181 protein-coding genes, 1 tRNA gene, 1 other RNA gene and 1 pseudogene (1 of these 184 only partly in view) are annotated in these 191077 nt (G+C 46.3%); 84 read left to right on the forward strand and 100 right to left on the reverse strand.

Annotated elements, in window-relative coordinates:
- From DDZ15_RS11890 to DDZ15_RS11900, 3 genes are all read right to left on the reverse strand, one after another.
- Nucleotides 1-2997 carry the 5' portion of a S41 family peptidase gene (locus DDZ15_RS11890; protein ID WP_109647321.1) on the reverse strand. It extends 231 nt beyond the left edge of the window, so only the first 2997 of its 3228 coding nucleotides appear in the window; the start codon lies at nt 2995-2997; the stop codon falls past the left edge of the window.
- A 169-nt stretch (nt 2998-3166) separates the two neighbouring features.
- The gene (locus DDZ15_RS11895; protein WP_109647322.1) at nt 3167-5110 is read right to left on the reverse strand and encodes a M48 family metallopeptidase; all 1944 of its coding nucleotides are present in this window, start codon (nt 5108-5110) and stop codon (nt 3167-3169) included.
- A 184-nt stretch (nt 5111-5294) separates the two neighbouring features.
- A complete protein-coding gene (locus DDZ15_RS11900; RefSeq protein ID WP_109647323.1) occupies nt 5295-5882 on the reverse strand; it encodes a LemA family protein in 588 nt (195 codons plus the stop codon).
- A gap of 226 nt (nt 5883-6108) precedes the next feature.
- Between DDZ15_RS11900 and DDZ15_RS11905 the strand changes: the two genes are divergently transcribed.
- From DDZ15_RS11905 to serA, 3 genes are all read left to right on the forward strand, one after another.
- The gene (locus DDZ15_RS11905; RefSeq protein WP_109647324.1) at nt 6109-8346 is read left to right on the forward strand and encodes an APC family permease; all 2238 of its coding nucleotides are present in this window, start codon (nt 6109-6111) and stop codon (nt 8344-8346) included.
- A gap of 78 nt (nt 8347-8424) precedes the next feature.
- The gene (locus tag DDZ15_RS11910) at nt 8425-9096 is read left to right on the forward strand and encodes an FAD-binding oxidoreductase (RefSeq protein WP_109647506.1); all 672 of its coding nucleotides are present in this window, start codon (nt 8425-8427) and stop codon (nt 9094-9096) included.
- A 216-nt stretch (nt 9097-9312) separates the two neighbouring features.
- Entirely contained in the window at nt 9313-10554 is a 1242-nt protein-coding gene (gene serA / locus DDZ15_RS11915; protein WP_109647325.1) for a phosphoglycerate dehydrogenase, read from the forward strand.
- A gap of 111 nt (nt 10555-10665) precedes the next feature.
- Here the strand turns inward: serA and DDZ15_RS11920 are convergent, their stop codons facing one another.
- Entirely contained in the window at nt 10666-12963 is a 2298-nt protein-coding gene (locus DDZ15_RS11920; RefSeq protein ID WP_109647326.1) for a DUF2339 domain-containing protein, read from the reverse strand.
- Nucleotides 12964-13143: 180 nt separating this feature from the next.
- On the opposite strand from DDZ15_RS11920, the gene DDZ15_RS11925 reads away from it, so the two are divergent.
- The 4 genes from DDZ15_RS11925 to DDZ15_RS11940 all read left to right on the forward strand — a co-directional run bounded on the left by DDZ15_RS11925 (nt 13144) and on the right by DDZ15_RS11940 (nt 18421).
- Nucleotides 13144-14676, forward strand: a complete 1533-nt coding sequence (locus tag DDZ15_RS11925; RefSeq protein WP_109647327.1) for a bifunctional GNAT family N-acetyltransferase/carbon-nitrogen hydrolase family protein — start codon at nt 13144-13146, stop codon at nt 14674-14676.
- A 66-nt stretch (nt 14677-14742) separates the two neighbouring features.
- The gene (locus DDZ15_RS11930; RefSeq protein WP_109647328.1) at nt 14743-15075 is read left to right on the forward strand and encodes an ArsR/SmtB family transcription factor; all 333 of its coding nucleotides are present in this window, start codon (nt 14743-14745) and stop codon (nt 15073-15075) included.
- A gap of 188 nt (nt 15076-15263) precedes the next feature.
- Nucleotides 15264-17003, forward strand: a complete 1740-nt coding sequence (locus tag DDZ15_RS11935) for a Na/Pi cotransporter family protein (protein WP_109647329.1) — start codon at nt 15264-15266, stop codon at nt 17001-17003.
- A 299-nt stretch (nt 17004-17302) separates the two neighbouring features.
- Complete coding sequence (locus tag DDZ15_RS11940) at nt 17303-18421, forward strand: hypothetical protein (RefSeq protein ID WP_109647330.1); 1119 nt, start codon at nt 17303-17305, stop codon at nt 18419-18421.
- Between the two features lie 47 nt (nt 18422-18468).
- Here the strand turns inward: DDZ15_RS11940 and DDZ15_RS11945 are convergent, their stop codons facing one another.
- The 3 genes from DDZ15_RS11945 to DDZ15_RS11955 form a co-directional block, all read right to left on the reverse strand.
- On the reverse strand, nt 18469-19356 hold the full coding sequence (locus tag DDZ15_RS11945; protein ID WP_109647331.1) for a mechanosensitive ion channel domain-containing protein: 888 nt from the start codon (nt 19354-19356) through the stop codon (nt 18469-18471).
- 27 nt (nt 19357-19383) lie between these two features.
- Nucleotides 19384-20508: a mechanosensitive ion channel family protein gene (locus DDZ15_RS11950; protein WP_109647332.1), complete on the reverse strand. Its 1125-nt coding sequence runs from the start codon at nt 20506-20508 to the stop codon at nt 19384-19386.
- Between the two features lie 177 nt (nt 20509-20685).
- The gene (locus DDZ15_RS11955) at nt 20686-21060 is read right to left on the reverse strand and encodes a hypothetical protein (RefSeq protein WP_109647333.1); all 375 of its coding nucleotides are present in this window, start codon (nt 21058-21060) and stop codon (nt 20686-20688) included.
- A 215-nt stretch (nt 21061-21275) separates the two neighbouring features.
- Here DDZ15_RS11955 and DDZ15_RS11960 point away from each other — a divergent pair, with 215 nt between their 5' ends.
- Entirely contained in the window at nt 21276-22778 is a 1503-nt protein-coding gene (locus DDZ15_RS11960) for a S10 family peptidase (protein WP_109647334.1), read from the forward strand.
- Nucleotides 22779-22878: 100 nt separating this feature from the next.
- On the opposite strand, the gene DDZ15_RS11965 is transcribed toward DDZ15_RS11960, so the two are convergent.
- On the reverse strand, nt 22879-23529 hold the full coding sequence (locus DDZ15_RS11965; protein ID WP_109647335.1) for an SDR family oxidoreductase: 651 nt from the start codon (nt 23527-23529) through the stop codon (nt 22879-22881).
- Between the two features lie 190 nt (nt 23530-23719).
- Here DDZ15_RS11965 and DDZ15_RS11970 point away from each other — a divergent pair, with 190 nt between their 5' ends.
- The gene (locus tag DDZ15_RS11970; protein WP_109647336.1) at nt 23720-24865 is read left to right on the forward strand and encodes a 6-bladed beta-propeller; all 1146 of its coding nucleotides are present in this window, start codon (nt 23720-23722) and stop codon (nt 24863-24865) included.
- 44 nt (nt 24866-24909) lie between these two features.
- On the opposite strand, the gene DDZ15_RS11975 is transcribed toward DDZ15_RS11970, so the two are convergent.
- Nucleotides 24910-25362 (reverse strand): CHRD domain-containing protein, encoded by a 453-nt coding sequence (locus DDZ15_RS11975; RefSeq protein WP_158278704.1) that lies wholly within the window; start codon nt 25360-25362, stop codon nt 24910-24912.
- 195 nt (nt 25363-25557) lie between these two features.
- Here DDZ15_RS11975 and DDZ15_RS11980 point away from each other — a divergent pair, with 195 nt between their 5' ends.
- From DDZ15_RS11980 to DDZ15_RS11990, 3 genes are all read left to right on the forward strand, one after another.
- Complete coding sequence (locus tag DDZ15_RS11980; protein ID WP_199222959.1) at nt 25558-26340, forward strand: 3-keto-disaccharide hydrolase; 783 nt, start codon at nt 25558-25560, stop codon at nt 26338-26340.
- Between the two features lie 69 nt (nt 26341-26409).
- A complete protein-coding gene (locus tag DDZ15_RS11985; protein ID WP_109647339.1) occupies nt 26410-26820 on the forward strand; it encodes an acyl-CoA thioesterase in 411 nt (136 codons plus the stop codon).
- 150 nt (nt 26821-26970) lie between these two features.
- The gene (locus DDZ15_RS11990; RefSeq protein ID WP_109647340.1) at nt 26971-28431 is read left to right on the forward strand and encodes an alkaline phosphatase; all 1461 of its coding nucleotides are present in this window, start codon (nt 26971-26973) and stop codon (nt 28429-28431) included.
- A gap of 25 nt (nt 28432-28456) precedes the next feature.
- On the opposite strand, the gene DDZ15_RS11995 is transcribed toward DDZ15_RS11990, so the two are convergent.
- Nucleotides 28457-28939, reverse strand: coding sequence for a thioredoxin family protein (locus tag DDZ15_RS11995; RefSeq protein ID WP_109647341.1), 483 nt, complete (start codon nt 28937-28939; stop codon nt 28457-28459).
- 61 nt (nt 28940-29000) lie between these two features.
- Nucleotides 29001-30017 (reverse strand): metal-dependent hydrolase, encoded by a 1017-nt coding sequence (locus DDZ15_RS12000; RefSeq protein ID WP_109647342.1) that lies wholly within the window; start codon nt 30015-30017, stop codon nt 29001-29003.
- A gap of 178 nt (nt 30018-30195) precedes the next feature.
- On the opposite strand from DDZ15_RS12000, the gene DDZ15_RS12005 reads away from it, so the two are divergent.
- From DDZ15_RS12005 to DDZ15_RS12025, 5 genes are all read left to right on the forward strand, one after another.
- Complete coding sequence (locus DDZ15_RS12005) at nt 30196-31497, forward strand: efflux RND transporter periplasmic adaptor subunit (RefSeq protein ID WP_109647343.1); 1302 nt, start codon at nt 30196-30198, stop codon at nt 31495-31497.
- Nucleotides 31498-31514: 17 nt separating this feature from the next.
- Nucleotides 31515-34646 (forward strand): efflux RND transporter permease subunit, encoded by a 3132-nt coding sequence (locus tag DDZ15_RS12010; protein WP_109647344.1) that lies wholly within the window; start codon nt 31515-31517, stop codon nt 34644-34646.
- A gap of 104 nt (nt 34647-34750) precedes the next feature.
- Complete coding sequence (locus DDZ15_RS12015) at nt 34751-35371, forward strand: YceI family protein (RefSeq protein ID WP_109647345.1); 621 nt, start codon at nt 34751-34753, stop codon at nt 35369-35371.
- Between the two features lie 181 nt (nt 35372-35552).
- Nucleotides 35553-35969, forward strand: a complete 417-nt coding sequence (locus tag DDZ15_RS12020; RefSeq protein WP_109647346.1) for a helix-turn-helix domain-containing protein — start codon at nt 35553-35555, stop codon at nt 35967-35969.
- Nucleotides 35970-35984: 15 nt separating this feature from the next.
- On the forward strand, nt 35985-36260 hold the full coding sequence (locus DDZ15_RS12025; RefSeq protein WP_242979013.1) for a hypothetical protein: 276 nt from the start codon (nt 35985-35987) through the stop codon (nt 36258-36260).
- Nucleotides 36261-36279: 19 nt separating this feature from the next.
- Here the strand turns inward: DDZ15_RS12025 and DDZ15_RS12030 are convergent, their stop codons facing one another.
- Entirely contained in the window at nt 36280-36882 is a 603-nt protein-coding gene (locus tag DDZ15_RS12030) for an NUDIX domain-containing protein (protein WP_109647348.1), read from the reverse strand.
- 68 nt (nt 36883-36950) lie between these two features.
- Between DDZ15_RS12030 and DDZ15_RS12035 the strand changes: the two genes are divergently transcribed.
- The 3 genes from DDZ15_RS12035 to DDZ15_RS12045 all read left to right on the forward strand — a co-directional run bounded on the left by DDZ15_RS12035 (nt 36951) and on the right by DDZ15_RS12045 (nt 41893).
- A complete protein-coding gene (locus tag DDZ15_RS12035; RefSeq protein ID WP_109647349.1) occupies nt 36951-37541 on the forward strand; it encodes a CDP-alcohol phosphatidyltransferase family protein in 591 nt (196 codons plus the stop codon).
- A 37-nt stretch (nt 37542-37578) separates the two neighbouring features.
- Nucleotides 37579-38538, forward strand: a complete 960-nt coding sequence (ftsY, locus tag DDZ15_RS12040) for a signal recognition particle-docking protein FtsY (RefSeq protein ID WP_109647350.1) — start codon at nt 37579-37581, stop codon at nt 38536-38538.
- A 328-nt stretch (nt 38539-38866) separates the two neighbouring features.
- The gene (locus DDZ15_RS12045) at nt 38867-41893 is read left to right on the forward strand and encodes a CHAT domain-containing protein (RefSeq protein ID WP_158278705.1); all 3027 of its coding nucleotides are present in this window, start codon (nt 38867-38869) and stop codon (nt 41891-41893) included.
- A gap of 160 nt (nt 41894-42053) precedes the next feature.
- Here the strand turns inward: DDZ15_RS12045 and DDZ15_RS12050 are convergent, their stop codons facing one another.
- Entirely contained in the window at nt 42054-43736 is a 1683-nt protein-coding gene (locus tag DDZ15_RS12050) for a M28 family peptidase (RefSeq protein WP_158278706.1), read from the reverse strand.
- A 1-nt stretch (nt 43737) separates the two neighbouring features.
- Nucleotides 43738-44511 carry a segregation and condensation protein A gene (locus tag DDZ15_RS12055; protein ID WP_109647507.1) on the reverse strand — a complete coding sequence of 258 codons (774 nt, stop codon included), beginning with the start codon at nt 44509-44511 and terminating at the stop codon, nt 43738-43740.
- Between the two features lie 116 nt (nt 44512-44627).
- Here DDZ15_RS12055 and DDZ15_RS12060 point away from each other — a divergent pair, with 116 nt between their 5' ends.
- Complete coding sequence (locus DDZ15_RS12060; protein WP_109647353.1) at nt 44628-45038, forward strand: MarR family winged helix-turn-helix transcriptional regulator; 411 nt, start codon at nt 44628-44630, stop codon at nt 45036-45038.
- Complete coding sequence (locus tag DDZ15_RS12065) at nt 45035-46357, forward strand: GntP family permease (protein WP_109647354.1); 1323 nt, start codon at nt 45035-45037, stop codon at nt 46355-46357. Before DDZ15_RS12060 ends, DDZ15_RS12065 begins: the two co-directional genes overlap by 4 nt.
- 47 nt (nt 46358-46404) lie before the next feature.
- Here DDZ15_RS12065 and DDZ15_RS12070 read toward each other — a convergent pair whose 3' ends face one another.
- The 3 genes from DDZ15_RS12070 to DDZ15_RS12080 are packed head-to-tail and all read right to left on the reverse strand — an operon-like array spanning nt 46405 to nt 50455.
- Nucleotides 46405-48957: a T9SS type A sorting domain-containing protein gene (locus DDZ15_RS12070; protein ID WP_109647355.1), complete on the reverse strand. Its 2553-nt coding sequence runs from the start codon at nt 48955-48957 to the stop codon at nt 46405-46407.
- A gap of 16 nt (nt 48958-48973) precedes the next feature.
- The gene (locus DDZ15_RS12075) at nt 48974-49624 is read right to left on the reverse strand and encodes an HD domain-containing protein (protein WP_109647356.1); all 651 of its coding nucleotides are present in this window, start codon (nt 49622-49624) and stop codon (nt 48974-48976) included.
- Between the two features lie 3 nt (nt 49625-49627).
- The gene (locus DDZ15_RS12080; RefSeq protein WP_109647357.1) at nt 49628-50455 is read right to left on the reverse strand and encodes a YaiO family outer membrane beta-barrel protein; all 828 of its coding nucleotides are present in this window, start codon (nt 50453-50455) and stop codon (nt 49628-49630) included.
- Nucleotides 50456-50801: 346 nt separating this feature from the next.
- Here DDZ15_RS12080 and DDZ15_RS12085 point away from each other — a divergent pair, with 346 nt between their 5' ends.
- From DDZ15_RS12085 to DDZ15_RS12095, 3 genes are all read left to right on the forward strand, one after another.
- Entirely contained in the window at nt 50802-51185 is a 384-nt protein-coding gene (locus tag DDZ15_RS12085; protein WP_109647358.1) for a response regulator, read from the forward strand.
- A gap of 100 nt (nt 51186-51285) precedes the next feature.
- Nucleotides 51286-52287 (forward strand): hypothetical protein, encoded by a 1002-nt coding sequence (locus DDZ15_RS12090; RefSeq protein WP_109647359.1) that lies wholly within the window; start codon nt 51286-51288, stop codon nt 52285-52287.
- A gap of 118 nt (nt 52288-52405) precedes the next feature.
- Nucleotides 52406-53980, forward strand: a complete 1575-nt coding sequence (locus DDZ15_RS12095; RefSeq protein ID WP_109647360.1) for a glycosyltransferase family 2 protein — start codon at nt 52406-52408, stop codon at nt 53978-53980.
- Nucleotides 53981-53996: 16 nt separating this feature from the next.
- Here DDZ15_RS12095 and DDZ15_RS12100 read toward each other — a convergent pair whose 3' ends face one another.
- Nucleotides 53997-54908 carry a sulfurtransferase gene (locus DDZ15_RS12100; RefSeq protein ID WP_109647361.1) on the reverse strand — a complete coding sequence of 304 codons (912 nt, stop codon included), beginning with the start codon at nt 54906-54908 and terminating at the stop codon, nt 53997-53999.
- A gap of 297 nt (nt 54909-55205) precedes the next feature.
- Between DDZ15_RS12100 and DDZ15_RS12105 the strand changes: the two genes are divergently transcribed.
- Nucleotides 55206-57230 carry a S9 family peptidase gene (locus DDZ15_RS12105; RefSeq protein ID WP_158278707.1) on the forward strand — a complete coding sequence of 675 codons (2025 nt, stop codon included), beginning with the start codon at nt 55206-55208 and terminating at the stop codon, nt 57228-57230.
- Between the two features lie 93 nt (nt 57231-57323).
- Here the strand turns inward: DDZ15_RS12105 and DDZ15_RS12110 are convergent, their stop codons facing one another.
- Nucleotides 57324-58481 carry a hypothetical protein gene (locus tag DDZ15_RS12110; RefSeq protein WP_146198581.1) on the reverse strand — a complete coding sequence of 386 codons (1158 nt, stop codon included), beginning with the start codon at nt 58479-58481 and terminating at the stop codon, nt 57324-57326.
- 242 nt (nt 58482-58723) lie between these two features.
- Between DDZ15_RS12110 and DDZ15_RS12115 the strand changes: the two genes are divergently transcribed.
- Entirely contained in the window at nt 58724-61111 is a 2388-nt protein-coding gene (locus tag DDZ15_RS12115; protein ID WP_109647364.1) for a glycosyltransferase family 2 protein, read from the forward strand.
- 25 nt (nt 61112-61136) lie between these two features.
- On the opposite strand, the gene DDZ15_RS12120 is transcribed toward DDZ15_RS12115, so the two are convergent.
- Entirely contained in the window at nt 61137-61988 is an 852-nt protein-coding gene (locus DDZ15_RS12120) for a SirB1 family protein (protein ID WP_109647365.1), read from the reverse strand.
- A 226-nt stretch (nt 61989-62214) separates the two neighbouring features.
- Here DDZ15_RS12120 and DDZ15_RS12130 point away from each other — a divergent pair, with 226 nt between their 5' ends.
- The 4 genes from DDZ15_RS12130 (at nt 62215) to smpB (ending at nt 65774) form a co-directional block, all read left to right on the forward strand.
- Nucleotides 62215-63447, forward strand: a complete 1233-nt coding sequence (locus DDZ15_RS12130; protein ID WP_109647367.1) for an arginine deiminase family protein — start codon at nt 62215-62217, stop codon at nt 63445-63447.
- Nucleotides 63448-63508: 61 nt separating this feature from the next.
- A complete protein-coding gene (locus tag DDZ15_RS12135) occupies nt 63509-64717 on the forward strand; it encodes a site-2 protease family protein (RefSeq protein WP_109647368.1) in 1209 nt (402 codons plus the stop codon).
- Between the two features lie 19 nt (nt 64718-64736).
- Nucleotides 64737-65186 (forward strand): hypothetical protein, encoded by a 450-nt coding sequence (locus DDZ15_RS12140; RefSeq protein WP_109647369.1) that lies wholly within the window; start codon nt 64737-64739, stop codon nt 65184-65186.
- A 93-nt stretch (nt 65187-65279) separates the two neighbouring features.
- Nucleotides 65280-65774 (forward strand): SsrA-binding protein SmpB, encoded by a 495-nt coding sequence (gene smpB / locus DDZ15_RS12145; RefSeq protein WP_278336129.1) that lies wholly within the window; start codon nt 65280-65282, stop codon nt 65772-65774.
- A 100-nt stretch (nt 65775-65874) separates the two neighbouring features.
- Here smpB and DDZ15_RS12150 read toward each other — a convergent pair whose 3' ends face one another.
- From DDZ15_RS12150 to DDZ15_RS12165, 4 genes are all read right to left on the reverse strand, one after another.
- Nucleotides 65875-66393 carry a DUF4168 domain-containing protein gene (locus DDZ15_RS12150; protein ID WP_109647371.1) on the reverse strand — a complete coding sequence of 173 codons (519 nt, stop codon included), beginning with the start codon at nt 66391-66393 and terminating at the stop codon, nt 65875-65877.
- Nucleotides 66394-66541: 148 nt separating this feature from the next.
- An RNA gene (rnpB, locus tag DDZ15_RS12155) (RNase P RNA component class A) lies at nt 66542-66949 on the reverse strand.
- A gap of 108 nt (nt 66950-67057) precedes the next feature.
- Nucleotides 67058-67792, reverse strand: a complete 735-nt coding sequence (locus tag DDZ15_RS12160) for a zinc ribbon domain-containing protein (protein ID WP_109647372.1) — start codon at nt 67790-67792, stop codon at nt 67058-67060.
- A gap of 17 nt (nt 67793-67809) precedes the next feature.
- Nucleotides 67810-68862, reverse strand: a complete 1053-nt coding sequence (locus DDZ15_RS12165) for a Nif3-like dinuclear metal center hexameric protein (protein WP_109647373.1) — start codon at nt 68860-68862, stop codon at nt 67810-67812.
- A 283-nt stretch (nt 68863-69145) separates the two neighbouring features.
- Here DDZ15_RS12165 and DDZ15_RS12170 point away from each other — a divergent pair, with 283 nt between their 5' ends.
- The 9 genes from DDZ15_RS12170 to DDZ15_RS12210 all read left to right on the forward strand — a co-directional run bounded on the left by DDZ15_RS12170 (nt 69146) and on the right by DDZ15_RS12210 (nt 75158).
- Nucleotides 69146-69847, forward strand: a complete 702-nt coding sequence (locus tag DDZ15_RS12170) for a YggS family pyridoxal phosphate-dependent enzyme (protein ID WP_109647374.1) — start codon at nt 69146-69148, stop codon at nt 69845-69847.
- Between the two features lie 74 nt (nt 69848-69921).
- Nucleotides 69922-70236: a hypothetical protein gene (locus DDZ15_RS12175; protein WP_109647375.1), complete on the forward strand. Its 315-nt coding sequence runs from the start codon at nt 69922-69924 to the stop codon at nt 70234-70236.
- Nucleotides 70237-70238: 2 nt separating this feature from the next.
- Nucleotides 70239-70595 carry a hypothetical protein gene (locus DDZ15_RS12180; protein WP_109647376.1) on the forward strand — a complete coding sequence of 119 codons (357 nt, stop codon included), beginning with the start codon at nt 70239-70241 and terminating at the stop codon, nt 70593-70595.
- Between the two features lie 14 nt (nt 70596-70609).
- Nucleotides 70610-71215, forward strand: a complete 606-nt coding sequence (locus DDZ15_RS12185) for a DivIVA domain-containing protein (protein WP_109647377.1) — start codon at nt 70610-70612, stop codon at nt 71213-71215.
- 49 nt (nt 71216-71264) lie between these two features.
- A complete protein-coding gene (locus DDZ15_RS12190) occupies nt 71265-72101 on the forward strand; it encodes a purine-nucleoside phosphorylase (protein WP_109647378.1) in 837 nt (278 codons plus the stop codon).
- A 165-nt stretch (nt 72102-72266) separates the two neighbouring features.
- Nucleotides 72267-73043 carry a hypothetical protein gene (locus tag DDZ15_RS12195; protein ID WP_109647379.1) on the forward strand — a complete coding sequence of 259 codons (777 nt, stop codon included), beginning with the start codon at nt 72267-72269 and terminating at the stop codon, nt 73041-73043.
- Nucleotides 73044-73114: 71 nt separating this feature from the next.
- Nucleotides 73115-73188 (forward strand) — tRNA-Asp (locus tag DDZ15_RS12200).
- A 759-nt stretch (nt 73189-73947) separates the two neighbouring features.
- Nucleotides 73948-74223, forward strand: coding sequence for a hypothetical protein (locus DDZ15_RS12205; RefSeq protein ID WP_109647380.1), 276 nt, complete (start codon nt 73948-73950; stop codon nt 74221-74223).
- 50 nt (nt 74224-74273) lie between these two features.
- On the forward strand, nt 74274-75158 hold the full coding sequence (locus tag DDZ15_RS12210) for a DUF2971 domain-containing protein (RefSeq protein WP_109647381.1): 885 nt from the start codon (nt 74274-74276) through the stop codon (nt 75156-75158).
- A gap of 95 nt (nt 75159-75253) precedes the next feature.
- On the opposite strand, the gene DDZ15_RS12215 is transcribed toward DDZ15_RS12210, so the two are convergent.
- Nucleotides 75254-75799 carry a glutathione peroxidase gene (locus DDZ15_RS12215; RefSeq protein WP_109647382.1) on the reverse strand — a complete coding sequence of 182 codons (546 nt, stop codon included), beginning with the start codon at nt 75797-75799 and terminating at the stop codon, nt 75254-75256.
- Between the two features lie 56 nt (nt 75800-75855).
- Here DDZ15_RS12215 and DDZ15_RS12220 point away from each other — a divergent pair, with 56 nt between their 5' ends.
- The 3 genes from DDZ15_RS12220 to DDZ15_RS12230 are packed head-to-tail and all read left to right on the forward strand — an operon-like array spanning nt 75856 to nt 77676.
- Nucleotides 75856-76608 carry a hypothetical protein gene (locus DDZ15_RS12220; protein ID WP_109647383.1) on the forward strand — a complete coding sequence of 251 codons (753 nt, stop codon included), beginning with the start codon at nt 75856-75858 and terminating at the stop codon, nt 76606-76608.
- A gap of 10 nt (nt 76609-76618) precedes the next feature.
- On the forward strand, nt 76619-76921 hold the full coding sequence (locus DDZ15_RS12225; RefSeq protein WP_109647384.1) for a hypothetical protein: 303 nt from the start codon (nt 76619-76621) through the stop codon (nt 76919-76921).
- A complete protein-coding gene (locus DDZ15_RS12230) occupies nt 76918-77676 on the forward strand; it encodes an MBL fold metallo-hydrolase (RefSeq protein ID WP_109647385.1) in 759 nt (252 codons plus the stop codon). Before DDZ15_RS12225 ends, DDZ15_RS12230 begins: the two co-directional genes overlap by 4 nt.
- A gap of 36 nt (nt 77677-77712) precedes the next feature.
- Here the strand turns inward: DDZ15_RS12230 and DDZ15_RS12235 are convergent, their stop codons facing one another.
- The 6 genes from DDZ15_RS12235 to DDZ15_RS12260 all read right to left on the reverse strand — a co-directional run bounded on the left by DDZ15_RS12235 (nt 77713) and on the right by DDZ15_RS12260 (nt 82924).
- A complete protein-coding gene (locus DDZ15_RS12235) occupies nt 77713-78789 on the reverse strand; it encodes a mannose-1-phosphate guanylyltransferase (protein ID WP_109647386.1) in 1077 nt (358 codons plus the stop codon).
- Between the two features lie 146 nt (nt 78790-78935).
- The gene (locus tag DDZ15_RS12240) at nt 78936-80003 is read right to left on the reverse strand and encodes a sensor histidine kinase (RefSeq protein ID WP_242979014.1); all 1068 of its coding nucleotides are present in this window, start codon (nt 80001-80003) and stop codon (nt 78936-78938) included.
- Between the two features lie 15 nt (nt 80004-80018).
- Complete coding sequence (locus DDZ15_RS12245; RefSeq protein ID WP_199222960.1) at nt 80019-80696, reverse strand: response regulator transcription factor; 678 nt, start codon at nt 80694-80696, stop codon at nt 80019-80021.
- A gap of 88 nt (nt 80697-80784) precedes the next feature.
- Nucleotides 80785-81378: a Holliday junction branch migration protein RuvA gene (gene ruvA, locus DDZ15_RS12250; RefSeq protein WP_109647388.1), complete on the reverse strand. Its 594-nt coding sequence runs from the start codon at nt 81376-81378 to the stop codon at nt 80785-80787.
- Between the two features lie 76 nt (nt 81379-81454).
- Nucleotides 81455-82033 carry a crossover junction endodeoxyribonuclease RuvC gene (ruvC, locus tag DDZ15_RS12255; RefSeq protein WP_109647389.1) on the reverse strand — a complete coding sequence of 193 codons (579 nt, stop codon included), beginning with the start codon at nt 82031-82033 and terminating at the stop codon, nt 81455-81457.
- A 54-nt stretch (nt 82034-82087) separates the two neighbouring features.
- A complete protein-coding gene (locus tag DDZ15_RS12260) occupies nt 82088-82924 on the reverse strand; it encodes an enoyl-ACP reductase FabI (protein ID WP_109647390.1) in 837 nt (278 codons plus the stop codon).
- 350 nt (nt 82925-83274) lie between these two features.
- Here DDZ15_RS12260 and ffh point away from each other — a divergent pair, with 350 nt between their 5' ends.
- The 6 genes from ffh to DDZ15_RS12290 all read left to right on the forward strand — a co-directional run bounded on the left by ffh (nt 83275) and on the right by DDZ15_RS12290 (nt 88042).
- On the forward strand, nt 83275-84615 hold the full coding sequence (gene ffh, locus DDZ15_RS12265) for a signal recognition particle protein (RefSeq protein WP_109647391.1): 1341 nt from the start codon (nt 83275-83277) through the stop codon (nt 84613-84615).
- A gap of 37 nt (nt 84616-84652) precedes the next feature.
- Nucleotides 84653-85651, forward strand: a complete 999-nt coding sequence (gene rpsP / locus DDZ15_RS17040) for a 30S ribosomal protein S16 (RefSeq protein WP_109647392.1) — start codon at nt 84653-84655, stop codon at nt 85649-85651.
- 27 nt (nt 85652-85678) lie between these two features.
- Nucleotides 85679-86218, forward strand: a complete 540-nt coding sequence (rimM, locus tag DDZ15_RS12275; protein ID WP_109647393.1) for a ribosome maturation factor RimM — start codon at nt 85679-85681, stop codon at nt 86216-86218.
- A gap of 9 nt (nt 86219-86227) precedes the next feature.
- On the forward strand, nt 86228-86920 hold the full coding sequence (gene trmD, locus DDZ15_RS12280) for a tRNA (guanosine(37)-N1)-methyltransferase TrmD (protein WP_109647509.1): 693 nt from the start codon (nt 86228-86230) through the stop codon (nt 86918-86920).
- Nucleotides 86921-86943: 23 nt separating this feature from the next.
- Nucleotides 86944-87318: a 50S ribosomal protein L19 gene (rplS, locus tag DDZ15_RS12285; protein WP_109647394.1), complete on the forward strand. Its 375-nt coding sequence runs from the start codon at nt 86944-86946 to the stop codon at nt 87316-87318.
- Nucleotides 87319-87481: 163 nt separating this feature from the next.
- Nucleotides 87482-88042 (forward strand): adenylate kinase, encoded by a 561-nt coding sequence (locus DDZ15_RS12290; protein WP_109647395.1) that lies wholly within the window; start codon nt 87482-87484, stop codon nt 88040-88042.
- An 82-nt stretch (nt 88043-88124) separates the two neighbouring features.
- On the opposite strand, the gene DDZ15_RS12295 is transcribed toward DDZ15_RS12290, so the two are convergent.
- Together DDZ15_RS12295 and dtd are read right to left on the reverse strand one after the other, a co-directional pair.
- Nucleotides 88125-89018: an alkaline phosphatase family protein gene (locus DDZ15_RS12295; protein WP_109647396.1), complete on the reverse strand. Its 894-nt coding sequence runs from the start codon at nt 89016-89018 to the stop codon at nt 88125-88127.
- The gene (gene dtd, locus DDZ15_RS12300) at nt 89015-89464 is read right to left on the reverse strand and encodes a D-aminoacyl-tRNA deacylase (RefSeq protein ID WP_109647397.1); all 450 of its coding nucleotides are present in this window, start codon (nt 89462-89464) and stop codon (nt 89015-89017) included. Before dtd ends, DDZ15_RS12295 begins: the two co-directional genes overlap by 4 nt.
- Before the next feature lie 461 nt (nt 89465-89925).
- Between dtd and purM the strand changes: the two genes are divergently transcribed.
- The 3 genes from purM (at nt 89926) to DDZ15_RS12320 (ending at nt 92240) form a co-directional block, all read left to right on the forward strand.
- Complete coding sequence (gene purM / locus DDZ15_RS12305) at nt 89926-90930, forward strand: phosphoribosylformylglycinamidine cyclo-ligase (protein WP_109647398.1); 1005 nt, start codon at nt 89926-89928, stop codon at nt 90928-90930.
- A gap of 197 nt (nt 90931-91127) precedes the next feature.
- Entirely contained in the window at nt 91128-91847 is a 720-nt protein-coding gene (locus DDZ15_RS12315; protein ID WP_109647399.1) for an SIMPL domain-containing protein, read from the forward strand.
- 48 nt (nt 91848-91895) lie between these two features.
- Nucleotides 91896-92240, forward strand: a complete 345-nt coding sequence (locus DDZ15_RS12320) for an AtuA-related protein (protein ID WP_109647400.1) — start codon at nt 91896-91898, stop codon at nt 92238-92240.
- Between the two features lie 153 nt (nt 92241-92393).
- Here DDZ15_RS12320 and DDZ15_RS12325 read toward each other — a convergent pair whose 3' ends face one another.
- Together DDZ15_RS12325 and DDZ15_RS12330 are read right to left on the reverse strand one after the other, a co-directional pair.
- Entirely contained in the window at nt 92394-94388 is a 1995-nt protein-coding gene (locus tag DDZ15_RS12325) for a M12 family metallo-peptidase (RefSeq protein WP_158278708.1), read from the reverse strand.
- 207 nt (nt 94389-94595) lie between these two features.
- Nucleotides 94596-95948, reverse strand: a complete 1353-nt coding sequence (locus tag DDZ15_RS12330) for a R2-like ligand-binding oxidase (protein ID WP_109647402.1) — start codon at nt 95946-95948, stop codon at nt 94596-94598.
- A gap of 138 nt (nt 95949-96086) precedes the next feature.
- On the opposite strand from DDZ15_RS12330, the gene mnmG reads away from it, so the two are divergent.
- The 3 genes from mnmG (at nt 96087) to DDZ15_RS12345 (ending at nt 99684) form a co-directional block, all read left to right on the forward strand.
- Entirely contained in the window at nt 96087-97976 is a 1890-nt protein-coding gene (gene mnmG, locus DDZ15_RS12335; RefSeq protein WP_109647403.1) for a tRNA uridine-5-carboxymethylaminomethyl(34) synthesis enzyme MnmG, read from the forward strand.
- Between the two features lie 9 nt (nt 97977-97985).
- Nucleotides 97986-98627: an RsmG family class I SAM-dependent methyltransferase gene (locus DDZ15_RS12340; RefSeq protein WP_158278709.1), complete on the forward strand. Its 642-nt coding sequence runs from the start codon at nt 97986-97988 to the stop codon at nt 98625-98627.
- A gap of 94 nt (nt 98628-98721) precedes the next feature.
- Nucleotides 98722-99684: a helix-turn-helix transcriptional regulator gene (locus DDZ15_RS12345; protein ID WP_242979015.1), complete on the forward strand. Its 963-nt coding sequence runs from the start codon at nt 98722-98724 to the stop codon at nt 99682-99684.
- A gap of 169 nt (nt 99685-99853) precedes the next feature.
- Here the strand turns inward: DDZ15_RS12345 and gyrA are convergent, their stop codons facing one another.
- Both gyrA and gyrB read right to left on the reverse strand, forming a co-directional pair.
- A complete protein-coding gene (gyrA, locus tag DDZ15_RS12350; protein WP_109647405.1) occupies nt 99854-102322 on the reverse strand; it encodes a DNA gyrase subunit A in 2469 nt (822 codons plus the stop codon).
- 123 nt (nt 102323-102445) lie between these two features.
- Complete coding sequence (gyrB, locus tag DDZ15_RS12355) at nt 102446-104386, reverse strand: DNA topoisomerase (ATP-hydrolyzing) subunit B (protein WP_109647406.1); 1941 nt, start codon at nt 104384-104386, stop codon at nt 102446-102448.
- A 269-nt stretch (nt 104387-104655) separates the two neighbouring features.
- Between gyrB and rpmB the strand changes: the two genes are divergently transcribed.
- The 11 genes from rpmB to queA all read left to right on the forward strand — a co-directional run bounded on the left by rpmB (nt 104656) and on the right by queA (nt 113935).
- Nucleotides 104656-104901, forward strand: coding sequence for a 50S ribosomal protein L28 (gene rpmB / locus DDZ15_RS12360; RefSeq protein ID WP_109647407.1), 246 nt, complete (start codon nt 104656-104658; stop codon nt 104899-104901).
- Between the two features lie 4 nt (nt 104902-104905).
- Nucleotides 104906-105070 carry a 50S ribosomal protein L33 gene (gene rpmG / locus DDZ15_RS12365; protein ID WP_109647408.1) on the forward strand — a complete coding sequence of 55 codons (165 nt, stop codon included), beginning with the start codon at nt 104906-104908 and terminating at the stop codon, nt 105068-105070.
- A gap of 8 nt (nt 105071-105078) precedes the next feature.
- Nucleotides 105079-105249, forward strand: coding sequence for a DUF4295 family protein (locus DDZ15_RS12370; protein WP_109647409.1), 171 nt, complete (start codon nt 105079-105081; stop codon nt 105247-105249).
- A 117-nt stretch (nt 105250-105366) separates the two neighbouring features.
- Complete coding sequence (locus tag DDZ15_RS12375; RefSeq protein WP_109647410.1) at nt 105367-105825, forward strand: GatB/YqeY domain-containing protein; 459 nt, start codon at nt 105367-105369, stop codon at nt 105823-105825.
- A gap of 12 nt (nt 105826-105837) precedes the next feature.
- Nucleotides 105838-106401: a CvpA family protein gene (locus DDZ15_RS12380; protein WP_109647411.1), complete on the forward strand. Its 564-nt coding sequence runs from the start codon at nt 105838-105840 to the stop codon at nt 106399-106401.
- Nucleotides 106398-107612, forward strand: a complete 1215-nt coding sequence (tyrS, locus tag DDZ15_RS12385) for a tyrosine--tRNA ligase (RefSeq protein WP_109647412.1) — start codon at nt 106398-106400, stop codon at nt 107610-107612. Before DDZ15_RS12380 ends, tyrS begins: the two co-directional genes overlap by 4 nt.
- A gap of 41 nt (nt 107613-107653) precedes the next feature.
- Complete coding sequence (locus tag DDZ15_RS12390; RefSeq protein ID WP_109647413.1) at nt 107654-108118, forward strand: MarR family winged helix-turn-helix transcriptional regulator; 465 nt, start codon at nt 107654-107656, stop codon at nt 108116-108118.
- Nucleotides 108119-108179: 61 nt separating this feature from the next.
- Nucleotides 108180-110597 (forward strand): DNA internalization-related competence protein ComEC/Rec2, encoded by a 2418-nt coding sequence (locus DDZ15_RS12395; protein ID WP_109647414.1) that lies wholly within the window; start codon nt 108180-108182, stop codon nt 110595-110597.
- 102 nt (nt 110598-110699) lie between these two features.
- Nucleotides 110700-110918: an exodeoxyribonuclease VII small subunit gene (xseB, locus tag DDZ15_RS12400; protein ID WP_109647415.1), complete on the forward strand. Its 219-nt coding sequence runs from the start codon at nt 110700-110702 to the stop codon at nt 110916-110918.
- Nucleotides 110919-110925: 7 nt separating this feature from the next.
- Nucleotides 110926-112845 (forward strand): 1-deoxy-D-xylulose-5-phosphate synthase, encoded by a 1920-nt coding sequence (dxs, locus tag DDZ15_RS12405; protein ID WP_109647416.1) that lies wholly within the window; start codon nt 110926-110928, stop codon nt 112843-112845.
- 88 nt (nt 112846-112933) lie between these two features.
- The gene (gene queA, locus DDZ15_RS12410; RefSeq protein WP_109647417.1) at nt 112934-113935 is read left to right on the forward strand and encodes a tRNA preQ1(34) S-adenosylmethionine ribosyltransferase-isomerase QueA; all 1002 of its coding nucleotides are present in this window, start codon (nt 112934-112936) and stop codon (nt 113933-113935) included.
- Between the two features lie 4 nt (nt 113936-113939).
- Here queA and DDZ15_RS12415 read toward each other — a convergent pair whose 3' ends face one another.
- Both DDZ15_RS12415 and DDZ15_RS12420 read right to left on the reverse strand, forming a co-directional pair.
- Nucleotides 113940-114986 (reverse strand): 6-bladed beta-propeller, encoded by a 1047-nt coding sequence (locus DDZ15_RS12415; RefSeq protein ID WP_109647418.1) that lies wholly within the window; start codon nt 114984-114986, stop codon nt 113940-113942.
- A 67-nt stretch (nt 114987-115053) separates the two neighbouring features.
- Complete coding sequence (locus DDZ15_RS12420; protein ID WP_109647419.1) at nt 115054-115254, reverse strand: hypothetical protein; 201 nt, start codon at nt 115252-115254, stop codon at nt 115054-115056.
- 102 nt (nt 115255-115356) lie between these two features.
- Between DDZ15_RS12420 and DDZ15_RS12425 the strand changes: the two genes are divergently transcribed.
- Nucleotides 115357-115920 (forward strand): hypothetical protein, encoded by a 564-nt coding sequence (locus DDZ15_RS12425; RefSeq protein WP_109647420.1) that lies wholly within the window; start codon nt 115357-115359, stop codon nt 115918-115920.
- Nucleotides 115921-116030: 110 nt separating this feature from the next.
- On the opposite strand, the gene DDZ15_RS12430 is transcribed toward DDZ15_RS12425, so the two are convergent.
- On the reverse strand, nt 116031-118937 hold the full coding sequence (locus DDZ15_RS12430; RefSeq protein ID WP_109647421.1) for a TolB family protein: 2907 nt from the start codon (nt 118935-118937) through the stop codon (nt 116031-116033).
- Between the two features lie 16 nt (nt 118938-118953).
- Nucleotides 118954-120210, reverse strand: coding sequence for an Nramp family divalent metal transporter (locus tag DDZ15_RS12435; RefSeq protein ID WP_109647422.1), 1257 nt, complete (start codon nt 120208-120210; stop codon nt 118954-118956).
- A gap of 98 nt (nt 120211-120308) precedes the next feature.
- On the opposite strand from DDZ15_RS12435, the gene DDZ15_RS12440 reads away from it, so the two are divergent.
- From DDZ15_RS12440 to DDZ15_RS12450, 3 genes are all read left to right on the forward strand, one after another.
- Nucleotides 120309-121436 carry a baeRF7 domain-containing protein gene (locus DDZ15_RS12440; protein ID WP_109647423.1) on the forward strand — a complete coding sequence of 376 codons (1128 nt, stop codon included), beginning with the start codon at nt 120309-120311 and terminating at the stop codon, nt 121434-121436.
- A 228-nt stretch (nt 121437-121664) separates the two neighbouring features.
- Complete coding sequence (locus tag DDZ15_RS12445; RefSeq protein WP_109647424.1) at nt 121665-124250, forward strand: M14 family metallopeptidase; 2586 nt, start codon at nt 121665-121667, stop codon at nt 124248-124250.
- Nucleotides 124251-124582: 332 nt separating this feature from the next.
- Entirely contained in the window at nt 124583-124930 is a 348-nt protein-coding gene (locus DDZ15_RS12450) for a DoxX family protein (RefSeq protein ID WP_109647425.1), read from the forward strand.
- 65 nt (nt 124931-124995) lie between these two features.
- Here the strand turns inward: DDZ15_RS12450 and DDZ15_RS12455 are convergent, their stop codons facing one another.
- The 12 genes from DDZ15_RS12455 to DDZ15_RS12510 form a co-directional block, all read right to left on the reverse strand.
- A complete protein-coding gene (locus tag DDZ15_RS12455; RefSeq protein ID WP_109647426.1) occupies nt 124996-125886 on the reverse strand; it encodes a F0F1 ATP synthase subunit gamma in 891 nt (296 codons plus the stop codon).
- Nucleotides 125852-127447, reverse strand: coding sequence for an alternate F1F0 ATPase, F1 subunit alpha (locus DDZ15_RS12460; protein WP_109647427.1), 1596 nt, complete (start codon nt 127445-127447; stop codon nt 125852-125854). Before DDZ15_RS12460 ends, DDZ15_RS12455 begins: the two co-directional genes overlap by 35 nt.
- A gap of 5 nt (nt 127448-127452) precedes the next feature.
- Nucleotides 127453-128271: a F0F1 ATP synthase subunit B gene (gene atpF / locus DDZ15_RS12465; protein ID WP_109647428.1), complete on the reverse strand. Its 819-nt coding sequence runs from the start codon at nt 128269-128271 to the stop codon at nt 127453-127455.
- Nucleotide 128272: 1 nt separating this feature from the next.
- The gene (locus tag DDZ15_RS12470; protein ID WP_109647429.1) at nt 128273-128542 is read right to left on the reverse strand and encodes a F0F1 ATP synthase subunit C; all 270 of its coding nucleotides are present in this window, start codon (nt 128540-128542) and stop codon (nt 128273-128275) included.
- A gap of 4 nt (nt 128543-128546) precedes the next feature.
- Nucleotides 128547-129260, reverse strand: coding sequence for a F0F1 ATP synthase subunit A (locus DDZ15_RS12475; protein WP_109647430.1), 714 nt, complete (start codon nt 129258-129260; stop codon nt 128547-128549).
- Nucleotides 129250-129558: an ATP synthase subunit I gene (locus DDZ15_RS12480; protein WP_109647431.1), complete on the reverse strand. Its 309-nt coding sequence runs from the start codon at nt 129556-129558 to the stop codon at nt 129250-129252. Before DDZ15_RS12480 ends, DDZ15_RS12475 begins: the two co-directional genes overlap by 11 nt.
- Nucleotides 129551-129847, reverse strand: a complete 297-nt coding sequence (locus DDZ15_RS12485; RefSeq protein WP_109647432.1) for an AtpZ/AtpI family protein — start codon at nt 129845-129847, stop codon at nt 129551-129553. Before DDZ15_RS12485 ends, DDZ15_RS12480 begins: the two co-directional genes overlap by 8 nt.
- 9 nt (nt 129848-129856) lie before the next feature.
- Nucleotides 129857-130261, reverse strand: a complete 405-nt coding sequence (locus DDZ15_RS12490) for a F0F1 ATP synthase subunit epsilon (protein WP_109647433.1) — start codon at nt 130259-130261, stop codon at nt 129857-129859.
- Nucleotides 130258-131673: a F0F1 ATP synthase subunit beta gene (gene atpD, locus DDZ15_RS12495; RefSeq protein ID WP_109647434.1), complete on the reverse strand. Its 1416-nt coding sequence runs from the start codon at nt 131671-131673 to the stop codon at nt 130258-130260. Before atpD ends, DDZ15_RS12490 begins: the two co-directional genes overlap by 4 nt.
- A gap of 240 nt (nt 131674-131913) precedes the next feature.
- The gene (ppk2, locus tag DDZ15_RS12500; RefSeq protein ID WP_109647511.1) at nt 131914-132687 is read right to left on the reverse strand and encodes a polyphosphate kinase 2; all 774 of its coding nucleotides are present in this window, start codon (nt 132685-132687) and stop codon (nt 131914-131916) included.
- Nucleotides 132688-132700: 13 nt separating this feature from the next.
- Complete coding sequence (gene ppk2 / locus DDZ15_RS12505; RefSeq protein ID WP_109647435.1) at nt 132701-133549, reverse strand: polyphosphate kinase 2; 849 nt, start codon at nt 133547-133549, stop codon at nt 132701-132703.
- Nucleotides 133550-133859: 310 nt separating this feature from the next.
- Nucleotides 133860-135068, reverse strand: coding sequence for a TlpA disulfide reductase family protein (locus tag DDZ15_RS12510; RefSeq protein ID WP_109647436.1), 1209 nt, complete (start codon nt 135066-135068; stop codon nt 133860-133862).
- Nucleotides 135069-135200: 132 nt separating this feature from the next.
- Here DDZ15_RS12510 and DDZ15_RS12515 point away from each other — a divergent pair, with 132 nt between their 5' ends.
- Complete coding sequence (locus DDZ15_RS12515; RefSeq protein WP_109647437.1) at nt 135201-136517, forward strand: hypothetical protein; 1317 nt, start codon at nt 135201-135203, stop codon at nt 136515-136517.
- 80 nt (nt 136518-136597) lie between these two features.
- Here the strand turns inward: DDZ15_RS12515 and DDZ15_RS12520 are convergent, their stop codons facing one another.
- The 10 genes from DDZ15_RS12520 to DDZ15_RS12565 form a co-directional block, all read right to left on the reverse strand.
- Entirely contained in the window at nt 136598-137512 is a 915-nt protein-coding gene (locus DDZ15_RS12520) for a carbon-nitrogen hydrolase family protein (RefSeq protein ID WP_109647438.1), read from the reverse strand.
- A gap of 145 nt (nt 137513-137657) precedes the next feature.
- Nucleotides 137658-138737, reverse strand: coding sequence for a flavin monoamine oxidase family protein (locus DDZ15_RS12525; protein WP_109647439.1), 1080 nt, complete (start codon nt 138735-138737; stop codon nt 137658-137660).
- Nucleotides 138734-139273 carry a CIA30 family protein gene (locus tag DDZ15_RS12530; protein WP_199222962.1) on the reverse strand — a complete coding sequence of 180 codons (540 nt, stop codon included), beginning with the start codon at nt 139271-139273 and terminating at the stop codon, nt 138734-138736. Before DDZ15_RS12530 ends, DDZ15_RS12525 begins: the two co-directional genes overlap by 4 nt.
- Before the next feature lie 123 nt (nt 139274-139396).
- Entirely contained in the window at nt 139397-140299 is a 903-nt protein-coding gene (locus DDZ15_RS12535; RefSeq protein WP_109647440.1) for a cation diffusion facilitator family transporter, read from the reverse strand.
- A 187-nt stretch (nt 140300-140486) separates the two neighbouring features.
- Nucleotides 140487-140741, reverse strand: a complete 255-nt coding sequence (locus DDZ15_RS12540; RefSeq protein WP_109647441.1) for a YdeI/OmpD-associated family protein — start codon at nt 140739-140741, stop codon at nt 140487-140489.
- 116 nt (nt 140742-140857) lie between these two features.
- Nucleotides 140858-141421 (reverse strand): hypothetical protein, encoded by a 564-nt coding sequence (locus DDZ15_RS12545; RefSeq protein WP_109647442.1) that lies wholly within the window; start codon nt 141419-141421, stop codon nt 140858-140860.
- A gap of 268 nt (nt 141422-141689) precedes the next feature.
- Nucleotides 141690-142700, reverse strand: a complete 1011-nt coding sequence (locus DDZ15_RS12550) for an amidohydrolase family protein (RefSeq protein ID WP_109647443.1) — start codon at nt 142698-142700, stop codon at nt 141690-141692.
- A 181-nt stretch (nt 142701-142881) separates the two neighbouring features.
- Nucleotides 142882-143136: a hypothetical protein gene (locus tag DDZ15_RS12555; RefSeq protein WP_109647444.1), complete on the reverse strand. Its 255-nt coding sequence runs from the start codon at nt 143134-143136 to the stop codon at nt 142882-142884.
- Between the two features lie 352 nt (nt 143137-143488).
- Complete coding sequence (locus DDZ15_RS12560; protein WP_109647445.1) at nt 143489-145051, reverse strand: choice-of-anchor I family protein; 1563 nt, start codon at nt 145049-145051, stop codon at nt 143489-143491.
- 666 nt (nt 145052-145717) lie between these two features.
- Nucleotides 145718-146470, reverse strand: a complete 753-nt coding sequence (locus DDZ15_RS12565; RefSeq protein ID WP_109647446.1) for a class I SAM-dependent methyltransferase — start codon at nt 146468-146470, stop codon at nt 145718-145720.
- 187 nt (nt 146471-146657) lie between these two features.
- On the opposite strand from DDZ15_RS12565, the gene DDZ15_RS12570 reads away from it, so the two are divergent.
- The gene (locus tag DDZ15_RS12570; protein WP_109647447.1) at nt 146658-147533 is read left to right on the forward strand and encodes a mechanosensitive ion channel family protein; all 876 of its coding nucleotides are present in this window, start codon (nt 146658-146660) and stop codon (nt 147531-147533) included.
- Between the two features lie 44 nt (nt 147534-147577).
- Here DDZ15_RS12570 and DDZ15_RS12575 read toward each other — a convergent pair whose 3' ends face one another.
- Entirely contained in the window at nt 147578-148009 is a 432-nt protein-coding gene (locus tag DDZ15_RS12575; protein ID WP_109647448.1) for a hypothetical protein, read from the reverse strand.
- A 258-nt stretch (nt 148010-148267) separates the two neighbouring features.
- Complete coding sequence (locus tag DDZ15_RS12580) at nt 148268-149689, reverse strand: PP2C family protein-serine/threonine phosphatase (protein ID WP_109647449.1); 1422 nt, start codon at nt 149687-149689, stop codon at nt 148268-148270.
- A gap of 241 nt (nt 149690-149930) precedes the next feature.
- On the opposite strand from DDZ15_RS12580, the gene DDZ15_RS12585 reads away from it, so the two are divergent.
- The 5 genes from DDZ15_RS12585 (at nt 149931) to pflA (ending at nt 156386) form a co-directional block, all read left to right on the forward strand.
- Nucleotides 149931-151088, forward strand: a complete 1158-nt coding sequence (locus DDZ15_RS12585) for a sodium:phosphate symporter (protein WP_109647450.1) — start codon at nt 149931-149933, stop codon at nt 151086-151088.
- A 105-nt stretch (nt 151089-151193) separates the two neighbouring features.
- Nucleotides 151194-151328 carry a hypothetical protein gene (locus DDZ15_RS17035; RefSeq protein WP_278336130.1) on the forward strand — a complete coding sequence of 45 codons (135 nt, stop codon included), beginning with the start codon at nt 151194-151196 and terminating at the stop codon, nt 151326-151328.
- 190 nt (nt 151329-151518) lie between these two features.
- A complete protein-coding gene (locus tag DDZ15_RS16750) occupies nt 151519-152991 on the forward strand; it encodes an OFA family MFS transporter (protein WP_158278710.1) in 1473 nt (490 codons plus the stop codon).
- Nucleotides 152992-153276: 285 nt separating this feature from the next.
- Complete coding sequence (gene pflB / locus DDZ15_RS12595) at nt 153277-155553, forward strand: formate C-acetyltransferase (RefSeq protein ID WP_109647451.1); 2277 nt, start codon at nt 153277-153279, stop codon at nt 155551-155553.
- A gap of 98 nt (nt 155554-155651) precedes the next feature.
- Complete coding sequence (gene pflA / locus DDZ15_RS12600) at nt 155652-156386, forward strand: pyruvate formate-lyase-activating protein (protein ID WP_109647452.1); 735 nt, start codon at nt 155652-155654, stop codon at nt 156384-156386.
- A gap of 69 nt (nt 156387-156455) precedes the next feature.
- On the opposite strand, the gene DDZ15_RS12605 is transcribed toward pflA, so the two are convergent.
- Both DDZ15_RS12605 and DDZ15_RS12610 read right to left on the reverse strand, forming a co-directional pair.
- The gene (locus tag DDZ15_RS12605) at nt 156456-157535 is read right to left on the reverse strand and encodes a glycoside hydrolase family protein (protein ID WP_109647453.1); all 1080 of its coding nucleotides are present in this window, start codon (nt 157533-157535) and stop codon (nt 156456-156458) included.
- Nucleotides 157532-158530, reverse strand: a complete 999-nt coding sequence (locus DDZ15_RS12610; RefSeq protein ID WP_109647454.1) for an NAD-dependent epimerase/dehydratase family protein — start codon at nt 158528-158530, stop codon at nt 157532-157534. Before DDZ15_RS12610 ends, DDZ15_RS12605 begins: the two co-directional genes overlap by 4 nt.
- Nucleotides 158531-158628: 98 nt before the next feature.
- Here DDZ15_RS12610 and DDZ15_RS12615 point away from each other — a divergent pair, with 98 nt between their 5' ends.
- Complete coding sequence (locus DDZ15_RS12615; RefSeq protein ID WP_109647455.1) at nt 158629-159297, forward strand: class I SAM-dependent methyltransferase; 669 nt, start codon at nt 158629-158631, stop codon at nt 159295-159297.
- An 18-nt stretch (nt 159298-159315) separates the two neighbouring features.
- Here DDZ15_RS12615 and ahr read toward each other — a convergent pair whose 3' ends face one another.
- Nucleotides 159316-160320, reverse strand: a complete 1005-nt coding sequence (gene ahr, locus DDZ15_RS12620; RefSeq protein WP_109647456.1) for an NADPH-dependent aldehyde reductase Ahr — start codon at nt 160318-160320, stop codon at nt 159316-159318.
- 681 nt (nt 160321-161001) lie between these two features.
- Between ahr and DDZ15_RS12625 the strand changes: the two genes are divergently transcribed.
- Nucleotides 161002-162099 carry a hypothetical protein gene (locus DDZ15_RS12625; protein WP_109647457.1) on the forward strand — a complete coding sequence of 366 codons (1098 nt, stop codon included), beginning with the start codon at nt 161002-161004 and terminating at the stop codon, nt 162097-162099.
- Between the two features lie 183 nt (nt 162100-162282).
- On the forward strand, nt 162283-163359 hold the full coding sequence (locus DDZ15_RS12630) for a Pycsar system effector family protein (RefSeq protein WP_109647458.1): 1077 nt from the start codon (nt 162283-162285) through the stop codon (nt 163357-163359).
- Nucleotides 163360-163507: 148 nt separating this feature from the next.
- On the opposite strand, the gene DDZ15_RS12635 is transcribed toward DDZ15_RS12630, so the two are convergent.
- The 10 genes and pseudogenes from DDZ15_RS12635 to DDZ15_RS12675 form a co-directional block, all read right to left on the reverse strand.
- Nucleotides 163508-164332 carry a phosphosulfolactate synthase gene (locus DDZ15_RS12635; protein WP_109647459.1) on the reverse strand — a complete coding sequence of 275 codons (825 nt, stop codon included), beginning with the start codon at nt 164330-164332 and terminating at the stop codon, nt 163508-163510.
- Nucleotides 164333-164374: 42 nt separating this feature from the next.
- A complete protein-coding gene (locus DDZ15_RS12640; protein ID WP_109647460.1) occupies nt 164375-165751 on the reverse strand; it encodes an MmgE/PrpD family protein in 1377 nt (458 codons plus the stop codon).
- 370 nt (nt 165752-166121) lie between these two features.
- Nucleotides 166122-166484, reverse strand: a pseudogene (locus DDZ15_RS12645) (GNAT family N-acetyltransferase); the annotation flags it as partial.
- 33 nt (nt 166485-166517) lie between these two features.
- The gene (locus DDZ15_RS16755; RefSeq protein ID WP_158278712.1) at nt 166518-166682 is read right to left on the reverse strand and encodes a glycine zipper domain-containing protein; all 165 of its coding nucleotides are present in this window, start codon (nt 166680-166682) and stop codon (nt 166518-166520) included.
- A gap of 101 nt (nt 166683-166783) precedes the next feature.
- Nucleotides 166784-167029 carry a hypothetical protein gene (locus tag DDZ15_RS12650; RefSeq protein ID WP_109647462.1) on the reverse strand — a complete coding sequence of 82 codons (246 nt, stop codon included), beginning with the start codon at nt 167027-167029 and terminating at the stop codon, nt 166784-166786.
- Between the two features lie 149 nt (nt 167030-167178).
- On the reverse strand, nt 167179-167538 hold the full coding sequence (locus DDZ15_RS12655; RefSeq protein ID WP_109647463.1) for an iron chaperone: 360 nt from the start codon (nt 167536-167538) through the stop codon (nt 167179-167181).
- A gap of 89 nt (nt 167539-167627) precedes the next feature.
- Complete coding sequence (locus DDZ15_RS17080; RefSeq protein ID WP_109647464.1) at nt 167628-168029, reverse strand: RDD family protein; 402 nt, start codon at nt 168027-168029, stop codon at nt 167628-167630.
- Between the two features lie 213 nt (nt 168030-168242).
- Nucleotides 168243-168638 carry a VOC family protein gene (locus DDZ15_RS12665; protein ID WP_109647465.1) on the reverse strand — a complete coding sequence of 132 codons (396 nt, stop codon included), beginning with the start codon at nt 168636-168638 and terminating at the stop codon, nt 168243-168245.
- 193 nt (nt 168639-168831) lie between these two features.
- A complete protein-coding gene (locus DDZ15_RS12670; RefSeq protein ID WP_109647466.1) occupies nt 168832-169803 on the reverse strand; it encodes an NAD(P)-dependent alcohol dehydrogenase in 972 nt (323 codons plus the stop codon).
- A 112-nt stretch (nt 169804-169915) separates the two neighbouring features.
- Nucleotides 169916-170353 (reverse strand): SRPBCC family protein, encoded by a 438-nt coding sequence (locus DDZ15_RS12675; protein ID WP_109647467.1) that lies wholly within the window; start codon nt 170351-170353, stop codon nt 169916-169918.
- Nucleotides 170354-170597: 244 nt separating this feature from the next.
- On the opposite strand from DDZ15_RS12675, the gene DDZ15_RS12680 reads away from it, so the two are divergent.
- From DDZ15_RS12680 to DDZ15_RS12690, 3 genes are all read left to right on the forward strand, one after another.
- Nucleotides 170598-171323, forward strand: coding sequence for a response regulator transcription factor (locus tag DDZ15_RS12680; protein ID WP_109647468.1), 726 nt, complete (start codon nt 170598-170600; stop codon nt 171321-171323).
- Nucleotides 171323-172798 carry a sensor histidine kinase gene (locus DDZ15_RS12685; protein ID WP_109647469.1) on the forward strand — a complete coding sequence of 492 codons (1476 nt, stop codon included), beginning with the start codon at nt 171323-171325 and terminating at the stop codon, nt 172796-172798. The genes DDZ15_RS12680 and DDZ15_RS12685 overlap by 1 nt, the downstream gene beginning before the upstream one ends.
- Before the next feature lie 102 nt (nt 172799-172900).
- Nucleotides 172901-173800: a hypothetical protein gene (locus tag DDZ15_RS12690; protein WP_146198582.1), complete on the forward strand. Its 900-nt coding sequence runs from the start codon at nt 172901-172903 to the stop codon at nt 173798-173800.
- 504 nt (nt 173801-174304) lie between these two features.
- On the opposite strand, the gene DDZ15_RS12695 is transcribed toward DDZ15_RS12690, so the two are convergent.
- The 6 genes from DDZ15_RS12695 to DDZ15_RS12720 all read right to left on the reverse strand — a co-directional run bounded on the left by DDZ15_RS12695 (nt 174305) and on the right by DDZ15_RS12720 (nt 180516).
- On the reverse strand, nt 174305-175144 hold the full coding sequence (locus DDZ15_RS12695; protein WP_109647471.1) for an inositol monophosphatase family protein: 840 nt from the start codon (nt 175142-175144) through the stop codon (nt 174305-174307).
- On the reverse strand, nt 175125-176093 hold the full coding sequence (locus DDZ15_RS12700; RefSeq protein WP_109647472.1) for a phosphotransferase: 969 nt from the start codon (nt 176091-176093) through the stop codon (nt 175125-175127). Before DDZ15_RS12700 ends, DDZ15_RS12695 begins: the two co-directional genes overlap by 20 nt.
- A gap of 102 nt (nt 176094-176195) precedes the next feature.
- Nucleotides 176196-178223 carry an amino acid permease gene (locus DDZ15_RS12705; protein WP_109647473.1) on the reverse strand — a complete coding sequence of 676 codons (2028 nt, stop codon included), beginning with the start codon at nt 178221-178223 and terminating at the stop codon, nt 176196-176198.
- A 271-nt stretch (nt 178224-178494) separates the two neighbouring features.
- A complete protein-coding gene (locus DDZ15_RS12710; protein ID WP_109647474.1) occupies nt 178495-179340 on the reverse strand; it encodes a hypothetical protein in 846 nt (281 codons plus the stop codon).
- A 17-nt stretch (nt 179341-179357) separates the two neighbouring features.
- Nucleotides 179358-179861 carry a hypothetical protein gene (locus tag DDZ15_RS12715; protein WP_146198583.1) on the reverse strand — a complete coding sequence of 168 codons (504 nt, stop codon included), beginning with the start codon at nt 179859-179861 and terminating at the stop codon, nt 179358-179360.
- Nucleotides 179862-180279: 418 nt separating this feature from the next.
- Nucleotides 180280-180516, reverse strand: coding sequence for a hypothetical protein (locus DDZ15_RS12720; protein ID WP_109647476.1), 237 nt, complete (start codon nt 180514-180516; stop codon nt 180280-180282).
- 391 nt (nt 180517-180907) lie between these two features.
- Here DDZ15_RS12720 and DDZ15_RS12725 point away from each other — a divergent pair, with 391 nt between their 5' ends.
- A complete protein-coding gene (locus tag DDZ15_RS12725; protein WP_109647477.1) occupies nt 180908-182413 on the forward strand; it encodes an ArnT family glycosyltransferase in 1506 nt (501 codons plus the stop codon).
- A gap of 149 nt (nt 182414-182562) precedes the next feature.
- Here DDZ15_RS12725 and DDZ15_RS12730 read toward each other — a convergent pair whose 3' ends face one another.
- The 16 genes from DDZ15_RS12730 to DDZ15_RS12805 all read right to left on the reverse strand — a co-directional run bounded on the left by DDZ15_RS12730 (nt 182563) and on the right by DDZ15_RS12805 (nt 190884).
- Complete coding sequence (locus DDZ15_RS12730; protein ID WP_109647478.1) at nt 182563-182760, reverse strand: DUF4177 domain-containing protein; 198 nt, start codon at nt 182758-182760, stop codon at nt 182563-182565.
- A 168-nt stretch (nt 182761-182928) separates the two neighbouring features.
- The gene (locus tag DDZ15_RS12735; RefSeq protein ID WP_109647479.1) at nt 182929-183333 is read right to left on the reverse strand and encodes a type II toxin-antitoxin system VapC family toxin; all 405 of its coding nucleotides are present in this window, start codon (nt 183331-183333) and stop codon (nt 182929-182931) included.
- Nucleotides 183330-183569, reverse strand: a complete 240-nt coding sequence (locus DDZ15_RS12740; protein ID WP_109647480.1) for a FitA-like ribbon-helix-helix domain-containing protein — start codon at nt 183567-183569, stop codon at nt 183330-183332. Before DDZ15_RS12740 ends, DDZ15_RS12735 begins: the two co-directional genes overlap by 4 nt.
- Nucleotides 183570-183738: 169 nt before the next feature.
- Nucleotides 183739-184020, reverse strand: coding sequence for a helix-turn-helix domain-containing protein (locus DDZ15_RS12745; RefSeq protein WP_109647481.1), 282 nt, complete (start codon nt 184018-184020; stop codon nt 183739-183741).
- A complete protein-coding gene (locus tag DDZ15_RS12750; protein ID WP_242979017.1) occupies nt 184017-184322 on the reverse strand; it encodes a type II toxin-antitoxin system RelE/ParE family toxin in 306 nt (101 codons plus the stop codon). Before DDZ15_RS12750 ends, DDZ15_RS12745 begins: the two co-directional genes overlap by 4 nt.
- A 281-nt stretch (nt 184323-184603) precedes the next feature.
- Nucleotides 184604-185005 carry a putative toxin-antitoxin system toxin component, PIN family gene (locus DDZ15_RS12755; RefSeq protein ID WP_109647483.1) on the reverse strand — a complete coding sequence of 134 codons (402 nt, stop codon included), beginning with the start codon at nt 185003-185005 and terminating at the stop codon, nt 184604-184606.
- An 87-nt stretch (nt 185006-185092) separates the two neighbouring features.
- Nucleotides 185093-185311, reverse strand: coding sequence for a ribbon-helix-helix protein, CopG family (locus DDZ15_RS12760; RefSeq protein ID WP_109647484.1), 219 nt, complete (start codon nt 185309-185311; stop codon nt 185093-185095).
- A gap of 169 nt (nt 185312-185480) precedes the next feature.
- Entirely contained in the window at nt 185481-185870 is a 390-nt protein-coding gene (locus tag DDZ15_RS12765; RefSeq protein WP_109647485.1) for a hypothetical protein, read from the reverse strand.
- A 115-nt stretch (nt 185871-185985) separates the two neighbouring features.
- Nucleotides 185986-186291 (reverse strand): type II toxin-antitoxin system RelE/ParE family toxin, encoded by a 306-nt coding sequence (locus tag DDZ15_RS12770; protein ID WP_109647486.1) that lies wholly within the window; start codon nt 186289-186291, stop codon nt 185986-185988.
- Nucleotides 186282-186575, reverse strand: coding sequence for a type II toxin-antitoxin system Phd/YefM family antitoxin (locus DDZ15_RS12775; protein ID WP_109647487.1), 294 nt, complete (start codon nt 186573-186575; stop codon nt 186282-186284). Before DDZ15_RS12775 ends, DDZ15_RS12770 begins: the two co-directional genes overlap by 10 nt.
- Nucleotides 186576-186764: 189 nt before the next feature.
- Entirely contained in the window at nt 186765-187046 is a 282-nt protein-coding gene (locus tag DDZ15_RS12780) for a helix-turn-helix domain-containing protein (protein ID WP_109647488.1), read from the reverse strand.
- Nucleotides 187043-187348: a type II toxin-antitoxin system RelE/ParE family toxin gene (locus DDZ15_RS12785; protein ID WP_242979019.1), complete on the reverse strand. Its 306-nt coding sequence runs from the start codon at nt 187346-187348 to the stop codon at nt 187043-187045. The genes DDZ15_RS12780 and DDZ15_RS12785 overlap by 4 nt, the downstream gene beginning before the upstream one ends.
- Nucleotides 187349-187611: 263 nt before the next feature.
- Nucleotides 187612-188523, reverse strand: coding sequence for an amidohydrolase family protein (locus DDZ15_RS12790; protein ID WP_158278714.1), 912 nt, complete (start codon nt 188521-188523; stop codon nt 187612-187614).
- Between the two features lie 161 nt (nt 188524-188684).
- The gene (locus DDZ15_RS12795; RefSeq protein ID WP_146198584.1) at nt 188685-190235 is read right to left on the reverse strand and encodes an amidohydrolase family protein; all 1551 of its coding nucleotides are present in this window, start codon (nt 190233-190235) and stop codon (nt 188685-188687) included.
- 26 nt (nt 190236-190261) lie between these two features.
- A complete protein-coding gene (locus DDZ15_RS12800; protein ID WP_109647492.1) occupies nt 190262-190606 on the reverse strand; it encodes a HepT-like ribonuclease domain-containing protein in 345 nt (114 codons plus the stop codon).
- Nucleotides 190603-190884, reverse strand: coding sequence for a nucleotidyltransferase family protein (locus tag DDZ15_RS12805; protein ID WP_109647493.1), 282 nt, complete (start codon nt 190882-190884; stop codon nt 190603-190605). Before DDZ15_RS12805 ends, DDZ15_RS12800 begins: the two co-directional genes overlap by 4 nt.
- Nucleotides 190885-191077 lie beyond the last annotated feature (193 nt).

Raw genomic sequence — 191077 nt, forward strand, 5'->3', positions numbered from 1 at the left:
ACCAACCGTAAGGCCGATCTCAAGCTCGCTGTAGGCACTGGCATAGCAGTGTCCGTCGGAATACATCGCCTCATTGTAGAGTGAGAGCGTGGGCTTGGTCCACCGGGAGGTGGGCTCTCCCCCTACGTCCATATCAGCCGTTGCGTAGGTATTGAACTCCACACCGGTAAAAAACATCGCCAGATCGGCCACCAGGTCACCGCCCCCGTTGAAGCGCGTGTCCACAATTACCGCATCGCGCTCTGGGTACTTGCCCAGCATTTCCTGAATCACATAGCGGAAGGGACCGTCACCCATTCCCGGAATATGTACATATCCCAGGGTTCCGTTGCTTTTCTCATCCACTTCCTCTTCATTGATCCGGATATAGCGCTGGTAAAGCAGGCTGCGCTCCTGGCCCAGCGTGATCGGTTTCACCGTAATTTGCTGTAGATTGTCTCCATCCCCGTCGGTAACATCCAAAAGCACAAAATCGCCCGCTTTGCGGTTCAGGTAGGAGGCCACATCACGATCGGAGGTTATCTGTTCACCGTCTATTCGCTGAATTATCATACCGGAGTCCACCTCAAATGCAGCTTTGTCGAGCGGACCGCCATCCAGTACCTCGACAATGCGGATTCCATCGCCTTCGTAATCATAATCCATAAAAATACCCAGGGATGCGGTGGCGTCCGCATTGTCGATGCTGCGGTTGTACCGTGCCCCCGCATGCGAAACATTCAGCTCACCAAGCATTTCGGACAGCATTTCGGCAAACTCATAGGAGTTCCCTATGTGGGGTACATACTTGCTGTACTCTTCATAGAGCATATCCCAGTCGTTACCGTGAAATGTGGGTTCGTAGAAGATATTTTTGGTTCGTATGTAAACATGTTCAAACATCGCAAGGCGCTCAGCATCGGCGTCGTAGGTCATTTCACCGCGAATACTGACAGGAGTTGAACTCCCTCCTGTGAGGTTCAATTTGGATATGCTTCCGCGGCTTAGCAGGTAGAGATTTTCCATGTCCGGATCCCACTGTAAACTTCCGAATCCGGTGTTCAGGCGAATCAGCATTTTTGTATCCTTCGTTCTGAGGTCTGTCTCCCACAAATTGTAGTTATCCTCAAAACTGGACAGGTAATAGAGCTTGCTGCCGTCTTTTGACAGTACAGCGTCACTCAGGGAGCTGGAGTGATTCGTCAGCCGCGCCGTCCGGTCTTTCATCCCTCTGCGATCGATGACCATTTCCTCCGCATTATCCTCTTCACTTTCTTCGTCATCGCTGTCACCATTTTCATCATCTTCAGCATCGGATACCTCCTGAATCTGTTTCCAGAGTTTATAGTCCTCCTCAGACAGGTTGAACATGTCCCACGCTTCCTGCGAAAAGAACATGGCGTAAACATCCCGCTCGGTGCGTCCGCTTGTAGCATAGCTGCGCAGTCCGTCACGGTTTGTAAACCAGATCATCTGTTTGCCGTCGTTCATCCATTTCGGTGAAGAGTCGTTGTATCCGCTTTCGGTGAGATTGATGCGTTCGCTGCCGTCAGCCGCCATCAGCAGTACTTCGCTGTTGTGAAGTTTCTTCGACCAGTCGACCAGCAGCCATTTGCTGTCGGGGCTCCACCTGAAGTATTTATCACCGTCGCGCATGTGAAAGAGATCATCCGGCGTTAGCAGATCCGTTGTATCCCCCGATTCCAGATCCTGAATACGGAGCGTACGCCTGTCTGCAATGTAAGCAAGCTTCTCTCCATCTGGCGAGTAGGCCGGCAGGTAGTTATCCTCATCGTTCATAACTACAGGTTCCTCACTTAGAAGGGTACTTGCATAGAAAAAAGGTTCATCATCACGCACTTTGGTTGTCTTGAATATGCTCCAGCGTCCGTTCCGTTCTGATGCATATACGACCCCTTTACCGTCGGGTGTAAAGGTCACAAATCGTTCCTGTTCGGGTGTGTTGGTGATTCGTTTGGTCAGACTGCCGTCAACCGATGTCACAAATACTTCTCCCCGTGCCACAAAGGCAATTTCCTTTCCGTTAGGGGAAATTTCCATCTCCCGAACCCCGCCGTTAATGGTAATGTAGCTGTCGGGATTGCTTGCCGTCTGGGTGCGTATCACAACATTCACTTTCTGAGGCTCTTCTCCCTCACGCATGGTGTAAAGCTCGCCGTCATAGCCAAATGCAAGCGTTCCGTTTCCGTGGCTCAGAAACCGGACAGGATGAAGGTCAAAGTCGGTAAGCTGTTCATTTTGTGGTGCAGCGCTTATCGACATTTTGTGAACATTGAAGCTTCCGCTCTCTTCACTCAGATAGTAGAATGATTGCTCGTCCGGACTAAAAACAGGCTGCCGGTCTTCTCCCTCAAATGATGTCAGCATGGAATGTTCATCCGTTGCTGCATCATACATCCAAATATCCCGGGTTATGGATGACGTATGGTGTTTTCTCCACTCATTTTCACCGCCTTTTTTATCGTGGTAGATCATCCGGTTTCCATCTCCGTTTACCTGCACATATTCAGCTGGAACGGTGAAAATCTGGCCAATGCGTCCGCCGGACACAGGCACGCTGTAAAGCTCGGGCTGGGAACCTGTCGGGAATTGCCGGTGCTCAGCACGATCCTGTCTAACGGCGCCAAAAATGACGTTTTCATCATCAGCGCTAAAGCTGAAGGGACTCTCATCGTTCGAATGGTAGGTGAGTCGCGTTGCAGGTCCGCCATACGCTTCCATTAAAAAGATATCGAAGTTACCGTAACGGTCGGAAGCAAAAGCTATATGCCGGCCGTCGCTGCTCCATACAGGCATATAGTCATGCGCTTCATGAAACGTAAGCTGCCGGGCCACTCCACCTCTTGACGGTACCCTGTATAGGTCTCCTTTATAGGTAAAAACGATGGTATTTCCATCGGGTGAAATGGATTGGTAGCGTATCCATTGCGGGTTGTCGGTTGCATGACTGATGGAATAGGTTACAAGCGCAATCAGAATTGTGAGAAGTGTACGCATGGCAGACTCAAAACGATTTTGTTAACATTAATGAATGATCACATACAAGAATGTAAGCTGATTCGAATCTGTTTAAAAATGGAATCGGAAAAGGTTTGCACAGATTTCGGGCCGGGATTTTATCGCCGGGGTATGTTCTCAATAAGAAAAATATGCTTGCAGCCGCAACTCAGGCAGCCGCCATTGCATTGATCGGGATAGGGCAGTCTATAGCTTCCGAAATGGCTCGGATCAGCTCTTTTTCTTCGATGGTAATCTCCTTGTCGGCCATTACGGTGTGTATAACCGAACTCAGGATAAACTTTTTAACCGGGTTGGCCGTAGCCGCAAGTTCATCCAGCGCTTTGTCAAGATCGTCTAACCTGCAGTCGCTGTCATCAAGCAGTTTTAAGGAATCCGGAGCGACTTTTTTGATCGGCTCTATGCCTGCATCCCAGGCGGCGTGCTTTTTCTCTCCCGAAAGCTTTGCCAGGGCTGAGATCAGTACGGACATCTCCCTGCCCAGGGTTTTCAGGTTATGGTGCCGTATGGAGGGTGATTTATTTGCCGAGAATACATTTTCCAGTTTTCGCTCTACAATCTTGTTAATGGCAAATGCAAACAGGTTTTCCGTTTCACTTTCAAGTGCAAGTCGCCTGATGACGCTCCTGAAGCCTGAATACTGATCCCTTGTCATCCCCCGAAGCGAACCATGAGCCATATCTGCCAGCGGCAGAAACCACGATCGATCTCCGTTTTGCAGAATCGGTATCAACCGCTTCGTTTCCCGCGGTAGCCCTTTACCTGCTTCATCCTCAAACCAGGCCGGCAGCTCCGTCTGCTCACCCGACACTATGATCATGGCATAGATCAGGGCTTCTGCCGGCAGAGCTTCATGCGCTGCCGTTCGCAGCGGCTGCGGAATTTCATCCAACATGGTTTCGGCGCGCCGGATATGGTTCTGGCCAAGTGTGCCGATTGCGCCCAGTATCACCTCCGGTGTGAGTGCCGCATGACCACCGATCCCCGGTGCCGGTACCGAAGCTTCCGGTTTTTCTGTAGAGGCTCCCGCCACGTGATCTTTCGCAAACTTATCACGGATCTTCTGCTTCCGTTTTTCGTCAGCCAGATCCATGGATGGATTGATGGCCCTGATACGCTTCTCTATCGGCGGATGCGTGGAATAGAGCCGGTCGAAAAAGGAGTGGTAGCTGCTCGCAAAAAACAGGTGGCTCATCTCCATGGCATGGCCATCCCTGATTTCAGCTCCCTTCTTTTTGGACCCTATCTTGGCAAGCGCTCCGGCCAGTCCGTCCGGGTTTCTGGTGTACTGAACAGCCGCGGCATCTGCAAGATATTCGCGCTGACGTGAGATTGCCGATTGAATCATTCGTCCAAACAGCATTCCTATATATCCTACCACAACCAGTGAAAGGCCAACCAGAATAATAACCAATGCAGCATTGCCGCCTCCGTCTTTACTGCTTTTTCTGGATCTGCCGCCCCCCGAGTAGGCCATGCTGCGCATGATCACCATTCCCATCACGTGGATTAACAGTATGCCGTTGAGTACGCCGATCAGGCGAATGTTAAATTTCATGTCGCCGTTGAAAATGTGGCTGAACTCGTGAGCAATTACTCCCTGCATCTCGTCGCGGTTAAGCTGCTCAAGGGCACCTCGCGTTACCCCGATTGCAGCATCCGTGGTATGGAATCCGGCCGCAAAAGCGTTGATATTCTTCTCATCATCAAGCACAAATACATCGGGTACCGACATTCCGGAGGCGATAGACATCTCCTCCACGATATTCATGAGGCGCCTTTCGTCCGTATCTGTTGTTGATGGATCTACACGACGTCCCCCCAAAAGTTCCGCGACAGCCGACCCTCCCTTCCGAAGCTGGTTCACGCGAATCAGCGTACCGATTAAGATGGTAAACATTACGGCGATTGTTACAATCGTAAGCCAAACAGGACTCCATAAGCCATTCCCAAAACTGCCGAACTGCCAGGTGATAATAAGCAGGCTGATAACATAAATCGAAACAATGATACCGATCACTGCGAGTAGGTAGAGAAACACCAGTTTCCCCGTATTGCGTTTTGCCCGGTCCTGGGCTTCAAAAAAGTCCATCTTGGTTGTTGGTTGTCGGTAGATGGTTGCTGGTGGTGTGTTGTTCGTGGCAATGCAGATGTAAAAACGTCAACCTTATGCAGGCATCAACATACATTGAACCTCAAACCTTAACCCTTAAACTTTAAACCTTTATGGCTGAGCACGTCAATTCTCTTATGCGATCCGCCTCAATCAATGCCGATTAAAACTCCACCTTTGGAGCTTCACGCTCTTCGGCATTTTCAATAAGAAGCTGCTGTGCCGCATTGAATCCGAATGCATTTGCAAAAATCATGTTCGGGAATTTTTCACGGTAGGTGTTATAATTCATCACCGAATCGTTAAAAGCCTGACGCGCAAAAGCGATCTTGTTTTCGGTTGAGGAGAGCTCTTCAGAAAGCTGCATCATGTTCTCATTGGCCTTGAGATCGGGGTAATTCTCAGAAAGAGCAAATAGACGGCCAAGGGTACCGGTCAGAGCCTGCTCTGCACCCATCAGATCCTGAATGGCGTTCGGATCATCCGGATTTTGAGCGGCCTGTTTTTCAGCCTGCTGTGCCTGATTTCTAGCCTGAATCACGGCCTCCAGCGTTTCGCGCTCATGCTCCATATACGATTTCGCCACTTCCACAAGGTTGGGAATAAGATCGTATCGCCGCTTCAGTTGCACGTCGATCTGTGCAAAAGCGTTTTTAAACCGGTTGCGAAGAGCTACAAGTTTGTTATAGATACCTACTGACCAGGCAATCACAACAACTACCAGAACGATGAGAATAATGGTTAGAGTCATAGAATCGATCCCTTTTATTTAGTTTAAAACCGTTATGAACAATCTCTGTACTTCCTGATTCTCAGGAATATACAAGAAGAGATTGGGCGTACAAACTGCTTTTATTTTCTATATGCGAATTTTTCATCCTGTGTGTTTCAGATGATCCATCTTTAATTCTTATCAAAAAGCTGTACTTTCAACGCCTGTCACAACATCCCAGCAATCTGTTTGCGGCAGCTTTTTTATGAAAAACCCCATCAGACAACTTTTCCCGCGACCTGAAAAAGTGGCTGCCCCCAAACAAGGCGGCCTTGGCACATTCGGAGGTGTATTTACCCCTTCCATTCTTACCATTCTGGGGGTAATCATGTACCTGCGTTTCGGCTGGGTTGTTGGAAATGTGGGTTTGCTGGGAACCCTGATCATCGTTACGCTGGCCACATCCATCACCTTTTTAACGGCGCTTTCGGTCGCTTCCATTGCCACAGACCAGAGAGTAAGGATCGGTGGTGCCTACTACATGATCAGCCGGTCGCTGGGCATTGAAACAGGCGGGGCCATAGGCATCCCTCTTTACATCGCACTTGCCCTTTCAGTTGCCCTTTACACCGTTGGTTTTGCGGAAAGTATTGTAAGTGTCTTTCCGGGTCTCAATTTCAAACTGGTTGGTATGGGAACCACTGTGTTTGTGGCCGTACTGGCGATGATCTCAGCCAAAGTTGCCATTCGCGCTCAGTATTTCATCATGTTCGGCATAGCGCTCTCGCTTCTTTCACTCTTCTTTGGCGGAGCGGTGGAAGAATCAACCATTGAACTTTGGGGGGCCTCGGAGCGGAATTCAGAAAGCTTCTGGGTTGTATTTGCCGTCTTTTTCCCTGCCGTTACCGGAATCATGGCCGGCGTAAACATGTCGGGTGATCTCGAGAACCCCGCAAAATCGATACCCAAAGGCACCTTTTACGCCATCGGCACCGGTTACCTGATTTACATGATTCTGCCTGTGATTCTGGCCACAAGGGCCGATGCGCTAACACTAATTGAGGACCCTCTCGTTATGAGGAGAATGGCCTATTGGGGAGATGCCATTCTGATTGGTGTGTGGGGTGCTACGCTCTCAAGCGCCGTGGGAAGCGTTTTAGGAGCTCCGCGTGTACTTCAGGCCCTGGCACGTGACGGTGTGCTGCCCCGGTGGCTGCGCTGGCTTGGAACCGGAAGCGGTGAGGATGATTCCCCCCGCATCGGCACATTTATTACTATGATCATTGCACTGGTTGCCGTGTTTTTGGGCAATCTGAACGTCATTGCCCCGATTCTTACCATGTTTTTCCTTACGACATACGGAGTGCTTAATGCATCAGCCGGTATCGAACGACTGCTCGACAGCCCTTCATTTCGTCCTGAATTCAGGGTTCACTGGAGCTTTTCCATTCTGGGAGCCCTGGGCTGCCTGGCCGTTATGTTTCTGATCAATGCCGTTGCAACGACGCTGGCCTTTATCTTTGTGATTGCCATCTTCCTGTGGCTGCAGCGCCGGGAGATGAAAACCGCCTGGGGCGATGTCGGCAAAGGGCTTTGGATGGCACTTATCCGGACAGGGCTTCTGCGCATCAGCCACGAGTCGGAAGCCAAAACCTGGCGTCCGAACCCCCTGGTACTCTCCGGCGCCCCCACCAAACGGTGGCATTTGATCGATTTTGCCAACTCTATCACCCACAACCGCGGTATTCTTACCATTGCAACCGTTCTTACAGGCAGTAACATCCCTACGCAGCGACGGGAAAAAATGCAGGAAAATATCCGCGACTTTCTCTCCAAACGCGGAATTCAGGGGCTCGTTCGCGTTACCAATGCCGATAACGCATTCAGCGGGGCGGGGGAGCTGGTGCAGTCGTACGGACTGGGACCGCTTGTTCCCAACACGATTATTCTGGGCGACAGTGAAAATCCGGATATCCGGTCCGACTACTGCAAGATGGTGGCAGGCTTCAACCGAATGGGCCGTAACGTTCTCATTCTTCACGACAATGATGAGGGCATGGTTTTCAGGGAGAGGAAGCGCATCGACCTGTGGTGGGGCGGACTCAAAGGCAACGGCGGACTGATGATGATTGTCGCCTACCTGCTGCAGAGCAGCCGAAGCTGGTGGGGATCGGAGGTAACCATTAAAATGATGGTGTCTGACGAGCAGGCTGCGGAGGACGCTCGTGCTAACCTCAATGCGATGATCAAACGTCTGCGTACCGGTGCAAAGGCAGAAATTATCGTTTCCGGCAGCCGTACATTCAATGAGGTGCTGCATGAATCATCTGCGGGGGCCGACCTGATCATGATGGGCATGGCTGAGCCGGACGAAAACTTTGACGCCTATTATGAATCCATCCAGAAACGGCTGAGCGGACTGCCCACCACCCTGATGGTACTGGCCGGGGAAGAGATCTCCTATGGCGACGTACTGCTGCAGCAAGATGCGTATGAGGAGTGAAGCAGTTTCTGACATGTCAGGATGAATGAAAATTCCCGGAGATTTGTAGTTTTAGTATACATTAAAAAAATTACAGACATGCCACACACACTCACCATCACAGACATTCAGGACGTAACCCACGATGTACGACGGTATCGCTTTGAGAAACCTGAAGGCTACTCATTCACGCCCGGACAGGCTACGGAGGTGGCCATCGACAAAGACGGCTGGCGGGATGAAAAGCGGCCCTTCACATTTACCTCGCTCAACTCGGATCCATATCTCGAATTTGTGATCAAATCCTATCCGGATCACAATGGCGTTACCGAACAGATTGGCAGACTGGAAACAGGGGATGCATTGATTATCGACGATCCCTGGGGAACCATTGAATACAAGGGCGAAGGAGTTTTCATCGCAGGCGGAGCCGGTGTCACGCCGTTTATAGCCATCTTCAGGGATTTGGATAAAAAAGGGAAACTGGGTGAAAACAGACTCATTTTCTCCAATAAGACAGATCAGGACGTGATCCTTGAAAAAGAGTTTGAGGATATGCTGGGTGATCATTTTATCAGCGTAATTACCGATGAGCCAACCGACGATCACCTGTTTCTTGATGGATTTATCGACAAGCCGTTTCTGGATGACAAGATTGATGATTTCAGCCAGCCCTTTTACGTGTGCGGTCCCCAGCCGTTTAATAAAGCTATGATGGGCTACCTGAAAGAGCTGGGCGCTGATCCGGATGCACTGGTATTTGAGGAGTAGTTCGTACCTAACATGGTATGTCTGTTCAACACAGACCAACGTTCCCATCCCTCACGTCGATTAGAGCAATCACCTTTTGCGGATTCCATCAGACATACCATGTTTTTGCTTATGCATATTCTTTCGGCATGAAACCGCTTCCCGGATTCTTTTCTGCTTTTAGTTACTTACATTTCCGTGATCCCTATTAATAAAATTACGGACTTCACCCCAGGTATGACGCAGGTAAACGACACCCTCTCCTATCCCAAAGAAAATATCAGAATTCTGCTTCTGGAAGGCATCCATCCCTCCGCCGTCAGAAACCTCAATAAAAACGGTTTTACAAATGTTGAACGGCACGACGTAGCCTGGAGCGAAAAAGAACTGCTCGAAAAAATAGGTGATGTCCATGTAATTGGCATACGCTCCAAAACGCAGATCACCGAAGAAGTAATACAGAAAGCCGGCAAGCTCAAAGCCATCGGCTGTTTCTGCATTGGCACCAATCAAGTGGATCTGACGGCGGCCATGCGGGCGGGAATCACGGTTTTCAACTCTCCCTATTCCAACACGCGATCCGTAGCGGAGCTTGTAATTGCCGAGTCGATCATGCTGCTTCGAAAAATACCGCTGCGTGACAAAAAGGCTCATGAGGGTGTCTGGCTAAAAGATGCAAAGGAAAGCTACGAGATCCGGGGAAAGCGTATCGGCATTATCGGGTATGGCCATATTGGCTCACAGGTGTCTGTACTTGCCGAAAGCATGGGACTGAAAGTATCCTACTACGATATTTTACCAAAACTGCCCATGGGAAATGCTCGAAGAGTGGAATCCATGGATGACCTGTTTGAAACCTGCGACATTATTACGTTGCACGTCCCCGCCACACCCGACACCTATATGATGATAGGTACAGATCAGCTTTCAAAAATGAAAAAGGGGAGCATACTGCTGAATCTTTCGAGAGGATCCGTGGTGGACATCCATTCCCTTAAAGAATCCATTGAATCCGGCCATATTTCGGGAGCGGCAATTGATGTCTACCCCAAAGAACCCGAGTCCAAAAATGAACGCTTTCATTCAGAGCTTCAGAATCTGCCCAACGTCATTCTCACACCACATATCGGGGGCTCCACCCTCGAAGCCCAGTTCAATATCGGCGTGGATGTTTCCACTAAAATTATCAACCTGATAGATAACGGCACCACCGTAGGATCACACTCTGTACCTGAACTGAACCTGCCCACACAAAAAAATGCGCACCGGATTCTCCATATTCATGAAAACAAGCCGGGTGTGCTCTCCGAAATAAACCGAATCCTTTCGGACATGAACATCAACATCCTTGGGCAGTACCTTAAAACCAATGAGGAGATTGGCTACGTAGTGCTGGATATTGATAAACAGTACGACGAAGCGCTGATTGAAAAACTCAGCGGCGTTAAATACACCATCCGCTCAAGGATATTGTACTGAGAACCCGTGTCTTACTGAGTTTGCAATTCGAATACACACCCCAATGAGTAAATCTGCAAACCTGTGCAGAAAGTTTATGCCCCGAAGGAATCAATATGGGCCGGGAGCCATTTAAAGCTCTTTTCGGTATTTATTATACAGGTAGGACGCCAGCAGCAGCAATAAGCCAAGAATTACAAACACCACGGTCCGTGCAATCGCGTCCAGATCCGCCAGGTCGTAGAAAAAGAGCTTTATCAGCGTCACTCCCAACAGGGCAATCGCTCCGATTCGCAGGTGTTTCTTCTCTTTCCGGATTCCAAGGGCAATTACGGCGAGTGCATAGGCTCCCCACAGAATGCTCAGCCCCAGTTTGTCGGGCTGTGCCGCTTCGCTGACATCCATCCAAAGCGTCAGCTCATCGCTGAGCACCCACAAAAGCACCAACGCTGCCAGTCCCTCAAATACACGGTTCAGGTTCTTTTGTGCATAGTTTCGATAGCTCATGCGACCTGTAACGATTATCATGAATGCCAGAAAGGCAAAGCAGGCATACCGTATTCCGATATGAAACGGGCCTGAAGCATAATCGAAATTAACTTCCGCATTCAGGTAACTCAGCTCAAGCAGTTCAAGCACCTCCAGCCCCCTCACAAGAAAGAGAGCGGCACAAACGGTTGCGGCTGCAAAAAGCAGAACCGACAGATCATTGCGCCTGACACGGTCGGCAACTGCCAGAATCAGCAAACCGATAAAGAGCATCGCATAGTTGTACCCCCAGAGGGTTCCAAAATGAAGCAGATCTTCATTATTCGGCGGCATTGATGCAGCATACAGCTGGTGTACATAGCCGCTGATTTCCAGGCGAAAAGCAAAAAACAGTGCAATGATGAACAACAGCCGAATCAGCTGGCTAACCAGGCTGTTAAAGGCGGAATTTTGATAGGGACCGCTGAATGATTCCGGACCAACCGAATCTTTCCACACAATCCAGCCTGTACAGGCAATAAAAAAGAGAGATGTAAAAAAGTGAATATTGAGAAGCGGAAAAAAGGCATCTTCCATTTGTTCAATCCTGTAAAGCGAATATGCATTTTCCCAGGAAATCGTGAGGCTGAAAAATGCCAGGAAGAGCACCGGGTGTGACATGCGCTCATAGAATCCTGTTTTATACTGCCGGCCGATGGTGAAAAGAAGGGCGGCTTCAGCACTCCAGAGCAGCGTTACCCAGCTCCCTTCCAGTTCCACCGGAATCGCAAGCGTAAAAAATGTGATGGCCAGTCCTGAAATAAGCCAGAGAAGTTTTCGGTCGGAAAAACCGGACCGGTAGACAATCACAGCTGCTGCCGCATGAATCAGTGCGTTTCCGGTCGTGAAGAATCCCGCCCAGGAGCCCGTGAGATCAGCCCCGTTCATCATAGCGTAGCCAAATGCATAAAACAGAAATGCATTGGTCAGAATAATCCAGATGTCGCCGCGCTCAAACTCCTGTACACGGAGCAATTTGTAGGCAAGTGCCGAACCATAAAAAATGAGAAAAAAGATAAGTGTATAGGTAATGGTGATTCCAAAATCCGCCCCCGACTCATAGTCTCCCCAATACCATGAGGCAACGATTAACCATGTAAACAGAAAAGCCGTATAGGTGAGTTTTTTCCAGTATTTATACGTGGCCGTTATCAGAACACCGGTATTGATAATCACCATATAGAGGAAAAAAGAGCTGAGTGTGCCCTCCCCGCCTACCAAAAACGGTACCGCATAGGCACCGACCAGTGCAATATGGGCTACGGGCTGCATATTCAGGTATACAGATACCGATACTGCGGCAATGGTGATCAATACCATCAGTATAAAGGCTGCTGCCTGGGGCATCAGGTCGTAAAAGCTGTAGGCTGCAAATGTGATGATATAAAATATGGCCATCGATCCGCTGAACAGGACCGCACTGAAGCGGGTCATGGTCTTTTGCAGTTTTGCAGACGTGAGCAGCAGTGCAGTACCAAGAACATATCCCAAAACGATCCGCATTAGCGGACTGATCAGATCGTTATCGATCGCATACCGCGCTCCAATGGCCACACCGATAATGGTAATCACGATGCCGATCTTGCTGATCAGGTTCTCTCCGATAAAAGCCTCCATGTCGTCTGAGGTGATCCCTTTTATCCTGGATACCCACGTTTCTTTGCCTTCTCTGGCTTTTACAAGCCGGCGGGTAAGCCTGCCGGGCTCTTCAGCCTCTTTCTTATCCTGGTCTTTCTCTGCAATGCGTTCCGATAACGACACGTTCTCACTGCTTTCAGCGCCGGATAAACGGTCTATCTCTGTTCTGATCTCTCTGATCTCATCCAGGAACCTGTTCTGTTTCTCTTCGAGCTCCCTCAACCGCTCCATAAGCCGGTTCAGTTTTGGATCATCGTAAGCCATATCACATATTTAATTGGATGAATTGCCATTATACAGAAATTTATTTCAATTCATAACCGGTAAAAGACGGATGCTCTCTGATCTCTTTATAGGTATCTTCTGACATTATTCTTATTTCGCTGCTGCCTTTCTTACCTTTTAATCTCATTTTCACTGTTGTAACCATCACGCTTTTCTGCCATGAAAAACATTGAAAAAATTGACCTTGAGTACCTTAAATTCAGTGACTATAAGGAGCTGCAGGATCTGATGCATACGTGTTATCCCAAAATTAATGATCCGGCCTGGAGCAAAGAACAGATCCGAACCCTTACATCCATTTTTCCGGAAGGTCAGGTTGTAATCAAGATTGACGGACGGCTGGTTGCCTGTGCGATGGCCATTATCATCGATTACTCCCGGTTTGATGATAACCATACCTATCTTGATGTCACCGGAAACGACTCCTTTAATACCCATACACCTGATGGTGACACACTTTACGGGCTTGATATGATGGTAGATCCGGAGTTTCGGGGGATGAGGCTTGGCAGGCGGCTGTACGATTACCGGAAAGAGCTTTGCGAAGAACTGAACCTTCGGAGCATCATCATAGGCGGCAGGCTGCCCAGTTTTCATAAGTATGACGACCTTACAGCCAAACAGTACATCCGGAAGGTGAAAAGCAAGGAGATTCATGATCCCGTTCTCAACTTTCAGCTGTCAAACGACTTTCATGTGAAGCGGGTGGTAAAAAACTATCTTCCCGAAGACGATGCTTCCGAATCTTTTGCCGCCATCCTGGAGTGGGCCAACATCTATTACTCCAAACCTGAAAAAAAGTATAAACCTGATAAATCCGTGGTGAGGCTTGGGCTGGTGCAGTGGGGCATGAGGCCATACAAGGGCTGGGACGATCTTACCGAGCAGATCGAATACTTTGTGGATGCCGTATCTGGATACAGAGCAGACTTTCTGCTCTTCCCGGAATATGTAAATGCACCGCTGATGGCTGAATACAATCACCTCTCCGAGGCTGATGCCATTCGTCAGCTTGCCGGTTATACCGATCGCATGCGCGATACCCTGGCAGAATTTGCCATCTCCTATAATGTGAACATTATTACGGGCAGCATGCCGGAGTTTAAGGATGATGTACTCAAAAATATCGGCTATCTCTGCAAACGGAACGGAGAGATTGAGAGATACGAAAAAATTCATCCCACTCCCGATGAAGTGAAGGTCTGGGGGATGAGCGGGGGTAACCAGATAAAGACCTTCGATACCGATGCCGGCAAGATAGGAATCCTTATCTGCTATGATGTGGAGTTCCCCGAACTGAGCCGTCTGCTTGCAAATCAGGGCATGGACATCCTTTTTGTTCCCTTTCTTACCGATACGCAGAATGGATATTCCAGGGTGCGCAACTGCGCCATTGCACGGTCCATTGAAAATGAATGCTATGTAGCCCTTGCAGGCAGCGTGGGTAACCTGCCCAAGGTTCACAACATGGATATCTCGTTTGCACAATCGGTGGTTTTTACGCCCTGCGATTTTTCATTTCCCACAAACGGCATCAAGGCGGAAGCCACGCCAAACACGGAGATGATCCTGATTGTGGATGTGGATCTTGACCTGCTCAAGGAGCTTCACGAACAGGGCAGTGTGCGAACCATGAAAGATCGCCGCACGGATCTGTATGATGTGATTATCAAGAAGGCCGCCAATCGTTAATGTAACGTCTGTTCTTTGATCCCGGTGCAGGTCTTCATAAGTTCATCGTAAAATCGCGATGATCTTATGAATGAACCAGACCACCCAACTATATCGATTGATGATCCTTCCAACAAGCGGTCCGCCGAACTGGCCAGGGCGTTGGGGCACCCGGCCCGAATCGCCATTCTCAGGATACTGGCCAGCCGAAACACATGCTTTTGCGGTGATATCACCGAGCAGATTCCCCTGGCTCAATCCACGGTGTCACAGCACCTGAAAGCACTCAGGCGCGCCGGACTGATAAAGGGTGAGATAGAGGGGGTCCGCACCTGCTACTGCCTCAATCCGGATGGAGTCCGTGAACTCCAATTCCTTTTGTCTGAACTTTCTGACGAACTCATAAAAACCTGTTGCTGATCTTCAGGTTACAGCGGTCGTTTAGTGAAACGTTGAACTTACGTCACTGCATAAATATCATCGATTACCCATGTAAGCTTTTTCAAGGTTCTCAAATAATTATTTAACTTGCAGACTACATTGCTTTATGCTCATATTCAGGGCTCATTTTGGTTCGGTTTTGCTCTGATCTGATATAATACAACTCAATGACATATACGTTTTTTGATTTTCTCCAGCTGGTAGGAGCTTTGGGTATCTTCATATTCGGAATGAAAATATTCAGTGACGGGCTGCAAAAAGTTGCCGGTCACAGGCTAAGGGCTATTTTAAAGGGAATGACAACGAGCCGCTTCCGCGGCATACTCACCGGTTTCACAGCAACCACAATTACCCAGTCTTCATCCACCACAACCGTTATGGTGGTCAGTTTTGTTAATGCAGGCCTAATCACGTTTTTGGAATCTACCGGTGTGGTAATGGGGGCAAATATCGGAACTACCGTTACAGCCTGGATGGTTTCTGTATTTGGATTCAAAATGCAAATCACTCCGGTAGCCATCAGCATGATTGGGATCTTTTTTCCTTTCATGTTTTTCGGCCGCGAAAAGCTTCAGAACCTGGCTGAGGCCATGATCGGGTTTGGTATTCTGTTTATCGGCCTTGAGTTTATCAAAAACGGCGTACCCAATATTCAGGATAATCCGGAGATGTTTGCAGCCCTGGATGGCCTCACGGAATTCGGTTTCCTGTCGATTATCCTCTTTGTCTTTATTGGTACACTGCTTACCCTCCTCACGCAGTCATCATCCGCGGCAACCGCCATTACACTGGTTATGCTTTTTCAGGGATGGATCGATTTCCCCATTGCCGCGGCCATGGTACTTGGAGAAAATGTTGGTACGACCGTTACGGCAAACCTTGCTGCGATTGTGGGGAATGTTCACGCCAAACGGGCGGCACGCTTTCACTTTATATTCAATGTGTTCGGGGTGATTTGGATGATCACCCTCATTGGGCCCTTTCTGAACGGGATAGACAGTGTAATGCAGTACTTTACTCCCGAAGCCGGTTCCATCTTCGGGGATTCTGAAGCCGCCCGTGCCAGTGCAACCCTCGGGCTTTCCCTCTTTCATACTACATTTAACATCCTCAATGTGATTTTGCTGGTTGGCCTCACGCCACGGATTGTCAAATTTGTGGAACGCATGCAAAAAGATACGGACAAATCGGACGAAGCTTTCAGGCTGCAATATATTTCAACCGGGCTGATGTCGTCTGCCGAGCTATCCATAGCACAGGCTCACAAGGAGATAGAACTTTTTGGAAAACTGATTGAGAAGATGCACTTCAGTTTCTCCGCACTCTTTTTCAAAAAGCAGAAAAAACACGAAAAATTTCTCAAGAAAATCGAGAAGAGGGAACAGATCACGGACAATATTGAACTGGAGGTTGCCGAATATCTAACCAAGATCTCCAGCTCCAACCTTACCGATACATCCACGCGCAAAATCCGTGCAATGCACAGCATGATTAATGACCTGGAACGTATCGGTGATCTCTATTTCCAGATGTCAAAAACCTTTCAGCAAATGGAGAGAGAAAATGTGCGATTGCCCGATGATGCCATGCATGAGGTTAGCGACTACCTCGATCTGGTGCGTTCTGCAATCAAGCTGATGAGAAAGAACATGGACTCCTCGAATGGTGAACCGGTTAATCTCGACAAAGCAATAAAACTGGAAAACAAAATCAATGCTGCACGCGATACAATGAAAGATGCGCACTATGCACGGCTTGAACAGGGAGCCTACAGTACGAAAGCGGGTGTATTCTTCCTCGATTTTGTGACCAGGCTCGAAAAGATCGGGGATCACCTTTTCAATGTGAATGAAGCCCTGGCGGGGAAAAAACTTAAGACCCACACAGATCTCGAAGTCGGCAGATAATCAGTTGCTCTGACATACGGCTTTCTGGTATTCACGGTGACGGTGACCCTGACCCTGCCCGCTTCGGTCCGATTGTGTTTTGTGTGTTGCCTGCTACAGCGTAACATCTCCTGATCATATCATGTACTCCTTTTTTTAAATAAGCCCCTCCCCGTTTGGTACCTCATGATAAGCGGTACATAATCTTAGCATAACAGCGGCTTAATCATGCATTAGCAATTGTATGGTATGTTCGTGGCTTGCATAGCCCTGCAGGGCAAAAGATGCAGATCTGCCATCCATACTGTATTTGCGTAGCCATGAAAGGTTTACAGGTTAAAAGGTCCCTTCTTACCACATATTATCAGTTCATCGAACTGATAAAAAAAGAGAGAATCTTTCTGATTCTCATTGGCATATGCTTTTTTGCTGCGGGCTATTGGCATCCTTTTCCTGAATATGCCATGTGGATTGGGTTTATGCTTGCTGCCTACTCAGCAATCGCAAACGACAGTATCCAGACCATAGGCACATTTCTGGCATCGAATCACGATCGTGCATGGTACCAGCTCTGGTTCTTTATAGGAGGCATTTTTCTTTTTACGGTAACCTATAGCTGGTTTACCTACAGCGGGGATGTAAGCTATCAGAGACTGGCCACACCGGCACTCGCCGAGGCACCGGACCGGTTCACCTTTCTGCAAATAGCGGCACCCATTTTTCTGCTCATTATAACCCGGTTGCGGATGCCGGTCTCCACAACGTTTCTAATCCTGAGCTGCTTCTCAGCCGACCTTAACGGTATTTTTGATATGCTGACAAAAAGCCTGGGCGGATACATCACCGCTTTTGTGGCCGGAATCACCGTTTGGACCCTCATTTCCCGATGGATATCAAGAAACTTTACCGGCACCGCAAAACCCTATTGGAGGGTTTTGCAATGGATTACTTCAGGCACGCTTTGGTCTGTATGGGTAATGCAGGACATTGCAAATGTAGCTGTTTATCTTCCCAGAAGCCTCTCCTCTGCTCAGTTTCTGGGTTTTGCCGGGTTTATATTTGCCGGATTGGGTGTTCTGTTTTATCTGCGGGGTGACAAAATTCAAGAAATTGTCACTGAAAAGTCTCACGTAACGGATGTGCGGGCAGCAACCATTATCGATTTTATTTATGCAATCTTACTTTTTTTCTTCAAGGAGCTGAGCAATGTACCCATGAGCACAACCTGGGTTTTTATCGGGTTGCTTGCCGGGCGCGAGCTGGCCATGAGCTTCATGGATCAGCATGGTCACGGTAAACCCTATAAACGAACGTTTCGCCTGATTAAAAGAGATATTTTGTATGCAGCCATCGGCCTGGCGGTATCCATCATTCTGGCGATCTCAATTAATCCGGATATCAACCGTGAGCTAATGGAATGGATTGGCTGGCAGCAGTGACAGACCGATGATATCATGTTCGATTGGCCCTTTTCAGGTCTTCGGCATCACGATTCCACATCGTCTTCCATATCCGTTTTCTTCGGTGGTTCATCAACATGTGTGCCTGCCTGGAAATTATTTGATGTGAGCACGTCTGCCAGAATAGCCTGTTCAATGAAGCTTCTCTGTCCCGATCGCGTGGGAATGCGAATGATTAAATGAACCTCTCCTGCAGCCGGAACCTGAATGGTGACACGCGGATCAACCGAAGGAACCTCAAGCCCTCGATTTTCACTCACGTCCTCCATATATCTGCGAACTTCCTCAATATAAGAACCGCAATGACGGTTTGCCGATTCCAGAAACATTTTTTGGGCCAGCCTCCAGTCATCCTGCATCTTGAATGGAACCGTAAAAACGTGCAGTACGTAATCGTGTGTGAAGCTTTCGTTTATAACCGGTTCCGACAGAAACAGCGCATTCGGAATGGTTGTCATCCGCCCGGTTCGCTGATGGGTTATTTTGCCCGGACCGACTTCAAGTATGGTTGTGGCCAGTAAATTCTGGTCGATAACATCACCCCGAAAATCCTTAACCTGAATGCGATCTCCGATATTGAAAGAGCGTGAACCCGTTTTCAGAATTGACCCGGTGAGACAAAGTATCAACTCTTTTGTGGCCACTACAAACGCCACTGCAATGGCAACGATCGACAGCGCAAGTGTTCGCAATTCATCAGCCCAGATCAGAACAAGACCCAACAGTAAAATGAGTATCAATGCATTGCGCGACTGGACCAGCCACCGGCGCCTGAGCTCAGCAGAGTGTACATTCTTTCGGATGTATCTTCCTGAAAGAGCCCGGATAATCACAAGAAACAGAACCAGAATACCTGTTATGATTAACAGTTCGAGCAGCGTTTCTGAAACGGAAAGATCAAATGATTGGGGCATCACATACTTATTTAATAGTTATTGGCTTCAGTTTTCATCCCCATTCCGGTCTCTGATGCCAATATCAAGCCGCCTGTCTTTATCCCCGGCCAGATAGATGGTTTGTGTGGGGAATGCAAAATCGATGCCTTCCTCATTAAACCTCCGGAAAATTTCACGGTTCACTTTTTGAGTGAACTCCATGTACTTCCAGTAATCTGCAGGGTGATACCAGTAAAAGCACTTTATGTTCAGTGAGTCGGCGTTCATGTTATCAAAATAGACCCTCGGCGGAAAATCCTCATTCATACCCTCATGATTATCCAGAATCTCCCGGAGCAGCTCAACAGCCCGATCCACCATATCTGCAGATGTATCGTACGTAACGGTTACATCAAACACCCTTCGGATATAGGGTCGTTTACCAATATTATGGATAGTCATATTGGCCAGGTTCCCGTTTGGCACAGAAAGAAGGTGACCGTCGAGCGTTTGAATACGTGTGGTTCGTACGCCCACTTCCACTACGCTTCCCAGCTTTCCTTCCAGGTCGATCAGCTCACCCACATTAAACGGTTTATCTGCAAAGATCATCAGTGACCCGAAGAAGTTACGTATGGTATCCTGTGCTGCAAGACCAAGGGCCAGGCCACCGATACCGATACCGGCAAGAATACTTGTAATCGGTTGATCACTGAGTGATTGCGCTGCCTGTAGAACCACCAGGATAACTACCGCCACCCGTATTGATTTGCCCACAATCGGTATGAGCATATCGTCAATATTTACGGAATCGTCCGATGAAAATCTCTTCAGCCAGATATCCACCACATCTACCTGCCTGTAGACAAAATGACCGATCGCCAGTATGACCAAAAGCTCAAGTATTGTATTCAGTAGATCCTGAAATGCTTCCGGAACAATCAGAAAAGAGATGGCAACTTTGAGTCCAAAAGCAAAAAAGAGAAACGTGACCGACATTCCCGCTGCATGAACAGCTACAGCAGCCAGTTTTCTGCCGCTCTCCTCCAGCTTCGGTTCCACCCGGTTCAGGAAAAATTTCAGTACTCTCCCTATAAGCAGCGAAAGTGCAATAACGGATACCAGAACAACAATTCTCCACACCTCATTGCCCGCAAAAACATACTCGGCGGGTTCAGTAAATATTTCCATATCTCTTTTTTCTCACAGCATTTAATGAAAATTTCGACAGCACCGGACCAATCCTAAAAATAGCCAATTCTGATCAGGCTCAAAACGAGAGATGTACGCTGTACAACTCTTTCTGCAGAATGGTCAAATATGCGGTAAAATCGGCGAGAAACAGAAAGGGAGATCTGTTTACGCTATTCAGGGTCGCTTCTTTCCTTCCTTCAGCCCGTTTAAGCAATCCTGAAAACCCGGTATAAAAATACCCTGATCCACCTTATCAGGCTTAATTTGCGGCATGGATGAGGTAAGCTCCTCATCTGGTATTAAAACAGGCATGTTATAACCCAGGCCGTTACAGATTTCGGTAAACTTTTTGAACAGCAGAGAATCCGGAACTGCTGTTGTATCAGGAAGAACTGCGGCAATCTGCTCCTTATAATCTGAAACGGTCAGCGTATCCGGTACTTCAGTTGCAGATTCTTTACTGTGGTTAATATCCGTTTCTGAGTCATCAGCCAGTCCAGTGATAATGGTGAGTACAATGATTGCAGCTGCAGACAGTGCGTATTTCATAGGGCCGGATTTGTTCATCGTTAGATCAATAACCCGGCATTCACGGTAAAATTGTGTAACCGCACTTTGATCCGCATGATACAGCGTTGCAATAGCTGAGTGTGGAATCTATATTAACGTGAGTTTCCCGTGAGGGATCTACTTGGGAAACTCACGTTATATTACGTCACTTTACCGAATCGATATCAAACCATAACCATTTACACAGTCTTTTTATGAAATTCTCTTATTCCGCACTGATTGGCCTTTTTATCCTGTTTTTGACCGGGTTTCCGGTATCTGAAGAGCTCATCGCTCAAAGCAGGCAGCTTGAAGCTGAAAGCGCCGTAACAACCGAGGGCCAGGTAACGATCAAAGGCGAACGTGTTCGATATGAAGCTACTGCCGGTACGCAGCCGGTATGGGGCGAGGATGGCAATCCCGTTGCATCCCTTTTTTATGTTTATTATCGCAAAACCGATGTATCCGATGTGGCTAACCGTCCGCTGGTTTTCTCTTTTAACGGCGGCCCCGGATCTGCTTCCGTCTGGATGCATATCGGATATACGGGTCCCAGGTTTCTTAAAATTGACGATGAGGGAAATCCGGTGCAGCCGTACGGCGTGGTTGAAAACAACCACTCTATTCTGGATGTAGCCGATATTGTGTACATCGATCCCGTTAATACGGGCTTTTCACGCATCTTGTCGGAGGATGCGGATCGGGACGACTTCTTCGGTGTGAATGCAGATATTGCATATCTGGCAGAATGGATAGATAATTTTGTAACGAGGCATGGCCGGTGGACCTCACCCAAATACCTTAAGGGCGAAAGTTACGGAACCACCCGTGTATCGGGTCTTGCACGGCGCCTTCAGAGCGCTCACTGGATGTTCGTGAACGGTGTGATCTTGGTGTCTCCAACCGGACTCGGCCTTGAACCACCCGCAATGACACCACGGTCTCAAATTTTGAAGCTCCCTTACTATGCGGCTACCGCCTGGTATCATGACGCACTTTCAAATGACCTGCAGCAGCGTGATTTGTACGACATTCTCCCTGAAGTGGAGCAGTTCACCATCGATGAATATCTCCCCGCGGTTGCAAAAGGTGGCATGCTGAACAGTGCTGAGCGTGAACGGATTGCGGAAACTGTCTCCAGATACTCAGGAATTGATAAGCAGCACATTCTCGATTATAACCTCACCATTCCCACATCGTTTTACTGGAAGGAGCTTTTACGGGATGAGGGTCTTACGGTAGGCCGGCTTGATTCACGGTATCGCGGAATAGACCGAATGAATGCAGGCACCTCCTACGATCACGATCCGGCATTGACGGCCTGGAATCATGCGTTTACCCCTGCAATCAACTACTATCTGAGAGAGGTTTTGGGATACGAAACCGATCTTCAGTACAACATTTTCGGCCCGGTGCGTCCGTGGGATAACAGCAACGACAACACGGGCATTGACCTGCGTCGCGCGATGGGAGAAAATCCGTTTCTGCATGTAATGGTTCAGTCAGGCTATTATGACGGGGCCACCGATTATTTCTCGGCCAAGTACGTACTGTGGAATATGGACCGTAGCGGACGCGTTCAGGACCGCCTGAGGTTTGAGGGATACAGGAGCGGGCATATGATGTACCTCCGTCAGGAAGATCTTGCCACATCGAACGAGCATATCCGTGAATTTATTCGCGAATCCACGACCAACGGGGAATCTGCCCGATACTGATATTAATCTTGCAGGTCTAAGATGAATAGCCACAGAGGCACGGAGAAAAAATAAATCTCTGTGTTTCCGTGGCTATTTTTTTATCCGGTACCAATTTAAACTACTGTTCTTTCAACTCAGCTATAGCCTCATCCACCGGCTTTTCACCGCTCAGAACATCAAATTCGAGTCCCTTCGTCAGGTCGGGATGATCCAGTACGTAAGCGATGACGCGGGCCACGTCCTCTCTCGGTATCTCACCGCGTTTCAGGTTACCTGCCTTTATTTTACCCGTTCCCGGATCATTGGTCAGCCTGCCCGGTTTTATGATCGTATAATCCAGTCCGCTTTTTCTCAGAGCTTCATCCGCTTCTGCTTTTGCTTTCTGATAAACCTGAAAAACCTCACTTCCCCTGGGCGTATCCAGCCCCATCGCGCTGATTATTATAAAATGATTCACGCCAGATTTCTTTGCGGCTTCCATCAGCTTAACGGCCCCGTCGCGATCTACCGTCCACTTGCGCTCCTTGCCGCTTCCCGGCCCTGCTCCGGCTGCAAATACAACTGCATCGGCTGTATCAATCGCTTCAGAAAGCTGATCCGCTCCGTCTTCCTCAAGGTCGGCAATCACCGGCTCAGCGCCGGCTTTTTTCAGATCATCTGCCTGTTTGGGGTCTCGTATAATTCCTCTTACCCGATGACCCCTTTTTGAAAGAATGGGATGTACGTGCATGGCAACTTGTCCATGAGCACCCGCTATAGCAATTTCCATAGTAAATTCTGTTTATTTATCATTTTCAAAAAAACAGTCTCACACCTGATCCCGTTCAGAGCCAACGGTTTGAAAGATCATGGCCGGGCCGGATTACCTTTGTTCCTGAATTGGCATAAAACTAAATAACCGATACATTCGTCTTTAATATTGAATTACCATCTAAAGCCAACGAAATCATAAAATAAACATGAAAAGCATATCCATCGATGCAATTAAATCGATCTCTATTTTAATAGCATCCTTTTTTATCCTCTGCGGTTGTTCATCTCAAGGCGAGTCAGATGATTTCAGCATTGAGTCGCTGCCAGTTCTCACCGCCGAAGAAACCCTTCGGTTTTCAGAGTCTGAGGATATGCTTCTGGGAAGTATCACGCAGCTGCATACGGACTCTGAAGGGAATATTATTCTGGTTGACGGCCGGCAGCGTATCATTCATGCGGTGGATCCGCAGGGTAATTATATCCAGCAGATTGGCGCAACCGGTTCGGGGCCCGGTGAGTACCAGTTTCCCGGCCTCGTCTCTATCGGACCTGACGATGCACTTCACGTAATGGATTGGTCAAGCCGCCGCGTAATTTCTTACCGGAAAAATGAGGGTCGGTGGACATTTCACTCAGATTTTATAGCCGATCAGGATAAAATCGGTTTCCTGTCAAGATTGTTTCCGCTGAATTCGGACGAATTTCATATTGTTACCGGCAGCATCTCCGCTAACAGCAACGACATGTCGGTGATCAGCAAGATCGACGGTACCGGGAATGTATTGGTCGACAGCATCCTGACCGTTCCTTCCAATCAGAATTTCACTATCCGAAACGGTGACACTGCGATGATGTCTCTTTCTCAGTCAGATATGCACAGGCAGGCTCAGTATGCACATGATTATAACGGCGCAATCTACTACGGTTGGAGCGATTCATTAACGATCATGAAAATGACGCCTGACAACAACTCTTTTGAACTCCATGCAGACATCAAACTGCCCGACACTCCCTTTACGCAGGCCGATGCAGATTCTATTCTTTCCGGTTACGAATCACTTCTCGAGGGGAATGCATCTGCACGAGAGGATCTCATATCCTCATTCCCCGAAACCAAACCGGCATTCAGTGAGCTGCAGGCCGATGAAACGGGGCGCCTCTGGGCTCAGCTTCAGCTGCCCGGGGCTAACAATGGAACCTGGCTGATCCTCGACCCGAATGGCAATCCGGCCTATCGGGCAATTTTTGATAGCGATCAGAACCTGAGTGCCGTACGAAATGGTAAGGCGTACGTTGTAAGCCAATCCGATCTCGGCGTGCCCGAAGTTACGGTGTTTGAATTTGAATACTGATCTCATGCAACTGCCGAACTTCCACGCCTGGACATGCACATGGTTTACAATTCGGGAAGCTGACCCCGGATTTCGCCCTGGCGATGGGGTTCGGATGAAACAAGCAGATACAGATTGCCTTCACTCAGCGCCTCACGCACTGCATCACTCATTTTAAAGGCATTTTTTTGAGGGTCAAACCGCCCGCTCCTGTGATCGTCACTCACATCAGCATGCAGCTTAAGCAAACGGTTGCCTTTTTCACCCGGTGCGCCGTAGTGAATATATGCTGACCAATACCTGCCTTTCAGATCTTCAAAGTGTCCGGATATAATAAGTGAATCCCTCCTTACGGTCGCCTCAGCCATACCGACAGCCGCCGTCCCAACCGGTTCCGTCACGTGGTATCCGGCAAGGTCAAACTCGGCGGAAATTTGTGCCTCAGCCTGATAAGGAATAATCAGGATGGCGCACAGGCCGAAGAGTGACACCAGTGCAGATTTAAATACGGACCTCATATCTCTCCTCCCAATTTTTATTCTCATGTACTGTTCAACAAACTCCGCTACCTGCGAAGCACCAAATTCACCTTCGCAACATCCTCGTGAAATACATACATTCTATATCCATAACGAATATCTAAAGCATTTGTTGAAAATTATAAATAACAGATCCCCACTATGAGGCCGATTACTTTTTGGATAACATCTACATTGGCTCTGTTTCTCATCATTCAGACAGCCTGTGCCCGACAAGGGCAGGTGGAATGGAGGCCGGAGCTTACCGAAGACTGGACACCCGTTTCAGATTCTGTCTACACCACCGGTCATTTTGCGGAACCTCCGTCAGATGCCATCATTCTTTTTGACGGAACCGGCCTTTCGCAGTGGGAGTCAGCTCCCGGGTATTTTCCAAGTATCCGAGGCGTCAGCGACTACCTGAATGCACTGAGTAATGAATACGGAGATGCCGAATGGGATGTGGAAAACGGGATTATGACCGTCGTACCCGGCGCCGGAAACATCAAAACAAAACAATCATTCGGCGACATCCACCTCCATATTGAATGGCGAACACCAGAGGAGGTGGAAGGCAGCGGGCAGGGGCGCGGCAACAGCGGCGTATTTTTGATGGGGCTGTATGAGATTCAGGTTCTGGACTCTTGGCAAAATCCAACATATTCCAACGGGCAGGCAGGTGCAATCTACAAACAAAAACCACCGGCGGTAAATGCCAGCCGGGCACCGGGAGAGTGGCAAAGCTACGATATCTTTTTTGAAGCACCCCGCTTTGATGAAGACGGCGAACTGATTAAGGCCGCATATATAACCGTGATGCATAACGGCATATTGATTCATCACCGTGAAAAACTTGAGGGGCCCACCGTTTACATCGGCCTCTCCCATTACGAACCGCATGCCCCAATGCTTCCGATTGGCCTGCAGGATCATGATGATTACGTTAGCTTCAGAAATATCTGGGTGCGCGAACTCTAACCATAACCATACGGCCCTGTCATTCAGAACGCTGCACCGCAATGATATCAGGCTGAAAGCTTCATAACTATGAGCTCATATCAATTCGAACTGGAAATGGCTGTTCGCGACTACGAATTGGATACACAGGGTGTGGTAAACAATTCCGTCTATCAAAATTATCTTGAGCATGCACGCCATGAATACCTGAAATATATCGGAGTCAATTTTAATGAATTTCACCGGGACGGTCTTGATGCTGTGGTTCATAAAGTTGAATTAACCTATAAGCGTCCGCTCAAGGGTGATGATGCTTTTGTGGTCAGGATAAATGCACGTCCTAAAGGAAACGTGCGATTCATTTTTTACCAGGATATTTACCGGATACCCGATAACGAGCTTATGCTGACCGGTGTGGTTACCGCGGTTTTTATGACCGATGAGCGGCCCGTTAGGCCACCGGAGAAGTTGCAGCGCGCCATGTCCCGATTCAGCACGTGAATTTTTTCTGCCCGGTCGGGACTGTTTTCTGAGTATAACATCCGGAAGACCTTTACCATAAGTTAATTCGACTTTATGGCAAGTTGTTCGTTTCTTTATCAGAACGTACATGTCCCAATAATTTCTCCCATCGAATATTGATCAACTATTATGAGTAAAAACGGATTCAGCCGGCGTGAATTCCTCCGAACCGGAGCAATATCAACCGTCGCACTAGGCAGCGGACTTATAGGCAGACAGAAGCAGGCTATTAAGAGCACGTCATCTCCCGGAGACGCTAAAAATGTGATTTTTTTGGTAAGTGACGGAATGAGCTCCGGCACCCTCTCTTTGGCAGATCTTTTAAAACAGCAGCAATTCGGAGACAAGACAAACTGGATCAAGCTGTATGAGTCGGATAGCGAGTATCACCGGGGGCTGATGGATATGGCCTCACTCGATTCCGTGGTTACCGATTCGGCAGCTGCCTCTTCCTCCTGGGGAAGCGGAAAACGGATCAATAACGGTGGAGTAAACTGGGGCCCGTCCAATGAGCAGCACAAAACCATTTGTGAAATATTCAGGGATGCGGGCAAGTCTACCGGGCTGGTCAGCACGGCCAGAATCACCCATGCAACACCCGCAGGGTTTGGCGCCAATGTACAGTCAAGAAGTATGGAAGACGAAATTGCCGTGCAATATCTCGAGCGGGGGTATGATGTTTTGATGGGCGGAGGCAAAAGGCATTTTGATTCATCCAGGCGGCGGGACGGCAGGGATCTCTACAGCGACTATGAGCAACAGGGGTACACGGTTGTTAAATCCAGGGGTGAACTTACACGGGCCACCCGTAACAGCAAGCTTTTAGGTGTTTTTTATGACTCACACCTACCCTACACCGTCGACCACAGAACTCTGCCCGAGCTTCAGCAATCGGTTCCAACATTAGCTGAAATGACCGATGCCGCGCTTGATCGGCTCAGCAGAAATGACGACGGATTTATTCTTCAAATTGAAGGGGGCAGAGTGGACCATGCGGCTCACGGAAACTGTCCGTCCGGACTCATATATGATCAGATCGCATTTGATGATGCCGTAAAAACCGTCATGGATTTTACAGACGGGCGAGACGACACACTTGTGATTCTGACTACCGACCATGGAAATGCAAACCCGGGCCTGAGCGGGCTTGGATCCGGTTACAGAGAATCCCCCGGAATGCTGGCAACTCTCCAAAACTACCGTCACAGTTTTGAATGGATCTATGATCAGCTGGATTACAGCTACTCCGATGAGTCGATAAGCGGAGTTACCGTTAAGCGGATTATGGATATTGTGGAATATGCCGCCAATACACAGATTACCCGAAGTGAGGCACTCATGGTTCAGCAGGCACTGATGGGTAAATTCAGCGCACCATTCAGAAACCGGCAGGGAACGGGTGCTGTGCTTGCAGGGGTGCTTGCAAACTACAACGGCATCTACTTTATCGGCACAAATCACACAGCGGATTATGTGGAGCTCTCCGCATGGGGACCTGGTAGCGACCGAATTCCCGGATTTGCGCGCAATACGGAACTGTTTGACCTGATGGTAGATATGGCTGATGTACGCGCCTATGCACAGGGATAAATCAGCGGGCAAATTTTATGCCTGCTCATGGTGAGACCTCTTCAGCCAGTGCATCTTTCAGAAACCTGGACAGGCTTTGGGTATCCATATACCCGCGGCGGCGGTCAACCACGTTGCCTTCATTGTCAAGAACCACTGTAAAAGGAAATGCAGTCACACCCATCAGGGCCGCAAACTCTTTTTCCATCATCTCTTCACCCTTGTAGGTAATCAGCGACTCGGAATTGCCGTTAATTTTTACTGATACAAAATCCCTGTCAAGAATTGCCCGTATCGTCGGGGAAGGATATACCTCACGGCTCATTTTTCTGCACCACTGGCATCCCACTTCAAATATATCAACCAGGATATACTTTTCTCCGTTTGAGGCCTGATCAATGGCCAAATTCAGGGGCTGCCAATCCGGTTCATTTTCAATCTCTTTCGGTATTACCTGGATAAAGGAGTAGTATGCAAATACAGCAAGAAAGGCCGCTATAAAAATTCCTATCAATGCTTTTCTGCTCATGGATACAAAATTAAGGTTAACGTCTGAATACCTGTTTTATCAGAACTGAATATACGAAGATTTATTTTCCCCGAATCCGGTTCATAAAAAGTGAAATATTTTGTGAACGTGTGTCGAATGAGGGAAGAATCTGCTCGAAACTGTGTGCTTCACCCTCTTCATTAAATAAAATTCTGTTTTTCCACACAAAATTACCCTCATCGGTCAGCCACAGATCATCCCTGCCGAACCTCAGATCATTGAAATAGAGCGAACTGTCGGTTTTTTCAACGGTATAATATCCTCGTGAGAACCATAAAAGTGTTTCCACGGCCCGGTCATCGATATACGGTTCTATCAGGTAGCTGTTCCTCGGGATGGCCAGGAAATTCAGTTCCTGCGACGTATCAAACAAAGAGTAGTTTGCATTGTAAACCGTATCATTTCTCACGGCATAGCCGGTCCATAAAAAAGTGTTCGGGCCATTTGGCGTGGTCTTAAGCATCTCGTGGTATCCAAACCGATTCTCGAATGATTCAGAAAAAACGGTATGCACATGCGATTTTATTCCAAGTCCCCAGATAATATACAGAGTGCTGAGTGCTAGACCGCTTCCATTGGCCAGTCGCCTGAACCCTGAATCTCTTTTCATAAACAGTGACAGGATCAGTCCCGACAGCAGAGGCAGTGTATAAAACGGATCAATGATAAACATCGAATCAGTTGTAAAAGGTATATCCGACAGAGGATAAAGCACCTGCGTTCCGTAGGTGGTAATCGTATCAATCAGAATGTGTGTACCAAATATTAAAAAGACCATCCAGGACCATCTCTGCCACCCAACAGCCCGTTCTGCGTACCATCTGTTGAATGCGGATCCGATGATCGGTGAAAAAAGCAGACAAAAGAAGAGAGAATGTGTAAACCCCCTGTGATTGCGCATCTCCACAACGCCGTCTACAAATGGGTTGATAATGACGTCCAGATCGGGCAAAGTACCAAGTACAGCGCCCCAAAGTATTGCCCTGCCTCCAATTTTTTTTCCCAGAACCGCCTCACCGACGGCGGCACCCAGTGTCATTTGTGTGATGGTATCCATATGATCTCGCCAATAACTGATTCATTAACTGCATTGTAAACAACCGGATGGCAATCAGTGTTCACAGTCTTCCCAAAAAGAGTGCCCTTATTCGGGCGTTTTATATTATTTAACATTAAAGCGGGAATGATCGGGTGTGAATATCGTTTGTTTACGACATCATTCAAACAATTATTCCATGAAAAATATTACCCTTTATTTTGCTGCATTGTCCGTTTTAATCATCATCTCAGCTTGCTCATCAAATGAGCAGCAGGGTGTGGAAAATTACGGCGGAGAACGCACCGTTCCTGCCGTTGAAGCAGTTGAGGCACGATTCGGCTCCCTGCCGCTTGAAGAGAGACTCAGCGGAGTGGTAGCTGCCGCCAATCAAATAGATATGTATCCCCGGATCTCAGCCCCGGTTCTTGAGGTCTTTGTTCAGGACGGCGATCGAGTACAGCAAAATGACGTGCTCATCAAACTGGATGATTCGGAGTACAAGGAGCAGCTGAAGCAGGCCGAGGCCAATTTGCGAATCACACGTGCGCAACAGCGCCAGGCAGAAGCCGAGTTAAATGAAGTTGAATCTCAAATGAGAAGACAGCTTGCTCTCAATGAACGGGATCTGACCAGTGAACTTGAAATGGAAAGAGTACAGGCTCTCCTCGAATCAGCTGAAGCAAGCTATGAACTTGCCCGGGCAAGGGTAGAGCAGGCTCAGTCATCCGTCGATGAACAAAAACAGCTGCTGGGCCGCACGGAAATCCGAGCCCCAATCAGTGGTACCGTAGGACAGCGTTCAGTCGAACCGGGTATGCTGGTCAATACCGGAACAATGCTTTTTACCATAGGCGACCTTACACGCTCTAAAGTTACCATCAATCTCACGGAGCGGATGATGCAGTACATTAACAGGGGACAATCGGTTCGTATTTTCTCTGAAACCCTTGGTGATACGGTGATAACAGCCAGTGTGTCGCGCATTTCACCTTTTCTGGGAGCAGGAAGCTTCAGCACAACCGCTGAAATTGACATTCGAAATGAAAATATGGCCCTCATGCCGGGCATGTTCGTAAATGTCGATGTTCTCTACGGGGAAAGCGAGCAGGCAACGGTTATCCCGCTGAGCTCCATTTATCGGAACCCGAATACAGGTGAATCGGGTGTTTATGTAGCCACCGGATTTGGCATCGAATCTGAATTTCTCGAAAATTCTGAAAATGAGCTGGCTAACCTGAGCAATCCGGTAGATACTGAATTCAGACCCATCAACGTCATCGCCCGAGGGAGGGAAACGGCCGGCGTGGAGGGAATCAATCCCGGTGAATGGGTTGTAACGGTTGGGCAAAATCTGCTTGCACGCGATGCCCGCGACACGGCCCGCATCCGGCCAGTAGGCTGGAATAAAATCATTGCAATGCAGCGCATGCAGCCTGAAGACCTGTTAAAGGAAATCATGAATTCGGGTGTAGCACAGAATTCAGTCAATAACCTTTAATAGTCAGCCCTCTCACCATGCCTATCACAGAAACTTCAGTAAAACGTCCCATTGCAACAACCATGGTCTATCTGATCGTGATTGTATTGGGTATTACAGGCTTTCGGTATCTTCCTGTCGACCTGCTGCCGCCGATTGATTTTCCGCGTCTTTCCGTATCCGTCGACTACCCTAATGTCGGGCCGGAAGAGATCGAGAACATCATAACCGATCAGCTCGAAAATGCGTTGGCAGGCGTAGCAAATGTAGAAGAAATGACCTCGCGGTCTTCTCAGGGTGAAAGTCAGGTTACACTCAATTTTTCTCAGAATACAAATCTTGATGAAGCTGCCAATGATGTGAGAGCTGCGCTTGACCGCGTGCGCCGCAGTTTGCCCGAGGAAGCAGATGCTCCGCGGGTTCGCAAGTTCGACCCCAATGATTTTCCCGTTGTTATCCTTGGCGCTCAGTCCGTATATCCGCTGGATGAGCTCACACTTACTCTCGAAAGGGATATTGCCAAACGATTTGAACAGATTCCCGGTGTCGGATCAATAGATGTTTGGGGCGGCGTTTATCGTGAAATCAGGGTAAATCTGAAGCGCGACAGACTCACAGGCAGCGGTCTCACCGCCAGTGATGTTCGCAATGCTATCGTTGCAGAAAACAATACCCTTCCGGGAGGAAATGTTAAAGACGGCCTGACGCAGCTCTATGTCCGTACACTGGGTGAGTTTACGTCCATCCGGCAAATTTCGGAAACCATTATTGCCCGCGACGATAACGGTTTTCCCATTCGCGTGCAGGATGTAGCCGATGTTGAGGATACCTATAGCGATATAAACAGGGTCGTATCGGTTAATGATCAGCCCATGATCCGAATGGGAATCCGAAAGCAGACAGGTGCAAATACGGTTGCCATCGCTGAAGAGATTCAGCGGGAAGTAGAACGCGTAAACAGCGAACGCGATGATATCAACCTTCTGGTCATCATTGATCAAAGTGAATTTATACAGGACTCTATAGATAATGTGCAGCAGGCCGCTATGTGGGGAGCCATACTGGCCATCTTTATTCTCTATCTTTTTCTGCGTAACGGCTCCACCACCTTTATCATCTCACTCGCCATACCTATTTCCATCATAGCCACATTTGGCCTTCTCTATTTTTCCGGCCTCACTCTCAATCAAATGAGTTTTGGCGGGCTCGCGCTCGGTGTCGGACTAATCGTTGACAACGCTATCGTGGTTCTGGAAAACATCGTTCGCCTCAGAAGCGGGGGCAAGTCTCTGTCAGAAAGTGCACTTACTGGAACAAGAGAGGTGGGTGGTGCCATTATCGCTTCAACCATAACAACCTCCGTTATCTTTCTGCCGGTAGTATTTATGCAAACCATTACCGGTACCATGTTCCAGCAGCTGGCGCTTGTCGTTGTATTCGCACTGCTCTGTTCGCTTCTGGTTGCATTATCGCTGGTTCCAATGCTGGCCAGTAAAATAATGACCATTAAACCGGACTCGGAACTTACAGCAAAAGAGAAAGGCCGTTTTCAGAGGTTTTTTGAACGGTTTGAAAATCGCTACAGTACTTTTCTTGAAACTGCTATTCGCAGAAAATATACGGTTTTTGCTGTCACGGCTGTTCTGCTGGCTTCCTCTTTTTACGGCATACGTTTTATCCAGACGGAACTGGCTCCGCAAACAGAGGCAGATGAAATCTCCATCAATTTTTATTTATCAGACGGCATGAATATTGCGGTCGCCAACGAGTACCTCAAAGAACTGAAAGCCAAAGTGGATGAGGTGGTTCCCCGGGACCAGGTTGAATACATCTCAACAGAAGTACGGAATGGCCGCGCGGAGGTGGAAATAACACTAATTGAAGCTTCTAAGCGAACCGTGAGTTCATATGAGCTTGCCGATCAAATACGAAACAAAGTAGACGGTTCCATTCCCGGCGGTTTCTTTCGGGTAAATGCACAGAGCGGTTTGTGGATTCTGAGGCGAATTTTTGGCTCGGGTGGCGAGGAGGCGGTACAAATCCAGCTTCGCGGTTATGATATTGCTACGGCCGATGAAGTCTCTAATGAAATCAGACAGCGAATCGAACAGATTCCGGAAGTGAGAGGTGTACGGTCTGACCGGGAAGACCGGCGTCCGGAGCAAAATGTAGTGTTCGACAGGGAGCGTCTGGCCGAGCTGGGCCTAACAGGCCGTGAAGTGGCGCAGGCTATACAGGCGAATATTGGCGGCACACGTGCAGGATATTTCAGGGAAGGCGGAGATGAGTTCGACATAAATGTCCGTCTACAGCAGGACGATCGCATGAGCACTCTCGATCTGAATAATATCTCCGTCAGAACTGCAAACGGAGATGTAATACCCGTGTCTACCGTAATCAGCCAGGAAACTGCCCGCGGTCCTGAATCTATCAACCGGATTAACGGACAAAGGGTTACGAATATATCGGCCAACCTCGTAAGCGGTGTGCCTCTGGGCACCGCCGTCGAAAAAATTCAGGCAGAACTCGCAGATTATCAGCTGCCGCCCGGATTTTCCATTATCTATGGGGGTGAATATGAAGAGCAGCAAAAAGCTCAGCAGGATTTTATCATCTCCATCATTATGGCCCTTATACTTATATACATGGTAATGGCTGCACAGTTTGAGCGTTTTCTGGACCCTCTTATCGTAATGTTCGCTGTTCCCGTAGCTGTGATAGGTGTCATTCCAACCATGCTGCTCACAGGCACAACATTCAACATGCAGAGCATAATGGGTGTTATTATGTTGATAGGCATTGTGGTAAATAATGCCATTGTTCTGGTTGACTATATCAACCTGATGAGGCGCGAAAAGAACCTGTCTGTATTTGAAGCCGTTGTTCAGTCTGGCAAGCTTCGCCTTCGGCCAATACTGATGACAACACTGACAACGGTGCTCGGACTTCTGCCTCTTTCATTTGGATGGGGTGCCGGGGGAGAAATCCAGGCATCCCTTGCACGGGTCGTTATCGGCGGCCTTACTGCCTCAACGCTCATCACGCTGATTCTGGTACCGGTTGTCTATATAACTGCCAACCAGATCAAGGTATACGCTGTACAGAAAAAAGATGAATGGATTCCCTCTGCTTCTGAAAGTGAAGTAGCTCCGGCTCCGCAAACTACCTGATTCGATACCCGATTCATTACCGTGAAGGAATGTTGTGAATTGAATATCCCGAAGGATTGTTGACAATAACACACCTACTATGTCTTGTCATCAATCCTTTTATTATGTGGACTCTATCGATACTATTACTGAATCTTTTTCTCAACGGCCAGCCGGTATTTCAAACAAGTTTAAGTGATTCCGTTCTCGTCAGCCCGGAAAGTAGTATTACGGTAACCGGCTCATCAACCCTGCATGACTGGGATGCGGTGTCATCAAATATTGAGCTCAGTGCAGACCTTCCGGAAAGTTGGTTTCAGTCGGAAGAGGAGTGGAATACAGAAGCGTTGACAGGAATTGTGGCTGAAATGCCCATAGAGAGCCTTGAGAGCGGACGCCGCAAAATGAACCGAGACATACGGGAAGCACTGCGCTCGGAGCAGTACCCCAAAATCAGATTCACCTCTTCAGTTGCTGAGGTTCTATCCTATCAGAAAGAAAACGGGGTGTATGAGTTCAGGCTGAACGGGAACCTGGCTCTTGCGGGAGAAGAGAGAGACACGCAGTTTGTATGCACGATAGATGAGCATGAAAATCAAACTTTACGCGCCACATGTGAAACGGATATTGATATGACTGATTTTAACATTAACCCGCCAACTGCTTTTTTCGGGGCACTGAAAACGGATGAAATGGTCACAATTATGGTTGATTTAATTCTGCTATCTTCGAGGGGAAAGGACTGAAAAGAGAGTCTTGACCGTTGGGAAGTGCCTTTTTGTTTCGATCAATTGCAACCAATATAAGGGTATAGGGCACTCACGACCAAAAGAGATTTGAAATGGATACATGATATATAAGTAATGTTAGTTAATAATATTCTTTATATATTTAATGGCAGTTATCAATAGATAAAAATTTACACAAATGCCCAGAAAAATTGGATCTCTGACCCTTTATTCTGTAGATGATCTGCATGAGATGCTTGGGGTCAGTAAAATGACTCTCCGCGCTTATCTTCGGGAAGGAAGATTAAAGGGGCGAAAGCTTGGAGTGCAGTGGTATGTTACTGAAGAGTCTATTCGTTCCTATTTTGACGAAAGCGGGCCTGAAAATGTTCAGGCCAAAAAAGCACAGTCTGACAAGGAAATCATGTATGTTGTACAGGGAGTGAACGACCTTGTGAGTGAAACTGAAATCTGTACGTCTGTAGAGGAGACGCTTGAGTGCCTGAAAAACCAGGCGATTATCAGTCTTTTCCAGGTTGAAATCAAAGATGCAGATAACGGTGAAGTAATTGAAATTGTGAAAGCACGTGATTTTTTGGAACGCTATTCCGGTTAAACCATGAACCTGCCTTTGAAAAAAACCGCCCTGCAGATTATTGAATTCGGAAACCTCCCGGAAGATCAGTTCTACTGCCTGATCAATTTAAATATCAGTCCGGACGGCATGAATATTGAAAAACTGCGCTTGACTGATCCCCGGAATTTCGACCTGCAGTTCAGGGAAAGCGGTTGTCTGCTAATGCTTACCGAAGATGAGATTGAAGAGCTGATTCGCAGGAAAGAAATTGACCGGGATTCAATACATGAATCGCTTTACAAGCTTGCCCGTCAGGAAGGTGTAATCTAACTATACCGGTTCGGCATTCTCATGTAAAGGCAACCGGGAAAGGACCGTTATCCTCCCACCAAAGCCACGTCTTTATTAATGAACAGATTGTTTTTCCATCCATAATCTCACCCTCCCTGACCATTCGCAGAGCCTCCGAATAGGGAATTCTGTAGGTGATAAGAAATTCATCATCGTCAGACTTTTGTTGCTGCTCGGCAAAGCCCCAGGCGGCATAAATGTGGATTAGCTCATCAGCATACCCGATGGCAGGATAAAACTCTCCTGTTTTTACCAGGTTTGAACAAATCAGGCCGCTCTCTTCCGTCAGCTCTCTTTTTGCCGTCGTTTCCGGACTTTCACCCGGATCAAGTTTTCCGGCCGGAACTTCAGCAAATATTCTGCGCGGTGGATAGCGATACTGTTTCAGAAGCATTACTGTGCCGTCCTCGAACACAGGCACTACGGCGCTCGCTCCCGGATGCTTGATCCAGTCTCTTGTAGATGTTGAGCCGTCTGGAAGACGCACCTCATCAACATACACGTCCAGGAGTACTCCGTCGAACACATTTTTTGAACGAATAGGTGTTTCTTCCAGCTTGTCGCTGATCGAATTGCGGGATTGTCGTTCTTTATCTTCCATTTAAATATAAATTAAGTCGTATAAAGCGTATTTTCTGAATCAATGATTACAGATTGAAAGCGTCTTATATGGGAGAAGTTATAAATATTGACGGCAAGAAGATAAAAGTGCGCGACTATATTTACACATGGTCGAACTTTATCTCCTTTACCAGGATCCTTGTGGTAATTCCCATCATATGGCTTCATATCAATAATGGGTTTGAAACGGATGTCTGGATTATCGTACTCATTATCTACGGCGTAATTTCGGACTACCTCGACGGTCTTGTTGCCCGATGGCGCGATGAAATATCAGAATTGGGGAAGATTCTGGATCCGATTGCGGATAAGCTGATGGCCTTCTTCCTTTTTCTTTATACAGTTATTCTGGGCTGGATCCCCCTCTGGTATTTTTTTCTGGGAGTAGTCAGGGATCTGCTCATAATGGCCGGATCTGCACATATTAAACGAAAACGCGGCAAAGTTGCCATGTCGATTATGTCGGGCAAAATAACGGTGAATGCAATGGCTCTATACTGGATCTCCGTGTTCTTCTTCCGTGAAGCGGAAACAGCACAGACGTTTCTGATGGTTGTATCCGCACTGATGATGATTGTATCTTTCATAGAATACAAGCGCAGGTACTATAAAATTATAAACGGGGCAGACTTTAATTGATCTCCGTTTTACTGAATAAATTTTTGGTTTAAACAACATGAGCTGGTTACAGAAACTTGGTTTAAAAAAGCAGGAAAAACTGGAACAGGGTGTTGAGAAAAGCCGTGACGGTTTGCTCAATAAAATCGGGAAAAGCATTGCCGGTAAAAATACGGTGGACGCCGAAACCCTCGATGATCTCGAAGATGCCCTCATTTCCTCGGATGTGGGCGTGAAGACCACAATCGAAATAATCGACCGCATTGAGGCTCGTGTGGCCCGGGATAAGTTTATTACCCAAAATGAGCTACAGCAAATACTTCGTGAAGAAATTGCAGATCTGCTCAAAGAGAACAGGCCTGAACAGCCGGCTGAATTTGACGCTGATTTTCAACACAAGCCACACGTGGTGATGGTAGTGGGTGTAAATGGAGTGGGAAAAACCACAACCATAGGCAAACTTGCGCACCTTTATAAAAATGCAGGCAAGCTTGTTGTTTTGGGTGCAGCCGACACCTTCAGGGCGGCGGCCGTAGACCAGCTTACTATTTGGGGTGAACGGGCCGGTGTGCCAATTGTTCAGCAGGGACAAAATGCCGATCCGGCCGCCGTTGCTTTTGATACGGTTGCTGCCGCAAAATCAAGAGGTGCGGATGTGGCGCTTGTTGATACGGCCGGCCGCCTTCACAATAAAAAATCGCTGATGGAAGAGCTTGGCAAAATCAAGAGGGTTATGGGGAAGGTAACAGATGGAGCCCCGCACGAAATCCTGTTGGTTCTGGATGCCTCAACAGGTCAAAACGCCATGCAACAGGCAAAAGCCTTTACGGAGGTGGTTGACGTAACCGGCCTGGTTCTTACCAAGCTGGACGGAACAGCCAAGGGAGGCATTGTTATTGGAATATCCAATGAGCTCAGTGTACCCGTAAAATATATAGGCGTTGGAGAGAAGATCGAGGACCTGCAGATATTTGACCGGGTTGCCTTTGTAAATGCCCTCTTTGGGTCAGATGAATGAACGAAAGTTTATTTATCCGCAACTGAACCATAAAATACACCTCTTCCGCAGCTACCCTCAGGAGGAGAAGAAAACGGGATTTTGAAGTCAGAGCCCTGGAAATAATGTCGCGCCCTCCGGGATCCGTGAAAGCGAATGGCGATACGTTAATTTGGTATTGGCGTAAACGGCTTTACAATTAACCTCCCGTTGATTAACATATCAGGCCTTAATCGTGTTTGATATGCTCACTGCTCATACGCCTTTTTTTACAAACCTGACGAGCCGGGCCGCATTGGCAACAGTTTTCTGTCTCTGCTTTGCTTTGCTGACTATCTGTCCGGCCTTTATGCTGGCCGCACAGGAGAGTAATAATCCCGACCAACTCTTTCTTGAAGCCAAACAGCTTTTTTTAAACAACGAGAAACAAGAGGCCGACCGGCTTTTTCGTTCGTACTATCGTGACCGGTGCACATCACCCGAAAACATTGAACGGTGTGCAGAAACCGAAATCTATCTCGGTTCAATCACCCGTTCCGGAGGTGAATACGATCAGGCTGAAGAGTTTTATACTCTCGCCAGATCGCGCATTACAGATAGCCGGGAGCAACACGGTTCATTGCTTGTCTGGATCTATTCACAGCTTTTTTATCTGGAGGACGAACTGGAAAATATCTCACTGGCTGAGTCATGGGTAAATAAAGCCCTGGAGCTTGTCGATGAAGAGCAAATGAATGGAGTTCCTGCCGCAAGGGCCTATCTGGCAAATGGCTCCCTCCAGATTACATTGGGCAACTACCAGGATGCGGTTGACGCCTTTGAACTCGCTCTGGATCAAATTCATACCGATCCCGAAAGCGACAATTATGAAACTAAACGGCTTTTATCGCAGGGCTATACAAATATGGGCATCGCATACGGCCGGCTCGGACTATACGATAGTGCTCTGCGGCAGTATGAAAATGCAAGACAAATCATCCTGGATACATTCGGCTCCCAGGACCGTGAAATGGCACTCATTTATAATAGCCTGGGATCGATCAGTTATTTCAGCGGCGATCACGGAACCGCTGCTCAATATTTCCTGAGATCAGGTTCCATTTTATCTGACATTCATGGTGAGATTCATGAAGGAGTTGCTATAGCGTATAACAATGCAGGCTCATCCTTTATGAGCCTGGGCGATATTGTTTCGGCAACCGAATATCTTGAAAAAGCTCAGCAAATAAAGGAAAGCCTGTATGGTTTTGAAAACTTTGATATAGCCGTGGGCTATAACAATCTGGCATATTTGTACGTACAAAGAGAAGAGTACGGGCAAGCGGAGGAGTATTACAGGCTTTCAATTGAAATCCGGGAAAAGCTTTTTGACAAAACACACCCTTCACTCACCGCACCATTGCTGCAGCTTTCAAGTATGTACATACAAATTGAAAACTATTCCGAGGCTCGTGAGCTGCTGGAACGCGTTGTCGAAATTGCAGAATTACGTCTTGACGCTTCACATCCGGATGCAATTGAGGCAATGATGCTGATCGCAAGTTCGTATATGGCACAGGGTCAACTGGATGATGCGGAGCGCGGCTACATTGCGTTGATCAATTTACTTACCGAAAACGCACTGGCCGGTGATGGAGACTTCTTAACCGTTCAGCCTGAACGCGTCAGGTACCCCGTAAAACTGGTAGAATCGATACGGGGATACACGGCAACCCTTTACAGCAAGTATCTGAGTAATTTGAATGAGGGCGCCCTTACAACAATTCTGGACGCAGCAGAACTTGCTTCCCGAACCATCGACTTTTTGCAAACAACGTATCAGAGCGAAGCCTCCAAGCTGAACCTGCTGGATAAAAACCACGATATCTATGCAACAGCGATCGATGCAATTTATGAGCTCTACTCCATGAACAATAATCCGGACAGAATTGACCAGATGGTTTACTACTCGGAGAAAAGCAGGGCCAGAATTGCCATGGAGTACCTCCAAACCGTTGAAGCAAGGAACTTTGGAAGCATTCCGCAAGAGGTTATTGACGACGAGCTCAAATTAAACCTGCGGGTAACCGAACTCTTTCAACGGGTAAACCTTGAAAAAGAGAAAGGCGATGAAGCCGACTCCGTATTGGTTGGTACGTTAACGGACTCCCTCTTTCATGCGCGGCGGGAGCTGCAGGAGTTTACAGCAGCCCTGGAGCACAACTATCCCTCATATTTTGAGCTTAAGTACAAACAGCACATCGCAGGAATCACCGATATTCAATCTTTTTTATCTGAAGATGAGACAGCCATCCTTTACTCGTTTGGGCGCAATCACCTGTATGCAACCGTTCTTGGAAAGAATAGTAAGTCACTGCATAAACTGGATGTTGATACCGGTGAAAGCGTTACCGGCCAGATTAACAGCCTGAGAAGTACGCTGGAAACCGGAAACAGGGAAGAATACAGGCAGCAAGCTTATCTTTTGTATGAGCAACTGTTTGCTCCCTTACGGCCTGATATCCGTTCTGAATCTTTGATCCTGTTGCCCGACCAGGTTCTGCAATACCTGCCATTCGAACTGCTTCTCACGGACGAAAGCGAAGCCTCAGAGCCTGATCATGAACTGCCTTTTTTGATCAGGGAATTTGATTTCCGTTACTCTCCTTCAGCAACCGTCATGCTTTCTGAGCGCTCTGCTGAAGAAGAAGGTTCTCCGCAAAATCTGCTTGCTCTTGCTCCCTTTGAACAGGACGGTGTGAGTTATTCGACTCAAACCGAAATATCCCGTGCTCAAAACAGCCTGGGCGCCCTTCCTCTAACGGGATATGAAGCAAGAGAAATAGCTTCGTTGTTCAGACAGAGGGATACGGCCTGGAACTTCTTTTTTCCTGAACAAGCCGAAGTGCTTACCGGCCGGCGGGCTTCGAAAAACAGAGTGCTAACCGGCGTGATGGATGATTACGGTTTCATCCATTTTGCCACGCACGCGTTTATTCACGAAACAAACCCTTCACTATCAGGAATTGCACTCCACCGGGGAGATGATGAAAACGGAATGGTATATATAAGCGATATTTATAATCTCAGAATGAATGCAGACCTCGTCGTGCTAGGAGCCTGTGAAACAGGTCTGGGAGAACTGCATCGTGGTGAAGGGCTGATCGGATTTACACGCGCATTTTTCTTTGCCGGTGTCTCCAACCTGGTTGTATCCATGTGGAAAGTGGATGATCAGTCCACAGCGAATCTGATGGTTAATTTCTATCGCAATATCCGTAACGACAACATGGACTATGCAGCTGCACTGCGTAATGCCAAACTTGAGCTTATAAATCACCCGGAATATGCATTCCCTTCAAACTGGGCCGCATTCATTCTGAATGTGCGCCAGTAGGTGAAGTTGGGTTAGAAAAAAGACCTGAACGTCAAAAATTTGTCTCATCCATAGCTGCCTTGTAGCGAACGGCATATGGTCTTTATTTTACACTTTGAAATTGAAAAGACGTTACGCTACCTATCCGGAAATAAGCCTCTCAAAGGCAGCATGATTTCTTTTAACGTCGCGTAATTTCAATAAACTGCTGATTATCAACAACCGGCCGGCCGTCGTAATTTGCCACTTCAACTGATGACGTGTAGATAAGCCGTGCCACCCTTGAAAGTTTATCATAGTCGATCTTGTCGGAGTGGTCGGAGGGACGGTGATAATCTTCATGTACACCGGTAAAAAAGAATACAAAAGGTACCTCGAGACGTCCGAAATTCCAGTGATCGCTTCGGCGGTAGAACTGATTTGGGTCATCAAGATCGTTATAGCTGCGATCGAGCCTCATGTTAACAGATTTTCTGTTTCCCGCCTGCACAAGGCTGTCAAGTCCGGAAGAGATAATCTCACCTCCAATCAGGTACACATAATCCGTATCTCCCTTTTCAATATTCTCGGGGTCACTTCTTCCCACCATGTCCGTATTAAAATTAGCCACCGTCTTTTCTATAGGAATAACGGGATGGTCTGAATAATATCTTGAACCCAGCAGCCCGTTTTCTTCACCGGATACGTGAAGAAAAAGCACGCTTCGCCCGGGCCGGTATCCCCGGTCGGCCGCTTCCTGAAAAGCATTGGCGATAGCCATTAATGCCACCGTGCCGCTTCCGTTATCATCCGCCCCGTTGTTGATTGCATCTCCTTCATCATTAGGTTGTGTTACCCCGATATGATCGTAGTGTGCCATAAGAACCAACACCTCTTCTTTTAATACAGGATCGGCTCCCTCCAGCAAGGCAATGACATTCTGTGTCTCAATATAGCCCGGTCCTTCAAATGGTGTATATTCCAGGTAATAACCGGTTTCCCGGGCCCTGAATTCATGGGCATCTTCGATCAGGCTTTGACGAAATGCCTCCAGATCCTCCTGATCATCAAGTTCCAGCATGGTGGCTGCCATTCTCGGGCTGATCTGATTGATGCCTTTGTATACCCTGTTGGTGCTTCGGTTCCCATCCCGGTAGGCAAGGCTCATGGAAGACGGTTTGCTCATAAGCGATGAACTAACGGCCGCAAGATCCTCAAATTCATCCTGCGAATAATCGGAAATCAGTAAAATACCTGCAGCATCTCTTTCGCCGAGAATGGCTTGAATTCGGCTGTTGCTTGTAATCTCTGGTGAAATAAGAGTGTCGCCGTCTTGCACATAGGGTATATCCTCAAAAATAAGTACCCACTTTTCTTCAAGGTCCGTGCCCTCTAAATGATTGATGTTATATTCGGGATCATTCAGACCAAATCCTGCAAAAACCACATCCCCGGTCAGCGAACGGGTGCCTCCGTACAAACGAATATATTCGCCCTGCGAGTCGGCAGATTCCTTGGTATGATTAATTTTTACAAGCTCTTCTCCTTCAATTCTGAACGTATCGTATAGCAGGCTGTCGGTGAATTCCGCATTTATCCGGTACGTCTGATAGTAGCTTCCGTTATCGCCCATAGGCTTTATTCCCAGCTCTTCATAATATCCGGACAGATACGATGCAGCTTTCTTCAGGCCGGGAGTGCCGGTAGCTCGTCCCCGTAGTGAATCGTGTGCAATAATCTGCAGGTGTGTTTGAAGAAACCCGGGCGTAATGTGTTCGGAGAAACTGTAAATATTTTGCCCGCCGGCATCTTTGCTGCCCGTTTTCTCCTGAGCGGCACAGCCTGCGAGAATGATAACCGCTGCAGCTAAAATTGAATGTCTCATGTCAGTCAAATTCTGATTTAAACGAACCGGAAGAAGCACCGATAATCTCATCAACCGGTTTCAGGTCAATGTAAAAATCTGTTGAACTATCTTCCTCTATAAATAAATTAATCTGCTGTTCTTTAAGCATTTCAAGAATGGCCAGAAATGTTACTACAATGGCCATCCTGGATTTCAGTTCCATACAGAATGAAATAAATGATGTTCTGCCGGCTGACTGGAGCCGATTCAGCACATACTCTGCCTGTTCTTCAACAGTGTATTGTACTTTTTCAACTTTATGATAAGTATGCTGTCGCTTAATATCGGCAAGCACTTTTCGAAAAGCGGCCATCAGGTCAAAAAGGGTCACATCTTTCAATGCTTCACCTGTTGCCTGTTTCTCCACCTCGTCTGCTTCTGCATAACCGCGATAATACTTCTGACGTGCTTCCTCATCAATCACGGTCAGCTTTTCCGCCATCTCCTTGTAGCGTTTGTACTCCAAAAGCTTTTGGACCAGCTCATATCGGGGGTCATCTTCATCCAGGTCCTCGTCATGCTCATTCTCCCTGGGCAGCATCATTCTGGCCTTGATCGACATCAGCAGACTGGCCATAAAAATAAACTCGCTGGCAACATCCAGATCCAGCTCTTCCATAAGCCTGATATAATCCAGAAACTCATGAGTTATATGCGAGATGGGAATGTCGTAGATATTGAGCTCATCTCTTTTGATAAAAAAGAGAAGCAAGTCCAGCGGACCTTCGAAATTTTTTAGTTGAACTCTGTACATGATGGGTTTTAGCCTGTGTAAAGATCGGAAAATGATCATTAAAAAAGAAGCTTCACGGTTGATTCTCTCTTTAAGATTGAGCAGGTTATTATTGCACATACAAACTAAGGGGTATTATGCATTCAGCCGCAAATCACTTTAGCCGGGAAATCAGCCGTTTCTTCGATTCTTACTTTGATGAACACAAGCTTGCCACCTCCTACGTACAGGTGCTGCGTTTGATTGACGAGCAACAATCAATAACTCAGAAAGAGATTGCAGACAGAATGAACCTGGCTCCATCCACCATAACAAGATTTATCGGAAAGCTGAACAAAATGGGGCTTATTGAGAAAACCAGATCAGGTAAGGAAATGTCGGTCCATATCAGTGAAGGCGAAAAAAATACTGTACGGAACATGATTTCTTTGCTTAAAAAGGCCGAAAAGGATCTTGAAGCACTACTGGGCAGTAAGTATATCGAAACCACGTCTGCTCTGCTCAATTACGGAGCAAATGAGATTCAGTCAAGGCTTGATGAGTCATGACCGCTTTTCTATGGCTCTTGCTGGTTGTCGGTTTAATTATCTGGATGACAAGCCGTCTCAAAGTTCATCCATTCCTGGCGCTTCTTTTTGGGTCCATCATGATGGGCGTTGTATCCGGCATTCCCGTAAACACACTTCTTACTACACTTGCAGGTGGATTTGGTACTACCCTCCAGAGTATCGGCATCGTCATCGCTTGCGGCACCATTATCGGTGAATATTTGAACCGGTCGGGCGGTGCTGCCGTACTCGCGAACAGGCTGCTCCGGCTAACGGGTGAAAAAAAGGCCCCTTTGGCCATGAGTATGACCGGTTATATCGTTTCTATTCCCGTTTTCTGCGACTCCGGTTTCATTGTTCTCTCTTCCCTGATGAAAGCCGTTGGGAAAAAGACGGGCACTGCCGTAACCGTACTTGCCATTGCGCTTGCTTCCGGCCTGTATGCCACACATGTTTTCGTGCCGCCAACACCGGGCCCCCTGGCCGCTGCCGCAACGCTGGGGGCCGACATCGGTCGTGTCCTGCTTCTGGGGCTCTGCGTATCCGTGCCGGTAATGCTAACCGCTCTTGCATGGGCATATTACTGGTGCGGCAGGTATCGCATCGAATTGGATTTATCAGAAAAACAGGAACCGTCCACCAATCATCCGCCATCATTTTCTATTGCTGCCGCTCCGATATTGATACCTATCCTGCTCATTGCCCTAAAATCGTTTGCAGAATACCCCTCTGCACCTTTTGGTGAGTCAGTACTGTTTTCATCGATTGTCTTTATCGGCGATCCCATCATGGCCCTTTTAATCGCTGTAATTCTGTCTTTTTTCATGGTTGGCAGGGGCGAAAAAAGGATCAAAAACCTATGGCTCGAAGAAGCCCTGATGAAAGCAGGGATTATCATTCTTATTACCGGTGCGGGCGGTGCATTCGGTGCTATACTGAGAGAGACCGGGATCGGTGATTTTGCCGCCCGTTTTGCCACAGCCGGCGGGCTTGGCATTATCATCCCGTTCCTTATCGCTGCCTTTCTCAAGACCGCACAGGGCTCCTCAACCGTCTCCATAATCACTGCGGCCGGAATCTGTGTACCTCTGCTGGAACCCCTGGGTCTGAGCTCGGAAACCGGTATTGCGCTCGCGGTACTAGCGATCGGGGCAGGTGCGCTTACCGTATCGCATGTAAATGACAGCTACTTTTGGGTGGTAGCCAAATTTTCGGATATGGACACCTCTACAGCACTGAAAACACATACCTCTACAACCCTGGTAATGGGCGTAACGGGATATCTTATCATCCAGCTGATGGCCTGGTTTCTTCTTTGATCACCGGTACGTTTCCGCAGATCAGGCCGGAAATTCAACTCCGGCCACTATTTCACAATCATAAACTTCTTCAGTTGTGTATCCCTGCCGGAATAGACTCTGGCGAAATAGACACCTGACGGCGCAGAAGGCAAAGAAATGCTGGCCTGGGTTGAGTTTACGTTCACTTCATAAAGTTTCTGTCCGGTAATGGTAAAGAATTCAATCCGGTCGATGACGGAAGAAGCACGAATTGTAAACTGATTGTTACTTGGATTCGGATAAAGCGACACAAAACCGTCGCCCACCGGCGTACCTTCCACATTCAGGTGGACATGTACGGGTTCCGAAACATGTGAACCTGCGCGAACACGATAGAGAAATGCGTCATCGCCGGTAAATCCCGCCTCCGGCGCATATGAAAAGCTTCCATCCGCCCCGATTTGAATCAATCCGTGCTGAGGAGGCTGAACCAGGATTGCCTCCATGGGTGAACCGTCCGGTGAGAGATCATTCAACAATACACCCTCGTCGCCGCCTATACGGTTTATGCCTTCAACCCCCACCCGATATGAATCTGTAACCGCTATAGGGTTGCCCGGAAGTGAACGGAGCCGCTCTTTGATAACGTAATAGCTATCTTTTTTATACTCTTCTGTATCGTCCGGCAGGTTCCACGGCTGCCAGTTAAATCTGGTTGTCGCTGTTCCCGCAAATCCATTGTAAAAAATAACCGCTTTTATACCATCGGATATTTGGGTTTGGATTCCGGGAACCGTGCGGTCATCGTGCATCGCTTCCAGCCTGGACGGATCGGTAAATTGAAGCAGTGACCATGGCAGCCTTACAACAATCCGGTCTTCGTATAAAAATACAGCATCGGTACTTTTAGGCGGAGTTCCGAGCCTGTTTACTCCCAGGTTGCCGATGTCCTGCGTCTCCTGATCTTTCACATTATTTTTCCACCTTACCAGTTTCCACGGAGCGCCATCGGTGGGAACCGAGCGGTATAGCTGCTCAGGCGCAGAGGTACCGTGCCATATTCCAAACAGGTCATAGGCCTCCGTCACGAACAGTTTGGCCGAGTAGTTCGTGATCATAAGTGCAAACTCGGCGCGATCGGCCACAATATCGCCTGAAGGTAATATGGACTCTCCCAGGTTTGAATCATAGGAATCTATTGAAATCCAGACCGTATCATCCTCAGCAATATGCTGCTGAAGGTCGAGTTGCATCTTAAAATAGGCGTAGCCGGCGTCAGCATGCAATGCCGTGATGGGTTCCTGCTCTCCAAATGCTTCCCACTGCTGCATCTCACGTTCCGGTGTGCGAAAGCCGATAAGCCCGAAATTTTGTTCTGCAGCGGTAACATTATGCCAGAGCACCCTGCGATTGATATCAAAATCGAAGGGGTTGGTAATCCAGGTCTGTTTGAACCATTCGTCCATCCAGGAAAATTGCATACCCCCTCCTGCACCTGCCTGATGAATATTCATAAGCATTCGAATATTGTTCTCTCCCTGCTCTGTTTCGGGGTAGCCTCCGTGATGGATACCGTTCTGGGCATATTGAGCCACTCCCCAGCTGGAGGAACCGCCAAACTCTGCTAAAATCAGTGGGAATTCCGGATAGTGCTCTTTCAATTTAGTCAGATATCCAAGGTAGCTGTTTTGGCCCAGATGGTCGAAGTAGGACGTATATTCAGGATGGCGGCTGATATAATTGGGGTAGTACGGATACGCGTGATACGATACAAAAAAACCGGCATCTGCATTGCTGTAGTCAATACCGCTAACGTCTATGGATGCACTTACCTCATATAGATTTTCCTCAAACGGGTGCTCAAGAGGATCCAGGGTTGGCCAGCTGGAAGCTGAAACCGGACGCTGGGTGCCATAGTTTTCCATTTCGAAGCTCAACAGGTGGTCCAGGCGTGCAGTTATCCAGGCCTCGGACGCCTGTGTATTGGAAATTGAAAGATACTCTCCTTCATATGACGTAATACCGGGACGGGTTTGGTTGGTATGAAGCACTTCCGGAGGATGGATTTCCCTTCCTGCGATGTACCCGATCACCCAGGGTGATACATCCGCATCAAAAACACCGTGCGCTTTTCCCAGACGCGGAGCAATCGTTATGTCACCGTGAATGGCACGAATATTTTCACGCGTCTCCTGCTCAAAGGTTTCCGTCAGAAAAAACAGGTCCTCATCGTACCCTTCAATCTGTTCTTCCAGCCAGATGCCCTGGAAGAGAAAGAGCGGATATTGAGGATTCTCCAGGTTATAGCGGCGCAGCTCTCTGTAAAAGCGCGGATAGTGCAGCGTGTATATACGTATGCTGTTAAAGCCGGCTTCACGCATCATATGAAACCATCGCCGGTAATCATCTGCGCTTGCGGCAAGACTGCCCGCAAATGTGCCGGGAACAGCAATTCCCAGATTAATCCCTTTTATAAAAAGAGGCGTATAGTTCTCGCCGTTCCAAACGGTTATATGTGTACTGTCGGTGGAAAAAGGGAAAGGATGATCGCCTGCAGACTGAGCTGCTCCCTCAACTACGGAGCATACCGTAATTAAGAAAACAAATAGCCAATGCCGATACGGTTCATGAATAATCATTATTCCCTCTGTTGCTTTAACGTCCGCTTTCGGGGATTTCTCTGTGTAATTGTTTTATGAATTCTTTCATAAAATCAACTCGTTTGCGGGCCTCTTTTTTACCTGTTTCAGTTTTCATGAGGTCAGGAAGCTTAAACAGCTTGGAATAGAAGTGATCTACGGTGAACCGTGTATCATCGGGCTCTCTGCTTACACAGAAAGGATCCATTCGATTATAGAGTGACCGATTGAGGCTGCCGCCCACTAAAAAGCATCGTGCCAGTCCAATAGCTCCCAAAGCATCCAGTCGATCCGCATCCTGTACGATTTTTGCTTCCAGGGTCCTGGGTTTCATATCGGCTGAAAAGCTGTGAACTTTAATGGCATGGGCTATATCTTCATGTTTTTTTTCGTCGAACCCGATCTTCTGTAAAAACTGGATCGCCTTATTTGCAGCCATTGTTGATGCCGCATGTCTGTCGGGGTCATTTTTAGGAAGCACTACACAATCGTGAAGCCAGGCCGCTGCGATCGTAACTTCCTCGTCTGCATTTTCTTTACTCAAAATCAGTTTGGCGTTTTCCACCACACGTTCAGTGTGATTCAGGTCATGTGCAGTGTCTGTATTTGCATCTGCTAGTGAAGAAATGTATTCCCGGCATCTTTTTTCAAGCAGCTGAATATCCATATCTCAGAAGCGGTAACGTATTCCGGTTTCAAATGTGTAAATGCTTACAAACTGATCTGTAAACGGAAACTCCTGGCTGCTTGCTTTTACTTCTCCAAAAAGCTCAAACCTATTCTGAACAAGATAATTGCCGATCAGCCCGACATACCGGGTTTTGAGAAGGCGCTCCTCAGGTACCCCGTCTATCAGACTTCGTTCATCCGGTGAAAAACCAAACCCTGCAATTACTGATGCAAATTTTTCGGGATTTCCAAAATAGCGCCTGGCTGTAACATTCAATGAAGCAGACACTCCCGAATCCTGTGGCGTAATGAACGGCCTCGCTATTAAAAGCCAGCTTCCGGCGTACTTATTCAGGGAGCCTGTAAAAATGAAAACATCATCTGTACTGAATTTTAAATAGCGAACCCCTGCTGAGGCTTCAAATCCCCCGGGAATCACCCGGTACAATTCTCCGCTTCCCTTAAACTCAGGAAAGAGGTCGCCTCCTGAGAGCCCCAGGTTGAAATTACCGTACCATTTCCCGCTGAATATGGGCCATAGATCTATTTCTCCCTGGTAATCCGTGAGCCTAAAACGATTCCCCACATTCAGCCTGCCGATATACGTATTTTTCTCCGTAAACTTTCTGTACTCAAGGTACATACGCTGCCAGTCCTCAAAGTCATCGCCATACCGGTCGTAGGTAAAGGCCGTGGCCACCATATTGCCAAGGCCGCGATACGGTTGATTCGGGGCTGAAGATGTCTGTGCCAATACCGGCTGTATATTTGTGCTTATCAGAACGGCAAAAATGCCGGCCCAAATGATTTTCCCTTTTGTTAAATCCAAAATCCTATTGTCTGTAGATGTTATTACACTTCAAAAATATGGCTTTTGATCAATAAATAATCACTCATAAAACCGTTCTTCCCTAAGTGGAAAAGCAGGTTAGAATTGTTTTATACGCATGATCCAATTCTCTGCCAATGCGCAGATCATCATTTTTGCCCATTTACATTCTTCAGGGCTGATAATCCAACCTGTATCTCACATAGACAAAGAGTTGGAAAGAGCCGTTTAGTTACATAATCGACAGATCATTAATATAAATTAAAGTTCTCTCCCTGAAATATTTCATACATTCTGTATACAAGAAAGAATACGCAGTATATATAGATCATCAACAGAGAGTTACATGAAAACACGTACACCGTCTATCCTTTTGATCGAGGACGACCCGGTTGTTGCCAAGCTCATCGAGCATCGCCTGACTAAAAACCAATTTCGGTTTGAGCGCCGGAATAACGGGTTGGATGGCCTGAAAGCCATCAGAGAATTGAGCCCCGACCTGGTACTTCTTGACGTTATGCTGCCAAGCATGAACGGACTGGAACTTCTGAGACAGATTCGGAGCGAAAAACAGATCAGGGATACAAGGGTTATTATGCTCAGCGCATCCATGAAAATCAAAGACAAAGAAAAGGCGTTCAGCTACGAGGCAATGGATTATGTTGAGAAACCCTTTCAGACGGACGAATTGATAATACGCATTAACAAAGCACTGGCACCGGTAAAATAACGCAATCCACATTTATACCGGACTACATAAAAAAGGTACTCCGGTTCATTTTTAAGAGCTGCCGGATAAAACCGATAAGCAGATCAGGAGAACATCATCTATGGAAAATTTTCAGCTGATTATCACAGCACAGTCTTCCCTTTTCTGGGATCCGTCTACACGCCTTTTATGGCTCGTGACCATGGCGCTGCTGGGGTCCACACTTTTTCTTTTTATATACACACTTGGGCTGCGATATCTTCAGATACGGAAGCAACGGCAAACTGAACGATTTGAGAGAACCCTTTTGCCCGCCCTTTTCCAGTATCTGGATGGAGATATTGGCAGAAGGGAACTGGAAAAGCTTACAGGCACAGACAAACTGAAGTGCAAGGTGTTTAAGGAGAATGTTATCGAGCTTCTGAAAAACCTGGAAGGCGATGAAGCCGTTAAACTACGGTCCGCACTGGTCATAAAGCCAATTTATGATTATCACCTGCAGCTTCTTCAGTCGAACGACCCCGAATTGAAAATCAAGGCTTGTTCGTACTTCAGGTATATGGATCTCAATGTTCCGTTCATAATCCGTTTACTGAAAAAAGAGGTACTCTCGGACAACACGTTTCTTGCGTTCTCTGCAGCCTCCGCGCTGATGGGGAGCCCTGATTTGGCCACCAGGAGTTATGCATTGGGTTCCCTCGCGAAAAACAGAAAATTGTCAGAAATGGCCATAATGGAGATGTTTTACAGATTCAGAAATGAAGATCTGAATCAGGAAGAGGAAGAGTCGGATGCACTAATGCACATTGTTTCTGATCCTGAAATCACGCCTGAAAACAGGGCTGTACTTATTCGGTGTGCAGCGGAATCCAATTTCTGCCACCTGGCTGATACTTTCTATCAGTGGCTCAGAAGTAAAGAGGACATGTGGAACAACCCGGTGGTATTAACTGCGCTCATCGACTCGCAACGGATATTTCTGAATCTGGATGCAGCCGACTATATTGTCCGTTTTTTATACCACAGTGATAAAAAGATAGCTTTGGCTGCCGAAAATTCGGTTGGCGAGCTCACGTCAAGAGAGTTTGCTTCCGCAATAGGGCACCCGATCGTCTTGAATTAACCTGCTACGGACCATGAGACAGGACAGTGAGTCTGAATAAGCTGGATTGAGCCTGAAAAGCTCAGCCATAAACTGGATATCCCGTAATGGAGAACGAATTAATTTACAGTAATACAAAATGACCGAATTTGCAGGACATATTCTTCCTTATCTCTACCAGTTTCTGAACTATCTGGACTCCATTGGGTGGCTGTTCATCACCTATTTTTTTGTTGTGAACTCCATCTATATCGTGATGGTGTTCATTTCCCTTTTCTACATTCGCAAACTTCAAAATTACTACTCGGTTTTTGAGCCTGAGGGGGTGTTTCAGTCCGACCTCTACAAGACCATTACGGTCATCGCGCCCGCTTATAACGAAGAGGTGAATATCATTGATTCCGTTGAAACAATGATGCAGATGCACTACAGGGACCTTGAGTTGGTGGTAGTGAATGACGGCAGTACCGACCGGACAATGGAGAAGCTGATTAACCACTTCGAACTGAGAGAGGATACGGTTCCTGTTTATTCTGATTTACCGCACCGGAAAATCAATAAAACGTACCGGTCTGCGCGCTATGACAATCTTATTGTTGTGGACAAGGAGAATGGAGGCAAATCCGATGCCCTGAACGCAGGGATTAATTTCACAAATCGCGATCTTTTCTGTTCAATTGATGCGGATTCCATCCTGGAACCCGACGCGCTCAATAAAATGCTTCGTGCATTTGTTGAGGACAAAAAACTCGTGGCGGCGGGCGGGATTGTACGGATTGCAAACGGCTGTCACATTTCAGACTATGAAATCAGGAAGGTGGATATTCCAAAAAGTTTTCTGGCCCGGCTGCAAACTGTTGAATATCTGCGCTCATTCCTGTTCGGACGAGTGGGCTGGGATTTTTTCAACAGCCTTTTCATTATCTCGGGAGCATTCGGCATTTTCGACCGTAAGGCGGTTATCAGGGCCGGAGGCTACAGCCGCGACTCCGTCGGGGAAGATATGGAGCTGGTGGTTCGCCTTCACAGGTTTTTCAGGGAGCAAAAGGAAGAGTACCGCATACGCTATATTCCAGAACCCGTATGCTGGACGGAAGTACCCGAAAACTGGCTTGACCTTTCTTCCCAGCGAAATCGCTGGCAGCGGGGACTGGCGGACTCGCTTTGGAGGCACAAAACCATGTTTTTTAACCGGAAATATGGAAGAATCGGAAACCTTACCATGCCCTACTTCTTTTTTATAGAGTTTCTGGGCCCAATTATTGAGATGCTGGGCTATTTCTATTTAATAAGTGTTATTCTCACTTTTGGCGTCTATGAAACCTTTGTGGTTCTGTTCCTCTCTGTTTCCATCCTTCTTGGCATGATGCTTTCCATCTCATCCCTTATCAGTGAGGAGGCTACATTCAGGCGCTACGGCAGTGCAAAAAATATCATAACGCTCACCCTGTATGCAATTCTTGAAAACCTCGGATACAGGCAAATCAATACCTGGTGGAGGTTTAAAGGGGTTTTCGACTACATCAGGGGCAAGCGGGGCTGGGGCAGCATACAACGGCAGGGATTTAAGCAGGATTCAAAGCCAAGGCAGCCCGTTAAATCTCCAAAAACAGACTGGCGGATAAAAATGCGTAAAGCCTCCTACTGGATACTGGTTTCCACAATACCTCCTGCCGCGATCTATCTGCTGCTCAAGCTTATGTTTCAATTCTGAATTGCGGTGTTTGAATTTATTCTGAAACTGTTGACTGTACCACCGTTTCCGAACTGTTACCGTATTCAGACCATGAACCCTCATAGGCTCTCACTGAATCGTACCCCATCAGCCGCAGTGTGAAGTAAGCATGAGATCCGCGTACATTCGATTGGCAATGCGTAATAATCTCTTTGTCCCATGTAATGCCCATTGCATTTAATTTGTCCTGAATCTCGGCTGCGGAAAGAAAATAGGGTACGCCTTCCGACTCAATCAGGTTATTCCACTCCAGATTTATCGCATTAGGAATATGGCCATTTTTTTCCGCACGATCCGTTTCACCCCTGTACTCTTCGGGTGAGCGTACGTCAAAAATGATTTTATCCGGGTCATTTGAAGCTTCTACAATGTAATTGATGTCGCAAATTTTTGCCTCCTGAACAGCAACTGTAAACATCCCGGATTCCGGAGATTCCGGTTCTTTTGCAAAGGGCAGTGCCTCTTCCATCCATGCCTCAAATCCACCATTCAGTATGGCAGCGTTTGAAAACCCATAATAGTCCAGCGCGTAAAACAGCCTGGCTGCCGCAAGGGAGTTTCCGCCGTCGTACAGCACAAGCCTGTCCTCGTTATCCAGTCCCAGTGCCCTCATTTTTTCCTCAAAAGCCTCAGGCCCGATCAGGTAGGATTCAACAGGGTGATCCGGATCAATCAGTTCCGAAACAGCCTGAAAGTGAACAGCTCCTGGAATCAGTGAATCCGGCTCTTCAGCTCTTGTGTCAATCACTACCGGATCATCACCGCCGTTAATCTGTTCATTCAGCTCAGCAGCGCTGATCAGCAGTTCGGAGTTTGGATAATCCGTAAGCGGCTGATCAACTTGTTGTGAACATGCCGTGATTAGAAGAAGCGGGAGGAGAAAAGTGACAATGTATTTTACCTTCATGATGGTATTCAGGTTTAAAGTTGGCAAACTGATACGTGAATGATCTGTTCCGAAACTAACAATTACATAGCAGGGCTGCGTTCATGGCTTCCCCGGAATGGCCGAAGTAAAGAAAATAACATTTTTTGATTTCACAGCAGGATCTCTTCATCAGCAGGCAGCTACAGAATCTCCGAAATGATTTTCAGCAAATATTCCTGATATGTATCTTGATGGAATAAGAGGATATAAACCGAAATATTTAATCACCAGAATATGAAGATAATGACTAGAGATGCTGACAGGTTGACGGTTTTCATGACCCTCATCCTATCATTTTTATTTATACACAGTATATCTTTTGCGCAGACTGAGATTACGCCGCAGCACATCTCAAAAGTGACCGCTGTAACAGGGTCGGCTATATCAGATGACGGCAACCACATTGCCTATACGGTAAGTGTTCCATCTGATCCTTATCTCGAGAATGCGGGCAGCCAGACAGAGCTGCACGTCTACTCCGTCAGTGAGGGCATATCCAAACCTTATTATACGAGTGGTTCAGTGAGCGGTGTGCAATTCAGACCGGAAAATAACTCCGTCTCATTTCTGGCCAGTCAGAGCGGCGACAACGGAAGGGCATTGTATGAGGTGCCCCTTGACGGTGGAGAGGCCGTGAAGCTCTTCGGGTTTGAGCGAAGCATTCTAAGCTACTCCTGGCATAATGATGGAAATCACATTGTATTTACGGCATTCGATGCTGCAGAAAGTTCAGATTCACCTCTTCCCTATACTGCAGACGTATATGAAGAGAACCGGCCAAATCGTAAGGCGTATATTACCAACGTAATGCACAGCAACCATACCCCACACCTCATCGACCTGGAGGGATCCGTGTACATGATGGCGTGGAGTCCGGAGGGGAGCCGAATTGCCGTTTCAGCAGCTCCCACGCCTACTGTTGACGACTTCTATATGGCGCAGCAGGTATTTGTTATCGATTACCGCACGCGGGAGGTTGTTGCGGAAGTGAACAATGAAGGAAAAATCGGCCAGATTGTATGGAGTCCCGATGGTACGCAGCTCGCTCTTCGTGCAGGCATGGATATTCATGATCCTATTGACGGAAGAATCCTGATTGTGTCTGCGGAAGGCGGTACGCCCCGCATCATCGATCGGGGTTTTGAAGGAAAGTATGAGCACATAGACTGGACAGATACCAATGAGATCTCATTCCTGGCAAGCATCAGCACAAGCACAGCCATTGGAACTATTCGTCCCGACGGGCGCTCTAAAAATTACGTGCTGGAGGCAGACGCCCATGCCATCACATCCTTTTCAAAAGCAACCGGCGGCGCGGTCTCTTTTACGGCCAGCACACCCGCTCATCCCACCGAGCTCTTCCATCTGTCAGCACGCAGAAACGCTGAACCTGAACGCTTAACCCATCACAACCCCTGGCTTGAGGAAGCAGAGCTTGGCAGGCAGGAAGTGGTTCGATATACGGCAAGAGATGGTGAATTCGATATTGAGGGCATGTTGATTTATCCGGTCAATTACAGTGAAGGAACCAGGGTGCCGGTCATTACCGTGGTGCATGGCGGACCTGAAGCACATTACAGCAATGGCTGGCTTACATCCTATTCCATGCCGGGGCAGATGGCTGCAGCAAAGGGGTACGCTGTTTTTTATCCTAACTATCGGGGCAGCACAGGCCGCGGAGTGGATTTTGCCTACAGCAGCCAATCGGATCTGGCCGGCAAAGAGTTTGATGATGTGGTAGACGGAGTTGACTACCTGATTGAGCAGGGAGTTGCGGATCGTGACAGAATTGGTGTTACAGGAGGCTCTTACGGCGGATATGCCTCTGCCTGGATGAGCACCTACTACTCCGACAGGTTTGCAGCTTCAGTTATGTTCGTTGGGATCAGCAACAACCTCTCAAAATGGGGTACCAGCGACATCCCGGATGAGCTGTTTCTTGTACACTCACGAGAGCGCATGTGGGAATCCGACGATATGTGGATGAACTACCTGAAACGAAGTCCCGTATATTATGTAGACCGTTCACAGACACCTATTCTGATTATGCACGGGGCAGAAGATACGCGAGTGCACCCTGCACAGTCTCTTGAACTCTATCGCCACATTAAAGTGAGAAAACCGGATGTACCCGTTCGGCTTGTGTGGTATCCAGGTGAAGGACACGGGAATACACGTGCGTCATCCCGGCTGGATTATGCATACCGTATGCTCCGGTGGTTTGACACGTACCTGATGACCGGCGATGCAGATGCGGAGCTGCCCCACTGGGATGCTCCCATACCTGAAGCAGGAGAATAAACAGCGCCGTTATTAACGGTTTTTATTTCTATAAAAAAACCCCGCAGGAGTACCTTGCGGGGTTTTTTGTCTTTCAGGATCCAGAATCCATTTCTAACTTTCAAGAACCCTGCGGTTTCTGGCAACAATCGCCTTTGATCGGTCCTTAAGTAATTCCGCAGCGTCCATCATCATCTCTTCATTGGCCGGAAAGGGCACTTCCCTTCCCCTCATAACCGCCTGTAACTCTTCACTCAGTGCACGCCTGTCGCCGCTATATTCGCCAAACCGGTGACGAAATACAGCTTCGACGCCGATATTATCGGTTTTCACAAGCTGATCGGTTCTCAAATCATACACGTTCAGAGACCCACCCACAACGGCCGATTTCAACTGAACCGTTTCCGTAATCTCTGCAGATACCGTTATCATATTGGGCACACGGATATCCGTTCCGGTTGAGTCTTTCATCACATTTCCATTGTCGTCCAGTTGATACCTCATTCCGTCCTGTATTTCACGTGACTCCGTAAATGTTCTGCGCTCAATGGTTTCAGGTGAAAAGGAGATATCGGTAATATTAAGGATTACAAAATGATCGTAATCGATTGATTCATTTTCATAGGTATCGATATTCAACCACAGAGTGTTCAGCTCTTTCAGCGTCACTTTTTTGATTTCAGAGTCAAAGAATTCAGGAACTACCATTCCGGAATTATTCTCTATAAGAAAAAGTGCATTGTTTCTGCCGGCAATCTCTGCTTCGGCCATTTTCTGTACAACATCCCTGTATCCCGGATAAATTAAATCGGCCTGTTCAAACTCATTATACGCCTGCCTCGCGCTTAATTTATCCCCTGCAGCCAGAAACTCTTCACCGCGGCGATACGATACATCCGCTGCCGCCGCCTTGGAGTCAACTATCTTCTGATCGTAGTTTACAAATGTAAACTGACTTCTAACCTGTGAAGGCAGACGGCGAACCTTATTTTGCCGAATGTTCATCTCCTCATATAGCAGGTATATCTCCACCCAGCTCTCTTCAAGTCCTTCCAGTTCCAGAAAGTCGATTCTTTCCTGGTCAAAGGTGTTTGCCAGCTCGTATGCTTCTTTCAGAACCGCAAGTTCCTTGCCGTTGTCCGGCTTTTTCATCAGCTTTTCTGATGCCTTGTCAATTGCCCTGTCATATTGGCCCCGCTGAAGCATCTTCTGAGATGATGCGCACGAAGCGGCTATCAATGCGACAAGAAGTATTGGGAATACTTTTTTCATTTCATTCACCGCCGTAGATTAATTTTCGTATTAGCCTGTATCACGTATCCTTACGCGTGTCCGGATATAAATCGCCATTTGCCGTCTTTGTTTCCAAAAGGATACAGTTTAATAGCTGATGTTACTTAAAAAAACTGTATGCATTGTATTCTTACCTGTATTTTTCCGTCTTCACATTTTATTTAATTCCCTTTTTATCCCCCCTCGCGATCTTTTATATTTGAGCTAAATTGTACCACATCATGCACGGACCCGTTGCCCTCTCCGTTATTCTTACAACTCATGCCGCCAAGAGTCATTTTGAAGCTCTTCTGCTCACCCTTACGCGTATTGGCCACCCCGGTATTGAGCTTATAGTAATTAATGATGCTGCGGATTCAGATCTGTCGCTTTTCATTCAAAAAACGCTTGGGCAGACCGACAGCGAGCAGGTGTACTACTTTGAGCATGATGCTCCCTGCGGGCGCGGGTATTGTCTTAACGAGGGTTTGATACAATCATCCGGTATGCTTATTTGGGCACCTCTCCAGGCCAGCAGGCTCAACGAATCGCTGCTTACGGATGCCATCAGGAGGTTCAAGTCGGATCCTGCCGCTTTTTGGGCTCTCGATTTTTCGTTACCGGGATCGCCTGAGCGATGGATTGACGCCGCCGAAGATGCAGGCCTTCCGGATGATACCTGCCTTGTATGGAATCGCAGCGTGATTGGTATGGGAAACATGATCTTCAATCCCTTTTTAAAAGAGCTTCACGGTGCTGAATTGGCAATGCGCCTTTCAGAAGAGAATACCTGGCACAGAACAGACCCGTTTTTCGTACTCTCTGAAAATCAGTCTATTTTTGCAAAACCGGACGATATAAGAGAGTTCACCCTGTCAGCCATTCGCCTGAGTACGGATCCCGATGAGCAGGCTGCTCTTTTCGAAAAACTGCAAACCCTCGACCGTTCCGAACCATCCCTTTCACGAGACGAGCAGCTGCTGATCGATGCCAGAAAGTATCTTAATACAGGAGATGCCAACAAGTCGCTTGAGTTTATTTCAACCTACTTGCGCAAATATCCAAATCATCTGGAAGCCAATCGAATTAAGATAACATCTCTTGAAAAGTTGAGGCGGCACGTGGAGGCCGCAGAACTGAAGCACCGGCTGCAGAAGCGTCAAAAGGAACAGCAGGAACAGATAAGGCAAGAACAGCCCGAACCGCCGCCGCCACCGAAGACTGAAAGCAGCAGTGATGAAAAACCTGCACGGGCAGACTCACGGTTCACATTCGATTTCGACTCGAATGACGTTCAGGAGGATGAAGAAGACTCCGTAACCACAGAATCCTCGGCCACAACCAATGAGGACGAAAAACCTCTCTATTCTGTGATCATACCCACAACCGGAGCCGGCAAGCCTTTCCTTGAGCAGACACTTATCCGGCTTTCTGAAACCGTGGATTCAAAGCTCACAGAATTAGTTGTTATTGATAATGCCAGTATTGACGATACATTCGAATATCTTGAGCAGCTGGCTGAAAAAGATTTTCTGAACATCCGCATTCTGACCAATTCAAACAATAAGGGATTTGCAGCGTCCGTCAATCAAGGGCTCGATGCAGCCTTGGGAGACTATCTTGTTGTTATGCATAACGATTTACTGCCTTCAGAGAATCTGCTTCCGCTTCTGAAGGGAGCTTTTGAAAATCGCAGCAACGTTGGTCTTGCAGCGCCGGTACTGAATAAAAGCAGTGAACCGGCCCAGGTGGCCAGCCCGGATGAAACCGTATCCCATTTATCAGCCTCTTCTGCCGACAGCTGCTGTTTTATGTTGAAAAAAGAGCATGATTTTCGATTTGATGAAGATTACGGTCTCTCTTATTACGATATGAATGACTTGTGCATGCTGGTAAAAGATTCAGGGTATGAGATCTCTATCGTTACGGCAGCCCTGTGCAATCATGCTGAAGCCAAAACAACCACTATGCTCGGCCTCCAGATGATCCCCTTTCTGAAATGGTCGAACAAAGACCGCTTCTACCGCAAGTGGGGTACAACCGGCGAGAAAAAAATTCCTGACCAGGGGTCCCATCCTGATCGGCTTCGAAAATTGGGCATTCCACACGACCCCTTCAATCCCGACATTGATTGGGTGGATGCCGTACAGTCCTATCTTACCAGTGAAGTAAAAACGGAAATACTTCGAAGCAATTGGAGTAAAGACGATCTGATTACAATCGTGTCGGCTCTGACCATTGCCGACGAACGGGAGTTACTGCGTACACTGGAGGACCGGCTGGATAAACTGGATCTGCCGGTCGCATTTCTGCTCCTGATGATCGAATATTATTTTTCTAAAAATATCTTTTCACGCTGTAAACACTATCTGGAGAAAGGAGGTAAGTCGCACCCTGCATTCGATCTCTATCGCCTTAAAATTATGGTAGCTGATAAAGAGATAAAAAAAGCAACTCCGCTTCTAACCTCTATGCTCGACAAATATCCTGCCAGTCCCGATCTGATGAGCCTTGCGGGCGATATGTACAGGCAGAGCGGAGATCTGGACGAAGCGAAATCTTTTTACGCTTTGGCAAGTCAGATCGATCCGTTCCGTTTCTCTATGGATGAATCAGCTTTTCAGATTTAGTGTAACGTGAGTGCGGCCTGACAGTTTATCCTTTAAGTTCGATAATCTGGAGAAGCTCTCTCAAGTCGCGAACCCTTCTGTCCTGATTTGATTTGCCGTAGCTGTGTATCAGATTTCGAATGCACCTTGCCAGTATATCGGCCTCATCAGCCTTTTGCAGATGTTCGGGTCTGGGTTCAATGCCGTTTTTCTTCAGGAAGTAGTAGCACTGATCATACGTCACAATCGTACCCCCGTCGAACGGGTCGATCAGTATGTTCTGATTGTGTGTTTGATACATCAGCATAAAATGTATCGGCATGTTAACACCGTAGAAGGGCAGGTTCAACCTTCGGGCTATAAAGATGACCACCAGGCTGAGCATTATCGGCAGACCTTTCCGCCGGTCAATCACCCGGTCAATAAACGCGTTCTCCGGGCTGTGATAGTCTTTAGAGTCACCCCTGAATCTAAGTTCCCGGAAAACAAACTGTAACAGGATCTGCATTTTCTCCTGTATGGATGGTGTGTAAGCAATATCCGTTCCGATCTGCCGGGCCATCTGGTCCAGTTTTCGCTCATACTCCCCGATGCGGATAGTTGGATTTCCAAATCGTGAAAGCATCAATACCGCTTTTTCCAGAGTACCTGAATTTTGTACACCATTTTCGAGCAGCATTGAAAACTCTTCCATTAGTGAGCCAATGGTGATATTGTAGATAATCTCATTAATGGTATTGCGTTCTGAATCATGAATTGATTCACTGCGAAACTGGTCCAATAAAGGCACAGCTTGTTCCCCGAGCTCCCTGAACCTTCTTTTCACACCCATCTGAACTTCAGGGTCGGGATCTTCAAGCAGGTAAATGAGAGATTCTATTTCTGACTTGGTTGTCATTTCTATTTATAAATTCAGTGTCTCTGTTGATCGTGATCGCACTCTGGAGAACGAACGCACTGTAACAACAAAGTATTCCAAAAATGAATTCTTTTTAAATGGTTCGGCGAAAAGATACACTTCTTTTTTAAAGATTTCCGAGAGAATCGGCCCAACCTGAACCTCCAATCTCTTGGGATATTTTGTATCTTCTCCTTCCGTCTCAATAAACGTTAAACCCATTTGTATGAAGGCCGGTATTTCGTCTGAAACCGATATTCTAAAAAAAGTGATCGTCCATACCCCCGGAAGTGAGGTATCGCTGGTAAATCCGAGCAAAAAGGAAGATCTCCTTTTTGATGACATCATTTTTGAAAATGATGCACGCATCGAGCACCTTGATATGCTCAAGCTCTTTCAAACAGCTATGCCTTCCGGTGGTGAGATAATTGAAATCCTCGACCTTGCGCTTCATTGCTTTCAGGCTGAGGATGTACGCCATCAGTTTATTGAGATGATGATCAAAGAGCTGGCGGATGAAAATATTCATCCTATCGAAAAGGACTTAAAAAAACTGGATGCCGAAACGCTTTTGCAATTTGTGGTTGAAGGCTCCATTCCTCCCAGTCGTCATTTTGATTTAAATCCAGCGCCAAACCTCCTGTTTACACGAGATCTTGCAGCGGTCGTTGGCAACAATATCATTATTTCAAAGGCAGCCAAAAAAGCCCGGGCCCGGGAATTTCTTCTGATGGAAACCATCGTCATGCACCACCCGCTTTTCAACGAGCTGAAAAAAAACGCCATTCATACCAGTCCGCAGCAATCCATTGAAGGGGGCGACGTTATTGTTGTCAGCGAAAACATTGTAATGATCGGGATGAGTGAACGCACTTCATTTAGCGGACTCATGGGCGTAGCAGAACAGCTTTTAGATTCTGGAATCAGCCATGTTCTGGCTGTCGATATACCGAAGCAGCGCTCCTCCATGCATCTGGACACCATTTTTACATTTGCTGATCATGATGAGTGTGTTGTGTTTCCTCCCGCCATTGAGGAGAAAACTGATAATGTAGTTCATCTGCATTCGGTTAATGGGTCTGTACATGCCAAGAAGAAAACGTCTCTGAAAGCAACACTCGAAGAGCTGACCGAAAAAGAGTTTACTTTCATTAAGTGTGGTGGCGCCGACCGTATCAACCAGTTTCGCGAACAATGGACCGATGGTGCCAACGTATTTGCCCTGGCTCCCGGCGTTATCGTTGGGTATGAACGCAATACCCGAACTTTTGAAGCCCTGGCCGATCACGGATACACGCACATGGATCAGTTTTCTTTTATTGAAAAGTTTTCAGATAAACCTTTCAACCAGCAAGTAGAAGGGAAGATCGCGATCAGCTTTCAGGGTCACGAGCTCTGCAGGGGCCGCGGCGGGGCCCGCTGCATGACCCTGCCGGTTCTGAGGGAGAAAGATCAATAAATATTCATTTGTACACGATATCGTCTATTCGTTTTTATGAAATCAAGTAATCTCCGATAAGTTGTCATTCCCCCAGCCATATTCGTCACAAGATGAAATTGAAACCAGCGCGCCTGTTAACAGGAAAAACCGGCCCGGTTATGTTGCCATCCTTAAACACCTTGCGCTATTTGTTGTTACGTTCGTATGCGTGACCTATGTAGGGATTTTCTGGACCGGTCAAACCGCAAATGCAGAATCATATCTCGAGATGTGGCCCCAGGGCGCCCTTTTTGCGGTATTGCTGCTTGGCTTTCTGGCAACACACGAATTCGGGCACTATTTTGCGGCCGTCTATCACAATGTAAAAGTGACCCTTCCCTACTTTATTCCTTTGCCCGCGGGTATCGGGACCCTGGGTGCGGTCATTAAGATTGAGGAGAAAATTCGGGACACCGTCAAACTCTTTGATATCGGAATTGCAGGCCCAATTGCGGGTTTCATTGTTTCCCTTGTCATCCTTCTGTACGGTTTTTCCACGCTTCCCGAACCTTCATTCATTGAAAACTTTGCCGGTCACGAGGAAATTGTCGCTCATGTTCAGGATACGGGCAGCTATCCCGACACACCTCCAGAGGTGCCCGAATCGGAAGTAAATGCAACCATCATTCTGGGTGAAACACTGCTTTATACGTTTTTGGCTGGCTTTTTTGACAATGTTCCCCCCATGTATGAGATGTATCACTTTCCGTTTCTTTTCGCCGGCTGGCTGGGGCTCTTTTTCACCGCTCTGAATCTGACGCCGATCGGTCAACTTGACGGAGGGCATATTTTGTATGCATTGGTCGGATACAGAAAGCATCAATGGACAGCCAGGATTGGGCTGGGTTTAATTACCACACTTGCAGGTTTGGAGGCCATACCTTTTCTATTTCTGAATATCAGTGACTGGCTGCCGGGCTATGGATACAGCGCTTTTGTTCTATGGGCCCTGGTTCTGTTTGCGATACTGAGGAAAGGATATCACAACGACCACCTGTGGATTGCGCCGGTTTGGGCGGTATCTCTGATTATCTCCTCAGCAACCATCTATTTCACCGGCTCTCTTGATCAGGCAGGCTCCCTAATATGGGTAGTATGGAGTCTCTTTCTCGTATTTTTTGTTAAAGTTGAACATCCGCCTGTAACGTACGAGCAGCCATTAACAAAGGGCCGGCGGATTCTGGGATGGGCCAGTATGGCCGTATTTGTGCTATGCATAAGCCCCACACCCATCTACTTTTTGAACTGACAATTATTTAAAATCAATCATGCCTAAATACAGACTGTTTTTATCAATTATAGTACTGAGTGCCGTAAGCTCTCTTTTTACGGGGTGTAATAATGAATCTTCGGAAATTGTGGATGAAAATCTGCCCCTTCCCCAAAAAATAGACCGCCTTATTGAGGCCAACGAATATGAAACTGCTCTCAGCCTGCTCAGTAATGAAGACCGTGAAGATCCAGACATCAGGCTGCTTCTTGAAAAGACGCATCTTAATTATGGGCTTCACAGCATGAATACGTTTGATCAGACCGAAATGCGAACCCGGATGAATAACGCACTGACCCAGTTCACGGAAGTGCTTAAAATCAACCCGCAAAACCAGGTGGCCAGAGACCAGATAGAGCAGATTATGGCGATCTACTCCACCATACCCAACCGCCAGCCCGAACCTGAGGTACTTGAGGGACTTAGAGAGGTTGGTTTTGATTATTAATAAGCTAAACCATTGTTTTATTGCCTGAAGCTTTATCGCCCGTGTTAAACATTTCAGACACAGGCGAACCTTATGACTCAAAATCAGTTCGATTTGGCTAAAAAAACAGATACCAGCAGTAAAAAGAACCAATCTCCCAAAATTGAAAACCGCAAGGCGCGGTTCAATTTTCATATAGATGACACCTACGAGGCGGGCATTGCACTTAAGGGTACGGAGGTCAAATCCATCAGGGCGGGAAAAGCCAGCCTGAATGAATCATTCGCGTACATGAAGAATGGTGAGATCTGGCTCCGAAACATGTACATCAAGCCTTATGAGTTCGGCTCATTTTATAATCACGATGAACGCCGCGACAGGAAACTGCTGCTGAAAAGAAAAGAAATACGTGAGATCGACAGGTATATGAACCAAAAGGGGTATACCCTTGTACCTCTCAAGCTCTATTTTAAGGGCGGCTATGCAAAAATTCTGCTTGGTCTGGCAAGAGGAAAGAAACAGTATGACAAGAGGGAAGATATCAGGGAAAAGGATATGAAAAGAGAACTCGACAGAAAGATTAAGGGGTCCTACAAAGTTAATTTATAGCTCTTTTCGAGTGGTAAATACGTTTTAATCAATCAGTTTCGATAAAAAAAGGCCGGATCCTTGCGGAAACCGGCCTTTGTTCTAATACCAAGATAGTTTGTTACTGTGTCTCTTCGCTTTCTTCCTCTTCAAGAAGCGTTTCGATACGGTTCCGAAGTTCCGGGTCTTGCTGTGCTCCCATCATAATGCTTTGGTAGCGTTGCGTTGTAAAACCGTTCTCTTCAATTTTAGCAACGATTTCCTGTTGTGCTTCAGTCTGAATCTGCATTAGTGCAGGCTGCAGAGACTGCAGAGTCTGCATCTCCTCGTCCGTGATATCGGAGCCGCCGGCCATTTGGGGATTTTGCATGGTTGCAACTATCTGTCGAAATCTCTCAACTTCAATGCCTCCTTCCACAACTGCTTCCTCCATCTTGCGCTCAGCTTCCTGCTGAATTGGAGTAAGGTCCATAATGGTTTGAACAACATTGTCAATTTCTTCATCGGTTACATCAGCTGATGTGGGCAGATCGGGCATCTGCGGCATTTGCTGCTGATTTTGCTGTACCTGAGCAAAAGCTCCGGCAGTTGTAAAAAGCGTTACTGCCAGAAGCAGCGTTACATTCCTTAAAAGTGTCATATATGCGTTTTCTTTGATTAATGCCCTATCATAGTGGTTAGTACTACAATAAAGTTCATGGTTGTTGCTTGAGTATCAAGGTCCCCTTTTTGGCTTCCAATCACAAAAATTTGGCTGTGATTGATAAAAAAGAGACCCTTTGAAAAGTTGTTAAATGCTTCCTGTAAGCCGAATTCTGTATCCCGATGTGTGTCGGGATGGCAATCATTTATCTGGCCTTTCGGTCACCCGAAAGATCTGAGCGTTCTACCCGGCTGTATTGTGACGGGTGGCACACAGCCTGCGTGAACTTGCACCCCGTGAGGTTTTCCATGCACACTGCCGTCACCGGCAGCGACGGTGAGCTCTTACCTCACCTTTTCACCTTTACCTTCCGGTGCATCAACGGATGAGGGCTAACCCTCACCCTCCGCATCAAAAGGAAGTCTGTTTTCTGTGGCACTGTCTGTTCCCTGCGTCAAACGCAGAGACCTTCCCGTTAGGAAGCACGGTACCCGCTGGTGTTCGGACTTTCCTCCCACCGCCAAAAGCGGTGAGCGATTGCCCGGAAGCATTTAACAATCTTCACTGAATAGAATATACGCTTAAGATGTCACATTAGTATGCAGATACGGCACTGCACAACGTCCCGACACATGTGCAGGTTTAAAAAACGTATCCGATATCAGACGTTAAGCTGCTTCTTTGCTTCTTCAAAAAAGGAGGGGTCAATAACGATCCGGCCGCTGTGCTCATCGATGATTACCTTGTTTTTTCGCCTTACCTCCACCTGAGTCTGTGGTGGAAGAGCCATTCCCAGCGCAGCGCCACGCTCCATTGCCACTACCGCGATGCCGTTGGAAAGACCGTTTCTGAGACGATTGTAGCTTCTCACGTAGCGGGAATCCAGCTCCTCTTCAAGTTCTTCACGTTTTTCGAGGAGTTTGTCTTCTTCCGTCTTGGTGCTTTCGATCACCTTATCGAGATTTTCCTTCTTGTCTTTGTGAAGCTCTTCCGTTTCTTCCAGATCGCCGCGAACAGCCTCCAATTCAGCCTCCAGTTCTTCCTGGCGCTTTTCAATCTCTTCGATTCGTTTTTCAGAGGTTTCAACAAACTGCTTTTGAGCCTCAATCTCTTTTGTCAGGGCGTCATATTCACGATTGTTGCGAACAGATAACTGCTGCTCCTCATACTTCTTCGTTTTCTCTTTCGATACTTCGATATCGTTCTCAAGCTTTGCCTTCTCCTCCTTCAGGCTGTCTTCTTCTTCTTCAAGTTGATTTAATTTAGCCTGATACCGGTTTATATTGGTTTCGATATCCAGCACTTCTTCGGGCAGATCGCCGCGAAGCTGCCTGATCTCATCGATACGGCTATCTATGTACTGTAAATTTGCGAGTTGTTGAAGTACCTCTTGCATGATGGTGAATCGGAAATTTAGATGTTTTTATTTTCAAAGTCGGTTACATAGATCTTCATCGGGTTTGTAACTACCCCGGTCGCATCTACCTCTATATGCTCAAAAGCCTCTGAAAGTTCTTTTCTGACGGCTTCAACCACTGGAAACTCACTCTCATAATGACCTGTATCTACCAGCAGAAAGTTTCTTTTTTCGGTAAAATAGTCATGGTATTTAATGTCGGACGTGACAAAAGCGTCCGCCCCGGCCCTTACAGCCGCATCTTTTAAAAACACGCCTGCACCGCCGCAAACAGCCACTTTCCGAATTCTTTCAGCCTGACCGGAAAACCGCACGGACGGTACATCCAGCGCGCGACAAACAAGGTGTAAAAATTCATTCGTTGCAATACCCTCGTCAGGATAATATCCGATGACCCCCATGCCGAAATTATTGGTTGGGGTACTCATCTCCATTTCCTGAAAGCTGCCCTTTTTCAGGAGGCCTTCCTTTTCGAGTGCAGTGCGAAGCTGATTTACATTGTGCCGGTCGATAATGGCTTCAAAGCACTTTTGACCCTCTTTGCGGCTGTCAACCTCATAAAAGTGTGCTTCTTCGGCTGAGTAGTAGTTGAGCAGCTTTAACACAGCCTGCGTGTCATCCACATTGGTGGTAAGAGATATTTTTCGGCTTATGTTGTAGTTCCTGTCCAGAAACTGAAGTTCGTCAAGACCCAGATTGTTGGCCAGAACAAATGATACACCATCCAGCGCTGCATCCAGGTTGGTATGGACGGAAAGCAACGCAATATTATTGCGAATCATTTTATAGATGATTCGCCCCTGCTCATGCACCGGGTTGATCTTTTTCAGTTCATTGAAGATAAGCGGATGGTGCGACACAATAAGCTCGCATTTCTTCTTGAGAGCCTCGTCTACTACTTCCTCCGTAACATCGAGGCAAACAAGAATTCTGGAGACGGGTGCAGAAGGATCACCAAGCAGTAGACCTACATTGTCATAACTCATCTTTATGCCGGGTGGCGCCCATTGGTGCATAAAGTTGGTTATATGCCTGACCTGGGTATTCAAGTCTGTTTACCTCCGGCTTTAGGATGTGCCTTTCGTGCAACCGGGCAGACAAGGTTTAAACCCGTCTTTATGTAAAAGTATGGCTTGAGTGTCATATTCATTTTCACAGATATCAAAAATACGATTATTTTTCTTGCCTTAAAAACAATTTATGGGCAAGATATACACAGGGTTTGTGTCCGGGGATTCAGTACGCCGTTGTTGGAACCGGCAGGCTGAATTCCTCGTTTTTATTAGTCAAGCTAATCCGACAACCATAAATGCTTAGCCCAATCACTATACAATGAGTGAAGATATTATTTCAAGATATGAAGCCGTTAAAGACCGAATCCGAAAAGCCTGTGAGAATTGCGGCAGGGATCCCGATTCCATCACTCTAGTCGCAGTAAGCAAAACCAAACCCGACGAGGATGTTCTCCGGCTCCTGCAGCATGGTCAGTTTCACTTTGGAGAGAACAGGGCGAAAGCTCTCGAAGATCGCATGGAGTCGATTGGCAATACGTCAGCAGTCTGGCATTTTATTGGCAACCTGCAAACCAATAAAATTAAATATATGGTTCACCGTGTGAACTGGATTGAATCAATTCACAAAAAAAAGGCCCTTAAAGAGGTCGAAAAACGAGCCTCAGAAATTGAACGAATCATCAATGTCCTGATACAGGTAAATATCAGCGGCGAGGGGCAGAAAAGCGGGTGTGAACCGGAGGAACTGGAAGGTATCCTCACTTACGCACAAAAGCTCAGGTATACGCGGGTCAGAGGCTTAATGGGAATGGCCACCTTTGCTGATGATCCCGAGACGGTTCGTCCGGAATTCCGGCTTCTGAAAGATTTGCGCGACCGCCATCGCCACCTTGAAAATGACACTGCCGTACAGCTACAGCATCTGTCCATGGGAATGACCAACGATCTCGAGGTGGCAATCAGTGAAGGGGCAACCATGGTGCGCATTGGTACGGCAATTTTCGGGGAGCGCAACTATTGATTTATTGGATCGTTATAATAGTGCTTTTTTGATAGGTTTTACTATTTTAACAGTCTCAGTTACTCATTCTGCTTATGTCCTCATTCATTTGGATACTCATACCGCTCGTTGCTATTATCGGTGGTTATATCATCGACTACCAAAAGAATAAGCTCAAATGGCAGTCCAGATACAATCGTACTGATGAGGAGGTTGATGATCTAAGGGATGTGGTTTCATCACTGAAGCAGCGTATTGAGAATCTGGAAGCGATTGCTGCAGGTTCACCTGAGACGTTCTCGGATTACCACTCAGACTCGTATGATAGAATTGACTTTGAAAAAGCAAATTCCATCAAATCAGAAAATGAACAAACTGTCGCCAAAAAGGCGAAAATGAAAGGTGATTGAATATGGGACCGGAAGAAATAACTTTTTTTGCAATTATTTTCGGAAGTGCAATCGTCATTACGTTTTTGGGAGTGGTTGGGAGCATTATCAAAACTGCCATGAAGCGTAAATCAGGAAACCTCTCTGAAAACAAAGAGTTTTTGATGGCTCTTCGTGAGTTTAAGGAAAAAACGGATCGCCGGCTTTCAAACCTGGAAGCCATTGTAACGGATGAAAATCCCGCTACAGAAAGAAAATCTGTCACCTCCGCAAAAAAGAAGGAACCAAAAAACTCAATTGAAATAGAAATTGAGGATAGGGAAGAAGGTGACAGCGAGAGGCAGCAAAGCGGTAAATTAAAAAATATGTTAAATCAATAAGGTGTTCTCAGAATATGAAACTTACTGCACTCGAAATTAAACAGCAGCAATTTGAAAAATCACTCCGCGGCTACGATGTTGCGGAAGTTCAGGCCTACCTGAACCTCATAGCGAGCGAATGGGAGCATATGGTTGGCAAAATGCGTGAGCTGGAGGACCAAATTCAGAGAATGGAAGATAAGCTGCGCCATTATGAACGAGTTGAGGAAGCCCTCCATGAAACCCTTCAGACGGCAAAAGACAGTGCAGAACAAAAGCTGACAGGTGCCCGCAAAGAAGCAAAGAATACGATTGAAAAAGCAGAAATAGAGGCCGACTCCATTATAAGAGAAGCAAGCCAGCAAAGGCAGCAGATACGGCAAAGCATTCTGCGTCTGCTGGACCGCCGTGATGAGATCATCAGCGGCATCCGATCCTATCTTGATATTGCGCAGGAATCGCTTCAGCACTTCAGTAAGGATGAAGCATCTATGTTCACACTGCCTAAAGAGGCTGCCGAAGAGGTTGAGTTCCGATTCACCAAAAACAATAAAACCGGCCACTACGAAGAAGATCCGGAGATCGAAGAAAAAGAACACACACCTCAGAGCCTTGATGACATCCTTGATGAACTGGACTGATTCTCACCTCTGCCGTCTCCATTCACTTTTTACCTCTTAGCGCCTGCCAATGACGTTCGACTCTCTCGAAACTTTTCGACGTAAACGAAAAGAAGCCATCGACTACATTCGCTCGGTTACAGATTTGCAACCGGAGTATCTGCTGATTCTTGGTACAGGCCTGGGGCAGCTGGCAGATGAGATGGATACGGAGGTCGAAATTCCTTACGACGATCTTCCTCATTTTCCGGTCTCTACTGTCGAATCTCACCACGGCAAACTTCTTTTCGGCACATTGGGCGGAAAATCAGTTGTGGCCATGCAGGGGCGATTTCACTACTACGAAGGCTATACCATGCAGCAAATTGTATTTCCGCTGCGGGTTTTACGTGCTACTGGAACATCGTCACTGATTGTGAGCAACGCCTGTGGCGGAATGAACTCCAACTACAGAAAAGGGGATATCATGCTGATCCGCGACCATATCAATCTTCTGGGCGACAACCCACTGATAGGGCCAAATGATGATGAGCTCGGGCCGCGGTTTCCTGACATGAGCGAACCCTACACGGAACGGCTCGTTGAAATCGCGCAGACCGTTGCGCTTGAAGAAGCCATTCGGATGCATGAAGGCATCTATGCGGCCGTAGCCGGACCTATGCTCGAAACCCGGGCCGAATACAGGTATTTGCGGCTTATCGGTGCCGACGCGGTTGGAATGAGTACCGTACCCGAAGTGATCGCTGCTATTCACATGGGCATGGAAGTCCTGGGAATTTCCGCGATTACGGACGAGTGCTTTCCGGATGCTCTCGAACCGGTGAGAATTGAAGATGTTCTGGAAGCTGCAGCCATCGCTGAACCCAAAATGACCCGCGTCATTGTCCGGTTGCTGGAGAAACTCTGACGCCAAAAAAAGAACTGACCATTGTACCAAATTTATAACGCTGCCCGTTATAAATGGCATACCGGCAGAAGAGACTTTTATTTATAAAAGTCGTAATTTTGCCTTGTATTTAAATTGCAGTTTTGTTTAAATACTGTAACCTGTAATTCCTTAGCACATCAGTGAATGAGCTTTGACGATTTTGATGACGGCCCCGTTTGGAATGAACATCAATGGGAGTCTCACCTGAACGAGATCGAGAAACGTAGCGAGCAACTCCGTCGATTTATTACTTCAGATCCCAAGGGAAATAAGCCGCGCTGGATAACCCTTCTTCAGGAAAGCCTGGATGAACTGGATGCTGTTGAAGCATTTATAGAAGAAGAGCTGCTTCTTGATGAAGCCTATTTTCCAGAGGACGAAGACGATTGGGAAGATGAGGACGACTGGGATGACGATGATTTCTTTTTTCAGGATGACACATTTCCCTTCACGGATGGCGAAGACGATGATGATGACGATTTTGACTATGGCGAAGAGTGGAAAGAACTCAGTGAAGACTTTACGCTCTCCGATTACGGCTCTATTGAAAACCTGATCGTATATCAGAACGCCCGTGCGCTGGCCGTGGATGTGCTTAAATGGGCCGAGACCATACCCGATAATCTGCAGACTCGCCAGGTTCATGAATTTGTAAGCAATGTGCTGAAAATTACGGCTAAACTGGCCGGCGGATACTCCTTCGGTTTTGAACAGGATGTGCTGGGCGGGAACATTGCCTACACGAAAAAAGCGCTCTACAGTGCAAATGAGGCGCTCGATTACCTCCAAAATATGAAACGGGAACCGTTCATCGTTAAAGCCGTTTACTCACGGTTTCACGGAAGGCTATTCGACATACGCAACGATATTGGCATATATGTTCAGGAGCTGAGAGAACGATTCAACCTGGGAATGGAATAAAATCCCTTTTCTTCCCGTCTCTCTTGACTTCCTGTTGCAAGGCTCACTATATTTAAATCTGTCAAAAAATTGGTCCGGTAGTTCAGCTGGTTAGAACGCCTGCCTGTCACGCAGGAGGTCGCGAGTTCGAATCTCGTCCGGATCGCAGATAAAAGGTTGCTAGTAATAGCAGCCTTTTTTTGTTTTTATGAGACCTGTCATGCAGGAGGCCGTCCCGAGGCTTCGGGAAATCTCGTCCGGATCGCTTAATGAAGCCATACATCGTTTGATGGGTGGCTTTTTCTATTTCCGAGACCTGTCATGAAGGAGGCCGTCCCGAGACTTCGGGAAATCTCGTCCGGATCGCTTAATGAAGCCATACATCGTTTGATGGGTGGCTTTTTCTATTTCTGAGACCTGTCATACAGGAGGCCGTCCCGAGGCTTCGGGAAATCTCGTCCGGATCGCTTATCAAAAGCCGCTCATCGTTTGATGGGTGGCTTTTTCTATTTCTGAGACCTGTCATACAGGAGGCCGTCCCGAGGCTTCGGGAAATCTCGTCCGGATCGCTTAATGAAGCCATTCATCATTTGATGGATGGCTTTTTCTATTTTGAGACCTGTCATGCAGGAGGCCGTCCCGAGGCTTCGGGAAATCTCGTCCGGATCGCTTAATGAAGCCATTCATCATTTGATGGGTGGCTTTTTCTATTTCTGAGACCTGTCATGCAGAAGGTCGTCCCGAGGATTTGATTTGGTTACAAGCTCATAATTAATCTAGATTTTCATCACCTACTGTTACACGTAACCATTTTAAGTCATTTCTTATCATCAAATGATAAACGAAGTTTGTTAAAAATAGTCATTCTTCCTTGATAATTGGGGTGATATGAAGAATATTAACATATAAAGAAAACCACAAAGCAATGGCTACTGCGGAAACTGCTGAAGATTTACTTAATAGATTACCAGAGTCACTCGGAGAAAACAATGAGTATATTCGACGGATAATGGTTCTAGATAATTTTGTTGTTATCGAGTATTCGAAACGTCAACTTTTCATACGACATATTCATCCAAATTCATTTTCTAGTGAAGAAGTTGAAGAAAATTTATTATTTGATGTTATAGCACCAACTGTTGCAGAAGCTGTGACGAAAATGGAATTAAAAGTTAAATCATTTGAAGATTCAGTTGATTGATTTTTTAATTAGAATCCAGATCAAGAGTGCATTGACTAATAGCTTACACAATGATAACACGATCACAAACTCTCAATGAAAGATTAAAAATACCTTCTCCTTCTCATTTATTTCACTATACGGACTCTACAGGTCTTATCGGTATTTTGGATTCTGAAGAAATTTGGGCCACAAATATTAGGTTTTTAAATGATATTAATGAAGTAATTGAAGCCACTGAAGCAGCGCAAAAAATTTTACTCGAGCTGCATAAATCTTCAAATAATCATAAAGAAAAGTCACTATTCAAGTCGATGCTTGATAACATAAATGAAGTGGCTAGCCATACCTATGTATGTTCTTTTTCTGAAGACGACGACTCTTTATCACAATGGAGGGCATACTGTCCTCCTTCCGGTGGTGGTTATGCTTTGGGCATACCAAGCCTCCAACTAAGTGCTCAGGCAAAAGAGCAAGGTTGGATGTTTATTAAATGTATTTATGATGACGTCACTAAGAATCAAGTAGTCAAGGAAATTATAGATTCAATGCTTATTGATTTTAAAGATGGCTTAAAGCAAAATATATCTTTAAAGGAGCAAGATGAATTAACTGAAAAAGTTGCGTCCAATTTTCAGTTAAACTTATTAGCTATAAGCGGGGCAATCAAAAACAAGGCCTTTAAAATCGAATCTGAATGGAGGTTAATTTCACCATTATCCACAGATGAGAAGAAGATAAGGTTTCGTAAAGGTAAAAGTGGCATTATTCCATATTGTACTTTTAAGTTGCTTTCAAATCTGAATCCCAAAACTAAAAACCTAATCAAATTAGTTGCTGGGCCGACACCTCAAAATGACTCAGAATCGAGACAAGCTGCTAGGTACATTTTGAGTAGATATTTAGATAACTCAACCGGAGAGTCACTATCTAAAATTCCTTATAAAGGATGGTAAAAAAAGGGCCGCAGGATCAACTGCAGCCCTTTTATCGGGATGGTGATGGGATGTATGTAAGATGTTGAAATTTTTTCTAAATGTGCCCTGACTATTTATTTCAGCAGGGCTTCAACAGCACTTATCAGTTCTTCGCTTTCAGGTGCTACATTACTCTTAAACCTTCTTACAAGATTTCCGTTCCGATCAACCAAAAATTTTTCAAAATTCCATCCGATGTCTCCTGTAAAGTCGGGATTCTCCGTGGTTGTGAGATCGCTGAACAGCGGATGAATGTCGTCTCCCCTTACTGATACTTTCTCAAACATTGGAAAGGTAACTCCATAATTGAGCTGGCAAAACTCTGCAATCTCCTCATTCGTACCCGGTTCCTGTCCGCCAAAATTGTTCGCCGGAAAACCCAGAATCGTTAATCCTTCGTCACTGTACGTCTCATAAAGTGTCTGAAGCCCTTCATACTGGGGAGTGTAGCCGCACCTGGATGCCGTATTCACAATCAGAATGACATCGTTTTCATATTCTTTCAGTAAAATATTTTCACCCTCAATTGTGTTTACCTGATACTCGTAAATGGTTTTCATGTGCAGTGAGTCCGTTATCATAAAAGATGCGAGCGTTAGCAGCAGTATTATTGTTTTCATATCCTTATCGGTTTATTTTGACGAGTTAACTTAATTTTTCGCAACACCATTCCATAATGAACAGCAATTCACCTGTATCCGGCCTTTTAATTTCCGTACTTTTTTTAACGTTATCCATGTTTTTTCTGCCCGGCGCTGCAAATGCCCAGATGTTCTCCATTGGGGATCAGTCAACAGAGCAGAGGCCAAATGCTCCCGGCATTTATACCATCGCAGGCTTCAGCTGGGAACCGGCTTCATTCAGCTTCCAGGGAAATGGTGTACCGGTCTCTGAACGGGTTGATTTTGATGATTCCATTTTGCGTCTTCGCCTCGAAACTCCCGGCCTTGAGCTTTCGCTGGGCATGGGCGGAGAACTGACCGGAATGGATGAAACAACGTTTACCAACGTCAGCGCCAGAATACTGAATCAGTTCTATATCTACAGAAAAGAGAACATGAACGTATTTCTTCCTGTTCAGATATCGACCGACCTATTGCGTGTACGGCGTGCAAATACGCGGTTTGAGTTTCAGCAAAGCTCATTTATTATCGGTTCAGGCATAGGGTCATCGTTTCGGGTCGGTGACCGGATTGATTTTACCCTTCGCGCAACGCCAAATTACGGCTTCAGTTTCTCACAGGGCAACCTTTTTGGCGGCAGCCTGTTTCGTTTCGACGGCAAAAGCTACCTGGTTATCCGCAATGTGATTGGGCGCCGGTCTCTGGCTCTGGGTTATCATTTCGACTTTCGAAGGTATGATGTTGAAGAGGAGCTTAACGATTACGACTTTACAAGCCACTCATTTACGCTGGGTATTGCCTTTTAAAAAATATTCTATGAAAACGGAAAAACTGATACTTGAACTGGAGTCGCTTTGTGAAAAGTACGGATACACTATCCGTAAAGAGCGCGGTACGTTCAGGGGGGATCAGTGCGTGATCGAAGGCGACAAGCTGATTGTAGTCAACAAAAACCGTCCCCTTGAATCTCAGGCAGCCATACTCGCCAAGGTTCTCAAAAACAGCGGTACAGACGATACCTACATCAAACCCGCTGTGCGGAAAAAACTGGAAGAGTTATGGGACAGAATCGACAGGTTTGAGACAGCCGGCGACTCTGCAGAAAGCGACATGTTATGAAGGTTACGTTTTTGGGGACCGGAACATCCATGGGAGTGCCCGTTGCAGGCGGTTTCGGGAAAGAGATGATCAAGGGAGATCCCAGGAATCAGCGTACCCGCTGCTCGGCATGGGTTCAGACCGAACAGAGCTCTGTTGTCATAGATACCGGGCCTGAATTTCGAATCCAGACGCTTCGAAGCAATGTGAACCGGATTGATCTTGTGCTGATTACCCATGAGCACATGGATCATATTGCGGGTCTCGATGACCTCAGGTCGTTTAACTACGCTCAAAAAGCACCTATTCCGCTTTTTAGCTCAGGGCGTGCAATCCGTTCAATTGAAAACCGGTTTGACTATATGTTCGGTGAAAACAAGTATCCCGGATCTACATCTGTGGAAATGTCGGAACTGACCGAAAGCACCCGTTTCCGCGACATCCGAATCACACCGCTGCCTTACAGTCACGGTGCCACTCAGGTCTTGGGTTTCCGGCTGAACGACTTTTCCTACCTTACAGACGTTAAATCCATTCCGGATGAAACGCGCGAAAAAGTACGGGGGAGCAGGGTAATGGTTCTGAGCGGGCTCCGATGGGAGCCGGGTCACCCAACCCATTTAACCATTCCCGAAGCCGTGGAAATAGCCACGGAACTGGAAATACCGGAAACCTATCTGATTCACATGAATTCGTATGTTGACCATGAGGAATCTAACCGTCGCCTCCCCCCTCACGTACAATTGGCCTACGACCAGCTTGAAATAACAATCTGACCAAAGCTTCTGTTCTTTCTGCAGGGCTCTGAAAATTTACAGAAATCGCTCTCTGTCAGGATTATTCCGCAGGTCTTCCACCACTTTTTTAACTCCCTGTGCCTCTTTCAGGTTTACTACCAGAATGGCATTGTCCGTCTCCACCACGGCCAGGTTTTCTACCCCAACCAAAGCGATCAGTTTATTGCTTTGGGTATGTATGAGATTATTGACAGAGTCCTGAATACTGGTCAGTGCACCGCCTGCAGCATTACCATTTTCATCTTTCGGCGAGAGTTCGTGAACCGCTGTCCAGCTTCCTACATCATTCCATTCAAAATCGCCCGGCACAACGTGAACTTTTTCTGCTTTTTCCATTATTCCGTAGTCAATGGATATGGATGGGCATGCCGTGTAAAATTCGTCCAGATCCTCCTTGCTGCAGTCCGACATCATAAGCTCCTCCGTGAGAATAAAGATCTCGGGAAGGTACTCTTTGATGGCCTCCAGAATCGCTGATGTTTTCCATATAAACATACCGCTGTTCCATAAATAATCGCCGGACGACAAAAATTGCTCTGCTGTTTCCTTGTCAGGTTTCTCCGTGAAATTTTTTACGCTATATACGTCCTCGTTATCAGGTCCATTTACGCGATCTGCGTCGAAGCGGATGTACCCATAACCGGTTTCCGGACGGTTCGGCTTGATGCCGATGGTAACCAGGGAATTTTCTGACCGGGCCGTTTCAACAGCGAGATCCAGCACACGCCTGAAACCGGTCGGTTTGCCTATCACATGATCTGCCGGCAGTACAACCATCACAGAGTCAGGGTCTTCATTATGCAGTATTGCGGCAGCAGCAGCAACACACGGAGCGGTATTTCGCGCAACGGGCTCTCCTATGATAAACTTTTCATTTACTTCGGGTAGCTGTTCTTCCACAATAGATGTGTAGTCATCATTTGTGACCACCACTACGCTTTCAGGTCCGATGGCGCCTTCAAGACGGGAAACCGTATCCTGAATCATGGTCTGATCTCCGAACAGGTTCAGAAACTGCTTGGGAAGAGACTGCGTACTTTTAGGCCAAAAACGGGTGCCGGATCCGCCGGCCATAATTACGGCGTAGGTCATATCATATTCTTTTTACAGTTTGGATTTTATTGTGCCGTGGTTTTCCGGATCACTGGTGTTGTTTCTCAGTTACCGGAATGCCTGTGCGAAACCATTTCATACACTGTTGCACGTCGAATCAAGGTGTGAAAGTAGAGAAATGATATCTAAACCGAAACGTGTGATACTTGAGTCAGTGAAAAACTGAAGGTAGAGCCGCTGTCGGGCCGGCTTTCGATTTTAAGCTCTTCACCGTGGGCTTCAATAATATGTTTAACGATGGACAGCCCAAGCCCGGTTCCTCCTTTTTCCCTGGATCTTGATTTATCTACCCTGAAAAACCGTTCGGTTACCCTTGCGATGTCCTTGCTATCGATTCCGATTCCGGTATCCGTGATATAGAGCCATATTTTCTCCTTGCTGCCCTGTTTATCCCTGATACCCACTTCTACGTGGCCCCCCTCGCGGTTATATTTGATTCCGTTTTCGATCAGATTGATCAGCACCTGCTTTATCTGGTTGCGGTCAGCCCGTACCTGCAGATTTTTATCAAAATCCTTTACAATAATCTCCACATTTTCTTTCTGGGCTTTGTACTGGAGGCTTTCCACCACATCCAGTACAACATCCCGCAGATACATCTCCTGAAAGTTGGATTTCATCTCACCGGTCTCAAGTCGCGAAATTTCCATAAGATCCTTGGTGAGGTAGATGAGCCGGTTTACGTTGCGCATCGCTTTTTTCAAAAAAACCTCATTCACTTCCTTGTCGTGTATGGCCCCGTTCAAAAGGGTTTCAATGAAGCCCTGGATAGCGAAAATCGGTGTTTTAAGCTCATGGGAAATATCGCCTATAAATTCTTTTCTGTAATTTTCAATCTTGTTGAGGCGGATAATCTCCTTTTCAACCATCGTGCTGGCCCGGATGGTCTGCAGCAGAATAAAATCAAGCTCATCCCGGTTTTTACCGTTCACCCAGTCGTACTCTTTAAATTTTTTCCTGGAGATATTCTTTACCACTTCGTTGATAGCCCTCATGCGGCGATTGTGGAGTCCGGCCGACACAGCGTAGATCACAAGGAAAGAAATGAGAAAAACAGAGCCTGAAAGCAGAATCAGTTCACTCCTTGAACTGTTTACGCCATAGTGCAGAACGGCGGCAAGGAAAACAGAGATGGCTGCAGCAGAGTATGCAGCGGTTCGCAGTGAAATAACCGATATAAATCTCTTCTTCAATGAAACGTAAACGTGTTAGTCTTTAAAGCGGTAGCCAACGCCCTTTACTGTTTCAATATAGTGATCTCCAAGCTTTTCCCTGATTTTTCTCACGTGAACATCCACTGTGCGGTCAACAACATAGATATTGTCACCCCACACTTTGTTTAGAAGGGTTTGGCGGTCGCGAACTTTTCCTTTTCGGCTGGCCAGATAATAGAGAAGTTCGAACTCTTTTCTCGGCAGCTGAAACTCTTCGTCGCCACGGGTCACAATATAGCGTTCCTTATCAATTTTCAGATCGTGAACGTCCAGAACCTGCTCTTCCTCTTCGGTCTCCTCAAAACGCCTCATAACCGCGTTAATTCTGGACAGAAGTTTAGTGGTGCTGATCGGTTTGGTAATAAAATCGTCTGCCCCCTTGTCGAGCCCTTCAATCTCTGTTTTTTCATCGCTCCGGGCAGTGAGAAAAATAATGGGTATGTGCTTCAGTTCAGGGTCGGCTCGCAGATGTTCGCATGTCTCAATGCCATCCATTTTAGGCATCATGATATCAAGGAGAACCAGATTTGGGTGGTGCTCTCTGGCTGCTTTAATGCCCTCCAGGCCGTTTTCGGCCTTAATTACGTTATATCCCTCTTTTTTAAGGTTATATTCAATCAGATCCAGAAGATCCTGTTCATCGTCAACGACTAGAATGGTTTTTTTGGACAAATCTATGATGATTGGTTTACTATTCCCTGCGCCGGAAAACGTTGTGCTGTTCTCCGTTTAATGATACAAAGCTTTTGTTAAGAAACTATTACCTGTTCATTTGGGCAAGCGCCTGTTTAACAACCTCCGATATCGTAAGGTCAGGGCCTCCAGCCATAATTTGCTGAACTGCCTGCTCTGCATCCCTTTTTCTGAAACCCAGCGCTTCGAGGGCGGAAACCGCCTCTTCACGCTTGCTTCTTGACTGCATTGACCCGGTAACCACAGACGGGCCGGATTCATCAAACAGCTTATCCTTCAGTTCCAGAACCATTCTCTCCGCTGTTTTTTTACCGATACCCGATATGCCTGATAGGGATGCGGTGTTCTGTGTTACAATCGCCTCCATAAGACCCGCGGCCGGCATACCCGAAAGAATGGTAAGCCCCAGCTTGGGACCAATTCCCTTTACGGTGATCAGCTTTTCGAACAGATTCTTCTCCTTTGCCGTGGCAAATCCGAAAAGCCTCTGATCACTATCAGTGAAGTGGTGATATATCAGAATTTTGAGTTCTTTTCCGGGTTCCGGCAGGGTTCCCAGGGTTTGGTTTGAAATCTCTACACGGTAGCCCGTTCCACTCACATCGATAATCAGTTCACCTTCATTCTTGCTGTGGAGTATGCCGTTTAAAAATGCAATCATCAATTATCTGCCCTTATGCAAAATGAGTTATTTATAGAGGGTTCGAACACCCCTTCGAACTGAACTTTTTCTTTCTTTAATGCTCTTTTACGCGGCCGGGATTATTTTGCACGAACGCCGACCAGCTGGACTTGCTGTTGTTTTGGTGCATTTTTTTGGATCCTTTTTCGGACGAAATCTTGTTCGAGTTGGTGTGATGACACCAGGCTACAGCAAGAGCATCTGTTGCATCAGCCGAAAGATTCCGGTCGGGAAGAGCCATCATTTTTTCGAGCATATAGGCTACCTGCTTTTTACTTGCGTTTCCATTGCCTGTTATCGCTTTTTTGACCGCTTTGGGATAGTACTCTGAAACCGGAATTTTTTGATTGGTAATGGCAAGAATGGCTGCAGCCTGAGCCCGGCCCAGCTTTAGCATTGCAAGCGGATCTACACCATATACGGGTGTTTCAACGGCACACTGGTTCGGCTTGTGTTCTTTAACAAGCCGCGTTATCTCATCAAAAATAAACTGCAGACGGTCGTTATGATCACTCATCTTCTCCATGCGCAGCACATCACATATCTCTGCCGAATAGGCCCCGTTCTCCTCTACCAGGATGGCATATCCTGTAGTGCGAGAACCTGGATCGATGCCGAGTATTCTGAAAGCCATGATGCTGTAGCTGTATATATGAAAAAGATTACTTAAAGTGGCCGGAGTACCGGGTTATTCGCTGCCCTCTGCATAAATTTTTGCAAGGTCATCAATCATCTCTTCTGAAATCCCGGAGGTTACAAACCCGCCATCGTGATACAGGTTCTGCATCGTCACTTTACGGGTCAGGTCCGAAAAGAGGGTGACGCAGTAATCAGCACACTCGTCGGCGGATGGATTTCCAAGCGGAGCCAGTTTCTCTGCAAACGTATACATACCGTCAAAACCCTTGATCCCCGTACCGGCGGAGGTTTTTGTCGGAGCCTGTGATACTGTATTTACACGAATGCCGCGTTTTGCAAGACGGCTGCCATAATTTCTTGCTATACTTTCAAGAAGTGCTTTTGCATCGTTCATATCGGAATATTTGGAGAAGATCCGCTGGGCACCGATATATGACAGCGCAACCACACTGGCGCCCTCGTTAAGTACCCCGTTCTTTTCAGCGTAGTTCAAAACCTTGTGAAGTGAGATCGCGGATATATCAAGGGTCTGGTTCAGCCAGTTGTAGTTAAGATCATTGTACTCTTTCTTTTTCCTGATATTTGGCGACATCCCGATAGCGTGGAGAATGAAGTCGACCCCTCCCAGCTCTTCTTTTGTTTTTTTCATCAGCTCGTCCACCTCATCCTCCTTGCTCACATCACAGGGGATAATCGGTGCGTCCGTTTCTTCTGAAAGAGCATTCAGCGTTCCCAGCCTAAGGGCTATCGGTGCATTCGACAAAACGAAATCAGCTCCTTCACGCTTACATGCGAGGGCAATACGCCATGCAATGCTGCGCTCATCCAAAGCACCAAAGATTATTCCCTTTTTTCCCTTTAAGAGTCCATATCCGGTTTCAGTCATTGTAGTCAGTCCGTTCAAAATTTTGAGATTCGTTTATCAAGCAGAAGATAACAAATCTGAAGTCGTGAAAAAGAATCCCGGATTTTCCTTTTCATCCTGCTGTACACGTCAATGACTGATACTTTTCGGCCCGGTTGTATTCACTGTCCGTGGATAACCTGTGAAAATCTATCGGAATTACTCTTCATAATCTGCGTAAATGCTCCATTTGAAGGCAGTCTATATGGCGGGGAGTATATATAAAAATATTCATTCCGAATGTTGATAATTGAAGGGGATGTGCTTACCTTTTGAGACTCTGCATCAAACGATGCTGAACTTCTTTATTTATTTACTCTAACGACTGTGTAATGTTTGAAGATTTGTCTTCTAAAATAGAATCAGCCGTTCAGACCCTGAAGGGTCAGTCCAGGATCACTGATGTTAATATAGCCGAAACCGTTCGGGAAATACGGCGCGCTCTCCTCGATGCAGATGTGAACCTCGATGTTGCCAGGGAGTTCACCAACAATATTAAAGAGAAAGTGATGGGTTCCGGCGTACTCACCAGCGTCAACCCGGGACAGCAGTTTACCAAAATCGTTTATGACGAAATGGTGCAGATTCTCGGTGAAACCCGGTCCGATATCGCTGTTGCAAATACGCCGCCCACCGTTATTTTGATTGCCGGTCTTCAGGGTTCGGGTAAAACAACTTTTTCCGGAAAGCTTGCACGATATCTAAAAACTGAAAATAACAGAAATCCCATTCTGGCCGCCGCTGACGTCTATCGGCCGGCCGCCATCAATCAGCTTAAAACGCTGGCCGACGATATCGGGGTCCCGGTTTATTCCATCGAACAAAAAGACCCGGTCCGCGTTGCCAGGGAAGCCGTTTCCATGGCAAAAAGCCTGGCTCTCGATACAGTAATTATCGATACGGCAGGCCGTATGCATGTAGACGAGCAGATGATGAATGAAGTGGCGGAAATCAAAAAAGCCGTCAACCCGCACGAAATACTGTTTGTTGTAGATGCTATGACCGGCCAGGATGCGGTAAACACAGCGAAAGCATTTAATGAAACGATCGATTTTGACGGTGTTGTGCTGACAAAGATGGATGGAGACACCCGGGGAGGAGCTGCACTCTCTATCCGTTCCGTTGTTGAAAAGCCGATTAAATTCATGAGCACGGGTGAAAAGCTGGATGCTCTCTCTCCATTTTATCCCGATCGTCTGGCTCAGCGAATTCTCGGCATGGGCGATGTAGTTTCTCTGGTTGAAAAGGCTCAGAAAGAGTTTGATGAACAACAGGCTGAAAAGCTCCAGAAAAAGATAAAGTCCGACAAGTTTGATCTGAATGATTTCTACGAACAGATTCAGAAGATCAAGAAAATGGGAAATGTTGCCGATCTGGTCGGTATGATTCCCGGTGCAGATAAAGCTCTTCAGGACGCTGATTTTGACGAAGATTCTTTTAAGCCCATTGAAGCGATAATCAGCTCTATGACACCTGAAGAACGCGAGGATCCGTCACTGCTTAACGGAAGCCGCAGAAGGAGAATTTCAAAAGGTTCCGGCACTACGGTTCGGGAAATAAACGAACTGATGAAGCAGTTTGACCAGATGAAGAAGATGATGAAGACAATGTCAAAAATGAATAAAGCGGGCCGTGCCATGCAAGGCCTGAAGAACCTGCCTTTTGGGCGATAAAAATTATACGTAAACAAACCTTACAAGGAGTACATCATTGATTAAATTAAGATTACAGCGAAAAGGAAGAAAAAAGAGGCCATTCTACCACATTGTGGTGGCAGACAGCCGGTCGCCAAGAGATGGCCGGATTATTGAACAACTTGGCCGTTTCGACAATGTGAGCGAAAACAAGCAGCTTACATACGACGAAGACCGGGTTATCCACTGGCTCCGCATTGGCGCCCAGCCGAGCAATACTGTACGGAATATCCTTCAAAAAGAAGGGATACTCTATAAAGTACATCTGATGCGCTGGGGTAAAAGCGAAGAAGAAATTGAAGCCGCCCTTGAGGAGTGGAGATCACAGCGTACAGCCCGTGAATCAGAGAAAGATGTAAGCAGAAAAACGCAGCAAAAAGAGCTGCTGAAAGCGGAAGAGAAAGAGTATAAGAAACAGCTTGAAGAGAAAGCTGCAGCTGCCGCTAAAGAGCTTGAAAAGAAAAAAGAGGAAGAAGCCAAAGCCAAGGCCGAAGAGGAAGCAGAAGCCCAAAAAGCCGAACAGGCTGAAGAGGCCCCTGAAGCTGCTGAAGCATCTGAAACTGAAGCGGAAACCGCTCCGGAAGAAGAAACTGAAAAAGCAGCTGCTCCCGAAGAAGCGGAAGAAGAAAAAGCAGCGGCTGAAGAGGAAGCAACCTCTGATGAAGCAGAAGAGGAGGAAGCCAAGGCTGAAGAGTCCAAAAAACCTGAAGCTGAAGCACAGCCCGAGGAGCAAGACGTCGCAGAAGAAACCGAAACCTCAGAAGAGCAACCGGAAGCTGCAGAGGAAGAGACGCCTGATGAAACCCAGGCCGAAGCTGCACCTGAAGAGGAGGCTGAAGAGAAAGAGGAAGAGGAGGAAAAAGCTCCTGCCTCTCTTTCAACCGATATGAATGCCAATGAGGCCATAGATCACATTAAGAACACGCCCATTGATGAGCTGAAAGGATTTGTTCCTGAAGATGAGGAACGGGTAACTGTGCAGCGTGCATGGGAAGCTAAACAGGCTGAAGATTAACACTGAATATGATAAATACGGCCGGCAATGAAACCTTCGGCAGATAACCGGTTCACGGAAATCGGCCGGCTCGGAAAGGCTCACGGACTTCAGGGTGAAATCCGTTTCTTTCCGAACAAACTGTTTGATCCCGGCCTGTTTGACCAGGTTTCGATTTTTTACATGAAAAACCGCCGGTCTGATATGGTTCCGGTTCGTCTGATTAATTACCGGACTGAAAACAAGCAGAAGCAAGTATTGTTCTTTGTAAAATTTGATATGATCACCACACGAAGTGATGCGGAAGAGGCGATGGACAAAGCCCTCTATGCAGATCGGTCTGAACTGGAATCCGTTGTGACTGAGCAGGAGGGTACCGCTGATGCAGATCTTACAGGCTATGCGGTGTTTTGCAATGGGAAAAGATGGGGTGAAGTTCTGGATGTACTCGACAACCCCGCGCATCCCATTCTCGAAATGCGTGTTGAATCAGGTGCACTCCTGGTTCCATATGTAGACGAGTACGTAGAAAGCGCTGACCATGAAGAAGGTGCAATCTATTGCAAAAACCTTAACCAACTGATCTAACCCTCTATGCTGCGGATAGATATCATTTCCGGTGTACCCGAGCTCCTCAGGAGTCCGCTGGAGCATAGCATAGTGGCCAGGGCCAGGGAGAAGAAGCTTACGGAAATCTTTATTCATGATTTACGCGAGTATTCTGACGACAAGCACCATAAGATCGATGATTATCCCTACGGTGGCGGAGCGGGAATGGTTTTATCACCGCAACCCATTTTTTCGTGCATAGAAAAACTGATGTCGGAAAGAAGTTACGATGAGATCATTTTTACTGCCGCAGACGGGGTTCCTTTTAAACAGCAGCACGCGAACGAACTATCCGTCAAAAAGAATATCATTATTCTTTGCGGACACTATAAAGGAGTGGATCAGCGCGTCAGGGATATGCTGATAACCCGCGAATTTTCTGTCGGCGATGTAGTGCTTTCCGGAGGTGAACTTCCCGCACTGGTTATTACCGATGCCGTTGTTCGCCTGATCCCGGGATCGCTGGGAGATGCGGAGAGCGCATTGACGGATTCGTTTCAGGATGACCTCCTGGAACCGCCTGTTTATACAAGGCCGTCTGTGTTTAAAGGGGCCGCAGTACCGGATGTGTTGCTCTCAGGGGATCATAAAAAAATTGAAACATGGCGTTCAGATATGGCAATTGAGCGAACCAGGGAACGAAGACCCGATTTATACAAAAAATTTAAAAAGAAAAACTAAAGCCCAGTAACGAGGACAAAATCATGGACAAACTAAAATTAGTAGAACAGACCGTTGTACGCGACGACATACCGGAGTTTAATGCCGGCGACACTGTAAATGTTCATTACCGTGTTCGTGAAGGGGAGAAGGAACGTATTCAGCAATACGAAGGCGTTGTTATTAATGAGCGCGGAAGTGGAGCCAATAAAACGTTTATCGTTCGTAAAATGTCCGGAAGTGTGGGCGTTGAAAGAATTTTCCCCCTCTATTCACCATTTATTGCCAAAATTGATGTGAAGAAAAGAGGCCGTGTCCGGCGCTCGAAGCTCTTTTATCTCCGAGAGCGGCGTGGTAAATCAGCCAGAATTCGTGAAAAGGATTCTATCAATAAGAATCAGAATAAGGACAAGGAGTAATCTCCTGAAAAGCGGTGATCGTTCAGACATCGCTTTTTTTGTTCTGTGGTGATGATGAATGTCCGGATCTAATCTGCTTTTTGTCAATTCACCTCAGATTCACACGATTCTGTTTACTTACAAACTGAGGTACGAAAACACTATCTGAAAACCAATTTCAGGAATGATGAATATTATCTTATTTGGCCCGCCGGGAGCCGGAAAAGGAACACAGGCTGAAAAAATATCTTCTAATTTTAATCTTCCCCATCTGTCAACAGGCAATATCTTCAGGGAGAACATTAAAAATGAAACCCCTCTTGGAAAGAAGGTTAAATCCATCATGGATTCGGGGAATCTGGTGCCGGATGAAACCGTGGTTGAACTGGTTGCCAGTGAGCTCGACAAACCTATGTATGACAATGGCGTAATACTGGATGGCTTTCCCAGAACGGTTGCACAGGCAAAAGAACTGGATAGCTATCTGGAAAAAAATGACAAGCAGATCGATGCATTCATCACGCTTGAAGTACCGGAAGAAGAGCTAATCAGCCGTATTTTGAACCGCGGTGAAGGCAGAAGCGACGACACCCCGGAAAAAGTAAAAACCAGGCTCCAGGTTTATCGCAATGAAACCAAGCCCGTTATGGATTACTACGAAGAGAAGGGAGCCGTGCAGAAAATTGACGGTGTCGGCAGTGTGGATGAAATCTTCAACAGAATCAAAGATGCTGTTTCTGAATAATAGTTACAGCATCCGAATACATTCACTATAGTAGTGTACTTAAAAATCCCCGCTACATTTTCTTGGCGGGTTTTCTTATATCTCAATTTTCTAATAGCCGGATGATGGCCGGCGCTACATCCGTAATACGCTTGCTCTCCCGGAAAGGCTCAACATCTCCTTTCACAAACAATGGAACCGGATTTCTTGTATGAGTTCTGACCGACAAGTCCTCCAGGTTCCCGTGATCACTTGTAAGAAGAAACGTATCCGTATGATCGAGCTGTTTTAATATACCCGATAAAAAACGATTCAAATCGGTCAGTATCTTCTCAGCTTTTTCAAAATCCATTTCATGGCCCGCTTTATCGGTCAGATAATACTCATAGAGTACAAGATCATGCGCATTAAGCGAATCCGTTACCCTTTCAGAAGCTTCTTCGGGGGTTATCAGGGGCACATCCAGGCCAAGCATCTCCCTCCATGCATATTGGGTAATTTCAGCCGTAACCGCTGTACCGTTTAATATATCATCGATCGTATTCAGTCTTACACCGGCCGATCTGGCCATAAGTGTAGTTGAAGTCCACCTGTTTTTTTTGGATGATTTTCTGAAAAAGATGTCGGGGTAAGCATTCAGAAAATGGGGTTTTTTACCAAGTTCAATTACTTTGTGAAACAGGCTTTGATTCTCCAGAATAGGCTTGGTGGTTGAATATGGATAAGGGCCGAAATGCTTGCCAATTAGCTTTGAAGCATTTTCACCTGAAAAAAGGCTAACCTGTCCCGTACCGCTTTGAGGAAGTCCCTCTACCCCCAGGTTCGCATCCAGCATTTTATACAGTGTGTTTTCTGTAACCCTCTCTTTACATCCTGAATGCAGGCCATCACAGCCTGTGAAGTGGGAAAAAGCGCTCCATTTATCTGAACTGAGCGGATTTTGAGAACCTTTATCTCCAACTCCCACTCCGTCAACAAAGATAAATACCACACTCATTGCGCCTCTTTTTTAATAATAAGTGTAACCGGTCCGTCATTCACAAGTTCTACATCCATCATGGCTCCAAAAACCCCTGATTCAACATTGAGATCGGTTCTTTGTCTGAAAATTTCGATCATCCGTTCATAAATGGGTTCCGCTGCCTCTGGCGGTGCAGCATCCGTAAACCCGGGCCTCGTGCCTTTTCTTGTATCACCGTAGAGGGTAAACTGGGATACCACAAGTATTTCTCCATTAACATCCTGTACCGAACGGTTCATCAAACCCTCCTGATCATTAAAAATCCTGAGCTTCATAATTTTATTGCAGCACCATTCAAGCTGCTCATCGGTATCGTCTGCATGTATTCCAGCCAGTAGAAGAAGCCCGTGGCCAATTTTACCGATTATTTCTCCATTTACGGTAACCGATGCTCTTTTAACGCGCTGGACTACAATTTTCATTTGTTGAATAACTTGTGGATAAAACGGGATTTCTATGTGGAAAACGAGTGACGGCTAAATTATGTCATATTTCTCCACAACAATTAACATCTGTTCAGGGTTACCAACAGTTAAAAAGAATAACCCGGTTCGTGAACGAAGATGATCCAAAAGATAGGTGTGAAATATGCAAAATGTTAATTACTTAAAATACCACTCCATAACTAATTGATATTATTGATATAAATATCAACAATGTTGTTCACATCCGATCCCCTTTTCAGAAACGGATCAGGAAAACTTTTTTATCCACATATCCACACGGTTCTACTACTATACAACAAAATCAAAATTTCATTTTTTCAGTAATTACCTGTGGAAAACCTTTTGGAATAAAGGAAAATGTGAACCCTGTTTCTTTTTATATTTGATCGGAAAGGTAGTCCGATCTGAAGCAACTTAATTAAATTCCTTTAAAATCTGTGTCTGAAAAAAAGTTCACCTATAAAGATTCCGGAGTCGACATACAGGCAGGAGAAGATCTTGTCAATTCAATAAAAGATGTTGTAAAAGAGACTCACAATGCAAATGTGGTAAGCAATATCGGTGGATTCGGCGCTCTTTTCTCTGCGGATTTTAAAAACTTACGTAATCCGGTGCTTGTAAGCAGCGTAGACGGCGTAGGTACAAAACTGATCGTTGCCTTTAAAACAAATACCTATGATACGGTTGGCCAGGATCTGGTAAATCATTGTGTAAACGATATAGCCGTTTGCGGTGCCACACCTCTCTTTTTTCTAGACTATTTTTCTACCGGAAAACTGGAGCAGCATATAGGGTACGATGTTATCAGGGGCTTTGCGAAAGCTTGTAAAGAGAATGGAGTGGCGCTGATTGGCGGTGAAACGGCAGAAATGCCCGATATCTACCAAAAGGGAGAGTTTGACCTGGCCGGTACAATTGTAGGAGTTGTAGACAGGGATGAGCTGATCACCGGCGAGCAAATCCAAAAAGAAGATCTTCTGATTGGCTTTAAAAGTACAGGTTTGCATACCAACGGTTATTCTCTGGCAAGAAAAGTTCTTTTCAGTAAGTTTGACGTAAATGACACTCCTGAAGAACTGAGCTCCAGTATTGGTGAAGAACTGCTAAAAGTTCATAAGTCCTATCTGCCCCTTATTTCCCGCCTCAGGAACAAGAAAGGCATCCATGGATTCTCACACATCACAGGTGGCGGTATCGAGGGAAATACAAAACGTATTCTGCCGGACGGCCTGAAGCTATCGGTTAAGTGGGACAGCTGGGAAAGGCCTTCTATCTTTTCCCTGATCCAAAAACTTGGAAATGTTCCTGAAGAGGATATGAGAAGTTCTTTTAACCTGGGAATCGGGTTGATTGCAGTAATCTCAAAAGACGCTCTTTCCGAGATGGAAGATGTATGCAATGAACTCGGGGAAGAGTGGATCCAAATTGGCAAAATTGTCTGATTGAACCGATTGCCCGAAGGCTGATTCTATTCAAAAGCGATGCAGTAGAGCATGAAGTGCTGGTGACACATGTTCCCAGGTACAGTTTTACCGGATGGCTCTTAAAAAAGAGCCCGATTTGCTGTATACCTGAAATTCACATTGTGAGCCGGGAAACTTTTCACACTCACACCGATTAAATACCCTTAAAAAAAGCGATGAACGGAAATTGGATTAAAGCAGCGGTAGTAACGGGACTCTCATTTATTTCGGGACTATTTATACTTGGAACCTATATCCACAGCTCAGTGGATACGTTTAAACAGTATGAACGTACAGTAACAGTTCGCGGACTCTCTGAGCAGGAACACAGGGCAGATATTGTGATCTGGCCCATACAGTTTACGGAGGCAAGCAATGATCTTCAGGAGATTTATACATCCCTGGATGAAGGGGCTGAAAAAATAAGAAGTTTTCTTATCGATTCAGGTCTTACACATGAGGAGATATCCGTTTCCTCTCCCGTGGTTACCGATCGCTCGGCGCAGCGCTACGGAACGGATGGTTCGATGCAGTTCAGGTACGTTGCAACGCATACCGTAACGGTCTATTCAGATCAGATTGAGAAGGTAAGAGAAATCATGAGCAGCATAGCTGATCTGGGCCGCCAGGGTATTACGATCAGCGGTGATGAATTTTCAAACAGAACGGAGTACCTGTTTACACGTTTGAATGATGTAAAGCCGATGATGATTGAAGAAGCGACGATTGAAGCGAGAAAAGTAGCAGAAAAATTTGCAGAGGATTCAAACAGTAAACTTGGTAAAATTAAGACAGCTTCACAGGGACTCTTTACGATCTCGCCACGTGATAACAACAATCCGCACATCAAAAAAGTGAGGGTGGTATCCACCATTGTTTATTATCTGACGGATTAGGTATCTTTTTGGTCAATATTCATCCTGCTTTGAAGTAAGAAATAATTTATGCCAAAAGTTAAACTGATAGAGATAGCCCACGGAAGGAGCGGTGACAAAGGGAATGGATCCAATGTAGGCATAATTGCACGTCACCCCGACGTATATCCCTTTTTGGAAAAAGAGCTGACGGCCGAAAGAGTCAAGGACCACATGAAGCACATTTGCAAGGGAAAGGTTGAGCGATACGAGATGGAAAATATTGGAGCGCTGAATTTCATTCTGAATGAAAGTCTCGGGGGCGGGGGTACCGTATCCCTGAAGCTGGATGCGCAGGGAAAAACACACGCCTCCACAATGCTTCGCATGGAACTGGATGTTCCGGATCATTTGATCGCTTTGGTCAAAGACTGAATCAGTCAGGTGCCGTTAATGGCGCACGTATGTTTTATGGAAGACCTGTTTGACGTATAAGTTGGTTGAAAGGTGTACCTCCGCCGGCTGCCCGATGGCAATTAAGGAAGAGGGACATTCTTGGTTTAATTGCTTGCTTTAACCGATGTTGTGTTATTTAAGAAGCAGCATTTTTTCAAACTTCACTTCACTGTCTGTTGCAAGCCTGTAAAAGTAGACTCCCGATGAGAGTGCAGAAGCGTTGTAGGGTATTTCGTAATATCCCACGGTAAGCTGGTCGTCAAACACGGTGGCGACATGAGCGCCGGCAGCGTTGAAGACGTCAATTTTGACTCTGGATGTTTCGGGTACAACAAGAGGTATGCGTGTTTGATTGTTAAACGGATTCGGATAGTTGTTCCCCAGCAGTGTTTCGGCCTCTGTGAAGAGAAACTCAATTTCGACGGGATTTCCGACAACCAGATCTTCAGCTACAACAGAATATTGAATAGTCTCTTCACGATCGTGCGTTATCGAAAAACTGGCTTCTCCGTTACTGTCGGTTATATTGTTGACAGCTTCGACATTTGAAAAACCATCCTGTTCAATAAGCACCTCCACTCCGCTTACCGGTTCAAGCCGGCTGTCACGAAGGGTAACATCGATCCGGCTTTCCTGCTCTCCCGTTGCCAGCACACGATTTCTTTCTACGGAAACAAGAGAAGAAACAGAGCTTATATCCACGGTTGTAAACGATATATTATCACCGTATGACGTACCACCTGTGTTTCTAGCATAAGCCCTGGCATAGTATGTAGTATTTCCATTTAGGCCTGTAAGATCTACGGTAAATGTTGAACTGCTCAGCAGAAATTCCTGGCACGTATCAAGTACCGTAGGATCAGGGCTGGTATCCCAGCATATTCCGCGGCCTGTAATACTGCTGCCGCCAATATCGACAATGGTACCCGTACCTACGGCTTTTCCGGCGGTGATGTCAAAAATAGCATCCGTCTGTACAACGGGCGGATCCGAAGCTACCCTGTATTGGGATATGGCATGCTTGATTTCTCTCATACTCCGGGCATTGTCAGCCGGTGCGCCATTGGCAATGTACGATCCGGTTGCCACTCCCTGAAAGGTGACATCCGGGTTTGAAAAAATCTGTACGCCCGCAGCACCCTCGTTATAGGTCATAACGGAAACATACTCCTGGTTATCCTGGCCTGTCCATCTCCAACCGGTTGAGTAGGGAAACAGGCCGCCTGTTCCACCGGCTGCATTTTGGTTTTGAAGGCGGCTGTGTGCATTCCCCATGTTATGTCCCATCTCATGTGCATGAGTCGTCCCTGCAGCCTGCTGTACACGGGTGAGAGAAAAACCGAATCGGTCATCACCGTTCGTGCTGGTGTTTAACCAGCCTAACCCGCCAACCGCATCAGTAAAAATAAAAAGGGCAACAAGATCCGCTTTAAATTCATCTCTCCAGTCGTGTACTTCATCCATATATCCCGAATACTGTGTACCAAGACCGTTAAACTGAGGAGAAGTGGTCAGCCTTCTGAGGTCTGTACTTGGGCTGTCACTCTCCTGATAATCTACTTCAGAAGCATAAACCAGGCGAAATTCAATACCAATATTGGAGTTATCTGCAGAATTTTGTGCAACGGCCATCGATTGATTGACAATATTCTCTATACCGCCGTTAATGTCCGCCCATGATTTTGCACGGGGCGTGTACACGATCAGGACATCGATTACAGCTTCATCATCCACACCCTGTTCCTGCAGATCGAAACCCATCGCTTTGTTGGTCGACTGAACCGTATGATCTTCATGTATTCCGCAGGCAATCTCATCTTTTTCGTGCGGATCGACCTGAATAAAGGAGTGCTGTCTTTCCTGTTCAGAGTAGCGAATTTCGAAAAATTCATGATCCGTAAAATTATGGATAGATGAGAGAACCCTGTCATCGGAAAAGGAAAGGGTAAAGGAGTTCAACTTGTCACCATTTAGATAGGCTGTTACAGACCAGTCTCCGTTGTAGTGTTCCATTACCCTTCTTACTGTTACCTGATGGGTATCTTCATCAAAATCGGTTATCTCAAATGATCTGATTTGTTCGCGGCGCAGCTGGTCGAGAAGTTCCTGATTCAGATCAATAGACATCCGGCTGAGCTCGGATTTTGATTTAGAAGCCCATTGTGTTTGAACGGTGTTTGTGCTGTTAAATAGCTGAAGGTCACTAACTTGAGCAAACAAACTCTCTGTTAGGAAAAACAACAGGGCAAGAGTAAGAAGGCTTGTAACATTTACTTTCATGGAATTGGGATCGGTTTGTACATCTACTTAAAAAAACGATATAATATAAAAGAATCAGTTATTTAATTTTAACTTTTCCATACGGTGCTGAAATTGTTTGATTGCGTAATCTAAAAACCACTCCTCTTCAAGCCCGAATGGAACAGTATCGTAACGGTCAAATATCTCGTGAATAATATTGGTTGCATCGGTCAGGAGTTCATCAAGGAGGTTCTCAAAAGACGGATGAAGATCCTCGTTTTCTTCAAGAATCCTGTTAATCAACCAAAGTCCGTAAGCAATATGTCTCGATTCGTCTTGCTTGAGTTTCAAAACTCCTTCACGAAGGCCCGGCATTAAATCATGATCGTCCAGCATTTTGTAATAGGCTTCATATCCTGTTTCTGCCAGTGTACCCTCCACAATCATATTATAGGTTGCGGAAGCCCTCAGCTGCACGGCGGGTGAACGATCATGATCAAGGGCCGATAATGCCTGAGGCAATTTTTCATAAAACAGTTTTTTATAAAACGGACCGTGAAACCGATCTGCATCCGGTTGGGTTTTTATGACCTCCATAACGAATCTCGCAAAGAATTCAGTATGTTTGGCTTCTTCCCACAAAAATGATGTGATGTAGATCTCTTCTTCAATGCGTCCTTCTTTTGCAATTACGCGTATCAGCGGAAGCAGATCTAACGTGACGGCTTCCTCTCCGGCCAGAAAAAGTGAAGAGAGATGCATAATAATGGTTTGTTCATCCGCACTCATGTTTTTCCAGTCTGATCGATCCTTTTCAAAAGATATATCTGAAGGATTCCACACACCATAAATTTTGGCCTTCTGAAAAAGCTTCATTGGAAAGGACTCAAAATCCAGGCCCTTTGTTACGGTTGAAAAGCGTTCATGTGGTTCGGATGTCGGGCGGTTGTTGCCAATATTGGATTCCTGCTCAGATACGTTTGGGATTTGGTCACCGCTATTGGAAGGAGCTGCGTCAAGGAGGGCCTTTGCAGCGCCTGCGTTTGACACAAGCAGGGTTTTGCTCCCTTTTTCCAGTTTGAGCTTGCCGTTTAACAAAAACAGGGTTGGATTCTTCCCCGATTGGAGCAGTTGCAGCCAGCTCTTTTCTGATGCAGACAGAACCACGCAATTTGTTTCGATGTCATCAGAAACTGCATATCTGAGTTCCGTACATGTACCGGACCTCAGGTCAAGATAAATTCCAACGCTGTTCTTGCTTTTGAAAAAGTCGGGTAACGGCTTAAAAAGAAGTATAAGAGGAATATTCCATGCAGCTGCCTGTTTACTGTATGATTCACTTTTATTTATGGATTTTCTCCATTCCTGAAGCCATGAGTCGGAAAATAAATGGCCTTCATCTTTATTTTGTTGTCCTTTTATAAAATACTCTTTAAACGGATTCATAGAATTGCTCCTGGCACGGTTTTATCATATATCGATGTGGGAGGCTAAAACGTTTAGATATTCAAAATAAAGCGATATTTTTACTGAAGTTGAAAAGCTTTTGTATAAAACAAATAAAATAATAAAAAACAGTAACATATGGTAAGTTTATATCCCACATATGATGTGATAGTGGTGGGAGCGGGTCATGCGGGCAGTGAAGCAGCCGCTGCGTCAGCCCGGATGGGAGCAAAAACTCTTCTCATTACGATGAATATGGATGCGATTGCTAAAATGTCGTGTAATCCGGCTATGGGGGGTGTGGCCAAGGGCCAGCTTGTAAGGGAAATTGATGCCCTTGGGGGGCTAAGCGGTATTGTAAGTGACAAAAGCGGTGTTCAATTCAGAATGCTGAACCGGTCGAAAGGCCCGGCCATGTGGAGCCCAAGATGCCAAAGTGATCGGATGCTTTATGCAAAGATCATGAGAGAAGAGCTCGAAAAGATACCGGGGCTTCATTTCAGACAGGATAACGTAACGGCGGTTCTCACGGATGATGCGGGAAAGAAGGTTACCGGAGTGGCAACGCAGACTGGTCAGGTTTTTGAAGCTGATTCAGTAATTTTAACAAGCGGAACGTTCTTAAACGGTATTATTCATATTGGTGAAAGTCAGTTTGGTGGAGGGAGATCCGGAGAGCGCGCATCTGTTGGAATATCAGGGGCTCTGGAAAAACTGGGATTTGAAGTAGGGCGATTAAAAACCGGCACGCCCCCCAGGATAGACGGCAGGTCGATTGATTACTCTAAACTGGAAATTCAGTATGGTGATGAGGACCCAAGCCCGTTTTCCTTTATGACGGACAGCCTTCCGGGTATTGATGATCAGCTTACATGCTGGATTGGATATACCAATCATGACGTACATGAAATGCTGAAAACAGGCTTTGACCGGAGCCCGATGTTTAATGGGCGGATACAATCCGTAGGGCCCAGGTATTGTCCCAGCATAGAAGATAAAATTGATCGTTTTGCAGATAAGGATCGTCATCAGCTGTTTCTGGAGCCTGAAGGCTGGCATACATACGAAATGTATCTAAATGGATTTTCTACGTCACTACCCGAAGATGTTCAGTATCATGCACTTCGAACGATTCCCGGCTTTGAGGAGGCGATCATGCTGCGGCCCGGGTATGCAATTGAATACGATTACTTTCCACCCTATCAGGTTAAGCGCAGCCTTGAAACCAAACTTGTGGCAGGACTCTTTTTTGCCGGACAGATTAACGGTACCACAGGTTATGAAGAGGCGGCTTGCCAGGGGCTGATGGCCGGAATAAATGCAGCTCTTTTTATTGAAGGAAAAGAGCCGTTTGTGCTTAAAAGGTCGGAAGCCTACATAGGAGTACTGATTGATGACCTGATCAACAAAGGTACTGAAGAGCCTTACAGAATGTTTACCTCCAGGGCCGAGCACCGGATATTGCTTCGCCAGGACAATGCTGATCTTCGGCTGACTGAACTGGGATGGCGAATAGGCCTTGCCGGTGAAAAGCGCTATAACCGGTTCAAAAAGAAAAAAGGGGAGATTGACAGGCTCTACGATCTCATCAGTGAGTATACGGTTCGTCCTGAACAAATGGACCCAATGCTTGAAAAGAAAGGAACCAGCCCCCTAAAACAACCTGTGAAAGCTAAATCATTAATACCAAGGCCTGAACTGCATATACAGGATATTATAGAAGCAGATTCGGCGCTTGAAGAAAGTGTGCGCGAAATAACAAACGACAGATATGTTATTGAGCAGGTTGAAATTCAGATCAAGTACGATGGATATATACGCCGGGAATTTGAGATGGTAGAGGAGATGAGCCGCCAAGAGGATACCCGTATTCCGCAAAAGATCAATTACAGCAATATCAAAAGCCTCTCCTCTGAAGGAAAGAGCAAACTCGAAAAGATCAAACCGGAAACCATCGGGCAGGCTTCGCGCATCAGCGGTGTGTCACCCAGTGATGTTGCGGTATTAATGGTTTACCTAAAAGGGTAGGTGTTTCACGTGAAACAGTCTGTAAAAGAAGTCAATATAGGCCTTAACGTGCTGGAAGATGCCGTTGCGCTCTACAACAAGCACGCGGAGAGGCTGGAGGAATATACCGATCTGCTGCTCGGGTGGAACGACAAAATCAACCTTGTAAGCCGGAATGTTTCACGTGAAACATTGAAAGAGCACATCATTCATTCACTCATTCCGGCGGGGATGGGCTTATTGAAAAGTCACGACAGATGGATCGATACGGGTTCGGGCGGCGGGCTTCCGGGAATACCGCTGGCCATTTGTGAAGGCCAAAAAAAATGGATTCTGAATGATAACGTCAGAAAAAAAATGAGAGTAGCGCAGGACATTATAGATACGATGAGCCTGGAAAACTGCAGTGTAGCGGCAAAGAGTATTTCACTTTTTGATCTTGCGAAGGGTGACGGGATTGTAACCAAACATGCATTTAAAGTCGATGATCTAATCCGGCTGCTGGGAAAAAAACCGTGGCAAACTATTTTAATGTGGAAAGGAGCTGAGGAGGCATTGAAAGAGGTAAAGTCAGTAGGAAAAAACATGAATGTTACCCTGTATCGTTTTGAGTTTGGTAAAATGAACCCGTTTTATGAAGGAAAAGCTCTCCTGCTGCTGAAGAAGAAATAAGCACGCATAGTGGAAGCAAATAAAAATGAATGTTTTGAAAGGCTGAGATCCATTCAGGGCCGGCGCCTGAAGTCACCTATAAACCCATACCAGAATGTCACGACTAAAAAGTTCAGAGAGGAGGATGAAGCTGATACTCATGCTCCAGCAATCTAAAAAGAGGATCACCGTGGATAAGCTGGCAGATATGTTTAATGTCAGCAGGCGAACTATATTTAGGGATTTCAATGCTTTATCGGATCTAAAAGTGCCTGTTACGTGGGATGAATTCAATGGCTATGGTATCATGGAAGGGTACAAAATTCCACCGTTGATGTTCACCACCGAGGAACTCGCTACGATCATGGTAGGGCTTAATTTCGTGAAGTCCCAGGTTGACAAAAAGCTTGCAGAAGACGCAAAAGGGGTAGAGCTGAAAATAAAAGAAGTAGTGAATGATGAACTTAGAAACTTTATGGATTCACTCGAAAATAAAACGGTAGTGGACCCCTTTCTGCACTTTGGCCATGAGAAAAAAGATGGCGGGAATTGGTATATCGTGAGCAGCGCAATTTCCAGGCAGAAGTCTTTGAGATTTGTATACCGGAGTAAAGGCGATTCAACGGAAACAGAACGATTGATCGACCCCTATCTGATCGTTTTTTACAAAGACCATTGGAATGTAATCGGTTATTCTCATAAACGAGCCGCGATTCGAAACTTTGTGCTTGATCGCATGAGCGGAGTAGAAATTACAGACCAAAAATTCGAGCTGAAAAGCGAAATTAACGCAGAGGCCCTGATTTTTAATTCTAACGAGTCCGGACAAAAAATAGAGGTACTGGTAGGCAAAGAAGCAGAGCGCGCGTTTATGGCAAACCTGCCAACTAAGATTATTAGGAAAGAAGCGATAAACTCTAAAAAAATTAAAGTGGAGTTCCGGTTTGAAAGCCTGGACTATTTAAACGACTGGCTGCTTCAGTTTGGGGATAAGGTAACTGTACTATCTCCAAAACAGTTGATACGAAAAAGAGAAAGACTCATCAGCAGCATGATGGAAAACTTACATTCATCCTAGCCGCGGAACTTACCTATACTTTGGAATGGAAGAGTGCAAACGATCCGGCTCTGAATCACTCTTGATTATTGGTGCCGGATGCTGATAGCCGGTTTGATATTCAGAAAATAAAAAAGGCTCCGAAGTGGAGCCTTTTTTATTAAGATAAATCGCAACTGTAAAATATGATCTATTCTACAGTTGGTGCCTCGTCATCATCTTCTTCATTTACGACCCTGGTGACTGCTGCAATCTTACCTTCGTCATCAAGTCGCATGATACGGACACCCTGGGTATTTCGGCCCATGGTTCGAATACCTTTACACTGCATGCGGATTACCTTGCCGCTGGTTGTGATTACCATCAGGTCATCCTTGTCCGATACCTCCTTCAGTGCAATCAGGTTACCGGTTTTAGGAGTTACCTTCAATGTAATCACGCCTTTACCTCCCCGGCTCTGTTCACGATAATCATCCACGAGTGATCGTTTTCCATAGCCGTTTTCTGAGATGGCAAGCACAGTTGCTTCATGTGTATTCTTTATGACAACCATGTCGACCAGTTCATTGTCTTTGCCAAGACTCATGCCGCGAACGCCGGATGTGTTGCGGCCCATTTCGCGGGCTTCACTTTCGTGGAAGCGAATTGCCCGTCCATTTTTATTGGCCAGGATGATATTGCTGTCACCGTCGGTTAAGGCAGCGCCGAGAAGACTGTCGCCGTCCTTAATATTTATCGCAATTATTCCATCCCTGCGCGGCCTGCTGTAGGCTTCAAGCGTTGTTTTCTTCACCTGGCCTTTTTTGGTGGCCATGATAATGGAGTGGTTTTGGATGTACTCTTCATCATCGAGAGTTTTGACGGGCACAAATGTTTTTATGCTATCGTCTTTTTCAATGTCTATCAAATTAACGATAGCGCGCCCTCTGGCCAGACGGGATCCTTCCGGGATTTCGTACACTTTCAGCCAGTAACAGTTGCCTTTTTCTGTAAAGAAGAGAATATAGTTGTGGTTCGTTGCAACAAAAAGGTGCTCTACATACTCATCGTCTTTGGTAGTGGTACCTTTCATCCCTTTGCCGCCTCTCCGTTGTCTGCGATAACCGCTGACGGGCATTCTTTTGATGAAGCCCTTATTGGAAATGGTAACCACTACATCCTCATCGGCAATCATATCCTCTACGCTGAAGTCATCAGCGGAGTATACAATCTGTGTCCTGCGCTCATCGCCGTATCGATCCTTGAGATCGAGAAGTTCACTTTTGATAATTTCATTTTGTTGATTGCGGTCAGAAAGTATTTGCCGGAAATCAGCGATCTTATCCACAATATCCCTGTATTCCTGGTCAATTTTTTCTCTTTCAAGCCCGGTCAGTTTCTGAAGGCGCATATCCAGAATGGCTTTAGCCTGAATGTCGGTCAGCGCAAACTTGCGGCGCAGCTCTTCGTTGGCTTCCTGTGGGTTTTTGGAAGCGCGAATGGTTTTGATCACCTCATCAAGATTATCAAGGGCAATCTTGAGTCCTTCAAGAATGTGGGCACGGGCCTCAGCCTGATCCAGGTCATATATGGTTCTGCGGATAATAACTTCAACCCGGTGCTCAATAAAGTGCTCAATCAGCTCTTTTAGCGCCATAACTTTCGGCCGGCCCTTAACCAGAGCCAGATTGATAACGCCAAAGGTTTGCTGCATCTGGGTATACTTGTACAGCTGGTTCAGTACAATCCCCGCATTGGCACTGCGCTTCAGAATGATTACAATTCTCATTCCCTCGCGATCCGACTCATCACGGATCTCCGAGATATCGGTAATTTTTTCGTTATGAACCAGGGTGGCAATTTTTTCAATAAGGGTAGCCTTGTTTACCTGGTAGGGAATCTCGGTTACAACAATCTGTTCACGGGAATTGCGGAGTTCTTCAACATTGGCCCGTGCACGCATGGTAATTTTCCCGCGGCCGGTTTCGTAGGCCTCTTTTACGCCCTCATATCCGTAAATGATGCCGCCCGTTGGGAAATCAGGAGCGGAAATGTGCTCCATCAGCTTGGAGGTTTCAATATCCGGATTATCAATAACGGCTACCGTTCCGTCTACAACTTCTTTCAGGTTATGGGGAGGCATGTTTGTTGCCATACCCACTGCAATTCCGGATGCACCATTCAGTAACAGGTTTGGCAGCATTGAGGGAAGAACGGTGGGCTCGGTAAGGGTATCATCGAAGTTGGTCTGAAAATCGACCGTCTCCTTATTGATATCCGTAAGAAGTTCTTCTGCAATACGCTGCATTCTCACTTCGGTATATCGCATGGCAGCTGCAGAGTCGCCGTCAACGGAACCGAAGTTACCCTGACCGTCCACCAATGGATAGCGAAGAGAAAACTCCTGCACCATTCGCACTATGGAGTCGTAAACGGCAGAATCGCCATGCGGGTGATATTTACCCAGAACTTCACCGACAATACGGGCACTTTTCTTGTAATTTCGGTTATGAAGCATTCCGAGGTCACTCATACCGAAGAGAACCCGCCGGTGCACCGGCTTCAGTCCGTCACGAACATCAGGCAGTGCACGGGATACAATGACCGACATCGAATAGTCGATGTAGGACGATTGCATTTCATCTTCAATTGTAATGGGGATGATTTTTTCGCTGGCCATTTATTGAATAGTATTGAGTAGTGAGTTTTGAGAAGTAAGGGCGTGGAAGCGCAAGGTGTAATATGCGGACAACCAGGCCGGATTCAACAGTCAGTTTTTAACTTTCCATGATTCCGCTTCACTTTAAATATCAAGTGTGGCGTATTTGGAATTTCGTTCTATAAATTCCCGCCGCGGTTCAACGTCATCGCCCATCAGTGTTGAAAACATCTTGTCGGCTGCCGCTGCATTTTCGACCGTCACCTGTTGAAGCGTTCGCGTTTCGGGATCCATGGTTGTTTCCCAAAGCTGGTCAGGATTCATTTCTCCAAGACCCTTGTAGCGGGATACGTCAAACTTCTTTTTCGACTTTTTGAGTTCTCTGATAATTTTATCGCGGGTTTCATCATCCCAGGCATACTGAATTTCTCCCCTTGTACTGGTGATTCTGTATAGGGGTGGCGTGGCTATATATATATGCCCATGCTCTACAAGGGGGTGCATATAGCGGTAGAAAAAAGTAAGCAGAAGAGTACGGATATGTGAACCATCCACGTCTGCATCTGTCATGATGATAATTTTGTGATAGCGCAACTTATCGATTTCAAACTCCTCTTCGTGCCCCACACCCGTACCAAGGGCCGTAATCATAGCTTGTATCTCCTTGTTTTCAAGGATTTTATTGATTTTAGCTTTTTCTACATTCAGAATTTTACCACGCAGCGGCAATATAGCCTGGAAACTTCTGTTGCGTCCCATTTTTGCGGATCCGCCGGCAGAGTCACCCTCAACCAGGTAGATTTCGCTATGGGCAGGATCCTTGATCGAGCAGTCGGCCAGTTTTCCGGGAAGGCCGCCGCCGCTCATAACGCTTTTACGCTGAATGAGCTGCCGGGCTTTTCTGGCAGCTTCCCTTGCCTCCGCTGCAAGAACTACTTTTTCAAGTATTTTCTTGGCGGTTTTGGGATTTTGCTCCAGGTATTCATTCAGTTTGTCATATACAATGATTTCAACTGCGCTCTGAACTTCTGAATTACCCAGCTTGGTCTTGGTCTGTCCTTCAAACTGCGGTTCAGCAACTTTTACACTGAGAACACAAGTCATTCCTTCCCGGAAGTCTTCTCCGGAGATCTGAATCTTGCTATTCGACTTTATAATCTTATTCTTTTCCGCATAATTCTTGAAACAGCGCGTGAGTGCACGTCTGAAGCCGGAAATGTGGGTACCGCCCTCGCGTGTATTAATGTTGTTTACATACGAGTGCACATTCTCAGTATAGCTGCTGCTGTACTGCATGGCGAGCTCAACGGGAACGTTCTCCAATTCACCCTCAATGTATATGGGGTCCGACATAATCGGGTCGCGGCTTTCGTCCAGGTAGCGAACAAAATCCTTTACTCCGCCTGCAAAATGGAATTCCACTTTATAGGTATCACTGTCTTCCTCTTCCCGCTCGTCAATAATTTCAATGTGGATCTGCGGATTCAGGAATGCAAGTTCACGCATTCTGTCTGCGATGATATCAAACTTAAACTCGGTTGTTTGAGTGAAAATTTCCGGATCAGGCGTGAAGGTGATGATCGTACCGTTCTCTTTCGTTTTGCCGGTTTCCTTAAGGGGAACGGTAGTTATCCCTTTTTGAAACTCCATCACATAGATTTTTCCATCTCTGTGAATTTCAGCGCTGAAGTGAGAAGAAAGAGCATTAACACAGCTCACACCCACGCCATGAAGACCGCCGGATACCTTATATGAATCTTTATCGAACTTGCCACCGGCATGCAGCTTGGTTAGTACCACTTCCACTGCAGGCATTTTCAGTTTAGGATGCTCATCCACCGGGATTCCGCGGCCATTATCCATAATGGATATGGTTCCGTCTTTTTTAATGGTGAGCCGGATGAAATCACAATGCCCTGCAAGTGCTTCATCAATGGAGTTGTCAACAACTTCATTGATCAGGTGATGAAGACCGCGCTGCCCGGTATCACCGATGTACATTGAGGGACGTTTTCGGACGGCTTCAAGGCCCTCCAGTACCTGAATATTGGACGCTTTATAGTCAGATCCTTTTTTCTTTGCCATGAATGGGGGATGAGTAATATTTTTAATAGCCTCTGAGACGCCCTAAAATACCGCTAAAATGAGCAAAATCAAAAAAAGGTATAGTTTTTATTCGGGGAGGGAGTGGTAGGGGTTGCAGGGGTGAATCAGGCGTTTTTTAGGGAGGGTAATCAAGTGTAGCGCCGTATTGACCAAAGTATAGGCAAATGAATTGATAAAAATGCATTGAATTTAAATTGATTAAGCGGTAATTTTGGTGTCTATCAAAAAATTCAGCTAATACGAATATTATGGCACGCAAGGACGATATAACTGGAGACAAGCCGCTGAACGGTTATCGCTCTTCCAAGGCGAACAACAAGACCAAACACCGTTTCCATCTGAATCTGCAGAAGCGGCGTTTTTATATCCCTGAAGAAGATCGCTGGGTTACTCTGAAAGTGACGGCTAAAACACTCCGTACGATAAACAAGAAAGGGATCACAGCTGTACTCAAAGAGGCCAGAAAAAAAGGAACACTACTAAAAGAGGTATAGTAAAATGGCAAAAGGCAATCGCATACAGGTTATACTTGAATGCACAGAGAAGCCAGGCAGCTCCAGGTATGTTACAATGAAAAACCGCAGAAATACTACGGAAAGGCTGGAACTGAAGAAATACAATCCTGTTCTCAGGAAACACACCGTTCATAAAGAAATCAAATAAGCGGAACCATGGCAAAGAAACAGGCATTTGGTGAAGAAGCACTCGCGCTGAAACAGTCTCAGCGTAAAATGGCAAAGGTTATCATATCTACAAAGAATGAGAGGGGCAAGTACTCTTTCAAGGAGACTATGATAGACCAGGATGCTGCAAAGGATTTTATCCAGAGAAATAAAAAGTAATTCTCTCTTTTTAAGAGCAGAAGGAAAGTAAGGTTCCACCCCGCAACGTTTCGGGATGGAACCTTTTTTTTTGCTTACATTCATTAAATTGAACACATAAGGGAAAGGAATAGATTTATGGATATCAAAGAAACCATTCTCAGTGATCTGAAAAAGGCGATGAAAGCAAAGGACGCAGATAAGCTCAGGGTCCTCCGTTCGCTCAAATCCAAACTCCTTGAAAAAGAGATAAGCATCAGGTCGGGGGGTGAGGGAGATATCACCAACGAACAGGCTGTTGAGGTTCTGATGAAAGCAGCCAAACAACGCAGGGAATCAATTGACCAGTTTGAAAAAGGGGGAAGGGATGACCTGGCAGAATCTGAAAAAGCGGAACTGGAAATTATTGAATCCTATCTTCCCAAAATGATGGACGATGAGAAGATCCGGGAAGAAGTGAAGGCTCATATTGATCAAACCGGCGCATCCGGCATGGCTGATATGGGGAAAGTTATGGGCGCGATGATGGGACGGCTGAAAGGCAAGGCCGATGGGTCGGATGTAAGCAGAATCGTGAAAGAAGAACTTTCAAGATGATTCAGGAAAAGCATGAACACCCTTGATTTTATTATCCTTCTGCCGATAGCCTATTTTGCCTGGCGAGGATTTATGAATGGATTTATAAAAGAAATCCTGAGTATCGCAGGTATCGTGATTGCTGTATTTCTCACATTCGAATATATGGCGGATGTATCCAGAATGTTTCGGCCTATCTTTTCAAATGGAAGTCAGGCAACCATCGCAGCGGGCATATTTATTTTTGTATTGACGGTGGCAATGGCTCAATTCATTGCTTATGCAGCGGGCAAGTTCCTGGAGCTCATCAATATTAATTTTATAAACAAACTGGTGGGTCTTATTTTTGGTTCCCTGAAATCAGGAATCATAGTAAGTGCATTTCTGCTGCTTCTGGCGGGCTTTAATCTGCCGGGTGAAACAGCAAGAAATGAGTCGATATCATACCCCTATGTAATATATCTGGCACCGGCTGTATTTGATTTGGCTTCAGCGGTCTACCCGGGAGCTGAAAACTTTATCGAAACCATTGAAAAAACCCTGGAAGAAAATAATCCAATACGAAATTTACCACTATTTGAAGACAGCGATTCATGAGCAGCTTTCTATCTGTTAAGGAACAATTAAGCGTAATCAAAAGAGGAACGGTTGAAATTGTTCCGGAACAGGAACTGATTGAAAAACTAAAGACTTCACGAAAGGAAAATCGTCCTCTCAGAATAAAACTGGGCTGTGACCCTACCCGTCCGGACCTTCACCTGGGTCATTCCGTCATTTTGAGAAAACTGAGGCAGTTTCAGGACCTGGGTCACCATGTCATTTTGATAATCGGCGACTTTACAGCGTTGATAGGAGATCCTACAGGCCAGAATAAGACACGCCCCTCGCTTACTGAAGAGGAAATCCGCGAAAACGCTAAAACCTACCTTGACCAAGCGGGTAAGATACTTGAAAGGGATAAGACAGAGATTATCTATAATTCGGACTGGTTACGCCCCATGAGGTTTGAGGATGTGATTCGCCTATGCTCCAAACTTACGGTAGCCAGAATGATCGAAAGGGATGATTTTTCAAAGCGCTTCAACAACAACGAGTCCATTTCTCTTCACGAATTTCTATACCCGCTAGCCCAGGGACAGGATTCGGTTCACCTGAAATCGGACGTGGAGCTGGGGGGCACCGATCAGAAGTTTAATTTGCTGGTTGGCAGAGATCTGCAGAGGGATGCCGGACAGGAACCTCAGGTTTGTCTGATGATGCCACTGCTTGTGGGCACAGACGGGTCGATGAAAATGAGTAAATCGTACGATAACTATATCGGAATAGACGAACCGGCAAATGACATGTACGGGAAAGCGCTATCCATACCCGACGATTTGATTTATCCATACTTTGAACTGGTAACGGATGTGGACCAGGAGAATCTGGAAGACGTCAGACAAAAAGCGGAAACCGATCCCAGAAATACCAAGCATGAACTGGCCTTCACGCTTACCCGGATGTATCATGGGGAAGAGAAAGCGATTGAAGCCAGAAAGCATTTTGAAAAAACGGTTATTAATAAAGACATTCCGGATGATGCACCTGTGCTTGAGTTCGAGGGGGGAACGTCACACCGTTTGATGGATATTATTTCAGATGCCGGTCTCACCTCAAGCAATGGTGAAACAAAGCGCATGATGAAACAGGGCGGCGTAAGTATTGACGACCGTAAGATTAAAGATCCGAATTTCGAAATTACATTTAAAAAAGGAGATGAACTTGGCCTGAAAGTAGGTAAAAGAAAGTTCGCAAAGCTGGTTTCCTGAGGAGGCTTCAGGGTAATTGCCAATCACTTTCACCATTGACTATGGGAACTCATTATTCCGGTTCGAAGTCGGAAATTCATACACTGAACGCTTTCATAAAACTTATGAGGGCCAGTGAATCAATCAATACACGACTGAACAGGCACCTTTCAGATGCCGATCTGACCCTTAGCCAGTTCGGTACGCTGGAGGCTCTCTTCCATCTGGGGCCTCTTAACCAGAGAGCCATTGGTGAAAAGATCCTGAAAAGCGGCGGGAACATAACGATGGTGGTGGATAATCTCGAAAAAAGCGGATTTGTTGTAAGAAAAAAAGACCCAACCGACCGCAGGGCTGTATTGATACACTTGACAAAAAAGGGAGAAGAATTTATCAGTGATTTCTTTCCCAAACATCTTGAGAAAATTAAAGAAGAGTTCAGCGTACTATCCGACGGGGAGAAAAAGACACTGGCTGAATTGTGCAAAAAATTGGGTGTACGCGACAAAGAGCAGAATGATGAATAATGGATAAAGATAAAACACCGCTAATGCTGTAAGGGAGTTTCGATAACGGGATCATACAGGTATGGGAAGAGATCAAACTTCTACATACCGCTTTCCTTTCGCATCATATCCGGCTGTTAGAATAGCCCTGTTTCTATCTTGCGGCATACTGGCCGGCCGGGTTACCTCCATTCATTACGCAGATGCAGCTATTCTCTTTTTCGGATTATGTGCTGTCTGGCTGTTTATTGAGTTTATTCTATTCAGGTACAGTCCTGCAGGTTCTGTTCTAGCGGCAGTGCCCCTTTACTTTTTATGCATCTTTGCCGCTGGTACTCTTCTCTATTCATTTCAGGAAGAGAAAAAAGAGAGATCAAGTGAAGCAGAAGGCATACTGTCTCTCTATGAAGGAGAAGAAGTAAGAGTGACGGCCAGGGTAGTCGAGATGAGTACACGAAGCAATGGCAGAACTATCCTGGTTTTAAAAGTTTCAAAAACCCATTTCGCCGGATCTCTCGCATGGCAGCAACCCTACAGGGCAAGAGTGTATTCGGATCAGCAGATGAACCTATCGGTCGGTGACGTCGCAGAGCTGTCTGTTCGCGTGTATTCTTTTCCGGAAAAACGCAATCCTCATGAATTTGATTACGGTGGTTGGCTCAGACAGGAGCGCATCTCCATGCACGGAGAGGTAAAATCGGTTAATCAACTTGAATCGTACAGACCGGGCGGTTGGCTTCAATTGAGAAACCGTGTGACTGAAAACGTTGAGCGTCAATTCAGCAAATCTCATATTCCTTTGGCAAAAGCGCTGTTTCTGGGGATGAAACAGGACCTGGACCCCGGTATTAAATCACAATTTTCGCGCTCCGGCCTTTCGCATATCATGGCTGTTTCGGGTCTTCATGTTGGCTTTATTGTTGCCCCGTTCTGGATTCTGGTACCGTTTTTCTGGGGCAGCAGATTTGGGAAAATTTCGGGACTGTTGATTCTTACCTGCCTGTTGACAGGATACGCGGGTCTTACGGGATTTACCGCTTCTGTTTGCCGTGCCTCTTTGATGGCCTGGCTTCTGACTTTCGCAAAGCTGTTTCACAAAATGCGAAATTCCGTGAACCTTACGGCAGGCGCCGCAATTATTCTGTTGTTAGCAGACCCCGGAGAGCTGTTTAATCCGGGTTTTCAGCTTTCATTTTCAGCGGTTTTTGTAATTCTGCTTGTGATGCCGGAAGTGTTGAGGTGTCTGCCATCAGGAATTCGTTTTGGGAGGGTGGCTCCGCTGGTTTCGATTATTACCATTTCAATTGTGGTTCAGCTGGGCCTCTATCCCATATTGGTTAGCTACTTCGGCGAGTTTTCCATTGCAGGCCCCCTTGCCAATGCACTAGTAATACCCGTTCTGTCGATAACCGTTCCTCTTGGCCTGCTCATATCCGTTACCGGTTTTTTTGATACAGGCGATATTGCAGCCGCTGTCCGGACAGTAGAATATTTACTGGACTGGATTCAGTGGGTAGCGTCTGCAATCGGACAGCAGGATGTAAGCTATATCAGGGCAGGATTACCGTCCCGGTTTCTTTTTGCCGTGTGGACTGCAATTGTGCTTTTGGTGGCATCGGCCAGAATACCGTTTTTAAAGTGGAAAATGTTTGTTCTGCTGCTGGTATGCATCAGCCTGACCTACATCGACCTGAATCTTAAAAAGCCGGGTTATCATACAATGGATATTACCTTTCTGGATGTGGGTCAGGCTGACGCGGCTCATATTAAAACTCCGGACAATCGGCATTTGCTGATCGATACGGGCCGTTGGAGTCCCGGCTCAAACAGCGGAGATCGCATTTTAGTGCCGTATTTCAGCCAAATGGGAATACAAAAACTGGACGCGGTTATTCTGACGCACCCGCATGCAGACCATATCGGGGGCATTTCGGCACTTATTGATGCATTTGAGATTGGGATTATATATCAGAGTGACTATGAGTACGATTCAGACCTTTATCGGGAGTATATGCGCAAAGCGCATGAAAAAGATATCCGGGTTGCTACGCCTTTTGGAGGTGAAAGGCTGGAGCTGGATCCGTATATAAAACTTTTTGTGGTTGGACCGCAAAGAAACGATGGGTACTTCTCAAACGCAAATAATCGCTCGCTGGCAGTGAAGCTGGTGTACGGACAGACCTCCGTGCTTTTTACAGGAGACGCCGAGAAAGAGCAGGAAGCGCAGATGGTATCCATATACGGTGATTTTTTGGATGCTGACCTATACCAGGCGGGACATCACGGCAGCAATACAAGCTCGTCAACCGGGTTGCTTCAACATGTTCAACCTGAACATACCGTTGTTTCGCTGGCTTTTGAAAACCGTTTCAGTCATCCCGGCAATGAAACCGTTGAGCGGATTTACAGTATACCAAACACCCAGATAAGCTACACAAGCCTGGAGGGTGCTGTCACGTATTCAACAGATGGCGAGACATTCAAAAAAATGAAATGGTAAATGGTTTGAACAATGATCTGCGGGAACGGCAGATTTACAACTCTGTTTGAAGCTTAGTCAGGATCGGGCTACATTATCTGAATACCCAAAAAAATTAAAAAGATGGCAAAGAAGGAACGACTTGGTTTCGAAGAGGCTTTAAAACGATTGGAAGCTGTTGTCGAGAAACTGAACAATGAAGACATTTCTCTGGAAGAGTCTGTTGCTCTGTACGAAGAGGGAATACAGCTCTCAAAAATATGCACGGAAACACTTGAGAATGCTGCTCTGAAGATTGAACAGATCGATCAGATCAACAGTAATGATCCAAAACAAGCCTGAGATACCTATGAAAGATTATAAACCGAAACCCGGAACACTTCTTGAACATATACGGACACCGGACGATCTGAAAAAATTGGAGCCTGAACAGCTCCAGGAAGTATGTGATCAGCTCAGAGAGTTTATCATCGATACAGTATCGGTTTACGGCGGACATTTTGGCGCCAGCCTGGGTGTTGTAGAGCTTACAGTTGCAATGCATTATGTCTACAATACACCCGGAGACCGGATTGTCTGGGATGTGGGGCATCAGGCGTATGGACACAAGATTCTTACGGGCCGAAGAGAGGATTTTCACACCAATCGAAAGTACAAGGGGATTTCAGGATTTCCGAAACGCAGCGAAAGTGAATACGACACCTTCGGGGTAGGCCACTCCAGCACCTCCATCTCGGCCGGATTGGGTATGGCCATTGCAAGGGACCTGGATCAGTCGGATAGAAAAATAGTTTCCGTTATTGGCGACGGCGCCATGACGGGCGGTATGGCATTTGAAGCACTGAATAATGCGGGAGCTCTTAAGTCGGATATGCTGGTGGTTCTGAATGACAACAATATGTCGATTGACCCGAATGTGGGAGCCCTGAAGGAGTACCTGGCGGAAATCACCACCAGCAAAACCTTCAACAAGATGCGGGACGAAATTTACGACCTGCTCGGTCATTTGAAGGGCGCCGGTGAGAAAATGCGAAAAGTAGCCTCTAAACTTGAAAGAACTGCAGTTGCTGCCATTACACCCGGAGCCCTTTTTCAGGCACTTGGATTTAAATACTATGGCCCGGTGGACGGACATAATGTTGATGCGCTTCGACGCCACCTGGAGGATCTCAGAACCGTATCGGGTCCCAAACTATTGCACATTGTAACAGTAAAAGGAAAGGGATTTGCACCGGCTGAGCGTGAACAAACCAAATGGCACGCACAAAGCAGTCCGTTTGATAAGATTACAGGTAAATCACTCGCGAAAGCCACAACCGGAAAAACTCCTCCGCCCAAGTATCAGGACGTATTCGGAGAAGCGCTGGTGGAACTGGCAGCTAAAAATGAGCAGATTGTTTCGATGACGCCCGCAATGCCCAGCGGCTCCAGCCTCTGGCCCATGATGAATACGTTTCCCGACAGAGCATTTGATGTGGGTATTGCAGAGCAGCATGCGGTAACCTTTGCCGCAGGCCTCGCTACGGAGGGCAAAAAACCCTTTGCTGCACTCTATTCAACATTTTTGCAACGCGCTTATGACCAGGTCATTCACGATGTGGCCATACAGAAATTGCCGGTAGTGTTCTGTATTGACCGGGCCGGACTTGTGGGAGCGGATGGCCCCACTCATCATGGGCTCTATGACGTGGCGTATTTGAGGGCTGTTCCCAATATGATTGTATCGTCCCCCATGGACGAACAGGAGCTTCGCGATATGATGTACACAGCTTCAGAATACGACGAAGCGGCCTGGGCAATCCGGTACCCGAGGGGTAGATCAACCGGTATGGACCTGCGCGACGGATTTGAGAAAACGGACATTGGCAAAGGACGTATCATCAGGGAGGGCGATAAAGTTGCTGTTTTGAGTTTTGGACCGATAGGCAATTACGTTACTGAAGCCACAGAGGCTTTGATGGATGACGGTATTGATATCGGGCACTTTGATATGCGCTACGCTAAACCACTGGATACGGAGATGATCGATTATGTTCTGGAACACTATGAACATATCATTACACTGGAAGACGGTACCTGTTTGGGCGGGTTCGGCTCGGCCGTGGCTGAGTATGTAGCCGGGAAAGGAGTCGCTGTTCCTGTTAAGATTATGGGCGTACCCGATGCGATTATAGAGCACGGAACGCAGCGTGAGCTTCATGATGAAGTAGGTATTGGTCCTGCCGGAATCGTGGAAAATGTTAAGAAGTCGCTGGGAATATTAGTATAACATACCGTCCATGATTCCATGCCAAACCGATAAGTCTGCCATTGAGCGGTGTACCGGAATTTGTTCACATATTTAAACCGGGCCTGTTGTGCAGTTCACTCTATCTGACTTTGACTATCATCTCCCTGAAGAGCTCATAGCGCAAAAGCCTGCGGAACCCCGCGATCATTCCAGGCTTCTTGTATACAATCGCTCAACCGAAAAAATCACAGACGACCACTTCTATAACATTGGGGATCACCTGCCCCAAGAGACATCCCTGGTAGTAAATAACAGTCGGGTTGAGAAATGCAGGCTGCTCTTCAACAAAGGCAGAATTGAAATTTTTGTTATTAAAGCGGTGGACGACCGGGTGGTAGAGGCGATGGTACGTCCCGGGAAAAAGTTTAAAAAGGGGAAGACGGTTGAGCTGCCCGGCGGCATCACGGCTTCAACCATCGACATCGCGGAAGACGGGATCCGAACCCTGAAGCTGAGTCATTCGATCGATCATCCATTGCTCGAACCCTACCGGCACACACCGTTCCCTCCGTATATTGAACGGGATGAATCGCTGGCAGAACGCTATCAGACGGTGTATGCAAAAGATGAAGGGAGCAAGGCAGCCCCCACTGCGGGCCTCCATTTTACTCCGGCCCTGTTGAAAACGCTGAGCGACCGGGGTATTGAAAAGAAAGAAGTGACGCTGCATGTTGGCCTGGGCACATTTGCGCCGGTGAAGAGTGAAAAAATCGAGGAACACATCATGCACAGCGAATGGTATCAGGTTACCGCTGAGCAGGCAGAAGCGCTGAACCGGTCGAAAAGCATCACAGCGGTGGGTACCACCTGCGTACGGGTTCTGGAATCAGCGCCCAAAAAGAACGGCATGTTCATCGCTTCATCTGGAGAAACCGACATTTTCATTACACCCGGTTACACGTTTACATCTGTTGATCATCTCATTACCAATTTTCACCTTCCGAAAAGTACGCTGCTGATGCTGATTGCGGCATTTACAGGTTTCGATGAGATGCAAAAGATTTATGAGCACGCCATACGAGAGAAGTACCGTTTTTATTCATTCGGCGATGCGATGTTATTGCTGTAATGAATTAGATTGGCCAGGACATTTTAACTACAACGCCATCCATTCGGCTGCCCAGATAAATGTCGGCTCCGTCATGAGAAACGGCAATAAGATCCGGATTGAAATTATCTGTTTCGGGAAGATATGCAGACACGACTCTATCACCCTGATTGGAAACCCAAACCACCGTGGAGGCGCGTTCCGGAATGGTGTTCATAAGCAGGAATACTCCTGAATCAGCTGCGGTAATGTCTGAAGCGTGTTGAATCATATACATATTTCGCATGCCCCGATCTGCAAATGATTGATTTATTTCGATAAATCTATCAAAGATACCTTCAGTTGCAGGGATATCAGACAAGTTAACTTCCCATAATAACTCTTGAGAGTGTGAATATTTTTGTAATACAGCCGTAGCTTGCTGAAAAGAAAATAAACCGCTTTCATTGCTGCTCAAAATGAGGCGATTGATCATGGTTGGAGGGATTTTACCGGAGAGAATTTCCTGCTGGCTTCTGTCAAAATCAAAATCGTAGTCATCACCCATAAGCGATTCCCCCAATAACACAGTTGAATTATTCTGGAGGGTAATTCTTCTGATTAATGACCCCTCAAAACCGTTAGCGGGCACATAAATTTCGTTCTCCGTAAGCAATGACATAGACAGCGGCATCGCCTCCAAATCCAAAGGTGTCTCTTTAACAAACAAGCCGTCCGTGTTGTAATGGATTAATTTTCCACTGTTCCGATCATATGCAATGTATTGATCGTTTTTTTTCCATAAACCCGCAATATATCTGAACTCGCCGGGTCCGTCTCCCTCACTGCCAAATCGCAGAGTTTCTTCACCGTTATCATCAAAAAGAAAAACGGATTGGGCTGAATAATCATACAGAATTAATCCTGAGTTGGAATAATGCAGGTTTGCCGGCTGACCAATTTGGTCGTGGCTTTCAGCTGATAGCAGCGTCGTAACTTCAGCAAAATTGACCTCTTCAAACTGAACTGTTTCTGAATCGTCAGGTTGACAGGCAAATAGACAAATCAGAAAAAGAGGATAAAAGCGACTCATAAACTATCTTTTTAGTTAAAGAAAGAAGTATAGCTTTTATGAAGTCAAAGACCAAATAAAGAGAGGTTTACCCGTACTGATTTTTATAGGCAGTCGTTATTTTCCGGTTCATGTGGCGTTTGTAGTTTTCATACTCATAACGGCGTATGGTGAACCCGGAGTGGTAGGTGCCGTCATTGCAGTCCACATGAAGTTTGAGCGGGTTTTCGGTTTCGGTAATTACAACACGGATGTTGCCCAGATTATACGATTCTACTTCCTTGCTCATTGGTTTATGGCGTATGGGTTTAATTCGGGTCCAAAGATACGTTTTTTGGTTTTAATGATCCGATTTGTGAATTTGGAGCCCTTTTCATAACCAATAAAATTCATGAAACATTTTCTTTTACTTCTGTTTTCACTGTCACTTCTCTGTGCCTGCAGAAATGGAGGTGATGACCCGGGGGATCAAACATCCCATGAAGCTTTTTTTGAAGCACTTTCAGCACAGTGCGGATCTGTTTATACCGGTGAATCAACCTATCCCGAAGACGAAGATCATCCCCTTGTAGGGACCGAACTCCGGGTTGAGATCACTGATTGCAGCGATTCGCATGTAAGAATGGACCTCATAAGGGATGGAGACTACTGGCACGGTGCATGGGTGGTTGAAATGAGGGAAGAGGGACTGCATTTGTATCACGATCATTTGGGTGAGTCGAGAACAATGCAAGATCTGGGAGAAGAGGATTTTCACGGATACGGAGGGTATGCGGATGAAACCGGCGGCTCCCTGACACAGTATTTTCCGGCAGATGATGTTACTGCGGAGATGATACCGGCTGCGGCTTCCAATGTATGGATGATATCGCTGAATCCGGATGAAAAACAGATTATCTATTATCTGGAGCGCAATGAGGTTCCAAGATTCCGGGCCGTGTTTACGAAGGGCTAATTATCGTCAGTTCGAGATAAGGAAATGAACTGAAAAAATCCCCCTATCCCTGTAGGGATCCCCTCGGCAAGCTCACGTTAATTACCATAGCCGTCCAATTGATAGCTTCTCTAAAATGAGCCTGCCTGAAAGCTGAAGCGATTGCGTGTAGGCTCCCATCCAATCGATATGCCCACATCAAAGGCAAGATTGCTCAACCGGAAGCGGCTTCGGATACCTGCACCATATACAGACCGGCTTCCCTCCAGAAGCGATGGACTTTCAAGGTCGGAAAGGGTTTGATGAAAAAGAACGAAATAGAGATTGGAGAGATAAACCGGAAGAAGCACACCTCCTTCGTCAGGATAAGTAATCGGAATTGTATAACGGGTATCAAAAATGCCCACATTATTGGCACTGCCAAGGGCATTAAATGAGAAGGAGTCTGTGAAGAGCGAGGGAGTATTAAAAACGGGCACATCCGTTTGGGAAATCACCTGTGCCGTGAGCCTCAGCGATTGGTTCCAGCGACGGAGAGGTGATACAAAGGTAGAAACGCCGGCCCGTATTCCCCTGCGGTCGGTGAGGTTGGCTGTGACGGAGAATTCACGGGTTGTAACCGGAAGTTCGCTGTCGTTTAAACCGTAACGGGACTCCGTAAAAAATACCCATCCTGCATTTGGCTGAAGGTCACGGGTAAACTGTCTGAGCCGGTAATTGAGCACCGTTCGAAGGCCCAGGGTATGACGCGTTCCAAACAGCGAATAGGAGGTGTAAGGGGACTGCGGATCCAAAAACCGTAGTTGAGACAGAAAATATTGTGGCTCTATGGTGAAGGAGCTGAACCGGGCATTGCTTTGGAGCCGCACACGGAACGGTATTTTTACAGCGGCTCCTCTCGATTGCTGCAAAAACGTGCGGGTAAATTCCTGATCCTCCTGTACAATCCTGAAGGTAGGCAATGACGGCCGGTTAAATACTTCTATCTGATACCCGGGATAAAACCCCTTGTGACGATAGGTAAGATCGTACCAGAATCGGTTTCTGTAAACGAATGACTCCAGCGAGTACGAACGGGTGCTCATGAGGTTGGTTCCCTCCAGCGTAACTCCGTACCGGGCTTTATCATTGTTGTTCTGTTCGAATGTGGGAACCCATAGTCTGGGCTTCAGCCAGGAGATGCCCGTAATAAACTTTGTTGATGTCCAGCCGGCTGATACCGAATCGGGAATCTCTTCCCGGTTCATCAGATTCCGGTTCAATAAAGAGGGTACAGTACGGTAGGTGTTTTCGGAAACCGACTGATCCGCCGATTCACTCAGGTCCAGAATTTTAATAACCTGTTCGTTTCGGTGTTGGGCTACATAAGCGATTTTGTTTCCATCGGGTGAATAAGAGGGCTCAAAAGCATTATAGAGGCTTTGGGTGATCTGCGTTGCCTCTTTGCCGGATATGGTATACTCATACACGTTCATGATTCCGGTATGGTCGCTTACAAAAAGGAGTCTGTCACCATCTGAATGCCAATGCAGATCGAACACGGAGCCGCTTTCAAACGCAATGTCAGGATTTTTTTCAAAGGGAGGCTCTGATGATCCTGGCCGGTAAAACCAGACGGCCTGAACACCGTTCTTTCTTCCGATAAGGGCCATCATATCGGGATTCTCCGGATTTACGGCAATATCAATTACACTTGTTTCAGGGTCGGAATCAAACCGCTGTATAAGCGTACCTTTATCCGGGTCAATGCGGACAAGAATCTGCCGCTGCCCCTCTGTTTTAGCTGCATAAAGATGCTCACCGACAATCGAGGGGGTGAAGAGCCTCATGTTGCTGGTCAGCCGTTCCGAGCTGCCGGTCGTTACGTCAAGTCTATGAAGATCACCCTTGAATACGTTGTCATAAAGCGGATCGGTGTGATATCGTGAGTAAATCACATTTCTGCGGCCGGCCTCAAGAACGTACTCTGCATTCTCAGTCAGTACCACCTCCTGAAGCAGGTTCAGACGGGCATTTTCGGTATGATAGGTATAAAAACCGGATGGCCTGTTGCAGGAACGGCTGTAAAACAACACAGAACTGTTATCGATCCAGGCTGGGCGCTGCATTCGACGGCAGGTAGCACTGAAAGGAATTTGGAATGACATGGAATCGGTTTCTCCGGAGAGTGAGGAGAGACGGTTCTCTTCTTCCGATTCCATTTGCAGGGAAAAGTCCCTGAACAAGGCCCGTGGCCATTTACCCGTCACCGATTTAAGCGGCACGCCAAAACCAAGAAAGGGATACTTATAGTGTATCCTAACAGCCTCTTTGAATGTATCATCGCCGTAGCTATTCAGCAGCCAGTTTACGAACTGATATCCTCCGTTGTAGTGCCGGTTGAAGGGTATGGTAAAATCGGATATGTGCACCAGCTGGCCCATTGACCACTCTTCTTTACTGCCCAGCAATGCATGGTACTGGTTATTGAAATAGGGGTAGTTTCCCCTGCCCGATTCCGGTATTGTGCCGTGAGACTCATGCTGAACCGCAATACCCTCCAGAAAACCGGCGGGGACAGCGCCATGCACCGATCTTCTCATATCGGGTGAAAACAAACCCAGCACACGGGTAACGGCCGGTGGGTTTACAGAAAAATGAAGCGCGTGTACAAGTTCATGCGGAAGTACAGACTCAAGCCAGTCGCCTGATCGCGGGCTTAAAGCCTTACCCCGGATGGGTGCAATTTCCACTTCAGACCGGTAGTTGAAGGAGGTTACAAAGCCGTTAGAGCGGTCGTTCTCAGGATTCAGAATCAGAGGGAACCGTTCCAGGTTTCCACCGATCAGCTCGCGTACATCACTATATTCAGCTTCCAGTATAGACAGTGACCGAAACGCTTCGCTTCTGTAACGTTCGGGATAGATAATGCGGAAATGGTCCGATTTTAATTCCATCCAGTTTTGACCCGGAACACGGTACTTGGTGGAATAGAACTGTCCGAATGCAGGCAGTGTAACGATGGCAGTAAGGATGAACAGGGTGATAAATCTCTTCATGGTATGTTGATAAACGTCAAATCAAAACGGTCCAGTATATGTAAATGAACGCAAAAAGGGTGAGAAATAGAATACCGAAGATGCTCAGCCGGCTCAGCCAGGGTTTGGGCCTGAATTCATCGGGAATATCCGGGTGATGGATTAGTTTATGGTTCATGTACGCAAGAACAGGCGCGGTCAGGAAAGAAAGTGTTGTGGCCAGATCGATGAGCAGTCTGAATTGGTCGCCCAGCAGAACCAAAAAAAGAAACGAGCCGGCGCTGATGAGCGGCAAGAGTATTCTGTAAATACGGTTATTTGATGTTTCGGTTTGCGGTTTCAGCACATTCAGGATATGCGTGAGAACCCGCGGATAGGTATCGGTGACTGTGAGGGTGGTGCTGAACATGGTGGTAAAAGCGCAGATTACGATTACGATGCCCGACCAGTCACCCAGAGCCAATGTGTAAAGGTTCAGAAACTGATTGGAAAAAGCTGCAGCACTGGAGGCGTACGATTCGCCGGAGCCGTACATGATAAGGGCGCCAAGAGCCAGGAAAAAAAGTGCGATCAAGGCGGCTCCGATATAGCCCAGGTTGAAATCAAACCGGACCTCACTCAGTTTTGGCTTGTATCCGGTAAGCTTCATCTTCTCAACGGTCCATATAGAGTGCCAGGCCGCTGCATCGATGGGTATGGGCATCCAACCCATCAGGGCGATCAAAAAAGCTACGCCCGATACAGTCCAGATATCCGGTGGGATAAAACCGGGTTCCGCCTGATATCCGGTGATGGAGAAGGCTGCAACCACGGCTATGATTGTAGAAAGTGCAAAAATGACCATCAGTGCCTTAATCAAAGAGTCGAAAAAGGAGAATCGGTTCTGAATAAGCAGAAGCACACACACAATCAACACGATGCCGCTCCAGGCAATTACAGGTAAATCAATGCCGGTAAGGTTGCTGGCAAGGCTTCCTGTAACTATGGTTACCGCAGCATGGATAGCGAACATGGTGAGAAGCGTGAACAGAACAAACACCCATAAAGCGGCCTTCCCCAGCTTAGCATAACCGCGGATCATGTTTTGGCCGGTGGCCAGCGCGTAACGGGGGCCGAACTCCAAAAAAGGATATTTAAAAAGATTGGCAAGCAGAACAGCCCAGACGAGTGCAAAACCGTACTCGGCTCCAGCCCGGGTAGATTGTACCAGATGAGACACGCCGATCGCCGCGGCTGCCATAATGATGCCTGGACCGAGCGTTTTTCTTATTCCGTGCCAGCCAGATAGATCCATATTTATTTTAAAACTCTTCGAAATTGGAACCTTTATATAGATAAAATTTTTTAGTTTTTATAGTAGAGAAATTAATAACCCGCAAAGATGAGGTTAGGATGGTAAGTGAAAAAAAAATACGCAAACTCATTAACAGCAGCGGAGATACGCTGGTCACCATAACGATGCCCACGCATAGGAGTGGAGAGGAGTCCAAACAGGATCCCATCCGCTTTAAAAATCTGATTAACGAAGCTGCAGAAAAGCTCAAAAAGAAAGGAGTAAAGGAGAATGATGTAAACCGATTGCTCGGAGAGGCGAAAGATCTGCTTGATCAACCCTTATTCTGGTCGCATACCGACCATAGCCTTGCAGCCTATATCAGTGAAGATGGCTTTGAGTATTTCAGACTGCCGTACACACTCGAGAGCATGGTCTATCTGAATGATCATTTTATGATCACTCCGCTGCTGCCTATGATGAGTATGGACGGAACCTTCTGCGTGCTGGCAGTAAGCAGGCAAAACGCGCGATTGCTTCAGTGCACCCGAAATGATGTAGAAGATATTACGCCCCAAGATGTATCTACATCTGTTGATGACTACCTTGAAGTAGAACCTGAAAAACAGCTGCAGTTTCACTCGGGAGCGCAAAGACAAAGAGCCATGTTTTTCGGCCACAATGCCAATGAGGAAGACAAAATGGTAGTTGTGGAACAGTTTATGCGGGAATTCGAGAAGAGTGTTACCCCGGTAATGCGCGAACGAAATGATCCGCTGGTTTTGGTGGGGCTGAAAGAAAACGTTTCCCTATACAAAAAGGTAAATAACTACAGAAGGCTCGTTGACGATATGGTTGTGCACAACCCTGATGAACTGCAGGATCAGGAGCTGCGCGACAGAGGATGGGAGATAATTCAGAGGCACTTTCTGAAAGATATGTATAACTCCCTGGAACAGTTCTCTGAAAAAGTGAAGGAGAAGGTTTCAAATAATCTGAGCGAAATAGCGGAATCTACCGTAATGGGGCGGACCGAAACCATTTTTATCTCGCATGATGAGAAAAAATGGGGTGTTTATGATGAGGACAACCATACGGTTCACTACAGCAGCACGCCGGGAAGTGAAGATGTGGAACTTCTGAACTGGCTCGCTATCACCGGTTATAAAAACGGGAGCAAAGTCTATACCCTTCCCAAGGAAGAGATGCCGATGCGCTCCATGGTTGCCGCAGAATACCGGTTTTGACAGGGCGAATAATTCTGAAAATACAGTGCAGGCACCATTCGTCAGAGTGGTGCCTTTTTTAATGTAAGCGCCGGTTGAAATGTTGAGGCCGGGGCAACCTTGTTGGTTTGCGACAATATTTTAAAATCTGTAACACTCAGCCCAACCATTTCACAGATTGTGCTGAAATGATTACTATTCAGCCTCCAAAATGAAATACACCAATATTCACATTATACATAAACCCGGATGAAATCTACCCTACTATCCACGATACTCTGGCTTCTTTTCCCAGCATTTATCTATTCTCAGGTACAGCTCGACTACTATTTGCCTGAAGGCGTTGAGTATGATCCAGAAATCCCGACACCCGAAGAGGTGGTTGGCCATCAGGTGGGAGAGTGGCATATTACACATGATAAACTTGTGTATTACATGCGCGCCCTTGCGGATGCATCAGATCGTGTATCCATTCAGGAATATGCCTACACCTATGAAGATCGACCGCTGCTTCTGCTGACCATTACAACACCCGAAAACCATCGGTCTATCGATCGCATAAAGGAGAATCACAGGCTGCTCAGGGATCCCGACCAGTCAGCGAATCTTGACCTGGAGAGAATGCCCGTTATCGTCAATATGGGTTTCAGCGTTCACGGAAATGAACCAAGCGGTGCAAATGCATCCCTGCTTACCGCGTATCATTTTGCAGCGGCCCAGGGCCCCGAAATTGAAGAGATGCTTAGCAATATGGTGATACTTGTCGACCCCTCACTGAACCCTGACGGACTTCAGCGTTTTTCAACATGGGTGAATATGCACAAGAGCCATACGATAAATCCAGACCCTAATTCAAGGGAGTACAATGAAGTATGGCCTAACGGGCGCACAAATCACTATTGGTTTGACCTTAACCGTGACTGGATGCCTGTGGTTCATCCGGAAAGCCGCGGGCGCGTTAGCATGTACCAGGAGTGGAGGCCGCATGTTCTGACCGATCACCACGAAATGGGCACCAATGCTACGTTTTTCTTTCAGCCGGGAATACCGTCGCGTACACACCCCCTTACTCCGCAGAGAAATCAGAATCTGACGGCAGCTATCGGTGAGTTTCACGCGGAAGCGCTGAATGAAATCCAGTCTCTCTATTACAGCAAGGAGTCTTTTGATGATTTTTACTACGGTAAAGGATCCACTTACCCGGATATCTTTGGTACCATCGGTATTCTTTTTGAGCAAGCCAGTTCGCGCGGGCATGCCCAGGAGAGCGTAAACGGGGTAATAGATTTTCCATTTACCGTTCGCAATCAGTTTGTAACCTCTCTTTCGACCGCTAAAGCGGCTTACGAGCTCAGAATGGCACTTCATGACAATATGAGGGAACATTACAGGGAAGTACGTCAGGAAGCAGCACGGAGTGACATCAAAGCGATTGTGGTTGGCGATGCACACGATAATGGAAAAAATTATCACCTGGCCGATATGCTGGCACATCACAGCGTAGAGCTGTATGAGCTGGCACAGGATGCAGAGTTTGACGGCAAGGAGTTCAAGCAGGGCATGGCGTGGGTTATTCCGACGGACCAACCGGAATACAAGTTTATAGAAGCGATGTTTGAACGCAGAACGGAATTTACCGACAGCCTTTTTTATGATGTTTCAACGTGGACCCTGCCATTTGCCTTCAATATGCCGTTTGCGGAGCTGAATCAGCGCCAGTTCAGCCAGGATCTTCTCGGCAGTCTGGTTGCGGAACCGCAAATGCCGGAAGGAGCGATTGTTGGGGGACGAAGCAGTTATGCCTATGCTTTTGAGTGGGATGAATATTACGCCCCGCGTGCGCTTTACAGATTGCAGAAAATGGGTGTACGAACCAAGGTGGCTGCCCGCCCGTTTCAGTCGGTGACAACATCCGGCGTTAAAGAATTTGACTATGGCACCATATTGATCCCGCTCGGCATTCAGGATGTGGACGAAACTGAAATTTTCAGAACACTTCAAACATCCGCCGGTGAGGATGCTGTAACGTACTACAATCTCCAGACCGGGCTTTCTGCATCCGGTATTGACCTGGGAAGCCCGAATATGGACAATATCGAGAAACCGTCTGTAGCCATACTGGTGGGAGGCGGCATCAGCAACCTGGAAGTGGGAGAAATCTGGCATCTGTTTGATCAGCGGTACAAAATGCCACTCACGCTTCTTGAAAAAGATGATGTGGGAGGAGCCGATTTGTCGCGCTACAATACGCTCGTGATGGTAACCGGCGGGTACGGCGACCTTTCGGATCGTGCCAAGGTTGAGATTAAGGAGTGGGTAAGAAACGGAGGAACGCTGATTGCACAACGCGGAGCAGTGAACTGGGCACGAAGTGAAGGCCTGGCGGACGTTGAACCGGTCACAAGTGATGACGAAGAGGAACCCTCAAGAGATCAGCTGCCCTATGCAGATTTATCGAACATAAGGGGAGCCCAGGTAATCGGCGGATCCATTTTTAATGCTCACCTGGATGTAACCAATCCTATGGGATATGGCTATAACACGGCAAACATGCATGTGTTCAGAAGTACAACCAGTTTTATCCAAAAAACCACCAACAGCTTTGCCACACCGCTGTATTTAACCAATGATCCCCTTGCGAGCGGATATATTTCGGATGATAATCTGGAGCGAATCGGTGATACAGCTTCCATCGTGGTAAGCGGATATGGAAGGGGCCGGGTCATCAGCCTGATTGACAATCCCAATTTCCGCGCTTTCTGGTATGGAACCAATAAGCTTTTTGCGAACGCGGTTTTCTTTGGAAGAAATATCAGTGGTGCTGCGGCCAATTAATTGACCGAACATACGATATGCGATTTGTGTGAACCGCTGCGCGGAACATGTATCAATTATATCTTTACAGTAACGGACTGAATTTTAAAAACCGGAATCCTTAACCGGGATCTCCGGTTTTTTTGTTTTAACGTCAGTTCGGGATAAGCAATTGAACCGGAAAAGTCCCCCTTCACCCGCTGGGATCCCCTTGGGGGTGAGCGTTGATTTTACTACGAACAACCCTTCCCGACTAAGGAGGTAATCCCCTCAAGGGAAGTCCACTATTGCTCTCCGTCAGCCGACGGAAGGACACTCTGCAACAAGCTCTTATGTCGAACTGAGGTTATTTTATGGACCCATTAAAGCTGACATTCTCAATCCTTTTTATTGCAGCCGGATTGTTTCACTTTCTGCGTCCGCAGCTTTTCGTAAAAATAATGCCCCCATGGGTTCCTTGGCACCGGTTTATGGTATTTTTCAGCGGGTTTCTGGAAATCCTTTTCGGGGTGATGCTGCTTGTACCTTCTACATCGGCAATCGGTGCATGGGGGTTGATTGCAGTGCTGATCGGAGTATTTCCGGCCAATATCCATATGGCGGTCAACTCAGATCAGTTTCCGGAGATACCGGCCTGGCTCCTGTGGCTTCGACTGCCAATGCAGCTGGTATTGATCGGCTGGGCATGGATTTATGTATAAAAAGCAGCAAAGAACAGACTCTAAAAGTCTCAGGAAGAACGACATTGCACGGGCCGCCCGGGTTTTCAGGAGCCTTCGCGGGATACAACCGCTTCAAATCCTGCCATTATATCAAGCAGCTCACCTGTGATCGATCTCTGTCTCTGCTGCGTGTACTCTTTGTTCAGATCGTGCAGCCGCTCATCTATTTTGACCTCGGCGCGCTGCATAGCAGAGAGGCGGCTGCTGTACTCTGCGGTGAGCGACTGTGCAACGGCCCTGTACAATGATTCGAAGAAATACTGGCGGAGAAGCGACATAAATAGCTTTCTGGAGTCGATGGTAAAAGCGGGAATGTTGTTCGTTGGCCACTCTTTATTGACCAGCCGGTTAAGCCAGGCCCTGTTCAGCGGAAGGAGATTCTGTGTAACCGGCTCATATCCTTTTCTGGAAAGAGGTTCGTGGTAAAACATTTTTACCGTTTTCACATTTTGGCTTGATTGCCACTCCTCAATGGCCGACAGAAGCTCCAGAACCATAGCGTTTATTCCGCTGACGGAGCCCGGCATCTGAAATATCTGATCAGGCCGCAGGTTTCTTTGTTCCATATACGCCGCAAGGCGCTCACCAAGAACGAGAATATGAGAGCTTTCAAGGATCTCTTTTTCGGTTTTCTCAACTGTATAGGCCAGAATGGACTCGTCGAAAGGGCCGCAGAGGGCCTGGCCCGACCCCATGATAATCAGTCCGGTGGAAGCGTGACGATCGGTCGTTATAAATGGCTGCACCTCGCTGAAAGACTGCTTTAGCACCGCCTGCAGGGCCAGTTCAAGGGTGTTGTGGTAATTGTTAATGGAATCGACCGAACGCTCGAACTGTGTGATTTCAACTGCAGCCATCACCTTCATGGTCCTCACAATCGACTGAATATCTTCCGCATTTTTAATCTTGCGCTGAAGCTGTTCCAGTTTCTGCATCCGGCTCCTCCGTCTCTTTTTCTCCTTCTCCTTCCTCTTTTTCTTCTTTGAATGTTTGAATGGCGTTTTGTGCTATACCCAACAGCCGCTCACGCTCTTTGTCCTTTAATTCTTTATCCCAGTTGATCGATATATCCGATTTTTCCATCTCACTCTGCACAGCCTGGCGGATCCTGTTTTTGGCCTCTTCAATCTCATCCAGGTGAAGGTTGTCGAAAAGGCCCTGTGTGACGGCCAGAAGCAGTACCACCTGCTCATCTACCCGCAGGGGATCGAATTGGGGCTGCTTCAGCGTTTCCCTTATCCGCTTTCCACGTTCTATCAACTGCCGGGTACTTTCATCGAGCCGTGAACTAAATCGCGAAAACGCCTCCATCTCTTCAAATTGTGAATAGGCGAGCCGAAGCTTTTTGGAAACCGATCGATAGGCCGGAAGCTGTGCCGATCCTCCCACCCGGGATACGGAGTTCCCTGCATCGATTGCGGGCAGAACATCTTTTCTGAAAAGCTCAGGAGAAAGATAAATCTGTCCGTCCGTAATGGATATCAGATTTGTGGGAATAAATGCAGAGATATTCTGGGCCTGGGTTTCAATGATTGGCAGCGCTGTAAGGGACCCTCCGCCATGCTCGGGCTTCAGCTTTGTAGACCGCTCCAGAAGCCTGGAGTGGATGTAAAAAATATCACCGGGGTAGGCCTCTCGTCCCGGCGGACGCCGCAGCAGCAGGGCCAGTTCACGATAAGCGCGTGCATGCCAGGTAAGGTCGTCATATACGATAAGCACATCGCGGCCCCGCTCCATAAAATATTCTGCAATGCTGGTGGCCGCATAAGGAGCGATATATTGCAAGCCCACAGGGTCTTCACTTGTTGCCGAAAGAACGATGGTATAATCCATTGCATTCCGTTTTCGAAGATCGGCAATGACACGGGCAACGGCCGCTTTCTGTTTTCCGATTCCGCAGTAAATACAGATCACGTCCTTATCGTATTGGTTGATAATGGTGTCTACGGCAATGGCTGTTTTTCCTGTCTGCCTGTCACCCAGAATGAGCTCTCTCTGCCCACGTCCGATCGGAAAAAGTGCGTCGATGGTAATAACGCCCGTTTGAAGAGGCGTTTGAACCGGTGCACGGTGCATAATCGGCGGTGCGGGTCGCTCAATTGCCAGATGTTTATTGGAATAGAGCTTCTTTCCGCCATCCAAAGGCCGCCCAATTGGATCTATGACTCTGCCCAAAATGGATTCGCTTACGGGAATGCTTACAATACTACCGGTTCTGTACACTTCGTCGCCGGCATCAATTTTTTTTTCTTCGTCGAGAAGAATAATACCGCACTCATTTTGATCCAGGTTATAAACAAATCCGGGCATGCCGTTCGAGAAACGGACCAGTTCGTCAATGCCTGCATTGGGTAAACCCCGTACCTTTACAAATCCCTCGCCAACGGATATAACGGTACCAAATTCCCGGAGCTGCAGTTCTTCCTTCTGCCTGAGTGAACGGCTCAGGCGCTTAATGGTTTTTTCTGCTACAGATGTGACGGAGGGAGTTTTCATAAAGCTCAGGAGTCCTCTTTCTCTGCTTCTTTCTCATTCTTTTCCTCTTCCGTGTCATCCTCAACGGATTTTTCTTCTTTGATCAGATATGTTTCAAGGTCAGCCAGCATTTCATCCAGATAGGACTTCATGCTCCAGCCGAGTTTCCAGCCATTGGTGCGGAGTTCCAGGCCAAAACCAAGAGAATCATCCGTCTCATACCGGCATTCTGTTTTAGCAGATACCAGTTCTGTTACTGCATGAGATACTTTCTCTTTGTCCTTTTCACTCAGTTCAGTGGCCGTAAGAATGGTGACAGGGTCGTTTTTTGCGGCATCGCTAAGTGTTTGCCTGTCATCAGGGCTCATATTTTCAAGTTTCTTCAGAAAGGTTTCCAGCGCCTGTTCATCCAGGCTGCTGCCGGACAAATTGCAAATGACCTCTTCCACAATGTCAATTATTTGGTGAAAAGCCTGTTTCTCAAGCTCATCCAGAAACGACTCTTTTTCAAGCCTGATGCTTTCATTCCAACGTTCAGATAGTTTTTCAACTTCGGCCCGTGCATTTTCGATCAGCTCTTTTTTGCGTAACTCCGCTTTCTGCTTGGCTTCTTCCATAAGTTCATTCTTTTCATCTTCGAAATTGTCAATCCGCGACTGATACTCATTCGCTCTCTTTTCTGCTTCCTCAAGCCTGGTTTTTGCCTCTTCAAGTCTCGATGAGATCTTGTTCTCCCGTTTCTCCATGACCTTCATCACGGGGCCAAAGAGAAACTTTTTCAGAAGCCAGATGAGGATCAGAAAATTGATGATTTGTGCGACAAATGTGAACCAGTCGATCTGCATATTAACCTCCGGCTACGAAATCCCAGAAAGGATTGGCAAAGATGATGATCAGGGCAACAACAAAACAGTAGATGGCGGTTGATTCAATCATTGCAAGTCCTACGAAGAGAGTTCGTGTGATAGTAGGGGATTCGTCAGGCTGCTGAGCGATGGCAGTGAGTGCCTGGGCCAAAGCTCGTCCTTCGCCCAGCGCAGGGGCAATGGACCCAACAGCTATGGTGATGCCCGCTGTGATAATGGATACCATTCCAATGATGCTTATGCTGTCCATAATATTAAGTCGTTTCGGTGTTAGGGTTTGATGGTTCAGAAGAAATGTTTCGATCCTGAATGCTGGTTGCAGACGCAATGTAAACAAGTGCCAGAATTGCAAAAACATAGGCCTGTATCACCCCGATCAGGATACCAAAAAGCTGCATCACGACCGGGAAAATAAGAGGGGTGAGGCTCAGTAAAATGGCTACAATGAGGCTGCCGCTCATGATATTTCCGAACAAACGTATGGCAAGTGCCAGGGTTCTTGACAATTCGCCGATTATATTGAACGGCAGCATAAGGGGTGTTGGCTGAATGTATCGCCTGAAATACGGTATAAACCCTTTTCTGGCGATACCAAATACAGGTACCGCCACAAAAACGCAGAAAGCCAGGGCAGCGGTTGTCGATAGCGAAGCTGTGGGCGGGTGTACACCCGGAACGACATTTATTACGTTGGATACGACAATAAACAGAAAGAGGGTACCGATGAACGGAAGGTACGTCTCGGCCTTTTGCCGGGTGGACTCTTCAATCTGATCAACAATCACCGTTACAACAGATTCAAGAAGAGCCTGCTTCCTTGAAATATCGGGTCCCGATGTAAGGTTGCGGCTCATCAGCCAGGAAGCAGCCGGAAGCAACAGCACCACCACCCAGGAGAAGAGTAGTGTGGCATTGATCTTGAAAAAATCATATTGCCAATAAATCAGTTGATCTATATTAAATTCCATGGCTTTTCACAGTGGTTTGATTTTCCGGGCTGGCCGTCAGGCGAACGACGACCTGCCGGGTAATCATAAATGCGATAAATGCAGCAACCAATGCCGACCAATGCTGCAAGATCAGAAAATAGAAGGCAGCCAATACGATAGCGTTTCGGACAATAAAGCTGCCGGCAACGAGAATCCATTGCCTGCGCCAATTCTCCATATGCTTGAGTGTATACCAAAGTCCGCCAAAAAAGATAAGGCTGAGAATAATTCCGGATAAAATGCCGATTAAGATCATAAGCCAGGTCATATCATCCATCCTCCGATTCTCTTTTCACCCAAAACCAGGCATTCATGCAGCCGATAATTATGCCGATGACCAACATCATAAGGGTCCATGAGTAAGGGCTTTGATAGTTATTGTCCATCCAGATGCCGGCAACCAAAAAAAGGAGTGTAGGTATAGCCACAGACCAGCCGACCAATCCGAACATGCCAAGTCCGTACCAAAGACCTTTCTCGTCTTCATCCCGGGCCCGTAATTTCCGGGATGATTTCTTCCCTATTTTTTCTGCAAATTTATCCTTTCGGTTGTTTTCATCTTCCATGATTCAGATTCATTTCTCTTTATCCAGTTCAACGAAATGCATCAGCAAGTCTGCTTCCATTCCTTTAAGGGCAATATCGGTAGCCTTGTTCATTGCTTCCGTCTTTTGGAACTGTTCACGAACGGTCTTTTCAAGCATCGAAAGATCTGTTCCGGGAACTCCATTGAGAACAGAAACCAGAACATCCTGTCCGCATTTAACCAGAATACCTTCATCCAAAGCTATAAACTCTTCATTTTCCTCTGTGGTGTACTCCAGGATTCCGGGTTTCAGTGCCGATACAAAATCAATGTGTTTCGGCTTGATGCAGAACGAACCGTTTAGTCCTTCAGCAATCACTTTGTTAACAGATGTTTGTACCAGAATTTTTTCCGGTTCCATCACTTTCAGCAGTAAAATATTTTTTCCGGTCATGACGCCCCCGCCTCGTCAATCTTTCCAATCATAAAGAAGTTTTGCTCCGGTACCTCGTCAAATTCACCATCCAGTATTCGCTCACAGCCCGATATGACATCCTCAACATCTACAATTTTACCTTCTGTGCCTGTAAACTGTTCGGTAACCCCGAATGGTTGGGTAAAAAAACGCTCCAGCTTTCTGGCCCTTTTCACAACTCTCTGATCTTCAACCGATAACTCCTCCATGCCCAGCATCGATATGATATCTTTGAGATCCTCGAAATGAGCGAGTGCTTCTTTTACCTCCTGGGCAACACGATAGTGCTTGTCGCCCACGATATGGCGTGCGAGCATTTTGGATCCTGACTTCAGAAGGTCGATGGCGGGATAAAGCCCCTGTCCGGCCCTTTCTCTCGACAGCACGATGGATGAGGAGAGATGTGAGAAGGTGTGAGTGACGGCAGGATCGGTAAAGTCATCAGCAGGCACATATACTGCCTGAATGGAGGTGATTGCCCCGCTGCGGGTATTGCAGATTCTTTCCTGCAGTTCTGCCAGCTCACTGCCAAGTGTGGGCTGATACCCCAATCTTGACGTTACCTTGCCCATAAGGCCCGATACTTCCGTACCCGCCTGTACAAAGCGAAAGATATTGTCGATCAGCAGTAATACATCGCGCCGCTGGGAATCCCGAAAGTACTCAGCGATGGTAAGAGCCGTCTGGCCAACCCTGAAACGGGCACCCGGAGGTTCGTTCATCTGGCCGAAAACCATCACCGTGTTTTCGAGCACGCCCGCTTCCTGTATCTCACGGTAAAGTTCCTCAGCCTCGCGGCAACGTTCGCCGATACCGCAGAATAAGCTGATGCCCTCATGTTTTTTCACCATATTCCGGATCATCTCCATGATCAGCACGGTTTTACCGACTCCTGCGCCTCCGAAAAGTCCAGCCTTCCCACCCCGTTCCATAGGCGATAACAGATCAATTGCCTTTATTCCTGTAACAAGCACGTCCTGGCCGGTTTCCTGCTCTGAAAGGGGTATTTTCGGCTGAAAAACCGATCTCATCTCCTCATGGGAGATATCGCCCAAATCGTCGACCGGTTCGCCAAAAAGGTTCATGGCCCGGCCTTTCAGGCCCGGGCCTACAGGCACGCGCAAAGCGCTGCCGGTGTCTTCGACCCGTGTGCCCCGTTTCATTCCACGGGTAGGCGTCAAAGCCAGTACGCGTACCGTTCTGTTGTCAAGGTGGGCGGTAACTTCGGCGGGTACGGGAGGGTCGGTAAGAATTGTAAGACGGGTTTGCAGTTCGGGGACGTGTTCTTCAAACAGGACATCAATTACGCTGCCACGCACCGAGAGAACGCGGCCTTCCGCACCAATTTCATTGGATTTCGTCTCACCTGTTTTGTGAAATCGTTCTGACATCGTATTCCCCCTTTCATGTCACATGTTCCCTTTCATCAATATAAATATTTGCAGACAGAGTTGAAGATCTCATGTCAGCTTCCCGGAACAGGCAGAATCATCCCGGCTTGATTATGTTGCGTCTGCCTGAGTAATCACTGAACGGTTTAATTTCCGATAAGGGAATCGGGTGCACCAGGAAAAATCCATTCCGATGAAGAGGCGTGGCCGTGGCAAAGAGGGAAGCAACGGGTACGCGGTCTACTTATAGGGGATCTCATCCAGAATATGCTGTATGGCCTTCAGGCGGGCGGTTGTTTTCCGGTTGGCATCAATGATAATCCAGGGCGACAGTTCGGTATCGGTTATCTCGAACATCTTCTCTTTGTATTTGGTATAGGAATCCCAAAGCTCCTGTGCCCGTTCGTCAACTGGCGTCATCTTCCAGCGTTTTAGCGGGCTGTTCTTTATGTCGCGAAACCTTCTTGCCTGTTCTTTTTTGGAAATCGAAAAATAGAACTTGATCAGATAGGTATTCGACTGGATCAGCATTTTTTCGAAATCATTGACCTGCGACATAAAGACCTCATACTCCTGCTCCGTGCAAAACCCGTTTACAGGTTCGACAACTGCGCGGTTGTACCAGCTGCGGTCAAAAAATACCATTTCTCCCGGGTTGGGAAGCTGGCCGATATATCTCTGAAAAAACCACTGCTTTTGTTCGTCATCTGAGGGTTTATTAAGGGCAACGATGCGGAAAAACCTCGGGTTGATACGCTCGGTAAGCCGCCGTATGGCTCCCCCTTTTCCTGCTGCATCGCGTCCCTCGAATATGACCACCAGTTTTTTGTCGTTTTCAATCACCCAATTTTGCAGCTTGATAAGCTCTTCCTGCTTTTTGGCAAGCCGTTCAGCATATCGAACCTCCCGCAGGGCCTTTTTGATGTTTACATTTTTCCTTTTCAGAAGGGCATAGAGGCCATTTTTGGAATTCAGCAGTTCCAGTTCCTTTTCCGACAATTTTAACTCTTTCATAGTTTTGTTTATTTCAGACATCAATTTGCATGGCGCTTCGGTGGTATCTCATAACGATGTTGGGGTCGGGCAGCAAGGTTGTGTCCGATTCTCCCTTGCCGTCATAGTCAAACCTGGAAAGCACATAGCGCATGCTCTCAAGGCGGGCGGTTTTTTTACTGTTTGCCTTTACGATGATCCAGGGACTAAAATTGGTGTGGGTTTTGGCAAACATCTGCTCTTTGTGGTGGGTGTATTTTTCCCAGAGTTCCTGCCCCCTCCTGTCAACCGGACTGTATTTCCAGCGCTTCAGCGGGTTTTGAATGCGTGACTCGAATCGGCTTTTCTGTTCATCTTTGGAAACCGAAAACCAGAATTTAATGATGATGCAGTTGTCTTCGTAGAGCAAGTGCTCAAATTCAGGAACCTGCACCATAAATTTCTCATACTCTTCGCTGGAACAAAAACCCATCACAGGTTCTACCACGGCCCTGTTGTACCAGCTGCGGTCAAAAAACACCATTTCACCGGGGTTCGGCAGGACCTTGATGTAGCGTCTGAAATACCACTGCCCCTTTTCCATCCTGGTCGGTTTGCTGAGGGCAACCACACGGGAGGATCGCGGATTCAGATGCTCCTTAAATCTTTTAATTGTACCTCCTTTTCCGGAGGCATCCCGGCCCTCGAACAGAATGGCAAGCCTCATATTCTTTTGAATAATCCATTTTTGGAGATTCACCATCTCAATTTGAAGCTGCTCAAGCTCTTCTTCATATTGAAGCTTTTTGAGCGTTTTTTCGACCGGAATACCATTTTTTTTAGCAATCTCAATAAGGTCGTTCCTGGTTTTAACTTGCTGAAGGTGTTCGGCAGTAAAATTCATAATAAGGCTTGGGCCATGTTGCTTTGGTTCAGACGCAGGATGTCTGCGGTCGAAGCTTTTGGATTATGTGAAAGTTGATGACGAGTGACGAAGTGAACCCGGTTAAATCAAGTATTTTAAAACAGCCGGCAAAGGCGGATCGATGGAATAGTCGTCAGTCGGCGGGTAGTGCAAAGCAGGGTTTAAATTGCATATTTATACTGGTAAAGCTTACATACCAAGAAGATGCTCAAAAAATAACAGAAAAGTGAATTTCATTTACAGCAGAGCATCATGCGCCGCTACGTTACCGGGGTAATATCGGCTCCTGCTACCGCGTAAGTTCTTCCACTATTTCATTAAATCTGCGATCAAACTCATGGTAATACTCGCCGGTTGCCGGGCCGTTGAAATAGCTGTGCACATACCGTGCATAGCCGTCCTTGTCAATGAAAACAAGGGTTGGAAAGGCAAGAATCTGATCCATAAAGGGGAAGGGTTCGGCCGCTGCCCGTTTGGAGAGCGGCCCGCCCAGAATCATTTTGTAAGGAATATTGAGGCGTTCTTTATAGGATTCAATACGCTGCAGGCCATATTCAGGCGAATAGTTGGCTTCATAGTTTACAGACAGTATTTCCAGGCCGGGATAGTCGTGCTCTTGAAGCCAGTTTGTTAAATAAAGGGTCTGGTCTCTGCTGTTGGTGCACCAGGTTCCCATCAGCTGAACAATCAATACCTTTCCTTCATAATCCTCAGCCGTAACCGTTTGTTCGTCAAGAGCAGCCAAAGCGTTCAGGTTGGGTCGGATATTTTGCGCGTTCAGATCAATGATCCCAAACGGGTCGGGCAGCTCAGCCGTATCATCCTGTTCAGCGGTCCAGGATCTGGAATATCCGTCATCAAGAATGAGATCGCCGCTCCACTGCCCGGTCTTTTCGTCGAAGGCGCCCTTCAGAAGAAAGGAGTGCACACCGTCAAAAACGGACATCTCGATATCTTTGCCTTTTATATGACCCTCAAAAAACCGGTAATCGCTGGTTTCGGTCATGATTGTTCCGGTGATGTGATTCCCGTTCTGACTGAAAAGGCCGACCGCGGGATACTCGCCCCTTTGGCCCGGATTGATGGTCATCCTCCAGCGATTTCCGACCAGAAGCGGGGTCTCTTCCGGCGCGATATCGTATCGGGGCTGCCCGAGAACAGCCTGAAAGGGATAGGATCGTCCGTTGTAGTGCTTGTTGAGAGATCCCTGCATCGTATCCTCACCCAGTGCCATTTTAAGGGTGATATCGAAAGCAAACATGGGTATGAAAAGGCTGTCATTTCGAACCTCAGCCTGCAGTGAGGCCCGGTCTTCACCATTGATAAAAGTGAATACAGGATTACCGGAATCATCCGGATACCGCAGATCAAAAGTAAAGGGTATCTCGCCATTGCTGTAGAAGATAGTTCCCTTCCAGGATCCTTCCCCGGGCGTTTGTGCATGAAGAAGAACGGTAAGCAAGCTGAAGACGGAGAATAAGAGGAAGAATTTTTTCATGGGCGGAATATAGAAAAAGGGGTGATAATGAGGAAAAGGCAAAAGGGTGTGATGTTATGGGTCAGAGAGGTTCATTTTCTGTGTAACAAATTATGACCGAATCGTACAATTCGGGAAATAAAACTCTATGCTATGATCAAAACTGTACGTTTAACCGCAATTGCCGTTCTGCTCATTTTCTCTACCGTGACCCTTTCACATGCACAGGAGGATGGCGGGGATCCCCTCAAATATCGAAAATGGAGGGTTACCCTGATCAATCCGCTGGGTACCAATGGTGTGGATGCTCTCGATTATACCGCCAAATACTCAATCAATATTCTGGGCGGCGCACATGGCGGACTGGACGGTGCAGAAATCGGCGGTTTCTTTAATTACACACGCCACTATTCTGCAGGCATGCAGCTGGCCGGTTTCGCAAACATATCCTCCGGCAGGATGGAGGGATTACAGATTGCAGGCTTTATGAACGGCAGTTCGAGAGCCATGTCAGGCTTGCAGATATCGGGATTTGCCAATCTTGCCGGAAGGAGTGTTTCAGGTCTGCAGGTTTCAGGGTTTGTAAACGGCAGCCGGGCGAGCATGGATGGTCTCCTGGTAACAGGGGGACTGAACCTGGCAGGAACCAGTGCGTCAGGGCTACATGTTGCCGGAATCGGAACCCTTGCCGGGCAGCATATCGACGGCTTGATCATTTCAGGTGTTTTGACGGCATCAAAAGGGTCCCTGTCCGGCCTTGCCGTATCGGGAGTGCTGAATTCGTCTCAAAGCATGGACGGGCTTGCTGCGGCTGGGATTTTGAACCTGTCAAAGCGGATGTCGGGCCTTCAGGCAGCTCCCATCAATATTGCTGAAACGGCTTCAGGAGTTCAAATCGGATTGATTAACCTTGCACGGGAATTTGAGGGCGCACCGGTAGGACTGATAAGTCTGTATGGAAACGGCCGAAAAAATGTTGATTTCAGGTTTTCTGACGGCGGGTTCACGGATATTGGGATCAATCTGGGCACCTACAGGGTCTATAATATGCTTTTTGCGGGATACAATCCTTTGCTTACCCGGGATGTCTATCGCGTGGGCGTGGCCGTGGGGATGGAGAAGCCGTTGAGTGATGCATTCAGAAACATGACCGACTCAAGTCTTTTTATTAATCAGGAGCTCTCCTATACCCACCATATCGAAGGGAGCTGGTCATGGGATAAGAATGGGATTTGGTCCTACAAATATCTGTTGGGTAAACGTTTCGGAAACGGACTATCCCTGTATGCAGGGCCCACTTTTAATTTGCAGATCGTGCGTACAAGTATCGAAGGCGCAAATGAATATACCTGGTACAGCTTCTGGTCGCCCAGCGGTCACGGCCGGGACTACCGGTTTTGGGTAGGGTTTACCACAGGTATCCGGATCTTCAAGCAGGAAGTGGTGCCGTCTAGTATTTCACAATGGTAAACGGAGCGTATAAGATTTACAGATAACTCATATCAAGAACGAGTCAACCCTGAAAGATTGATAATTTTATTATTTAAAAGTCAGTGATCCTTCAAGCCAAATTGAAAAACATCAGGCCGGGAGTAGTGGCCCACAGTGTCAAACATTCGTTTGGCAGCGATAATTTTCTGAAGATCAATATTGGCATATAGAATATCCTCCTGAGCTTCTAGCGGGCCTGCAATAATTTCTCCGTTTGGTGCTATTATACAGCTGTTCCCCGAATTGATCCACGTTTTACCGTCCGGATAGAGTTTCTTGAAGGAGTATTCATCAGGTATATCGTCCATCTGAAGAGCCATGCAGCAGCTGATTAAAAAGATTCCTCCTTCCCTTGCAATATGCTGCATCGACTGAAGCCATCGCAGACTTTTATCCCAGGTGGGAGAAGCAAGTATCTGTACACCGCTCTCATAAATGGCAGTTCTTGCCAGGGGCATAAAATTTTCCCAGCAAATAAGCCCTGCAATTTTTCCTATGGAAGTATCGTAAGAACGCAGCGATTTTCCGTCACCACGTGACCATATCAGGCGTTCTCCGCCTGTGGGGATTAGTTTGCGGTGCTTTCCGAGAATTTTCCCGCCGTCACTGATAAACAGGATGCTGTTGTAAAGGCTCGCACTGCTTGTTTCAGAGCTGCGCTCATTTATGCCCATCACCACATCTATGCCCGCAATTTTGGCAGCCTTGCAAAGTTTTTCAGTTGCATTGTCTGGCACGGAAACCGCATGCTCCACCAATTTCACGTAGAGATCGTTCAGTTCGGCTCCCTTGCTGTTGGGGATAAGCCACACCCAATCGGGATAGCCTGAAATGAACGCTTCCGGAAAAACAATTAAATTGGCGCCTTTCTCACCGGCCTCTAAAATTGCTTTACAAGCTTTCTCAACCGTCTTATCCTTATTTAAAAAGATGGGTGAAATTTGTGCAGCTGCAACTCTGATATTTTTACCCATTCAGATCCTTTTCTTGATTTAACGTGTTAACTGCATAACACAATCAATGCTTTGATTATCCGGTTGTTTTAGACTAATGAAACGGCAATATGGAGAAACCGCGGTTGATAACAAAGAAACAGGTTGAGAAGGTTGAATAAGTTAATTAAGAAAGTAAATAATAATCCCTCAGCGATTCATAAACTATTCTCGCGCTGTTAACCGCCCCATCCATATAGCCCGGAGAAACAGCCGATGTTTCTGCGCCGGCGATATAAAGTTTTCCATTCAGAAAAGGCTTTTGATATATGCCGTGGCCGTTATTTTGATGGGGCAGTACGTGATCGACGTATGGAGTAAAAGTGTATTCTTCACGACTCCAGACTAGCTCATGATAGTGAAGAAGGGTTTGATCCGCTTGTTTGCCGTAATATTTTCTGAGCTGATTCAGCACCATGGTGCGCCTTTCGTCCGAGGAGAGCGAATAATAACTGCCGTTCAAAAACCCCATTAGTGAATAACGGTTGTCTTCAAATGAAGAGTGATCGTACATTTCCGTAATTGGACCGACATTACTGAACAGGGTGCCGCTTGAGCTTTTATCCCGCCAGAACGGCTTTTTATAGGTAAGACCGAATTTGATCGATTCCCCCATCCAGGTATGGGTTGTGGCCATAATGTATTGAACGGAGTGAGGAAGTGCAGGTTCAATCTCTACCAGATGATGAAGAAGTCCCGGCGGTAGAGTAGAGACGACCTGCCTGGCGCTGAATGAGACATCTGCACATTCTACGATCAGGCGATCGTCCTTTTCAAGAAGCGACTGCACCGGCTGACCCGTAAATAAATGGTCCGGATCCAGATCTGATGAAAGGGTTTCAATTAAGCTGAATGTGCCGCCCCTGATGCGGTAACTGGGTTCCTGCTGCTCCGGAAGAGAAACCAGCTGATGCGGACTCATGGATGTTGGTTCGTAGATTGCACGATCACCCAGAATCTGTTCAAACAATTCAATATCCAGATCATGAATAAGTTTGAAGAGATGTGTATGGGATGAACCCAGCCAGGTGGCTCCCATCTCAACGGGCGCTTCAGGGCCTGAATCAAAGCCGGCCGTATATATTCTGCCGCCAATCCTCTCACGGGCTTCAACAACCCTGACCCTACACCCGTGATCCTTCAGGTAGTGGTGCAAAGTTAGTCCGGTGAGTCCGGCCCCGATAATCAGGACATCCGTTTGTATCATTCCGTGACTAAAGTGATCTTGTCGATCATTAGTTGAAAAGACTCGGGCTTACCATTTCCGAACTGGAACGTGATCTCCTGAATGCGGTTATGGTTGTAATTGGGCTGGTTCAGTCGATTACCACGAAACTCGGGATACATGTCCTTCAACTGGATTTCAATTTCCTGCCATTCACCGCTTGTCTCAAAATCGGCCTGGTACGAATAATAAGAGCGTACATCGTGTTTTATACGCAGCTGATAGGGTTTGCCGTCTCCTTTGAGTCGGATACGGACTATCGATTCGGGATCAGCCTCTGCACCTTCAAACCTGTAGCGTACAGACGAAAACCCTCCGTTGTTTTCCAGGGAAATATCGCCCGAAAAAACAGCGTGACCATCAGGTGAAAGCTCAAAACTTCCGCTGGAGCGGCCGCCCATAACTACGTCGTCCACGATGCGCCAGTTGCTAATATTCGCATTTTCATGAAAGTCAAAAAGCACGGTCGGGTTTACTAAAAGAGCTATTAACAGAAGTCCGGTAAAGTATTTCATCATGATGTAGAACTGAATGATTGTTACTTATGGGATTTAAAGTTCAGATCCTGAAAATTCGTTCCTGTTTTGAGTTTTCCGGAGTATTATGCAAAATATAACCACCCTGATAAGAAATGTGAATTGTCACGAAGAGCCCGGCCAGGAATCGCTGTCCCGGCGTGAGCACAGATCTTCACCCCACTCCATTTCAATGGTGCTGTGACTGAAATTATAAGGCTTCAGAAGCTGCCGGATCTTCTTTTTGGCGCCTGCAAGTTCAGAAATATCGTTCATTTCCGTGACATGCAGGTGAGCGGTGATTACATGATGTTCTCCGTCGAGCGACCAGATGTGCAGGTGGTCGGTTTCTTCCACAAAATCAAGGCTTAAAAATTTATCCCTGAGCTCATCTATGCTCACGTCCGACGGACGGCCCTGAAGAAAAAGGTAGAGTGTTTCCTTCAATCGTTTGATCACGTTCCAAAGGATATAAAGTGTAATAAGCAGCGATAGAGCGGGGTCGAGGTAGAGAATGTCCCTGAACATCAGAATTACGGACACAATCAGAACGGCCACCCAGCCCAGAACATCCTCGAGCAAATGCCAGGAGATAACGCGTTCGTTCATCGTTTCTCCGTGGCTGACCTTCCAGGCAGCGTAACCGTTTACGGCTACACCCAGAATGGCAAACAGAAACATACCTTCTGCATTGGTCTGTTCCGGGGATAAGATTCTGGCTACGGCTTCATTTACCACAAATATGGACCCTGCAATCAGCACCAGGCTGTTGATAAGCGCACCAAGCAGCGAAAAGCGCGTATATCCGAAGGTAAAAGAGGTGTCTGCGCCCTTCCTGGATTTATTGTGAAGAAACCATGCCAGCCCCAGAGACAGGCTGTCTCCGAGATCGTGAAGTGCATCCGAGATGATCGCAACACTGTTTACGTATAATCCGCCAAAAAACTCTACAATCGTAAATCCCAGGTTCAGAAAGAAAGCCAGCTTGATGTTGCCCCGGCTGTGGTCGTGTGTGTGATTGTGGGCCATGGTTTTTAAACAGTCCTATGAATTCATGTTATTCCAGAACTCATGTTCGTAAATCAATCATAGTAATATACAAACCGGCAGGACAGACTGCATAAATCGGATAGTATTGGAAACTCGTCTAAATCTGGCAGGAAGTCGGGCTTTTATATCACCACCCGGCCAAAGGCTGCAGATGAATAATTGACAATCAGATTTTCCTGGATGGAGGGTGATCCATTTTCATGTAAACGCCTCCTCTTTCCAGTTCATCAAGCATCTGGTTCAGCCGTTTCTTTTTGGTTTGTATTCGTTTTGCCCGGTTAATCCATCCCAGGTAATCATTTTGCTGATAGGCGGGGCGTGCAAGATAATCATCCATCAAACCGCGTTTCTCCAAAGCGGATTTTACAAAGTCCGGCATGGGGTGAATGGGTCGATTTAGCCCTGAGGTGTCCCTATTCATATCCGTACAATGATAAAAGGCTTGCTTGATGTGATCAAAATAATAATTACTAATTAGAATAGGCACAGAATATGGGATCTGTGCCTATGATTTCGGTAACACTAAGCCAGAAGATTCTATCTTTTTGACGAACCAACTGTGGAAATAAACCCATCAATTGAGATTTCAAATGTGAATCCGGTGTCAGTCAAGTCAACTGAACCGGTTTCAGTCAGTTCTCCGGTGACATCCTCAAACCGTCCGGTCCCTCTGTTTACGATGTTGACATTTTGAAAAGTATCAGGACCTGTCAAGAATCCGTTGTATGAACCAAAGATCGTATCACCATTTGCTGATTTCAATTCTCCGTGTCCATCCGTATAGGTTGGATTGGCTGGATCGACAAGGAAGAAGGAGCAGTGGGAAAAGCTTACGTGAATTTTTCCCAGGTGAGAAGCGATTCCCGTTCCCTCTCCGCTGATCGGAACAGAGCCGGTAGGACAATCTGTGCGCGTTGGGTCAATAGTGCCGGATCCCGAGTAGGTTCCTTTAATGTGAACCAGTTTTACAACTTTCTGAGCCGCGTTGCTTTCCAGTGATTCAACCGTGAAAGGTTCTTCTTCCGGACCTGTTATCATGTCGTCGGAACATCCGGTTAATGCCATAAGTGACAGTGCGATAATTATGCTTAGAATTTTCATCTTTTTCTCCCTTTACCCTTTGAAAAAAGGCAAATTTATTCGTTATACGGTTATACCATCTCCTTTTGACAAAGTTAGAGTACTCCCCCTGGTAAAGGAGTAGTATAACAGTTAATACAGGTGTAAGGGTAGCTGTATTAAACCTGTAAGGATAAGATGGAATGATATGCGAATAGCCCCAAGGCTTCGGGAGCAAACTTTAATCTCAGATGTGCAGATATAATCAGAAATTGCATATTTACCCCATCGACTATGCTCGTATCAGAGATCAATCATGATGCTGACGGATTTCTTCTTCACTGAGGCGAAGAAACCGGGCAGCGTTATTATATAATATGTCTCGTTTCTGTTCCTCTGTTAAAAACGGAGCTTCACGAATTCGATCAATGGAAGGACCAATGACGCCCGGCCAGTTCATCTGGTCAGAACCAAACATGATGCGCTTTCCAAATCCAGCCTCTACTATGCCTTTCAGGAATCTGTAAAAAGCGGCTTCAGGCTGCGTGTACACGATGACACCTATACCCACATAAACCTGAGGGTGCGTATAAAGAACTGCAAGCAAATCATCCAGCATCGGATAACCGGCATGCATGATGTAGATCCGGAGGCGTGGGTGACTTGCCAGTATATCTTCCAGAATCAGCGGGCTGTGAAGCCGGGCGCGGTATCCGGAGCCAGACAGATAGAGTACACCGGGTGGACCGGGGCCGATGTGAATGCCAACCGGGATATCCATTTCCTCAGCAAGAGCCCAGTATGGCTGCATTCTTTCATCATCGGGAGTAGTGCCGGTGTACTGATTGGTGATCTCAGCAAAAACCTCAACCGAACCATTATCGAAGAGTTTTCGCAATGAGTCAGGTTCAATGGCATTCGGGCTGTCTATATTGAAATTGATCCCTGGAATAAATCGGCCTGGAGCTTCATCAATCCACTGTTTTACTCGTTGAGGAGATCCTCCAAGTACCCCCTGCACAACGTTATAGGTATCCATGGCTTCAATCGTTTGTTCCATGACTTCCCGATCAGTTTCAGGTCCCCAAACCGGATTGTCGCATGTGGGGTTCTTCAAAACCTGCATGAAAAAAGCGCCATACGGCATGCGTTGGTCCCAGACAGGCATTTCATTAAAAGGTGCACAAACTGCGATTGGCGGAGGCCCGTTGACATCGGCGGCTGAAGCATGCAAGTGCATGTCTATGATCGGTAAGCCATCCTGGGCTTGGATTGGACCAGCAATTAATAGTAAGAAGAGAAAGAAATTGAATGCTTTCATGATCCCATATTGATTAAAGAGGCGCAATTCCTAAAAAAGAGTAATCAATTAATTGATATGGGTCAATGAAGCACTGATGTGCGATTGGAGATATGTGTTCCCAAATTTCAGAAATAGAACCATTCCCGGATAAAAAAATCACAGCCGAAGTTTTAGGGTCAACCTGAAACTATCTTTACCCCTATTGCCTCAATCTTTTTCGCAACTCTTTCCTTAGACCGCTGCTTGAAGCGTGCATGGCCGCAGGAGCAGACACTCCAATAACGATTGTGGAAATGAATACAAGCAGGTTTTCTCTCCAGTAACCCAGGAATATCCAGGCCAGTATGATGACAGCAAAGATGATTAAAATGTTGAGTGTTATCAGCCGCCTGTTTTTAATCAATCGTTTCAGTTCGTCAGTGGGAATATCATGCAGGGATGGTTTTTTCTCCATGATTTATCGGTTTTGATTGCAGCTATGGTTTCAAACACGCGAGCTTGATTGCATCCATAGCTCAGTGTGCAATCGTGCAGGCGGCAGACTGTAAACCCGTTCCGGTTTTATTACTTGAGATAATTAACAAAACAGAGGCCTGAAAACCAATAAAGTGCATCGTAATACTCCACAACCGCGAAATCCATATTTACACGGTTGACCCGTTTGATGTTATCGTGGCTATGGCCGCGAGTTGTGCAAGACGATTTACATATTGGATATAGAAAGAAGGCACGGAAGCGTCAGCCTCGTGCCTTTCGATTCATGCTGCAGCTACACCGGGCTGCAATTACCATTGACCCTCTCTTGATCAGAAGTTCTCAAAGAAACTGATCGTGCCGCTGTCTTCGTAACTGACTATCAGCAGGTCTCTTCCGGTGGGGCTTTCTTTTGCCGGTACAGCCAGTACGCCCTCCGGCGCTTCATCACCGGGATTCGACAGGATGGATAAAAATTCAGGTGCCAGAGGATTGGAAACATCATATACCAGTATTTGGTCATTTCGCTCCAGGCCCACAAAAAGAATATGTCGCTGTCCGCCCATATTCAGAATTTCAACCGCCTCAGGTTCTGCCCCTTTTGCATCGCTTCTCCCGTCATCATCATTAAAGCGGCCGGGCGTCTGTGCAAGTGTTTCAGCGGCAATGCCGTTGCCTGAATCATACAGCAGATCTCCAAATGGTGACCATACGCTGAATGATCGGGCACCGTAGCTGTAAAGCTGCTCATACTCGCCGTCATTGTCAGTATCACCAAGGGTTGTGGTTATTTCCAGACGGCCAAGATTTTCGTCCTGCTGCAGAGTAGCTGCATTCGGGAAAACCGTTGAATCGAGTGTCAGATCGTCAATGCGCTCCTCCTCGCTGAATCCGTCATAATCCCGGGCGTCGCCTTCATTTGCTGAGAAGATATAATCTTTACCTTTGATTTTGGCTGATACAATTGCATCGGGCTGGTACATGCCAAATACAGGCCAGTTTTTCAGTTCTTTCACACCATCCCTGTCGCTTGCATCCAGGCTGTTTTCAGGCAGACTGTAGTCTTTAAAGCCCAATGGATAGATTGCTTCAATGGTTTTGGTTCGGATGTTGACCCGTGCAATCCCGTTATTTTCCTGAAGGCTGACCCATGCGATCCGTGAATTCTCAGAAATGGCGATATACTCGGGCTCTACATCCTGCGCAAGCGTGGCACCCGGCCCAAACACACGCAGGCCCCGCTCTTCAAGTGCCTCTTGCTCACCATTGAAAGCGGTAAAATCGAGAGTAGTAACGTCATCATTTTTCAGATTGATAATACTTACGCTGCCGAGTGGATCAACGGTATAATCGTCATTCGGTTCGCCTTCATTGGCCGAGAGAATCAATTGCCCGTTCTTCGTAAATGTGACCATGTCGGGAAGCGCGCCCACTTCGTAATCACCCACCTGCGACAGATCGCCGGTGTTGAATACCAGCACGAAGCCAGGATCCTGCTTCACCGGTGCCTCTACCGCAACGGCAAGCAGTCCATTATTGACGGCCACGCTGTTGGGCACACCAAAACCGCTTACGCTGATAGGGGTTTCTTCAATTGGATTGTCGAGATCGGTTAATGTGAAAACAGAAATTTCTGATGACTCCACATTAACCACAAACAGTTTTTGGGTGGATTCATCGTATGCGGAAATTTCAGCCGAGCCTTCTCCCCCCACGTTAATGGTGGAACGGTATTGAAAATTGACGTTTGTACTGGCCGGATTTCCCTTTGCATTGATTTGGCCCTCCGGTGATTCCGGCTGTAACGCCTCTCCGTTATTCAGAACATCACTACAAGCCGAAAACAGGAAAATGAAAAAGAGCAGAATGATTGATGCATTGATAAATTTCATCATATTGAACAGGTTTGATTAGAGTCAGGATTAGTTAGCTGTTAGCCTACATCATCAATAAAAGCCTGTTCAGTTATGTTACTGTAAACGCAATATCATTTATTCGTAAAGAAGGGTAACGGGTTCGGTTTTTATCTGAAAAAAGCGGGCAGAACATGCAGAACCTAAAAAAAGACTGTCTTCCAGGTCATGAAGCGAATCGGAGAGGAACACATTGCTGTTCATGTAGGGTCAGTCCAAAAACTCCACAACCGTTTACCCGAGGTTTGGGAAGAAAGCCAGTCTGATGTTTCCGCTGCCATGAACGTGCTTGTGATCGTGTGCCATTTAAAATGGATTTTCGTTTCATGCTGCCGCAGTAGATATCCTTCCATCAGAAAAAAAGTGACCTGAACTCTCCTCACAACGCAATATTCAAATTGCTATTGAAGCCTTTGTAAATATGCAGGAATCATGGCAAGAATAAGTGAATAAGCGATATCTGATTGGAGATATCTGCTCTCTGAACGGAGAAGTTTAAGCCCTTCAAAGAACAGGTATCGACACTCTCCGATCTCCAATCAGTTCATAATCAGGCTTTTCATAAGCGGAAATAATCAGAAAGAAGGGAATTAAGACACACATTTAGCAGATCCGGAATTCTGATTAAAAGTACAATTACCGTTCAGACTATCCTGTTTTTCTTGCGATATAAAATCCATACCCAAAATACTTTCTGTAATTTTTATATAGCTCCATTTCCACAATCCCGGCATCCACAACCGCCTGAGCTTCTTCACTATTGTTGTTACGCTGCAGAAAAGCCTTGAAACTTTTTTGAAGAGGGTTGTAGTAGTTCTCCATCCAGCAGTGTTCCGGCAGCACGAAATATGAAACGGGTGAGTAGCCGCTTTTTTCAAGCAGGGATATTTTTGAGGATGCGGTATCGATTTCCGGGTACTCGCTGTCCCAGTACTTCTGGAGCTCTGAAGGACGCGTTTCCGTTAACCAAGAAATTTCCGAAACCACCAGAAATCCGCCGGGCTTCAGGTATCGATTCCATGATTGAATGCCGTTCTCAAACCCGATATTGTAGATGGCAGCTTCCGACCAGAGGATGTCGAACTCTTCATCCTCAAAAGGCAGGCTGTCCATAGAGCAGGAAAGCGTTTCAATCTTTTCGGAAACTCCTGCATGGATGGCTCGTTTGTTCAGGATTTCAAGAAACTCATCAAGGAAGTCCACCGCCGTGATCGCGGCATTCAGTTCTTTTGCAAGTACCAGTGTAGACGCCCCCGTTCCGCATCCGATATCGGCAACCTTGAGCGGTTTGGACGGGTCAAGACCGCAAAAGCCAAGAGCAAGTTTGGTTTCTGAATCACCGCCGGGGCCTTGCCTGTAAGCATGCTTATAAAGGTCGATAAGGAGAGTGAGTTCATCCATGTTTGCAGGTTATTTTGATCGTTATGCACCTCACAAGCTTTTCAATCGCCTCCAAGTAACAAAACCGGGTCCATAGTTCAAAGGGTTGACATCGTACCGACGGCAGAATTTTGTTCTCTCTGTTTTTGATTAAATTAACATGAGTACTCTGCTGCAGCGTAAATTTTTATCATAAAAAGGGGGAAGCATGAATGAAATTTTTAACGAGGTATCTCAAAGCCTTTCCGATGTTTTTGATCCTGAAACGATAGGGTCTCTTTTGGCTGACGGTATAATAAGCCTGTTTCTTATCATCATAATCTATACCGTTTTTTACCTGCTTTGGAAGGGTATTTACTGGATTCTTCAGCCGGTGTTTCGCAAAAGTAAAATGGACGAGACCACGACGGTTTTTGCGAACTCCATCATTAAATATGCAATTTTGATTTTCGGGCTCATTACAGCACTGGATACAGTAGGTATTAAAACCTCTGCAGTTCTGGCGTCGCTGGGTATTGTGGGATTGACAATCGGTTTTGCGGCCAGGGATTCACTTTCAAACCTGATCTCCGGGCTGATCATCTTTCTGGACCGTCCGTTTGTGATTGGTGATTTGGTTGAGGTGGACGGTAACTATGGGAAAGTGGACCGCATAACACTACGATCAACGCGAATTGTAACCGTCGATGGCAAGATGCTTGCCGTGCCAAACCTCGATGTGGTCAACAAAACGGTAACATCCTACACAAACTTTCCACACCTGAGGCTTAGCATTGGGGTTACGATTGATGTGAATGAAGATCTGGGCAGAGCACGGACCGTATTATTGTCGCTCGTAAAAGATAACCCGGCCTACATGAAGCATCCTGAACCGACAGTAGTGGTGCAGGAGCTGAATGATTATAATGTGCTGCTCGAACTTCGTGTATGGATCGATGATGAAAGAGACCACATTGCGAGGCGATTTAAATTGAGGGAAGAGGTGTTCAATGCATTTAATCATACCGGAATCCGGATGCCGTACGAAACCATCCAGCTTGCGCCCTTTAACGTAGAAGTATCCAATGAGAAAACCGGATCATAGCATACAGTTGCCACCTGTATCGACACAGAGGTGAAAAACAGGTCTTACTGTTCGAGGTTTTGTTCGTCGACTGTAAACTCGTATTCCGTTAAGCCGTATCCTGAATTGTCACGTTCCTGACCAATTACATTCCAATCGCCGTCATCAACGGGCTCAATGACCAGTGCGGGAGATGACAGGTCAGAAGTTCTGAAAAAACGGATGGAGCTGAACGAGTCGGACGGTTTTGGGTTCACACCAATGATGCCATCGGTAAAAATGACGGTTGAACTATCACGGAAAACCGTTGTGCTGTCCGTTTGAAAATTCAATGCTTCGGAATTTATGTAAACCACCTTCAGATCGGTAAGGGTTTGATTGTTGATATAATAGGCAGCGGAGCCTGCAGGCTCAATGATCAGGGCATCGGCCGACCGGTCAGCACAGGATGTTACCAACAGCAGAATGAGGATGAGAAAAAGAGATGAGTTTTCCACGGGAGCTTTTTACAGTGGTACAGGTTGGCTGGTAAATATACCTACCGTTAAGGTAATGCCTAATGGAGATAAGAAGCCGTTCTTAGTCGGCCAATGATAAGGTAATCGGATCATTCTTTTGCAACATTAAGTATCAGCCCGGCGCAGCTCCCAAAGCTATACCGATACCCATCAGAAATTCATCTTTGTAAGATCTGTCCCTGCCATACCGGCTGATGTAATGGATCGTGTGAATGGTTTGATGATGCGGGGGATTATTTATCGATATTTCAACACCGCAAAGGTAATATCATCGTCGATCGGTTTATTGCCTCTCCAATGATCCGCCTCTTCATTTAGTTTTGTAATAAGATCTTCCGGTTTCAGGGTGGCATATTTCTGAAAAGTTGATTTCACCCTCTCCCAGCCAAACATTTCGTGATCCTCGTTAAAAAGCTCATCCAGGCCGTCTGACAATAACAGCAGTGTATCGTTCGGTTGTAGTTCAAGCTGTTTCTGTTTGTAAGGAAAGTCGTTGAATGCACCCAATGGCATTCCTTTTATAACAATTTCTTCAACAGATTTGGTTGAATCCCTGAATAGTAATGCCGGCGGCATGCCGGCTGCGGATAGTGTCAGTACATTCTCTTTAACATTTACGCAGGAGAGCGCCATATAGAGAGAGCCCAGATTCATCTGCTTTAAAATTCTGGTGACTTTATTGAAAAAAGCGGGAAAGTCAGAGTCCGGCTGATAACTCTTGAAGAGGCTTTTTATAATGGCCACCATGAAACCGGCCCTGTTGCCGTGCCCCGTGGCATCACCTATGGTGAGCGTTAACTGGCCATCATCCTTAATGTTGTAGTCATAATAGTCTCCACCCACTTCCACTGCGGTTCTCATATTTGCCGCCATGAGATAATGATCCGGTTCAGGGAGCTGATTCGGAAGCATTGAAAGCTGAAGCTTGCGGGCTTCCTCCAGTTCTTTACTTGTACGTGCCACTTCTTCCCGAAGCATTTCCTGTTTGAGCGACTGCTGCAGAATGTCTTTTTCCTGATCAATTACTTTTTGGTTCGTATCGGAAAAATCCATGGCGAGATAAATGGATGTGGTGATGATTAATCCTATGATCCCGAACTGGTACCCATTTTCCAGCCCGAGAAGTACTTGAATGAAATCCAGGTCCAGCAGAAGATCATAACCCGAAAAGAGAGCAAAAATCAAAAACCCGGCGCCTACAATCCAAAGTTGGTCAGATTCCGTTCGCAGGGCCAGATAAGTGATGCGAAGGAGATCGATCAAGACAGCAATGATGATCACTTGCAGGTAGATAAAGTTATTCAATGGCTGAATGACTGCAGCTGCCCCGGTTAGTGCCAATAGTAATGAAAAGAGCCAAATGTATCGGGGAATCCTGTTTTTGAATAGTTTATAGAAAAATAGTTGTCCCGCGATTAAACTGACGCTGAGGGCACCTCTCTGGATTTTCAGAAACAGTTGTGAAAATGAATCTGTAGACAGAAGCTGCTGAAAATCACTGAAAATTGTCGTTGCCAAAAATAGAAGAAATAGGGAATAATAAAGATTGGCAGACCGTTTGCGCCAGAAAATATAGAGAAACAGATGGAGCAGACTGATTCCCAGAATCAGGCCTGTTGTAAAATATTGAATCCTGGTAAGTAAAAAATCCTGTTCCATTAATATCAGGCTTGTTGGATGATCAATTTTTCAAGAAAGCGGTGATTGCTGTTGCAGCCGGTGACAAACAGATGAAAAAAATTTGATTCCGCGGAGTTGTGCAAATCTATTATTGCAAAGCCGTTATTAAACCAACATCAGCCTCCTGCTTAACATTAAGGTAACATTGTCATAACAATCAATCTGTACACTTAAGAACCGGGGGTTTTATCAAATCCGGTAAATTGAAGTGAGTGGACAGATGCAGGAAATAGCCGCAGGGACATTTAAAAAATACAAATCCGCACTTAAATGGAGTGCCGTACTTGCCCTGATCTATTTATTGCTTGTAGCTGTTTCTATCATTGGGGATGGTTTTGAGATCGCAACCGGCGGTGCAGCAGCCCGTCTTTTTGCATTCGCAACAAACCCCATCATTGCACTGATGATCGGCGTTGTAGCCACTGCGGCCATCCAAAGTTCAAGTACTGTTTCATCCATTATTGTGGGGCTTGTTGCGGGCGGATTGCCCTTAACGATGGCAATTCCAATGGTAATGGGAGCCAATATCGGCACTTCACTCACCAGTACCATTGTCAGCCTGGGTCATGTTCGGGATGGAGAAGAGTTCAAGAGAGCGTTCTCTGCGGCAACCGTTCACGACAGCTTTAATCTGTTTGCTGTTTTCCTCATTCTGCCAATTGAACTGATCTTTCACCCACTCGAAAATTTGTCACTGTGGCTGGCCGGATTTATGGCGGGAGATGCTGCCGTTACGGGCGTGGAAGTAAGCAGTTTCAATTTTGTCTCCTTTGCGCTGGCACCGATCGTGGATCTTATTCTGTGGTCTTCTTCGGTAATTCAGGGAACCTGGCAGGGGATTTTTCTAATCTTTCTCGGTGTGGCACTCATCCTGTTTGTTGTTCATTCAATAGGAAAAATTCTCAAAATGCTCATGACCGGACGGGCACTTGAAATCATGAATACATCGGTGGGACGCGGTCCCATTTCCGGCATTGGTGCAGGTACGCTGATTACTGTCCTGGTTCAATCTTCTTCAACAACCACCTCACTCATAGTACCCATGGCAGGAAGCGGCGTGATGAGCATGAAACAGGTCTACCCGTTTACTCTCGGCGGCAATATCGGAACAACCGTAACCGCGCTTCTTGCCGCAACCGCCATTACGGGCGCAACGGCACTGCTTGCATTTCAGATTGCCCTGATTCACTTCCTGTTTAATGTTTTCGCCATCATCCTCATTTTTTCCATACCCGTACTGCGCAATGTGCCGCCTGCTATTGCTGAGAAAATGGCTGAAATGACCCAAAAACGAGCCTGGTTTGTCGGGGCATATATCGTCACCGTCTTCTTCTTTATACCGCTTCTGGTACTTGGAATTTCAGAGCTGTTACTTTAGCCGCGCAAACATAATCTTTGTTTTAAAATATAGTCGCTATTTGCTCTGAGATCTGTAGGGCTCTCTTTTCTTGAAACCGGTCTGTCTCTATGGAATCATCATGAAATGCATGAACCATTATCTGTTCTCTTTCAAAGACAGATCGGAGAAAAGTACCGTCCGCTTAGGAAGAGAAAGGCATCAGGCCGGGGAAGCCGGTTTATCGACTATACGATCAATAAAACAGGAACGGATTTTTAAAATACCCAAAGAAATCTTTTTTTATTCGAATTCGATTTTAAATCGTATTCCAAACCGGCTGCAATGATTTTATAAGGAATCATTATTTTGCAATGAATTCCGGATTCATTCATTAAGAGTTTCATTGTTGCCAATAATTAACCGTGCCTGCAATTATGGCCTGTTTGCAACATTACCGGATCGGTATTCTATGAAAAATCGCTGGCTTATTGCGGCTTCGGCTGTTGGTATTCACATCTCGATAGGTTCTATATATGCCTACAGCGCGTGGAAAATGCCGTTGGAAAATACTTTTGGCTGGTCCGTAACCAGTACATCCCTGGCCTTCAGCATCGCTATTTTCGTACTCGGGTTATCAGCAGCTCTGTTGGGACGTGTGGTTGAGAGATACGGGCCGTCAAAGGGAGGATTGCTTTCGGCTGCTTTCTTCTCCGTCGGGCTGTTCGGTTCAGCACTTGCAAGCTACCTGGAAAGCATCTGGCTGTTCTATCTGTTTTTTGGTGTAGTAAGCGGCATCGGATTGGGGCTCGGGTATATCGCACCGGTTTCCACGCTTGTAAAATGGTTTCCTGACCGGCGCGGACTGGCAACGGGCCTGGCCATCATGGGGTTCGGTTTTGGCGGATTGGTTGCTACTCACCTGATTGATGTATTCAATCCCGCAGAGGCTGAAATCGTGCTGCCCAGGGAGGTTGCTGCCAAAGAGTATGCGGATCTTCAATCATCGAACCCTCAACAGGCATTGGCCATGATTGCGGGTGTTCCCGAGCTGAAAGCATTCAAAGAGAATGAAGATGCCCTCATGGAGATGGAACGGAGCGGAGAAGAAGAAAGCGAGGCATATATGAGCTTAAAAGAGGAGAATGCTTCGTTTCGAACAGTTGTGATTTATGATAAATCATCTATCGTGACAGCATTTCTGGCACTGGGGATTATCTATTTACTGATCATGGTTCCCAGTTCGTTATATATCGCCCCGCCGCCGCCCGGCTATAATGAACACTACTTCGGCAATGAAGGTGCTTCAGGAAAACAAAAAGCAATCAACGTCCCGGATGTTTCTGCTTTTGATGCACTGAAAACACCCGGCTTCTACGGGTTATGGATTATGCTTTTCATTAACGTATCGTGCGGTATTGCGGTGATAGCCACTGCCAAAAAGATGGGCTATGAGATGGTCCGTCTATCGGTAGAAATGTCGAGTATATTGGTGATGGGTATTTCACTGTTTAATGGAATCGGGCGAATCATGTGGGCCTCTCTTTCCGATTATATTGGACGGGCGAACACCTATGCAGCCTTTTTTGCCATTCAGATGATCGCCTTTCCGCTGCTGGCAAACCTTACATCAAACCCGATACTTTTCATGGTTGTCACGTTTGTGATTCTGACCTGCTACGGGGGTGGTTTTGCCAGCATACCAGCATACATCAGTGACCTCTTCGGACTAAAAGAGCTGCCCACCATCCACGGATTTATCTTAACGGCGTGGTCGCTCGCCGGAATCGTGGGGCCGCTGCTTAATGCGTACGTGTATGAACAAACAGAGAGCTATCAACAGAGCCTGTACATATTTGGCGGTGCTTTTGTCGTGGCGCTTGTGGTGTCGCTGCTTATGAAGCTGGAAATGCGGCGGGTGCAAAAAATTGCTGCAGACCAGTGATCAAGGGTGTAAAAAGACAGGCAAGATAAAACAGATCTTTCCGGCCTGATTATTTTTCTCAATGGAAGGGCTTTTCTGATGAATGGAAGGCCAACCTCTTTATTTGTAAGGAGTTCTTTATAAAAATTAATAAGTTCTTCATACTTGAATTTTACTTTAAGATTGGTCGGGGAAATGAAAGTCGCCAGGATGCAGATCCGGATATTCCATACCGAGTTCTCGATGTTGAGGACGGGATTTCGATATTGAATACATCACAAATACGGTTCTAAATCAACGACTATTATGAAAGCGACCGAACAAAATCAAAGACTACCATTTTTAACTGACGACACGATTTCTCAGTACCGCGAGTTCAAAGCCGGTACATGGACAACCGAAATTGACGTCAGGAACTTCATTCAAAAAAATTACACTCCCTATACAGGAGATGCCTCCTTTCTGGAAGGGCCGACAGATACCACGAAACTGCTTTGGCAGCAGGTGCTGAACCTGATGATCAAAGAGCAAAAAGAGGGAGTACTGGATGCCGATACCGAGCTGGTCTCTTCCATTGTTTCTCACGGGCCGGGCTATATTGACAAAGATCTGGAACGTGTGGTCGGGTTGCAGACGGATGCTCCGCTCAAGCGTTCACTGATGCCGTTCGGCGGTGTTCGAATGGCGCAAAAGGCATTGGAAAGCAACGGGTTTAATTTCTCCGACAAAACCAAAGAGGCATTCGACTCCATTCGCAAAACCCACAACGACGGTGTGTTCGACGGGTACACGTCCGAAATACGCAGCTGCCGTTCTTCAGGTATAATCACCGGGCTGCCCGACGCCTATGCCCGTGGCCGCATTATCGGTGACTATCGCAGAGTCGCTTTATACGGGATGGATCGCCTCATTGAGGATAAGAATGAGCAGCTGGACTCACTCGAAATTCATAATCTCAATGAAGAGACCATTCGTCTGCGTGAAGAGTTGAACGAGCAGATCCGTTCGCTTCACGAGCTGAAGGATATGGCTGCAAGCTATGGTTTCGACATCTCCGAACCGGCCGGCAACGCTACCGAAGCCGTTCAATGGCTCTATTTCGGATATCTGGCCGCCGTAAAAGAGCAAAACGGAGCTGCCATGTCGTTTGGCCGTGTGTCCACATTTCTGGATATATACATCCAGCGGGATATTGATGAGGGCAGCCTCACCGAAGCGGATGCGCAGGAGCTGATTGATCACCTCGTGATGAAGCTTCGCATGGTTCGCTTTATGCGTCCGCCTGAGTACAACGAACTTTTCTCCGGCGACCCCACCTGGGTAACGGAAGTAATTGGCGGTATGGGTTTGGATGGCCGCACCATGGTTTCCAAAACCTCATTCAGGTTCCTTCAGACTCTCCACAACCTGGGTCCTGCCCCCGAGCCAAACCTCACCATCCTCTGGTCAAAAAATCTCCCGGAAGGGTTTAAGAAATTTTGTGTGGATACTTCCATTGAAACCTCATCCCTGCAGTATGAGAACGATGACCTGATGCGCAGCTACTGGGGCGATGATTACGGTATAGCATGCTGTGTATCGGCCATGAAGATCGGTAAGCAGATGCAGTTCTTCGGTGCAAGGGCCAACCTTGCCAAAACACTTCTCTATGCGATCAACGGAGGTAAAGATGAGGTTTCCGGAGAGCAGGTAGGGCCTGACTTTGCCCCCATCACCGGCGACACACTCACCTATGAAGAGCTGATGCCGAAGTTTGATGCCATGATGGAGTGGCTCGCCGCCACCTATATGAATGCGCTGAATGTGATCCACTTCATGCACGACAAATATTATTATGAGCGGCTGGAGATGGCGCTCCACGACCGTGATGTATTCCGCACCATGGCGTGCGGTATCGCGGGGCTTTCAGTTGTGGCTGACTCCCTGAGTGCATGTAAATATGCAGATGTTCGAATTATACGCGACGACAGAGGCCTGGCAACCGACTTTGAAACAACCGGAGATTTCCCGGTTTTCGGCAACGATGATGACCGTGTGGACAGCATTGCAAGGAGACTGGTGAAAACATTTATGGAGAAGCTCAAAAAACAGCCTTCATATCGTAATTCAGAACCGACACAGTCGCTTCTTACCATCACATCCAATGTGGTGTACGGTAACAAAACCGGCAATACGCCAGACGGGCGCAAGAAAGGAGAGCCCTTTGGCCCGGGAGCCAACCCGATGCACGGACGTGACAGCAACGGTGCCGTAGCCAGCATGCGATCGGTTGCCAAGCTGCCCTACGAGTATGCCCAGGACGGGATCTCATACACGTTTTCCATTGTTCCGGGAGCTTTGGGGAGAACAGGGGAAGACCGCGTTGAGAATATGGTAAATCTGCTTGACGGGTATTTCAACGAGGGCGGACACCACATCAATGTTAATGTGTTTAACCGCGATACGCTGGTTGATGCCATGGAACACCCGGAAAAATATCCGCAGCTTACAGTGCGCGTTTCCGGATATGCTGTCAACTTCAACAAGCTGACCAAAGAACAGCAGATGGACGTTATTTCGCGGACTTTCCACGAAAACAGCTGACCGCCGAAAACGGGTAATCACACATAAATTATAGACGAAAACACAGGGAGTGCCTGCAGGTAAAGCGCAGCACTCCCGTTTTATTCATAAAGATCATAATGAAGAATGTAACGGGATATCTGCATTCGGTTGAAACAGCGGGGGCGCTGGATGGGCCAGGGATCCGCCGCGTCCTTTTTTTAAACGGTTGCCCGCTCAACTGCGTCTATTGCCACAACCCTGACACACGCAAATACAAAGGGGGAACCCAAACCGATGCTTTTACGGAGCTGCGGGCTATAGAGAAACAGAAAGATATGCTCCAATCCATGAAGGGAGGGGTGACGCTTTCAGGCGGGGAACCTCTTTGGCAGCCCAAATTTGTAAAAGCCATCTTTGAAGGATCCAAAATGATGGGGTTGCACACAGCGCTGGATACGTCCGGTTTTCTGGGAAAAAAGGCAGATGATGAACTGCTCTCATTCACAGACCTGGTACTGCTGGATATCAAGCACTTCGACCCGGAGGGCTATAAAAGAGTAACCGGAGTGGATCTGCAGCCTACACTCGACTTTGCAGAACGATTGGCTGTGATAAAAAAGCCCGTCTGGCTGCGTTTTGTGCTTGTTCCCGGATACACGGACGATATGAACGCCATCAGCAAAATGGCCGCGTATGCACGTCGCCTTGGAAATGTTGAGCGCGTGGAAGTACTGCCATTCCATAAAATGGGTGAGTACAAGTGGGAAGCCATGGAGATGGATTATGAACTGTATGATATCCCGGAACCGGAACCGGTAGAGGTGGCAAGGGCAAAAAGCAGATTTGAAGCGGAAGGGATGCAGGTATTTTAGGCTTTTAAAATCGACAGTGAGTACGGAGTGTGCAAAACACTGAATGATGGCAGAAAGGAGTTCAGGGCGTTACCTTATTTGCGATTTCCACAGCCCAATTCTTCCCATTGATCTTCCCGGATCGTCCATACCCTGGCCATGAGCCGCCATAAGCAGGGAGCCGTCATCCAGCCGGATTACGTGCGGGGAGACAACTCTGAGATCGTTCCAATGGCCGGGTGCAGATGGGCCTACTACCGGATTGTACGGACTGCGTTCCCAGGTTATTCCGTCTTCAGAAAGCGCTAATCCGATATAGATGGGGGTATTCATAAGGTCCAGGGGCTCTTCATACCCCGAATACCACATCATATATTGTCCATCCACATACAGGACACTTTGCTCCAGGATCCCCTGGTCCCATGAGTTAAGTTCTCTCTCAAATACCGGGTTATCGGGGTAAGGTGTCCAGGTTTTACCACGATCATCAGAGATCAGTAAACCCACACCCACCGTACTGCCTGCTCCGGTGAAATATAGTCTCCACTGTCCTTCGGGGGTTTCGATAAATGTCGGACCTGTAATAAAAGCGTGATCCCATCCATCGGGTGCGGGTCTGTATATCGGTTCTTCAGATCGTGGCCATACAATTCCTTCAGGGTCGGAGGTTCGCATTTGACCAAATCCGGGATCCTCAAAAAAGGAGTTCTCATACCCCAGATACCACATCACCCACTCCTGCTCAATTTCATCCCAATATAGTGAAACGGTTTCCCGATGCTTATTCCACCTGTTATCTTCAAGCGCTAAAACCGGGCCGTCCTCGGGAGAGAGTTGAAACTGCAGGTTCTCGTCAACAAGAGCTCGTCCTACAACCGGCCCGCCAGCACTTCCTCCTGTGGAGAACCAGGCCAGCAGATCTCGGTCCATTCCACGGGAAATCCAGGGGTCGGTAGCTCCAAGGCAATTCCATTGCGGACAATCGGGCTGCTCGAGCACAGGATTGCCTGACACTTCCTCCCAGACAACACCGAGCGCTTCGTCCCGGGCAACGTCATCAACGCCGGGATAATCGAGCTGGTGACCCGGGGATAAAACGTCATCTGAGCAAAAACTCAGTGAAAACAGCAGCACGACTCCTAAAAAATATGCAGCCCGGTGTTTCTTCATTTTACTGATGAATTATTCAGATAAACTTCTTTTTCAAGCCAATCCATCGTTCTTTTTAGCCCTTCTTCAAGGGGTACGGTGGGTTTCCAGCCAATTTGTCCTGCAGCTTTTTCAACCGGGAAGTTATTATTGGATGTGGCCATCTCAATAAACCCCTGATCGATGGGAGTTTTAATGCCGGGTATTTTATTGGCGAAGGCCATGAGGCGGGCCATCGCTATAGGGAGGCCTTTGGGTTCTTTATCGCATATCTGCCCGTAATGACCCATAAATTCATGCCAGGTGGTAATTCCGTCTGAAACATTAAAAGCTTCGCCGGCTGCATTTGGGTACGTTGCGCAAAGGATGATGGCATCGACCACATCATCTATATAAACGGGATTAAAATGTGCTGAACCGTCACCCAGATAGACGGGGTTTCCCTGCATGATATTCTTGAACATACCTTCCGACCAGATTCCGTGTCCCGGTCCGTAAATCATGGAAGGCCGTACCATACTCAGCTCAAGGCCGTATTTTTCAGCCATCTCTTTGGCCCGAACTTCCGCCAGTGCCTTTGTCCGCGGATAGGTGGAAGGGTGATTCGTGGCCAGGGGTGCCGATTCGTCTACTTCAGTAAGGCCTTTCATATCATAAACCCCCACGGTACTGACGTGCACAAAGCGTGAAACACCGGCTTGACCTGCCAGCTGCACCAGTTTTTCCGTAGCTTCCACGTTCACCCGGTGAGCCATATCCGGATCACCGCCAAGGGCCGCGGCCGAATGAACGATCACATCTTTTCCTTCAACCACACTTTTAAGGTTTTCCGTATCCAGCAGGTTCACCGCCTCCAGGTCCACACCTCTATCGGTCAGCCAGGTAACGCGGTCGAGCTGCCTTCCGATTCCGGTTACACGCGCATTTTCCCGGGTGGAGAGTATTTCAGCAAGACGCGCCCCCAAAAAGCCTGTTGCGCCGGTTACCAGTACAGCTTTATCATTAAGAGATTTCATAAGCGTGAGGACAATTGTTTATGTTTAAAGCTTAACCGGCAGGCAGGCTGCTTGTTGAATACCGGATCTGCCCGGAAAGATATTGTGGTTACAATACCATGAAAACCGACAAAATGAAAAGAGAAAAGAAGCCCTGGCCAACCAAAGATGCCATGGTGCAGATCTACGAAAAGAATCTGTGGGGCGGAAAAAACGCGGATTTTTATTCAGGAACCGGCTCACACCAAACGGATCTTGTGGAGCCGTATATTTGTGCGGTGAGTTCATTTTTAGGATCGTTTGACGATTCGTTGGTGGTGTGTGATCTGGGTTGCGGTGACTTCAATGTGGGCCGGCGGCTTGTTAAGCATGCGAAAAAATACATCGCTGCAGACATTGTTCCGGGGCTGATCGAACGAAATAAACGGAAATTCAGGGCAGATAATCTGGAGTTTCGCTGTATGGATATTGCAGCGGAGGAGTGGCCGTCAGGCGATTGTGTAATTTTGCGGCAGGTACTTCAGCACCTGTCGAATGCAGAAATTCAGCGCATTGTGAACAAGCTAGCTGTCTTCAGGTACGTGATCCTTACGGAACACCTGCCTGAGGGTGATTTTATTCCCAACAAGGATATCATCTCTGGACAGGGGACCAGGCTGAAAATCAACAGCGGAGTAAATCTGCAGGTACCGCCTTTTGATTTCAGGGCTAAACGTGAAAAGCGGTTGACTGCAATTCCTTCAAGAGAAGACAAGGGGGAATTGGTGACAATCCTGTTTGAAACCTGACCGAATTTTTAAACGGAGTCAGTTCTTCAGAACAATCCGATATCGTGCTTTCCCATCCTCCAGGTGCTGCAGGGCGTCATTTACCTTATCCATGGGAAACTCTTCTGTGATTGGATAAATATCATGACGGGTACAAAAATCCAGCATGGTCTTCGTCAGCGCAGGGCTCCCAAGCGGACTGCCCCCGACAGATTTTTCTCCCATGATGAGCGACATTGCCGGAATTGCCATGGGTTCCAGCACGGCACCGACGTTATGCAATCTCCCTTTGGGAGCCAGTGTCACCAGATATGAATTCCAGTCGAGGGTTACATTGGTAGTGTTGAGAATGAAATCCAGGGTACCTGCAATCGATTCCAGCTCTTCCGGGTTTCTTGAATTAACCACCTTACTGGCTCCCATATTAATAATCTCTTCCTTTTTGTCAGGGCTGGAACTGAAAGCGACCACTTCACAGCCCCAGTGTTTGAGAAATTTGATGGCCATATGCCCCAATCCCCCGATTCCGATCACGCCTACGGCATCGGTCGGTTTCACTTCCGCCAGTATAATGGGGTTGAACACCGTGATGCCGCCACAAAATAATGGGCCGGCCTTACTCATATCGATATCCTCGGGCAGCGGTATGGTCCAGGACCAGTGTCCGCGCACATAGTCTGCAAAACCGCCATGCCTTCCAACAATGGTGGCTTCGCTTTCACCGCATAAGTGATGATCGCCCTCCATGCACTGCTGACAGCTGGTGCAGGATTTTGACATCCACCCCATTCCTACTTTATCACCCACCTTAACCTTCTTGACGGCACTGCCTGCTGCTACCACTTCACCAACAATTTCATGGCCGGGCACAATCGGGTACTCGGTCATGCCCCATTCGTTCTTGATCATACTCAAATCAGAGTGACAGAGACCGCAGTAGTGCACCTTGATATCGACCTGTTCCGGTCCAATGTCACCCAGCTCATACGTAAATGGCTCCAGTTTTCCATTATCATCTGTTGCTGCATATGCGTTGACTTTCATAGGGCCCTATTCTTTTAAAGTGTTTTTTGAATGTGAGATCAAAGAAGCTGAATCTTGTTAGCCCTCCGGAAGTGAGGCAGGGGAGGAATTTAATTTAACAGAGAATATGAGAATCACAAGGGTTTAATGATAAGTTAATGAGCGTTATATGCTGGGGCAGTGAGAGGTTGGAGATGGTAATTTTACTCAGGGATTCCGACACATCTGAAAACGGCTATCAGCCCCTCTTTCCCGGCCCGGATGTCCCATTTGAATAATTCAGAGCCGGGCATCGAGTCGGTGATCTCACGTACTTCATCGGAACAGCAGGTACGGAGTACTGAAACGACCCCATCCCACATGATGAAGAAAGGAACGAGAGGAATCAGGTAAGTGAACAACAGGCGTTTAGCCGAAACCGGTCGAATAGTCAGCGAGAGCTGAAGAACGAAAATGGGTGACAGGGTGAACCGGATAACGTGTGCCGGAATATAGTCAACTCCACAAAGTCGGGATTCACATATGTTTATCCCGATTTGTATCGATTAGTCAACGTTTCAGGGATTGAGGCTCCAATATATCGGGAGATATCTTTCCAATTATTTAAGACGCTTAACAGGGTGCGGTTCATATTCTCGTTTCTTTGATCTGTTATTAAAATAGATTATTCTGAACAGGCTAAAACGATTTTAAGGTATAAAGATGGCATCGTTTAAATTCATTATCGCATTCATTTTTGTAAAATTATTTCTGCAGGTGCCTGCTTCGTACGGCATTCAAACAGAAAGTCAGCCCGGCCCCGCTCAGACTCAGGGTCTGTTTGACAGTGAAGAGATACTGGATCTCCGGCTTGAAGGAGATGTTGCAACGCTTCTTGAGGATCGGGGTGAGGACCCCTCCTACCACGTTTTGAAACTGCATTTCCAAAATGCGGACCTTGTGAAAGAGTCACAGGATCTGCGTGTCCGGGTCAGGGGGAATTTCCGCAGGTTGAAAAAGAACTGTGATACACCGCCGTTAAAGTTTGATTTTGAAGATCACGAGGTGCCTGAAACGTCACTTTTTGCAGGCCAGCCGGAGTTAAAGCTTGTCGTACCTTGCAAAGGGGAGGAGTATGTGGTACGCGAATACCTCACCTATAAGCTATACAATCTGTTTACGGATCATAGCTTTCGGGTGCGAATGGTTCGGTTCACCTTTGATGATACGGTAAGGGGAGAGATTTCGGATCCGCAATATGGATTTTTAATTGAAGATAAAGAGGTTCTGGCTGCACGGAGCAATGCCTCACTGATTGAACGTATGAACCTGAGGCCTGAGATTGTAGAAGAGCAAGCATTTTTGAGGATGAGCGTATTTGCCTACATGATCGGAAACACCGACTGGTCCATACAGTACCTCCACAACATTGAATTGCTGTTTCTTAACGGCGAAAAAACGTATGTAGCCGTACCCTATGACTTCGACCTGGTTGGACTGGTATCAAGCCCCTATGCTAGGCCCTCGCCGGCCTTAAAACTGAGATCTGTCAGAGAACGGGTGTACAGGGGATATTGCCTTGAGGATGTGGATGTACTGGATTCTACATTTTCTCAATTCCGGGAATTGAGGCAGGATATCTATCGAACAATAACAGAAAATCCCCTGCTTGGGCAGAGTTACATCGAATTTGCGACAGGGTACCTGGATGATTTCTATGATACTCTGAACAGCGAAAGAAAAAGAGCAAGAGTTTTCAGCTACCCATGTAACAGATTTGGAACGGGCAACGTGGTTATAAGCGGTATGCAGGGCGGTTAAGCTCGTAAATTATCGAGGCGCATGTTATTATGGAGATTCGTTTCGCCCGGAAATTCAAATTTTACTTTTCAAGTAGTTCGCGTTTTTAATAAAATTTACAGCAAAGCGCTGTTTATAGTCTCGTAATTTCAGACCGGATATATTATCGCAGAAAAAAATCACATCCGACTTCTTGCAGCCGTCATGTTTGCCGATATAGTAGGCTATACTAAAATGATGCAGCAAGACGAAGAGAACGCCAAATCATTAAGGGATCGTCAGCGCTCAGTTATCGAAAGGTATTTGCTTGATTACCATGGGCAGGTGATGCAGTATTACGGTGACGGAACGCTCATTATGTTTGGAAGCGCCCTGGATGCTGTAAAATGCGCAAGGGATATTCAGCTCGAGCTTACCAAACAGCCGGCCGTACCTGTCCGGATCGGGATTCATATGGGTGATGTAGTTTACGATGACGAGGGAATCTATGGAGATGCTGTTAATGTAGCCTCCCGCATTCAGTCGGTCGGGGTATCCGGTTCGGTCATGCTTTCGGATAACGTTTTTAATGAGATTAAAAACCATCCGGGAATTCGGGTAGAGTCTTGCGGAGAGCATGCGTTAAAAAATGTTGCGATGCCCGTTAACTTATACTCTTTGGTATATGAGACGTTTCGGCAACCCGGGCAAAGCATAGTTGAAAAATCCGAAGCAAATGCATCGCAGGACAACTCTTCAGATCAACAGGGGCTGGGCTCACTCAAGCGCGGGGTTTCTGATATGTTTCGAACCTCGTACAGAAACCATATAGAGTTAAGTGCGATTGCAGATAACAAGTCGAACATTATGATCAGTATCAACGGGATCATTATTTCGATCATGATTGCATCGATTCCGGCACAGATCACTTCCGACTCCTCGCTGCTTTTGCCTACAGCGGTTTTATTAATCACCTGCATGTTGTCGTTGATCTATGCGGTATTGGCTGCGAGGCCCCGTGTCAGTAACGAGAAAGTAACCCTGGAGGATGTGCGTTCCAATCGATCCAATATTCTGTTTTTTGGAAATTTCTATACCATGGAACGGGATGATTATGTAACAGGGCTGGAGGAATTGATGTCAGACAGTGAGCGCCTGTACAATACGATGACAAGGGATCTGCACAGCCTTGGCGTGGTTTTGTCCAAAAAGTTCAAGCTGCTCAGAGTTGCCTATAATATTTTTATGGTGGGCCTGGTCGCGTCGGTATGCAGTTTTTTGGTTTTCTATCTTCTGATGTAGATGCGGATGAACTCACATGCCGTTCTCATACCCGAACACAAAGGACCGCCGCACACAAAATACACAGCCGGATGATACCGGGTGAGCACGAATGTGGGGGCGAATAAGATGTTGCATGTACCCGTAAATCCGCACGGTTCTAAAGCTATTATCCCTTATATGTCAATACCCTTCCCCAAAGGCTCTTGGTTCCCCAGATGCCGCGCCTAAGAGTTTCGAGTTGTACGATCTGGCTGTTATCCACAAAAAGATTTACCTCCGGGCCATAATTTTTGATATACCATGCAAAAACGTCCGGATCAGCTGCCTCAAACATCAGTTTTTCCAGCCCAATTTCGTTAATAAATTCAGCCGGAACATCGGTTCTCCAGGGATCTGCGTTTTCCGTAATCCCTTCCGATTCAATCATGATCATGTATGCACCAGCGTCAATAAAACGACTGGCCTGCTTCACGGCATATCCGGTATCGAGCTTACCCTCGCTTTCCAGCTCACCCCTGGCGGTGTCGCCCCCGGCGCCAAATTGAATGCCTATTTCAGGTTTGGCTTTTAGTCCCGCGTTTTGAACTTTCTCAATCAACCGAAGCCAGTCATCGGTAGGAAGCGAAATAAAACCGGCCGAGAGCTCAATGATATCGAATCCATAATCCTTGCATGTTTCAATATACCGGTCTACGGATTCATTACCCTGGGTGAGAATGTACTCCATGAATCCGCCTGTGGAGACGAGCGCGCCGTAGTTATGGGCTATGTCTATCAGCTCCGTAACCGCCTTTTTAGGCATGATAGAGAACGAACCGCCCGAAAACTTAAGGGAGTCCACATAATCTCCGGCTGTCTCCATAATATCGCTTAGGTACCGCTTGCCCATTACATCGTAATAAGGGCCACGGATCTCGGTGACACCGGTTTTCCTGGGTTTGGATTCCCGATCGTTCATATTTAAAAAATCAAAGGTTTTCTTTTGTGTCATGATTTTGAGTTTTTATTTGAAAAATTTCTGTGGTGGTCCGCATTATGCGGAAGTCAGTTTAACTTGACTCAACAAATTCATCAGGTCTGTTACGGAGTGGTTTTCAAAACTTCGGATTGTATCAATGATCTGTTCGCTGATTTCTTGTGTGATATAGGGACCGGAAAGCCTTTCAAATTTTTCAATGATCGTTTCCCAGCTCATAGGCCTTGTATGAAATCCCTCGTAATCTTTTTTTTCAATCATATGGGACGTTCCGTCTTTTAGACGGACAGTCAGCTTCAGGGGCATTTCATCGGGGAATCTGTCACTGTACTCACGTCTGGGTGATACGGTTACCTTTTTCAGAAGTGACTGAATATCATCCCCCTCAATGCGTTCCTTTTTATATTGGTCAGGCATCACCTCTCCGTCGAGAAGTGCGGCGGAAACCATGTAGTGCAGGCTATGATCAGCCTCTTCTTTTTTTCTTACAATTGTTTTGTCGCCCTCTTCTCCACCCCCGATAATGTTGAAGGCCACATCAAAAATCTCAATCTCTATTTTGTCAACCTCCCGGGCTGTAAATTCGTGCTCACTCTGCAGATCCATCATGGCTTCGATGGATGACTGAGAGTGAATTTCGGCATTATATTTTTTAATGATGGTGCGGGTAACACGCTCGAGGTCCTCATTTTGCCAATCGATACTGAACTCTCCCGCTATAGAATCTTTAAAGCCCTTATTTCCCTCAAAAACGGCCGGCGGACCGGTAATACCGTAGCTTGCAAGCAGTGCTGCGTGGGTACCGCCAAAAGCGGTATGAGGATAGGCAAGCCCTTTCCAGTTCGACAGGGCTCCGGTTCGTGTGACCCTCAGTGCATTTAATGCGGTGCCTGCGATGGATATAGCATGAGCAGTTTGATCTTCATTCAGTCCAAGTGCTTTTGAAACCCCTGCAGCCACAGCGTATGAGCCCTGTGTGGTATGGTCGAAACCCTTATCGCGAACCGGGGCTTCATCAGACAAGCGGCACTGCACCTGGTAAGCTAAGGCAAGTGCAGTCAGAAAATCTCTACCGGATAGTGAGGTGGTTTCTCCTGCCGCCAGTATCGACCCGATATTATCGCTTGGATGACACGTTTCGCCTTTGGCAAGGTAGCTGTCGTTGAAATCGAGATACCGTACAAGCCCGCTGTTGTAAAGGGCAGCGCGGTCCGGGGTGGTTTTTCCGCCGCCAATAAGGGTGCTCATTTTGTTGCCGCCAAAATCTTCAACCATATTTCGAATCGCCCGAACCGGCGGCCCTTCAATGGCTCCAATTGCTGTTCCCAAAGAATCGAGCAAGCGGATTTTTAATTGATCAACAGCTTTATCGGAAAGTTGATCGAAGGATGAGTTTTGGACGAAGGTTGCAAGGCCATGAACTTCCATAGTCATTCTCCTGAGCCTCTTAGCTTGGAATTAAAGTACCGGTAATATCTGATTGTCCATCTCTTCTCTTGCTATCCATTGGTCCCTGTGCAGGCTGTAAACCATGCAAAACAGTTTGCATTCATAAAGTGAGGGGGAACGCAACAGACACTGCATGTAAACGATAATGCAGCTATACTATAAAAATAAGGTATTTAGAGGTTTTTCGATATGACATTCTTGCGTATTCCGGGTCATATGTTTAGGTATAGGTCTTGAAAGCAAAAGAGATAAGGTGTTGATAAAGCGGCTATCAAGGCCCCGTGCTTAAGGTGAACACTGGTTAATGTTACTATGATATGGATGAACCTGGGTAATAGGGGAGTGTAGAGATGCATTACCTGAGAAGTAACCTAAGATCAATTTCATCGCATGCTTGATCCGTAACCTGCTTAAATCCAAGTTTGGTGTAAAAGACTTTTGTATGTGAATTCTTTTGATTGACGCAGGTAACCAATGCTTCGCATCCTGATTCACCTGCCCATTCTGCAATCTTTTGAATCAGCGATGTTGCGATTCCTTTGCCCCGAAAATCCGGAGAAATCCACATTGCTGCCAGACGATCTTCGGGCTTGTCAGCCTGTTCATGCAGGCCAACAGCCATGCCTATCGGATTAGTATCTTCAGAAGCTAAGACTCCAATAGAGGGATTCCCCTCGGAGTTCTGCCGAATTTGCTCTTGCCACGCCAGATTGAGTGTTTTTTTGGCCTCTGAGTATGTTTCAGTAAAAGCTTAATAATAAGACCTGGAAGCAAGCTTTTTCCGGATCCTGGGTCCCGCAAAAGCTCCTACAGCAGCTCCGAGTACAAGGCCGAACGCAGCGCTCCCTACTACTGCTCCTAATATGATTCCCAGACCTGCACCAATCGCAATATTTTTAGTTTTTTGCTTTTTCATATAGTGTACTACGAACAGCTTCTGGCTTGGTTGCACTTAATGGGTCTATTAGGTGTTTTTCCAGAGTAACAGTCTGCAAATTGTGAGTGTGTGGTACATATCTACGATTTGTCCTTTTTGAATTGCCTCTTGACAATCGCAACTGCTGTCCATCCTAGAGCTGCAAGAACAAGAACTGCCAAACCCGTGGTAAAACGCCAGAAGAAAAGGGAATCGGATGCATCCTGAACGAAATTAAGAGCAGCATTACCCGATAGATAAATACCCAATGGCAGCCATAGAATAGCTGCAACGAGAATAATCAAACCAATCCACCAAATGACGGAACCGGTACGGTTTTGGACCATCGGGATAGCGGAACCGGCTATCAGGGCTATTGCAGCCAGAAGAGTCCCAAGCGGGAGGCCGCCGGGCAGATCAATCAGCAGCAGACTCTCGATGCCGATAAGAAGAGGCAGAAGACAAATAGTAAAAATCAGAATCAGAAGACGTGTTTTCAGAATGAACCTCGTGCTTTATCTTTCAGTAACTCATCTCTTCTGAACTTCACCATCCGAATTATCAGGTCTCTGGGAAGGGGTTTGTCCGGCGATAACTGAACGGACCCCTTACCCTGCTTGAAATCACTCAGTTCATCGGTAAACACTGCCATCGTGGTGGGAAAGGGGTAGAACTCGATAAAGTTTTTATACGCTGCCATCATAATCTGCTGATACTCATCAATATAATCCTGAAAAGCCATAACCGAATCAAACTGATCCAGTTCCGGGAACTCATCAATGGGCTTTTCTTCGAAATCCCGGGCATTGACTAAAGCAGCAAGAAATAAGAGGGGCAGTACAAACAGTTTTTTCATAATAAATTATGTAACTGACTATATATCTAAGTTATCAATGAATGAAATGTTTGTACGTGGGTTTGAGATGGAAGGGAATTCCTTAAGGTTCAGCTGCGTATTACCGTTGTATTTGCAAGCTTGTCATAAAGTGTTTGGTTCTTTGGACTGATTATAAGAGTAAGTAAGTAAATACCTGCAAGCACCCAAACTAGAATAAATCCCGTCAGTATTAATATTCCGGGTTCTCCGCTGTCAAAATTCATTTGCCAAATGCAGGTATGAGCCATTTCCCAGGGGATGAATTTTAAGGCTGTCCGGCCCAGGGATCGAAATAAGCCCAACCTTTCACCATATTGGTGTACGACGCTGATTCCCTGCCAGCGCTTTCCCCAGGTTGCCCGGTGTAATGAGGATTCTGAAAGCGCAAAATAGAGGGTAACCGGCAGTGTGATCAAAGCAAACCCCGATAACTGAGCTATAAATGCATTTCCGAAAAGCGGCTGCAGCATTCCGGCATCAATGGACTAAAGAAGAAGGCTGACAGCGATCAGAAAAACAATATACAGAGTGATGACAAGGTAATCGGCTGCAAATGCCTTGACCCGTATCCATAATCCTGCATAAGAATCAGACAATGTAAATAGTGATTTTAGATGATAAGCCAATCGGCTGTGAAGACAAAAAATCCTGAAGGGTTACCAGCCAGCAGGGGAAACTTTTCTTTACACCATCTCAACAATCATCATGTTGTTTCCACAGGTGTCATCGAAAATGGCCACTTTCGACGTACCCATATCCGTAGGCTTCATGCTGAATTCGACTCCATTTCCAGATAACCGCTCATACTCTTTCTGAACATCATCCACCCTGAATTGGGTATACGGCATGCCGGCTTCTTTTACGGCGTTCTGATAGACTTTTGCGGGTTCAAAATGGTTGGGAGCGGGTTCCAGAAGTAACTCAGGGCCATCAGGTTCTTCTGCGGATACGACGGTAAGCCATCGGTTTCCCTCACCCAGCGGAATATCCTGCTTTTTAACGAACCCCAGTTTCTCTGTATAAAATGTCAGCGCTCTTTCCTGATCCTGTACAGGTATTCCTACAACTTTAATTTTCATAGTATCGTTTTTTGTTACCGGGCTGTTTGGGTCATAAGCCTTGACACGCTTTTGAATAATTTAACCGATTAATCAAAAATGACAAGCTGGAAGTGAAACCAACCTTCTTACACATCGGGATGTTTCTGTTCTTGAAAAGTAGCATTGACAAATCGAAGAACTCATTTAACAGTCATATGCATGTGCTACCTGGCTATGTTTCAATATCCACGACGACCTTTCCTTTATGCCTGGCCTCTCCGAAATATTGAATCAATTCCGGGATTTCATCGAATGCATAGGGGCCCTCTATCACCGGTTTCAGTTGTCCCTTTTCCGCAAGCTCAGAAATCCGTTCCAGGCCCTGGTTGGGCTGAAGACCCAACACACTCAGCTTCTTGCCGGTAAAGAGTTTAATCAGCCAGCCGAGCAATGCGATTTGAAAAATTCTGTACATCACCCCGCCAACCGTGACATAGGTCCCTCCTTTTTTGAGTGAGCGCGCGTATTTAAAAACGGATCGGTTCGACTTTGTATCGAGGATAAAGTCGTACTTTTCTCCGGTAGTCGTAAAGTCCGTTTTTTTATAATCCATCACATGATCATATCCCATCGATTTCATCAGTTCCAGTTTTTCCCCGCTGTCAACGCCGGTCATCGTTACTCCGTACGGTTTCAGAATTTGAACTCCCAGCGTACCCACACCACCTCCGGCTCCGTTGATCAGTACACGTTGTCCGGGTTTTACCTCTCCCTTTATATCAAGACTCTGTAAAACCAGAAGCCCTGCATGGGGCAGGGCAGAAGCTTCCAGGTGACTGATGTTTGCAGGCTTCTGGTACAAACTTTTTTCCGGAATGCATACGTATTCGGCAAATCCTCCGAAAACATTGTCCGACAAATCGCAGTAGACCTCGACGCCAACCGTAAATGAACTCACATTGTCATCCACCTCTTCGACTGTTCCTGAAATCTCTATCCCGGGAATACGCACTTTTGGCTTCCACAGACCAAAAAACATCCGAATGATAAATGGGTTTCCCCTGACAATCCCCCAGTCCCAGTCATTAATAGCTGTAGAGTGAATTTTTACCAATACTTCACCGTCTTTAGGAACCGGTTTTGCTGCTTCTCCGATTTCAAGAGTTTTCGGAGGGCCGTATTCATTAAGGAGGATTGCTTTCATGTGTTCAATATAACCAATAGGATGTTCTTGACAGGATTTAAACTCAAGCACATAAAGGGAGCGGGCAATGTATTTACTAAATTGGGCTATAAGTCAATTTTATAACGCAGGGTTAGTCAATATAACCTTCTAACCACGTATAGTCAGGATTGTGATTTCGAAGGTCTATGCCATGATCTGCCTGCGCCTTCAGATTTAACAGCACGGATACCCAGCCCGCACGATTCTGATATTCGTCCGAAGGTGAAAGATGGGTCTCACGCATCTGAAGCATGGTCTCTGTGGGCAGCTTCTTTATATCGAAGGTTACGATACTGTCATTAAAATATGTCAGTGAGAATCTATGGGGAGGAGTGGATTCCAGAATGCGACAACGGAGAGTCTCAGCATTTGAGAAGTGAAATATAATTTCACTATCGTGTTGCTCAGTACGCTCAGCCCAAAATGCTTCTCTTCCCCTGTCAGTTGTCAAAAGGGTGAAAGCTCTTTCGGCAGGTGACCTTAGACAGATACGATAAACTATTTCTGAAGATTGTTTGTCCTTTTTCATGAGAATGGAACTAAAGTACTGAACCGGGAAGCCTCAACCAATGAAATCCATACACGTTCGTTTAATTGTTCACCGACAGTAGTATTCATGGAAATGAGGATCATGAAAATTGATAAGCCTCTGACAGGTCATTAAAAATATCAGCTTCAGAAAAGCATTAAGTAACGTTTTGATCTGAAAGAGAACTCAATGTTATAAATTTATGATACAATTCGGGTTAGAAAATCATATTTAATCCGAAAAAATGGTCGCCACTACCAAAAAACCCATTTTGATCATTGAGGACGATAGGGATATTTCTGAACTGATCCGCATACACCTGTCCGATCTGAGTTATGATGTTGAACAATCCTATGATGGAAATGAGGCACTTGAATTAGCCCTGTCAAATCGCTATTCCATGCTTATTCTCGACATCATGCTGCCGGGAACAGATGGTTTTGACATCTGTAAGGAAGTCCGTAAGCATGACATGCAGCTGCCCATACTGATGCTGACCGCAAAGGCTGAAGAGATTGATAAGATCATGGGGCTGGAATTCGGAGCTGATGATTATCTGACGAAACCATTTAGCATTCGTGAGCTTACTGCACGCGTTAAAGCGCTATTGCGCAGATCGGATATCTCCGGAAAGAAGCACAGGGCTGACGAAAAATCTGTGATTACATTCGAAAACCTGAAGATCTTTCCGCATAAAAGATCAATTACAATCGAAGAAGAGATGATTGAGTTGACAGCGAAAGAATTCGACCTACTCTATCTGTTTGCCTCAAACCCGGGCAGGGCATACAGCCGTGATAACCTGTTGGACTTGGTGTGGGGATATCAGTATGAGGGATACAGCCATACGGTGAATTCACATATAAATCGACTCAGGACCAAAATTGAAAAAGATCCGTCTGAACCGAAGTATATAAAAACGGTTTGGGGCTTGGGCTATCGATTTACGGAGCGAAGGGAGCTGTCATAATGAGATTTTTACGAGAAAGCTTTTACGCAAAGATTGCACTGGTATTTATGGCGCTGATGATACTGACTGGGATTCTGTTTCTATGGATCGGAATCCACTCGTCGATTGAGTTTCGGAATGAAACCTACCAAAAAGTAAACAGAGAGCTGGCAAGTGAAATGGCCAAGGAATTTCAGCCCTTTTTGTATGAAGAAATTCAGGCTGACAGCATCAGAAGCCGCATTCAGTACCTGAAGGGAATCAATCCGCAGGTTGATATCTATCTTTTGGGCGGAAATGGTATGATTAAAGATTACTACCCAAGCAGACTTTCTGCCGACACACTGAAGCGCAGGGTTATTGACCTAGAACCGCTCGATGAGTTTCTCAATGGCGCAAAGCTTCCTCTGTTAGGGCAAGACCCAACGTCTGAATCCGGAAAAAAGCCGTTCTCTGTTGCACCTATTCAGATTATGGATGAAACGGGCTGCTATCTCTATGTGATTTTAGGCGGCGAAAACTATCAGGGTATCGCAGCCAGCATACAAAACAGCTACATTATGAATTCTATGTTCATCGGGCTGGCACTTACAATGCTTCTCACTTTTATGGTTGGTTTAATAGCCTTTCGATGGCTCACATCCCGCATTCGCACAATGAGTGAAACTGTAGCAGCTTTTGAGCAGGGTCAACTGGATGAACGTATCCGGCCTGAGTCTGATGATGAAATAGGTCAGCTGGGGAACTCCTTTGATCAAATGGCGGATACCATTTTAGCTAACATGAAGGAGTTACGAAAAACTGACTCTCTTCGTCGCGAATTGGTCGCGAATATATCTCATGATTTACGGAGTCCGCTGGCGTCTATACAGGGCTATCTGGAAACTATTTATCAAAAGGATTCCACATTGAGTGCAAAAGATCGCAACACCTACTTTGAAACCATCCTGAGAAATACAACAAAGCTGAATAAACTGGTGGCCGATCTGTTCGACTTATCCAGGCTGGATGCGCAAGACGTAGAACCCAAGCTTGAGCCTGTGTCAATGGCTGAACTCACCCAGGACCTGGTACTACAATTCAAACCGATTGCCAAAAGCAATGGAATAACCCTGGTTGCGGAGTATGATGAGAAAGAGCCGGGAAAAGTGAAGGCAGATATTGGTTTGATGGAGAGGGCGATAACGAACCTGATCGACAATGCACTTAAAAATACACCCGAAGGCGGGAAAGTCACAGTGAGTACCCGTAAACAAGGCAGCTATGTTCAACTTAGTATATCAGATACAGGAAAAGGGATATCAAGGGAAAACCTGAATCGAATCTTCGATCGTTTTTACCAAACCGATACCAGTCGCTCAAAAGGTACGGGGGCCGGTTTGGGTCTCTCAATCGTTCAAAAAATCATTGAGATTCATGGATCAACACTGTCTGTTGACAGCATTGTTGACAAAGGCACTACCTTTTACTTCAGCCTTAAGCCACATCCCGGATGACTACCATTCTGATTGTTATACTCTTATGATACTTGGTTGATATCTCTGTAACTGTGACTCGATATAATGAGATCGTAATCTTAAACCTAATACTACAATCTCATGAAAAATCGAATCACACTATTTACACTTCTACTTGGTTTTGGGCTCGCTGCATGCAGCACGGATTCAGGTAGTCCTGACTCACAACTGACACTGCAATTCATGGGTCTTGAAACCCTTCAGAATGGGTTTCATTATGAAGGCTGGCTGATTTTGGAAGATGGCCCAATCACAACCGGAAAGTTCAATGTAAACGAAAACGGCAGTATTGTGGATCTTGATGGAAATGATATTGCCAACGGTACATTTACGATAACCAATGATATCAGCTCAGCAAGTGCCTTTGTCCTGACCATTGAACCGGCCGGGGACATTGATGATATTCCGGCTGATACGCACCATCTTGCAGGTTCCATTTCTAATGGATCAGCGGTCTTAAATCTGGAGCACCCGGCCTCATTAGGTAGCAGTTTTAGCAGCTCTTCCGGCGAATACATACTTGCTACACCTACGGATGGTGTGAATGAAAATGAAAACAGTGGTATTTGGTTTTTGAATCCTGGCAGCGGGTCTCCGATGGCCGGTCTTGATTTGCCTATTCTTCCGGAAGGCTGGAGATATGAGGGATGGGCCGTCTATGATGGCATACCGATAACAACGGGTACATTTATCTCCACATCGGAGGCCGATGCTTTCGCTGAATTCAGCGGACCAGAAAATGGACCTCCGTTTCCCGGGGAAGATTTTCTGATGAATGCACCCGATGGCGTGATGTTTCCCATTGACCTGGCCGGTGGTACAGCCGTCATATCCATTGAACCGTTTCCTGATGACAGTCCCGCACCGTTTGCTTTAAAACCGCTTGTGGGTATGATTCCTGAAAATGCCACGGATCGGATGGTTTATACGCTGAACAACAACTCAGGCAGTTTCCCTGAAGGAACCCTCAGAATCAATTGATTCTTTTATGCCCATTAAACAAAAGCCCGCTCTTTTAAGGAGGGGCTTTTTTTATGTGAGATAATTTAACGGCCATTGACTTCAAGCGGTTTCCTAACCAAGATAACCCGATATGTAGGTCAATTGTATCTCACCGTACGATGATGCCATCAAAAAATGACCCAGTAAATATCGCGTTATAAGCTATCCTCATCATGTAATTCGAAGACCGCACCGTGTGTTTGTATTCACCACATACCAGTCCAAAAAAAGACGATAGATGGAGTGACCTCAATAGCACCCTTTTTCCGGGCAACACATTGACGCAGCATCATATCCATTACCGGATGGCCTCTCAATTTATTACGATTCCAGGCAACAGTCACCGAAAGTTGCTGATACTCCGATAAACCGGTGCTATTAAAAGTAAGGAGTTATACCCGGCTATGGACCCAAGCGTTAATTTCAACCTCTATTTAATCAGGCAGCCAAATCGCGAGAAAGCCATTCCAGTTGGGGGTTCATTTACGGATCGATGCTCCTGTTCCGGAAACACTCATAATAAATGCCTTCATGATGCATAAAGGTACTATCCTTTCTGTTCAGGTCGAGCTGCCCGCCTTCAAAGTTGGTGGCGCGGCAGCCGAGTTCGTGAAACAGACAGGCTGTTGAGGCAAAATCCCAGAGGCTTCCGCCCCCGGTTTCTTTTTTGGGGTGTTTGATCATGCAGGAGGGAGGGTTTTTCAGCACATTGATGGCATTCAGAACCGACCCGCCGCCCTGTATCACCCTCATACCGGACACTCCAAGCTCTTCCACTTTCTCTTGCAGCAGTTGCTTCAGATCGTCCGGACGGGAGGTATTCTCCAAGGGTTTATCCGTAACGTGGGTAAGATGATCATTCGGTGCCGGAAACTCCCACGGCTTGTCATTTCTATACACCCCGTGACCTTTCGCACCATGATATAGTGTTTCGGTACTGGGATCGTAGATGACCCCGATCACCGGCTCTCCCTCTCTGCTGACCAACGCAATGGAAACCGAAAATCCCGGCTCTTTTTTTATAAAAGACAGGGTTCCGTCTATCGGATCCACACACCAAAAATACTCTTTCTCAAAGCGGCTGCCGTCGTCTTCGGTTTCTTCTGTTAAAAGGGCCAGGTCATATTCTTTGCAGGCGGGAAGCAGGTAAGAAAGGATCATCTCTTCACACTCCTTGTCCACTTTGGTGACCACCTGGGAGGCATAATTGGTGCCCCCTTCTTTTTCTTCAATAGGGATTTCCTCCTCCATGTAGGACCTGATGATTTGTCCTGCAGCAAAAGCAGCATCGATGGCGGTATCTTTAAGGGGCAGTAGGTTCATTTAAAAGTTCACTTATGACTTCTTCGGTTACTCGTTCGCTGTAGCTGTTGATTTTCCAGTGACCTGGACTCCAGCCCTTTAAAAACCGATGGAAGTCGGCCCATGCCACCCGGTACAGTGACCGCCATTCGGCTTCAATAGCCTTTTTTCTGCCTCGGGTTGCCCGTTGGAGGTGTTTGAAATACGTATCCAGCACCTGCTGTTCCAGGGCTTCGCACTCCTCCTCATCCAGGCAACTCCCGATAAAATAAGCCACATCTTTCATGCCGCATCCGCCGCCTGCATACTGGAAATCCACCGCTGCCACGTCACCCTGTTCTGAAAAACAGAAATTGGCCAGCTTGGCGTCGCCGTGAACAAAGGTTTTATAGGTACAGGACCTCAGTTTTTGATCAATGAGAGGCGCAGCTTCTTTCAGTCGCTTATCGCTCAGAACTTTGTATTCCTGCGGACGTGTTTCCAGGTGCCAGTAGGTTCCCTGTTCCCATAAACCATCAGGAGTCTGTCCTAAAAACCCCGAGTGAAAATCAGCCAGCCATTTCAGAACACGGTCGATTTCTTTCCAGCCCACCTCAGATTTGCGCAGAGGATATCCGGATACATTCAGGTCTTCAAGTACAATCAGCACGTCGTCGCCGTGGTGATCCACTGCCAGGCAACGGGGGACTCGCGCCGTACTTTCGGAGCTGTAACGCTCATACCAGTGGGTTTCCACTTTGTAGGATCTTAGCTTGCGCCGGTGACCGATATCCGTATTCCAGCCTCTGGGATGCTGTTTTGTTTCGTTCGTCTGGATATGCTTAACTACCACACTTCCGGTCTGGCCGCCTGCAACTCGCACACGGAGGATCTTGCCGTAGCCGCTCCAAAGTTCCTGCAACATCTGCTGATCCGTTATAGAATCAGCTCCGGCGCTCTCCAGGATGACAGTTTTAAATCTTTCATTCATTGACGGCAAAGATAGCAAAGATCCGGCACTGCTATGCGTACGAATTCGGCCGGCAGGAAAGTCAGGCCGGCGATAATACCCTTTTTTTCAAGCCAGTTTCTTTTAGATTGACGAAAACTTTTTATGTGCAGCTTGTATAGCCTCGTCCGGACCCACAAATACCACGTGGTCACCGGCTCTGATCTCGGTATTTCCGCGGGGTACTTCAAACTTTTCATCGCGAATAACCGCAGCTACCACGCACTGGCCGGGGATATCGATATCCTTGATCAGTTTGCCAACCACAGATGCATTCTCCTGGATTTTCATGTCGATGAGGCTTGCTATACCGCTTTCAATTTCAAATAGATCAGCGATATTGGGCCGGTCCAGGTGATTTTCTACCATGGCGGCGGTGGCATAAGGTGCACTGATACATACTATCCCGCTATCTTCCAGCAGCGTGATATAAGACGGGTCTCTGGCTATGGCGATCACATGCTTGATTCCAAGACGTTTTGCCTGCAGGGCTACAATAGAATTGCGCTCATCATCATTGGTGGCCGCTATGGCTACATCCATCTTATGAGGTTCAACCTGTTCAAGAAGCTCCTGTTTGGTGCCATCACCCTGAAAAATGGGGACATTATACCGCTGGCCCAGCCTGTCACAGCGCTCACTGTCTTGTTCAATAAACGTGATTTTATACTCTGATGAACGAAATACCATTCTGAATTCATCCTGTTTGAGCAACCGGTCGGCAATGTTACTGCCAAGATTACCTCCGCCAACAATCAGTACATTCATATAAGGCCTCCAATAAGCTTGTAATTTAATTTTTAAACGTTTGAGAACTTCCGGGAATCCACGCAGATCGGCGCGGTTGGCCGGTTGAAATAAATAAAGAATACCTCCCATAAGCGTCAGTCCTCCACCAAGCATTAAACTTAGCGGCTCGAGGGTAGGTACAAAGAACCAGCAGGAAATGATACCCATTATGGGCACAGCCGGATATAAAATAATTTTAAAAGGCCGCCGGAGATTCGGCATTTTTTGATGCAGGGCTATCACCGCATAATTAACGATACCTATGGCTATCAGGTAACCGAAACTACTGGCCGATGCCAGCAGACTTACGATACCGGTAGCCCCGAGAATGGTTACGAGCACCGCACATGCGATCAGTGCAATATGAGGGGTTTTATATTTTATGTGAAGCTTTGCAAAATAGGATGGAAAATATCCGTCACGCCCCAGGGCAAATAGAACCCTGGCTCCGGCACCCAGGGTTACACTAAAGGCAGAGAGACTGGCCATGATCGTAGCAATAATACCGGCCCATCGTCCCCAGGGCCCAAACAGGAAGTCGGAAACAAATATAAAGGGAGTGCTGGTCTCGGCCAGATCGGTATAGTTTACCACTCCCATCATTACCCAGAGCAGCAATACATAAATGGCGATGCCGGTCAGCAAAGTGATAAGAATGGCGCGCGGAATATTCTTTGCGGGTTCGATGATCTCTTCAGCTGCAACGGTAATAAGATCAAACCCTACATAGGAGATATAAATAAGCCCCATTGTGGGTATCAGAGGACCATAGCCCATAGGAGCCAACGGTTCCAGATTAGCAGGCTCAACATAAAAAGCACCGAGTACTCCCACACCGATCAATACAACCAATTCCACAATATTCATGATGGTGATCACAAACAGCGCTTCGGCCTGTCCCCGGAGGTTGGTCAGGGTAAAAACCAGGGTAGTGGCTAAAACAATCAGGATTACGCTTATATCCGGGAAGAAATAATTCTGCAGGGTGTAAGCGAAGATAACGGCATAGAGTGAGCAGGCAAGGGTATTTCCAATCCAGAAGAACCAACCGGTCAGAAAAGCTACGGGCCGGGGGAGGGTGCGGTTGGTAAATGAATACCCGCCTCCTGCCAGCGGTATGGCGGCACCGAGTTCACTATAGCTGAGCGCTGTGAAGAGGGTGAGTAAACCCATAAGCAGATAGGCCAGGATACCGAGTGGTCCGGCTGTACCGGCAACCACACTTGGAAGAGCAAAAATACCGGGACCCATCATGGCCCCGATTCCAATCATCACGGCCATGAACAGACCAACATTCCTCTTAAATCCAGATTGTTCTGACATCAGGTAATTTGTTGCTACTGTTTGTAAGCGTTCATTCTGAATAATTCTTGGTTTAAAGCCCTGATGCGCATGACTTTGCCATCATGAGTCCAATTTGGACGGTCGCCAAAAAAATGACAAGAGTTAAAAGGGGAAAAATCATCTGTTGGTTTCCCGCTTTTTTGAGCCCGTTTCCGTTTTAACATTACCCTGTCCCAATACGCATACCGCTTTTAGTAAGTAACATAGTAGAAGTAGTGGAGATAGTCTCATAGTAAGCACTTTTATCCCGTCAGATAGCAGAAAACTCCTCAAAGAATGCATTTGAATCTTCCAGATCGTTGAACCCGAATATCCAGCAGGTTTCGGATGTGTCGGAGAAATCAAGCCCTCCCTTCATGATGGATTCATTCAGATAGCGATCCTCCACTCCGTTGTATGTATCGGCTATTTCAATTGCCTTTTCCCAGATGGATATCAGCCGCGGATCCTGTATGCTTTCCCTCCAATCGATGACGTCATCACTGCGAAATCCCGGTGTACCGTTGCCAACAGTATTTCCGTCCTGAATTCTATGATAGGATGCAGCATCCCTGACAAAGGCAAGATCTTCAGCGGTTGTCACCTCCTCATTCCAGTCGGCATGCTGAACAATATGCACAGCGTTTTTGATGTCTGTATCCGGCAGGCGATTTCGCATCTCCCGGACCACGTCAGCAGAAAAGTCCGATTGTCCGCCTTCAGCGATCCAGATTTTTCCGCCATTCTGAATCACGTTGGCAGCAAGAGCACTGACTTCGTCTAGGGCTTGGTCGAAATCGGTATGAGCATCCGACCAACTTTCTCCAAAGGCCAGTTCAAAAAGATCATTGGCGGGTACATATTCGCCACCCTGGATTCCATAGGCTCCCGTAACGGCATGATATCTTACATTCTCAAAACGTTCATCGGCAAGCATCGTTGCCACGGCAGCTACAGAATGTGCGTCATCCACATCGGTTTTCAGGTCAAAATGAGCGAAGTAGAGATCCGTTTCTATGTTGAATTTGCCTAAATAATCTGAGTCAGCCGGGGCTTTATCTCCACATGAGCAAAGAAATGCAATCAGGAGTATGCCCGGTATTACTTTTTTTCTCATCTGCCTAATCTTTTAGTTCAGGTTTCCGAACCAGAATTCTCAGAAATGATCTGATCGAAACGTATCCGGAAGGGTTCATCGTAGATAAACTTCCAGTTATTCCATACACGTATATAGATTTTGTTTGATGCCACTAATTGCATTTCCCTTAAGACGGGGTTCCACTGTTCCTCATCTAATGTGCCAATTCGATGATGATAATACGCATTCGACCAGGTATGCATAAGTGTTCTGATAAAACCGCTGACCAAACTTTGAGAAACCGGTGAAGCGTTCTCGAATCCATTCGTTCGGACGTCCAGCCAGGCTTTTGCCAAATCAGGATTGGAAGCCTCGATCAGGTTGAGCTGTACCCAGGAATCCTTGAGCTGAGCTACCGTAGAAGCTTTGGTTGCAATGGTTCCCTGTCTAACCTGAAGTCCAACAAAGATGAGTGAACCGACAATTGCTATCAGGCCGATTGCATCGAAAATGGTCTTCTTCTCTATTTTCAAATATACACCCCGGGATTTTGTTTTCACTGAAGTAAATGAATAAATACGTTCACTTCAATAAGGGAAAGTAAAGTTGGATACTCATCATCAGAATATTCCAAGTGGGCTGGTCATCTGTTGATTGGCTTCATATAGCGACACAGCGCACAACGGGCGTGTAAACAGTGCTATCTTAATTTTAAATGTGGTATTGAAATGTTAATCAAAATTAGCAGGCAACGGCCAGGCGGGTCCCATTTAATGCGCGTGTTATTTGGCCGAATGTTTCATTCTTAACATCGACCAGTATTTTCTGCTGGAGCCTTACTATTCTCTGATTTCCATGTCTCATCAAATAAGTTAGCGTCCTCCAAAATTAGCTGTGCGAGGAAGGGGATTTCTATCGGAAGCTTATATCAAGATGGTTTATAATTAGTCAGAGGAGTGAAGTGTGCTTTTCATTGAGTTAGGCTTTGCCGGAAGACGATTTCTTTTCATTATAGATACCAAGGGCCATTAGTATAATACCTGGCCAAAATGTGAGACCTGCCATCATTCCAAAAACGATAGGATTGGGATTGGGATCAGCTGTAAATCCAAGATTCGCAGCTGCCATTGTCACAATAAGTGGCCCTGAACCTATGACCAGCATTATAAAACCGATCAGGAATATTTTATTTTTAAATACCTGCTTGGTTGTCATACGCGTACCTTTAAATGATCAGAAAAACAGCAATGTTTAATATCATCATCGCTATTATCTGATTTTTTAAGATTAAACGGAAATTGGTAAGCAGCTTATCTGTTACACTGGCATATTTTCATTGACTACACTTTCGCTTTAGCAAAAAATCTGATTTCCATTAATAGCCGGCAATATAATGGTGAGTGATTTAACCGGTTTGGCCTGCCCGGTTTAAGTTGAAATTAAAGCTCGGAATTTATCTATTACCAACTATTTTTGAACTGCCAAAAAGTGGCCGGGACCGTTCAAAAACCGTTTGTTGGTGGGCCAGAGGTATTATGAAGGAACAATAGACTTTTTGAAAATTCGGGAATGAAGTGAAACCAAAAGTAATGCTTTGCGTTTGTTGATGGCTATAAGATTTAAAAAATATTTGCCGATCATAGGGGTGCTCGCACTTCTAAAACTTATCATTCATTGGTTCGGGAATCAAAATTATGGTTTTCATCGGGATGAACTTCTTCATCTATCCGTAAGCGAACACATGGCTTGGGGGTATTTTGAATTTCCTCCATTCATTGCCTTGATTGGTAAATTATCCTACCTGCTTTTTGACTACTCCCTGGTTGGAACACGACTTTTTCCCATGCTTGCAGGAATTGGAATCCTCATCCTCTGTTGTTTAATAGCAAAAGAACTGGGCGGAAAATCAAAAGCTGTTTTGTTATCGGGTATTTGCATATTGGCGTTTGTACCCTTTTATCGAAATCATACTCTCTTTCAACCCGTTGCCTTTGATCAGTTTTTCTGGACAGCAGGATTTTATTTATTAATCAAATTCTTTAATAGCAAAAAGAAAGAGCACCTGCTTCTCATGGGGTTGATGGCAGGTTTAGGATTGATGAACAAATATACGATGCTGGTCTGGGGGTTAGGTCTCACCGTCGGACTCATATTCTATAAACGTGGTGAACTATACAAATCAACATGGTTATACATTGCCGGGGGCATATCTTTTTTAGTGTTTTTACCAAACCTCATGTGGCAGATCCAACATGATATTCCATTTCTTCTGCATCTTGACGTATTGAACCAAAAGCAGCTTGCCAATATCAGTCCGTTTGAATTTGGCTTGGCACAACTCGAACTACCCTTAACTCTTGCCGTTAGTTTGATTGGGCTGTTCGCGCTCTTCCTGAATGAGAAGATGAAAAAATATCGAAGCGTAGGCGTAACCGTATCGGTGATTTTTATAACCATGTGGGTCATGAAGTCCAAGGCGTACTATTTCTTTGCGGCGTATCCTGTTCTGTTTGCAGCCGGTGCCGTTCAAATAGAAAAATGGTTCATTAACCGCCCGGGATGGAATTACGCAGTTGCTGCTGCTCTGTTTATCCCAGCCATTCCCTTTATTCCGCAGGCTACTCCGATCCTGCCTATAGAAACTTATGTTGAATACATGAACAAACAGGAAAATGAACAAGGTCGCATTGAACTGACAGGCGATTATGCCGATATGTTTGGCTGGGAAGAACAAGTGGAATTGGTAGATAGTGTATATAAATCGCTGTTGAGCGAGTATAACCCGGAGGATATTGTAATATGGGCAGAAAATTATGGAGAAGCCGGTGCGGTTAAAATTCTAGGCGATAAATACGGGTTGCCTGATCCAATTAGCAGACATGGAAGCTTCTGGTTGTGGGGCTATGGAAATAAGGATGCTGAAGTCTGGATAAGTCTGGGAAATGAAAAAGGATCAGTCGGGCACGTATTTGAGGAGACGGAATTGGTGAAGATTATCACACATAAATACGCTATTGGAGAAGAAAATGGAATCCCGCTATATATATGTCGAAAACCTAAAGTAGATATTGAAGAGTGGTGGAGAAATTATGAGAGGAATGTTTTCGAGTGAAAAACTCGTTAACGGCTCAGCGTATAAGCGGCGAGTCGAGTAGTTTAAATTAGGGTTGCAAAGCCAAAACGAGTCCGCTTGGAAGCCATTCTAAAGAAACCCGGCCAGTACGAAACTCTTTTAATGGACTTATTTTCGTTTACTAAAACTTAATCGTGCAATTCCCGTTCAAAAATTACATTCAGTATGCCAAGATTCAGGTGTTTCGCTAAGGGGTAATGAATTTGAACCAATCGCCAACCATCTTCTCCTTCTTCATTTAACATCTTAATGAGTTCTGGCGCACCCGATTTTAACAGCTTCTCGTTATTTTTCATTTCTATGATCTTGTATTCATATTTCTTCATAAGATGAAAAGTTGGTGATTAGTTTATAAAAGTACAATAACGGCTCAGTGCCTAAGCGGCGAATCTGTTAATTATATCTGTTTGGCATTTCTGCTGTGTGGCGACCAACTCAAAAATAGGGCAAAAGGCCGAAACCGGTCAGCAGCAAACACTGGTTATGTGGAAATATTATGAGTTAAGCACATCCAATGGTTTAGCACATCGCCCAGGAAACGAACGAAGGATTTGATTGTCCATGGTTATCAGTTTGATATCCAGTTCTTCTGCAAGACTGATGAATTCACAGTCGTAGGAAGAGCAATTAGATTTATATGCCAGATCATAAACCTGAACTGAGTTCACATGAAATTCTCGTTCTTTCATCTGATTTTCTGCTTTCTCAGAGATTTGTAATGCTTCCGGCAGATCAATGAGTTTTTTTCTCATGTAAAGAATAACAACATTTCTGAACTCACTTTTCCACAATACCGGAGCAACCCAATCCGAATCCCATTGAAATAATTGCTCACAAATTTCAGTATGGTCTGAGGGTAACCAAAAGTGGGCGAGGACATTGGTGTCAACTACAATCATGGTCTGCCTTGATCAATAGCGTCCTGAATTTCTTCAGAAGACAGGCTTCCTTTCACTTTCCTTCTCATTAACCGTGCTTGACGGAGAATTTCATCAGAAGAAACACGCATCGGCTCAACGGTTCGCTCCAAACAGGCTATAATTTCGCTGTTCATACTTCGATGTTGCGCTTCTGCCTGTTGCTTTAGCTTTTTGTAAAGAGGTTCTGGTATATTTTTAACTGTGATACTTGGCATAACCTTTAAAGTTTCATTATGGTGTAAATTTGAAACTAACTTAAAAGGGATAATATTGCAAGATGGTAAGCCACATAGCGGTTCGGCAATTCTGCTGCGGGTTATTCAAATTAAATGACGAGCAACCAAAATAAACCCGTCAGCAGAAATTGCTTGTTATGTTTTGAATTTACTGAATTTCGAGCTTAACCTTCTTGCCTAAGGCTTTTGCATACTTCGTAAGGGTACTGAGCTTGATATCCTCAGCATGGTTCTCCATCCTGGAAATTACGGATTTGGTGGTATTCAACTTCTCGGCAACATCAGCTTGTGTCACACCCATCTGTTCACGAGCCTGACGTAGGATGACACCAATTTTAAAGTTCAGATATCCTTCTTCGAAATTCTCCGCAAACTCCGGGCTTTCCGCTTTTTTCTTATCAATAAAAATTTCTAAATCGTCCTTCTTCATTGTCCTTTCCTCCGGTAATAATCTCGCTTCCGCTCTTCGGCGGTTTCAATTTCTTGTTTTGGGACTTTGTTCGTTTTCTTGGCAAATCCACTGGTTAATACAATCAACATCGGACCATCAAAGAAACCGAGTAATCGAAATGTGTTATTGCCAATCGTTGCACGGACTTCCCAAATGTCATCCGTGCTTTTGAGCTTTTTCAAGTACTGCGTTGGCACCTGTTCCAAATCCCGAACCACACGTAACGTCCAGGCAATCTTTTTGGAATGCTTATCTGGAAGATCGTTTAAAAAATCTTCCACCGGACAGTTACCGAATTCAGTCCTGTAGAACTTGATAACACGCATAACTCAAAGTTAGCATATATGCGAACTTCTGCAAGTAGAAAATTTTTAGAAAAAGGCGAAGGGATATCTTATTAGGAGAGTAGCTTATTGAGAAACATAACGGCCTGGCGTTTAAGCGGTTTTGTCTTTTACGGCTAATAATCTGGGAAAAAGCAAGAGATACCGCAACTTTTAAGATTTTTTATTACCAACTTTGAGCGGCAAAATCCGGTTGAAACGCTGGTTATAGCCCAGACTCACTTTTGCACAAGCTCCCAAAACTCCCTTGGTGTTACAATTCTCAATTGTGGTACTTGTTTTGAAATAGTTAAAAGGTCTTTATCTCCGGTAACCAGGATATCTGCTTTTGCTCTTAATGCTGATTCCAATACCCATCGGTCATCTTCATCCCTGACTTTTACTTCAGAAGGGTTATCAGGTATAGGTTCAACGTGATGATTTCGAAGAAATTGAAGGACATCGGAAACTTTTCTTTTGGGAACCTTGAGTTTTGTAGTCAGCACCCTTTGTAACTCTAGTAATACAAATTCTCCTGTCATCAATTGATGGTCAGCAAGTATGATTTCAAGCAGATCCGCACACAATCCTCTTGCCGTAAATGCGCTGACCAATACGTTGGTATCGGCAAATATTTTCATGATACACTCCAGGCTGAGAATTGGGCGATGGGATATATAACGTTATTGGAGTGCACTGTGAGACTATAAAAATCAAATTTAAAATCCTCACGAAACTTCCCTGAAAACATCTTCATCAGTTAACCATCCTTGCGCTTCTCCGTAGGGCAAAAGTTCTTTACGCAGTTGTTGAAAGGATTCGATAGATAACTGACGCCTGAGGGCATCCCGAACCAATTCACTTTTGGGGCGCCCGGTACGTTTAGCGGCCTGCTCAAGAAGTTGTTCAAGATCTTTGTCGATGCGAATAGAAAGTGTTGTATTCATAGTAGTATATTAAATGTATTACAATGTAATACAATTACAACGAATGGGCAACAATAGTAGTATTTAGAAGGGCTATAACGGCTCAGCGTTTAAACGGCGAGTCTGGTTGTTAAAATTAAAGACCCGAACCGCGTTCGAGTCCGTTTGAAACGCCTTGTTATACCAACTACTAGACTATTTGGCTTCTGCCAATGTTTGCAAAATAGGCAACAGAAAAACTAAGAGCGCCCCCAATGGCAGCCATAAGTCCAAGTCTCCATATGTGTCCCCAAATAGGAATGTCTAAAATTGTGCCTGCGTCATAAATTCCGATAAATAGGTACAGTATGATAGTCGCTACCATAAATGTCAGAAATGATGTGGTAAATCGCTTAGAGAAAGCAGACCATTGTACTGCTCGCAGGGCAGCAAAAGTTGCTATTATCAGAGCGGTATAGGGAATAAAGATGGCAAGTCCTTTTGTAGTAACAATAGTTGTTACAATAAGTGCTGCACCACCAAGAACTCCTAAAGCAAGTGAAACTGGGAAGGGTTTAAGAGCACTCTTGAAGTTTTTCATATTCTTGCTCCTAGATTTTAAGTGATAGTTGGTATAACGGCTTGGTGTTTCTGCGACCGGGCTATGAACTTGTAAGTCAAACAAGAAACCGGAACCGGTCCGCAGGAAACACTTGTTAACGCAACCCCGCACTTGATTTAGGTGGATTCTGCCTAACATGCCACACAGTCTGAATATAGATCGTATTATCTTCTTTACGTATACGGTATATTACCCTATAGTTTCCGAATATCAATTCACGCAAAGTTGGCTCATTATATTCTGGCACAATCCGCCCTGACTCGGGTTGCTCAATAAGCTGATCAGTTTTCTTAATCACTTTCAAAGCCCACTTTTCAGCAGTTGCTACATCATCTTTAGCAATGTAGTCGACAAACTTGTTTAGCTTGTGCAATGCCTGATTGGTCCAGACTATTTCCACTTAGCCAGGTTTTCTTTAATCCGTTTTTTAGCTTCTTCATGCGAAACGACTTCTCCTCTTGCAATTTGGCGTTCCGCTTCAATCAGCTCTTCCATCAAATCGATTTTATCAACCATACGCTGATACTCAGATACATCCACTAAAACAGCCGCACTTTTTCCGTGCTGTGTTAAAACAATGGATCGCTTCTGCTTTTTGATTCGGTCAATGAAATCCGCTGCGTGTTTCCGGAATTCGGAAAGCGGTTGAATGTCTTGGTCTATTTCAATTCGCGCTGTGGCCATAACGATTTGGTTTTCTTTTAAACGTATCTTTAATGTACAATATTAATACATAATGAGTTAACGAAAAAAAGGAAGTGTAATGGAGAAGGGTGCGTTAACGGTTCGGCAATTCTGCTGCGGGTTATTCAAATTAAATGACGAGCAACCAAAATAAACCCGTCAGCAGAAATTGCTTGTTATGTTTTGAATTTACTGAATTTCGAGCTTAACCTTCTTGCCTAAGGCTTTTGCATATTTCGTAAGGGTACTGAGCTTGATATCCTCAGCATGGTTCTCCATCCTGGAAATTACGGATTTGGTGGTGTTCAACTTCTCGGCAACATCAGCTTGTGTCACACCCATCTGTTCACGAGCCTGACGAAGGATGACTCCAATTTTAAAGTTCAGATATCCTTCTTCGAAATTCTCCGCAAACTCCAGGCTTTCCGCTTTTTTCTTATCGATAAAAATTTCTAAATCGTCCTTTTTCATTGTCCTTTCCTCCGGTAATAATCACGTTTCCGCTCTTCGGCGATTTCAATTTCCTGTTTAGGGACCTTGTTCGACTTTTTGGCAAATCCACTGGTTAATACGATTAACTCCGGTCCATCAATGAAACCGAGAAGCCGAAATGTGTTGTTGCCTAATGTTGCACGAACTTCCCAAATATCATCCGTGCTTTTAAGCTTTTTCAGGTACTGAGTTGGTACCTGTTCCAGATCCCGAACCACACGTAATGTCCAGGCAATCTTTTTGGATTGTTTATCGGGAAGATCGTTCAAAAAATCTTCCACCGGACAATTACCGGATTCAGTCCTGTAGAACTTAATAACGCGCATGAAACAAAGTTAGCATATATGCGAACATTGTCAAGCAAAAAATTTGTCGGTGAAGCTGAGAAATGTTTAAAAAGGAGAGTGCTTATAGAGAAACATAACGACATGGCGCATAAGGTGCGCACGGATGAATGTTGATTTATTAAATAATGAACTAGAAGCTAAAAAGCCAAAAGTTGGCAAGACCAGGCGAGGTGCGTCCCCTTAATGCGCGGGTTATATCATTTACAAAGACCAGGTTGCTCCATAAATTTGGCAGCATTATTACAAAAAATACCGGATTTTTCTTCTTCTGTTAGAAAATCTGCTGATTCGATAGAAGCTATTGAAACCTCGTACGGTGCTCCATCTGTGCCAAACATTACTCGATCAATAAGTCCGTTTATTTTATATTCTCTTAGTAGATCATGAAAACCCTTTCTTGGCATCGCTACTTGATAAGGGGTAAGATCTACCATAATATTTGGATATTGTTGGAGTAATAAAACTAAGGTTGGTATCCACTTAATATTCGCATGCATAATGTGAAGTCGAAGATCTGGGAATTTCACTAATATTTCTTCCAGTTCAAATGGATCTCCAAACGACAATCTAAAATCAGGACAGCAATTTTGTGCAGTGAGCGGAGGGGCACCTTGAAGATGAACAGCCACCGGAATATCCAATTCTTCTGCTAATTCAAAATAAGGCATCATTCTTTCATCGTTATATGGAATACCTGCATACGGATTCGTCAACTCACCCATGACCTCGTATGTACCTGTTTCAAATTGTTCTCTAAGCCAATTAATATGAGGAAACGATTGATTATTTGGGAAACAAGGTCCATATCCCTGATTCGGAGGATTACCATCAATGCAAGGGAAGAAAGCACCAGAAATCATTCGATCTCCGGCTATGGATTTCCAGTAGGTAACAAAACGATGTGGACCACTGGCCACAATACGAACAATATTCAGTGAATCAGCTGTTGAAAGACGATTTTTTAAGTACGTTGTATTTTCAGGCGCCTCCGGGCCAGCCTGTACCACATTCCAGGCGTGTTCATGCATATCTATGATAGGTCGCTGCTGAGCTTGAAGTGTATTTATCCAAATCAGAGAAATAATAAATAGAATTAAGTGTTTAGCCACATTAATTGTTTTTTTAATTAAATAACGACATTGCATATAAACTGCAAGTGATAAAGTTTTGATTTAAATAAAAATACGTACAACAAACTAAAAAGCCCGAAAATGGTAAAACCTCTCTCAATGTGATGATTATAAGCTTGGAATAGTGAGAGATTTTAATATTAATTGTTATAGAATTCCTCGACTTCAGCAAGTAGATTGCTTAGTGTGACGCTGTCAAAGTAATTGCCATTACTAAGGACACCATAAATATTTCTAGTGTGACTAATATCTTCTATAGGGTTTTGATTTAGAATAACCAGATCCGCCAACTTATTTTCTTCCACGGTTCCGAGCGAATCAGTTGCATTTATATAAATAGCTGGATTCAGTGTTGCAGTTTTAAGGGCTTCTGTTGGTGTCAGGCCAGCTTCCACCAACATTTTCAATTCTTCGTGTAGACTAAATCCATCATATACGAAAGGGTTTGAAAAACCGATATCTGTTCCTGCCAGTATCCCAACTCCGGCACTATGGGCTGGTTTAATTCTTTTCTTTACTAGATTAAAAACTTCATCATAGTAGGAATGAGCTTCGGGTGGTGGTCCTTGCCATTCTTTCCAGTCAACATATTTTTTTCTTTCATCTTCAATTTCTAAAGTATCAGAAGATGAAAATAAAGCAAGTCCTTGATTAATGGTCAGCGTTGGAGTTATCCATACCTGGTTTTCTCTCAGTAATTCAAAAAAATCATTTGCCGACTCTTCATGGTTATCGCCAAACATAGTTCTGTATTCGGAACCGGAAAGTTCACCGTCTTCTACTAAGGAATCTGCCCTGCTGGAATAAGCAGGAATTAGTTCAAAACCATGTTCAAGTGATTTAATACCCGACTGTGCAATAGCTGACAAAGGAGTATTAACTGGGAAGTGGCCAGCAAAATCAATATCATTTTTTTGGCAATAAGCTGATATAGTCATATATGATTCAGGTGAAAGAACAGAATACACCTTTATAAAATCGGCCTTTGTATGAGACATGATTGAATCTATAGCTGCAGTTGCCTGCTGAGGATTCTGGATGGCCTTCACCACATCGGGCCAGTTCCATACTGGAGGATCACCATCCAGAGCCTGTGTTGTGTAGATAAACCGTTGAGGCAGATAATCCCTGTTTCTGACTTTTTCTCTGAATGTTTCTGCAGCTTCTTCTATGGTGTACCCCATCTCGCGAAAACCGGTTACTCCATTGGCAATCATGAGTTTGTTGCTCAGATTCATTCGATAAGATAACGAATCTATATTTGTTGAAAATATATGAGTGTGCATGTCCCATAAACCGGGAATCAGATATTTGCCAGTACCGTCAATAACATCACCTCCAAACACAGTATTTTGATATTCCGAAATAGAGGTAATTTTGTTTCCTTGAATTACTACATCTTGTGACTCAATAATTCTCCCTTGCCGGACATTAACGACATTGACATTTTCTATTTTTAAGTTACCTTCTCTTGGTGTTTGGCAACTAACGATTATGATAACAGTAAATCCTACAAGAATAGAGCTTAGCGCATTCATATCAAGTGTTAAATCATTTTTTACAAAAAAAAAATATTTTGTAAAAAATGCCAGATAAATCAAATGGCTTAAATCTGTAGATTTGTAACGGTTTGGCGGTTGTGCGTTGAGTAGAAGATTTTTATAGGTCTTAAATTCTGATCTCGTCCGCACGAACCGCTTGTTAATGGCCGATTCGATTAATGGTTAGACTTGATAAGCTCTTCAACTTTTGTTTTTAGATCCAAAATATCTTCTGTTGTCACAACCCAAATCATTTCAAGGGTAACACCAAAATACTCATGTATGATGATGTCTCTTATACCAGCAATCTGACGCCAGGGGATATCAGGATGATTTTCTCGAATTTCTTCAGGCAGGTGCTTTACAGCTTCCCCAATAATTTCCAGTCTTCGGAGTACAGCATCCTGTTTTTCTACATTTTTATAAAACTCATTTTCAGAAACACCATCAAGAAATGTCTGGATATGTTTAATACTCTCTAAAATGTCCTGAAGATAGACATCTGGCTTTCTTTTGCTCATAGCACAGGTTCTTCATCCCTCAGAATGTCATCTTTCAAGGCTGGCTTAATGGCTTTATATTCCAGAAGATCAACTTTCATGCCCAGTTCGTCTTCCAATTCCTGTTTAATCCCGATAAATTCAAGCAGGCTCATCTTTTTATCGATTTTGACGAGCAGATCCAGATCGTTTACCACAGATTCACCTCTCGCAGAAGACCCGAAGATTCCTGCTTTTTTGATGCCGTATTTTCTAAGGACCGGCCTGATTTTCTTTTTTATGTTTTCGAGGTTATTCATGGATCTGATATGTAATTAGTCTATCCAATATAGCAAAAGAAAGGAGATTTAGCTTTTTGTCTGATATAACGGTTTGGCAAATCTGCTGCGGGGCAATCAGCTTTAAAGTTGAGCAACAAACGTGAACCCGTCAGCAGGAATTGCTTTGTTATAAATCAAATGTCAACCTGGAAGTTTAGTACGATATATTTGA

It is taken from the genome of Rhodohalobacter mucosus, from assembly GCF_003150675.1.
GTDB classification, from domain to species: Bacteria; Bacteroidota; Rhodothermia; order Balneolales; family Balneolaceae; genus Rhodohalobacter; species Rhodohalobacter mucosus.

What these genes read in the sequence shown, in the direction of transcription:
- DDZ15_RS11895 (WP_109647322.1), bottom strand. Translation starts at nt 5,110, where the DNA reads ATGGACTTTTTTGAAGCCCAGGACCGGGCAAAACGCAATACGGGGAAA.
- DDZ15_RS11900 (WP_109647323.1), bottom strand. Translation starts at nt 5,882, where the DNA reads ATGACTCTAACCATTATTCTCATCGTTCTGGTAGTTGTTGTGATTGCC.
- DDZ15_RS11905 (WP_109647324.1), top strand. Translation starts at nt 6,109, where the DNA reads ATGAAAAACCCCATCAGACAACTTTTCCCGCGACCTGAAAAAGTGGCT.
- DDZ15_RS11910 (WP_109647506.1), top strand. Translation starts at nt 8,425, where the DNA reads ATGCCACACACACTCACCATCACAGACATTCAGGACGTAACCCACGAT.
- serA (WP_109647325.1), top strand. Translation starts at nt 9,313, where the DNA reads ATGACGCAGGTAAACGACACCCTCTCCTATCCCAAAGAAAATATCAGA.
- DDZ15_RS11920 (WP_109647326.1), bottom strand. Translation starts at nt 12,963, where the DNA reads ATGGCTTACGATGATCCAAAACTGAACCGGCTTATGGAGCGGTTGAGG.
- DDZ15_RS11925 (WP_109647327.1), top strand. Translation starts at nt 13,144, where the DNA reads ATGAAAAACATTGAAAAAATTGACCTTGAGTACCTTAAATTCAGTGAC.
- DDZ15_RS11930 (WP_109647328.1), top strand. Translation starts at nt 14,743, where the DNA reads ATGAATGAACCAGACCACCCAACTATATCGATTGATGATCCTTCCAAC.
- DDZ15_RS11935 (WP_109647329.1), top strand. Translation starts at nt 15,264, where the DNA reads ATGACATATACGTTTTTTGATTTTCTCCAGCTGGTAGGAGCTTTGGGT.
- DDZ15_RS11940 (WP_109647330.1), top strand. Translation starts at nt 17,303, where the DNA reads ATGAAAGGTTTACAGGTTAAAAGGTCCCTTCTTACCACATATTATCAG.
- DDZ15_RS11945 (WP_109647331.1), bottom strand. Translation starts at nt 19,356, where the DNA reads ATGCCCCAATCATTTGATCTTTCCGTTTCAGAAACGCTGCTCGAACTG.
- DDZ15_RS11950 (WP_109647332.1), bottom strand. Translation starts at nt 20,508, where the DNA reads ATGGAAATATTTACTGAACCCGCCGAGTATGTTTTTGCGGGCAATGAG.
- DDZ15_RS11955 (WP_109647333.1), bottom strand. Translation starts at nt 21,060, where the DNA reads ATGAAATACGCACTGTCTGCAGCTGCAATCATTGTACTCACCATTATC.
- DDZ15_RS11960 (WP_109647334.1), top strand. Translation starts at nt 21,276, where the DNA reads ATGAAATTCTCTTATTCCGCACTGATTGGCCTTTTTATCCTGTTTTTG.
- DDZ15_RS11965 (WP_109647335.1), bottom strand. Translation starts at nt 23,529, where the DNA reads ATGGAAATTGCTATAGCGGGTGCTCATGGACAAGTTGCCATGCACGTA.
- DDZ15_RS11970 (WP_109647336.1), top strand. Translation starts at nt 23,720, where the DNA reads ATGAAAAGCATATCCATCGATGCAATTAAATCGATCTCTATTTTAATA.
- DDZ15_RS11975 (WP_158278704.1), bottom strand. Translation starts at nt 25,362, where the DNA reads ATGAGGTCCGTATTTAAATCTGCACTGGTGTCACTCTTCGGCCTGTGC.
- DDZ15_RS11985 (WP_109647339.1), top strand. Translation starts at nt 26,410, where the DNA reads ATGAGCTCATATCAATTCGAACTGGAAATGGCTGTTCGCGACTACGAA.
- DDZ15_RS11990 (WP_109647340.1), top strand. Translation starts at nt 26,971, where the DNA reads ATGAGTAAAAACGGATTCAGCCGGCGTGAATTCCTCCGAACCGGAGCA.
- DDZ15_RS11995 (WP_109647341.1), bottom strand. Translation starts at nt 28,939, where the DNA reads ATGAGCAGAAAAGCATTGATAGGAATTTTTATAGCGGCCTTTCTTGCT.
- DDZ15_RS12000 (WP_109647342.1), bottom strand. Translation starts at nt 30,017, where the DNA reads ATGGATACCATCACACAAATGACACTGGGTGCCGCCGTCGGTGAGGCG.
- DDZ15_RS12005 (WP_109647343.1), top strand. Translation starts at nt 30,196, where the DNA reads ATGAAAAATATTACCCTTTATTTTGCTGCATTGTCCGTTTTAATCATC.
- DDZ15_RS12010 (WP_109647344.1), top strand. Translation starts at nt 31,515, where the DNA reads ATGCCTATCACAGAAACTTCAGTAAAACGTCCCATTGCAACAACCATG.
- DDZ15_RS12015 (WP_109647345.1), top strand. Translation starts at nt 34,751, where the DNA reads ATGTGGACTCTATCGATACTATTACTGAATCTTTTTCTCAACGGCCAG.
- DDZ15_RS12020 (WP_109647346.1), top strand. Translation starts at nt 35,553, where the DNA reads ATGCCCAGAAAAATTGGATCTCTGACCCTTTATTCTGTAGATGATCTG.
- DDZ15_RS12030 (WP_109647348.1), bottom strand. Translation starts at nt 36,882, where the DNA reads ATGGAAGATAAAGAACGACAATCCCGCAATTCGATCAGCGACAAGCTG.
- DDZ15_RS12035 (WP_109647349.1), top strand. Translation starts at nt 36,951, where the DNA reads ATGGGAGAAGTTATAAATATTGACGGCAAGAAGATAAAAGTGCGCGAC.
- ftsY (WP_109647350.1), top strand. Translation starts at nt 37,579, where the DNA reads ATGAGCTGGTTACAGAAACTTGGTTTAAAAAAGCAGGAAAAACTGGAA.
- DDZ15_RS12045 (WP_158278705.1), top strand. Translation starts at nt 38,867, where the DNA reads ATGCTGGCCGCACAGGAGAGTAATAATCCCGACCAACTCTTTCTTGAA.
- DDZ15_RS12050 (WP_158278706.1), bottom strand. Translation starts at nt 43,736, where the DNA reads ATGAGACATTCAATTTTAGCTGCAGCGGTTATCATTCTCGCAGGCTGT.
- DDZ15_RS12055 (WP_109647507.1), bottom strand. Translation starts at nt 44,511, where the DNA reads ATGTACAGAGTTCAACTAAAAAATTTCGAAGGTCCGCTGGACTTGCTT.
- DDZ15_RS12060 (WP_109647353.1), top strand. Translation starts at nt 44,628, where the DNA reads ATGCATTCAGCCGCAAATCACTTTAGCCGGGAAATCAGCCGTTTCTTC.
- DDZ15_RS12065 (WP_109647354.1), top strand. Translation starts at nt 45,035, where the DNA reads ATGACCGCTTTTCTATGGCTCTTGCTGGTTGTCGGTTTAATTATCTGG.
- DDZ15_RS12070 (WP_109647355.1), bottom strand. Translation starts at nt 48,957, where the DNA reads ATGATTATTCATGAACCGTATCGGCATTGGCTATTTGTTTTCTTAATT.
- DDZ15_RS12075 (WP_109647356.1), bottom strand. Translation starts at nt 49,624, where the DNA reads ATGGATATTCAGCTGCTTGAAAAAAGATGCCGGGAATACATTTCTTCA.
- DDZ15_RS12085 (WP_109647358.1), top strand. Translation starts at nt 50,802, where the DNA reads ATGAAAACACGTACACCGTCTATCCTTTTGATCGAGGACGACCCGGTT.
- DDZ15_RS12090 (WP_109647359.1), top strand. Translation starts at nt 51,286, where the DNA reads ATGGAAAATTTTCAGCTGATTATCACAGCACAGTCTTCCCTTTTCTGG.
- DDZ15_RS12095 (WP_109647360.1), top strand. Translation starts at nt 52,406, where the DNA reads ATGACCGAATTTGCAGGACATATTCTTCCTTATCTCTACCAGTTTCTG.
- DDZ15_RS12100 (WP_109647361.1), bottom strand. Translation starts at nt 54,908, where the DNA reads ATGAAGGTAAAATACATTGTCACTTTTCTCCTCCCGCTTCTTCTAATC.
- DDZ15_RS12105 (WP_158278707.1), top strand. Translation starts at nt 55,206, where the DNA reads ATGACCCTCATCCTATCATTTTTATTTATACACAGTATATCTTTTGCG.
- DDZ15_RS12110 (WP_146198581.1), bottom strand. Translation starts at nt 58,481, where the DNA reads ATGAAAAAAGTATTCCCAATACTTCTTGTCGCATTGATAGCCGCTTCG.
- DDZ15_RS12115 (WP_109647364.1), top strand. Translation starts at nt 58,724, where the DNA reads ATGCACGGACCCGTTGCCCTCTCCGTTATTCTTACAACTCATGCCGCC.
- DDZ15_RS12120 (WP_109647365.1), bottom strand. Translation starts at nt 61,988, where the DNA reads ATGACAACCAAGTCAGAAATAGAATCTCTCATTTACCTGCTTGAAGAT.
- DDZ15_RS12130 (WP_109647367.1), top strand. Translation starts at nt 62,215, where the DNA reads ATGAAGGCCGGTATTTCGTCTGAAACCGATATTCTAAAAAAAGTGATC.
- DDZ15_RS12140 (WP_109647369.1), top strand. Translation starts at nt 64,737, where the DNA reads ATGCCTAAATACAGACTGTTTTTATCAATTATAGTACTGAGTGCCGTA.
- DDZ15_RS12150 (WP_109647371.1), bottom strand. Translation starts at nt 66,393, where the DNA reads ATGACACTTTTAAGGAATGTAACGCTGCTTCTGGCAGTAACGCTTTTT.
- DDZ15_RS12160 (WP_109647372.1), bottom strand. Translation starts at nt 67,792, where the DNA reads ATGCAAGAGGTACTTCAACAACTCGCAAATTTACAGTACATAGATAGC.
- DDZ15_RS12170 (WP_109647374.1), top strand. Translation starts at nt 69,146, where the DNA reads ATGAGTGAAGATATTATTTCAAGATATGAAGCCGTTAAAGACCGAATC.
- DDZ15_RS12175 (WP_109647375.1), top strand. Translation starts at nt 69,922, where the DNA reads ATGTCCTCATTCATTTGGATACTCATACCGCTCGTTGCTATTATCGGT.
- DDZ15_RS12180 (WP_109647376.1), top strand. Translation starts at nt 70,239, where the DNA reads ATGGGACCGGAAGAAATAACTTTTTTTGCAATTATTTTCGGAAGTGCA.
- DDZ15_RS12185 (WP_109647377.1), top strand. Translation starts at nt 70,610, where the DNA reads ATGAAACTTACTGCACTCGAAATTAAACAGCAGCAATTTGAAAAATCA.
- DDZ15_RS12190 (WP_109647378.1), top strand. Translation starts at nt 71,265, where the DNA reads ATGACGTTCGACTCTCTCGAAACTTTTCGACGTAAACGAAAAGAAGCC.
- DDZ15_RS12195 (WP_109647379.1), top strand. Translation starts at nt 72,267, where the DNA reads ATGAGCTTTGACGATTTTGATGACGGCCCCGTTTGGAATGAACATCAA.
- DDZ15_RS12205 (WP_109647380.1), top strand. Translation starts at nt 73,948, where the DNA reads ATGGCTACTGCGGAAACTGCTGAAGATTTACTTAATAGATTACCAGAG.
- DDZ15_RS12210 (WP_109647381.1), top strand. Translation starts at nt 74,274, where the DNA reads ATGATAACACGATCACAAACTCTCAATGAAAGATTAAAAATACCTTCT.
- DDZ15_RS12215 (WP_109647382.1), bottom strand. Translation starts at nt 75,799, where the DNA reads ATGAAAACAATAATACTGCTGCTAACGCTCGCATCTTTTATGATAACG.
- DDZ15_RS12220 (WP_109647383.1), top strand. Translation starts at nt 75,856, where the DNA reads ATGAACAGCAATTCACCTGTATCCGGCCTTTTAATTTCCGTACTTTTT.
- DDZ15_RS12225 (WP_109647384.1), top strand. Translation starts at nt 76,619, where the DNA reads ATGAAAACGGAAAAACTGATACTTGAACTGGAGTCGCTTTGTGAAAAG.
- DDZ15_RS12230 (WP_109647385.1), top strand. Translation starts at nt 76,918, where the DNA reads ATGAAGGTTACGTTTTTGGGGACCGGAACATCCATGGGAGTGCCCGTT.
- DDZ15_RS12235 (WP_109647386.1), bottom strand. Translation starts at nt 78,789, where the DNA reads ATGACCTACGCCGTAATTATGGCCGGCGGATCCGGCACCCGTTTTTGG.
- ruvA (WP_109647388.1), bottom strand. Translation starts at nt 81,378, where the DNA reads ATGATTGCATTTTTAAACGGCATACTCCACAGCAAGAATGAAGGTGAA.
- ruvC (WP_109647389.1), bottom strand. Translation starts at nt 82,033, where the DNA reads ATGGCTTTCAGAATACTCGGCATCGATCCAGGTTCTCGCACTACAGGA.
- DDZ15_RS12260 (WP_109647390.1), bottom strand. Translation starts at nt 82,924, where the DNA reads ATGACTGAAACCGGATATGGACTCTTAAAGGGAAAAAAGGGAATAATC.
- ffh (WP_109647391.1), top strand. Translation starts at nt 83,275, where the DNA reads ATGTTTGAAGATTTGTCTTCTAAAATAGAATCAGCCGTTCAGACCCTG.
- rimM (WP_109647393.1), top strand. Translation starts at nt 85,679, where the DNA reads ATGAAACCTTCGGCAGATAACCGGTTCACGGAAATCGGCCGGCTCGGA.
- rplS (WP_109647394.1), top strand. Translation starts at nt 86,944, where the DNA reads ATGGACAAACTAAAATTAGTAGAACAGACCGTTGTACGCGACGACATA.
- DDZ15_RS12290 (WP_109647395.1), top strand. Translation starts at nt 87,482, where the DNA reads ATGATGAATATTATCTTATTTGGCCCGCCGGGAGCCGGAAAAGGAACA.
- DDZ15_RS12295 (WP_109647396.1), bottom strand. Translation starts at nt 89,018, where the DNA reads ATGAGTGTGGTATTTATCTTTGTTGACGGAGTGGGAGTTGGAGATAAA.
- dtd (WP_109647397.1), bottom strand. Translation starts at nt 89,464, where the DNA reads ATGAAAATTGTAGTCCAGCGCGTTAAAAGAGCATCGGTTACCGTAAAT.
- DDZ15_RS12315 (WP_109647399.1), top strand. Translation starts at nt 91,128, where the DNA reads ATGAACGGAAATTGGATTAAAGCAGCGGTAGTAACGGGACTCTCATTT.
- DDZ15_RS12320 (WP_109647400.1), top strand. Translation starts at nt 91,896, where the DNA reads ATGCCAAAAGTTAAACTGATAGAGATAGCCCACGGAAGGAGCGGTGAC.
- DDZ15_RS12325 (WP_158278708.1), bottom strand. Translation starts at nt 94,388, where the DNA reads ATGTCTATTGATCTGAATCAGGAACTTCTCGACCAGCTGCGCCGCGAA.
- DDZ15_RS12330 (WP_109647402.1), bottom strand. Translation starts at nt 95,948, where the DNA reads ATGAATCCGTTTAAAGAGTATTTTATAAAAGGACAACAAAATAAAGAT.
- mnmG (WP_109647403.1), top strand. Translation starts at nt 96,087, where the DNA reads ATGGTAAGTTTATATCCCACATATGATGTGATAGTGGTGGGAGCGGGT.
- DDZ15_RS12345 (WP_242979015.1), top strand. Translation starts at nt 98,722, where the DNA reads ATGTCACGACTAAAAAGTTCAGAGAGGAGGATGAAGCTGATACTCATG.
- gyrA (WP_109647405.1), bottom strand. Translation starts at nt 102,322, where the DNA reads ATGGCCAGCGAAAAAATCATCCCCATTACAATTGAAGATGAAATGCAA.
- gyrB (WP_109647406.1), bottom strand. Translation starts at nt 104,386, where the DNA reads ATGGCAAAGAAAAAAGGATCTGACTATAAAGCGTCCAATATTCAGGTA.
- rpmB (WP_109647407.1), top strand. Translation starts at nt 104,656, where the DNA reads ATGGCACGCAAGGACGATATAACTGGAGACAAGCCGCTGAACGGTTAT.
- rpmG (WP_109647408.1), top strand. Translation starts at nt 104,906, where the DNA reads ATGGCAAAAGGCAATCGCATACAGGTTATACTTGAATGCACAGAGAAG.
- DDZ15_RS12370 (WP_109647409.1), top strand. Translation starts at nt 105,079, where the DNA reads ATGGCAAAGAAACAGGCATTTGGTGAAGAAGCACTCGCGCTGAAACAG.
- DDZ15_RS12375 (WP_109647410.1), top strand. Translation starts at nt 105,367, where the DNA reads ATGGATATCAAAGAAACCATTCTCAGTGATCTGAAAAAGGCGATGAAA.
- DDZ15_RS12380 (WP_109647411.1), top strand. Translation starts at nt 105,838, where the DNA reads ATGAACACCCTTGATTTTATTATCCTTCTGCCGATAGCCTATTTTGCC.
- tyrS (WP_109647412.1), top strand. Translation starts at nt 106,398, where the DNA reads ATGAGCAGCTTTCTATCTGTTAAGGAACAATTAAGCGTAATCAAAAGA.
- DDZ15_RS12390 (WP_109647413.1), top strand. Translation starts at nt 107,654, where the DNA reads ATGGGAACTCATTATTCCGGTTCGAAGTCGGAAATTCATACACTGAAC.
- DDZ15_RS12395 (WP_109647414.1), top strand. Translation starts at nt 108,180, where the DNA reads ATGGGAAGAGATCAAACTTCTACATACCGCTTTCCTTTCGCATCATAT.
- xseB (WP_109647415.1), top strand. Translation starts at nt 110,700, where the DNA reads ATGGCAAAGAAGGAACGACTTGGTTTCGAAGAGGCTTTAAAACGATTG.
- dxs (WP_109647416.1), top strand. Translation starts at nt 110,926, where the DNA reads ATGAAAGATTATAAACCGAAACCCGGAACACTTCTTGAACATATACGG.
- DDZ15_RS12415 (WP_109647418.1), bottom strand. Translation starts at nt 114,986, where the DNA reads ATGAGTCGCTTTTATCCTCTTTTTCTGATTTGTCTATTTGCCTGTCAA.
- DDZ15_RS12420 (WP_109647419.1), bottom strand. Translation starts at nt 115,254, where the DNA reads ATGAGCAAGGAAGTAGAATCGTATAATCTGGGCAACATCCGTGTTGTA.
- DDZ15_RS12425 (WP_109647420.1), top strand. Translation starts at nt 115,357, where the DNA reads ATGAAACATTTTCTTTTACTTCTGTTTTCACTGTCACTTCTCTGTGCC.
- DDZ15_RS12430 (WP_109647421.1), bottom strand. Translation starts at nt 118,937, where the DNA reads ATGAAGAGATTTATCACCCTGTTCATCCTTACTGCCATCGTTACACTG.
- DDZ15_RS12435 (WP_109647422.1), bottom strand. Translation starts at nt 120,210, where the DNA reads ATGGATCTATCTGGCTGGCACGGAATAAGAAAAACGCTCGGTCCAGGC.
- DDZ15_RS12440 (WP_109647423.1), top strand. Translation starts at nt 120,309, where the DNA reads ATGGTAAGTGAAAAAAAAATACGCAAACTCATTAACAGCAGCGGAGAT.
- DDZ15_RS12445 (WP_109647424.1), top strand. Translation starts at nt 121,665, where the DNA reads ATGAAATCTACCCTACTATCCACGATACTCTGGCTTCTTTTCCCAGCA.
- DDZ15_RS12450 (WP_109647425.1), top strand. Translation starts at nt 124,583, where the DNA reads ATGGACCCATTAAAGCTGACATTCTCAATCCTTTTTATTGCAGCCGGA.
- DDZ15_RS12455 (WP_109647426.1), bottom strand. Translation starts at nt 125,886, where the DNA reads ATGCAGAAACTGGAACAGCTTCAGCGCAAGATTAAAAATGCGGAAGAT.
- DDZ15_RS12460 (WP_109647427.1), bottom strand. Translation starts at nt 127,447, where the DNA reads ATGAAAACTCCCTCCGTCACATCTGTAGCAGAAAAAACCATTAAGCGC.
- atpF (WP_109647428.1), bottom strand. Translation starts at nt 128,271, where the DNA reads ATGCAGATCGACTGGTTCACATTTGTCGCACAAATCATCAATTTTCTG.
- DDZ15_RS12470 (WP_109647429.1), bottom strand. Translation starts at nt 128,542, where the DNA reads ATGGACAGCATAAGCATCATTGGAATGGTATCCATTATCACAGCGGGC.
- DDZ15_RS12475 (WP_109647430.1), bottom strand. Translation starts at nt 129,260, where the DNA reads ATGGAATTTAATATAGATCAACTGATTTATTGGCAATATGATTTTTTC.
- DDZ15_RS12480 (WP_109647431.1), bottom strand. Translation starts at nt 129,558, where the DNA reads ATGGATGATATGACCTGGCTTATGATCTTAATCGGCATTTTATCCGGA.
- DDZ15_RS12485 (WP_109647432.1), bottom strand. Translation starts at nt 129,847, where the DNA reads ATGGAAGATGAAAACAACCGAAAGGATAAATTTGCAGAAAAAATAGGG.
- DDZ15_RS12490 (WP_109647433.1), bottom strand. Translation starts at nt 130,261, where the DNA reads ATGACCGGAAAAAATATTTTACTGCTGAAAGTGATGGAACCGGAAAAA.
- atpD (WP_109647434.1), bottom strand. Translation starts at nt 131,673, where the DNA reads ATGTCAGAACGATTTCACAAAACAGGTGAGACGAAATCCAATGAAATT.
- ppk2 (WP_109647511.1), bottom strand. Translation starts at nt 132,687, where the DNA reads ATGAAAGAGTTAAAATTGTCGGAAAAGGAACTGGAACTGCTGAATTCC.
- ppk2 (WP_109647435.1), bottom strand. Translation starts at nt 133,549, where the DNA reads ATGAATTTTACTGCCGAACACCTTCAGCAAGTTAAAACCAGGAACGAC.
- DDZ15_RS12510 (WP_109647436.1), bottom strand. Translation starts at nt 135,068, where the DNA reads ATGAAAAAATTCTTCCTCTTATTCTCCGTCTTCAGCTTGCTTACCGTT.
- DDZ15_RS12515 (WP_109647437.1), top strand. Translation starts at nt 135,201, where the DNA reads ATGATCAAAACTGTACGTTTAACCGCAATTGCCGTTCTGCTCATTTTC.
- DDZ15_RS12520 (WP_109647438.1), bottom strand. Translation starts at nt 137,512, where the DNA reads ATGGGTAAAAATATCAGAGTTGCAGCTGCACAAATTTCACCCATCTTT.
- DDZ15_RS12525 (WP_109647439.1), bottom strand. Translation starts at nt 138,737, where the DNA reads ATGATACAAACGGATGTCCTGATTATCGGGGCCGGACTCACCGGACTA.
- DDZ15_RS12530 (WP_199222962.1), bottom strand. Translation starts at nt 139,273, where the DNA reads ATGATGAAATACTTTACCGGACTTCTGTTAATAGCTCTTTTAGTAAAC.
- DDZ15_RS12535 (WP_109647440.1), bottom strand. Translation starts at nt 140,299, where the DNA reads ATGGCCCACAATCACACACACGACCACAGCCGGGGCAACATCAAGCTG.
- DDZ15_RS12540 (WP_109647441.1), bottom strand. Translation starts at nt 140,741, where the DNA reads ATGAATAGGGACACCTCAGGGCTAAATCGACCCATTCACCCCATGCCG.
- DDZ15_RS12545 (WP_109647442.1), bottom strand. Translation starts at nt 141,421, where the DNA reads ATGAAAATTCTAAGCATAATTATCGCACTGTCACTTATGGCATTAACC.
- DDZ15_RS12550 (WP_109647443.1), bottom strand. Translation starts at nt 142,700, where the DNA reads ATGAAAGCATTCAATTTCTTTCTCTTCTTACTATTAATTGCTGGTCCA.
- DDZ15_RS12555 (WP_109647444.1), bottom strand. Translation starts at nt 143,136, where the DNA reads ATGGAGAAAAAACCATCCCTGCATGATATTCCCACTGACGAACTGAAA.
- DDZ15_RS12560 (WP_109647445.1), bottom strand. Translation starts at nt 145,051, where the DNA reads ATGATGAAATTTATCAATGCATCAATCATTCTGCTCTTTTTCATTTTC.
- DDZ15_RS12565 (WP_109647446.1), bottom strand. Translation starts at nt 146,470, where the DNA reads ATGGATGAACTCACTCTCCTTATCGACCTTTATAAGCATGCTTACAGG.
- DDZ15_RS12570 (WP_109647447.1), top strand. Translation starts at nt 146,658, where the DNA reads ATGAATGAAATTTTTAACGAGGTATCTCAAAGCCTTTCCGATGTTTTT.
- DDZ15_RS12580 (WP_109647449.1), bottom strand. Translation starts at nt 149,689, where the DNA reads ATGGAACAGGATTTTTTACTTACCAGGATTCAATATTTTACAACAGGC.
- DDZ15_RS12585 (WP_109647450.1), top strand. Translation starts at nt 149,931, where the DNA reads ATGCAGGAAATAGCCGCAGGGACATTTAAAAAATACAAATCCGCACTT.
- DDZ15_RS17035 (WP_278336130.1), top strand. Translation starts at nt 151,194, where the DNA reads ATGCATGAACCATTATCTGTTCTCTTTCAAAGACAGATCGGAGAAAAG.
- DDZ15_RS16750 (WP_158278710.1), top strand. Translation starts at nt 151,519, where the DNA reads ATGAAAAATCGCTGGCTTATTGCGGCTTCGGCTGTTGGTATTCACATC.
- pflB (WP_109647451.1), top strand. Translation starts at nt 153,277, where the DNA reads ATGAAAGCGACCGAACAAAATCAAAGACTACCATTTTTAACTGACGAC.
- pflA (WP_109647452.1), top strand. Translation starts at nt 155,652, where the DNA reads ATGAAGAATGTAACGGGATATCTGCATTCGGTTGAAACAGCGGGGGCG.
- DDZ15_RS12605 (WP_109647453.1), bottom strand. Translation starts at nt 157,535, where the DNA reads ATGAAGAAACACCGGGCTGCATATTTTTTAGGAGTCGTGCTGCTGTTT.
- DDZ15_RS12610 (WP_109647454.1), bottom strand. Translation starts at nt 158,530, where the DNA reads ATGAAATCTCTTAATGATAAAGCTGTACTGGTAACCGGCGCAACAGGC.
- DDZ15_RS12615 (WP_109647455.1), top strand. Translation starts at nt 158,629, where the DNA reads ATGAAAACCGACAAAATGAAAAGAGAAAAGAAGCCCTGGCCAACCAAA.
- ahr (WP_109647456.1), bottom strand. Translation starts at nt 160,320, where the DNA reads ATGAAAGTCAACGCATATGCAGCAACAGATGATAATGGAAAACTGGAG.
- DDZ15_RS12625 (WP_109647457.1), top strand. Translation starts at nt 161,002, where the DNA reads ATGGCATCGTTTAAATTCATTATCGCATTCATTTTTGTAAAATTATTT.
- DDZ15_RS12630 (WP_109647458.1), top strand. Translation starts at nt 162,283, where the DNA reads ATGTTTGCCGATATAGTAGGCTATACTAAAATGATGCAGCAAGACGAA.
- DDZ15_RS12635 (WP_109647459.1), bottom strand. Translation starts at nt 164,332, where the DNA reads ATGACACAAAAGAAAACCTTTGATTTTTTAAATATGAACGATCGGGAA.
- DDZ15_RS12640 (WP_109647460.1), bottom strand. Translation starts at nt 165,751, where the DNA reads ATGACTATGGAAGTTCATGGCCTTGCAACCTTCGTCCAAAACTCATCC.
- DDZ15_RS16755 (WP_158278712.1), bottom strand. Translation starts at nt 166,682, where the DNA reads ATGAAAAAGCAAAAAACTAAAAATATTGCGATTGGTGCAGGTCTGGGA.
- DDZ15_RS12650 (WP_109647462.1), bottom strand. Translation starts at nt 167,029, where the DNA reads ATGGTCCAAAACCGTACCGGTTCCGTCATTTGGTGGATTGGTTTGATT.
- DDZ15_RS12655 (WP_109647463.1), bottom strand. Translation starts at nt 167,538, where the DNA reads ATGAAAAAACTGTTTGTACTGCCCCTCTTATTTCTTGCTGCTTTAGTC.
- DDZ15_RS17080 (WP_109647464.1), bottom strand. Translation starts at nt 168,029, where the DNA reads ATGCTGCAGCCGCTTTTCGGAAATGCATTTATAGCTCAGTTATCGGGG.
- DDZ15_RS12665 (WP_109647465.1), bottom strand. Translation starts at nt 168,638, where the DNA reads ATGAAAATTAAAGTTGTAGGAATACCTGTACAGGATCAGGAAAGAGCG.
- DDZ15_RS12670 (WP_109647466.1), bottom strand. Translation starts at nt 169,803, where the DNA reads ATGAAAGCAATCCTCCTTAATGAATACGGCCCTCCGAAAACTCTTGAA.
- DDZ15_RS12675 (WP_109647467.1), bottom strand. Translation starts at nt 170,353, where the DNA reads ATGAAAAAGGACAAACAATCTTCAGAAATAGTTTATCGTATCTGTCTA.
- DDZ15_RS12680 (WP_109647468.1), top strand. Translation starts at nt 170,598, where the DNA reads ATGGTCGCCACTACCAAAAAACCCATTTTGATCATTGAGGACGATAGG.
- DDZ15_RS12685 (WP_109647469.1), top strand. Translation starts at nt 171,323, where the DNA reads ATGAGATTTTTACGAGAAAGCTTTTACGCAAAGATTGCACTGGTATTT.
- DDZ15_RS12690 (WP_146198582.1), top strand. Translation starts at nt 172,901, where the DNA reads ATGAAAAATCGAATCACACTATTTACACTTCTACTTGGTTTTGGGCTC.
- DDZ15_RS12695 (WP_109647471.1), bottom strand. Translation starts at nt 175,144, where the DNA reads ATGAACCTACTGCCCCTTAAAGATACCGCCATCGATGCTGCTTTTGCT.
- DDZ15_RS12700 (WP_109647472.1), bottom strand. Translation starts at nt 176,093, where the DNA reads ATGAATGAAAGATTTAAAACTGTCATCCTGGAGAGCGCCGGAGCTGAT.
- DDZ15_RS12705 (WP_109647473.1), bottom strand. Translation starts at nt 178,223, where the DNA reads ATGTCAGAACAATCTGGATTTAAGAGGAATGTTGGTCTGTTCATGGCC.
- DDZ15_RS12710 (WP_109647474.1), bottom strand. Translation starts at nt 179,340, where the DNA reads ATGAGAAAAAAAGTAATACCGGGCATACTCCTGATTGCATTTCTTTGC.
- DDZ15_RS12720 (WP_109647476.1), bottom strand. Translation starts at nt 180,516, where the DNA reads ATGACAACCAAGCAGGTATTTAAAAATAAAATATTCCTGATCGGTTTT.
- DDZ15_RS12725 (WP_109647477.1), top strand. Translation starts at nt 180,908, where the DNA reads ATGGCTATAAGATTTAAAAAATATTTGCCGATCATAGGGGTGCTCGCA.
- DDZ15_RS12730 (WP_109647478.1), bottom strand. Translation starts at nt 182,760, where the DNA reads ATGAAGAAATATGAATACAAGATCATAGAAATGAAAAATAACGAGAAG.
- DDZ15_RS12735 (WP_109647479.1), bottom strand. Translation starts at nt 183,333, where the DNA reads ATGATTGTAGTTGACACCAATGTCCTCGCCCACTTTTGGTTACCCTCA.
- DDZ15_RS12740 (WP_109647480.1), bottom strand. Translation starts at nt 183,569, where the DNA reads ATGCCAAGTATCACAGTTAAAAATATACCAGAACCTCTTTACAAAAAG.
- DDZ15_RS12745 (WP_109647481.1), bottom strand. Translation starts at nt 184,020, where the DNA reads ATGAAGAAGGACGATTTAGAAATTTTTATTGATAAGAAAAAAGCGGAA.
- DDZ15_RS12755 (WP_109647483.1), bottom strand. Translation starts at nt 185,005, where the DNA reads ATGAAAATATTTGCCGATACCAACGTATTGGTCAGCGCATTTACGGCA.
- DDZ15_RS12760 (WP_109647484.1), bottom strand. Translation starts at nt 185,311, where the DNA reads ATGAATACAACACTTTCTATTCGCATCGACAAAGATCTTGAACAACTT.
- DDZ15_RS12765 (WP_109647485.1), bottom strand. Translation starts at nt 185,870, where the DNA reads ATGAAAAACTTCAAGAGTGCTCTTAAACCCTTCCCAGTTTCACTTGCT.
- DDZ15_RS12775 (WP_109647487.1), bottom strand. Translation starts at nt 186,575, where the DNA reads ATGGCCACAGCGCGAATTGAAATAGACCAAGACATTCAACCGCTTTCC.
- DDZ15_RS12780 (WP_109647488.1), bottom strand. Translation starts at nt 187,046, where the DNA reads ATGAAAAAGGACGATTTAGAAATTTTTATCGATAAGAAAAAAGCGGAA.
- DDZ15_RS12800 (WP_109647492.1), bottom strand. Translation starts at nt 190,606, where the DNA reads ATGAGCAAAAGAAAGCCAGATGTCTATCTTCAGGACATTTTAGAGAGT.
- DDZ15_RS12805 (WP_109647493.1), bottom strand. Translation starts at nt 190,884, where the DNA reads ATGAATAACCTCGAAAACATAAAAAAGAAAATCAGGCCGGTCCTTAGA.